Origin of the sequence: Comamonas odontotermitis (genome assembly GCF_020080045.1) — a bacterium.
Classification (GTDB): Bacteria; Pseudomonadota; Gammaproteobacteria; order Burkholderiales; family Burkholderiaceae_C; genus Comamonas; species Comamonas odontotermitis.
Genome location: NZ_CP083451.1, coordinates 1642790 through 1873475 on the forward strand (window position 1 = coordinate 1642790; position 230686 = coordinate 1873475).

The following is a 230686-nucleotide window of genomic DNA, read 5'->3' on the forward strand; positions in this document are numbered from 1 at the left end:
CAGGGGGCAGGCTGTCTGCGGGCACGCCAATCTGTGCCTGTGGCGCAAACAAATCCCATACTGCGATGAACAGGGCTGCAATCAGCGGGCCGATGACAAATCCGGTCAGACCAAAGAGGGACAGGCCTCCCAGCGTCGAGATCAGGATCAGGTAATCGGGCATTTTGGTGTCCTTGCCCACCAGCAGGGGGCGCAGGATATTGTCCACCATGCCCATGACTCCGGCGCCATAGGCGGTCAGCACGATGCCTTGCCAGGTGGCACCTGTCGCCAGGAAGTAAATGGCGACTGGTGCCCATACGATGGCCGCACCGACTGCAGGAAGCAGCGACAGGAAGGCCATCACCACACCCCACAGCAGGGCGCCGTCAATGCCGAGAATCCAGAAAATGATGCCGCCCAGAGCGCCCTGGGTTGCTGCCACGGCCAGATTGCCTTTGACGGTGGCGCGCACCACGGTGATGAACTTTGCGCCCAGCTTCTGCTTGTGCGAGTCGTCCAGCGGTACAGCAGCATAGATCTTGCGCACCAGCACCTTGCCATCTCGCAGGAAGAAGAACAGCAGATACAACATGATGCAGAAGCTCACCAGGAAACCCATGGTGTTCTGGCCAATGGCCAGCACCTTGGTGGCCACGTACTGGCTGGCCTGCACCGAAATACCCGAAATCTTTTCCTGAATGACCTTGGGGTCATTGAGGTTGAAGCGGGCCAGCAGATCGATCAGCCACTGGGGCAGGGCGCTGTAGATCTGCTGGAAATACTGGCCAAAATTCATCTGGCCGGTGTGCACACGCTCATAGATCGCGGCGGACTCCTTGGCCAGCGAGATGGACAGCAAAATCAATGGCAGGATCACCAGTACCAGACATAGGGACAGCGTAATCAGGGCCGCAACAGTCGGGTATTTGGGGAATTTGCTACCGATCTTTTTGTGTAAAGGTGTAAACACCACGGCAAAGATCACGCCCCAGAATACGGCTCCCTGAAACGGGAACAACACTGCAAAAAACGCAATGGTGACGGCAATTAACAGCAAGATAAATGCTTTGTCGTGAAGAGATCGGGTGTTGAGCATTGCCATTCAGCCAAAATTAGATAGCGCAAATGTATCTGACTTGGCGGGTCTGTAGCGTCATCCAAAACAGACGTTTGGCGCGGCAGACCCCTGGCCGGACGATATGGGCCGAAAGTGGCACAATAGCCCCCGTTCGGCCCTTCCCAGCCACAGTCGCATCCGCCAACCGGTTCAGCCGTGTCGCGGAAGGTTGTTTATATGCACCAGCTAATGCTTTCCAGAGGAAAGCGGAGGTCAGCGGAGAAAATGAGCGATACAAATTCTGTGTATCAAGCCTACCAAGGCAATACCTATCTTTTCGGTGGCAATGCCCCCTACGTAGAAGAGATGTACGAAAACTACCTGGCCAATCCAGGCAGCGTACCCGATACGTGGCGTGCATACTTTGACGCACTGCAAAATGTCCCCGCAACGGACGGCAGCAACCACAAAGATGTTCCTCATCTCCCTGTCATCAACGCCTTTGCCGAACGTGCCAAACAAGGCGGCACCAAGGTAGTCGTTGCCTCCGGTGCCGATTCGGAGCTGGGCCGCAAGCGCACTGCCGTGCAGCAGCTGATTGCTGCCTATCGCAATGTGGGCACCCGCTGGGCCGACCTGGATCCGCTCAAGCGCCAGGAGCGCCCCGAGATCCCCGAGCTTGATCCAGCGTTCTACGGCTTCACCGACGCCGACCAGGAAACCGTGTTCAATACGAGCAACACGTTCTTCGGCAAGGAGTCGATGACCCTGCGCGATCTGCTCAATGCACTGCGCGAAACCTATTGCGGCACCCTGGGCGCCGAATACATGTATGCCACCGACCAGAACCAGAAACGCTGGTGGCAGCAACGTCTGGAAGCCATTCGCAGCAAACCTGCATTCAATGCCGACCAGAAAAAGCGCATTCTCGACCGCCTGACGGCAGCCGAAGGTCTGGAGCGTTTCCTGCACACCAAGTATGTGGGCCAGAAGCGCTTCTCGCTGGAAGGCGGCGAATCCTTCATCGTGGCGATGGATCAGCTGATCAACGCCGCTGGTGTCAAGGGCGTGCAGGAAATCGTGATCGGCATGGCCCACCGTGGTCGCCTGAACGTGCTGGTGAACACCCTGGGCAAGATGCCCAAGGACCTGTTTGCCGAGTTCGACCACACCGCGCCTGAAGATCTGCCTGCTGGCGACGTGAAGTACCACCAGGGTTTCAGCTCGGACGTGACCACCGCAGGCGGCCCCGTGCACCTGTCGCTGGCCTTCAACCCATCGCACCTGGAAATCGTGAACCCCGTGGTCGAAGGCTCGGTGCGCTCGCGCATGGACCGTCGCAACGACCCTCAGGGCAAGCAAGTGCTGCCCGTGCTGGTGCACGGTGACGCGGCCTTTGCCGGCCAGGGCGTGAACCAGGAAACCCTGGCATTGTCCGAAACCCGTGGCTACACCACGGGCGGCACGGTGCACATCATCATCAACAACCAGATCGGTTTCACCACCTCCGATCCACGCGACCTGCGTTCGACCACGTATTGCACCGACATCGTCAAGATGATCGAGTCGCCTGTGCTCCACGTCAACGGCGATGATCCGGAAGAAGTGGCGCTGGCCATGCAGATGGCTTTGGATTTCCGCATGGAGTTCTCCAAGGACGTCGTGGTGGACATCATCTGCTACCGCAAACTGGGCCACAACGAGCAGGACACGCCAGCGCTGACCCAGCCGCTGATGTACAAGAAGATTGCCCAGCACCCTGGCACGCGCAAGCTGTACGCCGACAAGCTGGGCACGCAAGGCCTGGGCGAGACCCTGGGCGACGACATGGTCAAGGCCTACCGCGCTGCCATGGACGCGGGCAAGCACACGGTCGATCCGGTGCTGACCAACTTCAAGAGCCAGTACGCCGTGGATTGGAGCCCCTTCCTGCACAAGAAGTGGACGGACGCTGCAGACACCGCTATTCCTCTGGCTGAGTGGAAGCGCCTGGCCGAGCGCGTGACGACTCTGCCTGAGTCGGTCAACCCGCACCAACTGGTCAAGAAGGTGTATGACGACCGAGCCGCCATGGGCCGTGGCGACATCAATGTGGACTGGGGCATGGGTGAAACCATGGCCTACGCTTCGCTGGTGGCCTCTGGTTATCCGATCCGCCTGTCCGGTGAGGACAGCGGCCGCGGCACCTTCACCCATCGCCACTCGGTCGTGCACGACCAAAAGCGCGAGAAGTGGGACGAAGGCACCTACATCCCTCTGCAGAACGTGGCCGACAGCCAGGCTCCGTTCACGGTCATCGACTCCATCCTGTCGGAAGAGGCAGTGCTGGGCTTCGAATACGGCTACGCTTCGAACGACCCCAACACCCTGGTGATCTGGGAAGCGCAGTTCGGCGACTTTGCCAACGGCGCTCAAGTGGTGATCGACCAGTTCATCGCCTCTGGTGAAGTGAAGTGGGGCCGCGTCAACGGCATCACGCTGATGCTGCCACACGGCTACGAAGGCCAGGGCCCCGAGCACAGCTCGGCCCGCCTGGAGCGCTTCATGCAGCTGGCGGCAGACCAGAACATGCAGATCACGCAGCCCACCACGGCCAGCCAGATCTTCCACCTGCTGCGTCGCCAGATGGTGCGTCCGCTGCGCAAGCCGCTGATCATCATGACGCCCAAGTCGCTGCTGCGTAACAAGGATGCGACTTCGCCCGTGTCCGAGTTCACCTCCGGTGGCTTCCAGACCGTCATCGGTGAGCGCGACGAGGCCATCGTTGCCAAGGCCGACAAGGTCAAGCGCGTGATCGCCTGCTCGGGCAAGGTGTACTATGACCTGGTCAAGAAGCGTGCCGAAGATGGTACGACTGACGTGGCCATCATCCGCGTGGAGCAGCTGTATCCATTCCCGCACAAGGCCTTCGCTGCGGAACTCAAGAAGTTCGGCAACGCCAAGGAAATCGTGTGGTGCCAGGACGAGCCGCAAAACCAGGGCGCATGGTTCTTCGTGCAGCACTACATCCACGAAAACATGCTCGACGGCCAGAAGCTGGGCTACTCCGGTCGTGCCGCTTCGGCATCGCCTGCCGTCGGTTATTCGCACCTGCACCAGGAGCAGCAAAAGGCTCTGGTGGAAGGCGCATTTGCCAAACTCAAGGGTTTCGTGCTGACCAAGTAAGCACTCAGACAGCTCTTATCAACGAACACAGAAAGAATTCTTATGGCAATCGTAGAAGTCAAAGTTCCTCAGCTGTCCGAGTCGGTCGCTGAAGCCACCATGTTGAACTGGAAGAAGAAGGCTGGCGAAGCTGTTGCAGTCGACGAAATCCTGATCGAGATCGAGACCGACAAGGTCGTTCTGGAAGTGCCTGCCCCGGCTGCTGGCGTTCTGACCGAGATCGTGCAAGGTGATGGTGCCACCGTGGTGGCCGACCAGCTGATCGCCAAGATCGACACCGAAGCCGTGGCCGGTGCTGCAGCGGCTCCTGCTGCTGCGCCTGCACAGGCCGCTGCCGCGCCGGCGCCGGCTGCCGCAGCTCCTGCTGCCACGGGTGGCAGCAAGGGTGATGTGGCCATGCCTGCAGCTGCCAAGCTGCTGGCCGACAACAACCTGCCCGTGGGCGCCGTTGCTGGTTCCGGCAAGGACGGCCGCGTCACCAAGGGTGATGTGCTGGCCGCCGTGGCCGGTGGCGTCAAGTCCACCGCCGCCGTGATTCCTACCGGTGTGCCTGCCAAGTCGCTGCCCCAGGTGGCATCGCCTGCAGGTTCTCAGGACCTGGGCGAGCGCCCAGAGCAGCGCGTGCCGATGAGCCGCCTGCGTGCCCGTATTGCCGAGCGTCTGCTGCAATCGCAGTCGACCAACGCGATCCTGACCACGTTCAACGAAGTGAACATGGCGCCCGTGATGGCGCTGCGCAAGAAGTTCCAGGACGACTTCACCAAGGAACACGGCGTCAAGCTGGGCTTCATGTCCTTCTTCGTGAAGGCTGCAGTGCATGCGCTCAAGAAGTACCCTGTGCTGAATGCATCGGTCGATGGCACCGACATCATTTACCACGGCTACTTCGACATCGGTATCGCCGTGGGCTCGCCACGCGGCCTGGTGGTGCCAATCCTGCGCAATGCCGACCAGATGAGCTTTGCCGACATCGAAAAGAAGATTGCCGAATTCGGCAAGAAGGCGCAAGACGGCAAGCTGGGCATTGAAGACATGACCGGCGGTACCTTCTCCATCTCCAACGGTGGCACCTTCGGCTCAATGATGTCCACCCCCATCATCAACCCGCCTCAATCGGCCATCCTGGGCGTGCACGCCACCAAGGACCGCGCCGTGGTGGAAAACGGCCAGGTCGTGGTTCGTCCGATGAACTACTTCGCCATGTCGTATGACCACCGCATCATCGACGGCCGTGAAGCCGTGCTGGGCCTGGTGGCGATGAAGGATGCGCTGGAAGATCCATCGCGTCTGCTGTTCGACCTGTAATCAGGTCGTCGGGTCGTCATGGCACGTATCTTGGTGATAGCGGCCTCTGCGCTGGTGCTTGCTGCATGCGGCACCACACGTCCTGCCAAGGACGTAACTGCGCAGAGCTGGAGTGGGGATTACCGCTTCCAGTGGCAGGCCAATACCCAGGCCATGCGCCGTGGCGTGCCCGTGCCCGAGAAGGTAGAGATACGCCCGGTGACCACCGTGTCCGTCAAGGATGTGCCGGGCGCCAGGCTGGACAATGGCCCGCAATGGGCCATTTCGTTTGTGGGCGAAGCGGGCAGGCCGCTGCCGCTCAGGCCTTTCAAGGCAGACGGCTACCGGGATTTCGGCTGGGAGCAGCAACGTGCCAGCGGGCAGATCGCCTGCCTCGAATCGGGCGCGTTCATGTTTCTGTGCCGCGTGCCTGCAGGAGCCACGGTTTCGTTTGGCCGTTCGGACGATGAGCAACTGACAAGCAAAACGGGCCTGTTTGGTGTGATCCTGCACCAGGGCAGTTTTGAACTAACACCATTGGAATAATCATGAGCAAGCAATTTGATGTCGTCGTGATCGGCGGCGGCCCCGGTGGCTATGTGGCCGCCATCCGTGCAGCGCAACTGGGCATGGCCGTGGCCTGTATCGACGAGTGGAAGAACGCCGCTGGCGGCCCCGCTCTGGGCGGCACCTGCACCAACGTAGGCTGCATTCCATCGAAGGCGCTGCTGCAGTCGTCCGAATATTTCGAGCACGCCACGCACAGCTTTGCCGACCACGGCATCTCCACCGGCAAGGTGGCCATGGACGTGGCCAAAATGATCGCCCGCAAGGACGGCGTCGTGAAGCAGAACAACGACGGTATCCAGTACCTGTTCAAGAAGAACAAGGTCACCTTCTTCCATGGCCGCGGCTCCTTTGTGAAGGCGGTCGATGGTGGCTACGAAATCAAGGTGGCTGGCAAGGAAGAAGAATCCATCACCGGCAAGCAGATCATTGTTGCCACAGGCTCCAACGCCCGCGCGCTGCCTGGCGTGCCTTTTGATGAAGACAAGATCCTGTCGAACGATGGCGCGCTGCGCCTGGGCGCTACGCCCAAGAAGCTGGGCCTGATCGGCGCTGGCGTGATCGGCCTGGAAATGGGCTCGGTCTGGCGCCGTCTGGGCACCGAAGTGACGGTGCTCGAAGGCATGGACAAGTTCCTGCCCACCGTGGACGAGCAAATCGCCAAGGAAGCAAAGAAGGCTTTCGACAAGCAGGGCCTCAAGATCGAGCTGGGCGTGAAGGTTGGCGAGATCAAGACCGACAAGAAGGGCGTGAACATCAGCTACACCAACGCCAAGGGCGAAGCCCAGCAGCTGGAAGTGGACAAGCTGATCGTGTCGATCGGCCGCGTGGCCAACACCATTGGCCTCAACCCCGAAGCCGTGGGCCTCAAGCTCGACGAGCGAGGTGCGATTGTGGTCGATGACGACTGCAAGACCAACCTGCCAGGCGTGTGGGCGGTGGGCGATGTGGTGCGCGGCCCGATGCTGGCGCACAAGGCCGAAGAAGAGGGCGTTGCCGTGGCCGAGCGTATCGCTGGCCAGCACGGCCATGTGAACTTTGCTACGCTGCCTTCGGTGATCTACACCAGCCCTGAAGTGGCTTGGGTGGGCCGCACCGAGCAGCAGCTCAAGGCCGACGGCGTGGCATACAAGGCAGGCACCTTCCCGTTCCTGGCCAATGGCCGCGCCCGCGCTCTGGGCGACACGACCGGCATGGTCAAGTTCCTGGCCGATGCCACAACCGACGAAATCCTGGGCGTGCATATGGTAGGCCCGATGGTGTCGGAGCTGATCTCCGAAGCTGTGGTGGCGATGGAGTTCAAGGCATCGAGCGAAGATATCGCTCGTATCTGCCACGCCCACCCATCGCTGTCGGAATCGACCAAGGAAGCGGCTCTGGCTGTGGACAAGCGCACCTTGAACTTCTGATCCAGACCCTCAGCCCTGCGATGACTTTTCGAGCGTCGCCCGGTTGAGAGATGGAAGCATCAGAAGTTTGACGAAAAATAGCCTCTACCGCTTGCTCAATGCGCGGTAGGGGCTATGTAATTTATAGCAATAGAGACTGAGACATCTATGGGCACCGCGGTAAGAGATGCATACGAGGCCGAGATTGCGGCCAAAGGTTTTCACAGCGATCCGGCGCAGCTGCGCGCGGTCGATGCCTTGCAGCGCTGTGCCGATGAATGGGAACAGTACAAAAGCAAGCGCTCCAACGCACTCAAGAAGCTGATCAACCACCCCGATATTCCCAAGGGCGTCTACATGTATGGCGGTGTGGGCCGGGGCAAGAGCTTTCTGATGGATTGCTTCTTCAACGCTGTGCCCATCCGGCGCAAGGTGCGGCTGCACTTTCATGAGTTCATGCGCGAAGTGCAGCGCGAGCTCACCCTGCTCAAAGGTACGCAGGATCCGCTGGATGTTCTGGGCGCGCAGATTGCCAAGAAGTACAAGCTGATTTGTTTTGACGAGTTTCACGTGGCGGACATCACCGATGCGATGATCCTCTACCGCCTGCTGCTGGCGCTGTTCGACAATGGCGTGGGCTTTGTCACCACCTCCAACTTCAAACCTGACGATCTGTACCCCGATGGGCTGCACCGCGACCGCATCCTGCCCGCAATTGAACTGCTCAATGCGCGCATGGAAATCGTCAATGTGGACAACGGCACCGACTACCGCCGCCGTACTCTGGAGAAGGTCACCCTCTACCACTGCCCATTGGGCCCGGAGGCAGACCAGGCCATGCAGGAGGCCTTCAACCAGCTGGCCGAAGTGCCGGACGAGAAGCCTGTGTTCAAGATCGAATCCCGCGAGCTGCGCCCGCTCCGCCGTGCCGGGGGGGTGATCTGGTTCGATTTTCATGAGCTGTGCGTGAACCCGCGCTCGCAAAACGACTATCTGGAGCTGGCAAGCCAGTTCCACACGGTTTTGCTGTCCAATGTGCCCTATATGCCAGTCAACATGGCTTCGCCTGCGCGGCGCTTTACCTGGCTGGTGGATGTGCTGTATGACCGCCGCGTCAAGCTCATCCTGTCGGCTGCGGTGCCGCCCGAACAGTTGTATACCGAAGGGCCGCTGGTGCATGAGTTTCCGCGCACGGTCTCGCGCCTCAATGAAATGCAGTCGCAGGAGTACCTGTCGCTGGAGCGGCGCGTGGTGGACACGGCCCTGACCTGAAAGAGCAAACGATGAACGCAAGCTTGAAACTGCTCGGTGCTGTATTGCTGGTTGCCTGCTCTGTGGGGTCTGCCCAGGCCGCAGAAATGGATGCGGCCGAGCGCCAGGCGGCGCGTGCGGAAATATCCAGAGAGCGCGCAGCCAACGACAAACAGCTCGCAGACAACGAAAAGATCTGCTACCAGCACTTTGCAGTCACCGATTGCCTGAAAAAGGTGCGGGCCGAGGCCAATCACCGCGACCGCGAACTGCGCCAGCGTGAGCTGGCCATCAACGCCGATGAGCGGGCCGAGCGCACCGCCAAACAGCGCGGAGCCCGTGAAAAGAAGCAGGCTGAGTTCGATGCCAAGCACCGCAACGACGGTGCCGACAGCGGCGCCTTGAACAAGGAAGACCTGGAGCAACGCCAGCGCGAACATGAAGCCCAGGCGGCGGGCCGCAGCAAGAAGCCGGCACGCAGTCCGCAGGAAATTGAAGCGGAGCAGCAACGCCGCCAGCATGACGCCGCACAGCGCGCCACGCAGCACGAGCAAAAGCTCGGCAGCAAGCAGCGGGCCCAGCAGCGCCGGGCCGCAGAGGAGGGCGACAATGTGGAGCAGGCGCGCCAGGAATACGATGCCAAGCAGCAGGACGCGGCCAAACGCCAGGCAGAGCACGCCCGCCGCATGCAGGAGCAGAGCAAATCGCGCAAGGCAGCGCCATTGCCAGTGCCGGAATGAGCATCTTCTGCCCCGTGCGGTTGCGGCGCCACGTCCAAGGCATGCCTGCACGAGGCTGGGGCGAGCGGTAAACGATCCTCTGCAAAACTCCCTGCCGTGGTCTGAACGCGGTCTCGGGCGATCCGCTGCGTTGTCTTCCTCGGCAATAGCTACGGCTATTGCCTTCAAAAGACGCCTTGCGGCTCATCCCGATCCGCGTCCATCCCATCTGGCGAGGGTTTTGCAGAGGTTCCTAAAAGGCCGCTGCTTCCATTCTGCCGAGCCCCATGATGTGGAATAGCCCCAAACCCTATAATGAAAGATTCGCGCCCGCAGCGCGGCCAGTGTGGCTGCAAGGCGGGTGCCACCACCGCTGCAAAACATGAGTACACCCACTTTTTCCGTCGCGGAAATCCGCAAGACCTTCCTGGACTTCTTCGCATCCAAGGGGCACACCATTGTTCCGTCGAGCCCGCTGGTGCCAGGCAATGATCCCACGCTGATGTTCACCAACTCCGGCATGGTGCAGTTCAAGGACGTGTTTTTGGGCACGGACAAGCGCCCCTACAACCGCGCCACCAGCGTACAGACCTGCCTGCGTGCAGGCGGCAAACACAATGACCTGGAAAACGTGGGCTATACCGCGCGCCACCACACTTTTTTCGAGATGCTGGGCAACTGGTCGTTCGGTGATTACTTCAAGCGCGAATCGCTCAAATGGGCCTGGGAACTGTTGACCACGGTCTACAAGCTGCCGCCGGAAAAGCTGCTGGCCACCGTCTACGAAGAAGATGACGAGGCCTATGACATCTGGACCAAGGAAATCGGTCTGCCGCCCGAGCGCGTGATCCGCATTGGCGACAACAAGGGGGGCCGCTACAAGAGCGACAACTTCTGGATGATGGCCGACACCGGCCCTTGCGGCCCTTGCTCCGAGATCTTCTATGACCATGGCCCGCATATTGCTGGCGGCCCTCCAGGCTCGCCCGATGAAGACGGCGACCGCTTCATCGAAATCTGGAACAACGTGTTCATGCAGTTCGACATGGCAGAAGACGGCTCGGTCAAGCCGCTGCCGGCGCCTTGCGTCGATACCGGTATGGGCCTGGAGCGCCTGGCTGCCATTTTGCAGCACGTGCACAGCAACTACGAGATTGACCTGTTCCAGGCGCTCATCAAGGCTGCAGCCCGCGAAACGCACACTGCCGATCTGGACAATCCTTCGCTGAAGGTGATTGCCGACCACATCCGCGCCACGGCCTTTTTGGTGGCCGACGGCGTGATTCCATCGAACGAAGGCCGCGGCTATGTGCAGCGCCGCATTGTGCGCCGCGCGATCCGCCATGGCTACAAGCTGGGCCAGAAGACGCCGTTCTTCCACAAGCTGGTCAAGGATCTGGTCGCCGTGATGGGCGATGCCTACCCCAAGATCCGCGAGCAGGAAGCGCGCATCACCGATGTGCTGAAGGTGGAAGAAGAGCGTTTCTTCGAGACGCTCGCCAACGGCATGGAAATCCTGGACAGCGCGCTGGCCGGTGGCGCCAAGGTGCTGCCCGGTGATGTGGCCTTCAAGCTGCACGACACCTATGGCTTCCCGCTGGACCTGTCCAACGACGTTGCGCGCGAGCGCGGTGTGACAGTGGACGAAGCGGGCTTCAATGCCGCCATGGAGCAGCAGAAGAACCAGGCCCGCGCTGCGGGCAAGTTCAAGATGGACCGCGCGCTGGAGTACACCGGTGCAGCCAACACCTTCACCGGCTACGACAAGCTGGCAGAAGCTGCAAAAATCGTAGCGCTGTACGTAGACGGTACGAGCGTTGATGAGTTGAAGGCGGGCCAGAGTGGCGTGGTGGTTCTGGACACGACGCCGTTCTATGCCGAATCCGGTGGCCAGGTCGGAGACCAGGGAGTGATCGCCGCAGGTGGCAACCGTTTTGCCGTGGAAGACACGCTCAAGATCAAGGCCGATGTATTCGGCCACCATGGCGTGCTCGAATCCGGCAGCCTCAAGGTGGGCGATGCGGTCGAGGCGCAGGTGAATACCGCCGTGCGCGCTGCCACCATGCGCAACCACTCGGTCACCCACATCATGCACAAGGCCTTGCGCGAAGTGCTGGGCGACCACGTGCAGCAAAAGGGCAGCCTGGTGAATGCCGAGCGTACCCGCTTTGACTTTGCGCACAACAGCCCGGTGACCGATGCGCAGAAGCGCGAGATCGAAAAGCGCGTGAATGCCGAAATCCTGGCCAACACGGCTACCGATGCGCGCGTGATGGACATCGAGAGCGCGCAGAAGACCGGCGCCATGATGCTGTTTGGTGAAAAGTATGGCGAAACCGTGCGCGTGCTCGACATCGGAACCAGCCGTGAACTGTGCGGCGGCACCCATGTGCACCGCACCGGCGATATCGGCCTCTTCAAGGTCGTGGCCGAAGGCGGTGTGGCTGCCGGCGTGCGTCGTATCGAAGCCGTGACCGGCGAGAACGCACTGGCCTATCTGCAGTCGCTCGAATCGACTGTGGACGAAGCGGCCGCGACCCTGAAGGCGCCTGTGGCGGAACTGAACCACCGCATTGGCGGCGCGCTTGACCAGATCAAGGCGCTGGAGAAGGAACTGGCCCAGCTCAAGGGCAAGCTCGCTTCCAGCCAGGGTGATGAGTTGGCTGGCCAGGCGGTAGATGTCAAAGGCATCAAGGTGCTGGCTGCCACGCTGGAAGGCGCAGACGCCAAGACCCTGCGCGACACCATGGACAAGCTCAAGGACAAGCTGGGCTCTGCTGCCATCGTGCTGGCCGCAGTGGACGGCGACAAGGTGCAACTGGCTGCGGGTGTGACCAAGGACAGCATTGGCAAGATCAAGGCCGGCGAGCTGGTGAACTTTGTGGCCCAGCAAGTGGGTGGCAAGGGTGGCGGCAAGCCTGACATGGCCATGGCAGGCGGCACCGACGCCACGGCCCTGCCCAAGGCGCTGGCTGGCGTGCAAGCCTGGGTGGCAGAACGCGCCTGAGTCTGCGGTTTTTCCGCCTGAAAACCTCCTGCCCTGCAGGAGGTTTTTTTATGCCCGAGAAGAGGGCATCTCACTTCATGCAGGGGTCTCGCATGGGGTTCAATAAGCATAGCGGCCCCTGCCCATCCCAAAACCGGTGGAGCAGAAAGCCTTCTCAAATCCCGGGCATGCAATGTGTACGCCCCCCCCCCGCGCACTCCACTCCGTACGCTCGGTTCTGGGGCAGCGCTGATGGGTATGCGTTCAGAATGTATCGTCTAATTGGTATTACCAATAAATTCTGAATTAAAGGGTAAACCCTGTTAGTTTGAAATTTTCTGCTCCATATAATCCATTTTTCTTTCAATTGAATTTTATTGGTAATACCAATTAAGGAATGAATCAGCGGTACTCCTGTGGCTGGGGCCGAGGGCGTACTGCCTATAGAACCTTTAGAAGAGTGCACGGGCTCCGGCCAAGTGAAGGGGTGGGCCCGCGCACATCAGGAGATGGAAACAATGCAAGAAATCTGGTCGCAGAACTACGACCCTGCGGGCAATATCTGGGTGTCCGCGCTGGTGGCGCTGATACCCATCATCTTTTTCTTCATCGCACTGACGAAGCTGCGCCTCAAGGGCTACGTGGCGGGAACCATCACAGTGGTGCTGGCCCTCGCGGTGGCATTGCTGTTCTACAGGATGCCTGTGGCCAACGCCCTGGCGTCGGGGGTCTATGGCTTCTTCTACGGCCTGTGGCCCATTGCCTGGATCATTGTGGCAGCCGTGTTTCTCTACAAGGTGTCGGTCAAGACCGGGCAGTTCGACATCATCCGTGCCTCGATCCTGTCGGTGACCGAAGACCAGCGCCTGCAGCTCATTCTGGTGGGTTTCTGCTTTGGCGCCTTTCTGGAGGGCGCTGCGGGCTTTGGCGCTCCTGTGGCGATCACGGCGGCGCTGTTGGTGGGCCTGGGCTTCAAGCCGCTGTATGCCGCTGGCCTGTGCCTGATCGGCAATACCGCTCCGGTTGCCTTTGGCGCCATGGGCATTCCCATCATCGTGGCCGGGCAGGTGTCGGGTGTGGATGCCATGGCCATCAGCCAGATGGCCGGGCGCCAGTTGCCATTCATGACCATCATCGTGCTGTTCTGGCTGATGGCCATCATGGACGGCTGGCGTGGCATCAAGGAAACCTGGCCCGCCGTGCTGGTTGGGGGTGGCAGCTTCGCACTGGGTCAGTTTCTCACCGCCAACTACATCGGGCCGGAACTGCCGGACATCACCTCGGCCATTCTGGCGCTGGTGGTGCTCACCGCCTTCCTCCGGTTCTGGCAACCCAAGCGCATCTTCCGCTTTGCGCCGGAACCAGGCGCAGCCGCCGAGGCTGGCGTGAAGCCGGCAGTATCCGTACCGGCCACGTTGACCGCAGGTGTGGTACTCAAGGCCTGGTCGCCTTTCATCATCCTCACGGCAATGGTGACCGTCTGGAGCATCAAACCCTTCAAGGCCTTGTTTGCCCAAGGCGCCGCATTGGCAGGCACGGTGCTGAACGTACCTGTGCCGCTCCTGCACAACGTCGTGCAGAAGGTGCCGCCCGTGGTTGCTGCATCCAGCCCCTATGGCGCGGTGTATTCCTTCAACTGGTTGTCGGCCACCGGTACGGCCATTCTGATTGCAGCCGTGCTGAGCATTCTGTTCCTGCGCCTCAAGCCTTCCGTAGCCGCCAAAACTCTGGCAGAGACCTTCAAGGAACTGGCCCTGCCCATCTACTCCATCGGCATGGTGTTGGCCTTTGCTTTCATCGCCAACTATTCGGGCCTGTCCACCACCCTGGCCCTGGCGCTGGCGCATACCGGCAAGGCCTTTGTGTTCTTCTCGCCCTTCCTCGGGTGGCTGGGTGTTTTCCTCACAGGATCGGATACCTCAGCCAATGCCTTGTTCGGCGCGCTGCAGGCTACCACGGCTGCGCAGCTGGGTTTGCCGGAGGTGCTGGCGGTCACTGCCAATACCACCGGCGGCGTGACAGGCAAGATGATCTCGCCCCAGTCCATTGCCATTGCCTGCGCTGCGGTGGGTCTGGCGGGCAGGGAATCGGATCTGTTTCGCTTCACGGTCAAGCACAGCCTGGCGTTTCTGGTCATCATCGGAATCATCTGCACGTTGCAGGCATATGTATTCCCTGGGATGATTCCCCACCCTTAACTTTTCCAAAAGCCGATGCCAGCCTTGCGCCTGTCCGACCGCGTTGCCCAGCAGGTGCTGGATCTGATCCAGTCCACCTCGCTACAGCCGGGCTCCAAGCTGCCGACTGAACGCGTGCTGGCCGAGCAGTTGGGTGTTTCGCGCACGGCGCTGCGCGAGGCGATCCAGAAGCTCGGCAGCCGGGGCGTGCTGGAGAGCCGGGTGGGTGCGGGCACGTTTGTCCTGGCACCCGTGCAGCAGTGGCATGAGCAGGCTATTGCGCCGCTGGTGCCGCTGATGCGCGACGACCCGCAGTACCGCTACGACGTGCTGGAAGCGCGGCAGATGATCGAAATTGGCAGCGCATGGCACGCCGCGCAGCGTGCGACGGAGAAGGACAAGGATCACATCCGCCGCTGTTTTGACGAGATGCTGCGCCATCAGCAAAGCCAGGATGCCGCCAACTCGGCACGGGCCGATGCGCAGTTCCATCTGGCGATTGCAGAGGCTTCGCACAACGTGGTGGTGGTGCAGGTGATGCGCAGCCTGTTCGAGATGGTGCTGGGCACCGTGGCCCAGAACCGCCGCGTGATGTTCGTGCACGACGACCCCAAGGTGCTGGAGCGCCTGACCCTGCAGCACCACGATCTGATGCAGGCGGTGATCAGCGGAGAGCCCGAGCAGGCCAGAGCCATCATCGGTGAGCACCTCGCCTACGTTCACGAAAAACTAACCCAGGCCGATGCCGATGCCGCGCGCGTGCAGCGGCAAGGCCGGCTCACCACGACAGGATTGACATTCTCATGATCATCTCCTCCACCACGGATTACCGCGCAGCGGCGCAAAAGCGCCTGCCACCCTTTCTGTTCCATTACCTCGACGGCGGCGCCTATGCCGAGAAGACGCTCGCCCGCAACGTCAGCGATCTGGCCGATGTGGCGCTGCGCCAGCGTGTGCTCAAGGACATGAGCCAGCTCGACACCAGCATCGAGCTGTTTGGCGAGAAATTCTCCATCCCGGTGGCGCTGGCGCCCGTGGGCCTGACCGGCATGTTTGCCCGGCGCGGCGAAGTGCAGGCCGCCCAGGCTGCCGACAGGAAGGGTATTCCCTTCACCATGTCGAGTGTCTCCGTCTGCCCGATCGAGGAGGTGGCCCCGAAGCTGGGCCGTCCGATGTGGTTTCAGCTCTATGTGCTCAAGGATCGGGGCTTCATGAAGAACGCCCTGGAGCGCGCGCAGGCGGCTGGCGTCTCCACCTTGGTGTTCACGGTGGACATGCCGGTGCCCGGCGCGCGTTACCGCGATGCGCATTCGGGCATGAGCGGCCCCAACGCCGCCATGCGACGCTACCTGCAGGCGGTCTCGCACCCGCAGTGGGCGCTGGATGTGGGTCTGCTGGGTCGTCCGCATACGCTGGGAAATATCTCCACATACAAGGGCCAGAACGTCAGCCTGGAAGACTACATGGGCTACCTGGGGGCCAATTTCGACCCCTCGATTTCCTGGAGTGACCTGGAGTGGATCCGCGATTTCTGGAAAGGACCGATGCTCATCAAAGGCATCCTCGACCCTGAGGACGCCAAGGACGCAGTGCGTTTTGGGGCCAACGGCATCATTGTCTCCAACCATGGCGGCCGCCAGCTCGATGGGGTACTCTCGTCGGCCCGCGCGCTGCCAGCCATTGCTGACGCCGTCAAGGGGCAGATCAAGATTCTGGCCGATTCGGGAATCCGCAACGGGCTCGATATCGTGCGTCTGCTGGCTTTGGGTGCCGACTGCACCATGATCGGCCGCGCCTTTGTGTATGCGCTGGCTGCCGACGGCGAGGCGGGCGTGACCCATTTGCTCAATCTGCTCGAGAAGGAAATGCGCGTGGCCATGACGCTCACCAGCGTCAAGAATGTGGCCGAGATCACCGGCGATCTGCTGGTGCGCGACGCTTGAACACAGCCTGCTGCTGAACATGGCGGCCATCGTTGAAGCTCCAAATCATGGAGGAAGGCCTTTGTAACAGGCGCTAACAGCTGCTGAAAAGTGAGTGATTTGCTTGATTACACTAGCGACGTCTGAAAGCCGAGCTATGTACGATCGACTATCGGCCCGCGCTGACAAAACCGGTGCTGTGCCTGCGCTAGCCTGTGCATCACCGGAATACACCACACATTTCAAGAGAGGAGAGTCCATGATTCATCAACGCATTCTGGCGGGCCTTGCCCTGGCCCTGCTGACGCTGGCGCCCGCAGCACAAGCACAATACGGCCGCAATGACGAGGTGACCTGCGAAAGCCAGGACGGCCGCACGCGGGAGTGCCGCACGCCATTCCGCAATCCGGTGGTGAGCGAGACCATTTCGAGCGCGCCTTGCATCGAAGGACGTACCTGGGGCAATGCAGGCGGGGGCAGGATCTGGGTGACCGATGGCTGCCGCGCACGCTTTGTTGACGGGCGCGGCGGCTGGCAGCCTCAGCCGCCCATGGGGGGCCAGGGAACGGTGCGATGCGAAAGCCAGGACGGCCGCACGCGTGAATGCGCGGTGCCCCGTGGCGCGCGCATGGAAATTGCCCGCCAGCTGTCAGACACGCGCTGCGTCGAGGGTCGCAATTGGGGCGTGCGCGGTGGCAGCCTGTGGGTGACGGATGGCTGTCGAGCGGAATTCGTCGTGGCTGGCGGCTATGGACAGGGCGGCGGCTACGGCTCTGGCCGCGATATCACCTGTGAAAGCAATGATCGCCGCGACAACAGCTGTAGCTGGAATGCCCGCTGGGGCCGCCCGCAGCTGCTGGAGCAGCTCTCTGACGATTCTTGCCGCGAAGGCTATACCTGGGGCTACGACAGCCGTGCCGGCCGTATCTGGGTGACGCGCGGCTGTCGGGGGCGCTTCGGCAGTTGAGCGCGACAACATGAAGGGCGGCTTTCGGGCCGCCTTTTTTGTGGCCATTTGCTACAAAATAAGGAGTTGTTGCGCATATTGGGAGCGCGCTACTGGCTGATTTTTACCAATTCCGCATCTCTCTCTGTCCTTACCAGAGCGCAAGGTGGTGAAGGCTGCGAGGTGCAGGCGCACTCGACAGCAAAAAATCCGATGAGTGACCAGAAGCGGCTTGTCCCCTTCCTGTGCCCCGGCATCGCGGCTGCAGGGATAATGGCGGCCTATGTCATCCCCCAAAGTCTTGTTCGGCTTCCATGCCGTGGGCGTGCGCATGAAGACGGCGCCCAAATCCATCATTGAAGTCTATTTCGAGTCCACGCGCCGCGATGCACGCATGCGCCAGTTCATCGAACGCGCCAAGGAGGCGGGGGTGCGCCTGATCGAGGCCGATGCCACGCGCATCGCCAAGCTGGCGGGCAGCCACGGGCACCAGGGGGTGGCCGCGCGGGTGGAGGAAATCAAGGACACCCGCACGCTCGACGAGCTGCTGGACGATCTGGAAGAGGCTGGCGTGGCATCGCCCCTGCTGCTGGTGCTCGATGGCGTGACCGATCCGCACAACCTGGGCGCCTGCCTGCGTGTGGCCGACGGCGCTGGCGCGCACGCCGTGATCGCCCCCAAGGACCATGCGGTTGGCATCAATGCCACCGTGGCCAAGGTGGCCAGCGGAGCGGCAGAGACGGTGCCATATTTCATGGTGACCAACCTGGCGCGCACCCTCAAGGAGCTGAAGGAGCGCAACGTCTGGATCATCGGCACCAGCGACGATGCACCCAAGACCCTGTACCAGGTCGATCTGAAGGGCCCTGTGGCCCTGGTGCTGGGCGCCGAGGGCGATGGCATGCGCCAGTTGACGCGCAAGACCTGTGACGAACTGATCGGCATCCCGATGATGGGCGCAGTATCGAGCCTGAACGTATCGGTAGCCAGCGGCGTGTGTCTGTATGAAGCGCTGCGCCAGCGCGGCGGCCAGTAACTCCAGCCGCTTGCCCGCCAGCCCGCTTTTCAGCGAGGTGCATCCATTTGCACGATGGGTGCAAAACCGCCAAAGAACATGCGCTTGGCATCAAACGGCATGTTCTCGGGCGTCACCTCGGCCAGCCGCGGATCGGCCATCACGGCGGCGTTGATCCGGTCGCGTTCTGCACGCGATGTGTAGACAATCCACGAGAAGCAGGCCACTTCGTCGTCCTTGAGCAGAACGGCTTTGGCAAACGAAGTGATTTCGCCGGGCGGCACATCGTCGCCCACGCATTCCCAGTATTGCAGCGCACCATGCTCCAGCCAGACGTGGCCTGCCTTTTCGGCAAGGGCCCGGTAAGCATCCAGGTTGGCGCGGGGCACGGGCAGAACAAATCCATCAACGTAGGGCATGGCGGTCTCCTATCTGTTTGCTGCGCTTGAAACTACAGCGTGGCAGCCAGTGCGGCCAGCTGGTCGGCGCAGATGCCCCAGCCGGTGTGAAAGCCCATGGCTTCATGCTGCTTGCGGGTCTCTTCGGTCCAGTGGCGGGCAATGGCGGTATAGCGGGTCTGGCGTCCGCCTTCGCCCTCGGGCTCGAAGGTGACGATGGCGGTCATGAATGGCTTTTCGGTGGGCACCCAGCCGGCGGTGTAGGCATCGGTGAACACCAGCTTGCGCTCGGGAACGACTTCCAGATACACCCCGGCGTTGGGGTATTCCTTGCCTTCCGGGTCGCGCATGACCACCAGGCTGCCGCCGCCCGGGCGCAGGTCAAGCTCGACCCGTGCAATGGTCCAGGGTTTGGGGACAAACCACTGTTTCATCAATTCCGGGTCGGTCCAGCAGCGGTAGAGCGTGGCAGCAGGGGCGTCGATCAGGCGCGTCAGCACCAGGTCCTGGGGATGTGTGGTGTTGGTAGACATCAGAGATTTCCTTGTTGCAGAGTGATGGAGTGATGGGGGTGTCATTCAATGGTGGGCGATGGCCGGGGCATCGGCGTCGGCGTGCAGATCTGCACGCAGCATAGCGCCGCCCAGCACCGCCGCCAACAGGGCAAAAAAGGCACCAACCGCAAACGCGAGCTGGTAGCCGCCATTCAACGCAGCGATGGCATCGTGCCCGGTGGTGAGCAGCGACTGGCTGCGCGCCGCAGCAATACTGGCCAGCACTGCCAGGCCCAGTGCCCCGCCCAGCATGAAGGCTGTATTGACGAGGCCCGAGGCGAGGCCTGCGTCGTCCGGCTCGACATCGTGCATGGCCGCCATCAGCATGGGGTTGAACGCAATGCCTGCACCCACGCCCAGCAGCACCATGCCGGGAAACACATGCACCCAGAAGTTGCCCGCCACGGGCGCGCGGGCAAACAGCAGCAGACCCAGAGCAGCCAGTGCAAGGCCTGCCACCAGCGGCGTGCGGATGCCAAAGCGCATCACCAGCTTGGCCGACCAGCCCAGTGACAGCACCGCCATCACCAGATTGGCGGGCAGAAAGGCCAGGCCCACCTGCATGGGGGTGTAGCCCAGCACCTGCTGCAGATACAGCGCCGACATGAAGAACCAGGCAAACATGCCTGCCGACCAGAGAACGGCGCAGACATTGGAGACCACGATATTGCACCGCCTGAACAAGCCCAGCGGCACCAGCGGGTGCGCCGTGCGCGATTCAATGGCCAAAAACGCAAGCATCAGCACGACCGACAGACCCAGGGTGACCAAGGTCTGCGGCGACGACCAGCCAGCCTCGTTGCCACCGACCACGCCGTAGACGGCCAGCATGAGGGAGAGCGTGACGGTCACCGCCCCCGCCACATCGAGCCGCTGGCGGGTGGCCGAGGCGGGCGATGGTGCCAGCAGGCGCAGGCTGGCCACATACACGGCCACACCGATGGGGAGGTTGACCAGAAAGATCCAGTGCCAGCTCACGCTGGTCAGCAGACCGCCCAGCAGCACGCCAATGCTGCCGCCGCCCGCACAGACAAAGCCATACACCCCCATGGCGCGGGCGCGCTCATTGGTTTCGCTGAACAGGTTCATGATGAGCGACAGCGCCACGGCAGAAACCACGGCGCCGCCCAGCCCCTGGATGGCGCGGGCTGCTACCAGCACGCCTTTGCTCTGCGCGAGGCCGCATACCAGCGAGGCCAGGGTGAAAAAGGCCAAACCGGCCAGAAAAACGCGCCGGTGGCCGTACAGATCGCCCAAGCGCCCGCCCAGCAGCAGGCAACCGCCGAAAGTGAGCATGTAGGCGTTGACCACCCAGACCAGTTCGGTCTCGCCAAAGCCCAAGTCGGTGCGGATCGAGGGCAAGGCCACATTCACGATGGTGGAGTCCAGCACGATCATCAGCTCGCCCAGGCACAGTACGACGAGGGCCAGCCAACGGTGGCGTGAGGAGGGAGGGTGGGCGTCAGTCATGGGTGGGGTTCAAATGCGTAATCAGAGCGCCAGGACTTCGGCCGTCAGGCGATCCAGGTTCTGTTCATTGGCTGGTTCTACGATAGGCGCCAACTGCTGCGCCATTTCGGCGCTGTCCAACACCTGCACGAAATCCACCTGGGTGCCAGCACCGTCGGCCTGCACCCGCAGCGTCAGTCGAAACAGGGGTTGCGCGATATGGCGCAGCACAAAGAGCCCGGGTTGACTGCCTTGAGGCGGATCAATGGTCTCGAACACGTTTTCGTTCGGATAGGTCTTGCCATCCGGGCTGTGCATGTCAAACACCCAGTGCCCACCGGGCCGCATGTCGCAGCGCTGCACGGTGTTGGTAAAGCCCGCAGGGCCCCACCACCGTGCCAGCCGCTCGGGCGACTGGATGGCGGCGAACACCTTCTCCGGCGTGGCTGCGATGTGGCGTGTACTGATGAAGGTATTGCCGTTGCGCTGAGTCATGGCTGTTTCCTGGTAGTTACATGGCCCGGCCATCGTGGTGGTGCACGGGAATGGCGTTCAGATCGATGTTCTCGACACAGCGCAGATTGATGGCGGCCATGGCCGTGCCATCGGGCGCTGTGCCTTCGCCAAAGGTGTGGATCCCGCAGGTCGGGCAGAAATGGTGCTTGATTTTGTGCTTGTGGAACTGGTAGGTGGCATCCTGCAAGGGCTTGAGCAAGCGCAGAGATGTGCGAGGCGTGAACCACAGCAGCGAGCCGCGCCGCTGGCAGATGGAGCAATTGCAGGCCAGGGCCTGCTGGATGTCACCCTCGAATTCAAACGCGGTCTGGCCGCAGTGGCAACTGGCGGTATAGGGCATGGGAGAGCCGATACAAAGGGGTTGAAGAGGGGCGAGGCGTAATCGGAAGGCCGCCTGTGGTCGTGATGGCCATGAGGCAGCCAGGCGATCGTCTACTTCATGGAATGCAGGCCGATCATGTTGCCCTCGGTATCGAGGATGATGGCGCAGTGGCCGTATTCGCCAATCGCAAACTTGCCCTGGTGCACCTTTCCGCCAGCCTTCTCGACCCGGGCTTGCTCCACGGCGCAATCGTCACACCCAAAGTACACCATGGTGCCGCCGCCTCCGGGTGAAACGCCATCCATCTTGACCAGCGTTCCACCAGCGCCGCCGGTGTTCATGTCATTGGGAAACGCCAGCATCTGCATGCCACTGGCGCCACCCGAGGGGGCTGGCAGCGGCTCCAGCCGGGTCTGGAATACTGCTTCGTAGAAGGTCTTGGCACGCGCCATGTCACTGACGTAGATCTCGAACCAGACAACGGGATTGGGTTTCATCGTGAACTCCTGAATCAATGAAGGAACTGGCACGGTAAAGCAGTACTAACGCTGTATGAAGGCCGTACCGTGCCGTCTGAATGAGAGCCTCAGCCTTTCGCGCAGGAGCAGCAAGCTGCAGCCGGCTGGGCGTCATAGTCGTCATGGCGGCGCCACCAGTATTCCTGTTCGTTGCGCCCCAGGGGGGCGCGGTCGAGCCAGGTGTAGACGCTCCAGAGCGCATCCAGCCCCCGGGAATAGGCCGAATAGGTGTGGAACACCTCGCCATTCTGCATGGCAAAGGCGCTCATGCCCGGGCGCTCGCGCGCGTAGGATGCAACGTCCGTGCTGGCCGATGAGGCACCGCGCGAGGCGCCATCGGGCGTGGCGCGGCTGGGAATGGACGCATCGTCAATCGCTGCACGCGGCACCGGTGGCTCAGCCTGGTAGTTGTAGACGATGCCCGACTCCTGCTGCTCGGGCGTGAACGAAGCGCCAAAGTCGAAATTGAAATCGCTGCCCGACGACGAAGCCCAGGGAAAATGCCAGCCCATGCGCTCGCGGTAGTCAAGCAGCGTGGTCAGCGGCGCGCGCGACACAGCCCAGAACGCTACATCATGGTTCTGTAGATGCGTCTGGGTTCCGTTGAAGCCATCGGCAATGGCCGAGCAGGAGGGGCACCCGGCCTGGTAGCTGGGCCCGAACATGAAGTGGTAGACCAGAAGCTGCGAGCGTCCGCCAAACAGATCAGCCAGCGAGGCAGAACCTTGCTCGGTGTCAAGGCGGTAGTCCTTGTCGATGCGAACCCAGGGCAGCGCAGCGCGCTTGCGGGCCAGTTCATCCGATTGGCGTGTCAGCGCCTTTTCTTCTGCGAGCAAGGCCAGTCTTTCGCTCAGCCATTGCTCGCGCGATGCAGTGCGGTGCGGGGTCATGCCGGGCCTCCAGAGGATAGAGGGCGCCGCTCAGGCCGCCACGTTCACCATCCAGGGGGTGCCGAAGCGATCGGTCACCATGCCAAAGCCGGGCGACCAGAAGGTCGCTTCAAAAGGCATGGCGACCTGGCCGCCCTGGGTCAGGCCATCGAACACGCGCTTGCCTTCGGCTACCGATTCAACGCTGATCGAGACCCACAGGCCCTGGGGCTTCTGGTAGCCGCCACCACAGCCTTCGGCATCTTGGCCGGGCATGGCCGGCATGGTGTCCGAAGCCATGATGGACTGAGCGCCCACCTGCAGCATGGCATGCATCACGCGGTTCTTGGCAGACTCGGGCAGCGGGGGCATGCCTTCGTGGGGTGGCATTTCGCCAAAGGTGGACTGGTGCACGATCTGGCCGCCAAACAGCTTGGCGTAGGACGCCATGGCTTCTGCACAGTTACCGTCGAAATTGAGATAGGGAATGAATTGCACGGTCTCTCTCCTGGGTGGAAATTTTGCTCGCAAAGACTGCAAACAAAGGTTGATGTGGACGCTGTACACACATTCTGCGGCTTAAAATGAACAGTGTCCACATTTATTTCCAAACAGGCGGTTTCGGGGTGTAAGCAGTCGTTTTTTCGACATTCCCCGTTGTACAACCGCTTGATGACCGATTGACTGCGAATGAGTCCGAGAGAGAGATACCACCACGGAGATTTACGCCAGGCGATGGTGGCGGCGGGGTTGGCGCTGGCGCGCGAAGGCGGCCCCCAGGCCGTTGTCTTGCGTGAAGTCAGCAGGCTGACGGGCGTGGCGCCCAATGCGGCCTACCGTCACTTTGCCAACCACCTGGCCTTGTTTGAGGCGGTGCGCGCCGCTGCCCTGGGGGCGCTGGCCCAGGCGATAGAGCAGGAGATGAAGGTTGCCGAGCAGATGCCTGACGCGGTTGTGCGTGCGCGCGGTCTGCTGGCAGCCGTAGGGCGGGGCTATCTGCGCTTTGCAGAAGCCGAGACAGGCTGGTTCCGTACCGCGTTTGCCGCTGGTGCCTTTGATGTGGAAGTACCGCCAGACCCTAGCCGCACGGCAGACAAGGGCCTCAACCCGTATGAGTTGCTGAGCTATGCGCTCGATGCCATGGCAGCCGCTGGCGTACTGCCGCCAGAGCGCAGGCCGGGGGCAGAGTTTCTCGCCTGGTCCACGGTGCACGGCATGGCGATGCTCAGCATCGATGGGCCATTGCGCGGTGCCACGCCAGAGCAGCGCAAGGCCTTGGGGATCCGGCTTCTGGCCATGGTGGAAAAGGGCATCTAAGAACGTGTTTACGATCTCTATGCAGCCGCGTTGGAGTGCAATCTTCGATGCCGCAGCGTCGCCGTCGTGCATTGCGCATGCCGTATGCTGGCTCCCCGTTTTTCACGCTTTCTAGCATGCCAGCTGCTCCTAACCATACCTCCTTGTCACCTGCCGCCACTGACATCGCTCAGGTGGCCCAATGGATTGTGGATGCACGCCACCTGCTGGTACTGACGGGCGCGGGCGTGAGCGCCGAGTCGGGGGTACCTACTTTTCGCGATGCGCAGACGGGTTTCTGGGCACAGTTCAGCCCCGAAGAGATGGCGAGTGAAGCGGGCTATCTGGCCCATCCGCAACGGGTGTGGGATTGGTACCAGTACCGCCGCCGGCTGGTGGCCGAAGTGGCGCCCAATGCGGGCCACTTCGCACTGGCGCAGTGGCAGGCGCAGCACTCCGAGCGCATCACCCTGGTGACGCAGAATGTAGACGGCCTGCACCAGCGTGCGGGTAGCAGTGCGGTTCTGTGCCTGCACGGCAACCTGATGGACAGCCGCTGGCTGCTTCCAGCCCGGCCCTGCTGCGACATGCGCTTTACCGAAGATGACGGCCCGCCCCAATGCCCTGGCTGCGGCAACTACCTGCGCCCTGCCGTGGTCTGGTTTGGCGAGAGCCTGCCGCATGCCGAGCTGCAGCAGGCGCAGGATGCCGCCAAGGGCTGTGATGTGATGCTGGTGGTCGGCACCTCCGGCAATGTGTACCCAGCCGCCGGGCTGGCGCATATCGCTGCGCGCGGCGGTGCCCGTGTGGTCATCATCAACCCTCAGGCTACCGGACTGGATCAGGTGGCCGATGTGCGGTTGCAAGGCACATCGGCGGAGCTACTGCCGCAACTGCTGAAGATTTAGAGAAAACCGGTCGCCAGCGCACAGCTGGTGCGCGCTATCAATCCTTTTTTGATAGCAATCAGGCTTCGGCGCTGGCGGCGTCCAGGCGGGCCATGGCGTCATTGTCGAGCTGCAGCTGGCTTGCCTTGATGAGCGATTGCATCTGCTGCATGTTGGAGGCACTGGCAATGGGCGATGCAATGCCGGGCTGGCGCATCACCCAGGCGACTGCAATTTCTCCAAGTTCGGCTCCCGTGCGTGCGCCCACCTCCTCCATGGCAGCCAGAATGCGCAGGCCGCGTTCATTGAGGTACAGGCTGGTGGTCTTGGCGCCGCGGGGGCTCTTGCTGGCATCTGCTGCCGTGCGGTACTTGCCTGTCAGAAAGCCCGCAGCCAGAGAATAGAAATTGATCACGCCCACGCCGTTTTGCACACACAGCGGCTGCAACTCTTTCTCGAACACGGCGCGGTCATACAGGTTGAAGAGGGGCTGCAGGCTTTCGTAGCGCGGCAGGCGATGCTTCTCGCTGGTCTGCAAGGCGTGGGCCAGGCGTGCGGCGCTGTAGTTGCTGGCACCGATTGCGCGAATCTTGCCTTGCTGAATGAGCTCGCAAAAGGTTCCCATCACATCTTCGATCGGCACATTGGGGTCATCGTCATGCGTCTGGTACAGATCGATGTAATCAGTCTGCAGGCGCTTGAGCGAAGCATCAACGGCCTGGCGGATGTAGTCGGGGTGCAGACCAACCTTGCCTTCGCCCATTTCCTTGCCTACCTTGGTGGCCAGCACGAGCTGGTGGCGCTTGCCCGATTTGCGCAGCCATTTGCCAATGACCGTCTCGGACTCGCCGCCCTGGTGGCCTGGGGCCCAGCGCGAATACACATCGGCGGTATCGACAAAGTTCATGCCCGCGTCGAGCCAGGCATCCAGCAGGCTGAAGCTGGTGGATTCATCGGCTGTCCAGCCAAACACATTGCCGCCAAAACACAGAGGCGAAACTTGAAGGGGAGAGCGGCCCAAGGGGCGCAGGGTGGTGGACATGAACGGCCTTTTTGTATGAAGGAGGGGTGGGTGCCATTGCAGCATCGGAACCCGATGTGCTGACATTATGGAGAGGCGCCTTGCATTGGCAATCAAGTGCATGACAGCGAGCACGCCAGGATTGTCGAGCGCCACGATGTTCTACATCGCTGCACCGTGAGTGCGGGCGATGGGCAGGCTTCGGTCATTGTGGATCGCTTACTTTTGACGCAGCGCAGACAGCTGCAATCACCGTACGTCCGTCCATTGTTTCCTGCGTTCCAAGTTTGCCCTGCCCTCTGAATTGCGGTACAACCGATAACAAGCGCAACAACTAGAAGGAGTAGATGCCATGTTCAAACACATTCTGGTTCCGGTCGATGGTTCACCCACATCGATGCTGGCAGTCAACAAGGCTGCAGGGCTTGCCAAGGTGTTCGGCAGCCAGGTCACCGCTGTCTATGTGATCGACCCCTATCCGTTCACCGGCGTGGGCGCCGATTTCGCCTATGGCCAGGCGCAATATCTGTCCGCTGCAACGGCCGATGCGCATGCGGCGCTCGACAGCGTCAAATCTGCCATGGAGCAAGCGGGTATCCCGGTCGATACCGTCATGGGTGAAGGCCACTCGGTGCATGACGGCATCATGGAAGCCGTCAAGACAACCGGTGCCGATCTGATCGTGATGGGCTCCCACGGCCGCCGGGGTCTGGAAAAGCTGGTGCTGGGCAGCGTGACGCAACGTGTGCTCGGTGACAGTCTTATCCCGGTGCTGGTGGTGCGCCAGTAAGCGCTTGCGGCGCATTGCCCTGCGCATGGATGCTGCGGCGGGGCTAGCGCGCTCTATACCAGAAAGGCCCCCCTTGAGGGGCCTTTTTTACGTCCAGGCCGTTGCATTATTGATTTCAGTTAATAAAAAACCGTGTCAATTATTAATAATTGTTAATCCATCCCTTGAATTTCCATAAAATCAATACCGTTGGGGGCAAAGAAGAAGCGCATGGATCTTGGGCTTCTGCAAGCCTGTATTCGAAGCAGCAGGGTCTGCAAAGATGAAATGCAAGCAGTGTGTCTTGCCGGGCTGCCAAACACTTCAGCGGAGGGAGGGCTCCGCGTGGGGCTGCGTGTGTGCGCAGCCCCACATTTTTATGTGAGGCCGGAAAACACCATCGTGGTGCAATGCCATTGTGTGAAGCCTAAGCTCCTCGCATCCTGAAGAAGAACCAACATGCAAGCCTTTCCTCCTCCTTATTGCGACGCGCAAAGCGTAGACAGCACCTTGCGTGCATACGGTTATGCAGTGCTCAGCCCTGCCACCGTTGCGCAATGGGCGCAGTGTGATGGCGAGTTGCTGCCCCAGCTGGCTGACAGCTGGAATGGCATGCCGGACGACGCCTACCTGAAGGATGGTGGGCGCTATCGCAAGCGCCGCCATTCCTGCTATGTGGTGCAATCGGGCGCCGTGCACACCGTGGCGCACCGGGCGCACTGGCAGCCGGTGCAGTACAACGCCTTGCATGGCGGCATGCAGCGCTGGTTCGAGCCGGTGTTGCCTGCCACCAATGACAACCCCGCCTGGACACAGTTGCTGCTGGCGCTGGGACGCACCTCCAATGCGCTGTTTGATACCGGGGCAGAGGAAGCCTGGTATACCGAGGCGCACCAGTTCCGCATTGATACCACTGACGGCATTGGCCGTCCGACGCCGGAGGGTGCGCACCGCGATGGCGTCGATCTGGTGGCTGTGTTCCTGGTGGGGCGCACCAATATCAAGGGCGGCGAAACCCGTGTGTTCGATGCCACCGGCCCGCAAGGCCTGCGCTTTACCCTGACCGAGCCCTGGTCGCTGATGCTGCTCGATGACGCCCGCATGATCCACGAGAGCACGCCCATTCAGCCGTTGGATGAATCGGGTGGCCACCGCGACACGCTGGTGGTGACCTTGCGGCGCCGGGCCTTTCAGGGCGATGACGCCTGAGCCTGCCTGCGCTTTTTTTGCAATCTAGAAAAAAGACTGCCCGCGCTTGTGTACCAAGCGCGGGCAGCTATCTATTGGGAAGCAATCGGTTTTACTGGATCGCTGCGCCCGACGATTCGACGATGGCCTTGGAATCCTTGAAATCCTGGTGGAAGAACTTGTCGAAATCAGCCACCGACATGGCCTGAGGCTCGGCACCCTGAGCCTGGATGGCTTCCTGCACGCTCTTGTCGGCCAGGAGCTTGTTCACCTCGGTGTTCAGCTTGGTGACGATGGGCGCGGGCAGGTTCCTGGGGCCGAACAGGCCGTACCAGGTGCTCACGTCAAAGCCCTTCATACCCAGCTCGGCCACGGTAGGCACATCGGGCAGCGACGAGCTGCGCTTGGCAGAGGTGACGGCGAGCGGGCGCAGTTTGCCAGCCTTGATCTGGCCGATGGCGGATGGCACCGATGACACCAGCAGATCGACATTGCCCGACAGGGTGTCGACCAGGGCCGGGTTGGAGCCCTTGTACGGCACGTGGGTCAGCTTCACGCCCGCAGCCTTTTCAAACAACACGCCCGCAATGTGGATGCTGGTGCCATTGCCGGGCGAGCCGTAGGTGATCTTGCCCGGGTCAGCCTTGGCTGCAGCGATCACGTCGTTCAAGGTCTTGAACTTGCTGGTTTCCGCCGTGGCGATGATGACAGGCGAGTAGGCCACGTGGGCAATCGGCGTCAGATCCTTGGAAGGGTTCCAGGGCAGGCCCTTGTACAGGTAGTAGCCCAGCACCACGTTGTCCTTCTGGCCCATCACGATGTCATAGCCGGTAGGCTGGGCCTTGGTGGCTTCGGTGATGCCGATGGTGCCGCCCGCGCCTGCGCGGTTGTCGGCCACCACGGTCCAGTGGTTGTGCTCGGTCAGCTTCTGCGCAATGATGCGTGAGAGGATGTCGGTGCCGCCGCCCGGTGGGAAGGGCACGATCATGCGCACTGGCTTGCTGCCGGGGTAGTCACTGGCGGGGGCTTGGGCATGGGCCACGGCAGCGGCACTCAGGGCCACGGCCACAGCGCCACAACGCAGAACTTGTTGGATCATCGGGTTTGTCTCCTGTAGAAATCACACCATCGCATGCCGCAGGCGAGTTGCAAGGTGTGGGAGGGAATATATGCGGTCAATGCGGTGATGATGCGTGCCATCACGCCAAGTTGCGTATTCTATGGGTTTGTGACCGTTGGGTGACTTCGCTGCGGCGAACCTGTGATGCAATGGCTACGGAGGGTGCGCGAAAAGCGCGCTGGCCGTGCTGCCTAAATACGAAGGCCGCATTAAGAGCCGCTAACACAACCCAGCAAATCGCAGATTTGCGGTTGAGACGAGACGCGAAGCCGCAGGCAGTACAGACGTACGACAAGGCGAAGCAACGACGTATCAAGGGTTATGTTAGCAGCTCTAAAGGCTGCGGCTTGGTGCAAACAGTACGGAAAGGATGGACGATGGCTTTCAAGATGATTTCAGCAGTGCTTGCCACAACTGGCATGCTGTGGCTGGCTGCACCAGCGTACGCCGCGTTGGCGGTGGGGGCCACGGCGCCTGTCTTTACTACGCAGTCGGCCCTGGCGGGCAAGGCGCAACCGTTTGACATGGCCGCTGCGCTCAAGGGTGGGCCGGTGGTGCTGTACTTCTTTCCCAAGGCGTTCACGCAGGGCTGCACTGTGGAGGCCCATGCCTTTGCCGAGGCGACGCCGCAATTTGCCGCCTCGGGTGCGCGGGTGGTGGGTATATCGCATGACGATATCGCCACCTTGCAGAAATTCTCGACCGAGGCCTGCCGCGATCAGTTTGTCGTGGCGTCCGATCCGGACGCAAAGACCATCCAGGCCTACGATGCAGGATCGGCCGCACGCCCAGGCACGGCATCGCGCATCTCGTATGTGATTGCGCCCAATGGCAAGGTGTTGTTCATGCACGAAGGCAGCGATCCAATCGAGCATGTACAGCAGACCCTCAAAGCCGTGCAGCAGTGGAAGGCTGCGCACAAGCAGCCCTGAGACGCCGACTGACGCTCTTGCCGATTGTTCAGTTATGCATGTGGCGGTGATAACGCCAAAAAACAAAGCGCGGATACTTCCGCGCTTTTTCATAAGGTGCTCCCGAGGGATGCCTTACTGGGCAAAGCCCTTCCACAACCGCAGGCGCAGGCCATTGGCCACGACCAGAAGGCTCACGCCCATGTCGGCCACCACGGCCATCCACATGCTGGCATTGCCCGTCAGCGCTAGTACAAAGAACACTACCTTCACTCCCAGCGCCAGGGTGATGTTCTGCCATAACACGCCGTGGGCATGGCGCGACAGCGCAACGGTCTGCGGAATGCGGCGCAGGTCGTCGTTCATCAGCACCACATCGGCGGTTTCCATCGCCATGTCGGTGGCGTGGGTGCCACCCATGGCAAAAGCCAGGTCTGCCTTGGCAAGGGCCGGGGCATCATTGATGCCATCGCCCACCATGGCGGTCGGGCCGGTGCTGGTTTGCATCTCGCCGAGGATGCGTAATTTGTCTTCTGGCAGCAGATTGCCCTGCGCCCGCGAGATACCGGCCTGCGATGCGATGGTGGCCACGGTGGTGCCGTTGTCGCCGCTGAGCACCACGGGCTGCACGCCCACCGTCTGCAGCTGGCGCACGGCCTCGGGCGCCTGTGCACGCAGCGGGTCGGCGACGGCGAAGATAGCGTGTACCGAGCGCTCATCGGCGAGCAGTGTGACGGAATGGCCTTGCTGCTCGTGGCGTTGCAGCGCTTCTTCCAGGGTTTCGCTGGCAATGCCCATTTCGCGCATCAGGCGGAGATTGCCCAGCACATAGCGCGAACCGTCAACGGTACCAGCCATTCCCCGGCCCGGTAACGCCTCTACATCCTGCGTATTGTGGCTGGAGGTGTGGGCGAAGGATGATTCCAGCCCATTTGCAATGGCGCGCGAGACCGGGTGGTCGGAGCGGCTTGCCAGTTGCCAGGCGATGCGCTCCTCGTCACCCGAGGGCAGGTTGCCCCACACCTGAACCCCCATCAATTGGGGTTGTCCTGTGGTCAGGGTGCCGGTCTTGTCCATGGCAATGGCGCGCAGGTTGCGGGCACCTTCCAGTGCGCTGCCGCCCTTGATCAGCACGCCATTCTTGGCTGCAACGGTGAGGGCGCTCACCACCGTAACCGGCGTGGAGATAACCAGCGCGCAAGGGCAGGCAATCACCAGGAGCGCCAGAGCCTGGTAGATGGACTGTGTCCAGGTCCAGCCCATGGCGAACGGGGCGATCACGGCCAGCGCAATGCCCAGCAGCAGCACGATTGGCGTGTAGATGGCGGCAAAGCGGTCCACAAAGCGCTGCGTGGGCGCCTTGGAGGCCTGGGCTTCCTCCACCGCGCGCACGATGCGGCTGATCAGGCTTTGCTCGGGGGCAGCGTCCACACGCATTTGCAGCTCGCCTTGCTGGTTGACGCTGCCTGCATACAAAGGGTCGCCCACGGATTTTTCTGCCAGCGTGCTTTCGCCGGTGATGGGCGCCTGATCGACCGCGCTCTGGCCCTGGCTGACTGTGCCGTCCAGCGGAACACGTGCACCCGGCGCAATGCGCACCACCGAGCCCATGCGCACATCGGCGGCCAGCATGCGCTGCGTGCTGCCATCGGGCAGCACTACATCGGCTTCTTGCGGAGCGAGATTCAGCAGGTCGCGTATGGCATTGCGTGCACGGTCCATGGCCATGTCTTCAATGCGCTCGGCGGCGGCATACAGCGCCATCACCATGGCCGCTTCGGGCCACTGGCCGATGATGAAGGCGCCGGTGACGGCAACCGCCATCAGCGCATGGATGCCCAGCTTGAGCTGCAGCAGGCCCTTGATGCCCGCCTTGTAGACGCCCAGGCCCGACAGCGCAATGGCTACCAGGGCGAGCGCCATGCCGCCGTAGTGCAGCACATCGTAGTTGGCGCTGCCGGGTTCGCCACTCGCCCAGTGAAAGGCTTCGGCCGCCACGGCTGCTACGAGGGCCGCGCCGATGCGGCCCCAACCGGGCAGGGCACCGTGGTCGTGGCCATGGTCATCGCCGCCTTCACTGGCGTGGTCATGGCCCTCGTGGTTGTGTGCATTGGCCTGCGCTGCCTTGCGCTTGCCAAAGCTGAGGTCGATGGTGCCGCAGTCGCAGCACCCCGCAACACCCTTGGCGGGCGTGCAGTTGCCAGCCGCAGCGCTGGTGACGGACGGGCCGTGGTGCCCATGCGCCTGGTGATCATGCCGGTGGGCATGGCCCTGTTCGCCGGTATGCGTGTGGGCGTGTGAATGGGTGTGCGCATTGGCGCGCGAAGAGGAGTCCGAGTGGAGATCCAAATGGGCAGGGGCTGTCAGGTTTTTATCGCTCATGCGAAGATTGGAAACCTTAAAGTCACTTCAAAGTCAAGCCATGGTTGCAACCGGCGCACTCTACAAAATCGGCGAAGCGGCTACGCGCTCGGGCGTGTCGGCCGCCAATATCCGTTATTACGAGAAAGAAGGCCTGCTCAGCGCTGGCGCCAGAAGCGAGAGCAGCTATCGTTTGTATAGCGATGCAGAGATTCACCAACTGCGCTTCATCCGCCTGTGCCGGGCTATGGACATGTCCCTGGACGAAGTGCGTTCTTTGCTCGCCCTCGATTGGCACAGTACGGAAGACTGCACCGCCGCCCGCACGACGGTGGATGCGCACCTGCACCATGTGCGCGAGCGCCTGCAGGAGTTGCAGACCCTGGAGAAGGAGCTGGTCGCCCTCAGGGATTGCTGCGATGGCCACTCTGGCGTGTGCCGCACCATCGAGGCATTGCACCGGCGTGCCGATACGCAGGACCTGGGAGCCACCGTAGGCTCAGCCGTCAAGCGGCATGTCTGACGCGGTGCCGTTGCCGCGCATTGGTTGGATGGAAATTTGCTATTAAATATATAGCTTATCGCCTGGTATGGGTGGGCGTTGAATGTCTGCAGCGCCTGGGTTCTATACGGCGCTGGCATGGCTCACCGGGATCTGCAGGGTGTGGGTGAAGATGGCGCCCGGGTTGGCCAGCCCTGTTCATGGCCTATGATTCTTCGTATGTTGGCAAGCCTGCTTCAACCCCAATGGCCCCACCGCCTCTGGCGCACCGCGCAGCGCTGGGTGGTGGCCTGGTCGCGCATCGTGTACCTGGGCGCCGTCGTGCTGGTGATGCTGCTCACGCCCAGCAGCTACGGCGCAGTGACCCGCGCGCGGCTTTTGCGGCGCATGTATGTGGATACCGCTCCCATCCTGCTCGGGTTTACTGCGCTGGCCGCGCTGCTGTGCCTCGTGGTGGCGCGCATCGTCTTCGTGACCGCAACGAGCTACGGCCTCTCGCGCGTGGCCGTCGAGATGGTGATCCGCGTGCTGGTGCTGGAGTTGATTCCGCTCACCGCAGCGCTGTTTGTGGCCATGCGCTGCTCCATTCCAGCGGGCGCCACGCTGGCGCGTCTGCGTGAGAGCGGGCACTTTGACCGCTTGCGCGCGCAGGGGTTCGATCCGGTGCGCAGCGAGATGCTGCCGCTGGTGGTGGCCAGCATGTATGCATCCGTCACGCTCGCGGCGCTGTCCTGCGTGGTGTCGCTGGTCATGGTGTATTTCAGTGTCTATGGCTTCAGCCTGGTGGGGGTGGAGTTGTATACGCGCATGTTCGGCAATGTGTTCAGCCCCATGGTGACCTGGCTGTTCGCCCTCAAGACGCTGCTGTTCAGCCTGGCTGTCGCCTTGATACCCACGGCATCTGCCATGTATCGTCCCTATGGCATGCGCGATGAAGAGGTGCTGGGCCCGGAATCCGACCTTTCCGGACTGGCGCGCATGTTTGCCGTGCTGCTGCTGATTGAAGTTGCCTCCTTGCTCGGCAACTATTTTTGACGAGGTTTTGCGGGGCGTGCAAATGGGCTGGGGCTTGCACCATTTGCCAGACATTGGGGAGTTGCCGCAAAATGGCTCATGCCCAACATTGCTGCACTCCTCAAATCCGAGATCACGCGCGTGGCCCGCAAGGAAATCCGCGCAGAGATCGAATCCCTGCGCAAGGCGGTGAGCGCGCAACGCTCGGCCATTGCGGCACTCAAGCGCGAAATCGCCGAGGTGCGCAAGGTGGCCAGCAAAGGCGGGCAGGCGCCCAAGGCAGAGGCAGGCACGGGTGAGGCGGCAGAAGCTGGCATCCAGCGGCGCTTCAGTCCGTCGCGCCTGGCGGCGCACCGCCAGAAAATCGGGCTGTCTGCGGCGCAATATGGTGCCCTGGTTGGGGTAACAGGCCAAAGCATCTACAAGTATGAGCAGGGCAAGGCGCGGCCGCATGCCGCCACGGTGCGCAAGCTGTCAGAACTCAAGGAGCGCAGCAAGGCGCAGATTCTGGCTGGCCTGCAGGAGGGGTGAGCGAGCCAGCGGCAGCCTGCACTGCCGCCACACCCGCGCGGTACCGTCAGGCGGCTGCACTCACCACGTCCCTGTGATCCTGTGCCGCGCTGCGCAAAACCTTGGCTGCGGCCACCATCTGCGCCAGTGCCGGTAGTACCTCGCCCCATTGGCGTGTCTTGAGGCCGCAGTCGGGGTTGACCCAGAGGCGCTGCGCCGGAATGCGCTCTGCCGCTTTTTTCATGAGGCCCACGATGTGTTCCTGTGTCGGAATGTTGGGTGAATGGATGTCGTACACGCCGGGGCCGATCTCATTGGGATATTGAAAGTTCTCGAAGGCGTCGAGCAACTCCATGTCCGAGCGGGAGGTTTCGATGGTGATCACATCGGCATCCATGTCGGCAATCGACGCGATGATGTCGTTGAATTCCGAATAGCACATATGGGTGTGGATCTGCGTTTCGTCGCCCACGCCATTGGCGGTAATGCGGAAAGATTCCACGGCCCAGTGCAGGTACTGCTGCCACTGTGATTTGCGCAGCGGCAGGCCTTCGCGCAGTGCGGCTTCGTCGATCTGGATGATGCCCACACCGGCCTTTTCCAGGTCGAGCACTTCCTTGCGGATGGCCAGCGCCAGCTGGTAGCACGACTGCCAGCGCGGCTGGTCGTCGCGCACGAATGACCAGTTGAGAATGGTGACCGGGCCGGTCAGCATGCCCTTCATCGGGCGGTGGGTGAGCGACTGGGCAAACCGTGTCCATTCCACCGTCATCGCCTTGGGTCGGCTGATGTCGCCAAACAGGATTGGCGGCTTCACGCAGCGCGAGCCATAGGACTGCACCCAGCCAAACTGGCTGAAGGCATAACCGTCGAGCTGCTCTCCAAAGTATTCGACCATGTCGTTGCGCTCGGCTTCGCCATGCACGAGCACGTCCAGGTCCAGCGCCTCCTGTTCGCGCACGCTGCGCTCGATCTCGGCGCGCATGGCGGCCTGGTAGCCGTCCTGATTGAGCCGACCTGCCTTGAATTCACTGCGCGCATGGCGGATTTCTGCGGTCTGCGGAAACGAGCCGATGGTGGTGGTGGGAAAGGCGGGCAAGCCAAGCCGGGCCGCCTGCCTGGCCGCACGCACGGGGTAGGCGCTTTGGCGCTGGCCCAGGGCGGTAGTGATCTGCGCCACGGCGGCGCGCACTGCAGGGTTGTGAACGCGGGGCGAATTGCGCCGCGCCTGCAACGCCGCTGCGTTGGCTGCGAGCTCTGCCGCCACGGACGCTCGGCCCTCAGACAGCGCCTTGCCCAGCACGCGCAGTTCATCCAGCTTTTGCAGTGCGTAAGCGAGCCAGGATTTGACCTCGGCATCCAGCTTTTGTTCGCTGTCCAGATCCACAGGCACATGCAGCAGGGAGCAGGTGGGGGCAATCCACAGGCGATTGCCCAACTGCTCGGCCAGCGGTTCCACCCAGTCGAGCACGGCGCCCAGATCGGTTTTCCAGATATTGCGGCCATTGATCACGCCCAGCGACAGCACCTTGTGGGGCGGCAGCAGCCCCAGCAGTTGCTGCACATCACCCTGGCCCTGGATGGCATCGATGTGCAGGCCTGCAACGGGCAGGTTGGCCGCCAGGTATTTGTTCTCGGCCAGGTCGCCAAAATAGGTGGCCAGCAGGAGCTTGGCCTTGCTGGCCTTGAGGTGGTGGTAGGCGGTGTTGAAGGCATGCTGCCAGTCGGCGTCCAGCTCGGTCACCAGAATCGGCTCATCGATCTGCACCCATTCCACGCCCTGCGCGGCCAGCATGTCCAGCAGCTCGGCATAGACGGGCAGAATGCGCTCCAGCAGATCCAGCTTGCTGGAGCCGTCCTTGGCCTTGCCGATGGAGAGGTAGGTCACCGGGCCGATGATCACCGGCTTGGTGCGCACGTCCAGGGCGCGGGCCTCGGCCAATTGTTCCACGAGGCGCGTGGCGTCGAGCTGGAACCGGGTGCCTGCCGTGAATTCGGGCACGATGTAGTGGTAGTTGGTATCAAACCATTTGGTCATCTCGCCGGCGGCCACGCCACTGCCGCAGCAGGCGGTGTGTTCTGCGTGGCCCACCGTCGCTGAGCCGGAGGTTTCTGCGGTCGCTGCCGAGCGACCACGGGCGACGCGGAAGTAGTTGTCCAGTGCGTCGCCATGGAAGCCCTGTACCCGCTCGGGCAGGTTGCCCAGGGTGAAGCTCATGTCCAGCACCTGGTCGTAGAAGGAGAAATCGCCCACAGGCACCAGATCGAGGTCTTGCTGGCTGGCCCAGTGGCGTGCGCGCAACTGGGCGCCCAGTGTCTTCAACTCGCTGCGCGAGGATTCGCCCCTCCAGTAGGACTCCAGCGCGAACTTGAGTTCGCGCCGCGCGCCGATGCGTGGAAAGCCGAGGTTGTGGATGGTGGTCATACAGATCTTCCGGTATCAATGAACAGGCCCTGCCTGTGAACGTGAGCACGTTCCGAGAGCGACGGACGCATCGTCTGGGATTTGATGTATGAAGTAAAATGGTTTTATTTCACATATCAATGAATTCTGTTCACTTATGCTGGAGCGTATCCATCTCGCCATCGTTCAAGAGGTTGAAAAACAAGGCTCATTGACCGCCGCAGCCGATGTGCTGTGCGTGACCCAGTCGGCCCTCAGCCACAGCATGAAAAAGCTGGAGGGCCAGTTGGGCACCGCGATCTGGCTGCGCGAAGGCCGCAGCCTGCGCCTGACGCAGGCCGGGCAGTACCTGCTGGCCGTGGCAGGGCGCGTGCTGCCACAGCTCGATCTGGCCGAAGCGCGCCTGCAGCAGTTTGCGCAGGGCGAGCGCGGCAGCCTGCGCATCGGCATGGAATGCCACCCGTGCTACCAGTGGCTGCTCAAGATCGTCTCTCCGTATCTGGCGGCGTGGCCGGATGTGGATGTGGACGTGAAGCAGAAATTCCAGTTCGGCGGCATTGGCGCGCTTTTTGGCTACGAGATCGACATGCTGGTCACGCCCGATCCCCTGTTCAAGCCCGGCCTGCACTTTGAGCCGGTGTTCGACTACGAACAGGTGCTGGTGGTGGCTGCCACGCACCCCTTGGCTGCTGCCAGCTACGTGCGCCCTGCCGATCTGGCGCGCGAAGTGCTGATCACCTACCCCGTTGCGGTGGACCGGCTCGACATCTACACCCAGTTTCTGCTGCCCAAGGGCATTGCGCCCCGGCGCCACAAGACCATCGAGACCACCGACATCATGATGCAGATGGTGGCCAGCGGCCGTGGGGTGGCCGCGCTGCCGCGCTGGCTGGCGCTGGAATACGCGCAGAAGATGGCCGTGGTGCCGTTGCGCCTGGGCGCCAAGGGCATCGCCAAGCAGATCTACCTGGGCGCACGAGAAGCCGATCTGCACATCGATTACCTGCAGGCCTTCATTGCGCTGGCGCGCCAGCCGCTGGCAGCGGGGTGATACCCGCGGTCTGGCTCTTGGCCTGAAACCGCTCAGCCTGTGCAGGCAGCGTGCTCTGCAGGCGCTTCATGGCGGGCCAGGCGCCCCGCCTGCGCACCCCAGGCCCACATGGCCGCGCCCGCAACCAGCGCCACCACAAAGGACATCTGCGGGCCCAGGTGGTCGGTCACCCAGCCGGCGGCCGCCGCTCCCAGGGCCACGCCCATGGCCAGGCCCGTCAGCAGCCAGGTCATGCCCTCGGTCAGCCGGCTGGCTGCCACCTGCTGCTCCACCAGGCCCATGGCCACGGTGATCGTGGGCCCGAAGGTGATGCCAGCCAGCAGCACGGCCAGGGTCAGGGCGGTGAGGTTGCTGGCCAGCAGCAGCGGCACGGCCGTGATCGCCACCGAAGCGCCCACCCAGACGATCTGGCGGTGGAGCGGCATCTGCAGGCGCAGGGCCCCGAACACCAGGCCCATCACGCAGGAACCCAGTGCGTAGAACGACAGCACCACGCTCGCCATGGCAGGCTGGCCGTGCTGGGTGGCAAAGGCCACGGCCGCCACATCAATGGTGCCCACGATGATGCCTTGGGCGAGCATGAACAGTGCGAGCGAACGCACCACGGGCTGGTGGCGCACCAGCGAACGCTGGCGTGCCTGCTGGTCGTGGGGGGTGACGGGGGGCTCGGTGCGGCGCTGCAGCACAAAGAGGGTGACGCCCACCAGCAGCAACAGCGCGGCAGCCATGGGGCCTGCTTCGGGGAACAGCACCATGCTCAGTCCCACGGACAGTGGCGGGCCGATGATGAAGCACAGGTCATCCAGCACGGCTTCGAACGCATAGGCGGTCTGCAGCTGCGGCGTGCCCCGGTACAGCACCGTCCAGCGCGCGCGCACCATGGCGGGCATGCTGGGCAGGCTCCCTACCAGCGCGGCCAGCAGCAACAGCAGCCAGTCCGGCCCTTGCCAGTGGGCGCAGGCCAGCAGGGCGAACATGGCGCTGGCACTGGTTGCAGCGGCCACGGGCAGCACCTTGCGCTGGCCGTGGCGGTCCACCAGGGCGGAGATGCGTGGTGCCAGCACGGCAATCGACAGTGCAAAACAGGCCGCCACGGCGCCCGCCAGCGTATAGGCGCCGCGCTGTTGCGACAGCATGGTGATGAGGCCGATACCTGTCATCGACAAGGGCAGGCGGGCAATCAGGCCGGCCAGTACAAAACTGGCGGTGCCGGGCGCGGCAAACAGCTGGCGGTAGGCGTGGAACATCGAAACCTCGGTGCAGAAAAGACTCGGCGGCGGCAGCCGCTGCGCAGGGCGCATGAAAACACATACGCAGCGTATGTGAGTGATTCTACGCAAGACGGGGCCTCGACGTATCATTAGCATACGATTTGTATGTGAATGGAGTCCAGCATGCGCCAAAGCCGCGCCAGCATGATTGAGGCCACCCGCGCCAAACTGGTTGTGGCAGGCAGGCGTGCGTTTGCGGCGCAGGGGTATGCGCAGGCCTCAATGGACGAGCTGACCGCGCAGGCGGGGCTGACGCGTGGCGCGCTGTACCATCACTTTGGCGGCAAGCCCGGCCTGCTGGCGGCGGTGGTGGCGCAGATGGATGCCGAAATGGACGAGCGGCTCGAAGCCGTGCTGCAGGCCCATGCCGATCCGTGGGAGGGCTTTCTGGCCTATTGCCGCGCTTATCTGGCCATGGCGCAGGAGGCGGAGATCCGCCGCATCGTGCTGCAGGATGCGCGCTCCGTCCTCACCGGCACGGACCAGGGTGAGCAGCACCGCAAGTGCATCCAGTTTGTCGCCAATTACCTGCAAGGGCTGATGGAGCAGGGCGTGATCGTTCGCGCAAGCCCCCAGGCGCTGGCCCGCGTGCTCAACGGCTGCCTCGTCGAAGCGGCATTCTGGATAGCGGAGGAAGGCGCACCTGCCTCACGTCTGGCCGACGCCATGCAGGCGCTGGAGTTGATGCTGCAGGGCTGGCGGCCACGCGGGGCGGCGCTGCCGTAGAAGCCGCCCCACGTGGTAGCTGACGGAGCGTAGTCTGCTATCGATAAGGGAGCGAATGGCGCTTTATGTACGAGCACCATAGCCCGATTTCATTTAGATTCTCAATCGCCATAGCTCTGGCGCTTACCTGTACTTCTGCTCCAGCGAATCCCAGAAATCCTTGTTCACGAGGCGCTGGCGTTCCAGAAACGGGGCGACGATGGCCGGGTCTTCGTTCACCTGATGGGTATCGCGCAGCAGCGTCAGGCACTTCTGCATACCGGCCACGGCGCCCTGCAGGGCCGCGTTGGCGTAGAGCACAAAGCCAAAGCCCAGCTGGCCCAGTTCATCGGCATTGAAGATGGGGGTCTTGCCGCCGATCACCATGTTCATGAGCTGGGGTGCCTTGATCCGCTGGGGCAGGGCACGCACCTGTGCCTGCTCGGTCACGGCTTCGACGAACAGAATATCGGCACCTGCTTCCTCAAAGGCCTGGGCGCGTTCGATGGCGGCCTCGAAACCGTGGACGGCGGCCGCATCGGTGCGGGCCATGATGAGGGTGCCTTCGTCGCGCCGGGCGTCGACGGCGGCCTTGATCTTGCTCAGCATCTCGCTGGTCTCGATCACCGCCTTGCCATTGAAGTGGCCGCAGCGCTTGGGGCTGACCTGGTCTTCGAGCTGAATGCAGTCAGCGCCTGCGCGCTCCAGCGTGCGCACGGCGTGGTAGGTGTTGACGGCGTTGCCAAAACCCGTGTCGGCGTCGACGAGCAGCGGCACCTCCACCGCGTCGCGGATGCGGGCTGTGTGGTCGGCAATGTCGGTCAGGCCCATGAAGCCCTGGTCGGGCATGCCGAACCACATATTGGTGACACCGGCGCCGGTCACGTAAATGGCTTCAAAGCCCAGGTCGGCGATCAGCCGGGCCGACAAGGCATTGAAGGCGCCCGGTACGATGACGCCCCGGCGTGCATCAGCCAAGGCTTTGAGTTGTTGCCTGGAATTCATGGTTTCTCTCTTGTCTTCTCTGTTTTTGATAGCGCAAGGCGCGCTTGTGTAAAGCGCGGAAGAGTGGTTGGGTATGTTGAGCCCCGCTACTTGGCAAGCAGCACCTCGCCGGGTACCCGAATCCAGCCTTCCATCAGAATCCGCGCGCTGCGGCTCATCAAGGCCTTGGTGACCTGCCACTCGCCGTTGACGAGCTGTACCTCGGAGCCCACGCGCAGCGTGCCGCTTGGGTGGCCAAAGCGCACGGCCTGCCGCTCGCCACCGCCTGCAGCCAGGTTTACCAGCGTGCCGGGTATCGCCGCTGCGGTGCCGATGGCCACGGCTGCGGTGCCCATCATGGCGTGGTGCAGCTTGCCCATGGAGAGGGCGCGCACCGTCAGGTCGATGTCCCTGGCGTCAATGTTTTTACCGCCTGCCGCCTGGTAGCCCACGGGTGGTGCCACCAAGGCAATCTTGGGCGTGTGCTGGCGCGTGGCCGCCTCTGCCAGATCGTGAATCAGGCCCATGCGGAGCGCGCCGTGGGCGCGGATGGTTTCCAGCCTGGCCAGGGCGTCTGCATCGTTGTTGATGGCGTCCTGCAGTTCGGTGCCGTTGTAGCCCAGGTCACCGGCGTTCAGGAAGATGGTGGGGATACCGGAATTGACCATGGTCACGGCAAAGCGGCCGATACCGGGCACATCCAGCTGGTCGATGAGGTTGCCAGTCGGGAAAATCCCGGCGCCTGCGTCACCCGCCTCGCCTTCATCGGCAGGGTCAACAAACTCCAGCGCCACTTCGGCAGCGGGGAAGGTGACGCCATCCAGCTCGAAATCGCCGGTTTCCTGAACCTGCCCTTCGGTGATGGGAACGTGCGCCACGATGGTCTTGCCGATATTGGCCTGCCAGATGCGCACGGTGACCGTGCCGTTGTGCGGAATTCTCTCCGGGCTGATCAGGCCCATGTGGATGGCGCAGGGGCCGACGGCGGCGCTGAGGTTGCCGCAGTTGCCGCTCCAGTCCACAAAAGGCCTGTCGATGGAAACCTGGCCGAAAAGGTAGTCCACATCATGGCCTTCGCGCGTGCTGCGGCTCAGGATGACGCCTTTGCTGGTGCTGGACGATGCATTTCCCATGCCGTCGATCTGCTTGCCGTATGGGTCGGGGCTGCCCAGCGCGCGCAGAAAGATGGCATCGCGCACGGGGCCCGGCTGCTGGGCTGCGGCTGGCAGGTCCTGCAGATGGAAGAAAACACCTTTACTCGTGCCGCCGCGCAGGTAGGTGGCGGCAATCCTGATTTGCGGTGCTGTCCGCTGCTTGTCTCTCATGCTGTCTTTCTGTGTGGGGCGCGTGCAGGCTGCAGCGCACCGCATATTGGTTGTATCTGGGGCATCAAATTTGATAGCGTTTGGCGCTTTCTACACTTGCGGCTCCAGCAGTTTTTCATCATTTTCTGCCAGAAAATCCTGTGCAAAGCGCTGCAGCACGCCACCCGCCTCGTAAATGCTGACTTCCTCTGCGGTATCGAGGCGGCAGATCACCGGCACTTCCAGGTGGGAGCCATCGCGGCGGTGCACGGCCAATACCAGGCGGGCACGCGGCTCGCGCCTGCCAAGCACGTCAAAGGTTTCCGTGCCATCGAGGCCCAGTGTCAGGCGCGTGGTGCCGGGTACAAACTCCAGCGGCAGCACGCCCATGCCGATCAGGTTGGTGCGGTGGATGCGCTCGAAGCCTTCCGCTGCGATGGCTTCCACGCCCGCGAGGCGCACGCCCTTGGCTGCCCAGTCGCGGCTGGAGCCCTGGCCGTAGTCGGCGCCCGCAATGATGATGAGCGGCTGCCTGCGGTCCATATAGGTTTCTATGGCTTCCCACATGCGCATGACGCGGCCTTCCGGCTCCACGCGTGCCAGAGAGCCCTGTCTTACGCTGCCATCGGCGTTCCTCACCATTTCGTTGAACAGTTGGGGGTTGGCGAAGGTGGCGCGCTGGGCCGTGAGGTGGTCGCCGCGATGGGTGGCGTAGGAGTTGAAGTCTTCTTCCGGCAGGCCCATGCGGTGCAGGTATTCGCCTGCGGCAGAGTCCATCAGGATGGCGTTGGAGGGCGAGAGATGGTCGGTGGTGATGTTGTCCGGCAGGATGGCCAGGGGCCGCATGCCGCGCAGCGAGCGCTCGCCAGCCAGGGCACCCTCCCAGTAGGGTGGGCGGCGGATGTAGGTGCTTTGCGGGCGCCAGGGGTAGAGCGCCTCTTCCTGGGCGCTGGCGTTATGGTGAATGGCGAACATGGGCTCGTACACGGCGCGGAACTGCTCGGGCCTGACAGCCGCTTTTGCCACCGTGTCGATCTCTTCATCGCTGGGCCAGATGTCCCTGAGCCGGATCTCGCGCCCCTGGTGCATGCCCAGCACGTCGTTTTCAATGTCAAAGCGGATGGTGCCTGCAATTGCGTAAGCCACCACGAGCGGCGGAGAGGCGAGGAACGCCTGCCTGGCGTAGGGGTGGATGCGCCCGTCAAAGTTGCGGTTGCCCGAGAGCACGGCCGTGGTGTAGAGATCGCGGTCGATGATCTCTTGCTGAATGGCCGGGCTGAGTGCGCCGCTCATGCCGTTGCAGGTGGTGCAGGCAAAGGCGACCACGCCAAAGCCCAGCGCTTCCAGATCGCCAAGCAGCCCCGCCTGCTGCAGGTACAGCGGCACCGTTCTGGAGCCCGGGGCCAGCGATGACTTGACCCAGGGCTTGCGCGCCAGGCCCAGGTTGCGGGCATTGCGCGCCAGCAGGCCGGCGGCGATCACGTTGCGCGGGTTGCTGGTGTTGGTGCAACTGGTGATGGCAGCGATGATGACGGCCCCGTCTGGCATGCGGCCATCTTCCTCCACCCATGCACCGGCAATGCCTCGCGCAGCCAGATCGGTGGTGGGGAGCCGCGCATGCGGGTTGGAGGGGCCCGCCATATTGCGCACGACGGAGGACAGGTCGAAGTGCAAGGTGCGCTCGTACTCGGCATGTTCCAGCGTGTCGGCCCACAGGCCTGCCTGCCGGGCATAGGTTTCCACCAGTTGTACCTGCGCGGGATCGCGGCCTGTCAGCCGCAGGTAATCGATGGTCTGCTCGTCGATGGCAAACATGGCGGCCGTGGCGCCGTATTCGGGCGCCATGTTGGAGATGGTGGCGCGGTCGCCAATGGTGAGGCTGCGCGCGCCATCGCCAAAGAATTCCAGGTAGGCGCCCACCACTTTCTGCTGGCGCAGAAACTGCGTCAGCGCGAGCACGATATCCGTGGCGGTGATCCCCGGCTGGCGCTTGCCTTGTAGCTGCACGCCGACGATCTCGGGCAGGCGCATCCAGGAGGCGCGGCCCAGCATCACGCTCTCGGCTTCGAGCCCGCCCACGCCCACGGCGATGACGCCCAGTGCATCGACATGCGGCGTGTGGCTGTCGGTGCCCACCAGGGTGTCGGGGTAGGCCTCGCCGTTGACGGCGTGGACCACGGGGCTCATGCGTTCCAGATTGATCTGGTGCATGATGCCGTTGCCCGGTGCGATCACCTCCACATTCAGGAAGGCGCGCTTGCACCAGTCGATGAAGTGGAAGCGGTCTTCGTTGCGCCGGTCTTCAATGGCACGGTTCTTTTCAAAGGCCTGCGGGTCGAAGCCACCGCACTCCACGGAAAGCGAATGGTCCACGATGAGCTGCACGGGCACGACCGGGTTCACCGCCGCCGGATCGCCCCCCTGGCTTGCAATGGCATCGCGCAGGCCGGCCAGATCCACCAGCGCGGTCTGGCCCAGGATGTCGTGGCACACCACGCGCGCCGGAAACCATGGAAAGTCGCGTTCGCGTTTGCGCAACGTGATCTGGGTCAAGCATTCGGTGAGGATGGCGGGGTCGCAGCGGCGCACCAGGTTTTCGGCGTGAACGCGACTGGTATAGGGCAGCGTGGCCCAGGCGCCGGGGTGGATGGCATCCACTGCGGCCTGGGCGTTGTAGTAGTGCAGCGATGTGCCTGCCAATGGCTGGCGGTAGAGGTTGCTGCTGGGGGGCGTACGCATGGTTCGGTCTTCTCGTGGTTTTCAGTCGGCCAATGCGGGTTGGGCCGGCGCGGATGGTGTGGTGGAAAAGTTCAGCGGCATGCAGGCATCCGGCCCGCGCGCCAGTTGCAGACGGGCGTGGGCCACGCCATAGAGCTGGCGCGTCAGCCCCGTGCTGGCGGCGGAGGGCTGTCTCTGCAATTGGGCCAGGTGGCTCGCCAGCAGGCTGCACAGCTGCTGGGCTTCGGCCACCTGGGCTGGGGTGAGTCGTGTCACGCTCATGCCTCGCCGGGGCTGTGCGGTCAGCAGGCCTTCGTGGCACAGGAGCTTCATCGCTTCACGCACCGGCGTGCGGCTCACGCCGAATTCCTGGGCCAGCGCACCATCGTTGATGTCGCTGCCGGGCGGCATCTGGTGGTTCAGGATGCGCGTGCGCAGCTTCTCGGCAATGGCAATGCACAGGGAATAGGGTTGCATGGATGACGCCGTCATGGGGCTCCGTACTTATTGACGCTCGTCAATCGGCACGAACTGCTGGTCGTCCGGGCCGGTGTAGTTGGCGCTCGGGCGGATGATCTTGTTGTCCTGCCGTTGCTCGATGATGTGGGCCGCCCAGCCGCTGGTGCGCGCAATCACGAACAGCGGCGTGAACATGGCGGTGGGCACGCCCATCATGTGGTAGCTCACGGCGCTGAACCAGTCGAGGTTGGGGAACATCTTCTTGACGTCCCACATCACCGATTCCAGGCGCTCGGCAATGTCGTACATCTTGGTGCTGTCTGCTTCATCGGACAGCTGCCTGGCCACGCCCTTGATCACCACGTTGCGTGGGTCGCTGACCGTGTAGACCGGGTGGCCGAATCCGATCACCACCTCCTTGGCTTCCACGCGCCGCCGGATATCCGCCTCTGCTTCGGCCGGGTTGTCATAGCGTTTCTGGATCTCGAAGGCCACCTCGTTGGCACCGCCATGCTTGGGGCCGCGCAGCGCGCCGATGGCGCCCGTGATGGCCGAATACACATCGCTGCCGGTACCTGCCACCACGCGGGCGGTGAAGGTGGACGCATTGAATTCGTGCTCGGCATACAGATTGAGCGATGTATGCATGGCGCGCACCCAGCTGTCCGATGGCCTGGTGCCATGCAGCAGGTGCAGAAAATGGCCGCCAATGGATTCATCGTCGGTCTCGACCTCGATGCGGCGGCCCGAATTGCTGAAGTGGTACCAATACAGCAGCATGCTGCCAAGCGAGGCCATCAGCCGGTCGGCGATATCCCGGCTGCCTGCCAGGTTGTGGTCGTCCTTCTCGGGAAGCGCGCAGCCCAGGGCAGATACGCCGGTGCGCATCACATCCATGGGGTGGCTGGCGGCTGGCAACTGTTCGAGCGCGGCCTTTACGCTGCCGGGCAGGCCGCGCAGTGACTTCAGCCGGGTCTTGTAGGCCCTGAGCTCGGCGCGCGTGGGCAACTTGCCGTGCACCAGCAGGTGGGCGATTTCCTCGAATTCGCAAACTTCAGCGATATCCAGAATGTCATAGCCACGGTAGTGCAGATCGTTGCCAGTCTTGCCGACGGTGCATAGCGCGGTATTGCCGGCCGTCACGCCCGACAGGGCCACGGATTTCTTGGGTTTGAAACTGCCAGCCGCCGGGGCTGGATGCTGGATGCTGGGTTCTGCCACGATGCGCATACGAATCTCCTGAAGTAGGGGGCAGTCACGACCAGCACAGGTTTGAAGGCGCTGGTGAATCTGCCATACTTCGCAATCTACGCAATTGCATGCGGTAAGCCCAGGCCTGAATTGGCGAATGATTGCGAAAGAGAAATGAAAAGTTTGCGAATTTTGCAAATTTCTCGGTGACTCACCAGAGTGGAGACGGAAGAAATGGCCAAGACCTTCATGGGCGTGCGACTGCGCAGCCTGCGTGCCGAACGCGGCATGACCCAGGCCGCGCTGGCGCAGGCGCTGGAGCTATCGCCCAGCTATCTCAACCAGATCGAGCAGGACCAACGCCCGCTCACCGTGCCGGTGCTGCTCAAGATTCACAAAGTGCTGGGCGTGGACATTCAGCAGTTCTCCGAAGACGAGGAGGCGCGCCTGCTGGCCCGGCTGCGCGATGCCATGGCCGCCATGCCCGCGCCGGAAGGTGCTGTGCCGCTGCCGGAGCTGCGCGAGGTTGCATCCCGGCTGCCGCAACTGGCGCAGGCGCTGCTGGCCATGCACCAGCGTCACCTGGCCGATACCGAACGGCTGGAGGCGCTGGCTGCGCGCCTGGGTGACGGGCGTGCCGAGCTGGACGAGGGAGCGGTTGCCATCCAGGTGCACGGGCCCCACCGGCAAATGCCGTTTGAGGCGGTACGCGACTTCTTCTTTGCCCATCGCAACCATTTTGATGCGCTGGACCGTGCAGCCGAAAATCTGGCACAGCAGGCCAGGGAGCAAGCCGGCTCGCAGGCCGGCAGCCAGCAGGAGTGGCTGCAGTACCGTTTGCAGGCGCGGCACCAGGTGCTGGTGCTGCGATCTCCGAACCACCAGCGCCACCGCTACTTTGATGCCGCCACCCGAACCCTCCATGTGGCCACCCAGCTGCGCCCTGCCCAGCAGGCGTTTCAGCTGGCTACGCAACTGGCCCTGCTGGAGTTTGACGGCTTGATCGAACAAGTGCTGAACGCCAGCCATTGGCAGGACGATGCCACGCGGCGCCTCGCGCGCATGGGGCTGGCCAATTACGTGGCGGGGGCGTTTGTACTGCCCTATGGCGAGTTTTTGCAGGCGGCGGAGCGTCTGCAATACGACATCGATCTGCTGGCGCGTCGCTTTGGTGTGGGGTTCGAAACCGTGTGCCACCGCCTCTCGACCTTGCAGCGGGCTGACGCACCGGGTGTACCGTTCTTCTTCATCCGCGTGGACCGCGCAGGCAACATCAGCAAACGCCAATCGGCTACGCATTTTCATTTCTCCAGGACGGGCGGCACCTGCCCGCTGTGGGGTGTGTACGAGGCCTTCACCCAGCCTGGCCGCATCGTGCCGCAGCTGGCCAGCATGCCAGACGGCCGCATCTACCTGTGGATTGCCCGCACCATCAGCCATGCCGGTCACGGCTGGGGCGCCCCGGGCAAAACCTTCTCCATCGGCCTGGGGTGCGATCTGCAGCACGCGGCGCGCCTCGTGTATTCGAAAGGCCTGGACCTGCGCAACCTGGAGGCTGCCACGCCCATCGGCATGGGCTGCAAGGTGTGCGAGCGCAGTGCCTGCCCCCAACGCGCCTTTCCCTTCGTGGGCAAGCCGCTGCGGGTCAACGAACATGAAAGCGGATTCGTGCCCTATGGGGGGGCGGGCGTTGTGGGCAGCTCACAAGCCCGGTGAAGCACAGTGATGGGGCTAAAACCCCCTTGGCGCTTCTGCCCTTGTGCGGACATTGAGTGATTGATAGGTTGACGGATGGCTATGCTGCGACAAAGTCTTAGCCAAGGGGGATGTGCCTTTCAGGCGCTGAACCCTACCCAAGTGAGCGAACCATGAAGCCAAACGCGAAAAAGGACAGTGACGAGCTATATCTGGATTTGTTTTTGAGCGAGTCGGCATCGGTCACGGATGCACAGATCGCTTACTTTCGAGAACACCCGGAACAGATTGACGAAGTCTCCGCACCTCTCAATATCTATCGCTTTTTCCTGTGGGCCGGAGCGCTCCTGGGTGTCGTGCTTGTAGCAATCGCCAAGTTTCTGAAGTTCTCTCTACTGCAGGGGTTCATGTCGGAGGGTGTGAGGGAGTTTGTTGTCGACATTCTGTACGAGAGCGGCGTTGCGCTCATCAGCGCGGTGATCACTGCATATATCCTCGGCATTCTGCTGAAGAAGCACCAGGAAAATGCGGTGGCCTGGAGGGCAGAGCTTCGCCGAAAACTGGGTGAGCAGCCGCCTTCCAAATGATGGGATGGGAGATGAATGCATCGGGAGAGTACTCGCCGCGTGTATTGATTGCAATCGCAACTTTTCTTTTGCTGATGAATTGAATTGGGATGCATCGTGAATCAGGTACAACTCGGGGTTGGAGGGCCTGGGATGGGAGTACCATCCGGAAAAACGATCCGTGCAGTTGGAAATGCCTAATTTGCGCCAGATTTCCGATAACAGCTATGCCACACCGGCTATGCCCGACTGGTTGCGGGCACAGGCAAGTCTGGATTGGCATGCAGTCGGACTGCCTGATTTTGACCAGTGGGATCAGGCCATTGTCTCCGTGGCCTATTTGATGGCGCATTCTCGTTCGCCCATGGCTTTGATGCTTGGTGCTGAAGGCGTGCTTTTTGCCAACGAAAGCGCCCAGCATCTTTTTGCCGGGGATGTGGGTGCATGCAATGCGCGGTCGGTGCTTGAGGTGGTGCCGCAGCATGTCTTGCTGTTCTCTTCGGCACTCAGCAGGGTGATGAGAGGGGAATCATTCAGCGTGCAGCAGCAGCCGCTGAGTGTGCAAAAGCAGGGTCGGGTGCACAAGCAATGGCTTCATTTTGACTTCATGCCAGTTCTGGGATCGGATGGCCGGACTGTTGCCGCTTTGTGCATTCCATTCGATGTCACCGACATGGTGCTGCGCATTCAGCAGCTCACGGATTCCGAGTATGGATTGCGGTATGCCCTGGAAGGGTCTGGTCTGGTGGGAACCTGGGCCGTGGATCTGGCGACACAGATCAGCAAAGCAGACGCCAATGTTGCAAGAATGTACGGCTTGCCGGAAGACGATTGCAAAAAAGGCATTCCGGTCAGCCGCTTCCATGAAGCGATTCATCCAGAGGACCGGGAGCGGGTCGCTGGGGCTATCAAGCAGTCTGTCGAAACCTCCAATGCGTACCGGTGCCGCTACCGTGTAGTGGATCTCGGAGGCCAGATTCGTTGGGTAGTTTCCTCAGGCAGGCCGAGCAGATCGGACGATGAAAAGGCCACCCAGTTCCTGGGTGTGGTGGTCGAGGTGACGGAGCAGATGGAGACGGCGTCCGCATTGGCTGCAAGCCGCTTCCATTTCGAAACCTTGACGGAGGCCTTGCCCCAGATTGTCTGGAGTTGCAATGAAACAGGCCAGCATGACTATTTCTCCAGACGGTGGAGCGAATTTACCGGCATCAATCCGCAGGACGCCGACGAGCACACCTGGAAGACGCTGGTTTTTCCTGAGCATTGGGATCGGGTCTGGACAACCTGGCAAAACGCCTTGCACACGGGCGGCGCCTACGACATTGACTACCGCTTTCGTCATTTTTCAGGGGAATACCGCTGGTTGCGGGTGATGGCCTTGCCCATCCGCGACGAAGAAGGGCGGATCGTGCGCTGGTTCGGCACCAGTACCGACATTCATGAAGCCTACAAGGCAACTGAAGAGCGGGAGCGCCTTGCGCATGAGCTGGAGCGCATTGCTGCAGAGGACCAACTCACCAGTGTTTTGACGCGGCGTGCTTTTTTTGCGCAAGCCGAGCAGTTGATCAAGGCCGCGCAGGGGCATCGCAGGCACCTGAGTCTTCTGATGCTCGATATCGACCATTTCAAGGTGGTCAACGACACCTATGGGCATGTCATTGGCGACAGGGTGTTGGCCGCATCCGCCGAAAGGATTCAAGCAGCAGTGCGGGCGCCGGATCTGGTCGGGCGCCTGGGAGGAGAGGAGTTTGCGGTGCTGCTGCCAGGATGCTCGAAAAGCGAGGCCATCAAAGTGGCGGAGCGTATCCGCTCCTTCGTGGAGGACAACCAGATTCAAATGGAAGACGGCCGCGTCATTGCCGCGACGGTCAGCGTTGGTGTGGCTACTACGCTCAAAAAGACAGATGTGATTCACCATCTGCTCTCTTCTGCAGATGTGGCGCTCTACAAGGCCAAGTCGAGCGGCCGCAATCGGGTCTGCATTTTTGACGGAGCCTGCAAATCGTAGATGAGGTGTGAGGTGTGCACGCGTGGCTGGCGCTCTGCCTTTCTTCAGCCTGTCGTCCTCAAGCCCGTGTCTCGTCCAAGTGGCGCGTGGAAGGAGCAATGAAGGGCTCTGCGCGACGCATTTGTTTATCCAACTCGATCAATCGGCGATGTGCAGACCGGTGACGGTCAATCCTGCCACCTTTGCCTCGCGGGCCTCGCCATGGGGGCGCGCAACTGTTGTTCTCTGCGAATCGGGCCCAGAAAGTGGCCGAGCAGCTCAAAGGCAGAAGCGGCGCTCATTGAGCCAGTAAAACCCCCATCCGGTCACATCGGTGGCACAGGCCCTGGATGCCAAATCTTCAAGAGGTTTTATTTCCTCATTCATCCCAATGCAGCAGATTGGCCCTGCCGTTCGTGCCTATCTGGCCAGCTTTGTGTTCCGGTACAAAGGAATGCGCGCAAACCCAATGACTGGGCGGCATCTCTATTGAGCGCCGGCACTTGACTTCCGAGACTGAGAGCCTGCGCACAAACAAAAAATGCCACAAGCCAAAGCTTGCAGCATTTCTATGGAGAAAATCAAATGCGGTATTTGACCTTCTGTTTATCTTGGCGGAGAGGGCGTCCGACATCTAAGAGTGCAAGAAAATGCCTGTATGTACTTAATTGATTGTTTTTAATTTATTTTTTAGAATTGAATAGTGCAGAGTGATGCGTAAAAATGCAGTGCAAGGTACAATCCTTTGATGCAAAGGAAGGTATAAAGCAATGCCGAAAATGAGTTTAGAAATGGCCGCGCTCGAAGTCCGTCGGCTTGATAAGCCGGGCTGGTATGCTGTGGGTGGCGTGGCAGGTCTGGGACTCAACGTCTCGCCTACAGGGCAAGGCCGTTCATGGGTGCTGCGTACCACGATCAACGGCACGCGCCGCGCTATCGGTCTCGGCCCATACCCTGAAATATCGCTGGCCGTTGCGCGTGAAAAGGCCCGAGAAATGCGCGAGCAAATCCGGCAAGGTATTGACCCCATAGCGACAAAGCGCGAACTGCGGCGCCAACGCATGGCCGATGCTATCAAAGCAGTGACGTTCGGTGAAGCCGCAGCGCGGTACATTGACGCGCACGGCCCAAGTTGGCGCAACGCCAAGCACCGTGCGCAATGGGGGAGCAGCTTGGCACAGCACGCTGCGATCCTTACGCCGTTGAACGTTTCCCACATCGAAACGGCTCACGTAGTAGCAGCATTGCAGCCTATTTGGCAGACTCGCACCGAAACGGCAAGTCGCGTGCGCGGTCGAATTGAATCGGTGCTTGATTGGGCTACTGTGCAGGGCCTGCGCGCAGGCGAAAACCCTGCACGCTGGCGCGGCCACCTCGACCATTTGCTACCCGCGCCGAACAAGGTCAAGCGAGTTGAGCATCATCGTGCACTACCGTATGCCGAACTGAGTGCATTCATGCAGCGCCTCAAGGAAGTCTCAGGCATGGGCGTCAAGGCTCTTGAGTTTGCGATCCTAACTGCAGCGCGCAGCGGTGAAGTACGTGGTGCGGTCTGGTCTGAAATCGACTTTAAAGCCAGTGCATGGAATGTTCCTGCTAATCGAATGAAAGCTGGTCGCCCACATCGCGTGCCATTGTCTGAACAAGCGATGGCATTGCTTGCTGCGCTACCCCGACTTGATGGAACAGATTTGATTTTCTGGGCACCTCGTGGGGGGCAGCTGTCGGATATGACACTGACCGCCGTGCTGCGCAGAATCGGGGTTGACGCTACGGTTCACGGTTTTCGCTCGACCTTCCGAGATTGGGCGGCAGAGCGCACAGCCTACCCGCGCGAGATTGCAGAAAGTGCGTTGGCTCACGTGAATGGAGACCGCGTGGAAAGCGCCTATCTGCGCACCGATCATTTCGAGCGTCGCGCGAAGCTGATGCAGGAATGGGCGAAGTTCGCCCACAGCTCTAAAGGAATAGTAGCTATTGCTCCAATACAGGAGAAGGTGGCTGTATGAACGGGTCTATCAACGCCCGCGCCATCAATCAGCAATTGGATTACAAGGAGCTGCGCGATGAGTTTGGGAGGCTGGCAGAGGATTGTCATACGGCATTGAACGTCGAAAAGGATCTACGCACACGGCGTAAAGCCACTGAGCGTGTTTTCACCACCATTAATCAGTATTGGAAAGCCTTTGCTACGGTGCTATCGCCCCAAATTACTAAAGCGGAAGACGCCAAAAAGATCAGATACAACAAGCGTTTACGCGAAGCGCTATGTCAGATGCAACGCACTCGCTCCGAGTACATCGCTGTGCTGATAAAAATGTTCGGCGATCGAAGTGAAAAAATTTGGCAAGACGACGCTCCTCGCTTGACTGAAATCACTCACGTAGTCAAACAATGGGGACAAACCCCCTTATTGTTAGACCCGTTTCGACAGGCCTTGAACGCTTATCGTGATGCCAAACGTGCCTTTCTTGAGTTGTGTTGCCAATCGCCCCAGTCTGACACCCTCACAGCGCTCAAAGAGGTGGTTTCCGATAAGCGCGCTGCTTTGCTTGAAAGGCAAGCGCACGAAGTGGAGAGCCTGGAATCTGAAATGAAGACCGACCTCGCCTTGCACGCTGGCTTCTTGGCGGGGAGTGCGAGCATCAGCGTTCGACGTGCATGGGAAGAAAAGCGTGAATGCTTGGTGGCTAAGCACAAAAGCGAACTCGCCTGCCACGACCAAGCGTACGATGGACAAGTCCAAAGACTAGCTATTTGGCGAGAGTGCTTTATCCGCTTGCGTATGGCTCGTTTCATGTTAGGCCAATGTATCGATGTTGTACCGACCGATCCCACAGCCGTGACCAGCTTAGTGGCTAGTGCCCTGGAGACGATGGGGCGGTTTCAGCCGAAACGAATACGAGGAGGTGCGCCCAGGACTTCGGGTAGTCCGTGGGAAGTGCACGCAGCAGTTCGCCGCGCTTGTGAAGACGGTTCTAGCATGTGGTCAGCGCTGAAGATCATAGCCGTCGAGGCAGGATTATCTAATGGGGGCGACGGCGCAGCGGCCCGTGCAGCATCACGCTTGGTAGGTCGTGCGTCACATCGTGAAACTCTCATGGGAGATATCGTTATCGCGCATGCTGTGCAAAAAAAGAGGTAGTTCTGTCCTTATATGGCGGAGTTGGAGCGCTTTTTAATACCTTCACGCGCTGCAAACGTGTTCCAGCGTGAAGGAAACTGAAAAATGGCGATTCTTACCACCTACACCCGCATGCCTGCCGTGAAGGCGGCAGTTGGCATGTGTGAACGCTCAATCTACCAACTCTGCGCTAATGGCCTCTTACCTCAACCCGTTAAGCTTGGTCGACGCGCGTCTGCATGGCCATCGCATGAGATAGAGGCAGTCACCGCAGCACGTGCCGCCGGAGCTGATGATTCGGCAATCCGTGATCTAGTAAAGCAACTGCATGCTGCACGCGCCGAGCGCTGGGCGAACATGCAAAGCACGTTGGCTGTACCTACCGCCCCCACCGCTGTAATTATTTAATGGGAGGGGAGTATGGAAACCAATTTCTACCCAACTTCCGCTGAGGAACGAGTTCTCGGCTTCAAAGTAGCACTCGAACAGGAGAAAGAGGAAAACTGGAAGTACTCGCAAATTGTGCAAATCGTGCGACCTGATGCTATGAGCACGCTACCGGAGTTGCGCGATATATCAGCGTTTCATTTTCGTTTAATCCTCCCTGGCCGCGGGGCTGCGCTCTTAGCAACAACATGGGCTCTTGCCGCACTTAGTGCTGATTGTGCCCCTATCGAAGAAGTGCAATTTATATACACCAACCATAGCGTAACTGCCACCATTTTTGTCGGGGCAGGATATCGCCTGCTCGCAGGGATGAGTGATTTCCTTGGATTGCTAGCTATTCAAAATGTTATGCGAGCCTTCATGTGGGAGCCTGACGTGCTGCCATGGTACTCACACGTCGCGGCGAATGCCCTTTCACACCCTGAGCACTTCGACCAGCTCGGCGCTGCATTGAAGATGTGCATGGAAAAAGAGGAGACAGTCTTTTTCCCCGGGGTGTTATGCCCATGCTTGCAGAATTTGACGCGAGACACTAATAGCCGCGACAGCCGAAGTAAAGTGCTGGCAATTATTAAGTCTGTCCAAAATGGTTCTCTGCGTTGGCGTAATTTGGGGGCAGCATGATTCCTATCCACTACAGCCTGGGTCGCAGCGCGCGTGATATAAACCCGCAGCAGTTGCAAGTTGCCAACTTCTTCGAGTTATATAAAGCATTTACAACTAATCTACCTGATATACACCCGCCAACGGGCAAGAGCGAGCTGAGCAAATGGAAAGCAATAGCACCATTGCCTAATTTCGCAGCTTCGATGGGAGGCGACGGAAGGCGCTGTGCGGCGAACGCACAGCCATCGCCTCTGCTGGTATTTGACATTGACGGTGTGTCTGGTTGGGATTTATTCAAGAATCTGATCGCTGCTGTGCGTAGCATCGGACCGGCATTTGGCTGGACCACCTTTTCACACAAGCCTGAAACACCGCGCGCCCGTATTATTATGCTGCTGAGCCGTGCAGCGAAAGACAGCGAAACTAAGCGCTTAGCGTTGGTAATGAACCAACATCTGTCCGAAGTGCTGGGCGTGAACGTTGGTCCTGGCAATGATTGCGCCATCAAGATCGACCCAGCCCAGCAGAATGCAAGCCAGATTGCGTTTCTGCCGGTGAAGGGCGCAACCATCATCGAATTACGTAACGCTGACTTGCCACCGTTGGACGTCGATATATGGCTAGCTGCAACCGCAAAGAACGACGGCGAGACTACTATCCCTGCGTTGGTTCAGCGCAAATCAATGGTAGCGCGGCCTGTTACCTCTACCAAGCCATCTCACGATTTGGTAGACCATATTCATCGCGCACTGTACTTGCTGAACAAACGCGACCCTGATGCAGTCGAACAGTATTCAAAGTGGATTCGCGTGAATATGGCATTGAAGTCAACAGGCTTGCCTGATGACATCATCGAGCCGATTGCGCGCGAATGGTCACAGCTCAGTCCGAAGTTCAATGCCAATACTTGGATTCGGCACTGGAATTCGCTCAAAGTCGAAGGCGGCATCACAATCGCTACTCTTTATCACTTGGCGAGGACGCACAGCCCGACGGGTGTTGATATGACCGCATTTCAAGGCGTGAAACGTGAAACGGTGGATGGCCTTGACCATGATTGTGACTGCGCACCCCTGGGCACAGATGATGGCGCGGCATGTGTGTTCTTAAGTCAGCACGTGGGTCGCGTCTTATTCGCGCGCGGGCGATGGTATATCTGGACTGGTGTTTACTGGAAACAGGATACAGGGGCGGTTATTGCTTTGGTCAAAGCATGGGCCAAGAAAGAACGTGATCATGCGGCTGATGCTCAGGCTGCAGCGATAAAATGCGATAGCGAGGATGCAAGAATTACCGCAAAAGCTAATCTGAAGGCTGCATCATCATTGCTTAACACCCAGCGACAAAAAAATGTACTGGATGCATTGGCGAACATGGCACGCCGTGATCCGTTAACCCTCGATGGGCAGCCCGATTTACTGTGCTGTACGAACGGCATTGTTGACCTGCGCAGCGGTGAATTGCTATCCGCTGACCCGGAGCACGGATTTACGATGTGCGCAGGTGTGGCTTACGATCCCAGTGCTACATGCCCGCGTTTTGAGCAATTCATGGGCGAAGTGTTTCCGGATCCAAGTATGCAGGCTTACATGAGCCGATTTATCGGCTATTGCCTTACTGGACACATGCGCGAGGAGGTCATGGGTATTTGGCACGGCGTTGGCGCGAACGGGAAAAGCGTTTGTGGCGATGTGCTAGCGCTGCTGTTGGGGGATTTCGCCATTCCTGCTCCCGCTTCGCTGCTGGTGGGTAAGAGCCCTGAGCATGGCAATGCAAGTCCCGAGCTTGCTCGGCTGGTGGGGCGTAGGCTTGTTTATGTCAACGAGTCACGTGAGGGCGACCGGCTCAACGATGGTGCGATCAAGATGATGGTATCGACGGAACGCATGACGGCGCGTGCGCTTTATGGTACGCCCTTTGATTTCTACCCGACTGCAAAAATTATCCTACGGACGAACCATCGACCAGTTATTCGCGATGGCTCAGACGGAATATGGCGACGCTTGCACATGATTCCATTTGCTCAAAAATTTGATGAGGCTAAACGCGACGAGAAGCTGATCGAAAAACTCAAGGCAGAGCAGTCCGGAATCCTGAATTGGGCCGTTAGTGGAGCAAAGGAATGGTATAGGCAGGGGTTGAATCCCCCCGAGTCGGTCAAAGCTGCTGTTCAAAGATACCGGAGCGAGTCTGACGTAATGGGCGAATGGCTGCAAGAACGCACCATAGCGGGAGGCTTTACGGCCGCAGCGCAATTGTTGACAGACTATGTGCGATTCAGCGGGCTCCGAAATCCTCCAAGTCCGAAAGCATTCTCAAACATGCTGCAGGAACGGGGCATTGGATCTCTGCGCGGCCCAGGTGGTACACGAGGGTATGCCATCACTTTGATTCTTACTGAGGATGCCATAGCCGCATTTCAGCAAGCTGTGTTCTCCAATGCAGTACCGCCATTGACTTATTGAAGCGGAGAGTTTCCATGAATATTCAAAGGTGGGATAACCTTTGCGTGGAAGAGCTGGCTGCAGAACGCGCAGCATTTTGGACACCTCAGCGATGTGTGCAGGCGCGGGCGATGCGCGGCTATAGACAGCTTTGGGCGAAGCTCGACGCACATCAGCAATTCCAACTGGAGAGTTATGTCTGTCTTGCCCAGTTTCGGGGAGTGTGTGAGGCGGAGATTACAGCCATCATCTGCCGTGCTATTGCGCACGCTCAACCGTGGCTGGCTACCGAAAAGGAGCAGCTCATTGTGATAACTGAGTTGACTCAAAACTGATAGGTCTCGATAAAGCCTAACCCCCGACGAATGACAAAATCAAACGTCCGATATCGAAAGGGCGTCAGATGCGACAGATCGAGGCGATCCCGGAGTCTCTATAGCATTTTTTCTTTTTAAGAAAATTGATCAGAGAAAGTGTCTATCCGTCGTATCCGTCAGAAAGCCAGCATCCATGCGGGTTTCAGCATGACAGATAGATTTTTGATCCGACGAATACGTCTTGTTTGTCTATATATGGTAAGCGTATTTCATTCTTTATTTCATTTGCAAATTGACAAGTTGACTAGAAATTCATAAATTAATTTTCTTTTAAATTCACTTAAATTTCTTGCTAGTAACTTCGGTGCAGGTCTTCATCACCTCTAGGCTTTTATTCATTGAAAACTTGGAAAAATCAGGATAATAATTCTCTACTGCTTTATCTGCATAACACAAACAAATTTGTTTTACTATATCAAATTGCCCAGAATTTTCGCGTTTGAAAGAACCTGGAGGAGCCAAGCTATCATTGCAGCTCTTTAATATTTTAAAAGTTATATCATTTTTTTCTTTGTCATAGGTCTGTCCTGTCGATAAATTGCTAAAAAATATAATGAAAAATGTAATAAAAAAAGTACCGATATTATTCATGAATAGGTTCTTTCATAAAATGTTTATAAATCTATCGTTGAATAGGCTTAGTCTGCCCGCCCGCTTTTGTTGAAAATAATCATTGAATGGCATTGATCAGACGAGTCGACATTTATGGTTAATATTGGGCTGACTCGGCCATTAATGGCGAAATGTGGAGTATGTTCATCTTCTGGAATATATAGACACATAGGCACTCCATCTAGTATTTTTCGAGCGATAAGGACTCCTCGTTGGTCTGCAGGGAGAGTTGCGATATAAGAGTCCAGCCCATTGTTATTACTTCCTGTCATGTCTTGTTTTGAACGATTTTGTCTCTTTTGTTGATTGTTGAGCTGTTGTTGTCTCTGGATAAGTTCCTGCTGCTGATGCATTTGCATGTACTGCTGATTCTGGACCGCACGTTGCTGGGCCTCTTGCTGACCACGCGAGAAAGCTCCGAAATCCAGTCCCCCGGTAGATGACGATACCAAAGATGATCTGAAGGTGCTGCACTGAGCACTGCCGAAGATGTCTTGGTTGCAGTCGACTGTCGAAATGGATTGTGCAAAAGCCATATGCACGCTGGCTATAAGCGGAAGCGACAGGATGAGGTATGAGGCATGTCTTAGTAGGATCCATCGGGAGCAGTCGACATGTTTGAGCTTTTGACAATGTAGAGACATTTGTTCCTCTGAGATTTATTCGATTTTCGCATACTTCTGTGAAGAATGGAAGCTTATGGGCTTTAGGTGCCCATGCAAAAGACTCTTTACACCCGTGAATACCAGCAGATGCTGAAATTGCTTCAAGCAAGACGAGCCTTAGCCAAGGTCAGCCAAGTAGAGCTCGCGCGTCGGCTGGATTGGAGTCAAGCTGACATCAGTAAGTGTGAGACTGGTGTTCGTAGGCTTGACCTAGTTGAGCTCAAGCTTTGGCTGGAAGCCCTAGGAGGAGACTTAGCCGGATTTGTTGAAGAGCTCTATGGTGAGCCACGTGAGATTTAGGCGCCCGCTAGCCCTCTCGATCAAGTATAAACTTATATCGCGGAGTCTTAGAGCACCTTTTTTATTGATTTCTATATGAACTGCCCAGCAAAAGGGGGGCATGGATCACTAATGTATAGAAATATATGGCCGTCAAAAAGACCTTTGTACGGCTGTAAATGAAGAATCAAGGGATTGCTCACGAATCACCTATTTTCACTATTCGCAACAGCCCCGATTCAGCTCATCTATTTATAAAAATCAAATGCTCATTACACTGACAATAGATCTTGTTGTCTGTAATAAGGGCTATGCTTAACTAATTCAATGCAATTGCTGCGAGAATTCAGTTCTGTCGGTAATAGAAATTTCGACTAAATAGTGAATTTCATACGGAATCTATACACAAACTATTTAATTGGTCTGATACTAATTTCTGCTAGTGCTATCAAATTGGAAGCTGTGAAGAAATTATTGTGAATTTCTCTGCCATTCGGTGGCCCACATGGAGTGCAGTATTGATTTGCTCCTCGTAGAAAATCCCGCAATAAACTTTCTATAGTATGAAGAGTAACAAAATTGTTGTGCAGTAGAAACTGCAAAATTCCAATTTTGATCTTCCCGAAGATCTTGCCACTGCTCTTCATAAAAATTAGCTGCCATCACTTCGCACATCAAAACTAAGTCCATTGGCGGATGACACCAACGAGGTACTTTCAGCGGATGATCTAATTCACGATAACCTGCATTATGTCCTCCGTATTGCAAATGTACTAGAGGTCCAGGCTGTGTTACGTTATTTGTAGTGTTGGCCCAATCAAGATGCCAACGAGCAATCGGTTTTTGCTCTTTGTTATCGATCTCAATAGCAATATCTAGCGCTCTGAATGGTGGATGCGAGAAGTCATCCTGTACTACGCTAATTCCTGGACATGTAATGCGTGGATTAATACTGTCCCCATTCTTATCATATGTCTCACGGAAGACTATTGGATTATCTCTGTCAATAAAAATTTTCCAAGACGTTGATTTTTTTTCGACCTTAAGTCTACGTCCTTCTTCTAATAAGACGCTATACCCGGAATCAGTAAGGATTTCAAATTCGAAAAGCTTACTGGCGGCAGTTTCAATAGTCTCTCCAATTTCGCCGGCTTCATAAATTTTTTCAGGAATGTGAATCATACCATTTCTCTGCTTATTCTGGCTCTTTCTCATCGCGATTTTTGTGCTTTACCTGCGATGCAATTATTTTGTCTATATCATCGACCTCTAGCTTTTTTAGGAGATTTTTATCTGTCTGAACACAATCCCAACAAATACGCTTTCTCTGTGCGAAACGAGGGGTGTTAGGATCGAATGCAGAAACGGAGTGCCTAATCTCGGTAGGAAATGAGCAGCATGCGCAAGCAAACGCAAATTTTTCTCTGGATGATTTATTCCAACGTGATTCTGCGGGTTTGACTAGTGCTCCCATTTTATCGTTGATTATATTTGCACGCTCCTCTCCAGACATGGTTGTTGGCCTTCTTCCAAAGACTTCTTCTGCCATCAAATTAAAGCGATGAGCCCACCATCTGCGCCAGCCTGCACTAAAAACTCCATTATAAAGAACACCTTTTTTCTTTAAAAATGAAACTACTGGTTCTATGTCTTTGACACCGAGTCGTGCAGCGATATCTTCATCAGAAAATAAAATACCCGGGCGGTCAATTAAGTTTCTAAAAATAAAACTAGCAACTAGATGAGGTGCGCCAGCATTAGATAATCCGAGTCTAATTTCTTGGTTTTCAATAATCTCACGTTCATTGTTTTCTAACGAAAACAATGAAAATCGACTTGAGTCTATATTCCAATTGGTTTTTATTAGTTTGTACCCAATGCAAATATCTAATAATTGGTTGGATATTGCTTGAGTGTTCTCGATTGCGAATTCTTTTCCATATGTTCTATCAAATAGATCATGTGCTGTACTATCTGGATAATAGTATTTTTCAAATTTATTTTCAGCTGAAACTAGTACAATTGGAAAATCTAAATTGGGCTGATTAATTGCCTTGTCACGAAGTAGTTGTGCCAAGCCGCTGCCTAAGTACGAATGCTGAGGGTCTAGAGCATCAGGATTTTCATCAAGACGAAAATCAAGTAATACTAAATCAATTTTATTGCCAAATATCCAATCAACTAATTCTGTTGCACGAGTAACTTGCTTGTATTCAATTGAAATGCCATTCTTTCCAGGTGTTGAAAGCAATTCCGCATATTGAGCAGCCTCAACCGTATCATCAATAAATACACCCTTAAAAGTCATTTTTCAGCCTTTTTATGAGAAGATGGGAGTCTTAACTCAATATTGCATGAGTAGTCATGGTCTGGAATACCAACCGTCACTGATCCTCCATAACTATTTGCGATATCGCTAACTATCTTAAGGCCAAGTCCAGTACCTGGTCCTGCTAGTCCATCACTGTCGGTCTCAGTAGTGGTCGTAAAAAATGCGTCAAATATTTTTTCTCGAATTTCTTTAGAAATACCGGTGCCATTATCTTGAAATGATAAAAGAATATTCTCACCATCCTCTTCGATATAAATCTTTATACGCCTTAGATTCACTTTGGCAGACTTCATTGATTTAACAGAATTAGTTAGAAAGTTCAGTAATATCGAGTCAAGTTCACTTGAGTGCATTTCTGTTGTTCTCAATTCCGCTCTTTGAATTGAGAAGTCTACGCTAATTTTTTGGCGTTCTAGATATTTACTAAATTGCTCAAGAAAGCGTTCGATTGCACCTTTTACCGAGAGGGTTCGCAATTCTCTGCTTTCATTACTTGTCATTAATCCAGAGACATATGCTCCAAGGTCAAACATACGATTGGTAGCAACACTAAGTGTTTGAGTAATCTCCTGAATTTTTTTCTTTTGACTCGATTCATCTAGTATATCTACATGCCGTTGTAGTACTAATACGTTTGCAGCAACTGAGCTTCTCATCCCTTTGATTTCGTGACCAAACATTGAAACTGATAATCCAAGAGATGCCAAAATACGAAGCATTTCTTCATATTGGAGGGACTCTGTTTGCTTCTGTTCAACATTATTCTCCCACTCTAGTATTTTCTCTTTGGCTTTGCTAAATGCGCTCTCATAAAATTTATGAGAAGAATACTGTGCGGAATTGGCATTTGCTTCTTCTTCGACAATGCCTGCGAATTCTTCCAGAACTTCCGATGGCTTTTTTAACCGTGTGGTAGAGGTAAAATCTCGCTGACTAGCAGTTTGTTTGCGGCCTCTCAGTGCCGCGACTCGCAAAATCGCCCATTCTATGCTCCCTCGTATAAATTTTCTTAATTCTTCGAATGCCTCGTTTTCTATCAAACCTTCTCTACTGCTGGTTTCCTCGAATAACGGATTATCTTCTAAGGATAATGCTACTTGGCCAAAGAAGTTTATATTATTAGCTGGAACAAGTAAGGTTCTACGACTCGTGTCGGCGTCAAGTTTTAGCCAATCGTCAGTACGTTCCCCATAAGGGGATACTCGAAATCCATTTCGATATATTCTAATTCCACCATACTCGCGGCCCATTTCCTGAACGACATTTCTTTTGAGTCCTGATAGAGCATCTGGACTGAAAATAAAATAGTAGGTTTTAAATGAAAGTGTTCCTGTTAGCAAAAATTCTGAATCTAGGGTCAATGATTCTTTTAAGTTTAGCTTCTTTGAAGTAACATAAGCTACAGCCTTACCAGACGAGTCAATTTCACCGCTAATCTCGGCAATAGCATGATCCAAAAAATCAGAACCAATTGCAATGGAGGTTTTTTTGTTTCTGCTTGAAATTCCATTTATTTGAACCTCAAACCCAGGGTCTTCAACAGGTGCTTGTTCGTCAATGGATTCGATCTTCTTAATTCCAAAAGGAGGCTGCAATAAAAGAACCGTTCGCCAAACACGAGATATGCTGGCCTCAGACCATCTTTCTCGCAGTTCTTTAATAGTAAGTTTTGTCCTGTGCCGCTCAATCGGTTTAGTGTATGTGGTGACAACGCTAAAAACGTCATTCAAGTTCTTTCCCGAATGGAATTCACGATCCCAGTCAAATAGAACTCTAATTCCTGATGCGCTCCCTGCAATTTCTGTCTCAAGCTCAAGATATTTTCCTAAGCGTTGTACGGCAAAACGGCCGATTCCTTTTCGACCTGCTCTGACTCTGGCATATCGAGGAGATACTGGGTGATTTTGCTTATTAGCTGTAGACAAGCGCATCCATGTATCGCGAACTGTATCTAGTGACATTCCATCACCATCGTCTTCGATTATTAATGTTCCATTTGGTCGGTCATAATTCTCGAAAAATACATTAACTGTTGTTGAGTCGGCATCATATGCGTTTTTTATGAGTTCAGCCAAAGCGGTCTCTTGCCTTGCGACTAGTTCTAATCCTAAGCGTTTAATATGGCCTGCATCAACACTAAAACGAACATTTTCTGTTCCTGAGTCAACTTGTTCTCTGGTTAATTTTTCTATGAGATGCCAGTCGGGATCTGTTTTAGCTAATTCTCTAGAGATTTTTTCTCGCAGAATACTAGTTTCACGCATATTTTCACCCGTTAACTATTAAGAGAATCGCTGGTTTATAGTTGTACTTGGCTCAACTATGGCGACGACTTCGGATTAACTTCAAACCTGAGCGCAATGCCGGGAGATACGTCGCAATTTCATGTCCTTTGAACAAAAAATCATCTGCAGCATGACGAGCTCCTTCAAAGTCTAATTGGCGTAGTTTTTCATCTATATCAAAAAACGCATTATTGATTTCCTTTTTGTTACGATTGGTAGGCATATAGATGGTAAGTTTCATGCCGCCCGATGGTTCTAACTTTAGTGCTCCTGATCCTCGAGGATGACCATGAATTTCGCCAGCTAGCTGAGATAACGTTGTATAAATGGAAATTGTCGCCAATTTCATCTGTATAGTAGTCGTCTCTTTCTTGAAAAAAACTCTATATACAGAATTTGTTGCATTTACTCTGGCTGTATTTAATACAATCCGAGGTCCTTGATCTGCCATAAATATAAAAAATGCATCAGGGGTTTTATTTTTTTCTAAGAACTGATGCCAAATTGATCGTCTCTTAAATGTGGAGTTATCTTCTCTCTCGGCGAGAGGATAGCTATTTAAATAATGCAGCAACTGCTTTTGTAAAGGTGATTTCGGGGTGCAAAGAGCCAAACAACGAACTTCGTTCTTTATATGCAATTCACAATCACTTTCCATTAAAGTTAATCCGCGAACATATTGACTGCGAGGTAGGATATAACGCAAATACTTTTTTGATATATCGTGAGTCTTCCAGTCGGAATTATTTTTTACAAAGAATTTTGTGTTTCCTGTTACTAATCCAATTCGAAGCTCTGCTATATCGGAAATTGTTTTCATTTCTGGCATTTTTTTTATTTTTTCGTACAATGCCCCTACCTCAGCTGGTACTAAGCCATGACCCGGAAATGCTTCATTGGCGCCTAATCCTTGATTTTTCCAATCTTCAATTAAATTTTTAAGTCCTTCAATTCCGTCGACGTAGCTAACTCTAAATTTTGATGGCTTTTTATTTTCTCCAAAACCTTCTGCTAGTAACACAACAGTAGTCTCTTCCGTTCCTTCGCTAATGAATAGCCGCTCGGATAAGGCAAAAGCACCCACATGTTTAAATGAATTTTGAATTAATTCGCGGATGGAAGATGCATAGTCTGTATATAAAAAGCTTCCGGGTAAAACTAAGGCAAGCCTTCCGCCTGTTTTTATAAACTTGAGTGTATGCAGCACAAAATATGCCCAAAGATTAGCTCTTCCATGTATATGAAATTCAGATTCGCGTGTATTAGCCTTTAATATTTCTCGTTGTTTTGGAGGGAAGTTGCTGTGACGTATATATGGTGGGTTTCCAATGACCGCATCCACTTTGCCGCCAGGAATTTTTTCTGGGGTGAAATCGAGGAAATCTTGTTGAAAGAAATGACCTGGAATTTTTTGAGGATTAATGCGTTTTTCTAAATAATGAAATGCCATTGGATCAATATCACACCCGAATAGATTACGCTCAGGGGAATCATGTCCAAGCTCTGAAAGTCTTGAGATTGCGGCCTCTAAAAATGTACATCCTCCAAAGCAGGGCTCAAGCACTTGATCGTTAACAGAGCGAATACTCCACTTTGAGAGCGCATTCGAAACTTCTAGTGGGGTATAGAATGCACCTATCTTTTTTCGATGTGAGATATCATGCGATTGCAAAGAAATAGTTGTTAGGTCTTTTGAGCGATGTGTATTTTTGGTAAACGAGCTCATTATTTATGAGTCTCCTTATTCGGTTTAACGTATCGCCACAGCAGTGTCTCAGTGCTATCTTCAAATAAAAATACCTTCAGTCCATTATCTTTGGATAAATCTAGGGTTTTTCTAAAATTAAGGTCGAGAGCAGTGCGTCGCATTTTTGTATGTTCACACTCCGAAGAATTCTTCAGAAAATATTTTTTGCTTACAAATTGGTATTTGCGAATACAGGTTGTATGCTTGTCAGCATACACTAAGAGCTGCTAACACAACCCAGCAAATCGAAGATTTGCGGTTGAGGCGCGGCGCCGTGTCGGGCCGGCCGCGTAGGGCGAATCCGCATGCGGTACAAATGTACGACAAGGCTGGGTGTCCCCGGCTCGGCACCCCGGCTAGACGCCCGACGAGGCAATGACATATCAAGGGTTGTGTTAGCGGCTCTAAAAGTCGTGCGCTGGATGAATCCTATCAGCCCAAGACAAGCAGATATGCCTGATCAACATTCGAGATGTGCTCGCGTATCCTTGCTACCTTGCTACCTTGCTACCTTGCTACCTTGCCGTCTGATGATCTGCTGCAAGCGTAGTAAAGTGCAGGCTATTTGAAGTCAAGCGGCTTCAGTGCGTGGGTAGTGTTACTTCGACTTTGGCAAAAGCAACCATTGAGATCGCAAAGGGAGAATGGCAGTTAAGTGGCAGGGTGTATAGCGAAACTTCAGACGGAGGCTTCGCTATGCCTAGTATTGCCATCTATGGTCATTGGCCTGCCAAAATTTGTTGGCATGCTTTCAATCTGGAGCAGAGCGCGTACCACTAGCGATCTATCAGGGTTAACCAAGATGGGGTGAAAGTGCTAGGTGCTCGCCGTTTCCGCAAGGTAGGGGGGGCGGATTGTTTTCTGTGCCTACTAGCTGCGTTGCACCCTCTAGCAACGTACGAGCAGACGTTAGATTGAAGCTGAGGTCTTTCGGCGTAGCAGTCTAAGTTCAACGCAATGAAGCGTTGCTGCTAGCCATAAGTCAATCACTTTTGGGTTGGCATGATGTTAGGTATAAACATCAGCAATATCAACATAACCTGTTGATTTACCTGACATCCTGGCGGAGAGGGCGGGATTCGAACCCGCGGTAGGCTATTAACCTACACACGCTTTCCAGGCGTGCGACTTAAACCGCTCATCCACCTCTCCGGGAAGCCGCTATTCTAGCACTGCTTTTGGACACGAAATTTAAAACGTCGAAATTTCTGTCGTTTGCTACGAGGCAGGTGACGGGCTGTGGCTGGTGCGACAGAAACCGCGAAGGCAGCAGTGTAAGGTGGATGCGAACCGTCGCTTCGGACTGCTTTGCCGCGATGGAGTCTGCCGGGCCGGCAGCCCGGGCTCCTGCATCGGCTTTCAAACATCTTTCGGGTAAGGGTAAGGCTTGGCATGCCACATGTCCGGCCATTTCCTGGCCCTGTAAGGAGCAATGAATTGGGTATTCGTGAATTGATCTGCAGGCTTGTGCGCAAGTTTTGCGTGCGATGTTGCCCCCTGTCTGTGGAACTAAATGGAGACAGTATTCTGTTTGGCTGGGATTGTCCGGATACTCCGGTTCTGCAGATGCGCGCCCGACGCCCCAAATGGACGATCACGGACCGCAACGCCTGCGGGCTGCGCATGGCAGATTTCATGGTGGGTTACCAGGAGCCATTTCCAGGTGCGCCGTCCAACATGTTTCCCGCGGGGCCGCAGCCAGCATTCGGGGAGGCGGTGCATGCCTCGCAGGTCATTGTGCTTGGGCTGGGGCTGAACGATTCCTACGGCCTGCTTTCTCCAGAGGGGTACCGCCAGCAATTGCTCGATGCGCTGGCGATCATTCGCAGTAGCGGAGCAGTGCCCGTCTTTACAGGCCTTGCCCACATCCCCAGTGGCTACTACGATCCGGCGCAGGATGCCAATCTCGATGCGTTCCACCAAGTCATGCGCGATGTCGCACAGGAGCAGGGCGTCATTCACGCAGGCTGGGACGAGGAGTACCAGGGAGAGGGCGATCTGCAACCCGATCACATCCACCGTACGCAACCGGCAACAGACCGACTGACTGCGCGGTTGATTGCAGCGATTGATCGGGCCGCTCGGCGCGCTTGAAAGCGGTTTACCAGAATCAGGGCGCGACGGGTCTAGGCGTGGCCTGGGTCATCACCATGGAGTTCTCTCTTCAAGAGAGGAGTGTAGGAATCGTTCCCCTTTTCACATGGCCTTGACATAGATCGGTTAGCATTTATTTACCTTTGCGGTAAAGTTTGACTACCTAGAACTAGGAGGTGAACCATGCAGCGATCCAAACAGGATGATCATCCAGAAGACACGTACCTGGACCAGCTCAAAGGTGAAGGGGCGGAGCTTCTGATTCGAAGCCCACCAGAAGGCACGGTCGACCGGGCCAGGCTTTCGCTCATCGATGCAAAGATTGAGCAATTGACCAGCCCCATTGTGGTGGCGGACTGGAAAAAGCCAACGGCCTAGCAACTCCGGCGGTTCTGGCTGTTCCCGCATTGCACGGTGTCGAAGGGCGTTGGGTTCTTCAACCAGCGTGATCGGGCAGGCGCTTCAGGGAAGGGTGCTCTGGCAGAGCCTCCAGCAAGAAGTCGACGAAGGCTCGCACCTTGGCGGGCACATATTTTCGATCCCGGAAGCAGGCAAAAAAATCGAGCGTCTCTGCCCGGAACTCCAACTGCCCCTTCTGCCTTCTGCCAGCAGGTTTGAGCGCCAGAGGCACAAGCCGACCCTCCTGTATATGGAGGCGGGCGACGAAGGCGCCCACCCAGGCAATGCCGCCACCCGCTGCGGCAAGCGCCGTCACGGTGTCGATGTCGGTGCCTATGGCAGCGATCTTCAGCGGCGGATCTGTGCGCCGCCCGTCGCGAAAGAAAGGCCAGCGCATGGTGCGGCCATCGCGCTCGCGCCGATAGAGCAGGCAATCGTGCTGCAGCAGATCCTCGGCCACCTGCGGATGACCATGTTGTATCAGATATGCGGGCGAGGCGCATAGGATTCGAGGCACCTCCGTCAGTGGCCGCACCGACATGCCAGGCTCCAGCACGTCGCGGTAGCAGAGGCTGATGTCCACATCCTCCTTGAGTACATCCACGTGGCGATCGGTGACCAGCAACTCCAGACTCAACAGGGGATGGCGATGCTTGAAGGCCGGCAGCAGTGGCGCAAGGATATGGCGGCCAAACGCCGCCATGCAGGCCACCCGCAGGCGCCCATGCAGTTCTCCTTGAGCCAGGGATGCATCAGACTGGGCCTTTTCGAGCTCGTCCAGCACCGGGGCCACACGGGCCAGATAGCGTTCACCAGCTTCTGTGAGTGCCAGGGAACGCGTCGTGCGTGTAATGAGGCGCGTACCCAGTTCGCGCTCCAGACGCGCGAGGTTCTGGCTGGCGGCGGCCGGGGAGATTCCCAACTGGCGCGCGGCAGAGGCGATCGAGCCGCCTTCGAGGGCTTTGACAAAGGTTTCGATGGCACGCAGATTTGGCATAGAGACAAATATATTGCCAAATCCATTCGTAAGTCCAGCTTATGACTGCCGCAAGCTTTGGCCGTCTTCTGCAGAAGTACTGCACTGCTTACAGTTTCCGATAGTTCCATGGGCCGCGTGTGCGCACGGCCTGGATTGTCTGAGGAGATGGTATGCAGAATGTGGTCGAGGCGGTGACGCCAAAGGGTGACGTGGTTTTTCGCGTTCCCGACGGAAGTTATGTGGTGGCACAGCAGATAGATGCAAAGCCCTTGAGGCGCGAGCAGATTTTGGAAGGCGCTTTGGACAGCATCGGTATCGAGAGTGCGCGGGACCCGGCCACGGGGGCGATCTACGAGTTTTTCATTGCAGGCTACGGCCTCTCACGCGAGGGAGCATTCGGGGCACCGGAGTCGTGACCTCGGCAGTGCTCTCATGGCGCAATTTTTCCGACCCGGATCGCCATGCGAATCGATTCCGCAGTTGTCTTGTGCCCAGGCGCTGCCGAATGTGACGACGATGGCTCTCGATGCTAGCCAGTCATGAAAGAGCCCATGCCGTTCTTTTCGAGCGACTTCAGCAAGGCCGCCACGGCAGGGGCGGTCACAACGCGCGACGAAGTGGTACAGATGTTCAGGCGGGCCGCAGGCACACGTCCTGGCCTGGAATATCGTTCGTGGGAAAACGGCCTGTATGGCTGCAGGGCACGTGCATTGCCATGCGATACAAGGAAACGCACCGGCGCGACGGCGTTACATCCTTGCGCATGTCGCTCGTCCTCCTGACCTGCTCCGAAAACGTCGCTCTGTGGCACTACCTGCATGAAACGGGCTTGAGCCACTGGCGTTCGCTCCAGACCAATGCACAGCCGCGCTGCAATGCGACCGTGCAAAGATCACACATGCCTTTGCTCATATGCGCTTACGCCAAGGCGGTGTCCAGCACCATCATCAGTACAAATCCTGTCATCAGGCCGGCGGTGGCGAATGCCTCGTGGCCCTTGCGGTGGGACTCGGGAATGATCTCGTGGCTGATGACGAACAGCATGGCGCCAGCGGCGAAACCCAGACCCCAGGGCAGGAGCAGGGCCGAGTGACCAACAACGGTGGCTCCCACGACCGCTCCCAAGGGCTCCACCAGGCCGGATGCCATGCCGAGCGCAATGGCGAGGCCGCGGCCATATCCGGCAGCGATCAAGGCTGCTGCAACCACAAACCCCTCGGGCACATCCTGTATGGCAATGCCTATGGCCAGGGCATTGGCGCGCAGACCTTCGTTACCGGCGTAGCCGACACCGATGGCCAATCCTTCCGGGATGTTGTGCAGCACGATGGCGAAGACGAAGAGCCATGTGCGGCGCAATTGCCTGGCGTCGCTGCCCTCGCGGCCTTTGATGAAATGTTCATGGGGCAGCAGATGGTCCAAAGCGAGCAAAGCCAAACCGCCGAGCAGGATGGCGATGCCGACGATGGCACCTGCTGCCCAATTGCCGCCACCGAAGAGGTGTGCGGAGCGAGCCGCATTGAGCCCTGGTATGACCAGCGAGAAGGCACAGGCCGCAAGCATCACGCCAGCGCCGAATCCAAACAGCGTGTCTTGCACCCGTCCCGATGGCCGTTGCGTCAGCAGCACAGGCAAGGTTCCCAGCGCAGTAGCCAGTGCCGCGACTGTTCCGCCGAGCAAGGCGGCCTGGGCCGATGGCTGGCTCTGAAGCGCAGCCCACATTTGCCCGCACAGCGCCACCAGGCCGACTGCACAAATGGTCAATCCGATCCAGATCCTCAGGCGTGGTAGCTGAGAGCTGAGTGCGGCAGGATTTTCAGTGGGCATAGAGGCTCTGCTGTTGGGCTGTTGGTTGCTTCAGCGGCTGCGCGCCGCACTGTAGCGGCGCTCGACTTCTTGCCACGCCACGACGTTGTAGAACGCCGCGATGTAATCAGGGCGCCTGTTTTGGTATTTCAGGTAATACGCATGTTCCCAGACGTCGAGTCCCAGGATGGCTGTGTTGCCCGAGCCGATGCCCTCCATGCGAGGGTTGTCCTGGTTGGCACTGCTTTCCACTGCCAGTTTGCCCTGCGGGTTCACGGTGAGCCAGGACCAGCCGCTACCGAAGCGGGTGAGCGCGGCTTTGGTGAACTCGGTCTTGAACGCGTCAAAGCCACCAAGATCGGTGTCCATGGCCCGGGCCAGGTCGCCGCTGGGCGTCCCGCCTCCCTGGGGAGACATGACTTCCCAGAAAAGACTGTGGTTGGCGTGGCCGCCGCCGTTGTTGCGCACGGGCGAGCGCAGCTTTTCGGGAAGCGTGTCGATCTGGGCGATCAAGGTCTCGATCGGCAACTCGGCATACTGCGTTCCTTCCAGCGCGGCGTTGAGATTGTTCACATAGGTCTGGTGATGGCGGGTGTAATGAATCTCCATGGTTTGCGCATCGATATGAGGCTCCAGCGCATCGTAGGCATAGCTCAAAGGGGGAAGGGAGTAGGGCATAGGCAGTCTCCAGTGGGGATGAACATGGGAAGAGATTCGCTCGCGCGTCAGTCAATGCAGCAATGACCCGGTGGGTGGCATGAATGAAGGCAGCGTTTGCGATGTTGCTACGCAGGCAGGGGTAGGCTGGCTTTGTGCAGCGAAGGTCTGGTGCAGCTGCCGGTAGGCAGCTTGCCGCAATGGATATGGGGTTGCTTCGTCTTGCAGAAGCCTGAGGAGCCGGTGGTGTGCGCAGTCCACGCATTCCGCAGCTTCGCTGTGCTGCCCCATGTCGGTATAACAATCCGCGATATTGAGGTGTGCGACGACGAAGGCTGCCAGCCTGTCGTCGTCTGCCACGCCATCGAAGGGTTGCAGCAGCAGCCGGTTTGCCACGCGCAACGCCTTCACGTGCCAGGTCAGCGCATGTGCAGCGCAATGTGCGCGGCTGGCCTGAAGTCCTGCCTGGGTCAGGCGCTTCCACTCTTCGAGCAGCGGAAGGGCGGATGCGTTGGCGCTGTCGTGAGCGCGGGCATGGAAGGTCATGAAATATCCTTGATGGGGATCTGCTCTGTGGGGCGAGGTGCGCTCAGGTCGGCTGGCTGGATACGCACGATGCGTAGCGCATCGGGTTGGTCTACCAGTACGCAGGTCTTGCCGGTGCGCTTGCAATGGTTGGCCAGGCGCCAGAAGGCACCGTGGCTGATGCAGCCGGTCTGGCAGATCACCAGATCGGCTTCGTGCAGGTTGTGCCCCAGCCACTCGAGTTCAGTACCAGCAGGAGCGCCTTCCACGGAATGTTCCGGCTCGGTGTGGTCTGTTGCAGGCGGGTGGGCAGTGCTGTCGGAGATATTGGCCAACGCAGAACGCGGTCTTGGGCATTCCCAGGCAAGGGCACTCTGGAGGACGACGAGTTGCGCGCGCATCCGCAGAATCTGGGCTTGCAGATGCTGGATCTCGTTGAACTGGCTCTGCATCTGCGCCGAGCAGCGCTGTTGCACCTGGGCGTAGTGGCGCAGCAGCGCACCATGCTCTTGCATCACATGGTCAATGTCGTCCTCGGGGTAGGGCACGGTATTCCTCTCCATCAACCCAGGCGATGCCCTGCATGATGCCGATGACCGGCAATCGGAACGCTTCAGCAACGAGATTGGTTGATGGATGAATCTTAATAATAATGATTATCATTATCAAACATGGGGAATTTTTCAACCCTCACCAGACTTGCCTCCGCTCGCGAATTCCGCTGCTCAGCGGGACAGTCCGGGCGATTGCAATGCTGACGCCAGCATCCAGTGGTTGTCCAGCTGCAGGGATTCCAGCCTGTGCTGTTTCTGACCCCGAGAGGTCTGCTCCAGTACCGAGTGCTGGCCACCAATCCAAAGCGGCTCGGTCGTCGGGGAGGGGCCATGGCGGCCCGCATTGCTGACGCAGTAAGCGCCTGCCAGTGTGGTGGTATCCATCAGAGACCATGCCTGCTCGGCCGATCGGGGCATGCGCCAGCGTGTGACCAGATCGGCGCGGGGGCAACTGACCACAAAGCCCTGGGCATGGGCGCTGATATCGCCGCCATAGCCCAGATGCCGGGCGCCAGGCAGGGCTGCTTCGCCCGCCGCACCGAACGCGACGGGACGCAGATCTTTGCCATCCCATACGGCAAGTACCGGCGCGGCCTGTCGCTGCACCGGATCATCGTGCTCGGCCTGCAGAGCGATGCCCAGCCATTGCTGGTCGGGGTTGGCGGCGACTGCAGGGCCCCAGCTCAGGTGGCGCAGGCTCAGTCGAGGGTCCTGCAGGCGCCAGAGCCCGGCAATCTCTCCACCAGTGTCGGGCAGCATGCGGACGATGGACGAATCCATACGGTCCAGCTTGAGTTTGCGGCGCCCGGTCTCTGTCTGGCTTGGAATGCCGCCGTTGGCAACAATGAGCTGACCCTGGCCATTGAGCAACAACTGATGCGGGTCCATGCCGCCGGTTCGCCATTCGGCCACTTTTTCCAGAGTCCGGCGGTCCCGCACACCGATCAGCCCCTGGCTGTCGGCAAGATCGGTTTCGGTCGTGTAGAGATGGCGACCGTCCTTGCTGGCTATGACATGGCCATTGAAGCAGCGGTCGGGCTCTATCCAATGCCACTGTTCAGGCTCGGTGCTGCCCGGCGGAGGCAGACGCACCAGCCAGTCACCCGGGCGGCGGCTGGCAAACACCAGACTTCCATCGCTCAGGCAGCACATGCCATGTGCCCGTGAAGGCACCCTCTGCTGGCTGACAACCCGGAGAGGTTGCGTGCCGGTCGCGGGTACCTGCAGCCTTCCGATGTAGTGCTCGTCTTCTGCTGTCCAGGCCGCTGCCAGATGCGCGGCTTGGGCGTGCGAAGCGGCCTTGGCCAGCACCGGGCTGGCGGGCAGGCACAGGCCCAGTGAAACGCTGCCCAGCCACTGGCGCCGATTCAGCAGGAAGTGCTCAGCCGGCATGGTCAGTCTCCGTCCGCATCCGAAAAACCGATGTTGATCTCCAGCGCAGGAGCCACCTGGGTTTCCATCAGTTTCTTGAGTTTTTTCAGCGACGCGGAGGCTTGGCTAACGTTGGCAGGTGAGAGATCGCGCAATCCCGTCATGGCCTGGTTGGCTTGACCGACGGTCTGTGCCCATTCATCGGCCAGCTCCTTGAGGCCGCGCCCTCGCAAATAGGCTTCGATGGGCACCAGATCGGTGCCTGGCTGCGGTATCTGCTGGCGGTCGAGCACTACGGCGAGTTGTCGCAGCCCTTGCCACTGCGCCTGCAGGGCATTCAAGGTACTGGCTGCGTCGGCTCGGTGCCAGATAATGGGTTTCCTGCCTGCGCTTTTTACAGGTTTTTCCAGCCGCTGCCAGCGCAGGCGTTCCAGGCCACCCACCCATTGGTTGATGAACTCGGCCATGGTTTCGGTGGTGGCTTCGGCCTCCTCGCTCCAATGGGTCTTGCCCAGGCTCTGAAAATCGGCGGCAATGGCTTCGGCTTCCTGTGCAACGCCTTGCGCGGCAACCACTGCATAGCGGCACGACGTGGCATCGGGTTTGTTTGCCTGCTGTGCCAACAGATGCTCCAGCGCGCCAAACCCTTTGGCGGGCCCTCCGATGCGCTCCAGCGCCCGCGTGTCTGCAGGCGCGCTCTGGATGGCCTTTTGCAGTGATGTGAGACGAAAGGGTTGAAAGTCGATATTGCGTGCAGAGCGGCGCTCGATCAGTGGTCCCAGCGAGACCGCCGAGACTGTCTCCCAGGCAAGGATGGTGGTGCGCAGCTGTTCTGCGGCGGCCATCAGTTGTGCTGCCTTGTCTTGCTGCGGCGCCGCGCAGTAGCGTTCGATGGCCGGTGCCAAGGCGAGCGCTGCGGCTTTGAACCTTTCTGACTGTGGCGCATACCAGCTCCCATACACGCCCTGGGCGGCATGGGCACTGGTGTAGAAGGGAATGGCGACGTTTGGCGCCATATCCTGCGCCTGGGCCGACGGAGTCGGCGCGATGGCAAGCAGCACGGGAGCAATGGCCGAAAGGAGGCGCTTTACCGCAGGCACATGCATGGTGGGAGGGTTCATCGTGATCTCGGGTGACTCAAAGCGAATTGACAAATTTCACCAGCGCATCGCGGTCATCGGCGCCAAGCTGGCGTACCGACTCGCGGGCTGCTTCGGCCTCGCCGCCGTGCCACAGAATGGCTTCGAGCACACCGCGGGCGCGCCCATCGTGCAGGAGGCGCTGGTGGCCATTGACATCGGGGATCAATCCGATGCCCCATAGCGGCGGCGTGCGCCACTGGCGGCCATTGGCCATGAAGTCAGGGCGCCCGTCGGCAAGCTCCGGGCCCATGTCGTGCAGCAGCAGATCGGTATAGGGCGTGATGGTCTGGCCCGACTGGCTGGGGCTGCTCAAACGCGGGAAGGGCGGCTGGCCGGTGCGATAGCTTGGGCGGTGGCATTGAGCACACTGCATGGCGTGAAAGAGTTTCTCGCCGCGCAGCACCTGCGGTGCATCCGGGTTGCGCCGGGCAGGTGGCGCCAGCGTTGCCTGGTAGAAGATCACATCGTCCAGCGCCTTGTCGTCGATTTCCACGCCCTGATGGCTTTTGCCATGCGGGGCATCGAGGCAATCCTTTTGCTGCAGTGTGCATGCGGGCTGCGCAAAGCGTGAAGAGGTGATGCCAATGTCACCGACAAAGGCGCTGGCCGTTTGGTGCGCCAGCGTGGCTACATTGGCCTTCCAGCCAAAGCGCCCGAGCATCATGCGCTCGCCGTAGGCGTCCCAGACCAGGTTGGTCTGGCCCTTGATGGGCCCTGGTGCTGCGGCCTGTGCGGCTGCATTGGCATGGATTTCAGACTCGGGAATGGCTTCGAGCAGGCCCAGGCCAATCACCTGCGGGGCGATACGGGGGCTCACCATGGTGGCCGGTGATAGCGGGCCGTAGCCCAGCTCCGTGATCTGGTAGAGGGGTTTTTCCAGCGAGTAGGGTGTCCCGTCGCCAAACTGGCCGCTAATGCTCTCGTAGCGGATACGCACCTGTCCTTCCGGTTTGACGCCCGTAATGCCAAAGGTGTTGAGCTGGTCGCCATAGACAGGTTCGGGCAAAGGGCCTCCGTGGGCATCCTGACCTGGAATCGACAGGCGCAGCAGCAGCCCTGCAATGGGAGGGCGTTCACCCAGCGCATTGCGGAAATCGGGCGGCTGCGCGCGCCCATCCTGCACATGGCAGCCTCCGCAGGAGCGGGCCAGAAAATGCGGACCGAGCCCGTCGCGGGCCTTGGTCGAAGCAGGCGCCTCCACCCAGTTGCGCTTGAAGAACGAGTTGCCAATGACAAAGCGCGTGCGCTCGGCATCGGCCAGGTTCGACGCTGGCAGGGAGAAGGCGTTGCGACCGGAGGCATGCACGGTCGTGTCACCGCCCGGTTGCGCAGTCCGGGCTGGGGGCTCGAACAAAGGTGCCACAGTTGGCGCTTGCTGGCCGTGTGCCAGATGCATGAGCCACAGCACGCCACAGGTGGAGGCGGCTGCGGTACCCAGAACAGACAGGAGACGGGCGCGAGACAATGATTGCATGGGGAAGCTCACGCCGGCCCCGCTTCTGCTGGTGCCATCGCCGGGCTGAAGGCGGCGCCTCTGGTTGGTATTGCTGGCATCAAGGCTGAACCAGATTCAATTGATGGATGCCGATGGCACTGGCCGCTTCAACCAGGTCCTTGCTCTGCTGGGTCAGGCTGTCGATCGTGACCTGAATTTTGCTGCGTGCTTCGGGGTTGCGTTCGCCCTGAATCGCCTGGTCAAAGGGAGCAGGAACCGCCTCTGCAGCCTTGACCGAAGCGCTGATCTGCTGGCCGGTCTTGGCGGCCAGTTCCGCATTGCGCGTGGCTACCAACTGTTGCAGGCTGGGGCCCTGAAGCAGGGTTCCATCCAAGCGCTTGTACTCACCCAGCCACACGTTTTTGATGCCCAAAGCGTTGGTGACGGCGTCCCGGTGGGTGTTGTCCGAAAAGCATGAGTGCTCGTCTTCCTGATCGCGACTGGCAAGCGCCACTTCGAGCCGCTCACCTGCGAGTTCGCCGCGCGAGAGCGATCCAAGGCCTACCAAAATCTTGCGCAGCGACTCCTGCCCACCTTTTTCAAACCGGCTGCGGTAGTTGTTCTTGGAGCCCGTCTGCCACTGGCGGGCAACCGCCTGCAGGTCATCGATGAGCAGGCTGGTGATCGTCTGCAGGTACAGACGGCGTCGTTCGGCGTTGGGTTTCTTGCCGGTAACGAAATCGGTGTAGGGGCGGTCGCCCGGACCGTCGGCGCTCAGGTCCTGGCCCCAGAGCATGAATTCGATGGCGTGCCAGCCCGTGGCGATATTCTCCTCGCCATCACGTTCGTTGAGCGCCGACAGGTTTTTCTTGGTGATCGCAATTTTGGGATTGTTGATGAGGCCCGCCTTGGCATTGCCTTCGACGTAGTCGACATAGGACTCATCCATGGGCCAGGCGTTGATGCGCCCTTCGGGACCATTGTCGTCGTCGATCGGTCCGCCATAGAAGCGAAAGGCTTCGGATTGACCGTAATATTCGCGCGCTCCAAGCCAGGCCTTGCGAGCTTCTTGCAAACCGGCCTCCGAGGGCTTGGCCAGGAACTGCGCAATCACCTTCTGCATGGCCTTGGCCGAGGTGATGCTGTCCTCATAGTTGGCAGACACCAGGGCTGCGTAGTGCTTCACCACATCCTCCGGTTTGACACTGGCGGCGGCAACGAGGACGTTGGCGTGCGCGGAGCCCTGTACGTCTGAAGAAACGGTCGAAGCTGCATGAACGGTGTTTCCCACAGTGATGACACTCAGGGAAAGAAGGCTTGCGGTGAGGAGCTTTTGCATGGCTGGAAAAAATGGTTTGGATGGCAGTTGCGGATCAGAAAGTGCGGGCCACGGAGCCCTGAGGGCACCGTGGTCTGGTCACCTTCAGTGCGTATTTTTTAGAACGACACGGTGGCCGACAGCTTGAAGGTGCGTGGCGCACCCGGCATGACAAAGCCATCGCCAAAGATGCCGATCCAGTACTTTTTGTCGGTCACGTTCTCCACGCTGGCATTGAATCGCACTGGTGTGTTGCCAAACTTGGTGGCGTAGCTGGTGTTCAGGTCAAAGCGATTCCACGATGGCACCCGCAGCTTGTTGCCCGAATCAGACCATTGCGATCCGGTGTAGATCATCCTTCCGCCGACCTTGAGGCCTTGTACCGGAGTTTGCCAATCCAGGCCGATGCGGGCACGCCACTCGGGGGTGCCGTAGGTGTCGCGGCCGGTATTGCGCTGCTCTGATTTGATATGGGTGATGCCACCCAGCAGTGCCAGCTCCTTGGTCAGGTTGCCGTAGGTGCTCCATTCCAGGCCTCTGAGGCGTTGCTCGCCGTCGCCGGTCAGCGTGGGTAGGGTACCGCCGCTATTGACGCTGATGAATGATGGACGCTTGATCTCGTAGGCGCTGATGGTGTGGGTCAGCTCGCCCGTCTGCAGTTTCACGCCCAGCTCGATCTGTTTGGTGACCTTGGGAGCCAGGGCCTGGCCTTCATTGGCGTAGCCCAGACCCACAACCTGGCCCGGCTCCAGACCTTCCGTGTAGTTGCCAAAGAGCGATACTTTGTCGCCCCAGGGTTGCAGTACGCCGGCAATCATGGGCGAGAAGCGGCTTTCGCTGTAGTTGGAGTAGGGCATCTTCACGGTCTGGTGGCGCCCGCCGATGGTCAGCAGCACGGTGTCTCCGGCAAATCCCATGGTGTCGGCAACGGCCAGCGAACGGAAGTTGTTCTTCGTGGCCACGCGCGCAGATCCGTAACCAGTCCACTCCGGAGCCGGTGGGAATACGGGCGTGACCGGGTCGTACATGTTGGTGGTGTAGCAGTAGTTGCAGGCGTTGTTGTTGGTGCCCTCGGTGATCCGCAGCACATTGGCGGAGAGTTGCAGCCTGTGCTTGATGCTGCCCGTATCGAACTTGCCGATCACTCCGGCCTCGGCGGTACGGCGCTGAGAGCGGGTGTCCACGTTGTAGATGGCACCGCGTGTGGTTCCGTCTGCACCGGTGACAAAGGCGCGGGTGCCGAACATCAGACCCTGGCCCTCGGAGCTGGAGCCGCCTGCGGCCGCATAGCCTTGCCAGTTCTGATTGAAGTCGAACTCGGCGCGGGCCAGCACGCCGCTGTTGTCATACTTGCCATGGGTGCCCCGGAACATGTTGGTGTCGCCCTTGGGCGGATCCAGCAGGCGACCTACGCCGGGAATGGCTGATGTCCCCAGAAAATTGAACATGCCGGGGCTGCCGTTGTCGATCGTGTTGACGCTGTTGTACAGATCCAGCGAGAAGCGGGCATTGTCTCCCAGGTAGTCCAGCGCCAGTGCGCCGACTTGGCGCTTCTGGCTTTCGTCCTTGGCACCCATCTCGCCATCGCCATAGACGCCGTTGAAGCGCAGACCCAGGCGCTTTTCGTCGCCAAAGCGCTTGCCCACGTCGGCGTGCGCCTGGAAATAGGAGTGCGAGCCATAGGTGACAGTCAGGTCGGCAATGGGCTGCGCCAGCGCGCGCTTGGTCACCATGTTGACCGTACCGGCCACACTGGACGCTGGGGGCATGCCCGAGAGCAGAACATTGGGGCCGCGCAGCACTTCGATGCGCTCGAACATTTCGACCGGCACCGAGTTGGCTGGTGCAATGCCATACAGGCCATTGGTGGCGATGTCGATGGCTCCCATGTCCAGGCCACGCAGATTGAAGTTCTGCAGCATGTGGTTCTTGTTGGTGGTGAAGACGACGGCAGACTCGTTCTCCAGCACATCCTGCAAGGTCAGCGCCGACCAGTCCTCGGCCAACTCGCGCGTGTAAGCGTTGACATGCACGGGCGCTTCCATGATGGATGTGGCGCCCAGGATGCCCAGACGTGCACCCGACGCCGCCTTGTTGCCTGGCGCGCGATTGGGTAGATCTTCGCGCTCGTACTTGCTGCGCACCGTTACGGTAGGCAATGCAGCTTCATTCTGCGTGGAGGCGGTTTGAGCGAGCGTGTTGGTGCCGGCGGCGGTCAGGGCCAGCGCAATCGGGGTGAGTCGCAGTCGGCGTCGGATATTGGCGTTCATGGAAGGTGCTTTCTATCAATAAATCGATTGAGATTTGAGAATGGGTTTCAATGAATTCGTACGCCTGAGTGACAACGCTGCCATCACCGCTGTCTCCAGGCCAGCCAGCCAAAGAACAGTGCCAGCACCATGCAGGTTGCACCCAGCAGCACGCCATCCGGGCCCGGGCTCAGCGCCACGGCAAGGGGTACCAACGCATTGCACAGCGCCGTGAACCACAGCAGGCTACGTGCTGCACGCTCGGTTCCGCGCCAGATTGCCCAGGTAATGCAAGCCATAAAGACCGCGTAGAACACGCTTTGGTGCAATACGTTCAGATCGGCCAGGCGGGGCGCAAACCAATGGGCGAGTACCAAGGTGGCTGGCAACGCAGCGGCACAACCCAGGCAGACGCCCTGTGTGAGGGCAGAGACAATGCGCACGTGACGCGGACGCTCTATGGCGCCTCCGTCTTGCGGTCGCCGTGCACGCTTGGTGCGCGTCTCGATCCACAGGAGGTTGCCGGTGTAGAAAAGCAGTGCGCCCGACAGACCCAGCAGCAGGTACAGCACACGCACCGTGTCGCCGCCATAGCTGCCAAAGTGCAGTGAAAACAGGCTGCTGAGCAGCGCGGTGGAGACGGCGCCGCTGGCTCCCGGCAGGTAGTTGCGGTCATAGATTTCGCCGTTGCCCAGATTCACGAAAGCGAGGCCGTAGCGCGAGGCGCGCTGAAAGTTGCGCTCGTCACTGCCGCCAACCACTGCGACCGTCCCTGTCGGCTGCATGACATAGTCCAGCGCAAGAGGCCGGAAATCCGGAACCTGTTGCTGCACGCGGTGCCTGATCTCGCTGGGCGGCAGCCAGTCGGTACGAACCACCTTGGGCGGCGCAACGCTGTCGCGCGCCACGGTGGGGCGCAGGCCATCCTGGTAAATGAACTTGTCCTGCGCCAGATACACCATGTCGTGCAGGCCGAACACAGCCGCGCTCAGCGCGATCACCAAATGGAATGGCAGGCTGGCGACACCCAGCAGGTTGTGAACGTCCAGCCACATGCGTTTGAGGTTGGCGCCCAGACGCAGGTAGAAAAGATCCTTGACCAGTGAGGGCAGCAGCACCACGACGCCTGACACCAGCGCCAGGGCATAGGCAAGGGAGACGAGACCAATCAACGGCTCGGCCACCTCAAGGGGAATGGGCAGGCCGCCCTTGCGGTGCAGGTAGTCCACGAAATTACCGCTGGTGTCGTCATCCCGCGGCATGCTGTCCATACGCAGGAGTTGACCATCCGTGCCGAGCTGCCACCAGACCGGGTCCTCACCGCGCACCATGTGCGCCAGCGCGGGTTGGGCATTGTCGGCGCCAGGCCAGCGCAAACGCACGCGCCCCTTGATGCCGGGGTTGGCATCCAGAAAGGCCTTGGCCAGTGCATCGCCGTCGTTGCTGATGGCGCTGGAGGCCGGTGCGGGAGGCTGCGTCCAGCGGGTGATTTCGGCTTCCAGCATCGAGAAAGCGCCTGCATAGAAGGCCACATACAGCACCAATCCGCAGAGAATTCCGACCCAGGTGTGAACAGCCAGGTAGTCCTTGACAGTCTGCGCCTTCATTGCAGCACCTTCCAGGCTGCAAAGGCTGCAGCGTTGGCCAACAGGAACGCTGTCGTGCATTGCCTGCGGCTCTGGGCCAGAAAGGCCACGCATGGTGCAACGGCCCACAGCAACACCGCCAACCACATGGCAATCTGGTCGCGTACGGGTACGAAAGCGGGCAGCAAGCCGCCATACATCAGCAGCCAACTGAGCCACAGCGCCAGTGGAAATCCCAGCAGGAAGCCTGTCAGCCCCTTGAACAGCAGATGGCGCGGGATGGGCGCAGCTTGGTCGGTGCGACTCATCGGGCGCCTTTCTTCGCCTGGCGACGTGTTGCTTGCCAGTAGCTCAGGCAGGGCAGGATCAGGATCATCACGGACAGCGCCAGCGCAATGGAGACGGCCAACCCGAGCCCGGAGGCATGCACCAGCCATACCGCCAGCATGGCCGCCAATGAACCCAGCAGAGTGCCCGGCCAGCCGCGTAGCGGGCCATCAACGCGATGTGTGGCACAAAGAAAAAGCCAGCCGCATACCGCAGCCAGCACAATACCAATCCACATGAATAGAATTAATAATGAGAATAATTATCAATTATATTATCAATGAAAAGATGAGGAACCCGTCCGGCCACGCGATGTTGCTTAAATCCATCTTTCGCAGAAGCACGCCGCTGGCTTCCGGCTGTTTCAGGAGCAGCTGGCCCATTGCGCCCCGGTTGTATTCCGCATGCAGTCCGGCGGCCGCGGCAGATTGGGCCGGTGTGTATACGGTCTGGAGTCGAAGGTGACTGTAGAAACCACTCTGCGGCGAGGTGTCGGTACTGGAATGTGGTTCCTGCGGAGACGTTCATGCGCGAGATGGGACTACATCGCGCCAAACGCATGCGGTTCACACTTGGAGTCAAGACAGAACGCAGGAGCCAAGCCATGATTCAGTCCCCAGACCCGATTCTTCCCGAGAACCCAGATCTCCCCAATCAGCCCACGCCGGTGCCTCAGAAACCGAACGAGCAGAATCCGCACGTCCCGCCGCCTCTGCATCCGTATCCGGGAAGCCCTGACCACCCTAGCCCGGGGCATGCCCCGGGTGAAAAGGAACCGCAGGCACCTCAGCCGCTCGGGGACAACTCCTATCGCTGATGGCCGAGGTGCCCTGGGGAAACCTTGCCAGATGAAATGTACGCGGATTGCCCGAGCCCGCGTTCAGACCTCGGCAGCGGAGGGGGAGATTTTCTAAGGATGCTCTACAGAACGCTGCGCCAACCGCTCCCGCTGCTCTGCCAGGAAATCCATCAGCACCCGGATCTTGGCGGGCATCTGCGCGCGCGAGGGCACGTACAGATAGAAGCCAGGAAATGGTAGACACCAGGCACTGAGAACCCGTATCAGTGAGCCATCCGCCAGGTGCCTGCGCACGCACAGGTCGATGTGCTGCACCAGCCCCACGCCCTGCAGTGCAGCCTGCAGCATGCTGTCGTCGTCATTGAATACGGCGTTGCCCTGCGGCTCGAAAACCACGGTGCGCCTTTCTTCATTGGGAGAGGTAAACGACCAGCGGTCGATGGTGCCACTAGAGGTAAAGCGGTAGGCCAGGCAGTTGTGTTTCACCAGGTCTGCGGGTGTCTCGGGCGCGGCGTGCCGCTGAAAGTAAGCCGGAGAGCCCACGATGGCCATTTCAAGTGGGGGAGTGATGGGCACTGCCACCATGTGTTCATCCAGGCTCTCGCCCAGGCGAATGCCTGCATCCAGCCCTTCTGCCACGATGTTGGAAAACCCATCGTCCATCGCCAATTCGAGCCGCAGTTTTGGGTAGCGCGCCAGGAACGTACCCATATGCGGCTCGATCAGCAATCGCGCCGCGACGCGCGAGGTGTTCATGCGGATAAGGCCCGAGGGCTCGGCATGTGTCTCGCCCAATTCGGACACCGCCCGCTCGACGGCAGTCAGTGCAGGCGCAAGAACATCTAGCAGCCGCTGTCCTTCTTCGGTCAGCGACATGTCCCGCGTTGTGCGGTTGAGCAGTCGTACGTTCAACTGCCGCTCCAGGGCCTTGAGTTGCTGAGACAGCGCCCCGCGCGTCACCTCCATCTCTGCAGCAGCCTTGGTGAAACTGCGATGGCGGGCGATGTGCGCAAACCAGGTCAGGGAGAACACAAGAGAAGGTTCAATGGGCATTTGTTTAGTTTAACTAATCACTCATATCTTTGAAAGCCTATTTATCAAATCAAATTGCATACCTACCATTTCAACCAACGCTTCATCTTTCATCACATTTGTGTTTGCCACCGGAGAATTGCATGCCAGTCTCAGCTTCCAAGGTCACCTTCAAGAATCTCAATGGCCAAGGTGTCATGATGGCCGCAGCCATCCACTTTCCCACTGGTTTCGATGAGGCCTTGAAGTACCCTGCAGTCGTCGTCTCGCACCCGGGCGGTGGGGTAAAGGAGCAGACCGCTGGTCTATATGCTCGCAAGCTGGCCGAGAGCGGCAGCTTCATCACCATCGCTTACGATGCCTCGTACCAAGGCGAGAGCACCGGCCTGCCGCGCCAGTTGGAGAACCCCTCCATCCGCACCGAAGACGTCAGTGCCGTTATCGACTACCTGACCGCCTTGCCTTATGTGGATGCAGAGCGCATCGGTGCCATGGGAATCTGCGCCGGCGCCGGCTACAGCGCCAATGCCGCCATCAACGATCGCCGCGTCAAGGCGCTGGGCACGGTCAGTGCCGTGAACATCGGCCAGATGTTCCGCAACGGCTGGGAAAACACCATCAAGGATGCCGACGCCGTGGGCTACATCGACTTCGGCTCCCAGGCGCGCACGGCCGACGCCAGCAAGGCTGAGCTAGCCACCTTGCCATTGGCTCCGATGCGTGAGGAAGATGCACCCAACGCCGAGCTGCGCGAGGCCTGGGAGTACTACCACACATCGCGCTGCGAACACCCCAACGCTCCTGGCTTCATGACTGCGCGCAGCCTGACGCAAATCATCACCTACGACGCTTACAGCAAGGCCGAGGCCTTCCTGACCCAGCCATTGCTGACGATCGCCGGCAGCGTGGCCGGTAGCAAGTGGATGAGCGACGACTTGCTGGCTCGCGCGGCCAGCCAGGACAAGCAGATGTATATCGTCGAAGGGGCAAACCATATGTCGTTGTATGACGTGCCCAGGTACGTGGACGAGGCTGTGTCCCAACTGGTCCCGTTTTTCCAGGCTAGGCTGTAAAGCCATTGAAGCCGTGTTGCCAGCGCAGTAGAGATCGGTGCTGGCGCCCTCAACCTTCATGAGTTGCACTATGAACAACAGTTTCACCATCCAGACCGTCCGTTATCCCAATCTGGGCTGGGACATCGCCGCTGACCTCTATCTGCCGGCAGGCTTCGATCAAACCAAGAAGTACCCGGCCATCGTCAGCACCCACCCGATTGGCAGTTGCAAGGAGCAGACGGCCGGAAATATCTACGCCAAGGGCCTGGCAGAAGCGGGTTTCGTGGTTCTTGTGCACGATGCAAGTTTCCAGGGAGCCAGCGGCGGGATGCCTCGCTTCATCGAAGACCCTTCTATTCGCGTCTCCGACATCCGCTTCGCGGTGGACTACCTGCAGTCGCAGCCCTTTGTGGATGCCGACCGTATCGGCGCCATTGGCGTATGCGGCGGTGGTGCCTACACTGTGCATGCGGCCATTACCGACCATCGCATCAAGGCCTTGGTCTCCATCACCGGCGTGAACTATGGCCGCCTGATCCGCGAAGGCTTTGCCCAGTTCAAGCCCCGTGAACTTGCCGCTGGCATCGCGCAGATGCGCATGGCCCAGGCCCAGGGCGGTCCGCGCGATGCAGCCAATCTGCTTCCCGAATCGGTTGAGGCCGCTCGAGAGGCGGGCATTACCGACATTGACGTGCTGGAAGCCACCGAGTATTACAAGACTGCGCGCGGCCAGCAGCCGAACGGCGCCACCAGCCAGTTAATGTCGTTCAGCGGCGCTGCCATGGGCTGGGACGCATTCTTACACGCAGAGGTACTGCTGACCCAGCCGCTGATGGTGGTGATCGGTGACAAGCCCGGCGGCTTCGGCGCCTATCGCGACGGCTGGGAGATCTACAGCCGTGCCGCTTCGGCCAACAAGCGCATCGTCGTCGCCGAGGGCTGGTCGCACTATGACCTGTACGACAAGCCCGAGCCAGTCGCGATTGCCATGGCTCAGGTGGTTCCGTTCTTCCAGGACAACCTGTAAATCGCCACGGTCACGAAAAAGTATTGATACTTTGCGCCAGTGGCCAGATTGCCCAGTGAGTTGTCAGGCTGCTGGCCAGCGACCGGAACCTGGGCCAGACCTTGCTGCTGCGTGATCCAGGGAGGCTTGCAGGCAACGAACCCACCAATGCCAAGGCCGTGATCGGCAACGTGCTGGACGGAAAGCTGCTCAGGCAGGCCATGGTCGGCCAGGATCTCGTCTGTGCCAATCTGGCCGGTGAAGCCCTGGACAAGCAGGCGCATGCTGTGATTGCCGCCATGCAGGCCGCAGGCGTCCAAGGTCTGGTCTTCGTGCTTTCGCTCGGCATCTACGGCGAGGTACCCGGCAGGTTTGGCCAAGGTAGCCGATCCACCATCGCAGAGGGCCTCTGACCAGACTGCCGCGTGGCCAATCTGATCGAGGCGTCGGGCCTCGCATGCACCATTGTGCGCCCGGCTTGGTTGATGGATGAGGACGAGGTCGACTACGAGTTGACCAGCAGGAATGGGCCGTTCAAGGGCACTGTGGTCTCGCGCTGCAGCGTGGGCCCACTGATCTCCGAGATCATCGCCAGGCCCGGGGCGCATGTGGGGGCGGTGGTTGTGGAGTCTGGGTGCGGGATGCGCCGCCCAAATATCCAACGCATTCGCCATCTTCCGGGTTTCTGGAATGAACGCTATCAACAGAGGTCATTGGGGGATACCGTTGGTGTCGGGTCCTGCCGTTGATATGCCGCGAACCTTCCCATTGTCGGCCAGCATGGATTTCAGAGAGAAGAACTTTCCACAGGGCAGTGGCGGCAATTGCCGTCGTTGAATGGGTACACCTTTTCAGAAGTGTTGCACAAATCCGGCCCGCAACTGGTTGGAATCACACATGCCGAAAGAGTCTCATCCTAGGGGGCAGCCAGCTCCGGGGAGGGCAGGTGAGTTTTACCGATACTTTCAGCGAATGCTTAAATACTTTATAAATATAGATAATCTATTAAATTTTGTTAATTAATATATTAATAATATGAAAATATATATATTCGAGTTTTTATAACATTTTTAAAAATGAGGAGATGCGGTGATGCGTTCTACATCGAATCCAATGCCAGCAGCCAAGCTGTGGAGGCACCTTGGGGTATCTGCTTTTACCGTAGCCAATACCTTGCCCGCTTGGGCTCAATCGGTTCCCAACGCCTGTCAGATTTCTGTGGGCTACGCCCCGGTCGTAGTGCCACCGTCTGCTGCTGTTTCGTCTGTACCAGGGCTGTCGATGCTCGGTGTGGGTTTGCTGGCTGCTGTGCTCGGAGCGGTTGCCTGGAAATATCGTGGTCGGATCAGTGCAGGCAAAGTGCTATCCGTACTTCTGGCTGTGGGCGCGATGACGGCATTTGTGCATAGCGAAAACTCCCTCATCGCCGCTGTTCGGGCTGCAGCGCTCTATGAGCTTGGCGATGCCAATGGTGGAACCATGGCGGACTCCCAAATTTCCTTTGCGTCACCTTCGCCACTTGTCACTCTCAGCAATACAAGTGGGAAGCGCATGCGTATTACCAGCAATGGAAACACGTCTGAGACAGGCACCTGTGTCGTGGGTTCCGAGTTGGCACCCGGTGCCTCGTGCACAACACAAGCGGTGTGCCCAGTCGTTATCCCTATCGAGGTCGCAAGCGAGCCGACATCGGGGTGTGACACGAATGCCCAGATTGACAGCTTTTCATGGGCAGCAACTGACGGCACCTCCAGTGGTTCCGTGACTGATTTTGCCCCGCTGCTGGCTACGCCCCCTGCTACCAATCCTGCGGTGTCAGGTATGGTGACCGACTTCACCTACACGCGTTCGGCGACGCAGCCTGAATATGATGCCAACAGTGTTCTGACCAATGCCTTGGCTCTTGGGTCTGGCGTTGTCACCATTACCGCGACCGCGCCACAAGGCTATGGGTTTGGAAGCACCCTTTCGCCAACCCAGACATGGACGATTCCGTATTTCTGCCAGTCCAGCGGTGGAGGCGGGAGCGGAGGGAATAACTAGATTGCGGGTGTTGCAGTCAATCCAAGATCCGACCCATCGGGGATGGTGGGGCATTTGCGCCAATGCAGGGTTGGGTCTCTGGATCGCTCAGGCGGCAGGGCAGATGCCTGCCATCTGATCGGAAATCGGGGCATCAGGTCGAAAGCGCCTGTTCGCCCTTTGCCGAGGCTGGCTTCAGATGAGGTGGGGCATCGCAGCCAGCCCAATGGTGGGTTTCAGTTCAGATGTGGAGCGCAAATCTGAACCTACTACACCAGTGCCCGTTTTCAATGTGCGCTGTGTTGGAGCCCGATCCATTGAGCAGCAGCAACGGCTTGAAGCGATTGCTCACGGCTATCTTCTGGCAAGCTGGCTTTTAAAATAAGTGGGGAAAATCAAAAACCAGTGGCAATCCCTGGGAGTTTTCTTTACAATCCGCCGTGATTTTTGAATGAGATGTATTCTCGTTAAAATTGCTGCCAGCCCCCATACGGTTTCCGTTCCAGCCACAGCGCCATGCCTCTTGGTCGACCACATCAGGTCGCCAAAAGCCCTCTGTTTGTTTCTGAGTTGCTCATGCTGGAACGCTTGTACCACCCCGCAGGCGGGGTTTTGCCTTTTCGTTTTCGCAGCACCGCTATCGCCGTCGCTGTTATTTGTCTCGTGCCACAAGCCGGATTCGCGCAGCGAACTGCTGGCGAAGCGGAGGAGGCCACGCTGTCGGTGGTGAAAGTCCAGGACCAGGCAGTGCCCACGGTATACGGTGAGGGCACTGATTCGTACATGGCCAAAGGGGTGGAAGTGGGCAAGGCAGCGCAGTCGCTGCGCGAGATTCCTCAGTCGGTGACCGTGGTAACACGCCAGCGCATGGACGATCAGGCCATGCGTACGCTGGATGATGTGATGAACTACACCACTGGCGTGACCCGCGAGGAGAGCTGGCTGGACACCAGCTATCTATCGCGCGGCATGGCGATCACAAACATCCGCTTTGATGGGGGGGCTGCTGCATCGACGCGGGCAGGCACCCGGAGCCTGGATATGGCGCAGTTCGATAGCGTGAGCTTGTTGCGCGGCGCCGATGGCCTGTTTGGCGCGGGCGATGCAGGCGGCGTGCTCAATTTCACCTACAAGCGGCCGCTGGCCCAGCGCCAGACGCAGGTGATGCTCTCGGGCGGCACCATGAACAATTACAGGGCCGAGCTGGATACCACTGGCGCCCTGAATCAGTCGGGTAGCCTGCGCGGGCGGCTTGTAGCGGTGAACCATGACAGGCGCGAGATGGCAGATCCTTCGCGTGTCAAACGGCAGATGCTATATGGGGCGCTGGAGTTGGATATAACGCCGCAGACGATTTTCACCCTGGGTGGCAGCTATCAGAAGGATCGCAATACCGGCTTCAATGCGAGCTTGCCGCGCTATGCAGATGGATCGGACATTGGTCTGCCGCGCGATACCAACTTTGGCGCACCCTGGAACTGGATGAACCGGGAAAACAAGACTTTGTTTGCCAAGCTGGAGCACCAGTTGAACGACAACTGGTTGATCAAGGGCCAGTTGCGCCATACCCAGTTTAACGAAGGTGTGAACGCTGCGGAGATTGAGAGCGCGCCGGAGCCGGGCTCCCTGTTGGGGGCGGATTGGTGGATTCATCAGGCCAAGTCGCGCGAGCGCGAGACGAGTTTCGATCTGAACCTGCAGGGCGCCTTCGATGCCTGGGGCAAAAAGCACGATGTGATCCTGGGGGTCGACCAGCAACGCACCAGCAACCATTCGCGCAGTCTGTGGCCGCGCATTGGCCCTGCTGATGTATTCGACCGCGTGCCGCCAGTTGATCCCGGCTACCCGCTGGGGGACTGGACGAGCGGCTCGCGGCAGCAGACCCAGAAATCGGGCCTGTATGGCTCGGTGCGCTTGCGCCCCGTTGATCGCTGGGCGGTGGTGCTGGGTGGGCGCTACGTGCTGCAGGATCGCAACAATCAATACGATATGGATGGCCTGCAAACGGCCAGGAGCCGCGAATCACACGTGGTGGTGCCTTACGCAGGCCTGGTGCATGAGCTGACGAAAACCACCAACGTTTATTTCAGCACTGCCGAGATCTACCAGTCGCAGGCTGGCAAGTTCTCTGCGCCATTGCCGGGTGCGCCACTTGACCCGGTGCGCGGCCGCACCTATGAGTTGGGCATCAAGAGCGAAGTGAAGCCCGGCATGATTGCGAGTGCGGCGTTGTTCCATACGGAAAAGAAGGGGGAGGCGGTCTATGACCCTGCCTATCCGCAGACCGATTGGCGCGGCGGCTGCTGCTATTTCCGCGACGGCTACAAACTCAGCAAGGGGATTGATCTGGAGCTGACGGGGCGAATCACACCGCAATTGCAGTTGACCGTGGGCTATACCTACAACAGCAACGAAGACCGGCGCAAGGACGATGCGCAGTTCAGCACCACCACTCCGCGTCACCTGCTCAAGGCTTGGGCGGACTACCGTCTGGACGGGGAGCTTGCCGGCTGGAGTGTGGGCGGCGGCGTGGTGGCGCAAAGCTCCAACTACCGCTCGGGAACGCTCAATGCCTATAACCCGGCGAGTGGCCGCTACGACGGGCCCTCGCGCGCGTACAAATTCAGCGCACCGGGCTATGCCGTGTGGTCGGCGCGGGTGGGTTATGCCATCAACAAGGATTGGAGCGTTGCGCTGAATGTGGGAAACCTGTTTGACAAGACCTACTACAGCACGGTCGGCTATGCGGGCTACGGCAATTTTTATGGTGAGAAACGCACGGCCACCGTGTCGCTCAAGGGTAAGTTCTGAGAGGGCTGGGCAATGGTGTCATCTGCTGACTCGTCATCAGGTTGGAGTCTGGTCTCGCGCATCGCAGCAGCCGTATGCGGGGGGTACGCACTGGTCAGCGCCTGGGTGGTGTTGTGCGGTGCGATGAGTGCCGAGCGCATGCAGACCATTCTGGGCGGTATGCAAACGAGCTGGATGTGGTACGTGGCGGTCGTGGTATGGGCTTTTTCGCCGGTACCGCCGCGCCGCATTTTGGGTGTGCTGCTGGGCTTGCTGGCCCTCATGCTGGGCACTGCTGCATTGCTGGTGCACTGGGGAGGGCGCTGATGGTGCAGTCCAGACAATCCTTTGGGGCAGGGCAAGGCGGTTTTCGTCAGGCCCAGTCCTGGCTTCACACCTGGTGCGGACTGTGGTTTTCCTGGCTGCTGTTTGCGGTGTTTCTCACTGGTACGCTGGCGGTGTTCGAGGAGCCGATCAGCCATTGGATGACGCCTGAGCATCACGCAGACGAGGCCAAGGCCGCAGATGCGCAAGCCAGTGTGCCCGCGGTTTCGCTGAGCCAGCGCCTGCAGTGGGGTCTGGCCTATATGGAAAGGCACCATCCGGGCGCAACGATGTGGGAGCTATGGCCGGCCGATCCCCAAGGCGGAGGCGATTTGCGCGTCTACTGGTTTGATGCCAAGGGCCAGTACGCGGCGGCCCAGCTCGATCCCCTGACGGGCGAGGAGCTGAAGGCGCAGCCTGGTGCCCGGCAGAGGCAAACCTTGGGTGGACACCATTTCGTCACCTTTCACTATGAACTGCACGCCGGCCAGATCGGTTTGTGGATCGTGGGAGCCGCTGCGCTGGCGATGCTGGTGGCGCTGGTGAGCGGGGTGATCACGCACCGTCGCATTTTCAAGGATTTCTTCACATTCCGTCCGCACAAAGGGCAGCGCAGCTGGCTCGACGCACACAATGCCGTAGCCGTGCTGACCCTGCCTTTTCAGCTGATGATTGCCTATACCGGGCTGGCATTGTCGAGCTTGACATTTCTGCCTGCCGGTATGGTGACGTACTTTGGTGCGGACGAGGCGGCGCGCAAGGATTTTGTCACCAGGCTCAATGAGCCGGGCAAACCACAGCGTTCGGGCCAGCCGATGCCGGTGCCAAACCTGGAGCCCTTGGTGTTGCGTGGTCAGAAGTTGATGGGGCAGCCCGTGCGCGCCGTGGTGGTGGACTACCCGGGTGACGCCGCAGCGCGCGTGGGAGTCTATGGCTGGAATGATGCGCAAGAGCTGCGCAGACGCCTGAGCCCGACCACTGGCATGGTCATGTTCTCGGCTGCCAGCTCGGAGGTGTTGCAGCTGCGCCAACCGGGCGGGGTCGAAGGGGGCTCGCCTGCGCTGACACAGTCGGTGATTGGCAGCTTGCACATGGTCAACTCGGGCGGCCTGCTGCTCAAGTGGCTGTACTTTGTTTGCGGCATGGCAGGCAGCGCCATGATGGCGACGGGTGCCATCCTGTTCGTGGTCAAGCGCCGAGAAAAGCACCTGACGGAGTTTGGTGGTGCCTCTGCCAAGGTATACCGTTTGATCGAAGGACTGAACGTGGCGGCCATCGCCGGTCTGGGCATTGCCTGCATCAGCTATCTGTGGGCGAACCGCCTGGTGCCACTGGGGCTGACGCATCGCGACGACTGGGAGCTGGCGGTGTTCTTTGTCATGTGGTTGCTGGCGTTGGTGCACGCTTGGCTGCGTCCTCCCGCCCTGGCGTGGCGCCAGCAGATGGCGCTGTTGGCAGCGCTGTGCCTGTTGCTGCCGGTGCTCAATGTACTGACCACCGGCGACCAGCTGTTGGCATATGTGCAAGAGGGCGATTGGGAGAGTGCCGGCGTCGAGTTGACCGTGGTGGCCTTTGGACTGGCGGCTGCTGCTGCGTGGCACCGGATGCGGCGTGCACCAGCCATCACCGTGCGCAACCGGCGCAACGTGACGCTGCCAGCGGCCACTGTGACGGTGGCCGCTGCCGAGCAGAAAGGGCTGTCATGAACGTCTGGCAAGCTGGTTTGCTGGCCACCGCCTGGGCTCTTGGAGGCATGACTGCCTTGGCTTTGGCCATGGACCGCCACTACACCCAATGGAAGGCAGCGGACGAAGTACCCGTGGCAACGCGCCGCTGCCTGAGGCTGTGTGGGGCGGTATTGCTGGCGGCCGTCTGGTGGCCAGCCGTTACGGGTTGGAGCGTAACGATGAGCAGCATTTTCGTGCTGGGCTTCTGGAGCCTGGGCGCGCTGTTGACCGTTGCCGGCCTGGCGCTGTCTCCACGCTGGCTTGCAAGACTGGCAACGGCAGCTGCCTCGCTTGGTGGCGGCGCCAGTCTGTGGCTGTTGGCGCGCTAGCGCCCGAAATCGCTTGAGGCGCCTGCTGACTGGTGGCCAGAGGCAGGTGCAGTCAGGCACCCATTTCTTGAAAGTACAAGGTCCATGATTTTGAGACAGGGCAAACGCTGGGGCGTTTTCGCTTTGGCGCTGGTGTGCGTCAGCGCTGCCGTTGCAGCCACCTGGTGGGGAAGCCGGCCGCATGTGGAATACCAGACAGCGACGGTGGTGCGCGGTGAAGTGGAGGCAACCGTCACTGCCATTGGTACCTTGCAGCCCCGCACCTATGTGGATGTGGGCGCCCAGGTGTCCGGGCAGATCACACGCCTGATGGTGAGTCCGGGCGCGCAGGTGGAGAAGGGTGCATTGCTGGTGGAAATCGATCCCAGCGTGCAGCGGGCCACCGTCGATGCCGGGCGCGCATCACTGGCAAGCCTGCACGCGCAGATGGCCGAGCAGAGGGCGCAGCTCAAACTGGCGCACCAGCAGCTGGAGCGGCAGCAGCAGATGGCAGCCGAGCAGGCCACGCGGGAGGAAGATGTGCAGACTGCGCAGGCACAGGTGGATGGGTCTACCGCCCGTATCGACCATATCAAGGCGCAGATGCAGCAGACGCAGGCCACCTTGAAGGCCGACGAGGCTCGGCTGGGCTATACCCGTATCTATGCACCGATGGCCGGTACCGTGGTGGCGGTGGATGCGCGTGAAGGGCAAACGCTCAACGCGACCTACCAGACGCCAAACATTCTGCGCATTGCCGATCTCCGCTCGATGACGGTATGGACCGATGTCTCCGAGGCCGATGTGCGCCGTGTGCGCAGTGGCATGCCGGTGTATTTCACCACGTTGGGCAGCGCGGGTCTGGAGCAGCCACGCAGGTGGCGCAGCCAGGTTCGGCAGGTACTGCCAGCTCCTCCGGTGAGCACGCCACCGGCCAGCGCTGGTGCGGGCGCACCGGCGGCTGCCACCAAGGCAGTGACCTACACCGTACTCTTCGATGTTGACAACGAGGACGCGGAACTGATGCCCCAGATGACCGCGCAGGTGGTATTTGTCACCGCCAAGGCCGATCAGGCACTGACGGTGCCTTTGACGGCAGTGCGGACTAGCGACGATGGCAAGAGCCAGACGGTCCGGTTGCTGGGCACCAACCAGGTGCCGCAGGAGCGTACGGTGAAGCTGGGGGTGCGCAGCCGGCATCAGGTGGAGGTGCTCCAAGGTCTGGATGAAGGCGATCGGCTGGTGGTGGGCGAGAGCCGCAGCGACGGCGGCTTGCGATGGTTGCAATGGTGAGCACGGTGCCAGACGCAGCCACAACCGTGCCATTGATATCGCTGCGTGGTATCCGCAAGCATTTTGGCGTCGAGGGCAGCGGCCAGGCGCCGGTGACGGTGCTGCACGGCATCGATCTGGAGATTCGGGCTGGCGAGTTTGTTGCTGTGGTGGGCAGCTCGGGCTCGGGTAAATCCACACTGATGAACATTCTGGGCTGTCTTGACCGGGCGAGCGAAGGTTGCTATCGGTTTCAGGGGCAGGATGTCGCACAGCTCGATGCCGATGCCCGAGCCTGGCTTCGACGTGAAGCCTTCGGTTTTGTCTTTCAGGGCTACCACCTGATTGCCAGCGAAAGCGCTGCCGAGAATGTGGAAATGCCATCCATCTACGCCGGCCTGTCCAAAGAGCGTCGCATACAGCGCGCACAAGCCTTGCTGGTGCGATTGGGGCTGCAGGGGCGGCTGGAGCACCGGCCCAACCAGCTCTCCGGCGGACAGCAGCAGCGCGTGTCCATCGCCCGGGCGTTGATGAATGGCGGCAGCATCATTCTGGCAGACGAGCCCACGGGTGCCCTTGATTCGCACAGCGGTGCCGAAGTGATGGCATTGCTGGGCGAGCTGGCCGATGCAGGCCACACCATCATTCTGATCACACATGACCGGGGTGTGGCAGCGCAGGCGCGTCGCATCATTGAGATCGGCGACGGGCGCATTGTCAGCGACACCGCGGCGCATGGCACAGCGGGTTTGAAGCCAGGCCTGCTGACCATGCCCGACCTGGCTGAGTCGCACAAGGGCAGTACATCGAGCGGTCGCACCTGGTTTGCAGAAGTGGCCGAAGCTGCGCGCAGCGCCTGGCGCGGCATGTGCATGAGCCCGATGCGTACCTGCCTGACTCTGCTGGGCATTGTGATTGGCGTGGCATCCGTAATTGTCATGCTGGCCATCGGCGAGGGCGCACGGCGCAAGGTGGTCGAGCAAATGGGCACCATGGGCACTGCCATCCTCTACATGGGCAGCAAGGCGCCGTCCACTGGCGGGCCGGCCGGGCAACTGACCGAGGAGGATCTGGCGGCTGTGCGTGAGCTGGCCGAGATTCGCCGCGTCATGCCAGTGATTGGTGATCCGGTCACCGTACGGTACGGCAAAGCCGACAAGCAGATCTACGTATTTGCCGCCAGCGAGGAAATGCCGCTGGTGCACCATTGGAAGCTGGCCCAAGGCCGCTACTACACAGGGGCGGAAGATCGTGATCTGGCACCCTTGGTGGTACTCGGCCACAAGGCACACGCGCACTTTTTCCCGGACACCCCCAACCCGTTGGGAACGCAGCTGGTCATCAACAACTCGGCTTTCGAGGTGATTGGTGTGATGAGCGAGCGCGGTGCGGATTCTGGCGCGCAGGACTATGACGACATGGTGTTCATTCCGTACCAGTCGGGCCGTGCGCGGGTGTACCAGACGCAGACCCAGCCCGACTATGTAGTGGTCGAGGCCATGGCATCGGAGCAGGTGCATGACGCCGAGAAGGCCATCCGGCAACTGCTGCTGGCCCGGCATGGTGGTCGCGAAGACTTCGGCATTGGCAATGCGGCCGCGCGCATTCAGGCCGAGGCGGCTACGCGCGAGTCGATGGCGGTGATGCTGGGACTGATTGCCGCCGTTTCGCTGGTCGTTGGTGGTATTGGTGTGATGAACGTGATGCTGATGACGGTACGCGAACGCACCCGCGAAATTGGCATTCGCATGGCTGTGGGCGCGCGGCAGCGTGACATCCTGCGTCAGTTCCTGACCGAAGCGAGCATGGTCACCTTGGTAGGGGGGGTGATGGGCTTGCTGGCAGGTCTGATGATCGGTGCGACGCTGATCGTCTTGGGCGTTCCGGCGGTGTTCTCGGTACGCGCCATGCTGGGTGCATTTGCCTGCGCCGTGGCGACTGGCCTCTTTTTTGGTTACATGCCGGCAAAAACCGCAGCACGCCTGGACCCAGTGCGTGCACTGGCGGGAGAGTAGGAAATGGTGATGATGAAGACAGCAAATGCCCTGGCGGCTGCGGTGCTTTTGTCGGGCTGCATGAGCATGCCGCAGGAGGAGTTGTTGCCGGTGCCCCTGCAGCACGCGGAGATGCCGGCGCGATGGCCTGCTACCCAGGGTTTGCCTCGCGATGTGCTGAACGAGGATTGGTGGCTCGGCTTTGGGAGTTCCGAGCTCAACCGCGTCGTGGAGCAGGCACGGGCCCAGAGCCTGGACATGCAGGGGGCTGTGGCCCGGGTAGCGCAGGCCAGGGCGCAAGCCGAGCAAGCCAGAGCCAATGCTTCGCCAGAACTGAGCGCGGAGTTGAGTACCGCCAGAACCCGTACCCTGGGCCATGGCGATCAAGGTGATGGCCAGCGTTGGCGCGGCGCGCTGACGGCCAGCTACGAGCTCGATCTCTGGGGGCGGTTGCAAAGCGGCAGTACAGCCGCTCAGGCCTTGTGGCAGGCAAGTGTTTATGACAGCGAAGCCTTGCAATTGAGCGTGACGGCAGCGGTGGCCAATGCCTGGCTGCAATGTGTAGCCCTTGGCGAGCGGGTATCAATGGCACAGCAGAGTCTGCAGATCGCCGAGCGACTGCTCCAATTGGTGGAGGCAAAAGCACGTCTGGGCGCTGCCACTTCGCTGGACCTGGCGCAGCAGCGTGGGTTGGTCGCTGCCCAGCAACGCACCCTGGCCGCAGTAGAGCAGCAAGAGGCGGTAGCTCGCGCTTCTCTGGCCGTCCTATCCGGTCACTGGACTGTGCAAGCTCCTGAGCAAGGTAGCGTGTTCGACCTGGCTGTGCCGCAGATTCAACCTGGCGCGCCGACTGAGCTGCTCACGCGCAGGCCAGACATTGCGCGCGCCGAGGCACAGCTGCAGGCCGCGGGCGCTAATCTGCAGGCAGCCAGAGCAGCCATGCTGCCTCGGCTGAGTTTGTCGGCCGGCGTGGTGTCCGAGCCTGAATCGCTGCGTCGATTGCTGGATCGTCCATTGCTGTCCCTGGCGCTTGGACTGACTGCGCCCATCTTTGATGCCGGTCGGCTGGCCTCCCAGCGGGACGCCGCAGTGGCGCGGCGGCAGGAACTGCTGGCCAGCTATCGCCAGGCGATTATGGCGGCCTACGGTGATGTGCAAATCGCGCTGGATGCCAGCCATGGTGCGCAGCAGCAGGAGCAAGCCCAGGCGCAGGAGTTGGCGCAGGCGCGTCGCGCGCTTGGCCTGGCCCAGAGCCGCTACCGCGCAGGGGCCGAAACCATGCTGACGCTGCTGGAGACACAGCGCGCATCCTTTGTCGCGCACGACCTGGCGATTCAAATGCGCCTGGAGCGGCTGCAGGCCAGCGTTGCCTTGTACAAGGCATTGGGCGGCGGCTGGCAACTCACTTGAAGTTGCACTGGCCTTGCTGCGCAGAATTGGTTGGCCTTTCGGCACTTGGTTCCTGACCCCAGCGACCGAATCTGTATTAGGTTTGAATACAATCAAATGAAAATGATTCTTGTTTAATATTTATGCCGCCACGCTGCGGCGGCATACCTGCCAGATCCATGGTCTTCCATTCAAACCACACAGAGATTGCCGCGCTTTACGTTGACCACCATGGCTGGCTGCTGCGCTGGCTCCGCCGGCGGCTGCATTCGGCCGCAGAGGCGGCAGATCTTGCGCACGACACCTTTTTGCGCCTGCTTACCGGCCAGCGCAGCCGAAGCTTTGCCAGTGCTGGGGAGACACGGGCGTATTTGCGTGTGACGGCGCAGAACCTGTGCATCAATCTCTGGCATCGCCAGGAGATCGAGCGCGCCTGGCTCGACATGCTGGCCTCGACTCCCGAGGCCAGCTACCCATCAGCCGAGCGACAGGCCATTGTGTTGCAGGCGCTCGAAGAAATAGGACACATGCTCAGCGCACTCTCGCCCAAAGCCGCGCGGGCTTTTACCCTGGCGGTGGTGTGCGAAATGACCGATGACGAAGTGGGCGCCGAACTGGGGGTCTCCGGCCGCATGGTGCGCAAGTACGTGGCGCAAGCCATGCTTGGCTGCCTGACCTTGAGCGCCCGTCAGACGGCGGCCGAGTTGCAACAGGAGCCTCAGGCGTGAGCGATGCAGACCGAGCGTTGCCAAGCATGCCTTCGCATGAGCAACTGCAGCAGGCGGCCCATTGGTATGCATGCCTGCGCGATGGCCAGGCCCGCGCCAGCGAGCGTGCTGCCTGGCAAACCTGGCTGGCCGCGGCAGAAGGCCATGCGCTGGCCTGGCAACAGGTGCAGGAGATCAGCCGCGCGTTCGAGCCCGTGCGAGCTCTGCCCAATGTTCGCGAAGCTGCGGAAGGGCTGCAGGCGGCAAATCAGCGCATGCGTGTCCGCCGCAGGGTGCTCGCCAGCTGTGCCTTGCTGACAATGGGCGGCCTGGCAGGAGCACTGAGCTGGCGCCAGGGCTGGTTGCCAGATCAGGTGATGGCCTGGGGGGCCGATGCGCATACGCATACCGGTGAACTCAAGCAGATGCGACTGGCTGACGGATCCACGCTGTGGCTCAACACAGGCAGTGCGGTTGATGTGCGCTTTGGCGCATCCGAGCGTCGTCTCGTGCTGTTGGCCGGCGAAGTGTTTGTGACCACCGCGCATGATGCGCGCCCCTTGCTGGTGCAAACCACGGATGGCCAGATGCGGGCCCTGGGCACGCGCTTCAACGTGCAGTTGGGCAACTCGGCGACGGAGCTGACCGTGTTTGAAGGTGCGGTGGAGGTGTGCACTACCAATAGTGGCAGCACTCTGGTAGTGGCCGCTGGCCAGCGGACGAGATTCACCAGGGCCCGCATTGAGCAGCCAGACATCGCCGACTCCGCTCGGCAGGCCTGGACGCAGGGCAGGCTGATCGCCAACAACCTGCCGTTGCGCGAATTCGTCGTGGAGATGCGGCGCTATCGCAAAGGCTATCTGGGAGTTGCCGATGCAGTAGCGGACCTGGAGGTGTACGGCAGCTTCCCGGCCCAGGACAGCGACCGGGCGCTGAAGATGCTGAGCTTGGCCCTGCCCGTGCGGATCGAGCAAAGGCTGCCATGGTGGACGTCTATTGAGGCCAAGGCATAGGCGATTTGCCAGGTCTTGGCAGCAGCGGCCTTTCAATTTTTTCAAATATTTTTTGAAAACGGGTTCCGGGTTTGTGCGTCTCATTGGTTTATGTCTGTGAGAAGACAGTTTTCCATTGCTGCCAAGCACAGCCAACCTGGCCTCAAGCGCGCTTCGGATTTCGATTGCCGGTGCCTGGTTTGCCAGACAACCACTGGCGCAGCCATAGCCACAGCTGCAGCGATGGTGAGTGATGGTCTTCGCCCCGTTGTGATTGCATCCTTTCCATTCGGAGTCTCCATGCCTGTTCGTCATTTTGAGCGCGTCCAGCGTCTGCGCCGCTTGCCAATTCCTCGCCCGTGGGCCAGCTCCTTGCTTGCTTTGGGGGCGGTACTTGGATCGCTCCAGGTATCACCCGCGTCGGCGCAGCAGCCGGCAGCTGCAGTGCAGACAATGCGTCAGTACGACATACCGGCGGGCCCCTTGAGCCAGGCATTGACGCGCTTTTCGAGCGAATCGGGCATCTACCTGGCAGGCAATGCCAGCACGGCCGAAGGCAAGATGAGCCCGGGACTCAAAGGCCGCTATGGTGTGGTGGCCGGTCTGGCGGCACTGCTGGCCGATACCGGGCTGGAAGCCTTTGTGCAAGCTGACGGCAGCTATGGGCTGCGCATCAGACGTGCCCAAACACCGGCTCCGGCACTGGACGGCGCAACACTGCCAACTGTGACAGTCACTGCCAGTGCAGAGCGAAACGGTACGACGGAAGGTACGGGCAGCTATACCCAGGAAGGGCCCAGCCGTACAGCCACGGGGTTGGGTCTTTCGTTGCGGGAGACGCCGCAGTCGGTCACGGTGATGACGCGCCAGCGCATGGACGATTTCAAGCTCGAAACCTTGACCGATGTGATGGAACAGACGCCTGGAATTGCGGTCTACCGGCAGAACAACGCCACCGATTTTCAAGCGCGCGGCACCAGCGTCAATCTGCAGACCGATGGTATGGCTCAGGTCAGCAGCGGTTGGTACTATCTCACCAGCACCTTGTTCTCTCTCGATGACATGGCCGAGATCGACCGCATCGAGGTACTCAAGGGCTCATCCGGTCTGGTGGTGGGCAAGGGCAATTATGGTGCCACCGTGAACATGGTGCGCAAGCGTCCAACGCGCGAGTTCCAGGCCAATGTGCGCGCCAGTGTCGGCAGCTGGGACACTTATCGCGCGCAGGCCGATATCGGCGGACCGCTCAATGAGGCAGGTACACTGCGCGGCCGGCTGGTGGCTTCGGCCATGGATGCGGGAAGCTTTCGTGACCACGAAAAAAGTGCCAGCCGGATGCTGTTTGGCGCGCTCGAAGCCGATCTCTCGCCGAGTACGCAGCTCAATCTGGGTCTGACCTACCGCCAGCGCGACGCAAAGGGAATCGGCACCACCCAGCCGATCCAGCGCTACACCAAGGCAGGCGCGGAGGTGGGCTGGATGCCACGCTCTTTCAACACCGGAGCGCCCTGGGGCGGCTATCGCCAGGACAGCCTGAACCTTTTTGGCAGCCTGGAGCAAAAGCTTGCCAACGACTGGACTGCCGAGCTCAAGTTCTCGCACCAGCGCGCCACCATGGACGATATGCGTGCGGGCTATTACTACGATCAGGACCGCGCCAGCTTTGGCCGCTGGCGTGACATGGACAACAATAACTGGACGGTGAATTTCGACATCAAGGGCCCGTTCGAGCTGCTGGGCCGCTCGCATGAGTTGCTCGCTGGTGCAGGTATCTCCCGTTTCAGCAGCCAGGTGCAGTTGCCGCTCAATTCGCTCAACCTGGTGCCGCTCGAAGATCTTGGCATTCACATGGGGCAAGGTGGTACCGTGTTGCCCGAGCCCGATTACAGCACCTTGTACTATGGCGACAACAGTTTCAGCCAGAAGCAGCGCTACGCATATGCGGCTGGACGTTTTCGCCTGAGTGACCCTCTGCAACTGATCGCCGGTGCACGTGTTACCCGCTTTGAAGAGCGGGACATCACACCTTATTGGTGGAATTACGACATGAAGGAAAACGGCGTAGTCACGCCCTACGCAGGCCTGGTTTACGAAATCCATCCCAATGTCTCGCTGTATGGCAGCTATGCCAAGATATTCCAGCCGCAAACTGCCCAGGATGAAAAAGGCAATACTCTCCCGCCGGAAGAAGGCAGCACCTACGAAGTCGGTGCCAAGGCAGAGTTTTTCGACAAGCGCCTGAATGCCAGCATTGCCCATTTCTGGATGAAGACCAGGAACACGGCTGAAGAAAGCGGTGGCCTCACACCCGGTGGCGATACTGCCTACCGCGCCGTTTCATCGGCGACGCGCTGGGGCTGGGAGCTGGAGCTGTCGGGACAATTGGCGCGTGGCTGGCAGGCGCAAGGGAGCATGGTGCAGCAAGACAGCTCGCTTAACAGTGCCAGCAAGTACCCCAAATACCAGTTCAAGCTGGGAACCACCTACCGCTTCGAGGGCGCGATGCGCGGTCTGACCGTGGGGGCCTCCACGCGCTGGCAGGGGAAGACCGCGGTCAGCAATGCCGCAGCCACGCTGGCGCAGGATGGCTATGCGTTGGTCGATCTGATGGCCCGCTACCAGGTCAACCAGCACCTGTCGTGGAGCCTGAACGTCAACAACGCGTTCGACAAGCGATACCTCTCGGGCCTGACCAACTTCTCTGCCGCGGGCCTGTTCTACACCTGGGGAGCGCCGCGCAGCGTGAACGTGGGGATGCGCTATGACTTCTGAGACCTTGGCCATGGCTACCAGCAAGCGTAGGCTGCCTCATCGCCCGCAGATTGAAAGCAGGCGGTCATGAAGGAGGGCTTTCGCCAAAGCATGGCCTGGCTGCACACCTGGGCGGGCCTGGTGGTGGGCTGGGTGCTATTTTTCGTATTCGCGACGGGAACCGCGGGATATTTCCAGCACGACATCACACGCTGGATGCAGCCCGAGCGCCCACAACAGCAACGCGTGCCGATACCGGAGGCCAGGCTTGAGCCGGTGCTGGGCGTGGCGCTGGCGAGGCTTGAGCAGCTGGCTCCGGCGGCTGCCAGTTGGCGCATCACGCTGCCACACGAATCGCTCTCGCCGCGAGGCTGGCAGGGGCTCTCGATTCGCTGGGAGGAGATGCCGCGCGAGGGGCACCGGCGCGGCGCCAGTGGTTCCGAAGTGCTCGATCCCACCAATGGCGCCCTGTTGCCGTCTGAGCCGCAGCCGCGTGCAACGGCAGGAGGCTTGGGCCTGTACCGCATGCACTATATGCTGCATTACGTGCCCTATGACTGGGCGATCCGCATTGTGGGCGTCTGCACGATGCTGATGCTCATCGCCATCATCAGCGGGGTCATTGCACACAAACGCATCTTCCAGGAATTCTTCACCTTCCGCCCTGGCAAAGGCCAGCGCAGTTGGCTGGATGCGCACAATGCTGTCAGCGTGATGGCATTGCCGTTCTTTTTGATGATCACCTACAGCGGGTTGGTCTTCTTTCTGTTCACCTATATGCCAGCTGGGCGCGATGTGCAGTACGGCAACGATTCCGAAGCGAACCAGACGTTCTATGACGAACTGCTTGATCGCCGGGCTCATTCATCCATCAAGCTCCCCCAGGCTGATGTGGCAGCTATGGTGCGACAGGCGCAGGGTGTTTGGGGCGAGGCACAGGTGGCATCAATAGTCATTGAGCGCCACGAAGCAGAACCAGCAGAGGTGATATTGACTCGAGCTAATGGAGGCAAGCTTGATTTCTGGAGCCCGGAGCAGATGCGCTTCAAGGCAGTTGACGGTGAGCAACTCTCCGAAGAAGCGCCCCCTGGCGGCAGCGCACGCTTGACGCAAAGCGTGGTAATGAACCTGCATGAAGGCCTGTTTGCCGATATCTGGGGACGGTGGTTGTACTTTTTTTCAGGCTTGCTGGGCTGCGCGATGATCGGCACCGGGCTGGTGTTGTGGACCGTCAAGCGGCGCAGATACCACCTGGGTAGCGGCCGAGAAAAGCCGGGGCTGCGTCTGGTGGAAGCACTCAACGTAGCCACCATTGCTGGCTTGCCATTGGCGATGGCCGCATATTTCTGGGCCAACCGTCTTTTGCCGCTGGAAATGGCCGATCGCGCGGCCTGGGAGTTCCACAGTCTTTTCGCCGTGTGGCTGGGCAGCCTGTTCTATGCGTTGGCCCGGCCTCTGGCACGGGCCTGGGTGGAGTTGCTGTGGGGCGCGTGCCTGGCCTTTGCCGCAGTGCCGCTGCTCAACTTTCTCACCACGGATCGTCACCTGGGCCGCAGTCTGGCCACGGGCGACTGGGTGTTTGCCGGATTCGATCTGACCCAGCTGGCGCTGGCTGCCGTGTTCGCAGTGATGGCTCTGAAGGTGCAGCGCAGGCTGCTGGTCGCCAGCCACATGGAGCGAAGTGTATGAAACAGTCTTCAGGTTTCGCGCACTCCTACCGCTGGGCAGTGCTGTCGCGGATTGCTGCGGCAACCATCGGTGGGTATGCACTCGCGTCGGCCGCCACCGTATTGCTGGCGCTGATCTGGCCCGCCAGCAGATCGCAGGCCTTGCTCTGGGCCAGCATGCTCAGCTTTGCTGTCTATGCGGCCGCCGTGATCTGGGTGTTTTGCACACGAAGCGCCTGGCGCGCCTGGGCAGGCATGGTGCTTGGCTCTGCGCTGTTGATCGCCTTGGCTTGGGCATTGTCATTGGGAGGGGCTGGATGATGGGTTCCGTCTTCACTTCCGGGCATCTGCTCATGGCGGGATTGACGTTGCCAGGCATGCTGGCATTGGCGGCTGCGACCGACCGCCATGCTGAACATCTGCTGGGCCGTTTCTACAGCACCCGATCCCGCCTTTTGGCCCGTGCCGTTGGTTGGTTGCTTTTATGCATCGCTTTGGCGACCTCAGTTGCCGTGCAGGGAATGGGCATCGGCTTCACCTGGTGGCTCACCTGGCTGGGTGCGGCAGCGCTCGCTTGGGTCTTCACGTTTGCGCACTGGGCGCGGCAGCCACCGACGCGAGACAGGCCCGTGCGAGCGGCCCCAAGGGTTTCAGTCGATGTTGCGTCGTCTGGGATGGTCGGGCAGAGAGCAGTTGCTGCCGGTCTGCTGGTGGCGACAGCGCTTGTGTTCGGCATTGGCTTGGTTCAAGTGCAGACTCCGCCGCTCGAGCGCAACGATGCCTTGCACGGAACGATTGGGCCGTGGAGCTTCATTTTTGCCGAAGCGGATCGACAACCTCCGGAGCGGGTTGCCATGGATATTCCGATGAAGGAGTTTCGTCTGCGCTTTTGCGACGACTGTGATCCGCAGATACGGCAGGCCACGCTCAAGGTCAACCGGCCACGTAATGCGCGCGCCACAGGGATGGGCTTCATGGGGCAGCACTGGGAGCGCCGTACCGAAATTTCGCTGCCAAACACACTGAATGCACAAAGTGAACTGTGGCTGACAGTGACCGGCAAGGACGGCAGTGTGTACCAGACGTTCTGGCGCATGGATCAGGTATCGCCTGCCACCGTGGCTTGGTTTGAGCAACAAAGGAGGCCATATGGCTCGGTCCAATGAACAATGCTTTGGGCGCTGCCTGGGCGTTGTGACGCTGATGATGCTGGCTGCTGGCCATGCCAGCGCCCATGAACCGGTAGCTATGTGCGTGTTGCTCGATGCCCGCACCATCCGCTGTCGCGGAACCAGCAATGACGGGGATGAATTGCGAGGCGCGCGCATGGAGGTGACTGCGCATGACGGTTCAGCGCTGCTGGACGGCTGGCTGGATGCGCAATCGACATTTACCTTTGCCAAGCCTCGCCAGCCCTTTTATGTCTTGTTGGATACCGGGCCAGGACTGCAGGCTATCGTAGAGCAAGAGGAAATCAAACCGGTGCCGGCTCGCAAGGCGCGTTGGATGCAACGCTGAGGCAGCAGTTCTGGCATCCTTGCCGGTACGAGAAATCCACAGGCGCAATTGCGGTGGGTGCTCCACGGCAGCCATGCCAGTCTCGGGGGGAGCATCTCCGTTTTCAGGCGCTGGACGAGGCTTTTGAAGGCCGCGTTGTCCAGCGAGAATGGTATCCGTGACGGTTTCACGGATTTCCGTGTGTCATGCCGTCATCGTGGCTTGCAAGGCATGAATGAAGCGTGCATTGTCGTTTTCGGTACCTATGGATACGCGCAGGAAATGCTCGAACCCCGGCTCCTTCCAGGGCTTGATGATCACGCCCCGGCGAAGCAACGCCTCCGCCACGGGGCTGCTGGGACGGCCGATGTCGAGAAACAGGAAATTGGCGACCGAAGGCGCAATGCGCAGGCCATGCAACGGGCCTGCGGGCATGGCCAGGGCCAGCAGCTCTTGGCGCAATGCCTCGCGCAGTGCCACTGTGTTCGCTACGCAGCTGCGCATGTGAGCGGGGTCGCTCCAGGCTGCCAGCGCAGCGCGTTGAGCCACCATGTTCACGTTAAAGGGCGAGCGTACCTTGTTCAGCAGGTTCACGAAGTCGGCGCTGTCGGCCATGCCATAACCCACCCGCAGGCCCGCCAGTCCCCAGGCTTTGGAGAATGTGCGCAGCACGATCCAAGGCCCCTTGCGTGCGGCCAGCAAGGCCAATACCTCGGGGTAGTTCTCGTCATGCAAGGCATATTCGTAATAAGCCTCGTCCACCACCAGCACGGTACTGGTGGGCGTTGCTTCCAGCACGCGAGCAAATTGCGCCGCATCCATCATGCAGCCCACGGGGTTGGATGGATTGGGCAGGAAAGCGATCTTGGGTGCCATGGCCATGGCTGTGCACCAGGCATCAATGTCGAAGCCCAGCTCTGCGGTCAGATCAAGCAACTTTACCTGTGCCCCCATCATGCGCGGGTAGATCTCGTGCAGGCCGAACACGGGACGCTGTGTCACCACCAGGTCGCCGGGCGAGAGAAACACCTCGCAAAGGATCCTGATCAGGTCTTCAGAACCGTTGCCGAACACAAGGCGGTCTGCGGCTATGCCGCTGCGCTCGGCAATTGCCTGGCGCAGTACCGTGCACTGGGCATCTGGATAGTTGCCAACATCATCGGCCAGGCTTGTCAGAGCCTGACGCACGGCGGAGCTGGCACCGTACGGGTTTTCATTGCTGGCCAGGCGTGTGATGTCGGCAACGCCAAAGCGTGCCCGCACGGCCTCGTTGGACAGGCCTGCATTGTAGGCGGGCAGGGGAAGCGCTTCAGGGCGAGCCAACGAGGCGATCAGGGAGTCAGTCATGGGTCGAACACCTTTCGTAGAACATCATGCGGATTTGTTGGCCTGGGCGATCAATCCCTGGCGCACCACGGTACAGTTGGGCTTCTGGCCAAACCAGTAGGCCAGCTCCGCTCCGTGGCGCACGGGCCAGAGCACGAAGTTGGCGGTTCGTCCCGAGGCGATCAGGCCTTGCTCGTGCTGCAGGCCCAGCGCGCGCGCCGCATGGCAGGTGATGCCGGCCAGCGCCTCGGGCACAGTGAGTCCGAACAATGTGCAGGCCATATTGGCCATCAGTAGCAGGCTCAGGGCGGGGGAGGTGCCCGGGTTGTGGTCCGTGGAGACGGCCATTGGCACCCCAGCGGCCCGCAGGCCTGTGATGGGGGGGACCTGGGTGTCGCGCAGCGTGTAGAAGGCGCCGGGCAACAGCACGGCTACGGTGCCCGCCCGGCGCATGGCGGCGATGCCCTTGTCGGACAGGTGTTCGATATGGTCACAGGACAGCGCGCCATAGCGCGCGGCGAGGGCGGCACCTTCCATGTTCGACAACTGCTCGGCGTGTAGTTTCACGGGCAGGCCCAGCGCTTGCGCCGCCTTGAAAACCTGCTCGGTCTTGGCCAGCGAGAAGGCGATGCGCTCGCAGAATACGTCCACGGCATCGATCAGGCCTTCGGAGGCCAGTGCGGGCATGATGTCGCGGCAGACCAGATCGATATAGTCCTGGCTGCGGCCAGCGTATTCGGGCGGCAGCGCATGGGCACCGAGGAAGGTGGTGCGCACAGTCACGCCGCGCAGCTCGCCCAGCCGGCGGGCCACACGCAACTGTTTGCGCTCGTGCTCCAGTGACAGGCCGTAGCCCGACTTGATCTCGATGGCTGTCACGCCTTCGGCCAGCAACTGGTCCAGGCGCGGCAGGGCTTGGGCGATCAGTTCTTCCTCGCTGGCCTGGCGCGTGGCCTTGACGCTGGAGACGATGCCGCCGCCAGCGCGCGCCACTTCTTCGTAGGTGGCTCCGGCCAGGCGCATGGCAAACTCGTTGGCGCGTTCACCGCCATAGACCAAATGGGTGTGGCAGTCCACCAGACCTGGCGTGGCAAGACGGGCACCACCTTTATGCGCGGGCAGGTGCTGATAGGAGGCAGGCACCTGATCTTGCGGTCCCACCCAGACGATGCGGCCCTGTTCAACCACTATGCAGGCTGGCTGCCCCTCGGCCATTGGCACATCGGGGGTGAACAGCTCGGATGCCAGTCGCACATCCAGCCAGCGTCCGTCAGCGGAAATGGGGGGCATTGCGGGTAGGGTCATGGCATGGGGTCCTTTGAAAATTCTGATTGGATAGGGATCAATGGGCCAGGCTCATCGTGCGGCCTGCGTCAAACTGACCAGTACCAGACGGCTGTCTGCATCGTGCGGCAACAAAGGCGCGGTGTTTCGGGTCTGCTCGTCGCCCATGTCCCTCCACAGAAGGCCTTGCCCGGTGTGCAACAGGGCATCGCCATGAAGAAAGCTGCCCTGCAGCACCATGCACAGACCTGCGGTGCTGTGTCCGGGCTGAACCTCAGTGCCTTGGATCAGTACTTCGGCCGACCACTGGCCACGCCGTGTCATGACGTTGAAATCGGTACACGAGCCTCCCAGCATGCTGCATTCCAGTGCCGCGTCACCTGAAAAGGCATATGGCTGCCATTGCTGCTGCAATGTGTGATGGATGCCTGCTGCTGCACCGATCAGCTGCACCCCGTCGCCATCCAGCAGCATGATCTGACGGTCTATGCCGGGAAATGCCGAGAATGGACCGGCCTGGGCAACTGTGGCGATGCTCACTCGCCAGCCGAAACTATCCATGTCTGCGCCTTGCGGCCAGCACGCAATCTCACGCGTGCTGCCGCCTCCGTTTTTCCACGGACGGGGTGTGATTTCGTTCAGATCGAAGCGATGCATGGGCATGGGGCTCCTCGGGTTACGCCTGAAGCAGGCGGTAGACCAGCCTGGCCGCCGCTCGCGCTCCATGGCTGTCCTGGTCGAAGCGCGGATTGAACTCCGCCAGGTCAGCCACGCGCAGCTTGCCGCTGCGGCGCACCCTGTCGACGATGGCCTCGACCACGCCCATGGGCACACCATAGGCTGCGGGCGCCGAGACAGCGGGCATGACAGCGGCGGGCAATACGTCCAGATCGATCGTCAGGTAGACATGGTCCACGCCATCGATGACCTGCTGCACCTGCTCCAGCACTTTCTCCATGTGTCGCTCTTGCATGTCAATATCTTCGATCCAGCAAGCTTGCAGCTCGTCGGCCCGTGCGAACAGCGCCGCTGTGTTGCCCAGGCGACTGACACCCAGGCATGCGTAGTGGAATGTCTGCCCCCGGGCCTGGCAAGCGGTGGCGATCTGATCGAACGGCGTGCCAGAACTCCCTGGGCGGGCGGTGCGCAGGTCGAAATGAGCGTCGAGATTGAGAACCAGCACCGAACCTGGGTCGCCGCTGGCATCCAGATGGCCACGCAGGCCCTGCCAGGTGCCCCAGGCGATTTCGTGACCACCTCCCAGCACCACAGGAAAGCCCCCGCGCGCAAGCACGGCCTGCACGGTGCGTGCCAGAGCGTGCTGCGCCGCTTCCAGCGCATCGCCTTGGCAGCTTACATCACCGGCATCGTAGAGCGCCTCGTGGTCGTGAACGGGCAGGCCGGCCAGCATGCGCCGGATGGCCTGCGGGCCCTGGGCTGCGCCAGTGCGGCCCTGGTTGCGCTGCACACCGGCATCGCAGGCAAAGCCGAGCAGCGCCCGGGCGGCGGCAGGCAAAGGCGTTTCATCGAACGGGTTGAGCGCTGCAGCGATATTGAACAGCCGACGCGTGTCGCCCCGCTCGCCGGCATCGCTGCGGCCTTGCCACAAGGCCATGTCGGCGGCGGTCCACAGCTCAGAGGCCTGGGCCATTGGTACGTTCACCATCTCAGTGGCTGGGCAACAGATCTGCGGTTACCAGACGGCCCAGGTGGCCGCTGGCGAGCAGGGTGCTGGCGGCTTCGATGTCGGGCGCGAAAAAGCGGTCTTCCTGGTAGAAGGGAACGCTTGCGCGCAGCAGGCTTCGGGCTTCCTCAAGCTTGGGCGAGGTCTTCAGGCCGGTGCGGAAATCCAGGCCTTGGCAGGCGCCCAGCCATTCGATGGCCAGGATGCCACGCACGTTGTCGGCCATGGCCCACAGGCGCTTGCCGGCGTTGGGTGCCATGGAGACATGGTCTTCCTGGTTGGCCGAGGTGGGCAGGCTGGTCACGCTGGCGGGATGGGCCAGTGAGATGTTGTCGCAGGCCAGGGCCGCAGCAGTAACCTGGGCGATCATGAAGCCGGAGTTCACGCCCCCATTGTTCACCAGGAACGGAGGCAGTTGCGACATGTGCTTGTCCATCATCAGCGAGATGCGACGCTCCGACAGTGAGCCGATCTCGGCCAGTGCCAGTGCCAGGTTGTCGGCCGCCATGGCCACCGGCTCGGCATGAAAGTTGCCGCCCGAGACGACATCGCCCTGCTCGGCGAACACCAGCGGGTTATCGGATACGGCGTTGGCCTCGACGGCCAGCACTTCGGCCGCCTGGCGCAGTTGCGTCAGGCAGGCGCCCATGACCTGTGGCTGACAGCGCAGCGAGTAAGGATCTTGCACCTTGTCGCAGTCCAGGTGCGACTCGCCCACTTCGCTATGCGGTGTCAGCAGGTCGCGAAAGGCGGCGGCCACGTCAATCTGGCCCTTCTGGCCACGTGCGGCGTGGATACGGGCATCAAAGGGCAGACGCGAGCCGAGCAGTGCTTCCACGCTGAGGCTGCCGCACACCAGCCCGGCGGCCAGCAGGTCTTCGGCCTCGAACAGGCCGCGCAGCGCATAGGCGGTGGACACCTGGGTGCCGTTGAGCAGCGCCAGGCCTTCCTTGGCGACCAGCGTCAGCGGCTGCAGGCCGGCCATGGCCAGGGCTTCTTTTGCGGGCAGCCATTCGCCGCGGTAACGGGCCTTGCTTTCGCCCAGCAGCACCAGCGACATATGGGCCAGCGGCGCCAGATCTCCCGAGGCGCCTACCGAGCCCTTGAGAGGGATATGGGGGTAGACCTCGGCGTTGACCAGAGCCATCAGGCTGTCGATGACGACGCGGCGGATGCCGGAGATGCCGCGAGCCAGGCTGTTGATCTTGAGCACCATGATGAGCCGCACCATGGCGTCGTCCAGAGCCTCGCCCACACCGGCGGCGTGGGATAGCACCAGCGAGCGCTGCAGCTTGGCCAGGTCTTCAGGCGCGATCTTGGTGGAGGCCAGCAGGCCGAAACCGGTGTTGATGCCATAGGCGGTGCGGCCTTCGGCGATGATTTTCTCGACGCAGGCCACGGCTGCGGCAATGGCTTCGCCCGCACTGGTGTCCAGTTGCAGCTTTACAGGCTGTTCATAGGTCAGGCGCAGGTCGGCGAGGCTCAATTGGCCGGGTTGGATGTGCAGGTGTGTCATGTGCTTTCCTTGGGCGCTTCATCGGAGCGCCCGGTTGATTCGTCGGCGGGCTCTTTCAGGACTTGACCATGGGCAGGTTCAGGCCGTGGCGCCTGGATGTCTCGACGGCAATCTCATAGCCTGCATCGGCATGGCGCATCACGCCGGTCGCCGGATCATTCCACAGCACGCGGCCCAGGCGTGCAGCGGCCTCATCCGTGCCATCGGCCACGATGACCACCCCAGCATGCTGGGAGTAGCCCATGCCGACGCCTCCGCCATGGTGCAGGCTGACCCAGGTGGCGCCGCCTGCTGTGTTGAGCAGGGCGTTGAGCAGTGGCCAGTCGGAAACAGCGTCGGTACCATCCTTCATGGCTTCGGTTTCGCGGTTGGGGCTTGCCACGGAGCCGCAGTCGAGGTGGTCGCGTCCAATCACGACGGGCGCCTTGAGCTCGCCATTTTTGACCATCTCGTTGAAGGCCAGGGCCGCCTTGTGGCGCTCGCCCAGACCCAGCCAGCAGATGCGTGAAGGCAGGCCCTGGAAGGCAATGCGCTCGCGCGCCATGTCCAGCCAGCGATGGGTGTGCTTGTTCTCCGGGAACAGTTCCTTGATCTTGGCATCGGTTTTGTAGATGTCTTCGGGATCGCCCGAAAGCGCCACCCAGCGGAACGGACCCTTGCCTTCGCAGAAGAGAGGGCGGATATAGGCTGGCACGAAGCCGGGGAAATCGAAGGCGTTCTTCACACCCTCGTCGAACGCTACCTGGCGGATGTTGTTGCCATAGTCCACCGTGGGGATACCCATGGCCTGGAAGTCCAGCATGGCCTGCACGTGCTGGGCGCAGCCCTGGGCGGCGGCCTTGCTGAGTTTGGCGTGCTGGCCAGGATCGGCCGCGGCTGCTTCCCACTGTGCAACGGTCCAGCCCACGGGCAGGTAGCCGTTGATCAAGTCGTGGGCGGAGGTCTGGTCGGTCACGATGTCAGGCTTTGGGCCGCCAGCCTTGGCGCGCTTGACGAGCTCGGGCAGGATTTCCGCGGCGTTGCCCAGCAGGGCAATGGAGACGGCCTCCCCCTTTTCAGTGTGCTGCTGGATGAGGGTCAGCGCGTCGTCGATATCCTTGGCCTGCTTGTCCACATAGCGGGTGCGCAGGCGGAAGTCGATGCTGCTTTGCTTGCACTCGATGTTCAGCGAGCAGGCACCGGCCAGCGTGGCGGCCAGCGGTTGCGCGCCACCCATGCCGCCCAGGCCGGCGGTAAGAATCCACTTGCCGGTCAGATCGTTGTTGTAGTGCTGGCGGCCGGCTTCGACAAAGGTTTCGAACGTACCTTGCACGATGCCCTGGCTGCCGATGTAGATCCAGCTGCCGGCTGTCATCTGGCCGTACATGAACAGGCCCTTCTGGTCCAGCTCGTTGAACTTCTCCCAGGTGGCCCACTTGGGCACCAGGTTCGAATTGGCCAGCAGCACGCGTGGTGCGTCAGGATGGGTCTTGAAAACGCCTACGGGCTTGCCCGACTGGATCAGCAGCGATTCATCGGCTTCGAGCTTCTTGAGCTGGGCCAGGATTTCGTCATAGCACTCCCAGTTGCGGGCCGCACGGCCGATGCCACCGTAGACCACCAGCGCCTTGGGGTTCTCGGCCACATCGGGGTCCAGGTTGTTCTGCAGCATGCGGTAGGCGGCTTCGGCCAGCCAGTTCTTGCAGTGCAGTGTGCTGCCACGGGGGGCGCGGATGACGCGGTTGGCGTCGTAGCGGGGGTCCTGCTGTACGGCTTGGAGGATGGTGTCGTTGGCGTTCATGGTCGTGTCTTTCATGAAAACAAAAAAATATGGGCGCTGGGGCTTATGCAGCGGAAGCGGTATTCGGATAGCCATCGGGGCTGCCGTGCTCCGAGGCTGCGGCGGGCTGCCCTGCTGGGTAAATCATCTGCGGGGGGACCTTCATGGTCTTTTTGGCCAATGGGTAATAGACGAGTGAGGTAACGATCAGGCTCACGATCCAGGAGATGTCGGCGCCCCCCATGGCCTTGGCAAGCGGGCCTTCGTACATGGCCTGGTTGATGAACGGTATCTGGACGACGATGCCCAGCACGTAGCTGAACAGCGCTACGCCGTTGTAGGCTCCATACCGGCCCTCGCTGTCGTAGAGCGCGGGGATATCCACCTTCTCTTTGGAGACCAGGTAGTAGTCGACGAGGTTGACGGCACTCCAGGGGACGAACACTGTGAGCAGCAGCAGCACGAAGTTCTTGAAGGTAGCCAGGAAGTTGGAACTGGCCAGCAGGGCCACCAGCACCGTGAGCAGCACAAAACCCAGGATGTAGGCGAGGCGAGTGGCCGGCGAGAAGTGCTTCTTGTCATTGAAGGCGCTGACTGTGGTCAGCATGGTCATCACGCCGCCATAGGCATTGAGGCAGTTCACCGTCAGCTTTCCAGTAACGATGACCAGGTAGATCACCACGGCAAGGGGACCGGCCAGGTCACCCAGAAATCCAACCTGGTTCTTGATGAAGTTGCCGCCCAGGGCCGCCACGAGAACGCCGAAGGTCATGGCCAGTTGGGCGCTGATGACGCTGCCGCCGAAGGTGGTCCAGAAGGTCGACGCTGTGGAGGTCTTGCTTGGCAAATAGCGCGAGTAGTCGGCCACATACGGCGCGAAAGTCATCTGCCAGCCCGCAGACAGCGCCATAGCCGTCAAGAAACTGGTCCAGGTAAAGGGCTTCTGGCCAAAGGCGCTGGCTACATCGTAGTGAAGGCACAACTGCCAGGCCAGGTAGCCGAAGCCCAGGATGCCCACGACGGTGGAGATGCGGCCCACCACATGGATCAGCTTGTAGCCAATGAGCGCAACCAGGGCGGTCAGCGCGCCGAAGATGATGATGCCCGCCGCTGGTGTGCTGAAGCCGAACATCAGATTGATGGCCTGGCCCGAGAGCACCGTACCCGTTGCCGCAAAGCCCAGGTACATGAGGATGACCAGCAGCAGGGGAAGGGCAGCACCCTTGACGCCGAATTGCACGCGGCTCGAAATCATCTGCGGCAGGCCCAGCCGGGGCCCTTGCGCAGAGTGCAGTGCCATGACGATGCCGCCGAGGATGTTGCCGATCAACAGGCCAAGGATGGCGGTCATGGCTTCGGCACCGAAGACCACGGCGAGGGCCCCGTCGACCACAGCCGTGATCTGCATGTTGGCGCCGAACCAGAGGGTGAACTGGCTGGAAGGTGAGCCGTGGCGCTCATGCTCGGGAACCATGTCGATGGTTCTTGTTTCCATACGCCCCAGCCCCGCAGCTGCGGAAGAATCAATGCTCATGGGAATGGTCTCCGATTGCTCTGTTTTGTAAAAATTACATACAACTATTCGGTAAAATTGGATAAGTTGTATATACCAATTTTCGTGTTTTACTTGGCAATACGTCAATCAACTTTTACAGACTTTTGATCCGCACAAACCCTATGTCAGTCCGTACTCCAGCGACCGCGGCAAAAGCGGTGATTCCGGCGTTCCAGCGCATCAAGGAACATGTGCTGCAGCAGATCCATAGCGGTCAATGGCAGCAGGGGGAGGCGATTCCCAGCGAGGCAGCCTTGGCCAAGCAATTCAACGTCGCTCGCATGACGGTCAATCGCGCCTTGCGGGAGCTCAGTGACGAGCAGACGCTGACACGTGTTCAAGGGTCAGGCACTTTCGTGGCCCAGCAGAAATACCAGTCCACCCTGGTTCAGCTGCGCAATATCGCCGACGAGATTGCGGCGCGGGGACATCAGCACCGCGGCGAGCTTCAAAAGCTCGAACGCTACCGGGCCGATACCTTCCTGATGCGGCAGTTCGAGCTGCCTGCTGTTCAGGCGCTGTTTCACTCGGTGGTGATTCATTTTGAGAACGACGTGCCCATCCAGGTCGAGGACCGGTATGTCAACCCGGCGGTGGCGCCCGATTACATGGCCCAGGACTTCGGTAGCCAGACGCCCAATGCCTATTTGATGCGCGTCGCCCCATTGCAGGGGGTGCAGTTCTCGATTGAAGCCAGCATGCCAGTTGCCGACGTAGCCGAGATGCTGCGTATTGAAACCGGCGAACCCTGCCTGGTATTGCGCCGCGTCACGCGCTCACAGGGCCAGGTGGCATCGGTGTCGGCGCTGTGGCACCCTGCCTCGCGCTACCAATTCACTGGCAGCTTTTGAGACCAGCTCTTCATGTGGGATATGTGATGCCTGGGCATGACAACAAAAGCCACGATGCTGCGGTGGGGACTTTGTTGACCGGTCTGGAATCAATCCATCTCTCAAATCCCGAGCGCAGCCATTGCATGATCACTGCGCTCAAGAAGCGCCCATGCGTGAGTCGGGTCAGCCGTGCATGGTCCTGGCTGCGCTGGCCGGCAGCTCTGTCTGACCATTCGTGCTCGCTGCTTCAATACGATCTTGGATGCACCAGGGATGAGAGCGGTCCAATAAATCAAAAACCCCGCTATCGTTTAAATAGCGAGGTTTTCTTTTCTGTTGTGGTGCCGGAGAGATGAATCGAACACCAGACCTTCTCATTACTAATGAGATGATTGATTCATATATTGTTGTTGATTTTCGTTGATTAAAATAATAAAAATCAATAACTTGTGATGGTTTTGGCATGGATGACCTAGATATTGCGTTGATTGAAATTCTTCAAAATTCTGGTTTTTTGGCTACACTGTGGCTACACGGATTGTCGTGTAACCACCGGACATCAACAACATGGCGCGCCCAAAGAATTCTGCTGCACCAGACACCAGCAAGGCTATCGAACTGACCGCAGGGGCTATCGAGCGCCTGACCTGTCGTACGGATATCAAGGCCCAGGCATTCCTGCGCGATACAAAAGCTCCTGGTCTACGCGTGCGTGTGACGAACACAGGGGCGAAATCGTTCGTCTATGAAGCCAAGCTGAACCGACAGACCATCCGTCGAACCATTGGTGATGTTCGCTCTTGGACAATTGAACAGGCGCGCGCCGCGGCTCGCCGCTTGGCCGTAGTATTGGATAACGGGCAGGACCCTGGGGAGCTGGATCGGCAGGCGCAGGTCGCACGCGAGGCGCAAAGTGTGCAGGAGAAAGCCAAGGCGCTCACGGTTGGGGAGCTATGGCCTGAGTATCTGGAAACGGGTCGCCCGAAACGCAAGGATGCCTGGAAGCCGCGTTATCTGGATGACTTGAAGAAGATGGCTACACCCGGTGGTGAGAAGAAAAAGCGTGGGCAAGGCCTAACCCGGCCAGGGCCGCTGTTTCCGTTGATGGCATTGCCGCTGGCCTCTGTCGACGAGGACGTACTGAAGTCTTGGTATGACCAGGAGACTCTTGCTGGTAAGCACCAGGCCGCCCGGGCGTTGATGATGTTTCGGGGCTTTTTGCGCTGGTGCAGCTCCAAACCTGAATATCGGGCGCTTACACACCGAGAGGCGGGCCGAGCACCGGCCATTCTTGAAAATCTACCACCTACGACACATCGCATAGACAAGCTATTGCCGGAGCAAATTGCAGGCTGGTGGGCAAGTGTTGAGCAGTTGCCAAACCTTGTGCATTCGGTCTACCTGCGAGCATTACTGCTCTCTGGCGCGCGACGGGAAGAGGTGGCCGCGCTCCGGTGGGACCGGATCGACTGGCGCTGGAAGAAGATCACCATAGCGGATAAATTCGAGCAAACCCGGACTATCCCGCTTGGTTCCTACATGGCCCATCTGCTGCATGGCTTGCCCAGGCGCGGGTCGTATGTGTTCCACAGCGAAGGGAGTTTCGGCTATGTGAGAGATCCACGGGCAAGCATGGCGAAGGTGCTGGCCGAATGTGGCGTAGATTACCTGACCTTTCATGGGCTGCGACGCACATTTACGCAAGTGGCGCGCCGTATTGTCCCCGCTGGTGTGCCTGCCCAGATATCCGGCCACAAACCCAGTGCAACGGCGGAGGGCTACAGCATTCTCGCCTTGGACGAGCTGCGACCATACATGGGGCAAATCGAGAGGGAATTTCTTCGGCTAGCAGGAATTAACTTCAGCGAAAGCACTATTGAGCCAGTAAAGTTGATGGCAGTCTGAAGGCGGCTAGTTAGTTCAATTGTTGCTTTGGGTCGCGCGCATTTCTTGAAGGCTGAAAAAACACTGCAGCCAATCGCTCAATGCCCACGCAGTTGCTGGTACACCTCTTTTACCAGCGAATGGGTGGACTGCCCCTGACCAGGGGCAGTCCAAAGATAGGCGGAGTTCGTCTACCTGACTAGGGGCAGTCCAGCAGATTGGTACGAGAATCAGATTAGCTCAGCGACCTTCTCCCTTCAGCGGCGCATTCGCAATGCAGCGAATCCAGCTAGCGCCATTGACAGAGCCATCAAGGCCCATTCGCCGAGTGTTGGTACGGATTTTGCAGATCCGGCAGTCGGTGCTATCACCGTGTTGCTATCGGTTGCACTGTTGTTACCTGGGTTGGGATCGACCATTCCCGCTGGGGGGTAACTGTTGCTGTGTTTGCCAATGTGCCGGTCGCGGTGGATGAAACCGTTGCGGTCAGCATGTAGGTCACAGTTGCACCTGCTGGCAGAGTCACGGTATCGTTGATATTACCCGTGCCGCTTGTGGTACAGGAACCGCTACTTGACGCTATACAGGTCCAGGTTGCGCCAGTGAGCGCTGTAGGAAGCGTGTCCGCAACGGTCGCGTTGGTGGCTGTGTCAGGGCCGGCATTGCTAGCAACGATCGTATAGGTCACTTTGTCGCCTGGCTTGACACTTGTTCCGCCATCGGATTTCGTGATAGAGAGATCGGCTTGCGGAAGTGGGCAGAACTTGTCCAAGGCATCGTTTGGGGTGATATCCACCACAGAAATATCATCGATGTAGAAATCGTTTCCGCCGGTGATGGGAGACCTATTAGTTAGTGCCAATCTTGCCGGCACCCCTGTTCCTGATGCTTTGCAGTCGATGGGAACGGTGAATTCGTAGGTGGATTCAAACCAGTCTTGCGTGACAGTGCTAGGCAGGTCTCCCGACTGCGCTAGCGGGGCATTAGTGCTGGGGTTGCGCACTTGCAGAGCCCACGAAATCGGATTCGTGGATCCAGCCCCTCCGTTGCCATTGACGACGTACCTCCAGGCACTGATACGATAGCTGTGCCCTGCCTGCACTTCAAAATCACGTTGGTAGAACTCATTCAAGGCATTTCCGGCATTCAAAACCATCAGCGCACCGCCAGTGTCACCCGTATGATCGCTGGGTAAATTGCTCCACTAAGGCTGCCCGGGCGTAGAGGCAGTAATGTTCTGTGGTGGCATGACGGTATAGAAACCATCGTTCACAGCCCCACTTGCGGCGAAAGTAAAGTTGCCGCTGGGCACGTAGGCATTGCTAACTCGCCCAGCGGCATTTCCAAACGTTTCAGTGAATGTTTGGGCGTGAGCAGAAGCACCACATGTCAGTGTAGCCAGTACTGCTGCTGTGCAAGCGACCGTTTTGCGCAACGAATGCATTGACTTCATTTTTCTATCCTCTGACTTCGATTGACGAGAAAAGTATGACCAGCAGGTAATTGCCTTTTGGCGTTCATAAGCACAGATACCCAAGGGGCTAGCCATGCATACGAATCAATGCTCAAATTTCTGATGAAGTGCATTGGAAGAAATTTGCTTTGCAGGGCTTGACTTCCAACTACAGCCTCACATAAAAAATTTTGCATAAATGATCGGAATCAAGCCTGCTGATCCCCAGTGGTATTTTTTAAATCTTTCAGGATGTGTGAGTATTTGGTTTTTTAAAATTATTTTTGTTTTGTTTCATTTTTAATAATTTTTTATAAATTGTTACATAAAAACAACATCCAAGTGGTCTTGATAAATATTCGTGAGAAGATTTCGAAATTGAAACCATGCATGAATCTCAAATAGTCATTTATAAAATTGATTATTCAATATTTGGTAAAATATATTTTTAAGATGAGATTCATAAATTTGGCATGTGGAAAATTTTCTAAAAAATTATTTTATAAATAATAATACCTAATAGGTAATTCTTTAATGAATTATCTATGTTTGAGTTGGTTGTTGAGTTATTCTAAAATGGCGTTACTGTACAATCCCGCTCATCTGGTATGGTGGATTAATTGGATGAGTGAATCGAGTTTGGATTACCGCTGAGGCATCACCAAAAATTGGAAGATGCAAAATGTGACTTGAAAATCCAGGGCGGAGGTTGCTGACTACAGCATGGTCTGCAGTAAGTAAAAGAGCCAGGATTTTAGATGCACTGCCGTCCAAACTGCAAGGTCTGCACTGGCTTGCCGCGCCTCCACGGGCATCAAATTCTGGGGTGAGGCGAGTGAACTCCTAAAAGTATGGATCCGAGTGACGATATGAGTGAGGGCTCCAACTGTGGTCGGGGCACAATATCGCCTGGCGCCGGGGGGGGGATCTCTAAAAGCCCGGTGAGCACTAGGAAGAGTCCAATGGCCCGACTCTGTCGTCGTAGAAATACATGAACTACCTCTTGGTAGTTCAGGTTTTTGTCTGTATTTCTGGTGGGTCAGGTTTAGGAAAAAATCAACAATTGGTCAATTGAAACTGATGATCGACCGCTAGGAGCCCCAAAAACCGCCAGAAGGCGGTTATTCTGCTTAATCTTGACGTCTGCGGCTTTGCAAGAAGCCAAACATTGCGAGAAGTGAAGACAGTGAGATCAGGCTCCAGGTTCCTAAGCTTGGTACATTGGCCAGTACAGGCGGCGTGGGTTTGTCGGTTACCGGGCCGGATGCCACAGTACAGACTTCAACTCCAGGGGAGGCTCCTGTCAGAGCCGCAGGAGTAACGCAAAAATAGATGTACTTGTTCAGATCCGGTGATTGCAAGGTATAGCTCGCAGGGTTACCTATACCACCAGTAGAACCGCCCGAGACCACGGTGCCATCGCTAGAGCTGGAGATGGAAGGATTGGTACTGGTCACAAATTTGTAGGAGGTCTGTGCGGGTGCTTCAAGGTCTCCCTCTGTATCTGCATAGGAATAGGTTCCGCTCACCGTCGCGCCCACTTGCGGAGTCCCTGTAATGACGGGGATTGCTGTTGGAACTACGTTGACCGGCGCAGTGATCACGGGGCCCGATGCAGGAGTGCATGCCTCTAGGCCTGGTGATGCCCCTGTACTGGCTGCCGGGGTCACGCAATAGAACAGATACTGATCCACATCTGTTGATTGAGGTGTGTATGAAACGCTGCCTGAGGCTCCGCCTGTGACACCGCTTGCCACGGTCGTTCCTGCGCTGGAGTTCGCAATGGACGAATTGGGGCTGGTGACAAATTTATAGGTAGTGGCGCCTGGATTTTCAGGATCCAAATTATTATCGGTATAGATATATGTTCCAGTAACAGAGGACCCAATTTTCGGGGTTCCTATTATTGATGGACCCGCAATGGGTACTACATTTGGCGGTGCACGCTCAATGATTGCCACCATGCTTTGGTAAGAGGGATCTTGGTTTTTGAAGAGGTCTAGCGTATAGGTTGTTGACCGGTACGTTGTAGGTAGTGTAGGCAATGTTGTTGCCATCGATTGGTACAGAATCTGATAAGTGTCAATAAATTCCTGATTGCCATCATATTCCGATTCCGAACTTACTCTTACAGCACCAGCAGTGGCATTGATGCTATTGGCAGTACCTTTGTAGTCGTTCCCGATTTCCCACATCGCAAATTGAAAAGCTTTCTGCTGCGGACCCGTTCCATTCTTGTAGTAGGTATCAAAATAATGATCGATCATCCAGTGAATAGCGGCAATACCGGCGTCACCTGACCCACCCTTGATTGCGCTGGCGCCTGCTTCACTAAAAAAGCTGGTTTGCATATCAAACGGTGGCTTCGTTGAGTGATCAATGCAAATCATCAGAACCGGTAGGTCACTGTAATTCGTTCCATCTGAATACTTCAAGTCATTCGATATCACCGAATAGGCTTTGGCTCCGCTATACTGGGTATAACCCGTCAGTGATGCAGCTTTGGAGAAAATTGGCACGGCCAAAGCAAATGCAGTTGCTATGGTCATTATTATTTTTTGCATTATTATTTTCCTTCGGTGGTCATAAATGAATTAATTCAGGATCCTGGGGTGCCCGTAATGCCCGTATCAAGTCCCTTGAGATTGGTACGGTAAATTCTCTTTTTGTATTGGTGAGAGGATGTCGATTGCTTTGGTGTATTGATGCCTATAGATACATTAGAACTGCTGATAAAAATACTGAATTTTGCAAAATTGAAAAATATTTTGCTTTTCTGCAAATCTGATTGTGAAAAATATTCAAATCCATCCGAGTGGAAAATGCTTCTACGTTTTTTTACTTGTAACTTCACCCTAGTATTTGGGTTGGTCTGCTTATGAGAGGTGACCATTGCCACGATGTTTTACCCAACGTGATGACTCCTTCTCGTAGTCGACCCAGCTGAGCTAGGCGTCTTCGAATTTCAAAGGTGAAACCCAATTGGATGTCCCATATCGAGCAAGCAGTCATACCTCGAAAGATCCAGCATCGAGGTGATCAGGTGGGTCACCAAGTGAAGCCATCGCTGGCGGATGGACCTATACAGGTCGGGGTGAGTCAGCAGGGTCCTCTACCGGGGGATCGGGCTTTATGCAGAGCTTGCTTTCGGCTAGCAGGCGCATGTATCTCAAACTGAGGTGCGCGTTGTCCAAAAAGCTGCCTGGTGCTTAGCCAGGCAATTCGAATGATCTGCGCGCTCATTGAGCGTCATGGATGGAAGGCCAGTGCGGCGTATGCACCTGTTGAGGCGGTTGTATCTTTGCCGTTGCGGTGCGCGAAAGCCAGCACCACAAGGCCCGTGGCCCAAGGATGGTCGGGTGCAAATGGGTCTGCCCAATCGTGGATAGTCCACTGGACGGCTTGCTGGGGCGTTGTTCCTCAATCGCTATCGGCTCAAGTAGCTCAGGGTTGCTGGTCAGTGAGCCACGAAGGGGGCGATGCCAGGGCCATCATCCTTTCATTCAATCAATAGTTGAACCGCATAGATGGAGGCAGTTACTACGCGTTTCTACCTTTTGCGATCCTCTCGAAGGACCTGAATACAACAGGCTTCTGTTTTCTATACGCTTTCGCACTGAGGAGAGCGTTGGGTTATTCAACCAAGTCTGCTCGAAACTCTCCAATGTCACTACATGGAGGTCTCGTGGATGTTGTCTTGCGCCATCATCTGGAGTGCAGAAAAGTCGAAATGAGCCAGCGAGATTCGAATCCGATGGAGAAATGGAGCATATGAAGCGTCACTTGTGTGGCGCTCGATCCATGCCTCGATGTCGGTGAGGCGGCCGTGAACTGCCAGGTCGGCGAGCTCGTCGAGAGCTTGAGTGGGAGGGATGGCACTGCGGGGCAGGGCAGATGGTGGCTCCCGCTTTGGGAGCCCTGGTTCGTCCAGCATGACAGTGGGCCAGCCTGTTGCAGAATCATCAATGACCGGCACGCGAAGCTCGAATGCAAACGTGGTGCCTTGGTTGGGGGCGCTGACCACGCCAAGAGAGCCACCCATGGCCGCGACGATACGCTGTGCAATGAAGAGGCCCAGGCCGTTGCTGCCGCTTGCGGCCTGTATTTGCTGGAAGGCACCGAATATATCGACGCTCTGATTGAGGTCGATGCCTATGCCCGTATCGTTGATGGCGAAATGCAGAATGCAAGCGCTGCCCTCTGGCCTGGCGTTAAGCGAGAGGGTGACTATGCCGCCGCGCGTGAATTTGGCTGCATTGGAGAGCAGGTTCAGCAAGACCTGTTGCAGACGCTTTCTGTCGATGTTGATATGGCGGGGCAAACGCTCGGAGGTTTTGCATTGGTAACGATTGTCCTGTAGTGAGCAAAGTGCAACCGCATATTTGGAGATGTCGTCCAGGAGTCGGTGCAGGTCAGTGTCCATGGGCTTGACGGCAAGAGGGTGCAGCTCCGACTGAGCGTACTCAAGCAGCTCATCGATCAGGTCGAGTTGATACTTGACGCTGCGGTCAATGGTCTGCAGCGGGCTGTGATGCTCTCGTGGAGCGTCAGTAAGCAGGAGTTTGGAGTAGCCACTGATCGTCGCGAGCGGGGCACGCAGATCATGGCTGATGTAGCCTAGAACCTCGACCTTCTGGCGTTCCTTGGTTTTAGCGGCGGAGAGTGCTTCACTCAGGTCGGCATTCAAAGCCGATGTTCGCATGGCTGTGTAGCGCTCGTCCTGGCGGCGTATCAACATCTGTCCAATGGTATTGCCAGACAGCAGAATCAGGATAACACCGAGTGCCGCCACTCCCACTGCCACCAGCGCATGGCGCTTGCGCATGGGCACAAGTGGTTCGAGTGTTGCCAGTGTGAGCAACTGGTATTGTGTATCGGTCAGCAGCTGACGCTTGAGCAGATAGGGCTTGCCGTCGATGAGCCACTGGTCTGCATGACCCTGGTCGACGATGGCTCGGATGTTCACAGGTTCACCGGCATCTTCGCCATCATCCGATGGGCGTACATAACCTGCTGGAAGAAGTGCGGCCACATTGCGCAACATGAAGGGATCGGACGAGGTGGTGGTCACTCGTCCCTGGCGGTTCACAATCAGGGCGATGTGGCGGCCTGTCAGGTACTGCGCGATTTCAGGCGCATCAAACTTGACCGTGACCGATCCTTGTGGAATGTCGGCTGCACCCGCAATACGGCTCGCCACAAAATACGACGGGCTCTTGTTCAGACGTGCAATACCGAATGAATGTCCATTGCCGGATTTCAATGCCTCGGTCAGGTAGTGCCGGCGGGAATAGATCATGCCCACGATGCTGTCATCTTCTGCCCAATTGCTGGCAGTCACCGTGTTATCCGACAAGTTGTTCATGTAGATGCGGGCATATTGCAGATCGCTGGACAGCCCGTTCATGAAGTCTCCAACCTTGCGAACCAAGGGGTCGCGTGTGAAGCGTGCGGCACGCTCCTCACGAGTCAAATCGTTGGCCTCAGGTGGGTCTACCCGGTAGCGTGTTGCCAATTGGATCACCTGGGCTTGCCGGGCCACCATGTTTGCCACGCTGGTCATCTGAATAAAGAGACGGTCCATCACGCGTGCAGTGGTCCGGGTTTCGTACTCGGCGCTCGCTGCCAGACGGTCCATCCATGTGGCCGCAATTCGCAGCGAGATCCACCAGCCCAAGGAAGCCACCAACACAATCCATGCCGCGATCAGGGCCCATATCACTCGCCGAATGATCGGCAATACCTGCTTCCCGTTCAGCATTTGCTTTGGAGGCAATTCGCTTGTCCACTACTGCTGCATGAAAGAGGTTCCACACAGCATTTTTGAGTATCCATAGTCATTCTCTGTCGTAGTCGCGAAAGATGAACTGCGCTCGGCAGGAGCATTTCGCCGGGACTCTATCCATCCGCAGTAATAGGGCTAGCGCGCACTCGTTCCGACAGCTGACGCTACGCCATGCGAAGGCTGCCTGTGCCTTGGTATCAAATCAACTAAATCTTGATCAGGCAAGGAAAGCTACGCGATGTGGAGATGATTCGGTGAATCAGGACCCGCTGTATCCGACCGCCCTCTTGGTACAGGGCGCCATTTATCCCACTTCAATCAAGAGGCATGCGCCTGTCGCGTCCGTCAATGGGCAGAAGATTTTTTGACGACTCCGTATGGGGAACCTCGAGCCACTAGTAGAAAAAAAGGGTAGGCCGTAAATTTAGCAAAGGGCTGGAGAATTTACCAAAATAATTAATTTAATTAACTAATTAGCATTGGTGTTCCATTTGTTTGGATCTTAAATTTCATTCTTGGAGATGCACTGATGACCAAAGCTCACACGATCAAAGGCAAGGTAGTTCTGATTGCAGGCGGGGCGAAGAATCTGGGTGGACTGATCGCTCGTGATTTAGCACAGCAAGGCGCCAAGGCGGTGGTCATCCACTACAACAGCGACTCCAGTAAGGCCGAAGCGGAAGCGACTGCTGCAGCGGTGGAGAAGGCTGGAGCGAAGGCGCATACCATTCAGGCGAATCTCGTCTCGGCGGGTGCTGTTGCGAAACTCTTCGAGGACACGGTGGCTGCTGTGGGTCGCCCTGACATCGCCGTCAACACGGTAGGCAAGGTACTCAAGAAACCCATGATCGAAATCAGCGAAGTGGAATACGACGAGATGGCCGCCGTGAATGCCAAGACTGCATTTTTCTTCCTTAAGGAGGCAGGCAAGCATGTCAACGACAATGGCAAGGTGTGCACGTTGGTCACCTCGCTGCTGGGCGCATTCACTCCGTTCTATTCTTCCTATGCCGGCACCAAGGCGCCGGTGGAGCATTACACGCGTGCTGCGGCAAAGGAGTTCGGCGCGCGAGGCATTTCCGTTACTGCGGTTGGCCCTGGCCCGATGGATACCTCATTTTTCTATCCGGCAGAAGGCGCTGACGCTGTGGCGTATCACAAAACGGCTGCGGCGCTTTCGCCTTTCAGCAAGACGGGCCTTACAGATATCGAGGATGTCGTGCCATTCATCCGCCATCTCGTCAGTGATGGCTGGTGGATCACCGGCCAGACCATCCTTGTCAATGGTGGGTACACGACCAAGTAGGCCGAGTTGAAGAGCAGGTCGTTGAGTTGTCATCACTTCAATGGTGCCCCGTCTCGGTAACGAGCGGGGCACTGCCTTATGCTGTCCATGGATTTATTCCGTAAGGAGCTTCGGCGGGCGCTGAGTAGCAATACGTGATGCCCCAAGTACGACGCATTGGGTCGCTAGGTGGCTAGTCTTATGCTTTTTTCTCCGCAAGAGAACCGCCTGGTAGAAAACGGTTCATATCTATTCAGTGGGGTGAGCACCATCTGGCTTGTAGAAGATTCTTTTACTTCAACTTGGATGAAATAAATTCCTGCAAAATCTCGGGGTTCGCCTGGTATTCGGATTTCAGTTGTGTAGGGGATTTTTCCCAGAATTTTTTGAACTCTGTGGAAAAGTTGGCAGGATTTGAATAGCCGACCTCCATTGCTACATCCGCAATGGTCAATGTACTTTGGCCCAATAGCAAAGCGGCCCTGCGCATGCGTTCCTGTCGAATGAATTCAAATGCTGATAAGTGATTGAAAGCCTCGAAAACAGTGTTCAGACGGCGTAGTGATATTCTGAGGTGAATGGCAACGTCTGTGCTTTTTAAAGAGGGTTCCTGAATATGGTTGAATATATATTCAGTTGCCACTTGTTTCAGTGTCAGATTGGTAGATGATAAAGTTGGTAGATTGTTGTCCTTGGACGAGTAATAGTTTTCATTGCTCGATTTCGTGCATGACGTAATTTTTTTCTGAGATATCTCTAGATGAATTCGCGTCCTCTCCAGCACCTCTTCAACATGAAATGGCTTGCTGATATAGTCTACGCCGCCTGCTCTCAGCCCCTCCAGACGCTCGGTTTTTTCGGTCATGCCGGAAAGAAAAATAATAGGGATATGCTGAGTGGCAGGATTTTTCTTCAGAAGCCGAGCAATCATAATTCCGCTGCGCCCGGGCATGCGAACATCTAGCAGGATCAAATCAGGAATAAGGACGCTTGCTCGTGCATACCCTTGATCGCCGTTGAGAGCCACACTTACACGGTACGATGTATTTCGTAATGCAGCAACCAGCAGACGAAGCTGGTCTGGGTCGTCATCCACTATCAGTATATGGGGCGTGGAGTGATTATTGATTTTGTCATCTATTTCTGACACAAATTCCTCGTGATTGTCACAATGATATGATTAGTAAGGAATGATCAAGAATTTTATTTTTAATAATATTGCTTGGATTCGACTGAGGATTAAATTGAGAAATAAGTTAAATTGATATTTTTAAATTCAGTGAAAATATTTCATAATGAAATCCATCACCTTATGTGTACAAACTAATTAATTTTATGACGAGTCTCATTTGCGGAGAAGTTTATGATATGTTAATTGTTGTTTTTTCCTAACATTTTATAAAAAAGATATATAAATCGAAACTTAACAAAGGTAATTTAAAAAAACCAAAAATACATCTTGACTATAGGAGATAAAAATGTCCTGGGGGCCATGGAGGATTGGTCTTTTTTCGGAAGTGCACTGCATATAAGGCATTAATCGGAAATCGAACCTTCATTGATTGGTATGGGATTTTTTATTCAATAGTTTTTTTGTATTGGAGGTTTTTGTGAAATTATCGTCTATAGCGGCATTACGCTCGGGTGGTCTGCATAGAGCGCTAATACTCTCGCGCGTAGCTAGCGCAGTTATCGGTCTGAGCGCAGTCAGTGGTGTACAGGCGGCGCAGCTCGCGTGTGGCCCTGCAAGTTCTCCATTGCGCATCAGCACGGCGAAGGCAACTTGGTCTGCAGATGCTCGCTATGTGAGTGCTCCAACTGGACCGGCAGCTACTCTTGTGGATGACTACAAATGGCGTGGCTGGTTTGACAAGACCACAGCTCAGCACCAGTCGGGTGCCGGTTCTCTGGCAGGACAGCCCATGCAGGGTGACTGGATCTCATTTGGCGATGGCGAGTATCCGAACTCGGCAGGTGGCAACACCGGAAGCGGACCTTATCCGCCAGTCATAACGGATGGTGATGTCGCGAACGGTGCATTAGTTGCAAGACGCGTGTCTTTTACCTACAACGAAAAAATCACCATTGCTCCTAACGTCGATCTGTCCACCATCAAAGTGATTGGATCGGGCGGCTTTGACGATGGCACTTTGTTTTTGGTCAAGCCTGATACGACCCCAGATTCTTCTGTGACGAACTGGATACGTACGTCTGCGTCCTTCGCGGGGTATAGCGCTCCATCGCTCATCAATGTGAATGGTGCCAATACCGGAATGGGGTTCTACTATGGGGATAACACTATCGGCTTTGCCGTTGAAAACACATTCCATGCGCCAACAACGAGTGCTGGCAATCCCACAGGCTTGATTGCGGACTTTGAGATTTCGGCTGATTGTTTGCCAGAGGCTCCTCCGCCTCCCACTCAAAGCCTGATTTGCCCAGTGGGCAATGCAGCAGGCGACACTGTCCGTATCGGCCCATTCACCACCAATGCACGTGACTGGAAGTGGACCTGGCGCACCAATGCTGGCGCACTGGAAAATGTTCAGCAGCCATTGTTTGACGATTATCGCTATCGCAGCTATTTCAATCCGAGAACTCTGTCTGAGGCGACGACCGCTCGCTGGATCAGTCCCGGCACAACGGACCCTGCTGGCACTGATATTCCTGGTGTGCCTTATCCTGCAGCCACTGGCCAATCCAATGGCGGTGTGGATGCCTCCACGTTCGTGATGAATCAACCGATCAACGTGGGCAACAACGTCGACCTTGCCAGCATCAAATTGCAGGGGCGGTTTGCATTCGATGATTACGGAAATTCCGTATATGTCTTGCCAGCCGGTGGTACTGCATCTTCTGGTGGTACTTACCTGTCTAATGGTTACGGGACATTCACTTCATTGACCACCCCTGCCATTCCCGGTTTCCAACAAGGTGAGAACACCATTGGCTTCATGCTTGACGGTGGGCAAAACACCAATAGCTGCAGTGGCGGCACCTGTGCACTCGGGGCGATTGCTGATTTCTATGTGACTGCCAGTTGCACAGGGGTCGACCCTGTCGTAACGCCACCGGCAGCGGATCTGTCCATCACCAATTCCAATGGGATGACCAGTGTTGTGCCTGGCAGCAGTGTGACTTACACCATTACTGCCAGCAACGCAGGACCGGCGGCTGTATCAGGTGCTACCGTGTCGAGCACACTGCCAGCAGCCCTCACGAATGCCACCTGGACCTGCACCGGATTGGGTGGTGGTACATGTGCGGCAACAGGTAATGGCAATATCAATGACACTGTGAGCCTGCCAGCAGGCGCCAGCGTGATTTACACATTGAATGCGACGGTTTCTTCTACAGCGACGGGAAGCCTTGCCAATACTGCGGCTATTGCGCCTCCGGCGGGAGTTGACGATCCCACGCCTGGAAACAACAGTGCTACCGATAGTGACACAGTGACAGCTGCTCCTGGGGCAGCAACCGCTACCCCGGTTCCAGTATTGGACCTTGCAGGCTTGGGTTTGCTGGGTATTCTGAGTGCAGGCATCGGCGCAATGGCGCTGCGCCGTAGGCACGGTCAAGGCACGAAGTAATCGTACAGAAGCTCCCCGGGCAGCAATGCCCGGGGAGCTTCTTTCTGGTTGGTAAGAGAATACTCCTGAAGGGTCGGCAGTTTCTAAGAATGCTGCCGGCTCTTTTTATTGGGAATCTCCTGCCTTCCCGACCTCATTGTTATGGAGAATGGGTGCGTTCACCCGCATTGCAACGTATTTTTATCAGTTGCCTAGCGTTGCATGCAGTCAATTGCAAGGGTGGTTAACACCATTTGTTGCTCGGCACACACTTTTGGGGAAATTTCATGGAGGGCCGCATAAATCCAAACGATTGGAAAAAAAAGCAAATATGAAAAGTTCATAACGTCTGTACAAATCTCCTTGGAAATCTTCCTGTCTTTGCCACAGGTGTCTTCGATTTTTCTCGAAAGCTTTTTGAGGGGTCTCCATGACTTTTTATATTCGCTCTGTTTCTTTATCTGCTGAAAAAAAAGGGAACATTCTTGGATCGTTGCGTGGCGTATCCCTGCTGATTGCTGCAATTGGCCTGCTCACTCCCGAGCTGGGGATGGCACAAGCTGCACCGGTCTGTGACGGTCGGCTTTTCCTGTCACAGGATTCACCGACCGGCCTCAATCTGGTTTCTACTGCCACCAATCCCATGGCTTACACAGCGGTAGGCGCTGTATCGAGCATCACCTACAACGCGCTGGGCTACTCTCCGGTCGATGGCAAGCTCTATGCGATGCGAACAGACAGCGGCAATTTGAATCATCTATTGACGCTGGACCAAAGTACAGGTGCCTGGACCGATGTGGGAGCTATATCTGCTTTGCCCACAACCTCGGCCTTCAATAGTGGAGCAGTGGGCAGCGATGGCATTTACTACGTCAAGCCAAGTGGCAATACGCAGGTGATCTATGCCATCAATACAGGTGCGCAAACATTCACAACCATCAACCTCAGCCAGGCATTCACCACGTCTGATTTGGCCTGGGTGGGCGGTGCATCCGGCGGCCTGTATTCTGTGGCCGACAATGGACAACTCTTCTCGATCAACGCAACCGACGGCACTGTTACGGCGCAGGGCTCTCCAGACAGCACAGGAGGGGTGCTGGGCGCTCAGTTTGGTGGCGTGAATGGCTTGTTCGGTTCTGCAAATAATGGCAGCGGTTTCTATCAGATCAACCTGAGCACAGGCAAGAAGACAATGATCTCTGGCTCGCCAGGATCGGGGACCAACGACGGAGGCAATTGCCCGAATGCCCCCATCAAATTTCCGGCAGATCTAAGCATCACCAAGACCAACGGGCAGAGCAGTTATACACCGGGTACGAATGTCGTCTACACCGTCACGGTAACGAACAAAGGTCCCTTCACAGCGACGGGTGCAAAGGTGACAGACACTTTGCCCGGCGGAATCAGCGCTGCTACCTGGTCTTGCACGGCTACTGCAGGAGCTTCGTGTATGGCCTCCGGTACAGGAGGCATCGACGACACCATCACCCTGCCCAAGGATGGCACCGCAACCTATACGCTGACGATGTCGGTGCCGACCAGTTTTACCGGTGACCTCGTGAACACGGCCACGGTGGCTGTCGATGGCAACAGCGCAAGTGCTATCAATGAGAGCCCGGATCCGGATCCTTCCAATGACAGCGCGACGGACACTGACACTCAAAAGGTGCCAACAACACCTGGCAACGGTACAGCAACCTCTGTGCCCACATTAGGTGAATGGGCCCTGATGCTGCTATCCATGGCAATGGCAGGATTCGCTGGACTGCGCCTGCGCCGCCTTCGCGAAATGTAATGGAGTAGGGTAGGCGTGCAGGGGCATAACTTCGAACGGCGCTAGATCTGAATTACCAATAGTTTGATTGCAGATTGGAGCTTGTGTATCGTTGCAATGCACCTAATTGCACGGTGTTGGCGATCCCAGTTCTTGTGATGCTATCAACTCGCCTACCCATCGATTCACTTGGTTGATTTTTTATATGAAAACTCACAAAGCTCCGCTTGAGTGAATCGCTCTTTTTATGCATTTGGTCTGCAGCCTTTACGGTTAGGAAGACCTGGGTTGTACGCTTAGGCTTGTGCCAGCATCCTCCAATCTTCTGAGTGAAAGGCTGGTTCGTTATCGTTCTGCACGCAGTTGATCCGCATACTAGGCTCTGCGTAATAAAAATGCAGTATTATTGGAGAGATCGAAGATCTTCGGTTTATTCTCATCTCGATGCATGGCTGTAAATGAAGTTGTAGTACGCTCATCAATGGAGAGGATAATTTAATATAAGATGAGAAGCTCTGATAATTTGAGTTGCTTGAGAATGAATCTATGACCTATTTTAAAAATGCGCTCAAAATTCTGGTGGCAATGCATGGCAGATTTCCAGTGCTCCCATGCTCATGGTGAGATTCGGCCACTGAGACTCAATCGAGTGAATTCTGGATAAAAGCCATGTAGCACCCAAATTTGTAAAGTGGCCCCGTGCATGCTGTTCGGAATCAGCAGGCGTAAATCTCCTGAATGAAGGTTGATGGTTAATAAAGCCTACTGTTCTCTCATGGGGTGAAGTCTGAAGGAGATCCTGGCGTGTGCTCATAAGAGCCGCTAACACAACCCTGTAAATCGCAGATTTGCGGTTGAGACGAGGCGTCGGGCCGCGTGAGGCCGCGCCGCGTCAGGCCGGGCCGCGCTAGGCGAAGCCGCAGGCAGTACAGACGTACGACAAGGCTGGGCGCCCCCGGCTAGGCGCTCCCGGCTAGGCACCCCCAGCGAAGCAACGACGATCAAGGTTGCGCTAGCGACTCTAAGTAATGTGGATCGCGAGACTGCATTGATGCGTGCTCTGATGGCTGCAGATCGGCCAATTTCGAAAATTAATTCAAGGCATTCATGTAAGGCGTGGCAATTTACAAGGGAAATGTAGAAGCTAACCATTTGGTAATAAATAAAAATGACCAATATCAACTACAACTTATTCTTTGCTACATCTGCCTTTGTTTCAACGCTTGTACTAATTCCACTGCTTCTGTCCAATCATATTCGTCAGATTGGTATAAAGAGGATTGGTTTATACACTTTGGGTTTTTTTATTGCGATTCTGGCAGTCTATTTATATGCTGGATGGTTTAATGGCCATCCAACCATTTACTCCTATTCATCTTATGGGAATCACCTGTTGACATTAGGTGTGGCTATACAGACGCTTGGCATCAGGAGATTTTATTACCAGTCATCAATGTTGTATTTGATTTTGCCTTGTATTGCAATTTCTGAAATTTTGGTTTTTTGGTATATGTGGGGGGATCCAAATTACCCGCGCAGATTAATATGTTTCACCTTCTTTTTGCTTGTTTTTGTTTTTATTCAATTTTTCACAGTTGTTCGACACGGTGATAGGTCTTTTATTAATCGATTGCTTTCAACATCGCTGGCAATTGAGTGTCTTGTTTATTTAATGCGCTGTATTACAATTCTGGTGCCTGGTCTGGTACCTACAGGCCCAACGGAGTTCTCTTTTATACAATTTTCTTATATTTTCGTTTTTTCTGCAGTTATGCCATTGACCGCTATTTGTTTAATGATTAATGGTAATTATCTATTGCAGCAAAAATCGCTGATTGATGCAAAGAAAAATAATCAACAAAAAGCAGAAACTTTGGGCTATATAAGTCATGATCTTCGTGCACCTCTGGCGTCCATTTCTGGATATGCAGAACTACTGCTCAGTGATGCCACTGATGCTCAGAGAAAATCATTGCTCTCGATTCAGCGCAGCGTCAACTATCAACTAGGCCTGATCGATGAATTGCAGGCATTTTCCAGAATAGAACTACAGCCCCTAGCAATTCAACCCAACACAGTCGATTTATTACTACTGTTGAACGATATTTCAGAATATGCGAGTTCCCTGTGCTCTCAACAGAACAATAGTTTCCGCTACGAGCCTCCTAAAGGGCTTCCTCGAGTGATCCGTCTGGACGGTAATCGTCTGCAGCAAGTTCTGCTTAATCTGCTCTCGAATGCCTCAAAATTCACGCATGAGGGCAAGGTGATTCTGGCGGTTACTGCTCAGCCAAAGGGCGCTGTTTGTGCTTTGCACTTCGCTGTCAGTGATACGGGAATAGGGATCGATCTGACCCAGAAGGTCGATATTTTTGGTGCTTTTCAGCAAATTCACGCAACGGGCGGTAGCACTGGATTGGGATTGTTCATTGCTCAACGCATCGTCTCAGCTATGGGAGGGGCTCTGAGTGTGGTCAGTACTCCGGGTCAAGGCAGCACGTTTTCTTTCGAGCTTCATGTACCTATCGTCACCGCATCTGATTCTGACTGGTCAGATGTAGGCCCGTCTCCCTCCGCAAAGCCTCTCCCTTCTTTTCTGCAGATAGCAGAGCGGGGGGCTCATGCTCATGTCAATATCAAAACCCATATGAGCGATGAGGCCCTGGATGAACTGGCCAATTTGGCACTTTGTGGCCGCGTGACCGACATAGAGTACTGGATTGAACGTCACATTCAGGAAAGCACCCATTTCCCGGTCGCAGACTTGCTGCGTGACCTGTTGGATCAGTTTGACTTTCCCGGTATCCATGCACTTGCGCAGCGAGGTCGGAGCCATTCGAGCCCTTGATAGATATGCTGCGAATAGGGCTTGGACAGAAATTTGAACGTGGTCAGCCCATGGGTAGGGCGCTTGTTGCGCTTGTGCTAAGCATATGACCAGGGGCAGTCCAAATCTAGAGATTTGAGATGTACGCGGCGAGCGAGGTGCAGAAAGCACAAAATGCGAATGAGCACCGCCAGAAGGTAAGTCTGAGCTACAAAAATTGTGTACCGATAGTTACTCGGAGCAGAAAAGTAAAAAACCCCGCTATCTTTTAAATAGCGGGGTTTCTTTACTGTTTTGGTGCCGGAGAGATGAATCGAACACCCGACCTTCTCATTACGAATGAGCTGCTCTACCGACTGAGCTACACCGGCGTTAGAGATAAATTATAGCGTGAATTTTTGGCTCTCGGACCAAATTGCGGAATTTATGCTTCTAGGTGGTAGCGGGTGACGCGATCCACTTCGTTCTTGGAACCCAGGACCACACTGACGCGTTCGTGCAGCTTGGTGGGCTGCAGATCGAGGATGCGTTCGCGGCCATTGGTGGCGGCGCCGCCTGCTTGCTCCACCAGCCAGGCCATGGGATTGGCTTCGTACATCAGGCGCAGTTTGCCGGGCTTGTTGGGCTCACGCTTGTCCCAGGGGTACATGAAGATGCCGCCGCGCGTGAGGATGCGGTGCACATCCGCCACCATCGAGGCAATCCAGCGCATGTTGAAGTCCTTGTTGCGAGGACCTTCGACGCCTGCCAGGCATTCGTCAACATAGCGCTTCACGGGGGTGTCCCAGTGGCGCATGTTGCTCATGTTGATGGCGAATTCTTTGGTGTCTTCGGGAATGCGCACGTTTTCCTGGGTCAGGACGAAGCTGCCCATTTCGCGGTCCAGCGTGAACATGGCCACGCCGTCGCCCACGGTCAGCACGAGCGTGGTTTGCGGGCCATAGACGCAGTAGCCAGCAGCGACCTGCTGGGCGCCGGGCTGCAGAAAGTCCTCTTCGGTTACGCCAGGGTGGCCTTCGGGCTTTTTGAGCACGCTGAAGATGGTGCCGATCGACACGTTGACGTCGATGTTGGACGAGCCGTCCAGCGGATCGAACATGAGCAGGTATTCGCCTTGGGGATAGCGGTTGGGCACCAGATAGATACTGTCCATTTCTTCCGAGGCCATGGCAGCCAGGTGGCCACCCCATTCATTGGCTTCAATCAGCACTTCGTTGGCAATGATGTCGAGCTTTTTCTGCACTTCGCCCTGCACGTTTTCGCTGCCCGCCGTGCCCAGCACACCGCCCAGCGCGCCCTTGTTGACAGACTGGCTGATGCTCTTGCAGGCGCGGGCCACCACTTCAAGCAGCAGGCGCAACTGCGCGGGGATGAGGCCGTCGACGCGCTGCTGCTCAACGAGGTAGCGCGACAGGGAGATACGTTGGTTCATAACCGTTCCTATCAATACAAATCCGGTTTACGCAAATCGGGATCCGGCGAGATGTCTCTCCAGCATGAATGCCGGCATTGCATCCCCATCCTTGTTTGTGTAAGTCCTAAAAATTCAAGACCAGCCGCAAATGGGCACGGCTGGGGAGGCCTGGCACATCAGTGGTTCATCGCCTGGGTGATGATCTCGCGCACATCATTGCTGAGCTTGGGCTTGGCGGCGACCTTGGCAATGGCTTCGCCGGCTGCAGTGCGGTAAGGCTCGGCCAGTTTCTTCCAGCGGTCAAGTGCGCGCGCCAGGCGGGCAGCCACCTGCGGGTTGAAGGCGTCCAGCGCGATCACCTGCTCGGCCCAGAAGGCATAGCCTGCGCCATCTGCGCGGTGGAAGCCGCCAGGGTTGCCGCTGCAGTAGCTGAAAATCACGCTGCGGGCCCGGTTGGGGTTCTTGATGTTGAAGTCGGGCAGCTTCATCAAGGCGCGCACAGCGGGCAGGGCGCTGCCGTCCACATCGGGCGCACCCGCTTGCAGGGCAAACCATTTGTCCATCACCAGTTCGTCGTTCTTGAACATGGCATGGAAGGACTGGAGTGCATTGGCGGCCAGCTCGCTGCCGCTGACAACCAGTGCGCTCAGCGCGTTGTAGCGGTCCGTCATATTGCCTGCGTCCTTGAAGCGCTGCAGCGTCTTGCCAGGCCAGACTTTGTCGCCAGAGGCGCGGGCTGCCACGCACAGCATCAGGAGGGCGTGACCGGCGAGGGCGCGCTTGCCGCTGCTTGCGGCGTCGGGTACATAGGCGCCCGTGTTGCTGCATTGCTCATAGACCCATGCCCAGTCGGCAGCGAGGTCGGAGGCCAGTTGCTGGCGCATGGCTTCGCGCACCTGGTGCACGATCTGCGGATCAACGCTGTCCAGTTGTTCGGTGATGTAGGCCTCGGATGGCAAGGTCAGTGCCAGGTCCTTAAAGGCGGCATCGAGCAGCGGGTCGCGCAGCACGGCTCGCATGGCTTCGACGAATGGCGCAGGCAAGATGTTTGCATCCAGCGCGCTGTCGGCGCTTGCAGTACCTACGCGTGCTGCTATGTTTTGCAGAGCAATTCGCAAGCCCAGGCGCTGGCTGGCTTCCCAGCGGTTGAAGGCGTCTTCGTCGTGTGCCAGCAGGTGGCGAAGCTGGTCGTCGCTGTAATCCATCTCCAGCACCACAGGAGCACTGAAGTTGCGCAGCAGCGATGGTGTGGGCTCCTGGGCCACGCCTTCGAATACGATGGTCTGTGTTGGCTGCGTCAGCACCACGGTGTGGCTGGTGGTGCTGTTGGCAAAGGCAGAGAGGCCTTCTGCAGCACGGATGGCCACAGGCAACTGGCTGCCGTCGGCGCCCACCAGGCCTAGCGTGACCGGGATCACAAAGGGTTCTTTGCTGGGTTGCCCGGCCGTGGCAGGGCAGTGTTGCGACAGGGTGAGCGTGTAGGTCTGGGCCGAGGCATCGTAGGTGCCGCTGGCAACGACACGTGGCGTGCCCGACTGGCTGTACCAGCGCTTGAATTGTGCAAGGTGCTGGGCGAGCGGAGAGCCGGGATTGGCATCTGCCATGGCCTGGGCGAAGTCGTCGCAGGTCACGGCCTGGCCGTCATGGCGCTCGAAATACAGCTTCATGCCCTTGGCAAAGCCTTCGCGGCCCACCAGCTCGGACTGCATGCGCACCACTTCGGCGCCTTTTTCATAGACGGTGACCGTGTAGAAGTTGTTGATTTCTACATAGCTGTCAGGGCGCACGGGGTGGGCCATGGGGCCAGCGTCTTCGGGGAACTGTACGGTGCGCAGCACGCGCACATCGTCAATGCGCTTGACGGCGCGGGCCGATGGCGAGCCCGCCATGTCCATGCTGAATTCCTGATCGCGGAAAACCGTGAGGCCTTCCTTGAGCGAGAGCTGGAACCAGTCGCGGCAGGTGACGCGGTCACCCGTCCAGTTGTGGAAGTACTCGTGGCCCACCACCGATTCGATGTTGGCGTAATCGGCATCGGTGGCCGTGGCCTGGCTCGCCAACACGTACTTGGTGTTGAAGATGTTCAGGCCCTTGTTCTCCATCGCACCCATGTTGAAGTCGCTGGTGGCAACGATCATGAAGCGTTCCAGGTCCAGGCTGAGGCCAAAGCGGGCTTCGTCCCAGGCGATGGATGCCATCAGCGAGTTCATGGCGTGTTCGGTCTTTTCCAGATCGCCGGGGCGCACGTAGACCTGCAGCAGGTGTTCGTTGCCGGCGCGGCTCTTGATCTTCTGCTCACGCGCCACCAGGTTGCCCGCCACCAGGGCAAACAGGTAGCTGGGCTTTTTATGCGGGTCCACCCATTTGGCAAAGTGGCGCCCCTCGGGCAATTCGCCTTGCTCTACCAGGTTGCCGTTGGACAGCAGCACCGGGAAGAGGGTCTTGCTGGCGCGCAGGGTGACGGTGTACATGGCCATCACATCGGGGCGGTCCAGGAAGTAGGTGATGCGGCGGAACCCTTCTGCTTCGCATTGCGTGAAGAACGAGCCGTTGCTGGTGTACAGGCCCATCAGCTTGGTGTTCTTCTCGGGCACGCAGGTGGTGAAGATTTCCAGATCCACCGGATCGCTGCCTTCAGGCAGGTTTTCCAGCACCAGGTCGGAGCCTTCCATCTTGAACGAGGTGCCCGCACCATTGACCAGCACGCGGGCCAGGTTCAATTCGTCGCCATTGAGGTGCAGGGGCTGCGCGGGCACCTCGGGGTTGCGGCGCACGCGCATCTTGTTCAGGACGCGGGTTTTGGCCGGATCCAGGTCGAAAGTCAGATCGACCGTTTCAATCCACCATGCAGGGGCCTGGTAATCGGCACGGTACACGGTGTGTGCTTGTCCTTCACGCATCATGGAGTCTCTCCAGAAATTGCTTGTTCAGCAGGGTCGAGAAATCGGGCGCCCATGCCAGTACATGGGGGCCACCAAGGTCTTGTTGGTTGTGAGTGGTGCCGATGCCTACAGCGCGCATGCCAGCGCGGCGCGCGGCTTCAATACCGTGGGGCGCATCTTCAAACACCACGCAGGCAGCCGGATCAACGTTCAGTCGCTCGGCTGCCTTGAGGAAAATATCGGGGTGGGGCTTGCCGGGCAGGCCCTCGTCACCACGGGCAATGGCGTGCGCGGGAGGCTGCATCTGCAGGTTGCCCAGCACGAAATTCACATTGTCCTGGTCGCCCGCGGTGCCAATGGCCACCTTCAATCCCATTTCATGGGCCTGGGCCGCAAAGCGCTCAAAGCCACCCACCGCGCTGAAGTTGGCTGCAAACAGTTCGCGGTAAATGCCTTCCTTTTCAGCCGTGATGCGTTCGGATTCTTCTGCGCTCACGGTGCGGCCCATCAGGGCGCAGGCGCACTCGAAGGCATTCTTGCCGGTAGTCTGCACCATGAAGGCGGGCACGTTCAGATCCATGCCATGGCGGCGCGCGTATTCAACCCAGGCCTGGGCATGCCAGGGCATGGAATCCACCATGGTTCCGTCCATGTCAAAAATCAGCGCTTGGATGGGAGGCATTGCTGGCAAAGGCTTTCCGGTGGCAGTGCATGGCTGGGGGGCGCGGCCATGCAGGATGAATCAAAAATCTAAAGCGGAGCAGCGTGTGACACGCTGCTCCGAGGGGTTACACACCCTGTTTCAGGGATGCTTCGATGAACACATCCAGATCTCCGTCCAGCACTTTCTGGGTGGCTGAGACTTCGACGTTGGTGCGCAGGTCCTTGATACGGCTGTTGTCCAGCACATAGCTGCGGATCTGGTGGCCCCAGCCCACATCGGTCTTGGTGTCTTCGAGCTTCTGCTGCTCTTCCATGCGCTTGCGCATTTCAAAGTCATAGAGCTTGGAGCGCAGGCGCTGCCAGGCAACATCGCGGTTGCTGTGCTGGCTGCGGCCATCCTGGCATTGCACCACGATACCGGTGGGGATGTGCGTCAGGCGCACGGCTGAATCGGTCTTGTTGATGTGCTGGCCGCCCGCACCGCTGGCGCGGTAGGTGTCGGTACGCACATCGGCCGGATTGATCTGGATTTCGATCGAATCATCGATCTCCGGGTAGACAAACAGCGACGAGAAGCTGGTGTGGCGACCGCCAGACGAGTCAAACGGGCTCTTGCGCACCAAGCGATGCACGCCGGTCTCGGTGCGCAGCAGGCCATAGGCGTACTCGCCCTCGACCTTGATGGTTGCGCTCTTGATTCCGGCCACGTCGCCAGGCGTCTCTTCTTCGACGGTGGCCTTGAAACCCTTGCGCTCGGCGTACTTCAGGTACTGGCGCAGCAGCATGCTGGCCCAGTCGCAGGCTTCGGTACCACCGGCGCCGGCCTGGATGTCGATGAAGCAGTTGAGCGGATCAGCCTCCTGGCTGAACATGCGGCGGAATTCCAGCTCTTCGATCAGCGGGCGCAGTTTGTCGGCTTCGGCCTCGATGGTTTCCAGCCCGGCGTCGTCGCCTTCTTCCTTGCTCATCTCGAAGAGTTCGGAATTGTCGGCCAATTCGCCTGTCAGCTTCTGCAGGGTCAGCACGACGGAATCGAGCGCCTTCTTTTCCTTGCCCAGCTCCTGGGCCTTTTTCGGGTCGTTCCAGACGGCTGGGTCTTCGAGCGAAGCGTTTACCGTGCGCAGGCGTTCGTACTTTGCATCGTAGTCAAAGATACCTCCGAAGCTCTTCTGTCCGGGTGGACAGGTCTTCGAGGGCGTTGCCAATCTGGTTGATGCGTTCTGCTTCCATGTTCTGTGTGTCCTGTTCTTGCAATCAAGCCCATTATTGTCGCATGGCGGCGGTACCGGTCCAGCCATGGTGGCTTTACATACAAGATTGATAAAAATCACCTCTTGCGCTTGACAGACGTGCGCAGGTAGCTATGGTTTTGATACCAAAGCTGCTGGCGGCTACTAACGCCACGCGAACGGAGGCTGGTCAAAATGCGCGACCCGCGTGGTGCGCCCGCACAGGCAGACTTCGCGAAACTGGTACAGAAAAGCCGCCGTGGGTGCCGCAATCCAGCTGTTTCCAATGGGCATGCGCAGAACGGGGTGTGGCGAATGGGCGCTGGCATCGAGCATGGGCGAATCGCGGCGCAGCAATTCGGTCAGCGCAATGCGGTGGATGCTGGCCACCTCGTCCGGATTGGGCTGCAGCTGCGCCACTGTGCCTGCCCAGACCACGACCGGTGTGATGGCAAAGCCGGAGCGGGTGGCATAGTCGTCGAGGCGGCCCAGTATCTGGGTAGGTGCAAGGCGCAAGCCAATCTCTTCCTGCGCCTCGCGCAGCGCAGCCTGCTCGGGCGATTCGCCGGCTTCGATCCGCCCGCCCGGCAGCGCCCATTGCCCGGCGTGGTTGCGCAGATGCAGGGCGCGGCGGGTCAGCAGCAGGGCGGCTTCATGGCTCCAGTGCCTGGGCTCGACCAGGTCTGGCGGGGTGACCTGGGTGGGAAGCTGGGCTCCCGCGCCTTCGTCGCTGATGACCAGCGCGACCGCCGCGCGCGCGTGGCCGCCGCCATCCTGGCTTTGCACGGCAAAGTGCTGCAGTGCGGAGCGGATGCGGGTGCGAAGGGCGGCGGATAGTTCCATGGATTGATGAAGATCAATTTCCCAGAAAGTCCTCGATCAGGGACGCCAGTGCATGTGGCTGGTCGTGGTGCAGCATGTGGCCGGCTTCCGTAAGGCTGGCAACCCGCACATCGGGCACCAACGTGAGGCGTTGCAAAAACTCAGTCTGCGTGAACCTGCCCTGCCAGAAGGCGGCCATGGTGTCGGGCTCGGCTTTGACCATCAGTGTGGGGCAGGTGATGGCCGCGTAGCTGGCCAGCATTTCATCGGCGCGAAACAGCTGTGCGCTGACGACCTTGTGCGCGTCGTCGCCCGCAATGCGCCACTGGCCATCTGCCCCCTCGGTGGCCCAATGGTGGGCCAGCCACAGCGCCTTGTCGGCGGACAGGCGGGGATTGTTCTTCTGCAGGCGAGCGGAGACTTCGGCAGCGTCGGCGTAGGGCCGGGCTCCAATCTTGCCGTGGCGCAGGTCGCGGATTTCGTCCAGCCAGCGGGCGGTACGCTGCGGAGCCTGTGCGGGCTGCGAGGCAGGCAGGCCAAAACCCTCCAGGTTGATGAGCCGACGCACCCGGGCCGGGCGCGCGGCCGCATACAGCATCGCCACATTGCCGCCCATGCTGTGGCCCAGCAGGTCGACCGGCATATGCGGGCTGATCTCGTCGATGAGTGCATCCAGATCGCCCAGGTAGTCCGCAAAAGGAAAGTGGTCGGGTGCGCTGGAGTTGCGGCTTTGGCCAAAGCCGCGCCAGTCGGGCGCGATGATCGTGCGGCTCTCCGTAAATGCATCGCTGAACTGGTCAACCACAAACTGGAACGATGCGCCCACATCCATCCAACCGTGGCACAGCACCAACGGAGGCCGGGTTTGGCTGCCACCCCATTGCAGCAGATGGTAGGGGTGGTTGCGGATGACCAATGGGCGACTGGCGGCATGGCGCTGGGGTTGGTACATGACAGGCGGGTGAGAGGGAGGGTGATCCGGCATTGTCTCGCGCGGCCGGCGCAGGTGGGTGCACCTGGGCGACTGGCCCGTTGGGACAAAAGGGCTGCATATCGTTTTATAGTGCATGCATTGCGCCGCATGCCGCGTTGCGGCGTGCTTTAAGAACGTGTTTACGATCTCTACGCAGCCGCGTTGGAGTGCAATCGGGATGAGTTCGAAGCGCTGGTCCGCAGCTTGCACTGGGGTGCAAGCAAGGGACAGCGCGAAGAAATCGCCCGATTTCACTCCAACCCGGAGGGACAGTGTCTTTGCGGGCGGGTTGCGTCGTTGCAGCGCTTGCTAATAGCTGGCTATTGGCTGCGTGCTGCGCCTAGCAGCCCATCCCGCAAAGCCACTGTCGCGGCGCGAGGAGATCGTAAACACGTTCTAACACTTTTAGATTTTGCAAATCATCGACAACCATGCAAGACATCCAACTCGGCCGCAGTGATTTGAAGGTATCGCCCATCTGCCTGGGCACCATGACGTTTGGCGAGCAGGTGAACGAAGCCGACGCCCATGCCATGCTCAGCCGCGCGCTGGAGCGCGGCGTGTATTTCTGGGACACGGCCGAGATGTACTCGGTGCCTGCCCGTGCCGAGACCTTTGGCGCCACCGAAACCATCATCGGCAACTGGTTCAGGGCCAATCCTGGCAAGCGTGATCAGGTGGTGCTGGCCAGCAAGGTGGCAGGCCCCTCGCGCGGCATGCCCTGGGTGCGCGAAGGCAAGGGCATGACGGCCGCCGACATCGTGGCGTCGTGCGACGCCAGCCTGCGCCGTCTGCAGACGGATGTGATCGATCTCTACCAGATTCACTGGCCGGAGCGCCATGTGCCGGCCTTTGGCAATCTGTACTACGACCCGAAGAAGGAAACCAGCGAAACCACGATCCGCGAGCAGTTGGAAGCGCTGGCAGGCCTGGCGAAGGCGGGCAAGATTCGCCATGTCGGCCTGTCGAACGAGACGCCCTATGGCGTGCACGAGTTTGTGCGCCTTGCCGAGCAGCATGGCCTGCCGCGCGTGGCCAGCGTCCAGAATGCCTACTGCCTCATCAACCGCAGCTGGGAAAACGGCCTGGATGAAACCTGCGACCGCCTGGGCGTTTCGCTGCTGGCCTATTCCCCGCTGGCCTTCGGCCTGCTCACCGGCAAGTATGACGAAAGCGGCATCACCGGCCCGAATGCGCCCAAGGAGGCACGCATTGCAGGCTACGAATCGGTGCGCAAGCAGCGCTGGGGCAGGCCGGAGTCCTTGGTGGGTGCCAAGCGCTACAACCAGCTGGCGCGTGACCACCGCATGACGCCCGCCGCCCTGGCATTGGCCTTCTGCTACACGAAATGGCAGGTGGCCAGCACCATCATCGGCGTGCGCACCATGGCGCAACTGGAAGAAGACTTGAACGTATGGGGCACGCAGCTCTCCGAAGACCTGCTCCGCGAAATCGACGCAATCCGCTGGGAGCTGCGCGATCCGGCGCAGTAATGCGGCGCTTGAGGAAAACAGCTTCGAGAGAGCGGCTGCACACTGCCAGCCGCTCCTTGCCCCTGGGTCAACAGCAATGGCAAAAAAAGACAAGAACGCGCATGTGAGCGAAACCCCCGCCACCCAGATGCTCAAGGCGCACAAGGTGGCGTTCACCGAGCATCCCTATGAATACGTGGAGCATGGAGGCACCAGCGAATCCGCACGCCAGCTGGGGCTGGATGAACATGCAGTGGTCAAGACCCTGGTGATGCAGGACCAGGACGCCAAGCCGCTCATCGTGCTGATGCATGGTGACTGCAAGGTTTCCACCAAGAACCTGGCGCGCCAGATCGGTGCCAAGAGCGTGGAGCCATGCAAACCGGAGGTGGCCAACCGGCACAGTGGCTATCTGGTGGGCGGTACCTCGCCTTTCGGAACGCGCAAGGACATGCCGGTCTATATCGAAGAAAGCATTCTGGCGCTGCCGCGCATTGCCATCAATGGCGGGCGGCGTGGTTTTTTGGTGCAGATCGACCCGCAGGCCTGCGTTCAGGTACTGGGAGCCAAGCCCGTGCAGTGCGCGCTGGCAGAATAGCGACTTGATTCTGTCATATACATACATCCGGGTGCGCAAACCATGGGCGCGCGGGCAAGGGGAAGCGTTTTGAGCATTGTCTATTCCATCCTGGTGGCCGTTGCGGCCTATTTTGTAGGCTCGCTGTCGTTTGCCGTCATCGTCAGCCGCGTCATGGGGCTGAACGACCCGCGCACCTATGGCAGCAAGAACCCCGGGGCCACCAATGTGCTGCGCTCAGGCAGCAAGGCGGCCGCCATCGTGACCCTGCTGCTCGACGCTGCCAAGGGTTGGTTGCCGGTGGCCCTGGTCGCCTGCTTTGGCAAACCCTACGGGCTGGAAGAGGGCGCGATGGCGCTGGCGGGCCTGGGAGCCTTTCTGGGGCACCTGTGGCCGGTTTTCTTCAAGTTCGAAGGCGGCAAGGGCGTGGCCACGGCGTTGGGTGTGCTTGTAGGCTTCAGCGGCTGGCTGGGTCTGCTGGTTCTGGCGTGCTGGGTGGTAGTGGCTGCCGTCTGGCGCTATTCGTCGTTGTCCTCGCTGGTCGCGGCGGTGATGGCGCCGGTGCTGTACATCCTCTTGGGTGGTGATCTGTGGGAATTCAACAAATGGATTTTGCTGGCCATCCTGGCGATGTCGGCCCTGCTGGTGTACCGCCACAAGCTCAATATCCAGCGCTTGCTCGAAGGTAAGGAATCGAAACTGGGTCAGAAAAAGAGCAAATAGCGCTCAGGCGCTGTAGCGGCGCAGACCATCGATGTCCTTGAGGCGCACGCTGCGGTAGCCTACTTCCAGAAATTGCTGTTTTTCCAGCGTCAGCAGGGCTTCGTTCAGGCGGGCGCGGGAAACCTGGCAGAAATCGGCCAGCTCGCTCTGCGTGATATTGAGCAGCCCCGCATCCGGAAACGGAAAGTTCATTGGCGTGATGAGAGAGCCCAGGCATTGGGCCACGCGGCTGGTGACTCCGGTGCATTGCTGGGCTGTCAGAAGGCGCATGAGCTGGTGCGTGCGCTCAGCCGCCAGTTCCAGCAAAAACTGGCTGAACGCCGCAGATGTCTGGCGCAAGGCATGGAAGGCATCTGTAGGGAGGGTGATCATCGTCAGGTCATGCAGGGCGATGGCATCGCAATCCATGACCGCTCCCTGGCGCAGCAGGTAGGTCTCGCCAAACCAGCTGCCCGCATAGCCACACAGCGTGATCGAGCGGCCGCTCTCGGTGGACACGCATATCTTGGCTGCCCCGCGCGACACGCCGATCCAGCCCTGGGGCGCATCGCCGGTGTGCCACAAATGCTGGCCCGCACGCACATGGCGCACCCGTAGATGGGGGTGAACCAGCTCGGCAGCCTGTTCCGGGCTCAGTGTATGGGCCCACATGCAATGGCTCCAATGGGCCAGCACCTGCTCCTTTTTGAGAAAAGCCGTCTTTGAATGCATCTGTATTGAGAATTGTTCTCAAAAGAAAAGAATTCGCATTCTCTTCGATATACGCTTCACCTTTGTAGTTGTGAGCGAATAAGAAGGTGACTTTCATGGGCGATCAGGGGCAGAAGAAAACAGGTCTGGATGCAGCAGTCTGGGCGGATAGGCATGCAAGGGGCATCAAGGTTTACCGTCTGACGCCTGTGGCGTTGGCCATGGCGCTGCTGGCGTGCCAGGCGCAAGCCCAGGTTCAAGGCAGTTCGATGCCGCAGGACACCTCGGCATCGGTCTCCACCGGGCAGGACAATGCGCAGGCAGATACCGAGCTGGCAGTCCAGCGCGTGGTGGCAAGCGCCGCACCCGGCATCCGCAGCGAACTGGCGCAAACCACGCAGATCATTGAAAGCGATGCGCTGCTGCAGCAGGTCAATGCCGGCAAAAGCCTGGGCGAGGCGCTGGGCCAACTGGTGCCTGGCGTTGACCTGGGCGGCCAATCGCGCAGCAACTTCGGGCAGAACCTGCGCGGCCGCACCATGCTGGTGATGCTCGATGGCGTGTCGCTCAACAGCTCGCGTGGCACGGCGCGGCAACTCGATTCGATCGACCCGTTCAACATCGAGCGCATCGAGGTGCTCTCGGGGGCCAGCGCGCTGTATGGCGGCGGTGCCACGGGCGGCATCGTGAACATCATCACCAAGAAGGGCAGCGCAGCCGGCATGCAACTGGGCAGCGAGGTCGGGGTGACCTCGGGCTTTCAGGGCTCGCGCGACCACCAGTACAGGCTCGCGCAATCGATTGCCGGCGGTAACGACCGGGTGCAGGCGCGCCTGGGTATCGCACTGCAAAACAACGGCAGCTTCTATGATGGCAAGGGCACACCGGTACGCACTGATATTGCCCAGACGGACACGCAGAACACCAAGGGGGTGGATGTGCTGGGCAATATGCAGATCAAGATCAGCCCGCAGCAGACGCTGGGGCTGACGGGCCAGTACTACCGCAACCGGTTTGATGGATCGTCGTACCTGTACGGCGGTCCCAATCTGGCAGGCATCATGGGAGGAAAACCGGAGCTGCTCGAGCAGCGCGGCGGTTTCGTGAGCGATGTGATGCCCAAGACCGAGCGCGCCCTATTCAATGCCGACTACCACGCGGCACAGGTATTTGGCGGGCAGGATCTGTATGTGCAGGGCTTCTGGCGGCAGGAAAAGCTGGATTTCGCGCCGTTTCCAAGCTCGGTGGTGACGGCATCGCGCCAGAACACCGACACCTGGGGGCTGAAGGCGGCCCTCTCCAAGACCTGGGGCGGCATCAATCTGCGTTACGGCGTCGATTGGGACCGCGAGAGCTTTGACGGAGAAGGCGCCGTTTTCGACACGGCGCAGTCCCTTGCATCCGGGGGCATGGTCAACCGCCAGATCGGCACCGTGGGGCGCTATGCGGGCTACCGGGTGAACACGGCTGCTGCCTTTGCGCAGGCGGAATGGAAGCTCGATCCGCAGTGGACGCTCAACGGCGGCCTGCGCTACCAGAAGACCGACCTCACGGTCGACGACTTCGTGGGTTACACCCAGCAGCTGTCCATGCTGCTGGGCCGGGGCACCAGTGCAGATGCCATCCCGGGCGGCAAGAACAGCTACAACGTCAGCCTGTTCAATCTGGGCGCGCGCTACAAGATCGATGCTGCACGCAGCACCTGGCTGAACTATGCGGAAGGCTTCGAGCTGCCCGACCCTGCCAAGTACTACGGCCAGGGCAGCTATGTGGCCAAGGGCGCGCACTGGCAGCTGGTGTCTGCCATCGACCCGGAAAGCTCTCCGCTCAAGGGTATCAAGACGCGCCAGCTGGAGTGGGGCTTCAAACAGGCCAGCGGTGCGCTGCGGGCACAGACGGCGCTGTTCTATGCATGGTCGGACCAGACGCTGCAGCTGAACAACAGCAACAACAACGTGACCATCAACGTGGCCGATGAAAAACGCCGCAACTACGGATGGGAAGGCGCCATCGATTACACCGTCGCCCGTGGCTGGGATGTGGGTGGCAATGCATTGTGGATCCGTTCGGAGACGCGGCAAAACGGCAACTGGGCCAAGCAGAGCATCATGACGGCAAGCCCGTCCAAGCTGTCTGCCTATGTGCAGTGGAGCCCCAACCCCGTGACGCTGCGCCTGCAGGCAACGCATATGTTTGCGCTCAAGGACGCAAGCGCGCTCAAGATCGATGGCTTTACCACGGTCGATCTGATGGGCGGCGTCAAGCTGCCGGTAGGGCGCCTGAACTTCGGGATTCAGAACCTGCTGGACAAGCAATACCTGACCACCTGGTCGCAGCGAGCCATGGCCCTGTACGGCACGGGCGCGGTCTCGCCGCAGGCTTTTGCCTTCTATGGGCGTGGCCGCACCTTTGCCCTCAACTATGCCGTGGAGTACTGATGCATGGCTGCGGTGACGCAAGAGGCTGACCTGGGTGCAACGCACACGGCGCCCACGGCGCCCGCGAAGCGGCCATGGCACTTCTGGGCAGTGCTGGTGGCGCTGTATGTGGCGCAGGGCGTGCCTTCGTACCTGATGATCATGACCGTGCCTGCAGCCCTGCGTGCGGCGGGCATGCCCTTGCAGCAGGTCGGCATGCTGTCGATTCTGATGCTGCCACTGGTGCTCAAGTTCATCTGGGCGCCCTGGGTGGACCGGTTGCGCCCCCTGCGCTGGGGGCACCGCCGGGGCTGGATCGTCTGCACCCAGCTGGCCACCGTGGCCAGCGTTGCGGCACTGGCCTGGGCGGGGCCACAGGCGCCCATCGGGCTGATTGTCGGCATCGGCATGTGCATGGCGCTCAGCATTGCCACGCAGGACATCGCCACCGATGGCTATGCCACGCAGCAGTTGCGCAGCGATGAGCTGGGGCGCGGCAACGCGATCCAGGCCGCATCGGTGGCGGGTGGCGTGCTGGTGGGTGGGAGCCTTGCCATGTTTCTGGTGGAGCATTGGGGCTGGTACCCCACCATGGGCCTGATGGCGTTGCTGTGCCTGCTTCCGCTGCTGGCCCTGCCGTGGATGAAGGAGACCGGGCCAGATGCCGATGGGCTCGCCAGCGGCGAGGGTGTGCAGCCGCACCGGGCCAGCATTCGCCGGTTCTTTGCCCGGCCGGGGGTATGGACCGTGCTCGGGCTGGCCGTGGTGTACCGGCTGAGCGAGGGCATGCTGCGCTCGATGGAGAGCAGCTACCTGCTGCACAGCGGGTTGAGTCTGAGCCAGGTAGGGCTGATTGCCGGCAGCGGCGCAGCCATTGCCGGGCTGGCAGGCAGCTATCTGGCCGCGCGCTGGCTGCAGCGCAGCAGTCGTACGCAGGTGCTGTTGGGCCTGAGTACCTTGCGTGTGCTGGCATTTGTGTTGTTTTTGCTGCATTCGCTGCAGTGGCTGGGCGGGGCGGTACCGCTCGCGGTGCTGGCGGTCGGCCTGAGCGTGCAGCGCTATATGGAAATGGTGGCGCTGTATGCACTGTTCATGTCCACCGCAAGCCGCAGGCAGCCGGGTACCGACTTTTCAATCCTGGCCTGCGCAGAACTGACCAGCTACATGCTCAGTTCCATGGCGGGCGGCTTTATCGCCAAACAGTTTCAATTTACCGGCCTCTTTGCCACTGCCAGCGTGATTGCCGTGGGTTGCTGGTTGGCTACCTACTGGCTGCTGCAGCGTCAGACGGCACAAACCGAAGATGTGCAGGCAGAAGCACCGATGGCGGTGGGGAGAGCGGACACATGAGTGCAACAGAGATAGATACCGAGATTGAGCCGCAGGCGCTTGAGGCGCGCATCACCCTGCCGCGCGCTGCAGCCTATGTGCAATGGCTGGTGCGCCACTGGTGCGACGAGGGGGTGGATGTGGAGGAGCCTGTGCCGGGCCAGGTGCGGTTGTCGCTCACCGATGTCGGTGTGGTGGAACTGAACGTGGTGGCCACGCGGCAGCTCGACTGCAGGCTGGCGCCTGCCACCGCACGCATGGGCGAGCTGATGCAGCTGTCACTGACCGAACATCTGGCCGAGTTTGCCGACGAAATGGCGTGGCCCGATGGCAGCTGGGATGTGGCGTGGAGTGGGCAGGCCCCGCGCAGCCCCGGGCAGCTGCAGGTGTTGCAGGTAGGCAGCAACCGGGCGTTGACCCCGCTGATGCGCCGCTTGCGCCTGCAAGGCGATGGCGTGCGCGCTTTTGCCGACGGCCTGCATGTGCGCATGCTGCTGCCCACACCCGGCCAGACGCCTGCCTGGCCCGAGGTGCAGCAGGATGGCCGCCTGCAGTGGCCCATGGGAAAACCGCGCATGCCGCGCCGTACCTATACGATCCGTGCTATCCATTTGGAAGAGCAGTGGATGGATGTGGATGTGCTGCTGCACCCGGATGCGAAACCAGGCGTACAAGTTGATGGGCCAGCAGTGGCGGGCGCATCGCCCGGCGCAGGCTGGGCTTTGCAGGCCGCACCGGGCAGCACTGTCGGCGTGCTGAGCCCTGCAGGCGGCCTGGCGCCGCGCGCTGCGCGGCGTGTGCTAGTGGCCGATGCCTGTGCGCTGCCGGCTGCGGCGCGGTTGGTGCAGGCCGCACCCGATACGCCGCCTTCAGGCCTGCTGCTGTGGGTGGCGAATCCGCAGGAGTGCGCGGCCTGGGATGTGGAGACTGCATCAGGCGTCGATCCGACCTGGATATGCAGTGGCGCGCCTGGCGCCTCACCGGCAGAGATTGACCAGGTGCTGCGCTGGCTGGCGTTGCAGGATTGGAGCGGCGCAGATACAGTCCTGTGGGTAGCTGGCGGCCTGCCGTTGACGCAGGCGGTGCGCAGTTGGGTGGCGGGCCAGTCGCATCTGGCGCGCGTGCGGTGCATGATCCATACCTATTGGCGTTGATGAATACAGAGATTTCTGCGGCACCCTCCGGGCCGCGAGCCATTCCCAAAAGCGTATGGGCCCTGGGCTTCGTGTCGATGTTCATGGACATTTCCTCCGAAATCGTCCATGCGCTGCTGCCGGTGTACATGGCCACCGTGCTGGGCGCCACGGCGCTGCAGGTCGGGCTGATCGAGGGCATTGCCGAGGCGACAGCATCCATTACCAAGGTGTTCTCAGGCGCCATCAGCGACCGTTTTGGCAAGCGCAAGCTGCTGGCGGGCATCGGCTATGGCCTGGGGGCGCTTACCAAACCGGTGTTTCCGCTGGCAACCGGGCTGGAATGGCTGGTGGGCGCGCGTTTTATCGACCGCATCGGCAAGGGCATACGGGGCGCGCCACGCGATGCGCTGGTGGCCGATGTCACGCCCGCCGAGCTGCGGGGCGCCGCCTACGGCCTGCGCCAGACGCTCGATACGATTGGTGCCTTTACCGGCCCGTTGCTGGCCATGCTGCTGATGTGGTGGACGGCCAACAACTACCAGTTGGTCTTCTGGCTGGCGGTGCTGCCCGCATTCATTGCAGTCGCCATTTTGGTGATCTTTGTCAAGGAGCCCGCGCATGCGTCGCCCGTCCAGGCGCGGCGCATGCCGCTCAGCCGGGCCCAGATGCAGCGCCTGGGCCGCAGCTACTGGTGGGTGGTTGCCATTGGGGTGGTGATGACGCTGGCGCGGTTCAGCGAGGCTTTTCTGGTGTTGCGTGCGGTCGATGCGGGCTTGCCAGCCATGCTGGCGCCGCTGGTACTGGTGGTCATGGGTGTGGCCTATTCGCTCTCGGCCTATCCGGCAGGCGTGCTGTCTGACCGCCTGCCGCGCCACCAGGTGCTGGCAGCGGGCATGGTGCTGCTCGTGCTGGCCGATCTGGCGCTCGCGCTGCTGCCCGGGCTATGGGGGCTGGCGCTGGGTGCGGCGCTTTGGGGGCTGCACATGGGGTGCACGCAGGGCTTGCTCAATGCCATGGTGGCCGACACCGTGCCCGCAGACCTGCGCGGCACCGCCTTTGGGGTGTTTCACCTGCTGGCAGGCGTGGCGCTTCTGCTCGCCAGCGTGATTGCCGGGGCCCTGTGGGACTGCCTGGGCCATGAAGGCACCTTTATCGCCGGGGCGATGTTTGCGACGGTGGCGATGCTGGGGTTTGTCGCCAGGCGGCAAAGGGCCTGAGAAACCTGCCCTGGGAGCCTGTTCAAAGTACACGGCCATCGCCTGCGCGCGCTGCAGAAGCGCCAAATGCGCAGTTCTATTTCGCCCGGTCCAGCGTCAGCTGCGGGCCGATGCGCGTCATGTGAAAACTGTTGAGAAAGCTGTTGCCCAGCAGCACATAGGGCATCTCACCCGCGCCAATCACGGCGTCCACGTTGCGCAGCTCCACATCGGAGATGCGCACGCTGGCCAGTTGAACGTACCAGCCTTGCGCCACGCCATTGGCCGTGCCCATGCGTACCGCGCGGCCCTTGGTGTAGTCGATGCCCAGCTTGCGCGCCTCGCTCATGCCCATGCTCACGGTCGTCGCTCCGGTATCCACGAGAAAGCGCGTGCTTTTGCCATTGATCATGCCGGGCGTCAGAAAGTGGCCCTGCGGGTTGGCCATCAGCACGATGCGGCCTGTGTTGCTGGAGGGCAGCGTGCTACCCGTCACGCTGACGGGTGATTCGCCCAGGCGCAGGGTGAGGGGCTGGCCGCCAATGCGCACCTGGGCTTCGCCATCCTTCACGCTGACGACCTGCACCTTTTGGTAACTGCTGCCAGCTTCCACCGCCTTGGGGGCGCCGCCATCCACCACGAGCAGGGCCTTGTTGCCCAGAATGCCGGTCAGTGCAACGGATTTGGGGGCTTCATCCGCCTCCTGCGCACTGGCGGCACCGCCCGCGCAGGCCAGCGCCAACAGTGCCTGGCAAAAGGCGGCACGGGTGGCTCGGGCAAAGCGGTGCGGAGGGTTCATGATGAAATGGCTGCTGGCGCTTATCTATAGAGCGCTTATTGCTATGAAATATATAGTGAAAATATCAAGAAAAAGGCAGGCACCTTTGCCAGCTGCCTGCCTTTGCCCTGGCCAAAGGCTGTGGATCAGTCACGGAAGTTGTTGAAGGACAGCGGCACATCGGTCACTTCCTTCTTCAACAATGCCATGGCCGCCTGCAGATCGTCACGTTTGGCGCCGGTCACACGCACGGCGTCGCCCTGGATGGCTGCCTGCACCTTCATCTTGCTTTCCTTGATGGCCTTCTGGATTTTCTTGGCCAGTTCCTGCTCGATGCCGTTGCGCACCTTGATGACCTGCTTGACCTTGTCGCCGCCCACCTTTTGGACATTGCCCTTGTCGAGGAAGCGCACGTCCACATTGCGTTTGGTCAATTTGTTGCGCAGGATGTCTTCAACCTGCACGAGCTGGAAGTCGGCGTCGCCGAACAGGGTGATTTCCTTGTCCTTGAGCTCGATGGCAGCCGATGTGCCCTTGAAGTCAAAACGGGTGCCGATTTCCTTGGCCGAATTCTCGACAGCGTTCTTCACCTCGACGAAGTCGGCTTCGCAAACCGTGTCAAACGATGGCATACATACTCTCCTTGCAGATCAGGCAAGCTTGCCTGCGTGGGTCGCTACAAGTGCGACAATCTACCGATGTTAGTCGAGAAAAATGCCCCGCTGCAGCAATACAACACCTTTGGCATCATGGCCCGCGCCATGAATCTGGTGCGCGTGCAGTCCGAACAGGATATCCGTGAGTTTCTGGCTGGCCCACCCCTGGGCGCGAGCCGCCAGGTGGTGGTGCTGGGGGGGGGGAGCAACATCGTCATCACCCGCGATGTGGAGCCGACCGTATTCAAGATGGAGATCATGGGCAAGCGCCTGGTTGCCGAGACGGACAGGCACTACATCATCGAGGTCGGGGCGGGCGAGGTCTGGCACGACGTAGTGGCCTGGAGCCTGGAGCAGGGCTACCGCGGGCTGGAGAATCTAGCGCTGATCCCGGGCACCGCAGGTGCGGCGCCCGTGCAGAACATTGGTGCCTATGGCATCGAGCTGCAGGACCGCTTCGATTCGCTGGACGCCGTGGACCTGACCAATGGCGAGAGCTTCAGCCTGAACGCCGCCCAATGTGCTTTCGGCTACCGTGACTCGGTTTTCAAGCACGCACCTGCTGAAACGATGCCCCTGACCATGATTGCCCGTGCCACCGGCTCCACGGCACCGCGCGGCATGGGCCTTGCCGGCAGGGCGGTGATCACCCGCGTGCGCCTGCGCCTCGCCAAGGACTGGAAGCCTGAGTTGAGCTACCTGGACCTGACACGCAAACAGGCGGAAAAAGGTGTTGAGAACCCCACGGCGCAGGATATTTTCAGCTGGGTGGTCGAGATCCGCCGCGCCAAGCTGCCCGATCCGGCAACCATCGGCAATGCAGGCAGCTTTTTCAAGAATCCGCAGGTGAGCAGCGAGGTGTGCGAAGACATCATTGCGCGCGAACCCAAAATCGTGCATTACCCGATGCTGGACGGCAGCGTCAAGCTCGCCGCTGGCTGGATGATCGATGCCTGTGGCTGGCGCGGCAAGAGCATCGGCAAGGCGGGCGTGTACGACCGGCAGGCGCTGGTGCTGGTCAACCTGGGGCAGGGCGACAACAGCGTGACGGGAGGCGAGGTGGTCACCCTGGCGCAGGCCATCCAGGCCAGCGTGTATGAGCGCTTTGGCATCCGGCTGGAGCCGGAACCCATCGTCTGGTAAGGCCTGCCCGGGAGCACGGCATGACCCACAATGAATTCCTCATGGTATTTGCGTGGTTGTATGTGCTGCCGTTTGTCGTCGCTTGTCTGGCCTTGTTGGCATATGGCAGGTATGCCTGCAGGCAATTGACCTGGAAGCGTTATGTGCAGGCTGCAGGGCTCATGGCCTTGCTGGCCATCCCCGTAGGCACGGGCATGGTACTGGCTGTGCCGTATTGGCTGCTGGTGAGAGACTGGCCTGTCATGTGGGCGCCGTGGATGTTCATGACGCTGGGCTGCGTGCTGCCGTTCGCCTGCAGGTGGCTGATGCGGTGACGGCAGGTATTCCGAGGCAATCAGATGAAACAGACCCCTGGCGCTCAATGGTAGGGTGCTGGTAGCTACTGTATTCATAGCAATCCCTGGCATCCGCGTGACTGCCGTGATCCGTATCCTCCGCAACAATGGAGGCACAGCGATCACAGAGACGGAGCGGCTTTGCCATGAACGGCGCAAAAAGTTTGGTCAAGACCTTGTTGGCCGCAGGTATCGACACCTGTTTTGCCAACCCGGGGACGAGCGAGATGCATTTTGTGGCGGCGCTGGACCAGGTGCCCGGCATGCAATGCGTGTTGGGCCTGCAGGAGAACATCGTCACCGGCATGGCGGATGGCTACTACCGCATGGCGCGCAAACCCGCCTGCACTCTGCTGCATTGCGGGCCCGGTCTTGCCAACGGGCTGGCCAACCTCCACAACGCGCGTCGCGCGCGCAGCGGAATCGTCAATATCGTGGGCGACCAGGCCACCTACCACCGACCGCTCGATGCACCATTGACTGCCGACACCGAGGCGTTGGCGCGTACGGTGTCGGCCTGGGTGCATACGGCCGGCACGCCCGCAGATGTGGGACGCGATGCCGCGCTGGCCGTGCGCGCGGCCCGTACGTTTCCAGGCCAGATTGCCAGCCTCATCCTCCCGGCCGATACCAGTTGGGGCGAGGGCGGCGAAGTTGCTGGCGTACTGCCCGAGCCGCAGCCCGCACCGCTCGATCCCTATGCCGTGGAAGGTGCCGCCCGGGCCTTGCGCAGCGGTCAACATGCATTGCTGCTGCTGGCCGGAGATGCCGCCTTTGAAGAAGGCCAGCAGCAGGCCTGGCGCGTGGCCAGTGCCACGCGCGCGGCCATCATGCTCGACTACGTCTGCGCCCACGTACAGCGTGGAAGAGGGCGTTTGCAGATCGAACGCGTGCCTTACGGCATGGAAGCGGCCATCCAGGCGCTGGCGCGGTTCGAGCACATCATTCTGGTGGGCGCCAAGCCGCCGGTGGGCTTTTTTGCCTACCCGGGCCTGCCATCCACCCAGCACCCGGCCACGGCGCAATTGCACACCCTGGCCCGGCCGGAGCAAAGCGCCACCGAGGCATTGCGCGCTCTGGCCGATGCGCTGGGCGCGCCTGCGGTTGCGATTCCCGATCCCGGCCCGCGCCCCGAGGCAGCCCGTGGCGCCCCCACGCCAGAAGGCCTGGCCCAGACTGTGGCGGCGCTGATGCCCGAAGGCTCCATTGTGTCGGACGAATCCATCTCGTACGGCCGGGGCTTTTATCCGCATACCTTTGCTGCACCTGCGCACGACTGGCTGCACCTGGGCGGCGGCGCCATTGGTGACGGCATGCCGGTGGCCACTGGCGCTGCGCTGGGGGCATGCAAAGAGCGGCGAGTCATCAACCTGCAGGCAGACGGCTCGGCCATGTACAGCCTGCAGGCGCTGTGGACGCAGGCGCGCGAAGGCCTGCCGATCACCACCATCCTCCTCAACAACAGCAAGTACAACATCCTGATTGGTGAGTACAGGAACGTGGGTGCCACCCCGGGGCCCACGGCCATGGGCATGCTGGATCTGGGCAACCCGGGCATCAACTGGGTGGCGCTTGCCAATGGCATGGGTGTGGAGGCCGCCCGTGCCACCACCATGGAGGCCTGCAGCGACCTGCTGCGCGCCAGCTTTGGCAGGCCTGGCCCCTTCCTGATCGAGCTGGTGGTGTAGGTCCGGGTCGATCCGCACCGGCAACCATTGCGCAGCTGTGAACGCCGCTTTGGGGCCAGGGAAGCGAGCGCGGAAAGGTAGGAGGCATGTGAGATGCTGCCGCTCTGTGGCATTGCCGCGCTCGCCTTTTGGGGGGGCGTGCAGTTCGATGGCGCGGCTGCCCCGAGCGCATCTTGTGCAAGGCCTCCAGGAAAGCCCTTTTCCCCCGGCATTGCGGCCACACCCTCTAGCTGCCGTAGCAGCATGCCCAGGGGTAAGGCGGGCGATGCCTGCCTCCGTTTTTGCGCATGTTTTTCGCTATGGCGGCGAGATCAAACCATTCAACAGGCAATCGTCTATGGCGAAGAGATTCCGTGACCGCGGAGGGAGACACACCGTGCCCTGTCAATCAATAAGCAAAAATTGTATATTTTGTGAGTAAATGCTTATCTTCTATACCTTGTTGAGCAATGAATAATTATTCATTCATGCAGATTCATCAATGAAGAAGATTCAATTTTTTTCAAAATTAACAAAATCAATTTTATTGAAATATTCATAAACTAAGGTCAATTATCCGACATACGTACTTACTTTTATAAAAGCTATCGGTACCATTGAGTGATTCAATTTCTCCTTTGTTGGAGATCGCCCGATGGTTCGCTCTTCCCGTGCTTGCACGCAGGCCTTTTTTGCCGCATTGGCGGCCCTCATGCTGTGTATTGGCACGGGTGCTGCACAGGCGCAAAGCGTGCAGGCGCGTGTGCAGCCTGCGGATATGGCCAAGCAGGCCACTGTGCAAAGGAACCAAGCCTTGGCCCCGGTGCCTGCAGTGGTCGATCTGGGTGCCTGGGCGGCTCCCAAGACAGCAGCGGCGCGCAGCGATGTGATACAGATCGGTGCCCGCCGGGCAGTCACTCTGACTGGGACGACCCAGGCCACTGGCGCCTTGCTCCAGTGGCAGGCGTCGGGAGATGGGGGCCTCGTAGCGGCTGTGAGCTTTGTCTCCGATGATGCGTTCGGCTTGCGCGCAGGCCTGCAGATCGGCTCTTTGCCAGGCAATGCCACTGTCCGTGTCTATGCCCCTGATGACCGTGACGGGGCATTCGAAATATCCGGTCGGGGCATTGCACAGATACTGCAGAACAACAACCAGGCGGGAGAAGTGCCAGCGACGGCAAACACCTGGTGGACGCCTGCGGTGGATGGCAACGAGCTGACGGTGGAAATCCAGCTGCCTGCTGGCGCAGCGGCCAGCGACGTGAAAGTGTCCATCCCAAGCCTCGTGCACATCTATGAAAACATCTTCGCCCTGATCGACGACGGCACGCAATTCCAGGCCAAGCTCAACAACGCCGCCAGTTGCACGCTGGACTCCACCTGCTACGACGCCTATGCCCGCCAGCGCGATGCCGTGGCCCGCATGCTCTATGTGAATGCCGACGGCGCTTTCCTGTGCACCGGCACGTTGCTCAATGACCGCACAGGCAGCGGCACGCCATACTTCATGACGGCCAACCATTGCATCAGCTCACAGGCCGCCGCGTCGAGCCTGCAGACCTTCTGGTTCTACCGCACGCCCAGTTGCAACAGCCGCCTGTTGTCTTCGGCCAGCAAAACCCTCAAGGACGGGGCCAAGCTGCTGTACACATCGGCTACCCCCGATGCCACCTTGCTGGTATTGAACGACACCCCACCTGCCGGTGCCGTGTTCGCAGGATGGGATGCCAATGCCGTGGCCAAGGGCGCTGCCGTGGTGGGCGTGCACCACCCGCGTGGCGACCTGCAGAAAATCAGTTTCGGCAGTGTGGTGGGCAGCACCGATTGCAAGCCGGGCAAGGGCGTCTTCACCTGCTACGCCAGCGATGCCATGGGCGAGAACTACTACCGCGTGCAGTGGAGCCAGGGCATGACCGAAGGCGGCAGCAGCGGCTCGGCCCTGTTTGTCAACGGCGTGCTCACCGGCATGCTCTCCAATGGCTCGGCTTCGTGCACCAATGCCGGCGGCTTCAACAACTATGCGCGCTTTGACCGGGTGTTCCCTGCCATCCAGCAATGGCTCTTTGCCGAAGTGGCCGCCTTTGCCGCCGACAGCCATGGCCGCAGCGCCGTCTTCCGCTTCTATAACGCCCAGACCGGCGCTCACTTCTATACAGCCAGTGTGGAGCAGCGCGACGCAGTGATCGCCGTATTCCCGGCCTTCCAGTATGAAGGTGTGGCCTTTTATGCGTATAGCCAACAGGCGGGCGCAGGCCTCGTACCGGTCTACCGCTTCTACAACCAGCAGAACGCATCACACGTCTACACCGTGAGCACCTCCGAGCGCGACGCCATGCGGGCCAACCCCGCCGTGTTCAGCGACGAGGGCGTGGCCTGGTGGGCGCAAGCGGGCGAAAGCTCCGCAACCCAGGCGGTGTTTCGCTTCCTGAACCAGCAGACGGGCCGTTATTTCTACACGGCCAGTGCCCAGGAGCGCGATCAGGTCATCGCCACGTACCCCCAACTCCAGTACCAGGGTGTGGCGTACAGCTTGTGGGTTGGGCAGTAAACAAGCCCAGTGTTGCGGCCTCTTGTCGAGAGACATTGACAGCTTCGGGCCTGGCGCAAACAGGCTATCGTCGCCCGGCAATCCACCCATACCCGCTCACCAGCATCACCCCGGCAAGCGCAATCAATGCTCCGATCACAAAGCCGGGTTCAATGGGCTCGTGCAGGAGCCAGGCGCCGAGGATGACGCCAAAGATCGGGGTCAGAAAGGTGAGCACGCCCAGTTGTGATGCCAGGTAGGTGCGCAGCAGCCAGAACCAGGTCAGCAGGCTGGCAAAGGCCATGGGCAAGGCGTTGAAGGCCATGCTGGCCCAGAAGGCGGGTGTGGGGTTGATGCGGCCCTGTCCACTGCCGATTGCAACGGCAACCAGCACCACGCAGCCCACCACCAACTGGTAGAGCAAGGTCTGCGCCGCAGGCAAGGCAGACAGCCGCGTGGTGCGGATGGCGACCGTGGTGGCGCCCCATGCCATGCCCGCCAGCAGAGCGAGCAGATCGCCCCAGAGCATGGTGCCCACGCTGCCGCCCTGGCTTGCGCCAGTTGCGCCGTTGCGCCACAGAAAGGCGACCGCGATGCCGGCAAAGGCGAGCGCGATGCCCAGCCACTGCAGCGGTGCCAGCCTTTCCTGGGGCAGCTTGATGTGCAGGCCAAGCGCGGCCCAGATAGGGGCGGTGTAGAGCAGTACTACCATGTGGGCCGCCGATGTGTGGCGCAGGCCTTCGCCCACCAGCACAAATTCCAGCGCAAACAGCGCGCCGACCCACAGGCCCGGGCGCCAGCTTCCATCGCCCCATTGGATGTGCTCGCCACGCCAGCGCATCCACAGCCAGACCAGAATGGCGGCAATGCCAGAGCGCAGGCCGATCTGCATCATCGGGGCCGCATCGTGCGCGGTGGCCTTGAGTACGATCTGCTGGCCGCTCCAGATGAGGCACAGCACGAGCATCAGGCCGATGGCGCGGGTATCGAGGGCTTGGCGGGTGTCCATGGGGGGGCTTGTTTGGGCGGAGCAGGCATTGTCGGCGCAGGTTGGCGCCGGAGCTGTCGCTACCGTTTTCTACAACTGGCCAAATTCGGCCAGTACGGCCCGAACGGCGTCCACAGCCGGGTTGGGTGTGCTCAACTGCCGGTGCGCCACGGCCATCGGACGGATCAGCGGCGGGTACAGGTGGCGGATCTGCACTTCCGGGGCATGCCGCTGGTCTTCCACCTCTTCCAGCGGCAAGAGGGCTGCACTCTGGCAGGCTGCGGCGAGGCTCTTGAGGGCGCCGGGATAGCTGAGCGCCAGAAAAGGGCGAGGCCGGTAGCCCGCCTGCCCAAACCATGAGGCAATCAGGCCATGCATCTGCGTAGGGGCCGAAAACGATGCCCAGCGCCGCTCTGACAGCCATTGCGCCGTGACCTGCTCGGGGGCATCCCACGCGGCGGGCAGCAGGGCCACCATGGGGTCGGCGCGCCAGGGCGTGAGCACGATTTCGGCCATTGCAGGCTGGGGGCTGGCGACGATGGCAATGTCAAGCGAGCCCAGTTGCAGGCGCTGCATCGATTGTGCAGAGCCAACGGCTTCCAGCCGTACCTCGACGCCCGGGTTCCGCTCGCTCAGGGCCTGCAGCACCAGCGGCAGCAGCCGGGTGCTCACCCCGGCAGAAACGCCCACCCGCACCAGGCCTTCTCGCCCGCTGGCACGGCGCTGTACCAGTTCGACCAGGTCTTCGCTCGCGGCCAGCAGCTTGCGGCCGCCATCGACCAGGGCGTGGCCTGCCGGGGTCAGCGCTGCCTGCCGTCGCCCGCGCACAACCAGCGTGGCTTCCAGCCGGGCCTCCAACTCTTTGATGTGCAGGCTGACGGTGGGCGGCGCCAGATGCAAGGCCTGCGAGGCTGCCGCGAACGTGCCCAGATCGGCGATGGCCACGAGGGTTTGCAGTTGGTCAAGGTTGAGGTTGCGCATGGGAGTGACATCAGAATTTATGAATTGACTGGTCAGTTAATTCAACTTTACAGATGTTAATCCAGGCCCGAGCATCGGGCAACCATGAACCATTCTTCTCTTCTTTCAGACAAGGACGCCGGGCCGGGCCGGTGCGATGGCAATGCGCCTGACGAGGCCGACCCGCAAAGTGATTTGCGGACTGATCCGCGAGGCGATTCGGTGGGTGACGTGCAGGACGAGGTGCGTTGTGGCTTGCCGCCGCACGTTGGCACCGGATGGCTGCATAGGCTGGCCCGGGCATTGGAGCGCGCCGAGCAGCGCATCACCGAGAACTTTCGTGTGCCGCCCGGGGGCGGCTGAGCCAGGGTGAGTGAAATTTCATGCCAAAAATGGCATCTGGCGCTTTGCTGTCAAGCGCCAGATGCTATGAAAAGTATAGAAAATTCAGCCTCGCTCAACCACCTGCCGCGCGGGTCAGGGGCTTTTGCCGCCAGGCCAGCACGGCGCCGAGCAGCAAGAATGCGGCCGATACCAGCAAGCCGCGCTGCAGGCCGCCCGCTCCATCGGCCACCCAGCCAACTACGGATGGCCCCACGATCTGGCCCAGCGCAAAAATGGTGGTGAAGGCACTGATGCCAGCGGGCCACGCCGCTTGCGGCAGGTTGTGGCGCACCAGTGCGGTGGTCGATGCCACGACGGAGAGGAACACTGCGCCAAACACCATGCCGGACAAAAAGACCACGGGCGTCGCGCTGGTGAGTGCCGGCAGCACCGTCACCACGGCGAGCACCAGGCACAGAATGGCCAGCGATTCGCCGCCCTTGAAGCGGTCCAGCATGCGTGCCCAGATGCGTGAACTGGCCAGCACCGCCAGGCCCAGCGCGGTGTAGAAACCCGTGATCTGGGGCCCGGACATGCCTTGCTGGCGTAGCAGCGCGACGATGAATGTCATGTAGCCGATGTAGCCAGCGCCAAACATGAAGTAGCCAGAGAGTCCAAAGCCGAAATCCCGCAGCGCAAAGCCCTGGCTGGTGCCTGAAGCCGCGGTTGGCAGGCCATCGGCAACGTGGCGTGCGGGCACGGCCATCACGGCTGCGGCCAGCATGCATGCGAGGCCCAGGCTGATCCAGGGCCACTGCCAGCTGTGCGGCGCAGCGTGGTTGGCGGCGGCTTGCAGCGCTGCCGGTACCAGCAGCGCCGACAGCGAGATGCCGATTCCGGTGCCGCCGTAGTACAGGCCAATCAGAAAGCCCGCGCGCTTTGGAAACAGCGAACCCAGCCGCGCCGCAAGCACCCCGCCCGCAATGAACACCCAGGCGCTGGCCGCACCTGCCAGCACGCGCTGCAGCATCAATGCTGTTGTGCCCGTGGCCCAGCCAGACACCAGCATGAATACGGCCGCCAGCAGCGACCCGGCCATCAGCACCCGCCATGCGCCAATGCGCCGCATCAGGAGCGGAGTCATCAGCGCCCCCGCAAAATAGCCCACGGCGTTGCCGGTGTTCATGGCGCCCGCCAGAAAGTACGACCAGCCCAGGTCTTCACGCATGGGTGGCAGCAGCAGGCCGTACGAGAACCGCGATATGCCCAGCGCAATCGCGGCGCCCAGCGACAGGGCGAGTGCGATGGCAATGGGATGACGCAGGGAGCCGCCCGGGGTGGAAGTGGCAATGGAGGTCATGGTTGGTGATGCCGCAGACGTTTTCATTTCCGGGATGCTACTGATTTGTCTAAAATGATCAATAAGAATCCAAATTAGACGAGTAATGGCCCATTTCATCATCCTAGTGGCAGATGGCACCTTGGCCGGTAGCGTAGGTGCCAGTTTGGACATTCTGGCCTTTGCCCAGCGCTGCGGTGCGCCGGCGGAGCGCGTGGCATGGCAGGTTGCCAGCGCCCGGCCGCAGGTCGCGCTTTCAGGCGGCATGGCCCTGGCGGCGACTCCGGTGGAGCATTTGAAGATGGCTCCCGATGCGGTGTTGGTGATTCCTGGCATCGGGCTCGATGCATCAGCACCGCACGGCACCGACGGAGGCTTGTCCGGGGGCGCCACGATCAATGAGCGCTATGCCGAATCGCATTTGCTCTGGCGTATGCAGGCGTCGGATGCGCAGGCGTATGCCGGATTGGCTGCCGCCCATCACGCGGCAGGCGGTGTGGTTGCCGCGTCATGCTCGGGGGTGTTGCTGCTGGGTATGGCCGGGTTACTGGATGGAAGGCGCGCTACCACGCATTGGCGCTTGGGAGATTTTGTACGCCGCCACTTTGGCAAGGCCTTGTTCGATGAAAACCGGATGCTGGTCGAGGACCATCGTGTCATCAGCGCCGGTGCCGCCATGGCGCAGGTGGATCTGATGCTGCATCTGGTGCAGCAGGCGGTGGGCGGCGCCGCTGGCGAGGCCGTGGTGCAGCATGTCATGCGTTACCTGCTGGTGGACAGCCGCAGCTCGCAGGCGCGCTATCGCGTATGGGAGCATCTGCATGCCAGCGAAGACGACACTGCGATGCGCTTTGAGGCTCTGATCGAAGCGCGGCTGCCCCATGTCCCGACGATTGCCGATGCCGCCGAAACCTTGGGCATGACCAGCCGCACGCTCTCGCGCCGCATCGCAGCCAGCACGGGGGCTGCTCCGCTTCAACTGGTCAATACGGTGCGCATGCGCCATGCGCAGCGCTTGCTGGCGCAAGGCGATCTGTCCGTGGACGCCGTCGCCCGGCGCGTGGGGTATGCCAACGGCACGGCTTTGCGCAAGCTCACCCTGAAGATGGCGCAACAGCCGCCCGGTGTTCTGCGGCACGGAATGGAGAGCCCGCAATAGCGGTGCGTGACAGTTGTATCCCCGGCGGTGGCGAGCGCGGGAGAACGTGGCACCTATACTGTTCACTGATTAAAACAACAGAGGAGACACAGTCACCATGGCAGCCCTTACTTCTACTTTGCGTTCCATCTTGCTGGTGTCTTGTGTGGCATTGCCGTGCGCATCCACATGGGCGGCGCGCAACTTCACGCCGCAATCGGGAACCTGGGTCGTGAGCAGCGAGGTCGATGGCAAACCCGGACGGGGTCTGGCGATCGATGTGCAAGGCAATACCTTTTTCATGCAGGTGTTCGGGTACGAGAAAAACGGTGATGCCACGTTCCACATGGCAACCGGGCAGCTGGATGGCGACACCATTACCGCTCCGCTGATACGCTACACAGGTGGACGCAGCTTTGGCAGCGCGGCCCGGGATGCGGCGGCAGAGCAATCGGTGGGTGATGTGACCGTGAGCTTTCGCAATGGCCTCAAAGGGACCGTACAGTTTCCTGGCGAGCCTGCAGTGGCAATCGAGCGGTTTCTGATCGACAGCAACGAGGTCAGCCTGGTCAATCCGCTCGCGCAACTGGGTTATAGAACGTCGCGGGTGCTGGCCATGGATGAGGGCGGTGCGGTGGCGTATGACTGGGCCATCACGATGACGCGCCGAGAAGATGGCGTGGCAATGGCAAGGCTGTCGCAGGCTTACCCCATGAGCACCTACCTGAGCTACAAGCCTTTTCAGGATTTTGAATGCTATCGCATCCGATCATCGGCGCAGCTCGATTGCAAGGCCATCCCCACGAAGGTGGATGAGTGGCCCGACGTGAAAACACCGCAGGTCGATGCCCTGCGTCTTTGGTTTGCTGCAGAGGAGGTGCTGGGGTCTGCGCGTGTGGGGGGCGATCAGCCCGCCAACGTATCGCTGATGGGGCGGACGCGCGGCGCCTATTACTGGACCTCCGCCGGTTTGGGGGGGCCTAATGGACGCTATCGCCTGAGGGATTCTTTCGAGCAGAGCTTTCACGGAGCAAGCGCTCCGTTTGAGTCGTGCATGATCTCCTGCGAGATAACGATGGTCTACAGCACGCTCATGCCCTACAACGGCACCTGGATGGTGGAAGATGAGATCACCGGCAAACCCGGGCGTGGTCTGGCACTGGATATTCAGGGCGAGACCGCCATTCTGCAGGTGTTCAACTACCGGGCAGACGGGCAGCCTACCTTCCATATGGGCAGTGCCGGATACGGCACCAGGGGAGCGGACTCTCGCGCCTCGCTGGCCGTCATTCCGTTGCGTGAATACGCGGGCGGAAAAAGTTTGGGAGGCCCCACCCAGCCCGCACGGGTCAAGGCCGAAGCAGGAGATGCGCAGATTGAATTCAGCGCTGCGCCTCCTGCAACCGAAACCAGTTGGTGGGATGACGGCAAGATCAAGCTGCCAGGGGAGGCCCCGGTGCGCATCCGTCGCCTGCAAATGGATGCGCCAGCCAGCTTTGCCGAGCGAATGCTGGGTGAATGGTATCTGCCGTTCATTGGCAAGACGCTGAAACTGGTCAGGGTCGATGGTGATGCGGTAACGACCGCCAATGGCAAGGAGCGCTGCACACTGAGCCAGGGAAGCCAGGGAACGGATTTGAGCTGTGGACAGCCGCAAGGCAACGCCTGGGTGTGGTTTCAGCGTTTGAAAATACCCACCTCGTTCAGAGACGACGATTCCATGATCCGCTTGCGTGATCGTTTTGGAAATGCTGCGGGCCTGGGAAAGATGGAGTGATATCCGCAAGAGCCGGCAGCCCGTATGGCCTTGGTATCCGGCGCCCGGGCACCCTGCAGCCAGGTATTTTCAGGGCCTGGTCGGCGAGCCTGCAACAGCTGCACACCGGGTGGCGTGCATGACAGGCGCACCACCACCGAGGCGCAGGGCTGTTATTTGAGGTTGCCCGACAGAAAGCGAGCCAGGCGCTCGCTCTTGGGGTTGGCCAGCACTTCGCGCGGGTTGCCTTGCTCTTCGATCACGCCCTTGTGCAGGAAGACGACGTGGTTCGACACCTCGCGGGCAAACCCCATTTCGTGCGTCACGACGAGCATGGTGCGGCCTTCCTGGGCCAGCACCTGCATCACGCGCAGCACTTCGCCGACCAGTTCGGGATCAAGCGCGGAGGTGGGCTCGTCAAACAGCATCACCTCAGGCTCCACCGCCAGGGCGCGGGCAATGGCCACGCGCTGCTGCTGGCCACCGCTCATGTGGCCGGGGTAGGTATCTTCGCGGCCTTCGAGGCCGACGAGCTGCAGGTACTTGCGCGCGCGCGCCACGGCTTCGTCCTTGCTGAGCCCCAGCACATGGACGGGCACTTCAATGATGTTCTGCAGCACCGTCATGTGCGCCCACAGGTTGAAGTGCTGGAACACCATGGCCAGCTTGGTGCGCAGGCGCTGCAGCTGCTTGGCGTCCGCCGCGTCCAGGTCGCCGTTGCGGGCGGGCTGCAGTTTCAGCTCTTCACCCGCAACGATGATGCGGCCCTGCTGCGGGTGCTCCAGCAGGTTGATGCAGCGCAGGAACGTGGATTTTCCGGAGCCGGAGCTGCCGATGATGCTGATCACGTCGCCGGGGCAGGCGTTGATCGAGACGCCCTTGAGCACGGCGTTGCTGCCATAGCTCTTGTGAATGTCCAGCGCCTGCAGTTTGTAGTTGGATGCGTTCATAACAATGCTCGAATTCTATTTTCTTCTGCAAGCCCGCCTCAGGCCTTGCGCGGGGCCAGATAGCCAAGGAAATGGCGCTCCGCAAGGCGGAAGAGACCAATCAGGATGAAGGTGATGCACAGGTACACCACGGCGGCGGCAATATAGGCCTCAAACGGCAGGTAATAGTCGGAGTACACGCGGCTGGCGGCGCCGGTCAGGTCGACCAGCGAAGGCACGGTCGATGCGAGGCTGGTTGAGTGCAGCATCATCACCACCTCGTTGCTGTAGGCGGGCAGGGTGCGGCGAATGGCGCTGGGCATGACGACGCGGCGCATCAGCTGCCAGCGGCTCATGCCCATGGCGCGGGCGGCTTCCACTTCGCCCTTGCTGGTCTCGCGGATGGAGCCGGCCAGCATTTCCGCTGTGTAGGCGGCAGTGTTCAGTGTGAAGGCGAGGAACGCGCAGAAGAACGGCTCCTTGAAGTAGGTCCAGGGCCAGACTGCATCCCAACGCGCCTGCACCCATTCAAGCTGCGAAAAACCGTAGTAGATGAGGTACACCTGAATGAGCAGTGGCGTGCCGCGCATGAAGTAGGTGAAGGCACCCACGGTCTTGCGCAGTATCCAGGAGCGGCTCACCAGGGCCAGTGCTCCCAGCAGCGCAAGGACAGCGCCGATCGCCAAGCTGGCAATCAGCAGCTTGAGTGTGGTGATGAGGCCCTCGCCGTACAGGGCCAGGGTGTCCGGCTGAAAGATGACTTCCCAATTCATAACTGCACCTTTTCCGTTCCGAGGCTGTAGCGCGCATTGAGGCGGCGCAGCGCCCACAGAGAGGCCGAGGTGTAGATCAGGTACAAAGCGGCGGTAAAGAGGAAGAAGATGAACGGCTGGCGCGCGGCGGCGCTGGCCTGCTTGGCGAGATAGGTCATGTCCTGCAGGCCGATCAGGCTGACCAGTGCGGTCGCCTTGATGAGCACCAGCCAGTTGTTGGTGAAGCCGGGCAGGGCGTAGCGCACCATCTGCGGCAGGGTGATGCGGATGAAGGTCTTGAGCGGGCTCATGCCAAAGGCCCAGGCTGCTTCCATCTGGCCCTTGGGAATGGCCAGGATCGCACCCCGGAAGGTTTCAGTCATGTAGGCGCCGTAGATGAAGCCGATGGTCAGCGAACCGGCGATGAAGGGGTTCAGGTCGACGCTCTGGTCGCTGCCCATCTTCTCCAGCAAGGTGTTGAGGCCAATGGCGCCACCATAGAAGATCAGCAGCATCATCACGAGCTCGGGGATGCCGCGCACGATGGAGGTATAGAGCGTGGCCAGCCATACGAGGGGCCGCTTGCCCGAGAGCTTGGCACTAGCGCCCAGCAGCCCCAGGATGGTGGCGGTAAACACCGATGCCAGCGATACGGCCACTGTGAGCAGTGAGCCCATCAGGATCGATTGGAAATATTCACTCATAGTTTCTAGCCTTCAGCACGGGCGCAGCGCAAACGCGCTGGTGGGCCATGTGCCGGGTCGTCAAAGGGAAAGCGGCGCGTCCCAGTTTCGACCCGCTAACACCACCCTTGATACATCGTTGCTTCGCCTTGTCGTACGTTTGTACTGCCTGCGGCTCCGCGCCTCGTCTCAATCGCAAATCTGTGATTTGCTGGATGGTGTTAGCGGCTCTCAGTGGTCTGGGAAATCCGCGCCGCATGGTGTTACCCCTGACAGGAGCCGCCGCAGCGCGCTAAGTGCTGCAGGGCCTGGCGGTGATCAGTTGCCGTAGGGATCGAAGTCGAAGTACTTCTTGGCAATGGTGTTGTAGGTGCCATTGCTGCGGATGGTCTTGATCGCTTCGTTGATCTGCTTTTTCAGGTCGCCCTGGCCCTTGCGCAGTGCAATGCCGATGCCGTCGCCGTAGTACTTGGTCTCGTACTGGTCAGGGCCCTTGTAGCCATAGTCGGCACCTTCGGGCTTGCGCAGGAAGCCGCCATTGACCTCGACCTTGTCGGCCACGGTGCCATCGAGGCGGCCGGACTTGATGTCCAGATAGACCTGGTCCTGGGCTTCGTAAGGGATGATCGAGGCACCTGCGGGCTTAAGCTCGCCCATGGCCCACTTTTCTTGCGTGGAACCCTTGAGCACGCCAATCTTCAGGCCCTTGGTGGATGCGGGGCCGGTGTATTCAGCCGATTTCTTCAGCACCACGGCGCTGGGGGTCTTGTAGTAACGGTCGCTGAAATCAACGACACGGCGGCGCTCGTCGGTCATAGACATCGACGAAACGATCACGTCGTACTTCTTGGCCTGCAGGCCGGGGATCATGCTGTCCCACACCTGCTCCACAAACACGCACTTGCGCTTGATCTGTTCGCACACCGCCTTGGCGATGTCCACATCAAAGCCGGTCACTTCACCCTTGGGGGTCTTGTAGGTGAACGGTTCATAGGTTGGGTCTACCGCGACTTTCAGGTCGGCAGCAAAGGCGGGGGCTGCAACGGCGGCCACAGCCAGGGCGATCAAGGTCTTGCGCATGTGAATCCTCGGATCCTAAAGGTTGATAAGGTGGCTAGCATGCTAGCGGCACCAGCAGGCGCTTTGCAATCAGGCGCATGGGTTTAACGGCCGCTTGTGGCAGCGCGATGACAGCCCTTGCCTTTTTGCCTGCAAAGCGGCGAGAGTGTACGCATTATTGGCAGCCAAAATGGCCAAGTGGTACGAAAATCAACGCGAAAGCGTCGATTTTTACGCACCACAGGGGAAATTACCGATAGGTATTTGGTTATACCGTCAGATTGCCTACGCGATATGACCAAATGATGCTGCATACGTCTTGATACGCTCCTCGCAGTGCCCTTTGCGAGCACTGCGGCGCAGGCAAGGGCCTGCGCCTTGAACGCATCCCGATGCGGATGCCTTACTTTTTCCAGTAGCCAGGGCGGATCAGCAGGCTGTGGATACGGTAGGGAGCCTTGTCTTCCACGGCGATCTCCATCGGCACAAAGGCCTTGTCGCACTGCAGCAGGTAGCTGCCGGCGTAGGAGATGGGGCTGCGCACCTGGCCAGCAATGCGGCAGGCACCCACACTCTGGTGCAACTGCTGCAATACCTGCTTGATCTGGTCGGTGTTCACTTCCTTGTTGAAGTCTTCGGTGAAGTTCTTCGCATCGGGGACGGCTGCCTTGCCTTCGAATGCGGCATACATGGATTGGAAGCGCTGGGCCAGTGCCTTTTCTGCCGCTGGATTCGGGGGGGGCAGTGCAGGCGCGGCAGGCTGCTTTGCATCGGCAGGTGCCGAGGTGCTGGCAGCGGGTGCTGCCGCTTCTGGCGCGGGGGACGGCGTGGCGGCAGGGGTATCGTCTGCCGCGTAGGCTGCCGTCCAGGTGGCAGCGGTCAGCAGGGCGCACAGCAGCATCTGGCGGCTGGTGGAGGAGGGCTGGCGGGTCATGTTTTTTCCTTGGTGTCTTTGTAAAGGCACCACTCTAGTGGCTATGCCTCAGGCGAGGGGTAACACTTCGTTTTTTGTAGCTGCTTGCGCATGCTGCGTATGCCCAGGATTGGTTTTATCCTACAAATTCCAACAAGATGAATGCCGGGCTGAGCGTCTCTCATCGGTGGGTGATTGGTGCGCTGCGTCAAAGACATGCATTCGCCTTGCCTTACGAATGCCAGCAACTGCCAGGAAACGCCAAGGCTCTCAGGAGTTGCCATGAGCACCTATGGCTTGGTCTCGATTGCTGGATCTGAAATAAAGAAAGCCGCTGCGGCTGCAGCGGCTTTGACGGGCGGAAGGCGGCGGCTGCCGATTACCGATTACTTCTTGTCGCCACCCAGCTGGGGCAGGGCATGACCACTGCCTGCAGTCAGCAAGCCGGTCTGGGTGTAGATGGCCAGCTTGTCGCGGGTGTCCATCAGGTCCAGGTTGCGCATGGTCAACTGGCCGATGCGGTCTGCCGGGCTGAACGGCGCATCTTCCACCTTTTCCATCGACAGGCGCTCGGGCGCGTAGGTCAGGTTGGGCGATTCGGTGTTCAGCAGCGAGTAGTCATTGCCGCGGCGCAGCTCCAGCGTCACGGTGCCGGTAATGGCGCGGGCCACCCAGCGCTGGGCGGTTTCGCGCAGCATGATGGCTTGGGGGTCGAACCAGCGGCCCTGGTACAGCAGGCGGCCGAGCTTGAGGCCGTTCACGCGGTACTGCTCGATGGTGTCTTCGTTGTGGATGCCGGTGACCAGGCGCTCGTAGGCAATGTGCAGCAGTGCCATGCCGGGGGCTTCGTAGATGCCGCGGCTCTTGGCTTCGATGATGCGGTTTTCGATCTGGTCGCTCATGCCCAGGCCGTGGCGGCCGCCAATGCGGTTGGCTTCCAGGAACAATTCCACCAGGTCTTCAATGCGTTTGCCGTTCAGGGCAACGGGGCGGCCTTCTTCAAAGGTGACCGACACTTCTTCGGCCTTGACTTCGACTTCGGGCTTCCAGAACGCAACCCCCATGATGGGGTTGACGATGCGGATACCGCTCGAGAGCTGCTCCAGATCCTTGGCTTCGTGCGTGGCGCCCAGCATGTTGCTGTCGGTGGAGTAGGCCTTTTCGACCGACATCTTGTAGCCAAAGCCTTCCTTGATCAGGAATTCCGACATTTCGGTGCGGCCACCGAGTTCGTCAATGAACTGTTGGTCCAGCCAGGGCTTGTAGATCTTGAGCTGCGGGTTGGTGAGCAGGCCGTAGCGGTAGAAGCGCTCGATGTCGTTGCCCTTGAAGGTGGAGCCATCGCCCCAGATGTTGACGTCATCTTCCTTCATGGCGGCCACCAGCATGGTGCCGGTCACGGCGCGGCCCAATGGCGTGGTGTTGAAATAGGTGATGCCGCCGGTGCTGATGTGGAAGGCGCCAGCCTGGATGGCGGCGATGCCTTCGCCCGCCAACTGCGCGCGGCAGTCGATCAGGCGGGCCTTTTCTGCGCCGTACTCCATGGCCTTGCGGGGGATGGCGTCGTAGTCTTCTTCGTCAGGCTGGCCCAGGTTGGCGGTGTAGGCATAGGGCAGGGCGCCCTTGTTCTTCATCCAGCGCAGTGCAGCCGAAGTGTCGAGGCCGCCGGAGAATGCGATGCCGACCTTCTGGCCGACGGGGACGTGTTGCAGGATGGTTTCCATGGTGCTGTTCTCTATAAAAACGATAGCTGTCAGCGCTTTCTAGCTATGCGCTGGCGGCCAAAAAACCTGTTGCTGGCGCTGCGGCTCAGGCGTAATGGCAGATGTAGTGGTACGACTCGGTCACGCGGATGTCGAACTTGCTGTTGGCAGGCACGCTGAATTTCTCGCCCGGGCCGGATTTCTTCCACTCGTCGCTGCCGTCGAGCTTGTACTCACACGAACCTGCCACGCATTCCATGATCTCGGCAGCAGCCGTGCCAAACGTCAAGGTGGCGGGCAGCACCACGCCCACCGATTGCTTGGTTCCGTCGGCCAGTTGGTAGCTGTGGCTGACGCACTTGCCGTCAAAATAAACATTGGCCTTGGTCGTCAACGTGACGCCAGCGATGCTTGCAGTGGTCATGGAGATTGCGCAAAAAGGAGGAAAACCCCCATTGTAGGGCAGTGCGGCGGGCCCGTGCCTGCGCTCCCCATGCGGGTGGGTCGGTACAGCTGCGCGGGAGACATGGGCAGGCAAGGCTTTCCTGCCCATACAAGGCCAAAGGAAACTGCGCTGACACGCTGGGGGCGTGCAGCGCAGTGGCTGGTCGGGGCCGTGCCCCGTTTGGTAACAGATTTAGGCGTTCAGCGCCAATGGCGGTGTCCGCCGCCCCAGTAACCTCCGATGCCCAGCTGGATCACCGGTTGCACGGCGATCGGTGCCGCGTAGTAGGCAGGGGCCGGGGCCATGTAGACAGGAGCGGGCGCAGGCATCACGCCGGAGCCGACCACCACGCCAGGCTCGGGCATCGCGCGGTTGGGTCCGGTATTGGCGTAAGGCTGGGGGGCATAGTTGTCGTAGGTGGCGGCTGGTTGAATCGACAGGGGAATCCATTCGCCCGGCTGCGTATCGGTGCGCGTGCTGTAGCGGCGGCCTGCGTATTCGTAGTCGACGGTGTAGCCGTCGGGCTGGTCCTGCGTCACATACTGCGTGCCGCACTGGCGCACCGTCTGGTAACTGGGGTAGCCGCCTTCGAGCTGGTTGCCGATGGCCGAGCCTGCAACCACGCCTACGCCGGTCGCCGCAGCCCGGCCAAAACCGTGGCCCACGCCATTGCCCAGCACACCGCCAATCACTGCGCCGGCAATGGCGCCCATGCCCGAATTGCGCTGGCCGGCATAGACCTGCTGGTCATTGCAAACCTGTTGTGGCACGCTGACCTGGCGGTAATTGGGTCGCACGGAGATGACCTTGCCATAGGGCTGCTCGCCAGCAGGCAGTGGAGACTGGGCGTTTGACACGGGCTGATCGAGAAACGGATCGGGCTGAGCGGAGGGCTGCGGCTGGTAGCCGTCGTACCTGTCATACACGCCAGAGTTCTGGCTTTGCGCCCAGGCACCTGCACATGCCGCGGCAAACACCAGGGCAGAGAGTGGAGGAATCAATCGGTTGGACAGGAATCGTGGCATACACGCCTCCAAAATGGTTACGAACTTGTGCGGGCTTGGGCGATTAACGCCCCACCAGGGTGCCGCGACGACAAGCTTTACAAGCCTTTTCCAGGCCTTGGTACGCAGTGTTGCAAGCCCTATGGATTGGTATGCTACGGCGGCAGCGTTTCCCGCGGTTCGCGCGCAGGTAAAACACAGGTAAAAGTGCCATCAACCATTGCGATGAAAGCCAAACCGGCTCCCTGCGTTGAATTGAAGCGCGTTGGCACTTTAATTTTGATAGCAAACACCTGCTGCCTTGGCCTCTGCAAAAGGCCCAATCCATCAGGTGCCAGGCGTTCAGGAGGTCTTTTTGCTCCAGGCGGCCTCGTCAAACCCGACGGTGACCGAGCCATCTGCCCATTCGACGACCGGGCGCTTGATGACGCTGGGGTTGTCCAGCATCAGTTGTGTGGCGCTGGCGGCATCGGTGACGCTCTGCTGAACAGCTGCATCAAGCTTGCGCCAGGTCGTGCCCTGGCGGTTGACGAGCTTTTCCCAGGTGGCCTGGGCAATCCAGGTGGGCACATGGCTCTGTGGCACGCTGGCCTTTTTGAAGTCGTGAAACTGGTAGGCAACGCCTTGCTCGTCCAGCCAGGTACGGGCCTTTTTGACGGTGCTGCAATTGGGGATGCCGTAGACGGTGATGGTGTGGTTACTCATAGGTGCAAATGATGACACAGCCCTAATTACGCGACAATCTGGCCCCATGCAAACCCGATTCGACACCCTGGATCAGTGGCTGGCCCACTGCGAGCAGATTCACCCTTCTACTATTGATATGGGCTTGACGCGTGTCAAGGCTGTGGCGGAGCGGCTGGCGCTGCGTTTTGACTGCCCGGTGATCACCGTGGCGGGCACCAATGGCAAGGGCTCGACCTGTGCCATGGCAGAGGCGATAGCCCTGGAGTCGGGCTATCGCCCGGGTGTGTTCACCTCGCCGCATCTCGTGCATTTTGAGGAGCGCTGCCGCGTGCGTGGCGAGATCGTGTCTGCTGCAGATCTGATTGCGCACTTTGAGGCAGTGGAGGCGGCACGGCTGCAGCCGCCTGAAATCTCATTGACCTATTTCGAGTTCACGACGCTGGCGATACTGCGCCTCTTGAGCCTGGCCAAGCTGGATGTCGCGATTCTGGAAGTCGGTCTCGGCGGGCGGCTTGATGCCACCAACATCATCGACACCGACTGCGCCATCATCACCAGTGTCGATCTCGACCACATGGATCTGCTCGGGCCGGATCGCGAATCGATTGGTCGCGAGAAAGCCGGCATCATGCGCCCTGGCAAGCCTGCCGTGGTGAGCGACCCCATGCCGCCGCAAAGCGTGATCGACCATGCCGAGGCGATTGGTGCCGATCTGTGGCGCTTTGGCCGCGATTTCAACTATGAAGGCGACAAGCAGCAGTGGAGCTGGGCCGGGCGCGGTCGCCGTTATTCGGGCATGGCCTATCCAGCGCTTCGCGGCGCCAACCAGCTGGTCAATGCGTCGGGCGTGCTGGCCGCTTATGAAGCATTGCGTAACAAATTGCCGGTCACAGCCCAGGCGGTGCGCAATGGTCTGGCGATGGTCGAGTTGCCAGGGCGCTTCCAGATCGTGCCGGGCCAGCCCACGCTGGTGCTGGACGTGGGGCACAACCCGCACGCCATTGCAGCGCTCACCGCCAATCTGGACGCCATGGGTTATTTCCCGGTCACGCATGCCATCTTCGGGGCCATGCACGACAAGGACCTGACCCCCATGCTGCGCAAGATCGGGCCGCTGATCGATCGCTGGTACTTCACCGATCTGCCCACGCCGCGCGCCGAGAAGGCTGCCGATCTGCAGTCCAAATGGAATGCGGTGCAGCTGCTGTCGGACAAACGCCACGATGTAACAACCAGCTGCCATCCAGACCCCATGGCGGCTTTGCGTGCTGCTATCGAAGCTGCAGAGCCCGCTGATAGAATTGTGGTTTTCGGCTCGTTCTATACGGTGGGTGGGGTGTTGAAGGATGGTGTTCCCCGGCTGGATGCCAAGCACCTGAACTAAGTGCCGCCTGACGGTGGTACGGCCCGACGCTCAACTCCAAATCGTCCATGGCAATTTTCAATCTTCGATGGCCCGGCAAAAAACAGCAGGACGCTGAAAACCAGCGCGTGATCCGTGCGCCCCGCAGCAACCCTGCCGAAAGCGCAGACGCCATGCGGCGCCGCGCGCGCCACCGCCTGATCGGCGCGACTGTACTGGTGCTGCTGGCCATCATCGGCTTTCCGATGCTGTTCGACACCCAGCCGCGTCCGCTGCCGGTGAATGCTTCCATCGAGATTCCTGACCGCGAAAGGGTGGCTGCGCTGAGCGTGCCCCCTGCCGCCTCGGTGGGGCCGGCCCGTACCGACAACGGCCTGGTGGCTGGAGAAGAAATTGTCTCGGGCAGCGGCGCAGGCAGCCACGCATCGGGCACCGCCCAGAATGCAGCAACCGCTGCGGCGGCTGCAAGCGCGGCTGCAGCGGCCGCCGCTTCGGCAAAGCCTGCAGACAAGCCTGCTGTCAGCAAGCCAGAGACCAAGCCCGAAGCCAAACCGGAGCACAAGCCTGAAGCCAAGCCCAAGGAAGAGCCCAAGCCAGCGCCCAAGCCTGAAACCAAACCGGAGTCCAAGCCAGAGGCCAAGCCGCAGTCCAAGCCGCAGTCCAAGCCAGAAACAAAGCCTGAGGCCAAGCCCAAGGAAGAGCCCAAGAAGGAAGAAAAGCCCAAGGAGCAACCCAAGCCCAAGCGAGATGACGAGGCAGACCGCGTCCGCGCCATGATGGAGGGCCGCAGCAATGCCGCTGCTGCGCCCGCTGCCAAGCCCGAAGCTGCTGCAGCGTCGTCGCGCTACATCATTCAGGTAGGCGCGTTTGCCGAGGCGGAGAAGGCTTCCGAGGTGCGCGCCAAACTGCAGATGGCAGGGGTTTCAGCCTTCACGCAGAATGTGAAGACCTCGGCGGGCAACCGTATCCGTGTGCGTGTGGGCCCCTTCAACAGCAAGGAAGAGGCTGAACGTGCTGCAGCGAAGGTCAAGGCCCAGGGCCTGCCCGCTGCGCTGGTGCCCATGTAGGCACGGGCAGTGGTGCTTGTGATGCAGTGTCATGCCCCCATCTGCTGGCCATACGCCTGGTGCGCTGGCCCGCTTGCCTGAGGCAGTCTGTGGCCGCGCTTGACTGGGTGTTGCTGGTGGTGTTGCTGGGCTCGGTGCTGATTGGCGCCTGGCGCGGCCTGGTGTTCGAAGTGCTGTCCCTGGCCAGCTGGGTGCTGGCCTTCATTGCCGCGCGGCTGTGGGGCGAGACGGTTGGTACCTGGCTACCCATGCAGGACGTGGACGAAGGCCTGCGCACAGGGGCGGGCTTCGTGATTGCCTTCATCGCCGCCTTGTTTGCATTGGGCGTCGTGATCTGGCTGATTGGCAAACTGGTCACCATGGTGGGCCTGCGGCCCTTTGACCGTGCCCTGGGTGCCTTGTTCGGGGCTGTGCGTGGCCTGTTACTACTTGTATTGATCGCTCTGGTTTTTCTGCTGACACCGATGCGGGAATCGCAAATCTGGAACACTTCCGTATTGGCACCGTACCTGGTGTCAGCAGTGTCGGTATTGCGGCCATGGATGCCGCAGGAAATGGGAAGACATTGGTCTTCGCTGGTGGACCAGCTCACCGAGGCTGGTTCGCGCATCGCGGCAGAGCCGCGTTAACGTTTTTGGAACGCTCAATATGTGTGGAATCGTCGGAGTCGTCAGTAGCACGCCGGTCAATCAATTGATCTATGACGCGCTGTTGCTGTTGCAACACCGTGGACAGGATGCAGCCGGCATCGCAACGCAACAGGGACGCAAGTTCTTCATGCACAAGGCCAAGGGCATGGTCAAGGATGTGTTCCGCACACGTAACATGCGCGCCTTGCCGGGGAATGTGGGCCTGGGCCAGGTGCGTTACCCCACGGCCGGCAACGCGTACAGCGAAGAAGAGGCGCAGCCTTTCTACGTGAATGCGCCTTTTGGCATCGTGCTGGTGCACAACGGCAACCTGACCAACGCGGTCGAGTTGCGCAAGGAGCTGTTTTCGACGGACCATCGTCACACCAATACCGATAGCGATTCGGAAGTGCTGCTCAATGTGTTTGCGCATGAGCTGGAGCGCGCCACGCGTGGTGTTCCGCTGCAGAAGGCCGACGTGTTCAACGCCGTGCGCGCGGTGCACAAGCGCATCAAGGGATCGTATGCGGTAATCGCGCTGATTGCCGGCCACGGCGTTGTGGCTTTTCGCGACCCCAATGGCATCCGCCCGCTGTGCATTGGCAAGGGGGCGGACGGCACGGTCATGGTGGCGAGCGAATCCGTGGCGCTGGAAGGCACGATGCAGCAGCTCGACCGCGACATCGCACCTGGTGAAGCCGTGTTCATCGACGATGACGGCACCACCACCTTCGAGCAGTGTGCCGACAACTCCACCCTGCATCCCTGCATCTTTGAATTCGTGTACCTGGCGCGCCCCGATTCGGTGCTCGATGGCATGTCGGTCTACCAGGCCCGTCTGAACCTGGGCGAAACCCTGGCCAAGCGCGTGGTCTCCATGGTGCCGCCCAATGAGATCGACGCCGTGATCCCCATCCCCGAGTCGAGCCGCCCCAGCGCCATGCAATTGGCGCAGTTGCTGGGCAAGCCGTACCGCGAAGGCTTCGTCAAGAACCGCTATGTGGGCCGTACCTTCATCATGCCGGGCCAGGGCACGCGCAAGAAATCGGTGCGCCAGAAGCTCAATGCCATCAGCAGCGAATTCAAGGGCCGCAATGTGCTGCTGGTGGATGACTCCATCGTCCGTGGCACCACATCGAAGGAGATCGTGCAGATGGCGCGTGATGCAGGCGCCAACAAGGTGTACCTGGCCAGTGCTGCGCCGCCTGTGCGTTTCCCCAATGTTTACGGCATCGACATGCCCACCGCCAAGGAGTTGGTGGCGCATGACCGCAGCCTGGAAGAAATTCGCCAGTACATTGGCTGCGATGCATTGATCTACCAGGATGTGGACGGTATGAAGATGGCCGTGGGCAAGCTCAATACCGATGTGCATGGCTTCGAGGCCTCCTGCTTTGACGGAGTCTACGTCACAGGCATTACCGCAGAGGGCATCTCACGCGTCAATGAGGGCCGCGTTTCCACCGAAGAAGACGATGTAGATACCTCGCGCCTGTCGCTGCGCAATGCCGCCGATGTGGCCTGAACACGGCACTCTGGCCGTACTGGAATCTGAATGATAAATAAAGCATTGCCGCAGGGTCTGCATCCAGACACCTTGGCGGTTCGTGAGGCGGTGGACCGCAGCCAGTGGGGCGAGCACAGCGAGGCGCTGTACCTGGCCAGCAGCTTTGTGCAGCCCAGCGCCGAGACGGCAGCACGCCGGTTTGCCGCGCAGGAAGAGGGCTACACCTACACGCGCACCAGCAACCCCACCGTGACGAGCTTCGAGCGCAGACTGGCCGCGATGGAAGGAACCGAATGTGCGGTGGCAACGTCCACGGGCATGTCTGCGATTCTGCTGGTGGCGCTTACCGCACTGAAGACGGACGATCACGTCATCTGCTCGCAGTCCATGTTTGGCTCCACCATCAAGCTGCTGGGCACCGAGATGGCGCGTTTCGGGGTGGAGACCACCTTCGTGTCGCAAACCGATACTGCCGCCTGGAAGGCCGCCATCAGGCCGAACACGCGCATGCTGTTTGCCGAAACGCCGACCAACCCGCTCACCGACCTGTGCGATATCGCCGCGCTGGCCGACATTGCCCATGCACACGGCGCCTTGCTGGCCGTGGACAACAGCTTTGCCACGCCCGTGCTGCAGCAGCCGGTCAAGCTCGGGGCTGATCTCGTGGTGCACTCGGGCACCAAGTTCCTCGACGGCCAGGGCCGCGTCATGGCGGGAGCCGTCTGCGGTACCGTGGCACTGGTGGACAAGGTGATGGGCACCTTCCTGCGCAGCGGTGGCCTGAACCTCTCGCCTTTCAATGCCTGGGTGGTGATGAAGGGGTTGGAGACGCTCTCATTGCGCGTCAAGGCCGAAAGCGCTGCGGCGCTGGAGCTGGCCGCCTGGCTGGAGACGCACCCCAAGGTGGCGCGGGTCTACTACCCGGGCCTCAAGAGCCATCCGCAGCACGAGCTGGCCATGCGCCAGCAAAACGGCCTGGGCGGCGCTGTGCTGTCGTTCGATGTGCGTGGCCACAATGCCGAGCAATTGCGTGCCAACGCCTTCCATGTGATCGACAGCACCTTGCTGTGCAGCATCACCGCCAACCTGGGCGATGTGAAAACCACCATCACCCACCCGGCCAGTACCTCGCACGGCCGCCTGACCGAAGAGCAGCGCCAGGCCGCTGGCGTGGGCCAGGGCCTGATTCGCATTTCCGTGGGGCTGGAGCATCTGGATGACCTGAAAGCCGATCTCTCCCGCGGACTGGATACCCTCAAATGACACAAAAAGTACGTACCCGATTCGCACCTTCGCCGACCGGCTTCATCCACCTGGGCAACATCCGCTCGGCCCTGTATCCCTGGGCCTTTGCGCGCGCCAACGAGGGTGATTTCATCCTGCGTATCGAAGACACCGACCTGGAGCGCTCGACGCAGGCATCGGTCGATGTCATTCTGGAAGGCATGGCCTGGTTGCAACTGACCCCTGATGAAGGCCCGTTCTACCAGATGCAGCGCATGGACCGCTACAAGGAAGTGCTGGCCACCTTGCAGGAAAAGGGGGCAGTCTACCCCTGCTACATGAGCATGGAAGAGCTGGACGCACTGCGCGAAAAGCAGATGGCCAACAAGGAAAAGCCGCGCTATGACGGTACCTGGCGGCCAGAGCCTGGCAAAGTGCTGCCTCCGGTGCCGGAAGGGGTCAAGCCCGTGCTGCGCTTCAAGACGCCGTTGACCGGCGTGGTCGGCTGGGACGACAAGTGCAAGGGCCATATCGAGTTCCAGAACTCGGAGCTGGATGACCTCGTGATCACGCGCCCCGATGGCACACCCACCTACAACTTCTGCGTCTGTGTGGACGACATGGACATGAACATCACCCACGTGATCCGGGGTGACGACCATGTCAACAACACGCCGCGCCAGATTCACATCTTTGAGGCGCTGGGTGCGACCGTGCCCGTGTTTGCCCATCTGCCCACTGTGCTCAACGAGCTGGGCGAAAAGATGAGCAAGCGCAATGGCGCCAAGGCCGTCACCCAGTACCGCGATGAGGGCTACCTGCCCGATGCCATGGTGAACTACCTGGCGCGCCTGGGCTGGAGTCACGGCGATGATGAGATCTTCTCGCGCCAGCAGTTCCTGGAGTGGTTCAACCTGGACCACCTGGGCCGCAGCGCGGGCCAGTTTGACGAGGCCAAGCTGCGCTGGGTGAATGCACAGCACATGAAGATGACGCCTGACGATGAGCTGGCTGCCATGGTGATGCCCTTCCTGCAGAAGCTGGGGCTCGACTCCAGAGAGCTGTCTGATGGTCGTCTGCCACGCATCTGCGGCCTCTTCAAGGACCGCTGCGACACCCTGGTCGACCTGGCCAACTGGGCCCAGGTGTTCTACCGCGATCCGCAGCCGAGCGCGGAAGACCTGGCTCAGCATGTCACGGCAGAGATCACGCCGGTGATCGATGAACTGCTGCAGGTGCTGGAGCAGGGCGACTGGAGCAAGGAATCGATCAGCGCCGGTTTCAAGCAGGTGCTCAAGACCCATGGCATCAAGATGCCCCAACTGGCAATGCCAGTGCGGGTTTTGGCTGTGGGCACGGCCCACACCCCATCGGTGGATGCGGTGCTTGCATTGCTGGGTCGTGAAAAAATTACCGAAAGACTCCAAAAGCGATAAAATTCACCCTATAATTCAAGTCTTTGGTGAGCAGCACTTAATAACTGAGGGTTGTTTGCCAGGATTTTGGGGGTATAGCTCAGCTGGGAGAGCGCTTGCATGGCATGCAAGAGGTCATCGGTTCGATCCCGTTTACCTCCACCAAGATTTGTCGGAAACGATGCGTTTTTAATGAATCGGTTCTTAGGTTTTGACCCTATCGTCTAGAGGCCTAGGACATCACCCTTTCACGGTGAGTACCGGGGTTCGAATCCCCGTAGGGTCGCCAAGTTTGAAGCGCTTGATGCTATATAATAGCTAGCAAAGCTTCCTGCCAGGAGTGGTAGTTCAGTTGGTTAGAATACCGGCCTGTCACGCCGGGGGGCGCGGGTTCGAGTCCCGTCCACTCCGCCATTTGGTCAGTCGCTTGATGCAAAAAGCGCCTTTGTATGAAGAGGGCGCTTTTTTAATCGGTTACTGAAAAGTAGTTCCAGGTTTTGACCCTATCGTCTAGAGGCCTAGGACATCACCCTTTCACGGTGAGTACCGGGGTTCGAATCCCCGTAGGGTCGCCAAGTTTGAAGCGCTTGATGCTATATAATAGCTAGCAAAGCTTCCTGCCAGGAGTGGTAGTTCAGTTGGTTAGAATACCGGCCTGTCACGCCGGGGGTCGCGGGTTCGAGTCCCGTCCACTCCGCCACAGTTTTTGAATGTTTTTAGATCGATCCAAGACGCGAAGGGATCGCGAAGCTGTACTGAAGTACAGCGAGTGATCCCGACAAAGTATTGGGTTGATATAAAAATATTGGGGGGTATAGCTCAGCTGGGAGAGCGCTTGCATGGCATGCAAGAGGTCATCGGTTCGATCCCGTTTACCTCCACCAAATAAAACACGCTGGCTGGAAACAGCCAGAAGTTCTAGGATTGACCCTATCGTCTAGAGGCCTAGGACATCACCCTTTCACGGTGAGTACCGGGGTTCGAATCCCCGTAGGGTCGCCAAGTTTGAAGCGCTTGATGCTATATAATAGCTAGCAAAGCTTCCTGCCAGGAGTGGTAGTTCAGTTGGTTAGAATACCGGCCTGTCACGCCGGGGGTCGCGGGTTCGAGTCCCGTCCACTCCGCCACAGTTTTTGAATGTTTTTAGATCGATCCAAGACTCGAAGGGATCGCGAAGCTGTACTGAAGTACAGCGAGTGATCCCGACAAAGTATTGGGTTGATATAAAAATATTGGGGGGTATAGCTCAGCTGGGAGAGCGCTTGCATGGCATGCAAGAGGTCATCGGTTCGATCCCGTTTACCTCCACCAAATAAAACACGCTGGCTGGAAACAGCCAGAAGTTCTAGGATTGACCCTATCGTCTAGAGGCCTAGGACATCACCCTTTCACGGTGAGTACCGGGGTTCGAATCCCCGTAGGGTCGCCAAGTTTGAAGCGCTTGATGCTATATAATAGCTAGCAAAGCTTCCTGCCAGGAGTGGTAGTTCAGTTGGTTAGAATACCGGCCTGTCACGCCGGGGGTCGCGGGTTCGAGTCCCGTCCACTCCGCCAGATTCCAAGCCCTCTTGCTTTGCGCAAGAGGGCTTTTTGTTTGCGCTCTTATTTCTCTTCTGAACCATTGGCGAAACGCGCATGCACATAGAAAAATGCCTTCCCATACCGGGAAGGCATTTTGTTGTGGGTATGGCGATTTACTTGGGGGCCAGGCGAATCGCGCCATCCAGGCGGATCACTTCGCCATTGAGCATGTCGTTTTCGATGATCTGCTTGACGAGCTTGGCATAGTCTTCCGGCTTGCCAAGGCGGCTGGGGAAGGGCACACCAGCTGCCAGCGCGTCCTGCACTTCCTGGGGCATGCCAAACAGCATGGGCGTGCCGAAGATGCCAGGCGCAATTGTCATGTTGCGGATGCCGTTGCGGGCGAGGTCGCGGGCAATCGGCAGTGTCATGCCCACCACCCCGCCTTTGGACGCCGCATACGCTGCCTGGCCAATCTGGCCGTCATAGGCGGCCACGCTAGCCGTGGAGATCAGCACGCCGCGCTCACCGGTGGCCTCAGGCTCGTTCTTGCTCATGGCGGTGGCAGCCAGGCGGATCATGTTGAAGCTGCCGATGAGGTTGACGGTGATCGTCTTGCTGAAGACGTCGAGCGAATGCGCACCGTTCTTGCCCACCGTCTTTTCAGCCGGAGCAATGCCTGCGCAATTGACGAGGCCGAACAGCTTGCCCAGCGAAACGGCCTTGTCGACCACAGCCTGCGCCTGCTCGGCATTGGAGACATCGCATTTGACGAAAGCGCCGCCCAGCTCCTTGGCGATGGCCTCGCCTTTGTCTGCATTCATGTCAGCGATGACGACGGTCGCGCCTTCCTTGGCCAGCATGCGTGCCGTGCCTTCGCCCAGGCCCGATGCGCCGCCGGTGACGATGAATACCTTGTTTGAAATCTGCATTGCCGTGTCTCCTTGTTGAGCAGATGGTGTCGATGGATCTCAGAATAGAATCTCAGGCGCTTCACAGTACGAGGGCCTTGCATATTCCACGTTGACGTTAACGTCAATTAATCAGCATCTTACCCGAGGGCGGGTGCTTTTCCAGTCGCAAAAAAAGCCCGTGAACGGGCTTTTTGTGTCAGTGCAGCGGTATTTTCGCCAGGCATTACTGGAAGCCAGCGCGGTCCAGCATCTGTTGCACCTTGCCCATGTTGGCGCCCACGGCGCTGATGGGGATGGTTTCGCTCTTGAATGGCTTGCCCTGGGTCATGGATTTGAGGGCAGGGTTGTCCACTTGCACGTTCTTGGCAGCCGGCCACTCGTTGTTGCCATTGGCAAAGTAGGTCTGTGCTTCGGGGCTGGCCAGGTATTCCAGGAACTTGACGGCATTGTCCTTGTTCTTGGTGTACTTGGCGATGGCGCCGCCAGCAATGTTCAGGTGGGTGCCGTAGCTGTTCTGGTTGGGGAACACCACGCCCACCTTGTTGGCGACTGCCACATCCTCCGGATTGTTGGAGCGCAGCATGCGCGCAAAGTAATAGCTGTTGGTGACAGCGATATCGCATTCACCGGCCGCTACAGCCTTGATCTGGTCGGTGTCGCCACCCTTGGGAGGGCGCGCAAGATTGTCCTTGACGCCCTGCAGCCATTGCTGGGCCTTCTGCTCGCCCATGTGCTCGGTCACGGCGCCGAACATGCTCAGGTTGTAAGGGTGGGAGCCCGAGCGGATGCAGATCTTGCCCTTGTTCTTGGGGTCGGCCAGGGCTTCGTAGGTGTCGACGTCTTCCTTTTTCACCTTGACCTTGTTATAGGCGATGATACGGGCGCGGGTGGACAGGCCAAACCATGCAATACCGCCATCCGCTTCAGGTTGGGCGCGCAGGTTGGCAGGGATGACTTCTTCGAGCTTTTGCGAGCGGATGGGCAGGAACAGGCCATCTTTTTCGCCGCGGTACAGGCGTGCGGCGTCCACCATCAGGATCACATCGGCAGGCGATGCCGCACCTTCGGCCTTGAGGCGGGCGATGATGCCTGCGTCGTCTGAATCCACGCGGTTGATCTTGATGCCCGTCGCCTTGGTGAAGTTGGTGTACAAGGCTTCGTCGGTCGAGTAATGGCGGGCCGAGTACAGGTTGACGACTTCTTCAGCCTGGGCGGCAGCACCGGCGGAGACGAGGGCACATGCGAGTGCCAGGGCTTTGAGAGATTGCATACGGCAGATAGGGGCCAGGAACAAAGATGCCCGATCTTAATTCAAACAAGAATTATTCCCAATTGTTTTTTGAATCTCAGTGGATGTGGCGCAAGTTGATCGGGGGTGACAAGCTTTGTACGAATCTGATGAGGATCTGGCAAAGCGCTCCGGGTCTGCCTTGTTCAGGCTGCAGCCAAAAAAAAGCCCGGTGTGAACCGGGCTTTAAAAGGATCCATGAAACTAGGTTTCGAAAAGATCCAAGGAGACAACTGGGTGTGTTGAATTTCTCAACACAATGGTGCAATTCTAGGGTTAACCCTTTGCTCTGTCCAGCGCTCTTTCTGCGTTTTTACCAAACTGTAGGAGTTTGGCAACAAGAGGCGGAAAAAGCGTGTGAATCCATTGCTACGAGTTCACCAAGCGAGAATGGCGCCGAATTAACGCTTCTTGGCAGCGGTACCAACGTTGCCAGCAGCCTTCACCACATTGTTGGTGATGGTGTTGAAGTTGGTTTCAGCCACTTCGCCAGCTTGCTTGACGGCCTTTTGCACGCTGTCATAGGCGTTGTTGGCGGCAGCAACGGCGGTCTTCATCACAGCCACGGCGCTTTCGGAACCAGCAGGTGCATTCTTGGCAGCGGTGTCCACGAATTCGTTGAACTTGGCTTGGGCTTCGCCGGCTTGCGATTCGAAAGCCTTGCTGAATTCCAGGCTGGTAGCAGCAGCGATTTCGTACAGGTGACGGCTGTAGGCAGCAGACTTTTCAGCCATGGGCTGCAGCAGGCCAGCTTGCACGCTGATCAGGTCTTGGGCGTTCTTTGCATCCAGCACCGACTTGGCGTTGGTGGCTGCATCGTTCAGGGCAGCGCGGGTGGCGGCAACATTCAGTTCCACCAGCTTTTCCACGCCTTCGAAGGCCTTGTTGGTCAGGCCAACGAGGGTTTCCAGGTTAGCTTTGTGTGCAGCCAGGATTTGATCAGGGGTCAATGCCATTTTCTTGCTCCGTTTAGTCAGTCAAACATTCAAGGTCAAGATCCGGATGCCGGTCTGCATCCGTGATCCTTGTGCATTGCGATCATTTTGCTGCACTGCACAATAATCGTTATTGTATGGATCTGAAATGCTTTTGCAAGTGTTTTTTGTGCACTGCAGCAACAAAGTGTTTTTTATTTGAATTCAAGCGGCTACCGGGCGGTAGATTGGTTGAAAAGGCAACCAGTTTGCCTGCGGCGACCCTCGCCTGAAAAACCTCTTTCAGCCTCTTTCTGTATTTGTAGCGCTGCTTTGTTTCAGAGGTGTGGCAAAGCGTGCCTCGTCCAGCGATTCATACCTTGCGTGGTGACAGGCCAGCGTCTCTTGTCGCTTTTACAATGCCAGCCGCCTTGAACACATTCCTGAACGGCCATGCCATGAGCAATATGCCAGCCACAGCCGCACCTCAGCGGCCACAGCCGCAGCTGCGCGGCGCCTATGCCCATTTTCAACGCATCACCACACGGTGGTCCGACAACGACGTCTATGGCCATGTCAACAATGTCGTCTATTACAGCTGGTTTGATGCAGCGGTGAATCGCTATCTGATCGAGCAGGGCGCGCTCGATATTCACGCGGGCGGGACGATTGGTCTGGTGATCGAGACCCATTGCAACTACTTTGCGCCGGTGGCCTTCCCGCAGGAGGTGGATGTGGGCATCCGGGTGGCCAGCGTGGGCCGTAGCAGTGTTCGCTACGAGGTGGGTATTTTTGTGGTGGGTGAGGAGGCCAGTGCGGCCTGCGGCCATTTTGTGCATGTGTATGTGGATCGCACCGAACGCAGGCCGGTGGCGCTGCCTGCCGCCTTGCTCCGGGCGGTTACGGCCATTCAGCTGCAGGGGTAGCTGCGGCGGCGTGCGCCTGCGCAATCGCCTACACTTGGCAGGTTGCGACCATATGAAAAGGCGCAGGGCATTGAGGCCATTCACCGGCAGCCGGTAGTGAGCGCCCCGCGCAGCCAACCAATGATTATCCAAAGTCTGCTGGACACCGACCTGTACAAGTTCACGATGATGCAGGTGGTGCTGCACCAGTTTCCGGGGGCGCAGGTGGAATACCGGTTCCGCTGCCGCAATCCGGGCGTGCAACTGGCGCCTTATGTGGACGAAATCCGCGCCGAGATCCGTGCCCTGTGCCAGCTGCAGTTCAGTGATGACGAGTTGGCCTACCTGCAGTCGATGCGCTTTCTCAAAAGCGATTTCATCGATTTTCTGCGGCTCTACCAACTGAACGAAAAGTACATCACCGTCAGCCCCAAACCCAATGGTGAGATCGACATCGCCATTCGCGGCCCCTGGCTGCACACAGTGCTGTTCGAGATTCCGGTGCTGGCCATTGTCAATGAGGTGTATTTTCGCCATACACAGCCCCAGCCGGATTGGGAGGCGGGGCGCCAACGCCTGGCAGCCAAGATTGCCGCCATGCATGCACCGGGGCTGGAGCAGCTCAAGATTGCCGATTACGGCACGCGCCGCCGCTTCAGTCGCCGCTGGCAGGAAGAGGTGCTGCGCTCGCTCGCTGGCGGCCTGGGTGTAGTGACCAAGACGCCGCGCCCCGGAGAACGCCTGGGCCAGCTGGCGGGCACCAGCAACCTGCTGCTGGCCAAGGAGCTGGGGCTCACGCCGCTGGGCACCATGGCGCATGAGTATCTGCAGGCCTGCCAGTCGCTCGGGCCGCGTCTGCGCGAAAGCCAGATCTTTGGCTTTGAGATGTGGGCCAAGGAGTACCGGGGTGACCTGGGTATCGCGCTGTCGGACGTATACGGTATGGACGCCTTCCTGCGCGACTTCGATCTGTATTTCTGCAAGCTGTTTGATGGCGCGCGCCATGACAGCGGCGATCCGTTCAGCTGGGGCGAGCGCCTGATTGCGCATTACAAGCAGCACAAGGTCGACCCGCTCACCAAGATTCTGATCTTTAGCGATGCCCTGACGATTCCACGCACGATCGAGCTGTTCCAGCGCTTTCATGGCCGCTGCCAGCTGGCATTCGGCGTAGGCACCAATCTGACGAACGACCTGGGGTACGAGCCACTGCAGATCGTCATCAAGATGACGGCTTGCAACGGCCAGCCGGTGGCCAAGATTTCGGATGCGCCGGGCAAGGGCATGTGCGACGATGAGAAATACCTGGCCTACCTGCGCCAGGTGTTCAACCTGCCGCCAAACGATAACCAGCCGCCGCAGGGTGTGTCTCCGGCACCTGCCCGGGCGGGATGAGGGTCGATGAGCTTGGGTGAGGGCGGCTCTGCGGGTTTGCCCCTGGCCGCGCAAGCAGGCAGGGGAAGCTGGTTTCATTAGAATCAGCTCTCGGCGCGCGCCCGGTATGCGCTGCCAGCTATTATTTTTATAAGAACGGATGCAAGGAGTTTGGCATGGGACAAGGCACAGGCCTGTGGGGCTGGTGGCGCAGTGCGGTGGTAGCCATCGGGGCGGCTGTACCCGGGCTGGCGTCTGCGGCGGGTTTCAATGGGGCGGATCTGTCGGTGGCCTGGGGCATTCCGTTCGCGGGCATTCTGCTGTCGATTGCGCTGATGCCGCTGTTTCTGCCGCATTTCTGGCACCACCATTTCGGCAAGGTGGCCGCTGGCTGGGCGCTGGCGTTTCTGCTGCCTTTTGCAGCCGTCTTCGGCGTGGGCGCGGCGGCGGGCAGCCTGGTGCACGCCCTGGTGGCCGAGTACGTTCCCTTCGTGATCCTGCTGACGGCGCTGTTCACAGTCTCAGGTGGCATCTATATTCGCGGCAATCTGCATGGCACGCCCGCGCTCAATACCGCCATTCTTGCCATCGGTGCGGTGCTGGCGAGCTTCATGGGCACCACGGGGGCATCGATGCTGCTGATTCGCCCGCTGATCCGGGCCAATGATGCGCGCAAGAGCTGTGCCCATGTGGTGGTGTTCTTCATCTTCATCGTCTCCAATGCGGGTGGCTCGCTCACGCCGCTGGGCGATCCGCCGCTGTTTCTGGGTTTTTTGAAGGGCGTGGACTTTTTCTGGACCGTGCGCCATATCTTTACCGAGACCGTGTTCCTGGTGGGCGCGCTGCTCGTGATCTTCTATGTGCTCGACAGCGCCAGATTCAAGGCCGAAGGGCCGGTGGCCCGGCCTGACCCGACGCCCGATACCGGATCCATCGGCTTTGACGGAAAGATCAATTTCGTGCTGCTCGCCGTTGTGGTCGGTCTGGTGCTGATGAGCGGGTTCTGGAAGTCGGATGTGGGTTTTGCCATTGCAGGCGCCCATGTGGGCCTGCCCGGCCTTGTGCGCGATATTGGCTTGATCGTGGTGGCGACGCTGTCCTTTGTGCTCACGCCCAAGGTGGTGCACCAGGCCAACCAGTTTGACTGGGGGCCGATGCAGGAGGTAGCCAAGCTGTTTGCCGGCATCTTCCTCACCATCATCCCGGTCATCGCCATGCTGCAGGCGGGCGAGAGCGGGCCGTTTGGCGGTATCGTGCGCGCGGTGACGCGGCCGGACGGTACGCCTGACCCGGCGATGTACTTCTGGGCGACAGGCTTTCTGAGCAGCTTCCTCGACAATGCGCCGACCTACCTGGTGTTCTTCAATACGGCGGGGGGCGACCCTGCCACGCTGATGACGACCATGGGCTCCACCTTGGCGGCCATCTCGGCCGGTGCCGTCTTCATGGGCGCCAATACCTACATCGGCAATGCACCCAACTTGATGGTCAAGGCCATAGCCGAGAGCCGTGGCGTGCGCATGCCCAGCTTTTTTGGCTATATGGCCTGGTCGTGCAGCATTCTGGTGCCGCTTTTCATCGTCATGACATTCATCTGGTTCCGCTGAACCGAGGAGAGATTTGCAGATGTCCCGTCCCAAGATTCTGATTGCCCGAGCCATCTCGCCCGAGGTGGTGAGCACGTTGCAGCAGCACTTTGATGTCACCGCCAACCCGGAGGATGTGGCCTGGTCGGGAGCCGAATTGATTGACAGGCTGCAGGGCATGGATGGCGTGCTGACCACCGGCTCGCAGCGCATTGATGCAGCCTTGCTCGCGGCCTGCCCGCAGCTCAAGATCTGCGCCAACATGGCGGTGGGCTACAACAATTTTGATGTGGCAGCGATGACGGCTGCAGGCGTGCAGGGCACCAACGCGCCCGATGTACTCACCGAAACCACCGCCGATTTCGGCTTTGCGCTCCTGATGGCGACCGCCCGCCGCATCAGCGAGAGCGAGCATTACCTGCGTGCCGGCCTGTGGAAGGACTGGCGCTACGACCTGTTTGCGGGCACCGAGGTGCATGGCTCCACGCTGGGCATTCTCGGCATGGGCCGCATTGGCCAGGCGATTGCCAAACGGGGTGCCTTTGGTTTCGGCATGAAGGTGATCTACCACAACCGCTCGCAGCTCCAGCCTGCGCTGGAGGCCGAATGCAAGGCCCGCTACGTGGGCAAGGAAGAGTTGCTCCAAACCGCCGACCACCTGGTGCTGGTGCTGCCGTATACGCCCGAGGCGCACCACACCATTGGTGCTGCCGAAATCGCGCTGATGAAGCCCACGGCCACGCTCATCAACATTGCGCGCGGCGGTATTGTTGATGACGCAGCGCTGGCCAAGGCACTGGCGGCGCGCCAGATTGCGGCTGCAGGCCTGGATGTGTTCGAGGGCGAGCCCGCCGTGCATCCCGACCTGCTGAAGGTGCCCAACGTGGTGCTGACCCCGCACATTGCCAGCGCCACTGCGCCCACGCGCCTGGCCATGGCGCAACTGGCCGCCGACAACCTGATTGCCTACCTGGGCGGCAAGGCGCCGGTCACGCCGGTCAACCAGCTGGATGCCGCCACCCGCCGCCAAAAGTAACAGTCGCGCCAATTTAGGGTAAAAATAGCTGCTTGCGCTCATGTACCGGGCGCAAGCAGCTATTATTTTTGTAGTTTTGCTCTGCAGGATGCGATTGTGACTCTGGAACTGATTTTGCTTGCGCTTTTGCTGGCGGTGGCGCTCGCCATTGTGCTGATCCTGCTGGTGCGTCGCCCCAGGGTGGATCTGAGCGACCCCTGGGCGCAGCAGCTGGGCCAGCAGGGGCGCGACCTGCAGGCCACGGTACAGGCGCTGGCCCGCAACGAAGGGGCATTCAGCCATCTGGCGCAGCACCTCAACCTGCAGTTGCGCGAACTGAACCAGGGCAGCCTGGAGGCGATGGGGGAGTTTCGCGAGTCGCTGGAGGCGCGCCTTGCACAAAGCGTAGCCGAATCGCGCCTGGGCCGGCAGGAGCTGCAGCAGGCGCTGGCGGGGTTTGAGGCGCAGCTGGCGCAGCGCCTGGCGCACCTTGATGCGGCAGTGAACCAGCGGCTCTCGGCGCTTGACAGCTCGCTGACCCAGCGCGTGGATGCCCTCACCAGCGCCAACCAGCACAGCCTCTCGGGCCTGAAGGTTGATGTGCAGGCGCACCTCACCGGCCTGCAAGATGGCGTGGGCCGCCAGCTGGCCCAGCTGGCGCAGGGCCACCAGCAGCAGGCCGAGCAGTTGCGCGGCACCCTGAACGAGCGGCTGGCCAGCATCCAGACCGACAATGCCAGCAAGCTGGAGGAGATGCGCAAGACCGTGGACGAAAAGCTGCACGCCACGCTGGAGCAGCGCCTGGGCGAATCCTTCAAGCTGGTGAGTGACCGGCTGGAGCAGGTGCACAAGGGCTTGGGCGAGATGCAGTCTCTGGCCGGCAGTGTGGGTGACCTGAAGCGCGTGATGACCAACGTCAAGACGCGAGGCACCTGGGGAGAGCTGCAACTGGGCATGATCATCGACAACGTGCTCACCGCCGATCAGTACGCCAGGAACGTGAAGACCGTGCCGGGCAGCGACGACATGGTGGAGTTCGCCATCCGCCTGCCGGGCAAGCGCGACGACGCGCCAGTGTGGCTGCCGATCGATTCGAAATACCCGGTGGAGCACTACCAGCGTCTGCTGGATGCGCAGGAGAGCATGGACAAGGCCGCCATCCAGTCGGCCAGCAATGGTTTCGAGACCTCGATCCGCCTGGAGGCGCGCAAGATCCACAGCAAGTATGTGGCGCCGCCTCACACCACCGACTTTGCCGTGCTCTACCTGCCCACCGAAGGCCTGTTTGCCGAGGTGATGCGCCGACCCGGCCTGGTGGAAGCCGTGCAGAACGACTGCCGGGTGATGATTTCCGGCCCGGCCAACCTGGCAGCCATGCTGAGCAGCCTGCAGATGGGTTTCAAGACCCTGGCCATTGAAAAGCGCAGTTCCGAGGTGTGGGCCGTGCTGGGCCAGGTCAAGACCGAATTCAACAAGTTTGGCGAAGCGGTGGAGGCCACGCGCAAATCCATCGACCAGGCGGCCAAGAAGTTCGAACAGGTGGATGTGCGCACGCGGGCCATCAAGCGCAGCCTCTCGGGCGTGCATGAGTTGCCCAATTCCGACACTGCAGGCATTGGCGCAGCCGCCGATGACGGAGGCGACAGCCAGCAAGCCGCGCCGCAGATGACAATGCAGGACAAGTCCGCATGAGCATGTCTTTCCGGGCCTCCGGGTGGGGGCCTGCGGGAAATGTACCGTGCAGTGTTGCAAAAAATGAGAGCTGGCAGCGTATACCTGTATTGGTTTTCAGCATCTTTTTGGTCTGAAAACCAATACCGCTGAGCGCAATCAGCTATTTTTTATGCATGGCTGGGTGTCTGCAGCCATCAAGCCGTTGCTGACAGGCCGGTAGCGCCGGGGGTGCGGACCAGCCAAGGGGAGTGCGTGAATCGCGAGTTGATACGGCTGATCGTCGGCCAGTTTTTTGTCCATTCCTGCATGACAGGCACGCGGCTGGCCGCTCCATTGCTGGCCTTGCGCGACGGCTACAGCCCCGGCGCCGTGGGTTTTTTGCTCAGCCTGTTTGCGCTGACGCAGGTGTTTCTCTCGTTGCCTGCGGGCCGCTATGCGGACAAGCACGGTTTCATGAAGCCCATGCTGATCGCCATTGGCCTCGCGTTTTCGGGCACGGCCATCGGGGTGGCGTTTCCGCGTTTTGACGTGCTGTGCGTGTCGGCCCTGCTGACGGGGGCGGGCTGCGGTATCTCAATCATCGCGCTGCAGCGCCATGCGGGTCGTGTGGCGCACGAGGCGAGCGAGCTGCGGCAGATCTTCAGTTGGCTGTCGCTCGGGCCTGCGGTGGCCAACTTTCTGGGACCCATGGTCACGGGGCTGATCATCGACCATTCCACCAGGCAGGCAGGAGACAACCTCTCATACCGCATCGCCTTTGCGGTGCTGGCGCTGTTTTCCGTGGTGGCCTGGTGGTGCGTGCGCGGGGCGCACGACTTGCCGACCGCTGCCCCCAGGAGCGACGGCCAGCCGCACCACGCCTGGGATCTGCTGCGCGAGCAGAGCTTTCGCCGCCTGCTGCTGGTGAACTGGCTGGTGGCCTCCTGCTGGGATGTGCATACCTTCGTGGTGCCGCTTCTGGGCCATGAAAAGGGGTTGTCCGCTTCAGAGATCGGCACGGTGCTGGGGGTGTTTGCCCTGGCTGCCTTTGTCATCCGCGTGCTGCTGCCCAGCATCTCGCGCCACATGCGCGAGATGAGTGTCGTGATGGTGGCCATGTTGCTCACCGCTGCCGTGTTTGCCATCTACCCGCTGATGCCAGGCGCCCTGGCCATGGCGGTGTGCTCGGCGCTCCTGGGCCTTGCGCTGGGCAGCGTGCAGCCCATGGCCATGAGCATGCTGCACCAGATCACCCCCGAAGAGCGCCATGGCGAGGCCGTGGGCTTGCGGTTGATGCTGATCAACGGATCAAGCGTGTGCATGCCGCTGATGTTTGGCGCGGCGGGCGCGGCCATCGGCGTGGGCGGCGTGTTCTGGGTGATGGGCGCATTGGTGGGGGCGGGCTCGCGCATGGCCTGGGTTCTGGGCCGCACCCCGCTGCCCACGTTCACGCCCATCGAGGCGCAAGCGACGCCACCCCAGGCGCATGCGGCCAGCGATGATGGGGTGACCGATGTGGAGCCCAAGAAACCAAAGTAACTGTAGATATTGTGGCTCCCACAGACAAAAAAGCAGCCGGTTGGCTGCTTTTTGCTGGTTGGATCGGCTTGGGTGGCGAGAAGCCGCCTGGCCGTTCAATCCTGGTAGAACGCCTGGATCAGGCGACAGGCTTCGTGCACATCGTCGGTGATGTGGAACAGCTTGACGTCGTCGGCCGAGATGGTGCCGTACTCGATCATCACATCAAAATTCAGCATGCGGCTCCAGAAATCGGAGCCGAACAGCACGATCGGCACGCCCTTGGCCTTGTGGGTCTGCACCAGGGTCAGCACCTCGAACAGCTCGTCCATGGTGCCAAAGCCGCCAGGAAAGACGACCAGTGCCTTGGCGCGCATCATCAGGTGCATCTTGCGCAGCGCAAAGTAGTGGAACTTGAAGCACAGCTCGGGCGTGATGTAGCGGTTGCCCGATTGCTCGTGGGGCAGGGTGATGTTCATGCCCACATTGGGGGCGCGCTCTTCATGGGCGCCGCGGTTGGCGGCTTCCATGATGCCGGGGCCGCCGCCGGTGCAGATGTAGAGGCGGTCTTCGAGCTTCTGCGTTTCGCTGAACTTGGCAACCAGCCGTGCAAAGCGGCGCGCCGCATCGTAGTACCGGCTGGTGGCCATGGCGCGCTGCGCAATGGCGATGGCCTTGGCATCGCCCTGGGCCTTGGCAGCCTCCAGCTTTTGCTCGGCCTCTTCGGGCGAGACAAAGCGGGCGCTGCCAAATACCACCACCGTGTTGTTGATGCCCTGTGCGCTCAGTTCCAGATCTGGCTTGAGCATTTCGAGCTGAAAGCGTATGGCGCGGGTCTCGCGGCGGCTGAGAAACTCGGGGTCGGCAAAGGCGAGGCGGTAGGAATCGCGCTTCATCGCGCTATCGTCAGCCGGGTCTTTGCTGAACAGATTCCAGTCATGCGCCATGACTTGTTCATCGAGCTGGGTATTGGCGTCCATGGTGTCTCCCTCTGACGTGGTGCAGGCCGCAGCACAGGCACCGGAGCAATGCTTGAAACAAAAAAGCCATCAACGCAAGATTTTCAAGCGCTGATAGCTACTGAATATATAGCGTTTTGGCAGGTGCCGAACGCGAAAAGTGTCAAAAATGCCTCGGTGCGCCTTCGATGCCCGCAAATGCGGCCGGGCAAGGGCCTGTCATCGGCCGGCCCACAGGGCATTGCCGGTCGCCAGGCCCAGTGCGGTCAGCGCGAGCGATCCGAACAGATGCAGACTGCATTGCAGCAGGGCGAGGCCGTATCTCTCGGCCTGCAGCATCGACACCGTCTCTGCCGAAAAGCTGGAAAAGGTGGTGAGCGCACCCAGAAAGCCGGTGATCAGCACCAGCCGCCAGACGGGATCGATGCCCGGCATGTTCTGGAACAGTGCCACCAGCAGGCCGATGGTGTAGCCGCCCACCAAATTGGCGGCCAGCGTGCCCCAGGGCAGCAAGGCATGCGGCTGGTTGAACCAGCGACCCAGTTGCCAGCGCGCAAGAGCGCCGAGGGCGGCGCCGACGGAGATACCCAGGATGTTCCACATGGTGTTTTTTCAGCGAGGCAGCAACAATGGTCTTGATCATACAGCCAAAGAATCCGCTGCTTGGCGCAGACGGAGTATGCGCTGCTTGCTATCTATTTTGCATGATTTCCTGCCATGCCGCATAGGCGGCCAGCACCGCAGCCTGCTGGGCGGTGTGCGCCAGGCGGAAGTCATCGCCAATGACGGTCTGGTCCGGAAACTCGGTGATCAAGGTGACCGGCGCGGGCGACGCTGCATGGGCGCTGATGGTGCAGGGCGTGCCATGGCGCAATGTGAAAGGCTGCAGCCCGGAGTGCTGCTGGTAGTGGTGCAGCTGGCGCGCGTTGTAGGCCGCAAGGCCCGGCACCTGGGTGAGGGCGAGGGCCACCTGCTCGGCCAGGGCAACGGCTGCGTCCTCCCAGCCATCGTGGTAGCGCAGGATCAGGAAAAAGCCCTTGGGCACGGTCCACAGGTCAAAGCCCTGCGGTATGTAGCCGGTGAGCGGACGTGTCCATTCGTGTGCGGGATAGCCGTGCAGGCTCAGGTGGAGCTGCGCCCCGCTGCCCGCCAGCGCATCGCGGCGCACGGCGCTTTCGTACCAGGGCGCGGAGTCGCGGTATTCCAGGTCGTCGCCCAGCGCGGTGTAGCGTGCGGCGTGGTGCATCTGCTCGGGCGCGTAGCTGCGGTACCACTCGTGCAAGGCGTAGCCATCGGGGTTTTCGACGGGGATGTAGGCAAAGTGGCTGTCAGGCCGGGCTGCCAGCGCCAGTGCGCCGCGCAATGCACCGTGGGTGCCGGAGATCTCGTTGGCATGCTGGCCGCCGCTCAGCAGCACGGCGTGGTTGCTTCCCTTTTTGTAGGTGGCAGCAATTGTGCGGCCTTGCACGCTGCGCCCTTGCCAGGCGGTGCCATAGGTGTCGAACAAGGGCTGCGTCAGCTCGGCAATCTGCGCCAGGCTCGGGGCTTGCTCCAGTGCAGCCGCAGCCTGGGCGGCCGCTTCTGCGCCTGCAAACGCAGCGGCGCGCTGGCCCAGCGGCTCAGGCAGCGGGAGGGCCTGGCTTTCAATGCGTACCGAGATGTGCTGCAGCGCCAAGGGATCGGAGCCGGTTGCCATGCGGATATCGGGCACCATCTGCCCGGGCTGCAGGCGCCGGTCACCGGCCGGTCGGCCCGACAGGTGCTGAAAATGCTCCAGCAGCGAGAAATACAGCTCCTCATGCATGGCCTCGGGCGTGCTCATCACTTCGCCCGTGCCGGTGATGGGTTGCTCAAAGCCTGGCAGCTCCATGTGGATGTGCAGGCGGCCGAAGTAGGGCTCCCCAGCAGGCCAGGGTTGCTGGCGAATGCATTGCATGGCCTGCTGGTAGGCCAGCTCGTAGTCGGTGGAGAGCGGTGCATCGTGCATGAAAGCACCTTGCGAATCCTGCGATCGCTCCCAGCCGCACGGGGTGATGCCGTGCCCGCCATGGGCGGTCTCGAAACGGCGGTTGGGGGCAAAGACATGCATCTGCTGGTGACGGCCACCCCGGTAATGCAGGTGCAGGCTGTAATGGTCGTCGCCGCTGCCATGGGTGTTGGCCTGCATCTTCAGATCGATGTGCGAGAGCATGGCAGCCAGCGGATAGGCTTCCAGCAAAAAACGATTGTTGGCAGCATCGGCATGCACCGGGTAGTGCAGCTCCACAGCGCGCAGGCCGTCCATCTGCACTTCTTCCAGCAGCGCGTGTACCAGGGGCTTGTAGCTGCTGCGGATGCGGGCACGAATGCCCTGGGCAGCGAGCTGCTGCTCGGCGGCACGGCGCGCCTGAACGCCTTCAAAGCACCAGAGCTGCCAGAAAACGTCGGGCTGCGGGTCGGCGAGGCGCTCCTGAACCCACTGGGTGAGCGTGCGATCGATGGTGCTGGAGAGCAGAATGGTCATGGCGGGGAGAGAAGAATAGATTCTTGCAATCCATCAGCATAGGGCAAGCGCAGTGCCCTTGCTGTCTCCCCGGCACATATTTGCAGTGTGGATTTCAGAACGTGTTTACGTTCTCAGGCGTCGTTGGTATCGGGGTCGGCAGCAACGATGCGGCTCACGCTCGCGGGCACATCCTTGCCCATGCGTCGGTCGCGGAACAGCGCGGCACGCATCAGGAAGATGGTGGTGACGGGCACCGTGACCGCAATGAACACCGCAATCAGCAGGGCGTGCAGCGCGGTGGCATGGCTTTGCAGGGTGACATGGATGATCGAGCCCCAGACGATGCACCAGCAGCCCGCAGTGGCAATGATGGCAGGCGAGTGCACCCGCTCGTAGTAGCTGGGCAGACGGAACAGGCCCAGAGCCCCGGCCAGGGCGATCAGCGCCCCGGTCAGCACCAGCACGGACACCACGATCTGGGCCCAGATGGGCAGGTCGATTTCGGTCATTCGATCACCTCGCCGCGCAACAGGAATTTGGCCATGGCAGTGGAGCTGACGAAACCGAACAGGGCAATCAGCAGGGCTGCTTCAAAATAGTTGACCGAGGCATAGTGGATGCCCAGCACCAGCATGACCAGCATGCCGATGAGGTACATGCAATCGAGCGCCAGAACACGGTCCTGCGCCTGCGGGCCCTTGAGCAGGCGGATCATGGCAAACAGCATGGCCAGCAGCAGGATGAACAGGGCTGCCGGCATGGTCCAGGCAAGAATGGTGTTCATTCGAAAATCTCCATGAGTGGCCGTTCATAGCAGGCCTTGATGTGGTCGATGATGCCTTGCGGATCGTCGGCCTCCAGCACGTGCAGCAGCAGGATCGAGCGGTCGCGCGAGACCTCGGCCCATGCCGTGCCCGGGGTGATGCAGACAATCATGGCCAGCACGGCAAGGCCGTTGGGATCACGCAGTTGCAGGGGCACATGCACAAACCCTGCAGGCTTTTTGCGGCTGCCGGGCATCAGCAGCAGGCGCAGCACCGCCAGGTTGGAGCTGAGCGAATCGCGGGCAACGCGCAGCCCCAGGCGAATGATGGTCCAGGGCTTCTTGATGCTGACCTGGCGCGGGCGCAGACCTTGCGTAAGCATCGGAATCAGCCAGCCAAACAGTACCCCGAGAATGATCTGTCCGGCGCTGGCGCTGCGGTTGAGCAGCAGCCACACCAGGCACAGAAACACGGACAGAAGCGGCGCGGGAAAAAGGCGTTTCATGGCGCAGAACCTCCGGAGGTAGGTGCATCAGGCACAGGCATGGCGCCAGGGAGGGCGTCTGGCTCCGCCAGAAGGTGCGAAGGGGCAGCGCTGGGCGAAGGCAGCGGATCCTTGTCCAGCACCGAGCGCATATAGTTGCCCGGAGAGTGGAGGTTGTTGGCAGCGCGCTGCGTATAGCGCATCACGTCTCCTGCGTAGACCACCATCAGCACGGTGCAGCCCAGCAACAGACCAATGGGCAGGCCCTCGATCACCTTGAGCTTGGGTGGCTTGCGGCTGATGCTGGACCAGAACTCACGAATGCCGATGCGCACCAGCGCCGTGAGGGCCATCAGGCCGGTGCCGATGAGCGCCGCCATGAACAGGCCTCCGAGCCAGCCGATCTTGTTGCCTGCCGATGAGCCCAGGCCCAGGGGGTTGAGCAGCGCGTCGAGCATGGCAAACTTGCCGACAAAGCCCGACAGCGGCGGCAGGCCCGAGATCACCAGGGTGCAGACCACGAACGACAGGCCCAGGAATGCCATGGAGGCGGGAATCACCCGGCCGATCAGCACTTCCTCGTCCTCATCCAGATTCAACCCTTCACGCGGCAGCAGCTCGGGGGTGAGAAAGGGGGCTTCTTCATCGTCAAACCGCACCACATCACTGCCCTCGGTACGCCAGCGGTCGATCAGGTCTGCCAGCAGGAAGAGCACGGCGACGGCCAGCGTCGAGCTGGGCAGGTAGTACAGCAGTGCAGCGGTCATCAGGTTCTGCCCGAAGCCCGTTGCGGCAAGCAGGGTGCCCGCCGACAGAATGGCCGCGTAGCCGGCCACATAGCCAAGCCGCTGTGTGCCCAGCATGGCAACACCTGCATAGCCCATGGTGGCCAGGCCGCCCAGAATCAGCCAGGCGCTGCCAAAGTAAGCGGATGGCCCGGCTTCGGTGCTGAACATCAAGGTCCACAGACGCAGGATGGTGTAGATGCCCACCTTGGTCATCAGCGCAAAGATGGCGCCTACCGGTGCGGTGGCCGCGCCATAGGCGGGCACGAGCCAGAAGTTGAGCGGCCAGACGGCGGCCTTGATCAGGAACGCCGTGGCCAGAATGCCGGCTGCGGTATGGAGCAGGCCCCGGTCAGCGCCGGAAACACTGGGAATGATGCGTGCCAGATCGGCCATATTCAGCGTGCCGGTGATGCCGTAGAGCATGGACACGCCGATCAGGAAGAGCGAGGACGCTGCCAGATTGATGGCGATATAGTGCAGGCCGTGCTGCACGCGCGCCTTGCCCGAGCCATGCAGCAGCAGGCCGTAGGATGCCGCGAGCATGATCTCGAAGAACACGAACAGGTTGAACAGGTCGCCCGTGAGAAAGGCCCCTGCCAGCCCCATGAGCTGGAACTGGAACAGCACATGGAAGTGCACGCCCGCGCGGTGCCAGCGGGCACCCGAATAGATCACGGCGCAGGTGGCCACCACACTGGTGGTCAGCAGCATCAGCGCGGACAGCCGGTCGAGAACCAGCACGATGCCGAAAGGCGCGGCCCAGTTGCCGGCCAGGTAGACGCTCATCGTGTTGGCAACGCCTTCCTGGTTGCTCCATTTGACCAGGGCGATGGCAATCGCCAGGCCCAGGGTGCAGGAGGTGATGTTCATGAGCAGCTTGATGCGCTGGTGCTGCTCGCTCAAGGTCAGCATCAACGCTGCCGTCAGCATGGGCAGCAGGATGGGGGCGAGCAGCAGGTGCGGCATCAGACGTTCGGTCAACGCAAGCAACGACATCAATGCATCTCCTGCACGTCGTTGGAGTTTGAGCCGTCCACATGGTCGGTGCCGCTCATGCCGCGCGATGCCAGCAGCACCACCAGGAAGAGCGCCGTCATCGCAAAACCGATGACGATGGCCGTCAGTACCAGAGCCTGCGGCATGGGGTCGGCGTAATGCATCAGGTCGGTGGGGACACCTGGCTGGAGAATGGGCTCACGGTCTACGGCCAGGCCCACGCGGCCCATGCTGAAAATGAACAGGTTGACGGCATACGACAGCAGCAGCAATCCCATGATGATCTGGAATGTGCGCGGGCGCAGCAACAGCCAGACGCCGGAGCCGGTCAGCACGCCAATGGCAATGGCAAGAACGATTTCCATCGGTCGCTTCCTTATGGTTGTTGTGCCGCAGCGTCTGCATCACGCTCGCCCTGCTGGCGTTCGTGGTAGCGGAAACCCCGTACCGATTGGTGAGCAATACCGGTGAGCAGCAGCATGGTGGAGCCCACCACCAGCGAGAACACGCCAATATCAAAGAACAGGGCACTGGCGACATGGATATCGCCGACCACAGGCAAGGTGAGGTGTGCGGTATGGCTGGTGAGGAAGGGGTAGCCGAAATACCAGCTGCCCACCCCGGTGCCCAGCGCAAACAGCAGACCGGCTGCAATCCACCGCCGTGGGTAGATCGGCATGTGCGACTCCACCCAGTGCGTGCCCGAGATGATGTATTGCAGCAGCAGGCCGATGGACAGCGTAAGACCTGCGACGAAGCCGCCTCCGGGCTCGTTGTGGCCGCGCATGAACAGGTACATGGACACCACGGCGGCAAATGGCAGCAGCAGGCGCACCAGCACGGCGGGCACCATCAGGTAGCCGATGGCCGTGTCGGTGGCGGTACGCGGGTTCAGCAGATCGGTGTGCAGGTCGGCAGGCAGGAAACGCTGCTGCTCGGGTACATCCATGGCTTCGGGCGCAGGGCGGAAGCGCCGCAGCAGCGCGTATACGGTCAGGGCCACGATGCCCAGCACCACGATCTCGCCAAAGGTGTCAAAACCCCGGAAATCCACCAGCATCACGTTGACCACATTGGAGCCACCCCCCTCGGTGAGGGCGCGTTCGAGGAAGAATCTGGACGTGCTCTCGGGGAATGGGCGGCTCATCATCGCAAACGAGAGCCAGGCCATGCCGCCGCCCGCCAGAATGGCGATCAGCATGTCGCGCCAACGGCGCATTGTCACCATGGCCCCTTGCTGGGATACCTTTTTCAGACGCTTGTCACGCTTGGGCAGCCAGCGCAGGCCCAGCAGCAGCAATACCGTGGTGACCACTTCGACGACCAGCTGCGTCAAGGCCAGGTCGGGCGCAGAGAACCACAGGAACGTCAGGCAGGTTGCAAGGCCTGCACCCCCCAGGGTGACCAGCGCCGCCAGGCGGTGGTATTTGACCAGGAACGCCGCCGACAGCGAGCAGCTGATGCCGATCACCCAGAGCAGCACGAATGATGGAGACAGGGGCTGGGATGCGCGGTTGCCCAATTGCAAGCCGTGGATCAGCAGGGGCAGGGTGGCAGTGATCAGCGCCGCCAGCACCAGCCACAGCGCCTGCCATTGCCAGCGCCGTGTACCCAGCAATCGGCGCAGGTTGCGCGCCATGTTGGTGATGAGTGCCATCACTCCCAGGAAAACGCGCTGGCCATTGAACCAGCTGGCAACCGGCGCATGGTCCACATAGTTTTTCGCACGCAACTGGCGCAGCAGCAGGTAAAGCAGAATGCCTGCCAGCATGGCGACGACGCTCATCACCAATGGGGCGTTCACACCATGCCAGACGGCCAGACTGAATTCCGGCAAAGTGCCGCCCACCACCGGCAGCGCTGCCGCATCCAGATAGCGGCCGACAGCCCAGGCCGGAAAAATGCCGACCAGCATGCAGATCAGGACCAGCAATTCGATGGGCACACGCATCCAGTGGGGTGGCTCGTGTGGCGTGTGCGGCAGGTCGGTGGCCGGTGGGCCAAAAAATACATCGACCGTGAATCGCAGCGAATAGGCGACGCTGAAAACACCGGCCAGCGTTGCAGCAACGGGCAGGGCGGTCTGCAGGAATGGCGTGGTGTTGATGTACACCGTCTCTGCAAAGAACATTTCCTTGGACAGAAATCCGTTGAGCAGCGGCACGCCAGCCATGGCCGCACTGGCCACCATGGCCAGCGTGGCGGTGATAGGCATCATCTTGCGCAGGCCGGAGAGGCGCCGGATGTCCCGGGTACCGGATTCATGGTCAACAATGCCCACCGCCATGAAGAGCGAAGCCTTGAAGGTCGCATGGTTCATGATATGAAAAACCGCAGCCACGGCTGCCAGCGGGCTGTTCAGCCCCAACAGCAGCGTGATGAGGCCCAGGTGCGACAGGGTTGAATACGCCAGCAGCGCCTTCATGTCGTGCTGGAACATGGCGATATAGCCGCCCAGCAGCAAAGTGGCAGCCCCTGCGCCGCCGACCAGCCAGAACCATTCCTCGGTGCCGCTCAAGGCTGGCCACAGGCGTGCCAGCAAAAACACGCCCGCCTTGACCATGGTGGCCGAATGCAGGTAGGCGGAGACTGGCGTCGGCGCCGCCATGGCGCGTGGAAGCCAGAAATGGAACGGAAACTGCGCGCTCTTGGTTAATGCGCCCAGAAGAATCAGCACCAGGGTAGGTGTATACAGGTCATGGGCGCGGATCTGATCGCCCGCAGCCAGAACATTGTCCAGCTCATAGCTGCCGACGATGTGCCCCAGCAGCAAGACGCCTGCCAGCAGGCACAAACCGCCCGTGCCGGTGACGGTGAGCGCCATGCGCGCGCCCAGGCGGGCGTCCTTGCGGTGGTGCCAGTAACCAATCAGCAGGAACGAGAAAAGGCTTGTCAGCTCCCAGAAGAAGACCAGCTGAATCAGGTTGCCCGACAGCACCACGCCCATCATCGATCCCATGAAGGCGAGGAAGAACGAGAAAAATCGCGGCACGGGATCGGCCTGCGACATGTAATAGCGCGCGTACAGCACCACCAGCGAACCGATGCCCAGCACCAAGATGGAGAACATCCAGGCAAAGCCATCCATGCGGAAATGCAGGTCCAGCCCCAACTGACCCAGCCACGCCACGTTTTGGTGGACGACCCCGTTGTTCTGCGTCTCCGGAAAGAGCAATGCCACCTGAACAGCACAGAAAACGCTGATCGCCCCGGCCAGCGTTGATTCGGTATTGCGGGCGTTGGCTGGCAGCAGCGCTGCAATTGCGCTGCCGATGAAGGGGAGAAGGATCAGGTAAGAGAGTGCCATTTTTTGTAAATTCTACAAGCCAGCTCATCTTTTACTGCTACGAAAACCCGAGCAAATTCAGGATATTGCCGCACGCTACCTGATAGTAAATATCCTATGTGTGCGTCTGCAAACACGGCAGCAAAGGCCCTTGCTTATTGTGCAGTGCGAGAAGCCGAGGGAAGCGGAGGTTCGGGCGTCGCAAAGCTTTTCCCATTCACTGTCAACCCGCGCTGCGACAGTTGCGCCGCCTTTTTTTGCCCGATACCGGAGACGCGCAGCATCAGGTCTGCCCAATCCGTGAACGGCCCCCTCTGGCGGGCCTGCAGAATGCGGCCCGAGGTGGCGGGGCCGATGCCATGGATGCCGTCCAACTGGGCTTCGGTGGCCACATTGGCCTCCACCTGAGCCCATGCCAGCTGGGTGCACAGGGCCAAACCGACGAGACTCCAACGCCATTGCATAGAACCTCCTGCATCCCGACGAACGCCGGGGTCGAGATCCGATGCTAGCAGAGCTTCTGTCAGTTCAGCGGGCTTAGAACGTGTTTACGATTTCTACGCAGCCGCGTTGGAGTGCAATCGGGATGAGTTCGAAGCGATGGGCCGCAGCTTGCACCGGGGTGCAAGCAAGGGCGAGCGCGCAGAAATCGCCCGATTTCACTCCAACCCGGAGGGACAGTGGTTTTGCGGGCGGTCTGCGTCGTTGCAGCGCTTGCCAATAGCAGGCTATTGGCTGCGCACTGCGCACTGCGCCTCGCATCCCATCCCGCAGAAACACTGTCGCGGCGCGAGGAGATCGTAAACACGTTCTTACTGCTCTTCGACGCGACGTGGCGGGTAGCTGTCCCACGACTGGCAGCCCGGGCATTGCCAGAAGTGTTGACGTGCCTCAAAGCCACAGGCAGCGCAGCGGTAGCGTGTCAATGGCTTGACGGCAGTATCCAGCGCGCGCTGAATGGCGGGGTGGTGCTCTTCGTGAGACAGGGTTTCTTCTGCCAGCCAGCGACCGGCTGCGACGAGTGAAGGTTCGTGGGCCAGATGCTCGATGTACCACTCGCGACCCAGGGGCGGTATGGCGGCAGGCACCATGCCCAACTCGTCCATCTGAACCAGGCTCTGCATCACGTCCAGCGAAGGATCGCTGGCGTAATTGGCCCGCAGCAGGTTGCGCACCTCGGCCTTGCGATCATCGGTCTTGGCCAGTTCCACCATCAGGGGGGCGACCAGCGGCACGGAGGAGGGTGAGACGGCCGCCAACTCCAGCAGGGTGCTCAACGCGGAGGCGGGCTCGCCATGCTTGTGCTGCAACTGGGCGAGTTCAATGCGCGGCCGTGGCGCGCGTGGCGCTTCGGACTGGGCTTCGTGCAGCAGCGCACGGGCGGCATCCAGTTTGCCTTGCGCCTGCTGGGCCACGGCCTGCTCGCACAGATAGTGGGCAATGCGCACACTGTAGTCGCCCTGGCCGTTGGACTGCATCTGGCGTGCAATCTGTACAGCCTGCGGCCAGTCGTGGGCGCGTTCGTAGATGGCAAGGCGCGAGAGGCGCGCTTCGTTTTCGTACGGGGTATCGTCCAGGCGCGCCAGGGCATCTTCGGCACGGTCGAGCAGGCCGGCCTTCAAAAAATCGAGCGCCAGTGCGTGCTGCGCACGGTCGCGCTCGGCCTTGCCGATGTCGGCGCGCTGCAGCAGATGCTCGTGCACGCGCACAGCCCGGCTGTACTCGCCACGGCGTCGAAACAGGTTACCCAGTGCGAAATGCAGCTCGGCCGTGTCCGGATCGTTTTGCACGGCTTCGATGAAGGCGTCAATGGCCTTGTCCTGCTGCTCGTTGAGCAGGAAATTCAGGCCTTTGAAATAGGCCTTGGGGGCGCTGCGGTTTTCGCGGCGGATCTGGCGCAGGTCGAAGCGGGAGGCCAACCAGCCCAGCACAAAGGCAGCCGGAAAGCCCAGCAGAATCCAGGAGATATCAAATTCCATGAGGAGGCAGCGGTTCGGCCTTGAAAGAGGCGTCGGTCACATTGGCGGCGGGGACTGCGGGTGGCTCGGCCGCTGGAGGTACGGCAGCGCGCTGCGCAGCCTTGCGATGCTTCCACCAACGCGGCACCATGCCGACGATGCCCACGATCACGCCCGCGCTGAAAGCCAGCAGCACCACAAGCACGAGAGGCGCCTGCCACTGGGTGCCAAAGAAAAAGTGCACCAATACATCGCGCTGGTTATTGAGCGCAAAGGCAAACAGCGTGAAGAAAATGACTGCCTTGAGCAGCCACAGCAGGTATTTCATAGAGGGTGCAGAAAGGGCCTGGCGCCATTCTACGTTCATTCATGGGGCTGGCTGCGCGACCACCATCTCTATGCGTCTGCCCGGCAGGCTCACGCGGAGCCGGTGGATCTATGCCGATGTGAGCTGCTTGGCCATCTGCACGGTGGTCAGGCCGCTGTGCCACTCCTCATCGGGGCAGAAGCCGGTTTCCTGGTAGCCATGGCTCCCGTAGAACCCGCGTGCCTGCAGGTTGAAGGTGTCTGTCTCCAGGCGCGACTGCGCATGGCCCGCTGCCACCATGGCCGCTTCGGCATACCGCAGCAACCGGCCGCCTATGCCTTGCCCTTGATAGCGGGGCGACACATGCAGGGCATCGATGAAATCGCGGCTCCAGTCAATGACGCCTGCGATCTCGGCGCCAGACACGGCCACATGCATGGCACAAAGGCGTTCGCCTACATAGCGCAGGGTGCTGCCAGAGCTTTCGAAGCGTGCAATGGCGGCTGGGGTCAGTACCGGCTTCCAGGTGGCTTCATAGGTTTGCCCAAGAATCCGCACGATGGCATCTGCGTCGCCCGGCAAGGCTGGCCGAATGGTGATGGTAGACATGGTTGGCAATCCAGCGGTGTCTGTGCTCCTTGTTGGAGGGCTGGAGCTGGAGAGAAGAACAAGCCCTTGGGCGGGCTGAAGCTCCTCAATGCAAGGAGCTTTTAGAATGAGAGGTGACGAGCCTTACCCCCGGCACTGGATCCACAGTTAGGGCTGCTTGGTTCCCCACCTGACCCGGTTGGCCGCTTCCCCATGCGGGGAGGCCCGTCAGGGGTGCATTGTACCGAAAGAAATGGAGGCTTTTGGCTTGAAAGGCCAAAGAACGATGCCTGATGCGTGATGACGGTGCAGGTCTGGCCGGTTGTCGGTTGCACAAAACAGTGCGGGGCTGGCGGGGCCTCCGACTGCCCGTAGAATGCCTGCCTATGTCCTATCTCGTTCTCGCCCGCAAATACCGTCCACGGAATTTCTCTGAAATGGTGGGCCAGGAGCATGTGGTGCAGGCATTGACCAATGCCCTCACCCAGCAGCGCCTGCACCATGCCTATTTGTTCACGGGAACGCGTGGGGTGGGCAAGACGACAGTCTCGCGCATTCTGGCCAAGTCGCTCAATTGCACGGGGGCCGATGGCACGGGTGGCATCACGGCAACCCCGTGCGGCGTGTGCCCGGCCTGCGTCGAGATCGACAGTGGCCGCTTTCCTGATTACACGGAGCTTGACGCCGCCTCCAACCGTGGCGTGGATGAAGTGCAAGGCCTGCTGGAGCAGGCGGTCTACAAACCCGTGCAAGGGCGCTTCAAGGTCTTCATGATCGATGAAGTGCACATGCTCACCAATACCGCCTTCAATGCCATGCTGAAGACGCTGGAGGAGCCGCCCGAGTACCTGAAGTTCGTGCTGGCAACCACCGATCCGCAAAAGGTGCCGGTGACCGTGCTCTCGCGCTGCCTGCAGTTCAACCTGCGGCCCATGGCGCCTGAAACGGTGCAGGAGCATCTGGGGCGCGTGCTGGCCAACGAGAATATCCCGGCCGAGACCCAGGCGCTGCGTCTTCTGTCGCGCGCAGCGCGTGGTTCCATGCGCGATGCGCTCAGCCTGACCGACCAGGCCATTGCCTTCGCCGGCGGCCAGTTGCAGGAAACGGGTGTGCGCCAGATGCTGGGCGCGGTCGACAGCAGCCATGTGTTCCGCCTGATTGACGCGTTGGCGCGCGGTGATGGTGCGGAGGTGGTGGCAACCGTTGATCAGTTGCGCCACCAGGGGCTGTCAGCCGCATCCACGCTGGAAGACATGGGCGTGCAGCTGCAGCGCATGGCCGTGCTGCAGGCTGTGCCCGAGAAGGCCCAGGCTGCCGTTGCGAATGACGATGCCGAGCAGCAGGAGGTTCTGCGTCTTGCGCAATTGATGCCTGCAGACGAAACCCAGCTGCTCTACAGCATTGCCTTGCATGGACGGGCCGAGCTGGGGCTGGCGCCTGACGAATATGCAGCACTGACCATGGCGCTGCTGCGTCTGCTGGCCTTCAAGCCTGCGGGCGCGGCTGAAAAAAAAACTCTGAATAGCACGATTGCTGCCGCCGCACCACAACCAAAACCACCGGTGGCGCCTGTACAGCAAGCGCAGCCAGCTATCAAAAATGCAGAGCCAACGGCATCTGTGTCCGCACCCGCACCCGTGGCTGTGCAGGAGGCAGCGCCCGTGGCTGCAGAGCCTGTCGCAGCACCGGCTATGACCCAGCCGAAGCCGGAGGAGCCTGCGCAGGCCGTTGTTGCAGCCTCTGCAATGCCTGCTGCCCCCGCTCCGCTCGCATCCGCCACGCCTGCCGCACCAACCGCGCAGGCCAGCCCCGCTTCCGTGGTGGAACAGCCCGTCGCGCCCGATGCAGCGCCTGTCCTTGCATCTGCGGTTACACCTGCCAGCACCTCCGTCGATGCCGTGCGGCTGCCGGTACGCACTGCGGAAGACCTGATTCCTGCGCGCTCTCACCCTGCCGAGCCGTCTGTCGCCGCGGACGAGGAAGCGCTGCCGCCGGAAGAGGGCGATGACGACGAGGACGCGATACCTGTGGCGCCGGTGGACGCCGACGATGCACCGTATTTTGACGACGTGCCGGATGAAGCCTACCTGGATGATGCCGCGCCTTCCGGATCTGCACCCACCCTGCCTGACGTGCGGGCGGCCGATGAGCCACCTGCGCAGCCCGGCTTGATTGCCTTGCCCGTGCAGGCGCACCAGGCAAGCGATTACGACCGCCCCGCCAGCTTTGGCGACAACCTGGGCCGGGTGCCGCCGGAGTTTGCCGATACGCCAGAAGGCGGTTTCTGGAACGAGACCGTGCTCAAGCTGATCGAGACCGAGGCGATTACCGCCGTGGCGCGCCAACTGGCACTGCGCTCGCAGCTCATCCGGCGCGAAGCCGATTGCTGGTGGCTGCGGGTGGATCTGGAGACGCTGGCGCAGCCCGGTACGGTGGAGCGCTTGCGCACTGCGTTGGTGGCAGCGGGCCTCGTGGGCAGGATCGAGATGAGCGTGGGGGCGGTGGAAGACTGCCCGGCACGGCGCAAGGCGCATGCACAGCAGGCGCGCCAGCGCGCGGCCGAAGATGTGGTGCGCAATGACCCCTATGTCCAGTCTCTGATACAGCAATTTGGCGCGAAAATAGTGCCAGGCAGCATTCAGCCCCTATGATGATGTGTTGGGCCGCGTACAAGTGATACGCGTGCCGCAGAGTTTCAAATAGAAGGATCTTTCATGTTCAACAAAGGACAACTCGCAGGTTTGATGAAGCAGGCCCAGGCCATGCAGGACAACCTGAAAAAGGCCCAGGACGAGCTGGCCAATATCGAAGTCGAAGGCGAGTCGGGTGCGGGCCTGGTCAAGGTGCTGATGACCTGCAAGCATGATGTCAAGCGCGTGACGATTGACCCGAGCCTGTTGTCCGATGACAAGGACATGCTGGAAGACCTGGTGGCTGCCGCCTTCAATGCGGCCGTTCGCAAGGCGGAAGAGACCAGTAACGAAAAGATGGGCAAGATCACTGCGGGCATGCCCGGTCTCCCAGGTGGCATGAAATTTCCATTCTGATTATTTTGATAGCATGCACCGCGCGCTAGATAAGCGTTGCGGTGCTTTTTCTTTTGGAATTTACCATGTCTGATACCAGCACCCTTGAAGCCCTGGTGCAAGCGCTGCGCCGCCTGCCCGGGGTGGGCGTCAAATCGGCATCGCGCATGGCATTCCATCTTCTGCAGAATGACCGCGAAGGCGCCGAGTTGCTCTCCCGTGCATTGCATGAGGCCAGCACCCGCGTGCGCCATTGCGAGCGCTGCCACACCTTCACGGAAAACGCCATCTGCGAAACCTGCCTGGATGCGGGGCGCGATGCGGCCCGCCTGTGCGTGGTGGAAACGCCCGCCGACCAGGCGGCGCTGGAGCGCACAGGAGCGTACAAGGGCCTGTACTACGTGCTGATGGGGCGCTTGTCACCGCTCGATGGCATCGGCCCACGCGACATCGGCCTGCAGCAATTGCTGGAGCGGGCCAGCGATGGCGTAGTGCAAGAAGTGATTCTTGCCACCAACTTCACGGCAGAAGGGGAAGCCACCGCACATGTGCTGGGCGAAGCCCTGCAGCGCCGTGGCATGGGCTTCACGCGCCTGGCCCGAGGCGTGCCGATTGGCAGCGAGCTGGAATATGTCGATCTGGGCACCATCGCCCATGCCTTGGCGGACCGGCGCTGAGACCGACTTCTCGCTGCATGCTTGCGCCAACGTGCCATTGCGCCGCCGGAGGCCGGGCGCAGGCCGGTTCTTCTGGCAGCCATTCCCAGTCGTTGGGTATGTGCGGGCTCGTATTTCCGTGCTTACCCGCGTTTTCCCGCCGGATGTCCGGTTTTCGACAGCAGTGATTGCATAGTACAACTACAATTTCATACGGGTCTTGATGGCGTCTCATGCATTTTCTGCATGATCGCCGCTGCTGCGTGGCTCGTCTCGTGGATTTGCCGGTACTTCTGCTCGCACGCCTGGTTTGCTTTGATTCATTTCCCGATCCCACGATTTCGTCGCCTTCCTTGCGTAGGGGCGCGCGCTGTGTCGCCACAGTGCAGCCTTCCAGAGGCATCGGCGTAATCGATGGATCGGAAAACGCAAAGCCACGCGCAGAACCAAGCCCTTTTTTCGTGAACTGCAACGGCTGCGCTTGCGCCGACTGCGACTTGTGTTTTTAGGACTTCTGCGTGCAATCTACTGCTGTATCCAAGAGAAATATTCTGGCCGCTGTCATTGGCAATGCGCTGGAATGGTATGACTTTCTCGTCTTCGCCTTCATGACGCCCATCGTGGCCAAGCTGTTCTTCCCGAGCAATCCGAACGACCCAAGCGACGACCTCAACAAGATCCTGATGACCACGGCGGTGTTCGGCGTGGGCTTTTTCATGCGTCCGGTGGGCGGCATCCTGCTGGGCCTGTATGGCGACCGCAAGGGCCGCAAGGCGGCCATGGTGATGGTAACGGCCATCATGGCGGTGGCGATTGCACTGATCACCTTTGCGCCGACCTACCAGGGTGTGGGCGTCTGGGCGCCGATCTTCATCGTGCTGGCGCGCCTGCTGCAAGGCTTTGCGGCGGGGGGCGAGTTCGGTACCTCGACGGCCCTGCTGATCGAGCTGGCACCCAAGGGCAAGCGTGGCTTCTACGGCTCCTGGCAGATGACGGGGCAGATGGCCGCCTTGCTGATCGGTGCCGCCGTAGGTACCTTGATCACTGATGTTTTCAGCCACGAGCAGCTCATGGGCTGGGCCTGGCGCATTCCGTTTGCCGTGGGCCTGCTGATCGTGCCGGTGGCGATCTACATCCGCCGCCATGTGGAAGAGCCCGAAACCTTCTTGAAGCTGCAGGCAGCGCAGAAGGCTGGCACCATCAAGCAGGTGGGCGTGCTGGAGATGCTGCGCACCCACGCGCGCGAAACCCTGGTGGGCATGGGCCTGGTGGTGACCGCCACGGTGTCGATCTACATCACCTTCACCTATCTGGTGACGTACTCCACGGTCACCCTCAAACTGCCGTTGCATGACACGTTCATGGTGCAGATGGTGGGAGCTGCGATGATGGTGGTGCTGATGCCGTTCATGGGCGCATGGTCGGACCGCGTCGGCCGCCGACCGCTGATGATCGGCTCCCTCATTGGCTACCTGCTGGTGCTGTACCCGCTGTACGCGTGGCTTACCGATGGCCCGACGATTGCGAAGCTGATGACCGTACAGGTAGTGGTGTGCGTTTTTGTTTCGGTGTTCTTTGGTGTGTTCAGCACGGTGATGGCCGAATTGTTCCCCGCCCACGTACGCTCGGTGGGCATGTCCATGGCCTACAACATTGCCGTGATGGTGTTTGGCGGGTTCGCGCAGTTCATCGTCACCTGGTTGATCAAGACGACGGGCTCGACGATGTCGCCCGCTTTCTATGTGATGTTCGGCGTGACGCTGGGCCTCATCGCCTCGTTCTTCATCCGCGAACGCGCGCATGAAGAGCATCTGGATGCCTGATGGTCAGCTAAAAAACGAAGGGGCTGAACCAGACAGGTGCTGGCACCCATGAAAAACCCGGCTGCGCAGATGGCGAGCCGGGTTTTTTATTGCCGCCAAAGCTTAGGAGGGCAAGGCCAGCGTGGCCAGGTCAATCAGGGGATGTATAGGTTTGCAGCAGATCCTGCCACTGCGACTCCAGGGCGAGTACCGGGGTAGCGAGCGGCGGCGGCAGCAACTGGTCTACGGCCTGCTGCAGCGTCAGCCCCAATTGCTTGCCGAGCAGCAGGGAGTGGGCAATCAGGACCAGACTGTCATGTGGCACATCGGGCCACGCCGTAGCGGCTGCGGCAGTGAGTGCCATGGCATGTTCCTGGTACAGGGCGATGCAATCGGGCGGGCGTGGTGCATTGCTCTGCGCAACCGCGTCCAGCATGCCTAACCAGGCATGCAATTGCTCGACACGCAGACTGGCGAGCAATTGGGGAAGCGAAGTGTAGATGTGCCGCTTGGACAGCTCCTGCGACTGTGCCATGCGCAGCAGGTTGAAAAGCAGCGTGGGCTGGGCTTGCAGAAACTGGGTGAGCGCTTCTGGTTCGGCGTTGGCCTTCAGTTGGGCCTTCAGGGCACGGGCTTCCCTCACGGTGGGCAGCACCACGCGTGCAGGCACAGGCTCTGGCCGCCGCACGGCATAGCCTTGCAGCAGGTCCACCTGGTTTTCCTGCGCCAGCTGCAACTGGGAGGCAGACTCGATCTTGTCGGCAATCAGGGTGACGCCCGGGATGCGCCGACCCCAGCGGATCATCAGCACGGCGCGCTCGGCAGCCAGCACGGAAAAATCGATCTTCAGGTAGTTGACCAGGTCATGCCAGGGCGCATATGCGGAGTCGAGGACCGAGTGGTTGAAGGCCAGCGCAAAACCCTTGTCGCGCAGCGCCGCAAGCGCGGGGCGGCGGGCTTCCACTTCGCTGGATGCTGCATGGCCCAATGAAGGAATCTCCAGGACTACCTTGTCCGAGGGCAGTAGATCGAGATGCGGGCTGCGCAGGCTCTCGTAAGTGGTGTTGAGAAACAGAAGTCCATCATCGAGCAGCGCCGCGGGCTTGAGGTGCGAGAGCACCGAGTGGGCGAGCGACAGGTCCGAGTCGATGGTGTGGGTGGACGCTGTGCGGGAACGGTTGAATATCTCGTGCCCCACTTGCATGCCATTGGCATCGCGAATGGACTGCCATGCGATAGGGGGGGCTGGAGAGGTGAAATCCATGGCGGCTGCCGCTGGACTGGAAGCTGGGGGTGGCGCGCTCGTATGTTGCATGTACAGCTGAACTTCCGTCTGTGCGAGCTGCCTGGTGAGTGGGTGGGCGGCGCAGGCGGTATCTGCAATTCGTTATGTCTCGGGGTTGGAAGTATTTTCGTCCATATTGTGCGCAAGCACTGACACAGATTGAATGAGAAGCACAGGTTTTTGTAGCAAGTTGCGCGTTCTGCCACAAAGGAATGAACGCCTATTTGTTACAACTGTGCTTCCAACCAGGCCAGTTCTGTCGGGCTGAATCCGGCCTGGCTGCGTGCTGCCAGATTGATGGGCGGTTTGGGGCGAGGAGCTTCGTAGCGGGCCACCAGATCGCTGTAATGGGCCTCGGGGTTGAGTCCCTGGGCTGCGCAGACATGCCGGTACCAATGGTTGCCGATGGCAACATGGCCTACCTCTTCACGCAAAATGATGTCCAGAATGGCCACGGCTTCCAGGGCGTCGGGCGCACCGGTTTGTTGCAATTTGGACTGGATCTGGGGTGTTGCATCCAAGCCACGGGCTTCCAGGGTGCGAGGCACCAGAGCCATGCGAGCGACGATATCGCCAGCGGTTTTCTCGCACATGGTCCACAGGCCCTGGTGTGCGGGAAAGTCGCCATAGTCGGCTCCCCACTTCTGCAGATGGGCGCGCAGCAGGCGAAAGTGCTTGGCTTCCTCTGCTGCAACCTGTAGCCAGTCCAGGTAGTACTGGCGCGGCATGCCAGGAAAACGCCAGATGGCATCGAGTGCCAGATTGATGGCGTTGAACTCGATATGTGCGATCGCATGCAAAAGGATGGCGCGCCCTTCAGGGGTTGCGGGCGAGCGACGCGCGACTGCCGTGTGGGGCTTGAGTTCGGGCTTGGCGGGGTGGCCGGGCAAATCTGCCGCAGGCGGAGCTGTCAACTGCGCATCGATTGCTATGGATATTGAAGCGCTTTGCGCATGCAGGGCAAGCGCCAGTGCAGATTTTTCTTCGGGATCGCGCACGCACAGGGCATGCAGGGCGCTTTGACGTAATTCCATCCCTACAATTATGGATCAGTCCGCAGATGCAGCGCCTCGGCCGTTGCAGGCAAGGGGCGTTTCAGAGCAAAAACAGGAGACATGATGGCGAAGTATGAATTGGATGGCGTGCAGCCCGAAGTGGATGCCGGAGCCTGGGTGGCCGACAGCGCGCAGGTCATTGGACGGGTGCATCTCGCGGCGGACAGCAGCGTGTGGTTTGGTGCCATTCTGCGTGGCGACAACGACCCGATCCGGGTGGGAGAGGGCTCCAACATCCAGGATGGCAGCGTGCTGCACACCGACAAGGGCAAGCCGCTGGATATCGGCCGTCACGTCACCATCGGCCACAACGTCATCCTGCATGGCTGCACGATTGGCGACGAGTCATTGATTGGCATGGGGGCCATCGTGCTCAATGGCGCCAGGATCGGCAGGCGCTGTCTCGTGGGCGCGGGGGCACTGGTCACCGAGAACAAGGAGTTTCCTGATGGCAGCCTGATCGTCGGCAACCCGGCCAAGGTGGTGCGCCAGTTGACCGAAGAGCAGATGGAAGGCTTGAAGCGCAGCGCGCAGGGATATATGGCCAATGCCAGCCGCTTTGCGGCGGGTCTGCGAAAATTACCGGAATAAGAATATGTTTGCGATCTCCGCGCCACGCGGCTGCACAGAGGTCGCAAGCATGTTCCAAACCATCGCCCGGGCACCGCAGGATGCACGCGGCGAACCAAGGATGGGAATCACGAGTGTCTGAACTGCATAAATTTTTGTTTGATGGCCTGCCCGTGCGTGGCGCGGTCGTGCGCCTGACGGAAGCCTGGCAGGAGATCCTGAAGCGCCGCGCGGCCAACACCACATCCGGTGCTTATCCGCTGCCGGTGCAGGAGCTGCTGGGCGAGATGACGGCTGCCGGTGTGCTGATGCAGTCCAACATCAAGTTCAACGGCGCGCTGGTGTTTCAGATCTCCGGAGATGGCCCCGTCAAGCTGGCGGTGACCGAGGTGCAGTCCAATCTGAGCGTGCGCTCCACTGTGACCATCAGCGGCGAGGTGTCCACCGACGCGAGCCTGACCGATATGGTCAACGTGCATGGCAAGGGCCGCTGCGCGATCACGCTCGACCCCAAGGAGAAGCACCCTGGCCAGCAAGCCTACCAGGGTGTGGTGCCGCTGGTGAACCTGGATGGCGAACCGGTGGACAGCCTCGCTGCCATCCTGCAGCAGTACATGCGCCAGTCCGAACAGCTGGACACCGTGCTGGTCCTTGCTGCGAATGAGCAGGTGGCGGCGGGCCTGATGGTGCAGCGCATGCCGATCAAGGGCGAAGCCAATCTGGCGGCCGGTAGCCTGAACACCGAAGACGACGACCAGATTGACCAGAATGAGGAATACAACCGCATCGCCCACCTGGCGGCCAGCCTGACGCGCGACGAATTGCTGAACCTCGATGTGGAAACCATTCTGCATCGCCTCTTCTGGGAAGAGAAGCTGCTGCGCTTTGTGCCGGAAGACGGCGAAGGCGGCCCGCACTTTGCCTGTACCTGCAACCGTGACCGTGTGGCGGGCATGCTGCGCAACCTGGGGCAGGAAGAGGTGGACAGCATTCTGGAGGAGCAGGGCCTGATCGAGGTGGGCTGCGAGTTCTGCGGCCAGCAGTACCGGTTTGATGCGGTGGATACCGCGCATCTGTTTACCGAACCCGGCAACGACCCGCCAGCTTCGAGTCGCATGCAGTAGGACCCGTAGGTCTGTAAGCTTCGCGGTACCTGACAAAAAACCACGCATTGCGTGGTTTTTTCATTGGGCATCAACAGGCCTGGGCTTCTGCTCACGGGCTTTCGGAGCTGGTCAGTCCCTTGAAGAGGCGGAATTCACATTCCGGATCGCTGCATTTTTCGCAGTTCCAACTCCATCGTGTCAGATTACCGTGTTCCCGCAAGGCGCTGCGCCGCGCCTGCAGTGCAGGCGCCTGGGGAAACCAGTTGCACAAGGCGGTGAGTGCGTCATCCAGCAAGCGCGTGCCCTGGCTGAACAGCACCTGAAACGGCTGCCGCTGGCTGACCAGATCGGCGCGCAGCTGCATCAACGCGTCCTGTGCGTGCTGCACTTGGGTATTGCTGGCGCTCAGAGGCGGGGTGAGCAGCAGCAGGGCATCGGTGGCGCCGAGTGCGCGCGCATCGAGCTGCATTGCAGCGCCGGGGCGGAAGTGAAAGCAGTCCTCTGCACCCAGCGCATGCTGCAGGCTGGCAGCCAATGCGCAAGCGTCTTCCACGGCGCAGGCCACCACATGGACGCATGCCATGGACGGCGATACAGGCGTGGTGCGGGTGCTGGGAAACGCAGACATAGGGCGCGATGATACGGCGAAAAAGAAAGCGCCTTCGGTAGGAAGGCGCTTCATGGGAACATGTCAGCCAGCGTGTACGGGCAGAACCGAGATCCGCTTTTGATCCCGCTTGAGTTTCTACTTGCGCGTGTACTGCACAAATACCTCATTGGGTTTGACCATGCCCAGTTCATTGCGGGCTTTGGCTTCCACCATGTCCATGCCTTGCTTGAGATCGCTCACCTCGGTTTCCAGGCGCACATTTTCGCGCTCGGCGGCCTCGTTCTCGGTCTTTTGCTTGGCGATCTGCTCTTTCATGTCCTTGACGTACGGGACGCTTCCCCGGCCGCTCCACAGCTGGGCATGGATGCTGACCAGGATGGCCAGCAGCACAAAGGGAACAATGCGGGAAATCATGAGCGCAGATCGATCAATAGACGATGGCTAAAGCCGCAAGCTTAACGCAGATTGTAAAAGGCGGCGCGGCCAGGGTACACAGCCACTTCGCCCAGGTCTTCCTCGATGCGCAGCAACTGGTTGTACTTGGCCATGCGGTCCGAGCGGCTGAGCGAGCCGGTCTTGATCTGGCCAGCGTTCAGGCCCACGGCGATGTCGGCAATCGTGCTGTCCTCGGTTTCGCCGGAGCGGTGCGAGATCACGGCGGTGTAGCCTGCGCGCTTGGCCATTTCGATGGCGGCAAAGGTTTCGCTCAGGGTGCCAATCTGATTGATCTTGATCAAGATCGAGTTGGCGATGCCCTTGTCGATGCCTTCCTTGAGGATCTTGGTGTTGGTGACGAACAGGTCGTCGCCCACCAGCTGCACCTTCTTGCCCAGGCGCTCGGTCAGCACCTTCCAGCCGTCCCAGTCGCCTTCGTGCATGCCATCTTCGATGGAGATGATGGGGTACTTGTCGCACCAGGCGGCCAGCATGTCGGTCCACTGCTCGGCCGTCAGGCTGATGCCGCCTTCGCCTTCGAGCACGTACTTGCCGTCCTTGTAGAACTCGGAGGCGGCGCAGTCCAGGGCCAGCGCGATCTGGTCGCCAGCGGTGTAGCCGGCCTTGTCGATGGCTTCCAGAATCAGCTGGATCGCTGCTTCATGGTTTTCGACCGATGGCGCAAAACCGCCTTCATCACCCACGGCAGTGGGCATGCCACGGCTGTCGATGATCTTCTTCAAGGCGTGGAACACCTCGGCGCCCCAGCGCAGCGCTTCGCGGAAGCTCGGCGCGCCCACGGGCACGATCATGAATTCCTGCAGGTCCAGGCTGTTGTTGGCGTGGGCACCGCCGTTGATGACGTTCATCATCGGCACGGGCAGCTGCACACCGGCCATGCCGCCAAAGTAGCGGTACAGCGGCAGGCCAGCTTCTTCGGCAGCGGCGCGGGCGACAGCCATCGACACGGCCAGCATGGCATTGGCGCCCAGGCGGCTCTTGTTGTCGGTGTTGTCCAGATCGATCAGGGTCTTGTCCAGGAAAGCCTGCTCGGCTGCATCCAGGCCCAGGATGGCTTCGGAGATTTCGGTATTGATGTGCTCCACGGCCTTGAGCACACCCTTGCCCAGGTAACGGCTCTTGTCGCCGTCACGCAGCTCGATGGCTTCGCGGGAGCCGGTGGATGCGCCCGACGGTACGGCCGCACGGCCCATCACACCCGATTCCAGCAGCACATCGCATTCGACGGTGGGGTTACCACGCGAATCCAGAATTTCGCGGCCAACGATATCAACAATTGCACTCACTTTAGAGCCTTTCAGAGATTGAAAAACGGGTTGCGTTGCTGCAAAAAGAGGAGCTGCAGCCGCGCGATATACGTGCGCTGGGGGCTAAGAACGTGTTTACGATCTCCTCGCGCCGCGACAGTGGCTTTGCGGGATGGGCTGCTAGGCGCAATACCGCAGCAATAGCCCCGCTATTGCGAGGATTTGCAACGACGCAGACCGCCCGCAATGCCTCTGTCCCTACGGGTTGGAGTGAAATCGGGCGATTTCTGCGCGCTGGCCCTTGCTTGCACCCCGGTGCAAGCTGCGGCCCAGCGCTTCGAACTCATCCCGATTGCACTCCAACGCGGCTGCGTAGAGATCGTAAACACGTTCTAAAACCATCCCAAACGGTTACACACCTTCGACCAGAACCATGCGCATGATAGCGGCACCTTCGCGCGCTGCGCGGGCCTTGGTGTATTCCGGGGAGTTATAAAACTTATGTGCGCTCTCGGTATCCTTGAACTTGAGGATCACGGTGCGGCCAGGGTTCCAGTCGCCTTCGATCACTTCCACCTTGCCGCCGCGCACACAGACTTCGGCGCCATAGGCTTGCATGGCGATGGTGCTGTACTTGCGGTATTCCTCGTACTGTTCAGGGTTGGTGACGGTGACCGACGCGATGATGTAGGCAGAGGCCATGCTTATGCTCCAAAATTGTTTTCGAGGTAGCCACTCTTCTTGGTGACGTTGTCCAGTGCGACCAGGGTCTCCAACAGCGCTTTCATGTGCTTGAGCGGCACGGCGTTGGGGCCGTCGGAGAGTGCGTTGCAGGGATCGGGATGGGTTTCCATGAACACGCCAGCCACGCCCACGGCAATGGCGGCGCGGGCCAGCACGGGCACCATCTCGCGCATGCCGCCGCTGCTGGTGCCATTGCCGCCGGGCAACTGCACGCTGTGTGTGGCGTCAAACACCACAGGGGCATTCGTCTCGCGCATGATGGCCAGCGAGCGCATGTCGCTCACCAGGTTGTTGTAGCCAAAGCTGGCGCCGCGCTCGCAGGCCAGAAAGCTGTCCTCGGGCAGGCCTGCTTCCTTGGCGGCGGCGCGGGCCTTGTCGATGACGTTCTTCATATCGTGAGGCGCCAGGAACTGGCCCTTCTTGATATTGACCGGCTTGCCCGACTGCGCGCAGGCACGGATGAAGTCGGTCTGGCGGCAGAGGAACGCCGGGGTTTGCAGCACATCGACAATGCTGGCCACGTAGGGCACTTCGGCCTCGGTGTGCACATCGGTGAGGATGGGAACGTTCAGCTCTTTTTTCACCTTGGCGAGAATCTCCAGGCCCTTTTCCATGCCCGGGCCGCGAAAGCTCGTGCCCGAGGAGCGGTTGGCCTTGTCGAAACTGCTCTTGAAGATGAAAGGAATGCCCAGCGATGCGGTGATTTCCTGAAGCTGGCCGGCCACATCCATCTGCAGCTGTTCGGATTCGACCACGCAGGGGCCGGCGATCAGGAAAAAGCGTTTGTCGAGGCCGATGTCAAATCCGCACAATTGCATGGAGGGCTCCTCAGCGATAAGGGGTGGGGGTGCGCCATGAAAAACGGTGTGCATCGTTGTATGCTTCGTTTTTCATAGCGACCGGCGCCTGCAGTGATTGCACTGGCGCCTTTTTTACTTGGAAACTACCTTCTTGCGGTCCACGGCCGCCTTGATGAAGGCATTGAACAGCGGATGGCCCGCCCATGGGGTGGACTTGAACTCGGGGTGGAACTGCACGCCGATGTACCAAGGGTGCACCTTGGCAGGCAGCTCGACGATTTCGGTCAGGTGCTCGCGCTGGGTCAGCGCGGAAATCACCAGGCCTGCGTCGCGCAGCTTGTCCAGGTACTGGGTGTTGGCTTCGTAGCGGTGGCGGTGGCGCTCGGTCACCACGTCGCCGTAGATGCTGTGGGCCAGGCTGCCCGACTGCACATCGGACGATTGCGCGCCCAGGCGCATGGTGCCGCCCAGGTCGGAGTTTTCGTCACGCGTTTTGATGGTGCCGTCGGCATCCTTCCACTCGGTGATCAGCGCGATCACGGGGTGGGGCGTCTGGCGGTCGAACTCGGTGGAGTTGGCATTGTCCAGGCCCGCCACATGGCGCGCGTATTCAATGGTGGCCACCTGCATGCCCAGGCAGATGCCCAGGTAGGGCACCTTGTGCTCGCGGGCGTAGCGGGCGGTGGAAATCTTGCCTTCCACACCGCGTGAGCCAAAGCCGCCGGGCACCAGAATGCCGTCGTAGCTCTTGAGCATTTCGGCAGCCGCCTTGTCGTCCACCGTTTCGGAATCCACGTGCGTGATCTTCACGCGCACATGGTTCTGCATGCCGGCGTGCTTGAGCGCTTCGTTGACCGATTTGTAGGCGTCCGACAGCTCCACATACTTGCCGACCATGGCAATCGAGACCTCACCCTTGGGGTGCTCGGTCTCGTACACCAGGTCGTCCCAGCGCTTGAGGTTGGCGGGCGGTGTGTTCAGGCGCAACTTGTCGCAGATCAAGCCGTCCAGGCCTTGCTCGTGCAGCATGCGGGGCACCTTGTAGATGGTGTCCACATCCCACATGCTGATCACGCCCCACGACTGCACGTTGGTGAAGAGCGAGATCTTGTCGCGCTCTTCCTCGGGCACGGCGTGTTGCGCGCGGCACAGCAGTGCATCGGGCTGAATGCCGATTTCGCGCAGCTTCTGCACCGTGTGCTGGGTGGGCTTGGTCTTGAGCTCGCCAGCCGCCGCAATGTAGGGCAGGTAGGTCAGGTGCACGAAGGCCGAGTTGTTGGGGCCGAGTTTGAGCGAGAGCTGGCGCACCGCTTCGAGGAAGGGCAGCGATTCGATATCGCCGACCGTGCCGCCGATCTCGCAGATTGCCACGTCCACCGCATGGTCGGTGCCGATACCGGCGCCGCGCTTGACGTATTCCTGAATTTCGTTGGTGATGTGGGGGATGACCTGCACGGTCTTGCCCAGGTAATCACCACGGCGTTCTTTCTCCAGCACGCTCTGGTAGATGCGGCCGGTCGTGAAGTTGTTGGACTGGCGCATGCGCGTTTCGATGAAACGCTCATAGTGGCCCAGATCCAGGTCGGTCTCTGCGCCGTCGTCAGTCACGAACACTTCGCCGTGCTGGAAGGGGGACATGGTGCCTGGATCCACGTTGATGTAGGGATCCAGCTTGATCAGGGTGACTTTGAGTCCGCGCGATTCCAAAATCGCTGCAAGGGAGGCTGAGGCGATTCCCTTACCGAGGGAAGACACCACACCGCCAGTGACGAAGACAAATTTGGTCATGTCTTTTTGGGAGGTGGGAAATTCTGATTATAAAGGCGCTTGCGAAGGCGGTGCGCGAGGTGCTGGCAATGGTCTGCAAAATGCATGGGATTGGCCATGCTGGCATGCGCCTTTGCATGGCTGGGCAGGCGCTGCGCCATGGGGCTCTGCTACATTGGCGGGCATGAACCAGCTCCATGGAAAACATATTGTCCTCGGCATGTCCGGTGGCGTTGCCGCCTTCAAATCGGCCGAGCTGTGCCGCCGCCTGACCAAGGCGGGCGCCACCGTGCAGGTGGTGATGACCGAATCGGCCACCCAGTTCATGACGCCGGTGACCATGCAGGCGCTCTCCAACCGGCCTGTCTATGTATCGCAGTGGGATGCACGCGAGCACAACAACATGCCGCACATCAATCTGAGCCGTGAGGCCGATGCCATTGTGATTGCGCCGTGCAGCGCAGATTTCATCGCCCGCCTGGTGCAGGGCCGGGCCGACGAGCTGCTGAGCCTGCTGTGCCTGGCGCGGCCCATGGGGACGGTGCCGCTCATCCTTGCCCCGGCCATGAACCGCGAGATGTGGGCACACCCGGCCACGCAGCGTAACCTGCGCCAGGTGCAGGCGGACGGCGCCGTGGTGCTGGGCGTGGGCAATGGCGACCAGGCCTGTGGCGAGACCGGCGACGGCCGCATGCTCGAAGCTGCCGAGATTGAAGAGGAGCTGCAGTACTTCTTTGCCGCCAAATCGCTTGCAGGCAGGAAACTGCTGATCACCGCCGGGCCCACCTTCGAGGCGATCGACCCGGTGCGCGGCATCACCAACCTCTCCAGCGGCAAGATGGGCTTTGCCATTGCGCGGGCTGCCCAGGCGGCCGGTGCGCAGGTCACCCTGGTGGCTGGTCCGGTGCATGTGCCCACGCCGCGCGGCGTGCGCCGCATCGATGTGCAATCGGCGCAGAACATGCTCGATGCCGTGCTGAACCACGTGGATGGCGCCGATGTCTTTGTTGCCACCGCAGCCGTGGCGGACTGGCGCCCGGCCCGGGCCGCCGACCAGAAGATCAAGAAAGACGGCAGTGGCCAGGTGCCGCAGATGGCTTTTGTGGAGAACCCCGACATTCTGGCGACCGTGGCACAACTGCCGCGCGCGCAAAGCGGCCAGCTCTACTGCGTGGGCTTTGCGGCAGAAAGCGAAAACCTGCTGGCCAATGCTGAGGCTAAGCGCCTGCGCAAACAGATTCCGCTGCTGGTGGGCAATATCGGCCCGGCCACATTCGGCAAGGATGACAACGCCTTGCTGCTGGTGGATGCACACGGCCACCAGGAACTGCCACGCGCGAGCAAGGCGGTGCTGGGCGAGCAGCTGGTGGGGGAGATTGCGCGCCGACTGGCGCAGTAAGCAACTGCGCTCCAGCTATAAAGGTCTTCAACCGATTGCTATCAAAAATAGAGCTTTTGGCGTCTGTGGATATTGGGTTCTAAGGACTTGAGCGGTCAAACTCCAATCAACGCGTGCGCTTCCAGCTCTTCTTTTTGAATCAACGCAAGCACCGTGTCACTGCAGCAGGGCTTCAATGTCGTTGTAGAGCGCACGCGACATGCTGATGCCTTGCTTGGCGCTCTGGGCGCGGGCGGCGAAGCGGCGCTCTGACGGCAGGCGGGCGCCCTGGTCGGTAATGGCTGCAAACATGGCCTCGGCGCGCTCCTGCGAGGCAGGCCAGTCGCCGCCTGCAAAGCGCTGCGGGTCAAAGGCCAGCAGCAGGTGGCCGTGGTAGGGCACACCGCCTTTGCCTGCGTCAAAATCCATTGAGCCCTGGCTGTTGAGGTCGCCAATCAGCGCACCGGCCATCAGCTCTACCATCGTGGACAGGGCCGATCCCTTGTGGCCACCAAAGGTCAGCATGGCGCCCTTGGCTACGGCTACCGGGTCGGTGGAGGGTGTGCCGTCCACATCCACCCCAGCGCCTTCGGGCAGGGGCTTGCCCGCACGGCGGTGCAGCTCCAGGTCGCCGCGTGCGATGGCGCTGGTGGCAAAGTCAAACACATAGGGGTATGGGCCCGGGCGCGGCCAGCCAAAGGCAATCGGGTTGGTGCCGAACACACCGCGCTTGCCGCCCGTGGGGGCCACCCAGGCGTGGCTGGGCGTCATCACCAGTGCAGCCAGGCCCTGGGCGGTGAGCATTTCCACTTCGGGCCACAGGGCGGTGAAATGAAAGCAGTGGTTGATGACCAGCGCGCCCACGCCGAGCTGGCGCGTGGCAGCCACGAGATGCGGCAGGCCAGCTTCCAATGCCAGCGGCGAGAAAGCCTTGCGCGCGTCGACCCGCGTGATCGCGCCCTGTGTGGGCTGCACGATGGGCTCTGCCTGCAAGTCCACCAGGCCGGTGCGGATGGTCTGCGCCGCGCTCAAGATGCGGTAGGCGCCGTGCGACTGGCAGGCATCGCGCTGGCCCGCAACCACAATGCGCGTCATGGCGCTGGCGTGCGCTGCGCTCAGGCCCAGGTGCTGCAACACGCGCATCGACAGGTCATGCAATTGCGCCTCAGGAATCAGGATGGTGTCGTTGTTCATATCGCTCATGGTGTCTCCAATCCTGCCGAGCTTAGCAGGCGGCATGGCGCATTGCAGCCACCGGCGCGGCATCTGCGGGTTAATCCTGAATTGATAGCAAGAAAGGCATGCTGCGCAAGCGCAACATGCCTTTCTTAGTATGCGTGCTATGGCGGGCAGATTTACGCGTGGTCAGTCAGCGCCAGGTAGAACCATTCGCGGTTCACCTCCGCATCGCTTTGCGGGAAGATCATGCAGCCGTCGAATGGCGCCAGGATCTGCGTGCCGTCGGCGCGCGTGGCCAGCAGATCGCCCGTCTTGAAAGGGTCGAAGTTCTGCCACTCGCGGGTCATCTTGTCGTCCTTGTGCTGGCGCATGAAGACATCCTTCATGTGGTGCGTGGTGTAGCGCGCCACCGGCTCGACGGTCACATCGGCCATGTCCAGCAGATTCAGTACACCGGCAATGCAGCGGTCGGCGATCTCGATGGCCTCGGGGTCGGCGTGCGAGCCCGATTCCACCGTGATCGCATAGCCGCCACGGCTGCGCATGAATTCGTTGGTGCCAATGCCGTGCTCGGCGCGGATGGCACCATTGCTGGCCTGAACCGCCTTGTCATACACCTCCAGCCAGCCCTGCACGATGGTGGGCAGGCCAACGGCCTTGGCAAAGGCTTCTTCCTCCAGCTGGCGGGCAAAGGGCTCCAGCGTGCCGGTGTTGTTGAGCGGGCCGGTCATGGCAAATGGCACGCCGTCACCGCTGTAGGAATGCAGGTCGAGCAGGGCATCGTGGCTCTCCAGCAAGGGGGCCAGCGCATTGACGACATGGTCTTCAAAGTTCTGGGGCTTGTCGGTTGGCACAAAGTTGCGGTTGAGATTGCGGTCGCCTTCTCGTTCGTTTTTGAAGAAGGCCTTTGGGTTTGCCACTGGCACCATGGTGAGGCGCCCGCGTTTGAGGCGTGCCTGGCCGGATTCAAAGCGCTCGATCCAGCGGCGGATGGCGTGCGTGCCGCTCTGCTCGTTGCCATGCACGGCACCAAAGATCAGCAGCGAGGGGCCAGGGGTGGCCGTAGCCCAGCCGTAGCTGCGCAATGCTTCGGGCTGGTCGGCCGAGATGGTGGTGTCCACGGGTTGGAGTTGAAAGCTGGAGACAGTCATATCAAGTCAATGGGTAGGTGTATGGCGGGCGCCGGTATTGCGGGTCCGCGCCGTGCGCGGGGCAAAGGATGGGCCTTTGCAAAGGTGCGCGCGGATGTGCGGCACAGAGGGGCGGCGGCCTGCCATTGGCGCAGCCTGTGCAACGCCAGCAGCCATCCTACCCGATTGGCAGCGATGCCGCCCTCTGGCGCATTATTTTTATAGCTGAAAGCGCTTTCTGGGCGGGCGCTGTGCGCCAAATTGACCCGGAAACGCTGTATGGATGTTTATCAACCCGGCAGCATCTTCGCCACGGGCCAGTGCAATAAAAAGGGCTGCAAAGCAGCCCTTAGAACGATGATTGCGCAGTTTATTGCGCGCGACGGTACACCAGATCCCACACACCGTGGCCCAGGCGCAGGCCCCGGTTCTCAAACTTGGTGAGCGGCCGGTAATCGGGCTGCGGAGCATAGCCCTCTGCCGTGTTGCGCAGCTGCGGGTTGGCCGACAGCACTTCCAGCATCTGCTCGGCGTAAGGTTGCCAATCGGTGGCGCAATGGATATAGCCGCCGATCCTGAGGCGATCCACCAGCTTGGCAACGAAAGGCGGCTGAATCAGGCGGCGCTTGTTGTGCTTCTTCTTGTGCCATGGGTCGGGAAAGAAGACGTGGATGCCGTCCAGCATGCCGGGTTGCAGCATGTTCTCGAGCACCTCCACCGCATCGTGCTGGAAGATGCGGATATTGGTGATGTCCTGCTCGCCAATGCGCTTGAGCAGGGCGCCCACACCGGGCTCGTGCACTTCGCAGCACAGAAAGTTGTCGTCGGGGCGCACCCGCGCAATGTGCGCGGTGGCTTCACCCATGCCAAAGCCGATCTCGAGAATCAAGTGTGCGGAGCGGCCAAAGGCGGTTTGTGCATCGAACGGCTGGCCGGTGTATTCCAGCACGTAACGTTCGCCAAACTCTTCAAACGCCTTGGCCTGCCCGGTGGTGGTGCGGCCCGCGCGGCGAACGTAGGAGCGGATCGTCTTGGGGTGCGCCACACCCGCTGGCGCGTGGCCGGGCGTGCTGCTGGCGTCAGCTGCATTGGTGACGATGGGTTCGGCGGCGGATGGATTCGCCTCTGGCGTCGAAGAATCTTGCATGGTGAGCGCGGGGCAGGCTCGGCGGGCCAAAGAGAATGGGGCCGGTCTGCCTGCTTTGTCAGAACTGAGGAAAAATTGATATGTATCTGCAGGCGCTGCCAAGACAGGCGTGCGTAACCCGGTATTGTAGGTTTTCTGCCTGCGTGGTTGGCGGTAGGTGGATTTAAGCGCGCAATCCGTCTTGGGGCACCGGTTGGGGCGCCGGTTTCTCCACAAGGCGCGCCGCCCATTGCGGAACCCAATGTTCCAGCGTCTGGCCGATGCTTTGGCCAACATGGCTCTCCAGCCCCAGAAAGCGCCCGGCCTGCTGCAATGCGGCAAGGGCCTGCGCCTCGTTGCCAGTGGCAATGGACGGCGCACCGTACTGCTTGGACAGCTTTTCACCATCGGCCTGCAGCACCAGCGGCGTATGCATATAGCGCGGTGTAGGCAGCCCCAGTGCGTGCTGCAGCAGCATCTGGCGTGGCGTATTGTCGGCCAGATCGGCGCCGCGCACCACATCGGTAATGCCTTGCTCGGCATCGTCCACCACCACCGCCAACTGGTAGGCCCACAGGCCGTCGGCACGCTGCACCAGAAAATCCCCGACCGTGGAGGCCACGTCCTGGCGCAGATCACCCAGCAGCCGGTCGTGCCAGTGCAATTGCTGGTTTGCTATGGAAAAAGGAGTTGCTGCGCCAATCTGAGTTGCATTAGCGGCTGTTTCAACCAAGATTTTTTGGTAGCGCACGGTATGAAAGCGCCAACTGCGCGCGGCCTTGCCATGCAGACCATCGCGGCAGGTACCGGGGTAGGGGCGCTCGCCGTGGCGCTCGTGCACATGGCCCTGGGCGGCCAGCGCGGCCTCCATGTCGCGCCGCGTGCAGCCACATGCGTAAGCCCAGCCTCCGGCCTGCAACTGTGCCAGTGCCTGCGCATACAGTGGGTGGCGGGCCGATTGCCACTCGGGCGGATCATCGGGAACGAGGCCGCAGGCCAGGAGTTGGCGCAGGATTTCTTCCCCCATGCCCGGCGGGCAACGCGGCGGATCAATATCTTCGATCCGCACCAGCCAGCGCCCGCCATGCGCACGCGCATCCAGCCAGGAAGCAAGCGCCGCCACCAGCGAGCCCGCATGCAGCGGACCGGTGGGCGAAGGGGCAAAGCGGCCCACGTAGGCAGAAGGTTTCATTGGGCCGAAAGTGTACTGCGCGCGCGACTAGCCCGCAGCCTTACGCGCAAAGCGCACGCTGATGCGCAGGCCTGGGCCAAAGGGGGGAGGGGAGGGTTGTTGGGCGTCGGCCAGTTGCAGGGTGCCGCCGCTGGCCTGCGCCACTTCCTGCACGATGGCCAGGCCCAGCCCTGTGCCGGGGGTGTCGCTGGCCAGGCGGTAAAAGCGCTCCAGTACCTGGTCGCGGCTCTGGGCGGGAATGCCGGGGCCATTGTCTTCAACAAACAGCAGCAGGCTGCCAGCCTGCGCATGCAACCCCAGGGTGACCTGGCCTTGTGGCGGCGTGTAGCGAATGGCGTTGTCCACCAGGTTGGCAATCAACTCGGGCAGCAGGCGGCTGGTGGTGAGCAAGGAAAACGGGGGGGCGCTCGTCGTAGCCGTGGTGCCCACAGCAGGCGTGGCATTGCGTGCAGGCTCGCTTTCCTCGGCTGCTTCTTTCTCCTCCCACCCCAGGTCGATCTGTTTCTGGTCGGCTGCCGGAGCCATGGCTTCCAGGCACTGCAGGCAGAGGGCTCGCAAATCCACCCACTGCGCCGCTTGCGTTGTGCTGCCTGCCTCTGCCTGTGCCAAGGTGAGGAGCTGGTTGGTCACGTTTACCAATTGCTGGTTGCTGCGCTGCAGCCGTTGCAGGATGGCCAGGCGCTGGGCGATGGAGAGCTCGGCCAGCGCTGTCGGCGTCTGGCCCAGAGCCTGTTCGAGCGTATGGGCCTGGATGGCCAGCGGTGTGCGCAACTGGTGCGCTGCATCGGAGATGAACTGCCGCTGCCGTGCCACCTGGGCGCGGATGGTGCGCGCAAACTGGTTGACGGTGTCGGCGAGCGGCCGCAGCTCCTGATGCAATTGACGTGAATCAAGGTGGAAATCCAGCTCCTTGGCGGGGCGTGCGGCCAGCTGGCGCGCCATGCGCAGCAGGGGGCGCAGCTCCAGGGTCAACGCGGTGGCACTGACCAGTACGGCCACGGCCAGTGCCCACAGCAGGTATTCCATGGTGGGCCACCACAGTGTCTGCACCATGTTGTCGCGGCTGTGTGTGGTTTTGCCGACCACAATGGTGATTTCCCGCGCCCCGGCCACGTCGTACATGGCGCGGCGCGTGATGACGGCGCGGATGGGCTGGCCCTGCCATACCGCGTCGTACCACTGGGCGTTGTCGCTGCCGCTCAATTGCAACTGCTGCGGCTGGGGGAAGTTCTGCTGTCCTGCCAGCAACTGTCCTTGCGCATCGGTCACGCTCAGGTAGACGTGGTCGCGCGCGGGTGACATGAACAGGCTGAGTGCTGAGGGTGGCACACTGGCATGCACGTCGCCGTCTTCCCAGATCAGGCGGTCGGCGAGGATCTTGGCCGACGAGAGCAGGTCGTGGTCCTGCACGTAGTCGGCCGCGTCTTCGGCGTGTTCGTGTGCAAACCAGCCGCACAGGGCCACCAGCACCGCCAGCGGCAGCAGTAGCCACAGGGCCAGGCGCGCGCGCAGGCTGTGCAGCATCTATTCGCCGCCTGGCAGCTTTTGCTTGAGCAGGTAGCCCACGCCGCGCAGGGTCATGATGGTGGTGTCGCTGGCCTGCAGTTTCTTGCGCAGGCGGTGCACGTACAGATCGACGGCGTCGGCGCTGGCTTCTTCGTCCATGCCGTAGATCACGTCCATCAGCCGTTGTTTGGAGAGCGCGCTGCCGTTTTGCAGCATCAGCGCTTCAAGCACGCTGCGCTCGCGCGGTGGCAGGGCCAGCTCTTCGCCTGCCACGCTGAACAGGCGTGTGCGCAGGTCCAGTTGCAGGTTGCCGCAGCGCACGTGGTTGTCGCGCCCGGGCATCTGCCGCCGGGCAATGGCCTGCATGCGCGCCAAAAGCTCCCGCACTTCCACCGGCTTGACGAGGTAGTCATCGGCGCCGATCTCCAGGCACAGCACCTTCTGATCGAGCGAATCGCTGGCCGTCAGCACGATCACCGGTACGCTGTCGCCGCGCTCGCGCAACCGGCGCAGCAGGGCCTTGCCGGTGAGTTGCGGCAGGTTCAGGTCAAGCAGCAGCAGGTCGTAGTGCGATTGGGTGAGCAACTGGTCGGCTGCGTCGCCACGGTCCACATGGTCAACCACAAAGGCGTGCTGGCGCAGCAGCTCCGCCAGGGATTGGGCGAGTTCCAGGTTGTCTTCGACCAGAAGAATTTTCATCAGATGCGGCGGCGCCCTAGGCACCCAAAAAAGAGATCAGGGATAACCACTAAAAATGCTGCAGTGCAGCGAAAGCGCACTGAAAGGGTGCCATTTCTAGACTCTGTTCCTATCCGGTGCATTATGCGGTCGCCCAACCGGGCGCTCAAGCCGACCAAGGTGCACCATGGACAACAACGCAAGGAGATGCACCATGACCACCATCCACACTTCACGCCGTGCTGCGCTGGCTGCCATTGCGGCTGCCGCTGTCTGCTGCATGGCAAGCCCTGCCGCACAGGCCGCTGACAGCGATACGGTCACCATCATGGTGGGCGGCATCAACAAGATCATCTATCTGCCTGCCAAGCTGGCCGAATCGCTGGGCTATTTCAAGGACGAGGGCCTGAAGGTGGAATTGCAGTCGCAACCCGCAGGCGTGGATGCCGAAAACCAGTTGATCGCTGGTGCCGTGCAGGGTGTGGTGGGTTTTTACGACCACACCATCGATCTGCAGGCCAAGGGCAAGGAGATCGAGGCGATTGCGGTGTTCTGCAAGGTGCCGGGCGAGGTGGAGCTGGTTTCTGCCAAGGCGGCTGCAGCGGGTTTCAAGTCCATGGCCGATGCCAAGGGCAAGACGCTGGGCGTTACGGGCCTGGGCTCGTCCACCGAGTTTCTGACCCGCTATCTGGTCGACAAGCAGGGCGTGGCCAGCAAGGACTATTCGCTGCTGCCTGTGGGCGCAGGCAATTCCTTCATCGCCGGCATGAAGCAGGACCGTATCCAGGCCGGCATGACGACCGAGCCTACCGTGTCGCAAATGCTCAAGACCGGTGACGCGCAGGTGCTGGTGGACATGCGCAGCGAGGAGGGCACCAAGGCCGCGCTGGGCGGCCTCTACCCTGCCGCCAGCCTGTACGTGCGCAACGAGTGGGCCACAAGCCACAAGGAGCAGGCAGCCAAGCTGGCCCGCGCCTTTGGCAGGACGATGCAGTACATCAGCAGCCACAGCGCCGAAGACATTGCCGAGAAGATGCCCAAGGATTACTACGGCAACGACAAGGAGCTGTATGTGGCGGCGCTCAAGGCCTCGCTGCCCATGTACACCAAGGACGGCAAGATGCCAGAAGGCGGCCCGGAGACCGTGCTCAAGGTGCTGTCGGCCTACAAGCCGAATGTGAAGAGCGCGCATATCGACCTGGCCAAGACCTATTCCAACGCCTACCTGAACGCGAAGTAGGAAGCTGAGATCCATTTTTTAGCGCGTGCTGTGCTGCCCCCTGCGCGCCTATTCACCATCATCCAGGAGCATTTCATGTCCTACGCCACAG

General features: G+C 60.0%; 195 protein-coding genes, 13 tRNA genes, 1 other RNA gene and 2 pseudogenes (1 of these 211 only partly in view). 104 read left to right on the forward strand and 107 right to left on the reverse strand.

Annotated elements, in window-relative coordinates:
- Positions 1–1078, reverse strand: partial view of an AI-2E family transporter gene (locus tag LAD35_RS07670; RefSeq protein WP_224152101.1) — the 5' portion only. The gene continues 14 nt to the left of window position 1, outside the view; 1078 of the gene's 1092 nt are visible here — the first part of the coding sequence; it begins with the start codon at positions 1076–1078; its stop codon lies off the left edge, out of view.
- 246 nt (positions 1079–1324) lie between these two features.
- On the opposite strand from LAD35_RS07670, the gene LAD35_RS07675 reads away from it, so the two are divergent.
- The 12 genes from LAD35_RS07675 (at position 1325) to rlmB (ending at position 18480) form a co-directional block, all read left to right on the forward strand.
- Complete coding sequence (locus LAD35_RS07675) at positions 1325–4204, forward strand: 2-oxoglutarate dehydrogenase E1 component (protein WP_224152102.1); 2880 nt, start codon at positions 1325–1327, stop codon at positions 4202–4204.
- 42 nt (positions 4205–4246) lie between these two features.
- Entirely contained in the window at positions 4247–5509 is a 1263-nt protein-coding gene (gene odhB / locus LAD35_RS07680) for a 2-oxoglutarate dehydrogenase complex dihydrolipoyllysine-residue succinyltransferase (protein WP_224152103.1), read from the forward strand.
- A gap of 18 nt (positions 5510–5527) precedes the next feature.
- Positions 5528–6034, forward strand: coding sequence for a hypothetical protein (locus LAD35_RS07685; RefSeq protein ID WP_224152104.1), 507 nt, complete (start codon positions 5528–5530; stop codon positions 6032–6034).
- Positions 6035–6036: 2 nt separating this feature from the next.
- The gene (lpdA, locus tag LAD35_RS07690; protein ID WP_224152105.1) at positions 6037–7464 is read left to right on the forward strand and encodes a dihydrolipoyl dehydrogenase; all 1428 of its coding nucleotides are present in this window, start codon (positions 6037–6039) and stop codon (positions 7462–7464) included.
- A gap of 147 nt (positions 7465–7611) precedes the next feature.
- Positions 7612–8715 (forward strand): cell division protein ZapE, encoded by a 1104-nt coding sequence (gene zapE, locus LAD35_RS07695; protein WP_224152106.1) that lies wholly within the window; start codon positions 7612–7614, stop codon positions 8713–8715.
- An 11-nt stretch (positions 8716–8726) separates the two neighbouring features.
- On the forward strand, positions 8727–9434 hold the full coding sequence (locus tag LAD35_RS07700; protein WP_224152107.1) for a hypothetical protein: 708 nt from the start codon (positions 8727–8729) through the stop codon (positions 9432–9434).
- A 361-nt stretch (positions 9435–9795) separates the two neighbouring features.
- Positions 9796–12420: an alanine--tRNA ligase gene (gene alaS / locus LAD35_RS07705; RefSeq protein WP_224152108.1), complete on the forward strand. Its 2625-nt coding sequence runs from the start codon at positions 9796–9798 to the stop codon at positions 12418–12420.
- Between the two features lie 497 nt (positions 12421–12917).
- The gene (lldP, locus tag LAD35_RS07710; protein ID WP_224152109.1) at positions 12918–14597 is read left to right on the forward strand and encodes an L-lactate permease; all 1680 of its coding nucleotides are present in this window, start codon (positions 12918–12920) and stop codon (positions 14595–14597) included.
- Between the two features lie 15 nt (positions 14598–14612).
- A complete protein-coding gene (gene lldR / locus LAD35_RS07715; RefSeq protein WP_184708603.1) occupies positions 14613–15383 on the forward strand; it encodes a transcriptional regulator LldR in 771 nt (256 codons plus the stop codon).
- Positions 15380–16519 carry an FMN-dependent L-lactate dehydrogenase LldD gene (lldD, locus tag LAD35_RS07720; protein WP_224152110.1) on the forward strand — a complete coding sequence of 380 codons (1140 nt, stop codon included), beginning with the start codon at positions 15380–15382 and terminating at the stop codon, positions 16517–16519. Before lldR ends, lldD begins: the two co-directional genes overlap by 4 nt.
- Before the next feature lie 238 nt (positions 16520–16757).
- Entirely contained in the window at positions 16758–17465 is a 708-nt protein-coding gene (locus tag LAD35_RS07725) for a DUF3011 domain-containing protein (RefSeq protein WP_224152111.1), read from the forward strand.
- Between the two features lie 262 nt (positions 17466–17727).
- Positions 17728–18480: a 23S rRNA (guanosine(2251)-2'-O)-methyltransferase RlmB gene (gene rlmB / locus LAD35_RS07730; protein ID WP_224152112.1), complete on the forward strand. Its 753-nt coding sequence runs from the start codon at positions 17728–17730 to the stop codon at positions 18478–18480.
- A 29-nt stretch (positions 18481–18509) separates the two neighbouring features.
- Here rlmB and LAD35_RS07735 read toward each other — a convergent pair whose 3' ends face one another.
- The 8 genes from LAD35_RS07735 to LAD35_RS07770 all read right to left on the reverse strand — a co-directional run bounded on the left by LAD35_RS07735 (position 18510) and on the right by LAD35_RS07770 (position 23583).
- Positions 18510–18878, reverse strand: coding sequence for a DUF1428 domain-containing protein (locus LAD35_RS07735; protein ID WP_224152113.1), 369 nt, complete (start codon positions 18876–18878; stop codon positions 18510–18512).
- Between the two features lie 32 nt (positions 18879–18910).
- Entirely contained in the window at positions 18911–19390 is a 480-nt protein-coding gene (locus LAD35_RS07740; RefSeq protein WP_224152114.1) for an SRPBCC family protein, read from the reverse strand.
- A gap of 45 nt (positions 19391–19435) precedes the next feature.
- Positions 19436–20881 carry a DHA2 family efflux MFS transporter permease subunit gene (locus tag LAD35_RS07745; protein WP_224152115.1) on the reverse strand — a complete coding sequence of 482 codons (1446 nt, stop codon included), beginning with the start codon at positions 20879–20881 and terminating at the stop codon, positions 19436–19438.
- 21 nt (positions 20882–20902) lie between these two features.
- Positions 20903–21355, reverse strand: a complete 453-nt coding sequence (locus LAD35_RS07750; protein ID WP_224152116.1) for an SRPBCC domain-containing protein — start codon at positions 21353–21355, stop codon at positions 20903–20905.
- 16 nt (positions 21356–21371) lie between these two features.
- Positions 21372–21716, reverse strand: coding sequence for a GFA family protein (locus LAD35_RS07755; RefSeq protein WP_224152117.1), 345 nt, complete (start codon positions 21714–21716; stop codon positions 21372–21374).
- 92 nt (positions 21717–21808) lie between these two features.
- Positions 21809–22195: a VOC family protein gene (locus tag LAD35_RS07760; protein WP_224152118.1), complete on the reverse strand. Its 387-nt coding sequence runs from the start codon at positions 22193–22195 to the stop codon at positions 21809–21811.
- Positions 22196–22284: 89 nt separating this feature from the next.
- Positions 22285–23106 carry a DUF899 domain-containing protein gene (locus tag LAD35_RS07765; protein ID WP_224152119.1) on the reverse strand — a complete coding sequence of 274 codons (822 nt, stop codon included), beginning with the start codon at positions 23104–23106 and terminating at the stop codon, positions 22285–22287.
- Positions 23107–23136: 30 nt separating this feature from the next.
- Positions 23137–23583, reverse strand: a complete 447-nt coding sequence (locus LAD35_RS07770) for a VOC family protein (protein ID WP_224152120.1) — start codon at positions 23581–23583, stop codon at positions 23137–23139.
- A gap of 192 nt (positions 23584–23775) precedes the next feature.
- Here LAD35_RS07770 and LAD35_RS07775 point away from each other — a divergent pair, with 192 nt between their 5' ends.
- Together LAD35_RS07775 and LAD35_RS07780 are read left to right on the forward strand one after the other, a co-directional pair.
- Entirely contained in the window at positions 23776–24402 is a 627-nt protein-coding gene (locus LAD35_RS07775; RefSeq protein ID WP_224152121.1) for a TetR/AcrR family transcriptional regulator, read from the forward strand.
- 116 nt (positions 24403–24518) lie between these two features.
- Positions 24519–25289: an SIR2 family NAD-dependent protein deacylase gene (locus LAD35_RS07780; protein WP_224152122.1), complete on the forward strand. Its 771-nt coding sequence runs from the start codon at positions 24519–24521 to the stop codon at positions 25287–25289.
- 58 nt (positions 25290–25347) lie between these two features.
- On the opposite strand, the gene LAD35_RS07785 is transcribed toward LAD35_RS07780, so the two are convergent.
- Positions 25348–26310, reverse strand: coding sequence for an aldo/keto reductase (locus LAD35_RS07785; RefSeq protein WP_224152123.1), 963 nt, complete (start codon positions 26308–26310; stop codon positions 25348–25350).
- A 331-nt stretch (positions 26311–26641) separates the two neighbouring features.
- On the opposite strand from LAD35_RS07785, the gene LAD35_RS07790 reads away from it, so the two are divergent.
- Entirely contained in the window at positions 26642–27079 is a 438-nt protein-coding gene (locus tag LAD35_RS07790; RefSeq protein WP_224152124.1) for a universal stress protein, read from the forward strand.
- A gap of 438 nt (positions 27080–27517) precedes the next feature.
- Positions 27518–28267 (forward strand): 2OG-Fe dioxygenase family protein, encoded by a 750-nt coding sequence (locus LAD35_RS07795; RefSeq protein WP_224152125.1) that lies wholly within the window; start codon positions 27518–27520, stop codon positions 28265–28267.
- A 91-nt stretch (positions 28268–28358) separates the two neighbouring features.
- On the opposite strand, the gene LAD35_RS07800 is transcribed toward LAD35_RS07795, so the two are convergent.
- On the reverse strand, positions 28359–29345 hold the full coding sequence (locus LAD35_RS07800) for a Bug family tripartite tricarboxylate transporter substrate binding protein (protein ID WP_224152126.1): 987 nt from the start codon (positions 29343–29345) through the stop codon (positions 28359–28361).
- A 410-nt stretch (positions 29346–29755) separates the two neighbouring features.
- Here LAD35_RS07800 and LAD35_RS07805 point away from each other — a divergent pair, with 410 nt between their 5' ends.
- Positions 29756–30298: a peroxiredoxin gene (locus LAD35_RS07805; protein WP_396022787.1), complete on the forward strand. Its 543-nt coding sequence runs from the start codon at positions 29756–29758 to the stop codon at positions 30296–30298.
- 114 nt (positions 30299–30412) lie between these two features.
- On the opposite strand, the gene LAD35_RS07810 is transcribed toward LAD35_RS07805, so the two are convergent.
- The gene (locus LAD35_RS07810; protein ID WP_224152128.1) at positions 30413–32659 is read right to left on the reverse strand and encodes a heavy metal translocating P-type ATPase; all 2247 of its coding nucleotides are present in this window, start codon (positions 32657–32659) and stop codon (positions 30413–30415) included.
- Positions 32660–32699: 40 nt separating this feature from the next.
- On the opposite strand from LAD35_RS07810, the gene LAD35_RS07815 reads away from it, so the two are divergent.
- The 3 genes from LAD35_RS07815 (at position 32700) to LAD35_RS07825 (ending at position 34685) form a co-directional block, all read left to right on the forward strand.
- Complete coding sequence (locus tag LAD35_RS07815) at positions 32700–33161, forward strand: Cd(II)/Pb(II)-responsive transcriptional regulator (protein WP_224152129.1); 462 nt, start codon at positions 32700–32702, stop codon at positions 33159–33161.
- A 198-nt stretch (positions 33162–33359) separates the two neighbouring features.
- On the forward strand, positions 33360–34175 hold the full coding sequence (locus LAD35_RS07820; protein ID WP_224152130.1) for an MlaE family ABC transporter permease: 816 nt from the start codon (positions 33360–33362) through the stop codon (positions 34173–34175).
- A 78-nt stretch (positions 34176–34253) separates the two neighbouring features.
- Complete coding sequence (locus LAD35_RS07825) at positions 34254–34685, forward strand: helix-turn-helix domain-containing protein (RefSeq protein WP_224152131.1); 432 nt, start codon at positions 34254–34256, stop codon at positions 34683–34685.
- Positions 34686–34731: 46 nt separating this feature from the next.
- On the opposite strand, the gene metE is transcribed toward LAD35_RS07825, so the two are convergent.
- Positions 34732–37089, reverse strand: coding sequence for a 5-methyltetrahydropteroyltriglutamate--homocysteine S-methyltransferase (metE, locus tag LAD35_RS07830; RefSeq protein WP_224152132.1), 2358 nt, complete (start codon positions 37087–37089; stop codon positions 34732–34734).
- Positions 37090–37225: 136 nt separating this feature from the next.
- Here metE and LAD35_RS07835 point away from each other — a divergent pair, with 136 nt between their 5' ends.
- Complete coding sequence (locus LAD35_RS07835) at positions 37226–38119, forward strand: LysR family transcriptional regulator (protein WP_224152133.1); 894 nt, start codon at positions 37226–37228, stop codon at positions 38117–38119.
- Positions 38120–38151: 32 nt separating this feature from the next.
- On the opposite strand, the gene LAD35_RS07840 is transcribed toward LAD35_RS07835, so the two are convergent.
- The gene (locus tag LAD35_RS07840) at positions 38152–39366 is read right to left on the reverse strand and encodes an MFS transporter (RefSeq protein ID WP_224152134.1); all 1215 of its coding nucleotides are present in this window, start codon (positions 39364–39366) and stop codon (positions 38152–38154) included.
- A 147-nt stretch (positions 39367–39513) separates the two neighbouring features.
- On the opposite strand from LAD35_RS07840, the gene LAD35_RS07845 reads away from it, so the two are divergent.
- The gene (locus LAD35_RS07845; RefSeq protein ID WP_224152135.1) at positions 39514–40116 is read left to right on the forward strand and encodes a TetR/AcrR family transcriptional regulator; all 603 of its coding nucleotides are present in this window, start codon (positions 39514–39516) and stop codon (positions 40114–40116) included.
- Between the two features lie 123 nt (positions 40117–40239).
- Here LAD35_RS07845 and LAD35_RS07850 read toward each other — a convergent pair whose 3' ends face one another.
- The 5 genes from LAD35_RS07850 to prpC form a co-directional block, all read right to left on the reverse strand.
- A complete protein-coding gene (locus LAD35_RS07850; protein WP_224152136.1) occupies positions 40240–41100 on the reverse strand; it encodes an isocitrate lyase/PEP mutase family protein in 861 nt (286 codons plus the stop codon).
- 86 nt (positions 41101–41186) lie between these two features.
- Entirely contained in the window at positions 41187–42404 is a 1218-nt protein-coding gene (prpF, locus tag LAD35_RS07855; RefSeq protein WP_224152137.1) for a 2-methylaconitate cis-trans isomerase PrpF, read from the reverse strand.
- Between the two features lie 90 nt (positions 42405–42494).
- Positions 42495–45122, reverse strand: coding sequence for a Fe/S-dependent 2-methylisocitrate dehydratase AcnD (gene acnD / locus LAD35_RS07860; protein ID WP_224152138.1), 2628 nt, complete (start codon positions 45120–45122; stop codon positions 42495–42497).
- Between the two features lie 21 nt (positions 45123–45143).
- On the reverse strand, positions 45144–45578 hold the full coding sequence (locus tag LAD35_RS07865) for a GntR family transcriptional regulator (protein WP_224152139.1): 435 nt from the start codon (positions 45576–45578) through the stop codon (positions 45144–45146).
- A 27-nt stretch (positions 45579–45605) separates the two neighbouring features.
- Positions 45606–46790: a bifunctional 2-methylcitrate synthase/citrate synthase gene (gene prpC, locus LAD35_RS07870; protein ID WP_224152140.1), complete on the reverse strand. Its 1185-nt coding sequence runs from the start codon at positions 46788–46790 to the stop codon at positions 45606–45608.
- 195 nt (positions 46791–46985) lie between these two features.
- Here prpC and LAD35_RS07875 point away from each other — a divergent pair, with 195 nt between their 5' ends.
- The 9 genes from LAD35_RS07875 (at position 46986) to LAD35_RS07915 (ending at position 57955) form a co-directional block, all read left to right on the forward strand.
- Positions 46986–48467, forward strand: coding sequence for a short-chain fatty acyl-CoA regulator family protein (locus LAD35_RS07875; RefSeq protein ID WP_224152141.1), 1482 nt, complete (start codon positions 46986–46988; stop codon positions 48465–48467).
- 152 nt (positions 48468–48619) lie between these two features.
- The gene (locus tag LAD35_RS07880; RefSeq protein ID WP_224152142.1) at positions 48620–49033 is read left to right on the forward strand and encodes a hypothetical protein; all 414 of its coding nucleotides are present in this window, start codon (positions 48620–48622) and stop codon (positions 49031–49033) included.
- A 160-nt stretch (positions 49034–49193) separates the two neighbouring features.
- Positions 49194–51020, forward strand: coding sequence for a sensor domain-containing diguanylate cyclase (locus tag LAD35_RS07885; protein ID WP_224152143.1), 1827 nt, complete (start codon positions 49194–49196; stop codon positions 51018–51020).
- 758 nt (positions 51021–51778) lie between these two features.
- The gene (locus tag LAD35_RS07890) at positions 51779–53008 is read left to right on the forward strand and encodes a tyrosine-type recombinase/integrase (protein ID WP_317986735.1); all 1230 of its coding nucleotides are present in this window, start codon (positions 51779–51781) and stop codon (positions 53006–53008) included.
- Positions 53005–54144, forward strand: a complete 1140-nt coding sequence (locus LAD35_RS07895; RefSeq protein WP_224152145.1) for a hypothetical protein — start codon at positions 53005–53007, stop codon at positions 54142–54144. Before LAD35_RS07890 ends, LAD35_RS07895 begins: the two co-directional genes overlap by 4 nt.
- A gap of 84 nt (positions 54145–54228) precedes the next feature.
- Entirely contained in the window at positions 54229–54531 is a 303-nt protein-coding gene (locus LAD35_RS07900) for a helix-turn-helix transcriptional regulator (protein WP_224152146.1), read from the forward strand.
- Positions 54532–54543: 12 nt separating this feature from the next.
- Entirely contained in the window at positions 54544–55194 is a 651-nt protein-coding gene (locus LAD35_RS07905; RefSeq protein ID WP_224152147.1) for a hypothetical protein, read from the forward strand.
- A complete protein-coding gene (locus LAD35_RS07910) occupies positions 55191–57641 on the forward strand; it encodes a phage/plasmid primase, P4 family (protein ID WP_224152148.1) in 2451 nt (816 codons plus the stop codon). The genes LAD35_RS07905 and LAD35_RS07910 overlap by 4 nt, the downstream gene beginning before the upstream one ends.
- Before the next feature lie 14 nt (positions 57642–57655).
- Positions 57656–57955, forward strand: coding sequence for a hypothetical protein (locus LAD35_RS07915; protein WP_224152149.1), 300 nt, complete (start codon positions 57656–57658; stop codon positions 57953–57955).
- A gap of 318 nt (positions 57956–58273) precedes the next feature.
- Here the strand turns inward: LAD35_RS07915 and LAD35_RS07920 are convergent, their stop codons facing one another.
- Positions 58274–58588 (reverse strand): hypothetical protein, encoded by a 315-nt coding sequence (locus LAD35_RS07920; protein ID WP_224152150.1) that lies wholly within the window; start codon positions 58586–58588, stop codon positions 58274–58276.
- A gap of 47 nt (positions 58589–58635) precedes the next feature.
- Complete coding sequence (locus tag LAD35_RS07925; RefSeq protein WP_224152151.1) at positions 58636–59145, reverse strand: hypothetical protein; 510 nt, start codon at positions 59143–59145, stop codon at positions 58636–58638.
- A gap of 180 nt (positions 59146–59325) precedes the next feature.
- On the opposite strand from LAD35_RS07925, the gene LAD35_RS07930 reads away from it, so the two are divergent.
- On the forward strand, positions 59326–59574 hold the full coding sequence (locus tag LAD35_RS07930) for a helix-turn-helix domain-containing protein (RefSeq protein WP_224152152.1): 249 nt from the start codon (positions 59326–59328) through the stop codon (positions 59572–59574).
- A 450-nt stretch (positions 59575–60024) separates the two neighbouring features.
- On the opposite strand, the gene LAD35_RS07935 is transcribed toward LAD35_RS07930, so the two are convergent.
- The 5 genes from LAD35_RS07935 to LAD35_RS07955 form a co-directional block, all read right to left on the reverse strand.
- Positions 60025–60735: a hypothetical protein gene (locus tag LAD35_RS07935; RefSeq protein WP_224152153.1), complete on the reverse strand. Its 711-nt coding sequence runs from the start codon at positions 60733–60735 to the stop codon at positions 60025–60027.
- 13 nt (positions 60736–60748) lie between these two features.
- Entirely contained in the window at positions 60749–61861 is a 1113-nt protein-coding gene (locus LAD35_RS07940; RefSeq protein ID WP_224152154.1) for a hypothetical protein, read from the reverse strand.
- On the reverse strand, positions 61858–64149 hold the full coding sequence (locus LAD35_RS07945) for a sensor histidine kinase (RefSeq protein ID WP_224152155.1): 2292 nt from the start codon (positions 64147–64149) through the stop codon (positions 61858–61860). Before LAD35_RS07945 ends, LAD35_RS07940 begins: the two co-directional genes overlap by 4 nt.
- Before the next feature lie 52 nt (positions 64150–64201).
- On the reverse strand, positions 64202–65896 hold the full coding sequence (locus LAD35_RS07950) for an HsdM family class I SAM-dependent methyltransferase (protein ID WP_224152156.1): 1695 nt from the start codon (positions 65894–65896) through the stop codon (positions 64202–64204).
- 1082 nt (positions 65897–66978) lie between these two features.
- Positions 66979–67069 (reverse strand) — tRNA-Ser (locus tag LAD35_RS07955).
- Positions 67070–67309: 240 nt separating this feature from the next.
- Here LAD35_RS07955 and LAD35_RS07960 point away from each other — a divergent pair.
- Positions 67310–68011 carry a GDSL-type esterase/lipase family protein gene (locus tag LAD35_RS07960; RefSeq protein ID WP_377779386.1) on the forward strand — a complete coding sequence of 234 codons (702 nt, stop codon included), beginning with the start codon at positions 67310–67312 and terminating at the stop codon, positions 68009–68011.
- Positions 68012–68194: 183 nt separating this feature from the next.
- Positions 68195–68389: a hypothetical protein gene (locus LAD35_RS07965; RefSeq protein WP_224152158.1), complete on the forward strand. Its 195-nt coding sequence runs from the start codon at positions 68195–68197 to the stop codon at positions 68387–68389.
- A gap of 58 nt (positions 68390–68447) precedes the next feature.
- On the opposite strand, the gene LAD35_RS07970 is transcribed toward LAD35_RS07965, so the two are convergent.
- Complete coding sequence (locus tag LAD35_RS07970; protein ID WP_224152159.1) at positions 68448–69407, reverse strand: LysR family transcriptional regulator; 960 nt, start codon at positions 69405–69407, stop codon at positions 68448–68450.
- Between the two features lie 152 nt (positions 69408–69559).
- On the opposite strand from LAD35_RS07970, the gene LAD35_RS07975 reads away from it, so the two are divergent.
- Positions 69560–69805, forward strand: coding sequence for a hypothetical protein (locus LAD35_RS07975; protein WP_224152160.1), 246 nt, complete (start codon positions 69560–69562; stop codon positions 69803–69805).
- Positions 69806–70307: 502 nt separating this feature from the next.
- On the opposite strand, the gene LAD35_RS07980 is transcribed toward LAD35_RS07975, so the two are convergent.
- From LAD35_RS07980 to LAD35_RS08040, 13 genes are all read right to left on the reverse strand, one after another.
- On the reverse strand, positions 70308–71216 hold the full coding sequence (locus tag LAD35_RS07980) for a ZIP family metal transporter (protein WP_224152161.1): 909 nt from the start codon (positions 71214–71216) through the stop codon (positions 70308–70310).
- Between the two features lie 30 nt (positions 71217–71246).
- On the reverse strand, positions 71247–71873 hold the full coding sequence (locus tag LAD35_RS07985; protein ID WP_224152162.1) for a superoxide dismutase: 627 nt from the start codon (positions 71871–71873) through the stop codon (positions 71247–71249).
- Positions 71874–71924: 51 nt separating this feature from the next.
- Positions 71925–72398, reverse strand: a complete 474-nt coding sequence (locus LAD35_RS07990) for a hypothetical protein (protein WP_224152163.1) — start codon at positions 72396–72398, stop codon at positions 71925–71927.
- Positions 72395–72925: a DUF2325 domain-containing protein gene (locus LAD35_RS07995; RefSeq protein ID WP_224152164.1), complete on the reverse strand. Its 531-nt coding sequence runs from the start codon at positions 72923–72925 to the stop codon at positions 72395–72397. Before LAD35_RS07995 ends, LAD35_RS07990 begins: the two co-directional genes overlap by 4 nt.
- Before the next feature lie 177 nt (positions 72926–73102).
- Complete coding sequence (locus LAD35_RS08000) at positions 73103–74323, reverse strand: DUF1513 domain-containing protein (protein ID WP_224152165.1); 1221 nt, start codon at positions 74321–74323, stop codon at positions 73103–73105.
- Between the two features lie 2 nt (positions 74324–74325).
- The gene (locus LAD35_RS08005; protein WP_224152166.1) at positions 74326–75423 is read right to left on the reverse strand and encodes an imelysin family protein; all 1098 of its coding nucleotides are present in this window, start codon (positions 75421–75423) and stop codon (positions 74326–74328) included.
- Positions 75424–75439: 16 nt separating this feature from the next.
- Positions 75440–76918, reverse strand: coding sequence for a di-heme oxidoreductase family protein (locus tag LAD35_RS08010; protein ID WP_224152167.1), 1479 nt, complete (start codon positions 76916–76918; stop codon positions 75440–75442).
- Between the two features lie 79 nt (positions 76919–76997).
- Complete coding sequence (locus tag LAD35_RS08015) at positions 76998–78218, reverse strand: imelysin family protein (RefSeq protein WP_224152168.1); 1221 nt, start codon at positions 78216–78218, stop codon at positions 76998–77000.
- Positions 78219–78316: 98 nt separating this feature from the next.
- Positions 78317–80467 (reverse strand): TonB-dependent receptor, encoded by a 2151-nt coding sequence (locus tag LAD35_RS08020; protein WP_224152169.1) that lies wholly within the window; start codon positions 80465–80467, stop codon positions 78317–78319.
- Between the two features lie 83 nt (positions 80468–80550).
- Positions 80551–82053 (reverse strand): PepSY-associated TM helix domain-containing protein, encoded by a 1503-nt coding sequence (locus LAD35_RS08025; RefSeq protein ID WP_224152170.1) that lies wholly within the window; start codon positions 82051–82053, stop codon positions 80551–80553.
- Complete coding sequence (locus LAD35_RS08030; RefSeq protein ID WP_224152171.1) at positions 82050–82340, reverse strand: hypothetical protein; 291 nt, start codon at positions 82338–82340, stop codon at positions 82050–82052. The genes LAD35_RS08025 and LAD35_RS08030 overlap by 4 nt, the downstream gene beginning before the upstream one ends.
- Positions 82337–82597: a hypothetical protein gene (locus LAD35_RS08035; RefSeq protein WP_224152172.1), complete on the reverse strand. Its 261-nt coding sequence runs from the start codon at positions 82595–82597 to the stop codon at positions 82337–82339. Before LAD35_RS08035 ends, LAD35_RS08030 begins: the two co-directional genes overlap by 4 nt.
- A gap of 672 nt (positions 82598–83269) precedes the next feature.
- Entirely contained in the window at positions 83270–84190 is a 921-nt protein-coding gene (locus LAD35_RS08040; protein ID WP_224152173.1) for a LysR family transcriptional regulator, read from the reverse strand.
- Positions 84191–84333: 143 nt separating this feature from the next.
- On the opposite strand from LAD35_RS08040, the gene LAD35_RS08045 reads away from it, so the two are divergent.
- The 18 genes and pseudogenes from LAD35_RS08045 to LAD35_RS08130 all read left to right on the forward strand — a co-directional run bounded on the left by LAD35_RS08045 (position 84334) and on the right by LAD35_RS08130 (position 105712).
- The gene (locus LAD35_RS08045) at positions 84334–85263 is read left to right on the forward strand and encodes an alpha/beta hydrolase (RefSeq protein ID WP_224152174.1); all 930 of its coding nucleotides are present in this window, start codon (positions 84334–84336) and stop codon (positions 85261–85263) included.
- A gap of 70 nt (positions 85264–85333) precedes the next feature.
- Complete coding sequence (locus tag LAD35_RS08050; protein ID WP_224152175.1) at positions 85334–86272, forward strand: alpha/beta hydrolase; 939 nt, start codon at positions 85334–85336, stop codon at positions 86270–86272.
- A gap of 71 nt (positions 86273–86343) precedes the next feature.
- A pseudogene (locus LAD35_RS08055) lies at positions 86344–87000 on the forward strand (NAD(P)H-binding protein).
- A 343-nt stretch (positions 87001–87343) separates the two neighbouring features.
- Positions 87344–88294, forward strand: coding sequence for a midcut-by-XrtH protein (locus LAD35_RS08060; protein WP_224152176.1), 951 nt, complete (start codon positions 87344–87346; stop codon positions 88292–88294).
- Between the two features lie 555 nt (positions 88295–88849).
- Positions 88850–91084, forward strand: a complete 2235-nt coding sequence (locus LAD35_RS08065; RefSeq protein ID WP_224152177.1) for a TonB-dependent siderophore receptor — start codon at positions 88850–88852, stop codon at positions 91082–91084.
- Between the two features lie 12 nt (positions 91085–91096).
- Positions 91097–91390, forward strand: a complete 294-nt coding sequence (locus LAD35_RS08070; RefSeq protein ID WP_224152178.1) for a hypothetical protein — start codon at positions 91097–91099, stop codon at positions 91388–91390.
- On the forward strand, positions 91390–93093 hold the full coding sequence (locus tag LAD35_RS08075) for a PepSY-associated TM helix domain-containing protein (RefSeq protein ID WP_224152179.1): 1704 nt from the start codon (positions 91390–91392) through the stop codon (positions 93091–93093). The genes LAD35_RS08070 and LAD35_RS08075 overlap by 1 nt, the downstream gene beginning before the upstream one ends.
- A complete protein-coding gene (locus tag LAD35_RS08080) occupies positions 93090–93443 on the forward strand; it encodes a DUF3325 domain-containing protein (RefSeq protein ID WP_224152180.1) in 354 nt (117 codons plus the stop codon). Before LAD35_RS08075 ends, LAD35_RS08080 begins: the two co-directional genes overlap by 4 nt.
- Before the next feature lie 84 nt (positions 93444–93527).
- Positions 93528–94715: an efflux RND transporter periplasmic adaptor subunit gene (locus tag LAD35_RS08085; protein ID WP_224152181.1), complete on the forward strand. Its 1188-nt coding sequence runs from the start codon at positions 93528–93530 to the stop codon at positions 94713–94715.
- The gene (locus LAD35_RS08090) at positions 94709–96709 is read left to right on the forward strand and encodes an ABC transporter permease (protein ID WP_224152616.1); all 2001 of its coding nucleotides are present in this window, start codon (positions 94709–94711) and stop codon (positions 96707–96709) included. The genes LAD35_RS08085 and LAD35_RS08090 overlap by 7 nt, the downstream gene beginning before the upstream one ends.
- 9 nt (positions 96710–96718) lie before the next feature.
- On the forward strand, positions 96719–98098 hold the full coding sequence (locus LAD35_RS08095) for an efflux transporter outer membrane subunit (protein WP_224152182.1): 1380 nt from the start codon (positions 96719–96721) through the stop codon (positions 98096–98098).
- Positions 98099–98256: 158 nt separating this feature from the next.
- On the forward strand, positions 98257–98805 hold the full coding sequence (locus LAD35_RS08100; RefSeq protein ID WP_224152183.1) for a sigma-70 family RNA polymerase sigma factor: 549 nt from the start codon (positions 98257–98259) through the stop codon (positions 98803–98805).
- Entirely contained in the window at positions 98802–99797 is a 996-nt protein-coding gene (locus tag LAD35_RS08105; protein WP_224152184.1) for a FecR domain-containing protein, read from the forward strand. The genes LAD35_RS08100 and LAD35_RS08105 overlap by 4 nt, the downstream gene beginning before the upstream one ends.
- A 279-nt stretch (positions 99798–100076) precedes the next feature.
- Positions 100077–102548, forward strand: coding sequence for a TonB-dependent siderophore receptor (locus LAD35_RS08110; protein ID WP_396022777.1), 2472 nt, complete (start codon positions 100077–100079; stop codon positions 102546–102548).
- Positions 102549–102614: 66 nt separating this feature from the next.
- On the forward strand, positions 102615–104216 hold the full coding sequence (locus tag LAD35_RS08115) for a PepSY-associated TM helix domain-containing protein (protein WP_224152186.1): 1602 nt from the start codon (positions 102615–102617) through the stop codon (positions 104214–104216).
- Positions 104213–104515 (forward strand): DUF3649 domain-containing protein, encoded by a 303-nt coding sequence (locus LAD35_RS08120; protein ID WP_224152187.1) that lies wholly within the window; start codon positions 104213–104215, stop codon positions 104513–104515. Before LAD35_RS08115 ends, LAD35_RS08120 begins: the two co-directional genes overlap by 4 nt.
- On the forward strand, positions 104512–105360 hold the full coding sequence (locus LAD35_RS08125; protein ID WP_224152188.1) for a DUF3325 domain-containing protein: 849 nt from the start codon (positions 104512–104514) through the stop codon (positions 105358–105360). The genes LAD35_RS08120 and LAD35_RS08125 overlap by 4 nt, the downstream gene beginning before the upstream one ends.
- 28 nt (positions 105361–105388) lie before the next feature.
- On the forward strand, positions 105389–105712 hold the full coding sequence (locus LAD35_RS08130) for a hypothetical protein (protein ID WP_224152189.1): 324 nt from the start codon (positions 105389–105391) through the stop codon (positions 105710–105712).
- A 183-nt stretch (positions 105713–105895) separates the two neighbouring features.
- Here LAD35_RS08130 and LAD35_RS08135 read toward each other — a convergent pair whose 3' ends face one another.
- Genes LAD35_RS08135 through LAD35_RS08165 form a run of 7 tightly spaced genes read right to left on the reverse strand, consistent with a single transcriptional unit; the run spans position 105896 to position 114794 of the window.
- Positions 105896–107038 carry a histidinol-phosphate transaminase gene (locus tag LAD35_RS08135; RefSeq protein ID WP_224152190.1) on the reverse strand — a complete coding sequence of 381 codons (1143 nt, stop codon included), beginning with the start codon at positions 107036–107038 and terminating at the stop codon, positions 105896–105898.
- A 24-nt stretch (positions 107039–107062) separates the two neighbouring features.
- Positions 107063–108322 (reverse strand): imidazolonepropionase, encoded by a 1260-nt coding sequence (gene hutI / locus LAD35_RS08140; RefSeq protein ID WP_224152191.1) that lies wholly within the window; start codon positions 108320–108322, stop codon positions 107063–107065.
- Between the two features lie 51 nt (positions 108323–108373).
- Positions 108374–108958 carry a HutD/Ves family protein gene (locus tag LAD35_RS08145; protein ID WP_224152617.1) on the reverse strand — a complete coding sequence of 195 codons (585 nt, stop codon included), beginning with the start codon at positions 108956–108958 and terminating at the stop codon, positions 108374–108376.
- A gap of 19 nt (positions 108959–108977) precedes the next feature.
- The gene (hutG, locus tag LAD35_RS08150) at positions 108978–109967 is read right to left on the reverse strand and encodes a formimidoylglutamase (protein ID WP_224152192.1); all 990 of its coding nucleotides are present in this window, start codon (positions 109965–109967) and stop codon (positions 108978–108980) included.
- Between the two features lies 1 nt (position 109968).
- Positions 109969–111501 carry a histidine ammonia-lyase gene (hutH, locus tag LAD35_RS08155; RefSeq protein WP_224152193.1) on the reverse strand — a complete coding sequence of 511 codons (1533 nt, stop codon included), beginning with the start codon at positions 111499–111501 and terminating at the stop codon, positions 109969–109971.
- Between the two features lie 55 nt (positions 111502–111556).
- Positions 111557–113281 (reverse strand): urocanate hydratase, encoded by a 1725-nt coding sequence (hutU, locus tag LAD35_RS08160; RefSeq protein WP_224152194.1) that lies wholly within the window; start codon positions 113279–113281, stop codon positions 111557–111559.
- Positions 113282–113324: 43 nt separating this feature from the next.
- Positions 113325–114794, reverse strand: coding sequence for a purine-cytosine permease family protein (locus tag LAD35_RS08165; RefSeq protein ID WP_224152195.1), 1470 nt, complete (start codon positions 114792–114794; stop codon positions 113325–113327).
- A 143-nt stretch (positions 114795–114937) separates the two neighbouring features.
- Here LAD35_RS08165 and hutC point away from each other — a divergent pair, with 143 nt between their 5' ends.
- A complete protein-coding gene (hutC, locus tag LAD35_RS08170; RefSeq protein ID WP_224152196.1) occupies positions 114938–115666 on the forward strand; it encodes a histidine utilization repressor in 729 nt (242 codons plus the stop codon).
- Positions 115667–115831: 165 nt separating this feature from the next.
- On the opposite strand, the gene LAD35_RS08175 is transcribed toward hutC, so the two are convergent.
- Positions 115832–116113 carry a hypothetical protein gene (locus LAD35_RS08175; protein ID WP_224152197.1) on the reverse strand — a complete coding sequence of 94 codons (282 nt, stop codon included), beginning with the start codon at positions 116111–116113 and terminating at the stop codon, positions 115832–115834.
- 102 nt (positions 116114–116215) lie between these two features.
- On the opposite strand from LAD35_RS08175, the gene LAD35_RS08180 reads away from it, so the two are divergent.
- On the forward strand, positions 116216–117553 hold the full coding sequence (locus LAD35_RS08180; RefSeq protein ID WP_224152198.1) for a tyrosine-type recombinase/integrase: 1338 nt from the start codon (positions 116216–116218) through the stop codon (positions 117551–117553).
- 236 nt (positions 117554–117789) lie between these two features.
- On the opposite strand, the gene LAD35_RS22375 is transcribed toward LAD35_RS08180, so the two are convergent.
- The 5 genes and pseudogenes from LAD35_RS22375 to LAD35_RS08205 all read right to left on the reverse strand — a co-directional run.
- Positions 117790–117951, reverse strand: coding sequence for an IPTL-CTERM sorting domain-containing protein (locus tag LAD35_RS22375; RefSeq protein ID WP_224152199.1), 162 nt, complete (start codon positions 117949–117951; stop codon positions 117790–117792).
- Positions 117900–118688 carry a DUF11 domain-containing protein gene (locus tag LAD35_RS08190; RefSeq protein WP_224152200.1) on the reverse strand — a complete coding sequence of 263 codons (789 nt, stop codon included), beginning with the start codon at positions 118686–118688 and terminating at the stop codon, positions 117900–117902. Before LAD35_RS08190 ends, LAD35_RS22375 begins: the two co-directional genes overlap by 52 nt.
- A 1427-nt stretch (positions 118689–120115) precedes the next feature.
- Positions 120116–121549: an IPTL-CTERM sorting domain-containing protein gene (locus tag LAD35_RS08195; RefSeq protein WP_224152201.1), complete on the reverse strand. Its 1434-nt coding sequence runs from the start codon at positions 121547–121549 to the stop codon at positions 120116–120118.
- Positions 121550–122655: 1106 nt separating this feature from the next.
- On the reverse strand, positions 122656–123687 hold the full coding sequence (locus tag LAD35_RS08200; protein ID WP_224152618.1) for a sensor histidine kinase: 1032 nt from the start codon (positions 123685–123687) through the stop codon (positions 122656–122658).
- Positions 123688–124746: pseudogene (locus LAD35_RS08205) on the reverse strand (GGDEF domain-containing protein); the annotation flags it as partial.
- A 553-nt stretch (positions 124747–125299) separates the two neighbouring features.
- Between LAD35_RS08205 and LAD35_RS08210 the strand changes: the two are divergent.
- Positions 125300–126076 carry an SDR family oxidoreductase gene (locus LAD35_RS08210; RefSeq protein WP_224152202.1) on the forward strand — a complete coding sequence of 259 codons (777 nt, stop codon included), beginning with the start codon at positions 125300–125302 and terminating at the stop codon, positions 126074–126076.
- Between the two features lie 271 nt (positions 126077–126347).
- On the opposite strand, the gene LAD35_RS08215 is transcribed toward LAD35_RS08210, so the two are convergent.
- Positions 126348–127205 (reverse strand): response regulator transcription factor, encoded by an 858-nt coding sequence (locus tag LAD35_RS08215; RefSeq protein ID WP_224152203.1) that lies wholly within the window; start codon positions 127203–127205, stop codon positions 126348–126350.
- Between the two features lie 688 nt (positions 127206–127893).
- On the opposite strand from LAD35_RS08215, the gene LAD35_RS08220 reads away from it, so the two are divergent.
- The 3 genes from LAD35_RS08220 (at position 127894) to LAD35_RS08230 (ending at position 134246) form a co-directional block, all read left to right on the forward strand.
- A complete protein-coding gene (locus LAD35_RS08220) occupies positions 127894–129645 on the forward strand; it encodes a DUF11 domain-containing protein (protein WP_224152204.1) in 1752 nt (583 codons plus the stop codon).
- A 409-nt stretch (positions 129646–130054) separates the two neighbouring features.
- Positions 130055–131419, forward strand: a complete 1365-nt coding sequence (locus tag LAD35_RS08225) for an IPTL-CTERM sorting domain-containing protein (protein ID WP_224152205.1) — start codon at positions 130055–130057, stop codon at positions 131417–131419.
- A gap of 1147 nt (positions 131420–132566) precedes the next feature.
- A complete protein-coding gene (locus tag LAD35_RS08230) occupies positions 132567–134246 on the forward strand; it encodes a sensor histidine kinase (RefSeq protein ID WP_224152206.1) in 1680 nt (559 codons plus the stop codon).
- Between the two features lie 274 nt (positions 134247–134520).
- Here LAD35_RS08230 and LAD35_RS08235 read toward each other — a convergent pair.
- The 7 genes from LAD35_RS08235 to LAD35_RS08265 form a co-directional block, all read right to left on the reverse strand.
- A tRNA-Thr gene (locus LAD35_RS08235) sits at positions 134521–134596 on the reverse strand.
- A 53-nt stretch (positions 134597–134649) separates the two neighbouring features.
- Positions 134650–135657: a class 1 fructose-bisphosphatase gene (locus tag LAD35_RS08240; protein ID WP_224152207.1), complete on the reverse strand. Its 1008-nt coding sequence runs from the start codon at positions 135655–135657 to the stop codon at positions 134650–134652.
- A 158-nt stretch (positions 135658–135815) separates the two neighbouring features.
- Positions 135816–138542 (reverse strand): aminopeptidase N, encoded by a 2727-nt coding sequence (gene pepN, locus LAD35_RS08245; RefSeq protein ID WP_224152208.1) that lies wholly within the window; start codon positions 138540–138542, stop codon positions 135816–135818.
- Positions 138532–139203, reverse strand: a complete 672-nt coding sequence (locus tag LAD35_RS08250) for an HAD family hydrolase (RefSeq protein WP_224152209.1) — start codon at positions 139201–139203, stop codon at positions 138532–138534. Before LAD35_RS08250 ends, pepN begins: the two co-directional genes overlap by 11 nt.
- A 106-nt stretch (positions 139204–139309) precedes the next feature.
- Positions 139310–140414 (reverse strand): peptide chain release factor 2 gene (prfB, locus tag LAD35_RS08255; protein ID WP_224152210.1). Its coding sequence is split into 2 segments (ribosomal slippage): positions 139310–140332 and positions 140334–140414, totalling 1104 coding nucleotides; the frame shifts between segments, so codons are not numbered across the junction.
- A 164-nt stretch (positions 140415–140578) separates the two neighbouring features.
- The gene (locus tag LAD35_RS08260; RefSeq protein WP_224152211.1) at positions 140579–141256 is read right to left on the reverse strand and encodes an NUDIX hydrolase; all 678 of its coding nucleotides are present in this window, start codon (positions 141254–141256) and stop codon (positions 140579–140581) included.
- A 13-nt stretch (positions 141257–141269) separates the two neighbouring features.
- Positions 141270–142187: an alpha/beta fold hydrolase gene (locus tag LAD35_RS08265; protein WP_224152212.1), complete on the reverse strand. Its 918-nt coding sequence runs from the start codon at positions 142185–142187 to the stop codon at positions 141270–141272.
- A gap of 452 nt (positions 142188–142639) precedes the next feature.
- Here LAD35_RS08265 and LAD35_RS08270 point away from each other — a divergent pair, with 452 nt between their 5' ends.
- From LAD35_RS08270 to plsY, 3 genes are all read left to right on the forward strand, one after another.
- Positions 142640–143701, forward strand: a complete 1062-nt coding sequence (locus LAD35_RS08270; protein WP_224152213.1) for an aldo/keto reductase — start codon at positions 142640–142642, stop codon at positions 143699–143701.
- Positions 143702–143777: 76 nt separating this feature from the next.
- On the forward strand, positions 143778–144278 hold the full coding sequence (gene ybaK, locus LAD35_RS08275) for a Cys-tRNA(Pro) deacylase (protein ID WP_224152214.1): 501 nt from the start codon (positions 143778–143780) through the stop codon (positions 144276–144278).
- Positions 144279–144347: 69 nt separating this feature from the next.
- On the forward strand, positions 144348–144980 hold the full coding sequence (gene plsY / locus LAD35_RS08280) for a glycerol-3-phosphate 1-O-acyltransferase PlsY (protein ID WP_224152215.1): 633 nt from the start codon (positions 144348–144350) through the stop codon (positions 144978–144980).
- A 3-nt stretch (positions 144981–144983) separates the two neighbouring features.
- Here plsY and LAD35_RS08285 read toward each other — a convergent pair whose 3' ends face one another.
- On the reverse strand, positions 144984–145631 hold the full coding sequence (locus LAD35_RS08285; RefSeq protein WP_224152216.1) for a Crp/Fnr family transcriptional regulator: 648 nt from the start codon (positions 145629–145631) through the stop codon (positions 144984–144986).
- A gap of 155 nt (positions 145632–145786) precedes the next feature.
- Here LAD35_RS08285 and LAD35_RS08290 point away from each other — a divergent pair, with 155 nt between their 5' ends.
- Genes LAD35_RS08290 through LAD35_RS08305 form a run of 4 tightly spaced genes read left to right on the forward strand, consistent with a single transcriptional unit; the run spans position 145787 to position 151769 of the window.
- Complete coding sequence (locus LAD35_RS08290; RefSeq protein WP_224152217.1) at positions 145787–148108, forward strand: TonB-dependent receptor; 2322 nt, start codon at positions 145787–145789, stop codon at positions 148106–148108.
- Between the two features lie 3 nt (positions 148109–148111).
- Positions 148112–149437, forward strand: coding sequence for an MFS transporter (locus tag LAD35_RS08295; RefSeq protein ID WP_224152218.1), 1326 nt, complete (start codon positions 148112–148114; stop codon positions 149435–149437).
- A complete protein-coding gene (locus LAD35_RS08300) occupies positions 149434–150570 on the forward strand; it encodes a siderophore-interacting protein (protein WP_224152219.1) in 1137 nt (378 codons plus the stop codon). Before LAD35_RS08295 ends, LAD35_RS08300 begins: the two co-directional genes overlap by 4 nt.
- Positions 150570–151769 (forward strand): MFS transporter, encoded by a 1200-nt coding sequence (locus tag LAD35_RS08305; RefSeq protein WP_224152220.1) that lies wholly within the window; start codon positions 150570–150572, stop codon positions 151767–151769. Before LAD35_RS08300 ends, LAD35_RS08305 begins: the two co-directional genes overlap by 1 nt.
- 76 nt (positions 151770–151845) lie before the next feature.
- Here LAD35_RS08305 and LAD35_RS08310 read toward each other — a convergent pair whose 3' ends face one another.
- Positions 151846–152547 carry a retropepsin-like aspartic protease family protein gene (locus tag LAD35_RS08310; RefSeq protein ID WP_224152221.1) on the reverse strand — a complete coding sequence of 234 codons (702 nt, stop codon included), beginning with the start codon at positions 152545–152547 and terminating at the stop codon, positions 151846–151848.
- Between the two features lie 125 nt (positions 152548–152672).
- Positions 152673–153158: a YajQ family cyclic di-GMP-binding protein gene (locus LAD35_RS08315; protein WP_224152222.1), complete on the reverse strand. Its 486-nt coding sequence runs from the start codon at positions 153156–153158 to the stop codon at positions 152673–152675.
- A 66-nt stretch (positions 153159–153224) separates the two neighbouring features.
- Between LAD35_RS08315 and murB the strand changes: the two genes are divergently transcribed.
- The 4 genes from murB to LAD35_RS08335 all read left to right on the forward strand — a co-directional run bounded on the left by murB (position 153225) and on the right by LAD35_RS08335 (position 158875).
- Positions 153225–154325 carry a UDP-N-acetylmuramate dehydrogenase gene (murB, locus tag LAD35_RS08320; RefSeq protein WP_224152223.1) on the forward strand — a complete coding sequence of 367 codons (1101 nt, stop codon included), beginning with the start codon at positions 153225–153227 and terminating at the stop codon, positions 154323–154325.
- A 20-nt stretch (positions 154326–154345) separates the two neighbouring features.
- Positions 154346–154639 carry a hypothetical protein gene (locus tag LAD35_RS08325; RefSeq protein WP_224152224.1) on the forward strand — a complete coding sequence of 98 codons (294 nt, stop codon included), beginning with the start codon at positions 154346–154348 and terminating at the stop codon, positions 154637–154639.
- Between the two features lie 167 nt (positions 154640–154806).
- A complete protein-coding gene (locus LAD35_RS08330; protein ID WP_224152225.1) occupies positions 154807–156348 on the forward strand; it encodes an acetolactate synthase large subunit in 1542 nt (513 codons plus the stop codon).
- 634 nt (positions 156349–156982) lie between these two features.
- Positions 156983–158875, forward strand: coding sequence for a trypsin-like peptidase domain-containing protein (locus tag LAD35_RS08335; RefSeq protein ID WP_224152226.1), 1893 nt, complete (start codon positions 156983–156985; stop codon positions 158873–158875).
- 64 nt (positions 158876–158939) lie between these two features.
- Here LAD35_RS08335 and LAD35_RS08340 read toward each other — a convergent pair whose 3' ends face one another.
- The gene (locus LAD35_RS08340) at positions 158940–159863 is read right to left on the reverse strand and encodes a DMT family transporter (RefSeq protein WP_224152227.1); all 924 of its coding nucleotides are present in this window, start codon (positions 159861–159863) and stop codon (positions 158940–158942) included.
- Between the two features lie 69 nt (positions 159864–159932).
- Positions 159933–160823: a LysR family transcriptional regulator gene (locus LAD35_RS08345; RefSeq protein WP_224152228.1), complete on the reverse strand. Its 891-nt coding sequence runs from the start codon at positions 160821–160823 to the stop codon at positions 159933–159935.
- Between the two features lie 84 nt (positions 160824–160907).
- On the opposite strand from LAD35_RS08345, the gene LAD35_RS08350 reads away from it, so the two are divergent.
- Complete coding sequence (locus tag LAD35_RS08350; RefSeq protein WP_224152229.1) at positions 160908–161165, forward strand: hypothetical protein; 258 nt, start codon at positions 160908–160910, stop codon at positions 161163–161165.
- Between the two features lie 94 nt (positions 161166–161259).
- Here the strand turns inward: LAD35_RS08350 and LAD35_RS08355 are convergent, their stop codons facing one another.
- A complete protein-coding gene (locus tag LAD35_RS08355; RefSeq protein ID WP_224152230.1) occupies positions 161260–162486 on the reverse strand; it encodes a YbfB/YjiJ family MFS transporter in 1227 nt (408 codons plus the stop codon).
- Positions 162487–162571: 85 nt separating this feature from the next.
- Here LAD35_RS08355 and LAD35_RS08360 point away from each other — a divergent pair, with 85 nt between their 5' ends.
- Together LAD35_RS08360 and LAD35_RS08365 are read left to right on the forward strand one after the other, a co-directional pair.
- Positions 162572–163624 (forward strand): GlxA family transcriptional regulator, encoded by a 1053-nt coding sequence (locus tag LAD35_RS08360; protein ID WP_224152231.1) that lies wholly within the window; start codon positions 162572–162574, stop codon positions 163622–163624.
- 97 nt (positions 163625–163721) lie between these two features.
- Complete coding sequence (locus LAD35_RS08365; protein ID WP_224152232.1) at positions 163722–165380, forward strand: hypothetical protein; 1659 nt, start codon at positions 163722–163724, stop codon at positions 165378–165380.
- A 152-nt stretch (positions 165381–165532) separates the two neighbouring features.
- Here LAD35_RS08365 and LAD35_RS08370 read toward each other — a convergent pair whose 3' ends face one another.
- The 9 genes from LAD35_RS08370 to LAD35_RS08410 form a co-directional block, all read right to left on the reverse strand.
- Positions 165533–166309, reverse strand: coding sequence for an ABC transporter ATP-binding protein (locus tag LAD35_RS08370; protein ID WP_224152233.1), 777 nt, complete (start codon positions 166307–166309; stop codon positions 165533–165535).
- A 38-nt stretch (positions 166310–166347) separates the two neighbouring features.
- Entirely contained in the window at positions 166348–167061 is a 714-nt protein-coding gene (locus LAD35_RS08375) for an ABC transporter permease (RefSeq protein WP_224152234.1), read from the reverse strand.
- On the reverse strand, positions 167058–167744 hold the full coding sequence (locus LAD35_RS08380) for an ABC transporter permease (RefSeq protein WP_224152235.1): 687 nt from the start codon (positions 167742–167744) through the stop codon (positions 167058–167060). The genes LAD35_RS08375 and LAD35_RS08380 overlap by 4 nt, the downstream gene beginning before the upstream one ends.
- 297 nt (positions 167745–168041) lie before the next feature.
- A complete protein-coding gene (locus LAD35_RS08385; protein ID WP_224152236.1) occupies positions 168042–168803 on the reverse strand; it encodes a transporter substrate-binding domain-containing protein in 762 nt (253 codons plus the stop codon).
- 382 nt (positions 168804–169185) lie between these two features.
- Entirely contained in the window at positions 169186–169716 is a 531-nt protein-coding gene (locus LAD35_RS08390; RefSeq protein WP_224152237.1) for a hypothetical protein, read from the reverse strand.
- Positions 169717–170081: 365 nt separating this feature from the next.
- Positions 170082–171419: an argininosuccinate synthase gene (gene argG, locus LAD35_RS08395; protein WP_224152238.1), complete on the reverse strand. Its 1338-nt coding sequence runs from the start codon at positions 171417–171419 to the stop codon at positions 170082–170084.
- A gap of 85 nt (positions 171420–171504) precedes the next feature.
- Complete coding sequence (ppnP, locus tag LAD35_RS08400; RefSeq protein WP_224152239.1) at positions 171505–171822, reverse strand: pyrimidine/purine nucleoside phosphorylase; 318 nt, start codon at positions 171820–171822, stop codon at positions 171505–171507.
- Between the two features lie 221 nt (positions 171823–172043).
- Entirely contained in the window at positions 172044–172868 is an 825-nt protein-coding gene (locus LAD35_RS08405) for a glycine zipper 2TM domain-containing protein (RefSeq protein WP_224152240.1), read from the reverse strand.
- Between the two features lie 321 nt (positions 172869–173189).
- On the reverse strand, positions 173190–173552 hold the full coding sequence (locus LAD35_RS08410; RefSeq protein WP_224152241.1) for an ArsC family reductase: 363 nt from the start codon (positions 173550–173552) through the stop codon (positions 173190–173192).
- 46 nt (positions 173553–173598) lie between these two features.
- Here LAD35_RS08410 and folC point away from each other — a divergent pair, with 46 nt between their 5' ends.
- From folC to LAD35_RS08495, 17 genes are all read left to right on the forward strand, one after another.
- Positions 173599–174918 carry a bifunctional tetrahydrofolate synthase/dihydrofolate synthase gene (folC, locus tag LAD35_RS08415; protein ID WP_224152242.1) on the forward strand — a complete coding sequence of 440 codons (1320 nt, stop codon included), beginning with the start codon at positions 173599–173601 and terminating at the stop codon, positions 174916–174918.
- A gap of 47 nt (positions 174919–174965) precedes the next feature.
- Positions 174966–175964 (forward strand): SPOR domain-containing protein, encoded by a 999-nt coding sequence (locus LAD35_RS08420; protein WP_224152243.1) that lies wholly within the window; start codon positions 174966–174968, stop codon positions 175962–175964.
- 89 nt (positions 175965–176053) lie between these two features.
- Positions 176054–176593, forward strand: coding sequence for a CvpA family protein (locus LAD35_RS08425; RefSeq protein ID WP_224152244.1), 540 nt, complete (start codon positions 176054–176056; stop codon positions 176591–176593).
- Between the two features lie 19 nt (positions 176594–176612).
- Entirely contained in the window at positions 176613–178118 is a 1506-nt protein-coding gene (purF, locus tag LAD35_RS08430) for an amidophosphoribosyltransferase (protein ID WP_224152245.1), read from the forward strand.
- A 30-nt stretch (positions 178119–178148) separates the two neighbouring features.
- Positions 178149–179363 (forward strand): O-succinylhomoserine sulfhydrylase, encoded by a 1215-nt coding sequence (locus tag LAD35_RS08435; protein WP_224152246.1) that lies wholly within the window; start codon positions 178149–178151, stop codon positions 179361–179363.
- A complete protein-coding gene (gene gltX, locus LAD35_RS08440) occupies positions 179360–180760 on the forward strand; it encodes a glutamate--tRNA ligase (protein WP_224152247.1) in 1401 nt (466 codons plus the stop codon). Before LAD35_RS08435 ends, gltX begins: the two co-directional genes overlap by 4 nt.
- Positions 180761–180828: 68 nt before the next feature.
- A tRNA-Ala gene (locus tag LAD35_RS08445) sits at positions 180829–180904 on the forward strand.
- A 48-nt stretch (positions 180905–180952) separates the two neighbouring features.
- Positions 180953–181028: transfer RNA gene (locus LAD35_RS08450), tRNA-Glu, on the forward strand.
- A gap of 48 nt (positions 181029–181076) precedes the next feature.
- Positions 181077–181153, forward strand: a tRNA-Asp gene (locus LAD35_RS08455).
- Positions 181154–181238: 85 nt separating this feature from the next.
- Positions 181239–181314 (forward strand) — tRNA-Glu (locus LAD35_RS08460).
- A 48-nt stretch (positions 181315–181362) separates the two neighbouring features.
- Positions 181363–181439 (forward strand) — tRNA-Asp (locus LAD35_RS08465).
- A gap of 108 nt (positions 181440–181547) precedes the next feature.
- Positions 181548–181623 (forward strand) — tRNA-Ala (locus LAD35_RS08470).
- Positions 181624–181665: 42 nt separating this feature from the next.
- A tRNA-Glu gene (locus tag LAD35_RS08475) sits at positions 181666–181741 on the forward strand.
- Positions 181742–181789: 48 nt separating this feature from the next.
- Positions 181790–181866: transfer RNA gene (locus LAD35_RS08480), tRNA-Asp, on the forward strand.
- Positions 181867–181974: 108 nt separating this feature from the next.
- Positions 181975–182050: transfer RNA gene (locus LAD35_RS08485), tRNA-Ala, on the forward strand.
- A 42-nt stretch (positions 182051–182092) separates the two neighbouring features.
- A tRNA-Glu gene (locus LAD35_RS08490) sits at positions 182093–182168 on the forward strand.
- A 48-nt stretch (positions 182169–182216) separates the two neighbouring features.
- Positions 182217–182293 (forward strand) — tRNA-Asp (locus LAD35_RS08495).
- 140 nt (positions 182294–182433) lie between these two features.
- Here LAD35_RS08495 and LAD35_RS08500 read toward each other — a convergent pair.
- The 3 genes from LAD35_RS08500 to LAD35_RS08510 form a co-directional block, all read right to left on the reverse strand.
- Complete coding sequence (locus LAD35_RS08500; protein ID WP_224152248.1) at positions 182434–183192, reverse strand: 3-hydroxyacyl-CoA dehydrogenase; 759 nt, start codon at positions 183190–183192, stop codon at positions 182434–182436.
- Between the two features lie 205 nt (positions 183193–183397).
- Entirely contained in the window at positions 183398–184444 is a 1047-nt protein-coding gene (locus LAD35_RS08505) for an extracellular solute-binding protein (protein ID WP_224152249.1), read from the reverse strand.
- A 419-nt stretch (positions 184445–184863) separates the two neighbouring features.
- Positions 184864–185418 carry a phasin family protein gene (locus LAD35_RS08510; protein WP_224152250.1) on the reverse strand — a complete coding sequence of 185 codons (555 nt, stop codon included), beginning with the start codon at positions 185416–185418 and terminating at the stop codon, positions 184864–184866.
- 416 nt (positions 185419–185834) lie between these two features.
- Here LAD35_RS08510 and LAD35_RS08515 point away from each other — a divergent pair, with 416 nt between their 5' ends.
- The 6 genes from LAD35_RS08515 to LAD35_RS08540 all read left to right on the forward strand — a co-directional run bounded on the left by LAD35_RS08515 (position 185835) and on the right by LAD35_RS08540 (position 193448).
- A complete protein-coding gene (locus tag LAD35_RS08515; protein ID WP_224152619.1) occupies positions 185835–186302 on the forward strand; it encodes an acyl-CoA thioesterase in 468 nt (155 codons plus the stop codon).
- 120 nt (positions 186303–186422) lie between these two features.
- A complete protein-coding gene (gene pncB, locus LAD35_RS08520) occupies positions 186423–187676 on the forward strand; it encodes a nicotinate phosphoribosyltransferase (protein WP_224152251.1) in 1254 nt (417 codons plus the stop codon).
- A 155-nt stretch (positions 187677–187831) separates the two neighbouring features.
- A complete protein-coding gene (locus LAD35_RS08525) occupies positions 187832–189262 on the forward strand; it encodes a sodium:proton antiporter (RefSeq protein ID WP_224152252.1) in 1431 nt (476 codons plus the stop codon).
- Positions 189263–189281: 19 nt separating this feature from the next.
- Complete coding sequence (locus tag LAD35_RS08530; RefSeq protein WP_224152253.1) at positions 189282–190277, forward strand: 2-hydroxyacid dehydrogenase; 996 nt, start codon at positions 189282–189284, stop codon at positions 190275–190277.
- Between the two features lie 96 nt (positions 190278–190373).
- Positions 190374–191948, forward strand: coding sequence for a DNA recombination protein RmuC (gene rmuC / locus LAD35_RS08535; RefSeq protein WP_224152254.1), 1575 nt, complete (start codon positions 190374–190376; stop codon positions 191946–191948).
- Between the two features lie 234 nt (positions 191949–192182).
- Positions 192183–193448 (forward strand): MFS transporter, encoded by a 1266-nt coding sequence (locus tag LAD35_RS08540; protein ID WP_224152255.1) that lies wholly within the window; start codon positions 192183–192185, stop codon positions 193446–193448.
- A gap of 95 nt (positions 193449–193543) precedes the next feature.
- Here LAD35_RS08540 and LAD35_RS08545 read toward each other — a convergent pair whose 3' ends face one another.
- From LAD35_RS08545 to ffs, 14 genes are all read right to left on the reverse strand, one after another.
- Positions 193544–194407: an LOG family protein gene (locus LAD35_RS08545; RefSeq protein ID WP_224152256.1), complete on the reverse strand. Its 864-nt coding sequence runs from the start codon at positions 194405–194407 to the stop codon at positions 193544–193546.
- Positions 194408–194605: 198 nt separating this feature from the next.
- Positions 194606–194989, reverse strand: a complete 384-nt coding sequence (gene crcB, locus LAD35_RS08550) for a fluoride efflux transporter CrcB (RefSeq protein WP_224152257.1) — start codon at positions 194987–194989, stop codon at positions 194606–194608.
- A gap of 88 nt (positions 194990–195077) precedes the next feature.
- On the reverse strand, positions 195078–196889 hold the full coding sequence (locus LAD35_RS08555; RefSeq protein ID WP_224152258.1) for a M14 family zinc carboxypeptidase: 1812 nt from the start codon (positions 196887–196889) through the stop codon (positions 195078–195080).
- Positions 196890–197002: 113 nt separating this feature from the next.
- Positions 197003–197380 (reverse strand): monovalent cation/H(+) antiporter subunit G, encoded by a 378-nt coding sequence (gene mnhG / locus LAD35_RS08560; protein ID WP_224152259.1) that lies wholly within the window; start codon positions 197378–197380, stop codon positions 197003–197005.
- Entirely contained in the window at positions 197377–197655 is a 279-nt protein-coding gene (locus LAD35_RS08565) for a K+/H+ antiporter subunit F (RefSeq protein WP_224152260.1), read from the reverse strand. The genes mnhG and LAD35_RS08565 overlap by 4 nt, the downstream gene beginning before the upstream one ends.
- The gene (locus LAD35_RS08570; RefSeq protein ID WP_224152261.1) at positions 197652–198140 is read right to left on the reverse strand and encodes a Na+/H+ antiporter subunit E; all 489 of its coding nucleotides are present in this window, start codon (positions 198138–198140) and stop codon (positions 197652–197654) included. Before LAD35_RS08570 ends, LAD35_RS08565 begins: the two co-directional genes overlap by 4 nt.
- A complete protein-coding gene (locus LAD35_RS08575; protein WP_224152262.1) occupies positions 198137–199903 on the reverse strand; it encodes a monovalent cation/H+ antiporter subunit D in 1767 nt (588 codons plus the stop codon). The genes LAD35_RS08570 and LAD35_RS08575 overlap by 4 nt, the downstream gene beginning before the upstream one ends.
- Positions 199903–200268 (reverse strand): Na+/H+ antiporter subunit C, encoded by a 366-nt coding sequence (locus LAD35_RS08580; protein ID WP_224152263.1) that lies wholly within the window; start codon positions 200266–200268, stop codon positions 199903–199905. The genes LAD35_RS08575 and LAD35_RS08580 overlap by 1 nt, the downstream gene beginning before the upstream one ends.
- An 11-nt stretch (positions 200269–200279) precedes the next feature.
- Complete coding sequence (locus LAD35_RS08585; protein ID WP_224152264.1) at positions 200280–203210, reverse strand: monovalent cation/H+ antiporter subunit A; 2931 nt, start codon at positions 203208–203210, stop codon at positions 200280–200282.
- Between the two features lie 134 nt (positions 203211–203344).
- A complete protein-coding gene (locus tag LAD35_RS08590) occupies positions 203345–203653 on the reverse strand; it encodes a ComEA family DNA-binding protein (protein ID WP_224152265.1) in 309 nt (102 codons plus the stop codon).
- Between the two features lie 348 nt (positions 203654–204001).
- Complete coding sequence (gene lapB, locus LAD35_RS08595; RefSeq protein WP_224152266.1) at positions 204002–205168, reverse strand: lipopolysaccharide assembly protein LapB; 1167 nt, start codon at positions 205166–205168, stop codon at positions 204002–204004.
- Entirely contained in the window at positions 205158–205475 is a 318-nt protein-coding gene (locus LAD35_RS08600; protein ID WP_224152267.1) for a LapA family protein, read from the reverse strand. The genes lapB and LAD35_RS08600 overlap by 11 nt, the downstream gene beginning before the upstream one ends.
- 108 nt (positions 205476–205583) lie before the next feature.
- Positions 205584–206063, reverse strand: coding sequence for a GNAT family N-acetyltransferase (locus LAD35_RS08605; RefSeq protein WP_224152268.1), 480 nt, complete (start codon positions 206061–206063; stop codon positions 205584–205586).
- 112 nt (positions 206064–206175) lie between these two features.
- An RNA gene (gene ffs, locus LAD35_RS08610) (signal recognition particle sRNA small type) lies at positions 206176–206272 on the reverse strand.
- A 156-nt stretch (positions 206273–206428) separates the two neighbouring features.
- Between ffs and dnaX the strand changes: the two genes are divergently transcribed.
- The 4 genes from dnaX (at position 206429) to LAD35_RS08630 (ending at position 211547) form a co-directional block, all read left to right on the forward strand.
- Positions 206429–208693, forward strand: a complete 2265-nt coding sequence (dnaX, locus tag LAD35_RS08615) for a DNA polymerase III subunit gamma/tau (protein ID WP_224152269.1) — start codon at positions 206429–206431, stop codon at positions 208691–208693.
- A gap of 63 nt (positions 208694–208756) precedes the next feature.
- Entirely contained in the window at positions 208757–209089 is a 333-nt protein-coding gene (locus tag LAD35_RS08620; RefSeq protein WP_184709307.1) for a YbaB/EbfC family nucleoid-associated protein, read from the forward strand.
- A 65-nt stretch (positions 209090–209154) separates the two neighbouring features.
- Positions 209155–209745, forward strand: a complete 591-nt coding sequence (recR, locus tag LAD35_RS08625) for a recombination mediator RecR (protein ID WP_224152270.1) — start codon at positions 209155–209157, stop codon at positions 209743–209745.
- Between the two features lie 497 nt (positions 209746–210242).
- Positions 210243–211547 carry an MFS transporter gene (locus LAD35_RS08630; protein ID WP_224152271.1) on the forward strand — a complete coding sequence of 435 codons (1305 nt, stop codon included), beginning with the start codon at positions 210243–210245 and terminating at the stop codon, positions 211545–211547.
- 130 nt (positions 211548–211677) lie between these two features.
- On the opposite strand, the gene LAD35_RS08635 is transcribed toward LAD35_RS08630, so the two are convergent.
- The gene (locus tag LAD35_RS08635) at positions 211678–212790 is read right to left on the reverse strand and encodes a YuxH family protein (RefSeq protein ID WP_224152272.1); all 1113 of its coding nucleotides are present in this window, start codon (positions 212788–212790) and stop codon (positions 211678–211680) included.
- Between the two features lie 248 nt (positions 212791–213038).
- Positions 213039–213845, reverse strand: a complete 807-nt coding sequence (locus LAD35_RS08640) for a ferritin-like domain-containing protein (protein WP_224152273.1) — start codon at positions 213843–213845, stop codon at positions 213039–213041.
- Between the two features lie 84 nt (positions 213846–213929).
- Here LAD35_RS08640 and LAD35_RS08645 point away from each other — a divergent pair, with 84 nt between their 5' ends.
- Both LAD35_RS08645 and hslO read left to right on the forward strand, forming a co-directional pair.
- On the forward strand, positions 213930–214457 hold the full coding sequence (locus tag LAD35_RS08645) for a gamma carbonic anhydrase family protein (protein WP_224152620.1): 528 nt from the start codon (positions 213930–213932) through the stop codon (positions 214455–214457).
- 113 nt (positions 214458–214570) lie between these two features.
- Positions 214571–215560: an Hsp33 family molecular chaperone HslO gene (gene hslO / locus LAD35_RS08650; RefSeq protein WP_224152274.1), complete on the forward strand. Its 990-nt coding sequence runs from the start codon at positions 214571–214573 to the stop codon at positions 215558–215560.
- Positions 215561–215651: 91 nt separating this feature from the next.
- Here hslO and LAD35_RS08655 read toward each other — a convergent pair whose 3' ends face one another.
- The 6 genes from LAD35_RS08655 to LAD35_RS08680 form a co-directional block, all read right to left on the reverse strand.
- Positions 215652–216170, reverse strand: coding sequence for a hypothetical protein (locus LAD35_RS08655; protein WP_224152275.1), 519 nt, complete (start codon positions 216168–216170; stop codon positions 215652–215654).
- 117 nt (positions 216171–216287) lie between these two features.
- Entirely contained in the window at positions 216288–216566 is a 279-nt protein-coding gene (locus LAD35_RS08660; RefSeq protein ID WP_224152276.1) for an FtsB family cell division protein, read from the reverse strand.
- A gap of 41 nt (positions 216567–216607) precedes the next feature.
- Positions 216608–217894 (reverse strand): phosphopyruvate hydratase, encoded by a 1287-nt coding sequence (gene eno / locus LAD35_RS08665; protein ID WP_224152277.1) that lies wholly within the window; start codon positions 217892–217894, stop codon positions 216608–216610.
- 372 nt (positions 217895–218266) lie between these two features.
- Positions 218267–218557 carry a DUF1330 domain-containing protein gene (locus tag LAD35_RS08670; protein ID WP_224152278.1) on the reverse strand — a complete coding sequence of 97 codons (291 nt, stop codon included), beginning with the start codon at positions 218555–218557 and terminating at the stop codon, positions 218267–218269.
- A 2-nt stretch (positions 218558–218559) separates the two neighbouring features.
- Entirely contained in the window at positions 218560–219417 is an 858-nt protein-coding gene (gene kdsA, locus LAD35_RS08675) for a 3-deoxy-8-phosphooctulonate synthase (protein ID WP_224152279.1), read from the reverse strand.
- A gap of 114 nt (positions 219418–219531) precedes the next feature.
- A complete protein-coding gene (locus tag LAD35_RS08680) occupies positions 219532–221187 on the reverse strand; it encodes a CTP synthase (protein WP_224152280.1) in 1656 nt (551 codons plus the stop codon).
- A gap of 163 nt (positions 221188–221350) precedes the next feature.
- Between LAD35_RS08680 and coaBC the strand changes: the two genes are divergently transcribed.
- Positions 221351–222565, forward strand: a complete 1215-nt coding sequence (gene coaBC / locus LAD35_RS08685) for a bifunctional phosphopantothenoylcysteine decarboxylase/phosphopantothenate--cysteine ligase CoaBC (RefSeq protein WP_224152281.1) — start codon at positions 221351–221353, stop codon at positions 222563–222565.
- 156 nt (positions 222566–222721) lie between these two features.
- Here the strand turns inward: coaBC and LAD35_RS08690 are convergent, their stop codons facing one another.
- The 6 genes from LAD35_RS08690 to LAD35_RS08715 all read right to left on the reverse strand — a co-directional run bounded on the left by LAD35_RS08690 (position 222722) and on the right by LAD35_RS08715 (position 229376).
- Complete coding sequence (locus LAD35_RS08690) at positions 222722–223738, reverse strand: Ldh family oxidoreductase (RefSeq protein WP_377779451.1); 1017 nt, start codon at positions 223736–223738, stop codon at positions 222722–222724.
- 161 nt (positions 223739–223899) lie between these two features.
- On the reverse strand, positions 223900–224874 hold the full coding sequence (locus LAD35_RS08695) for a M14 family metallopeptidase (RefSeq protein ID WP_224152283.1): 975 nt from the start codon (positions 224872–224874) through the stop codon (positions 223900–223902).
- 349 nt (positions 224875–225223) lie between these two features.
- Positions 225224–226000 (reverse strand): tRNA (guanosine(46)-N7)-methyltransferase TrmB, encoded by a 777-nt coding sequence (trmB, locus tag LAD35_RS08700; protein WP_224152284.1) that lies wholly within the window; start codon positions 225998–226000, stop codon positions 225224–225226.
- Positions 226001–226163: 163 nt separating this feature from the next.
- Positions 226164–227171, reverse strand: coding sequence for a tRNA glutamyl-Q(34) synthetase GluQRS (gene gluQRS / locus LAD35_RS08705; protein ID WP_224152285.1), 1008 nt, complete (start codon positions 227169–227171; stop codon positions 226164–226166).
- A gap of 27 nt (positions 227172–227198) precedes the next feature.
- Entirely contained in the window at positions 227199–228695 is a 1497-nt protein-coding gene (locus tag LAD35_RS08710; protein ID WP_224152286.1) for a sensor histidine kinase, read from the reverse strand.
- Positions 228696–229376 carry a response regulator transcription factor gene (locus LAD35_RS08715; protein ID WP_224152287.1) on the reverse strand — a complete coding sequence of 227 codons (681 nt, stop codon included), beginning with the start codon at positions 229374–229376 and terminating at the stop codon, positions 228696–228698.
- Positions 229377–229578: 202 nt separating this feature from the next.
- On the opposite strand from LAD35_RS08715, the gene LAD35_RS08720 reads away from it, so the two are divergent.
- Positions 229579–230595: an ABC transporter substrate-binding protein gene (locus LAD35_RS08720; RefSeq protein ID WP_224152621.1), complete on the forward strand. Its 1017-nt coding sequence runs from the start codon at positions 229579–229581 to the stop codon at positions 230593–230595.
- Positions 230596–230686: the final 91 nt, after the last annotated feature.

Bases quoted from the DNA above. Each gene is read 5' to 3' on its own strand.
- LAD35_RS07675 (WP_224152102.1), top strand. From the start codon at position 1,325: ATGAGCGATACAAATTCTGTGTATCAAGCCTACCAAGGCAATACCTAT.
- LAD35_RS08100 (WP_224152183.1), top strand. From the start codon at position 98,257: ATGGTCTTCCATTCAAACCACACAGAGATTGCCGCGCTTTACGTTGAC.
- LAD35_RS07700 (WP_224152107.1), top strand. From the start codon at position 8,727: ATGAACGCAAGCTTGAAACTGCTCGGTGCTGTATTGCTGGTTGCCTGC.
- LAD35_RS08385 (WP_224152236.1), bottom strand. From the start codon at position 168,803: ATGCGCAAGACCTTGATCGCCCTGGCTGTGGCCGCCGTTGCAGCCCCC.
- trmB (WP_224152284.1), bottom strand. From the start codon at position 226,000: ATGCAAGATTCTTCGACGCCAGAGGCGAATCCATCCGCCGCCGAACCC.
- LAD35_RS08315 (WP_224152222.1), bottom strand. From the start codon at position 153,158: ATGCCATCGTTTGACACGGTTTGCGAAGCCGACTTCGTCGAGGTGAAG.
- LAD35_RS07725 (WP_224152111.1), top strand. From the start codon at position 16,758: ATGATTCATCAACGCATTCTGGCGGGCCTTGCCCTGGCCCTGCTGACG.
- LAD35_RS08110 (WP_396022777.1), top strand. From the start codon at position 100,077: ATGCCTGTTCGTCATTTTGAGCGCGTCCAGCGTCTGCGCCGCTTGCCA.
- purF (WP_224152245.1), top strand. From the start codon at position 176,613: ATGTGTGGAATCGTCGGAGTCGTCAGTAGCACGCCGGTCAATCAATTG.
- ybaK (WP_224152214.1), top strand. From the start codon at position 143,778: ATGGCAAAAAAAGACAAGAACGCGCATGTGAGCGAAACCCCCGCCACC.
- LAD35_RS08350 (WP_224152229.1), top strand. From the start codon at position 160,908: ATGAACCATTCTTCTCTTCTTTCAGACAAGGACGCCGGGCCGGGCCGG.
- LAD35_RS22375 (WP_224152199.1), bottom strand. From the start codon at position 117,951: ATGGTCGATCCCAACCCAGGTAACAACAGTGCAACCGATAGCAACACG.
- LAD35_RS08605 (WP_224152268.1), bottom strand. From the start codon at position 206,063: ATGTCTACCATCACCATTCGGCCAGCCTTGCCGGGCGACGCAGATGCC.
- LAD35_RS08710 (WP_224152286.1), bottom strand. From the start codon at position 228,695: ATGCTGCACAGCCTGCGCGCGCGCCTGGCCCTGTGGCTACTGCTGCCG.
- LAD35_RS08360 (WP_224152231.1), top strand. From the start codon at position 162,572: ATGGCCCATTTCATCATCCTAGTGGCAGATGGCACCTTGGCCGGTAGC.
- LAD35_RS08005 (WP_224152166.1), bottom strand. From the start codon at position 75,423: ATGAACCCTCCCACCATGCATGTGCCTGCGGTAAAGCGCCTCCTTTCG.
- LAD35_RS08555 (WP_224152258.1), bottom strand. From the start codon at position 196,889: ATGACCATTCTGCTCTCCAGCACCATCGATCGCACGCTCACCCAGTGG.
- LAD35_RS08020 (WP_224152169.1), bottom strand. From the start codon at position 80,467: ATGAACGCCAATATCCGACGCCGACTGCGACTCACCCCGATTGCGCTG.
- LAD35_RS08600 (WP_224152267.1), bottom strand. From the start codon at position 205,475: ATGAAATACCTGCTGTGGCTGCTCAAGGCAGTCATTTTCTTCACGCTG.
- LAD35_RS08000 (WP_224152165.1), bottom strand. From the start codon at position 74,323: ATGCCGGCTGAGCACTTCCTGCTGAATCGGCGCCAGTGGCTGGGCAGC.
- LAD35_RS08570 (WP_224152261.1), bottom strand. From the start codon at position 198,140: ATGAAACGCCTTTTTCCCGCGCCGCTTCTGTCCGTGTTTCTGTGCCTG.
- LAD35_RS08590 (WP_224152265.1), bottom strand. From the start codon at position 203,653: ATGCAATGGCGTTGGAGTCTCGTCGGTTTGGCCCTGTGCACCCAGCTG.
- hutI (WP_224152191.1), bottom strand. From the start codon at position 108,322: ATGACCCTACCCGCAATGCCCCCCATTTCCGCTGACGGACGCTGGCTG.
- LAD35_RS08075 (WP_224152179.1), top strand. From the start codon at position 91,390: ATGGTGCAGTCCAGACAATCCTTTGGGGCAGGGCAAGGCGGTTTTCGT.
- LAD35_RS08410 (WP_224152241.1), bottom strand. From the start codon at position 173,552: ATGAGTAACCACACCATCACCGTCTACGGCATCCCCAATTGCAGCACC.
- LAD35_RS07965 (WP_224152158.1), top strand. From the start codon at position 68,195: ATGCAGCGATCCAAACAGGATGATCATCCAGAAGACACGTACCTGGAC.
- LAD35_RS08225 (WP_224152205.1), top strand. From the start codon at position 130,055: ATGACTTTTTATATTCGCTCTGTTTCTTTATCTGCTGAAAAAAAAGGG.
- LAD35_RS07975 (WP_224152160.1), top strand. From the start codon at position 69,560: ATGCAGAATGTGGTCGAGGCGGTGACGCCAAAGGGTGACGTGGTTTTT.
- LAD35_RS07865 (WP_224152139.1), bottom strand. From the start codon at position 45,578: ATGCAACCCTATTCCCTGTGCATTGCCATTGCCGAGAAGCTGCGCACG.
- LAD35_RS07900 (WP_224152146.1), top strand. From the start codon at position 54,229: ATGGCGATTCTTACCACCTACACCCGCATGCCTGCCGTGAAGGCGGCA.
- LAD35_RS07930 (WP_224152152.1), top strand. From the start codon at position 59,326: ATGCAAAAGACTCTTTACACCCGTGAATACCAGCAGATGCTGAAATTG.
- LAD35_RS07970 (WP_224152159.1), bottom strand. From the start codon at position 69,407: ATGCCAAATCTGCGTGCCATCGAAACCTTTGTCAAAGCCCTCGAAGGC.
- LAD35_RS07760 (WP_224152118.1), bottom strand. From the start codon at position 22,195: ATGAAACCCAATCCCGTTGTCTGGTTCGAGATCTACGTCAGTGACATG.
- pncB (WP_224152251.1), top strand. From the start codon at position 186,423: ATGATTATCCAAAGTCTGCTGGACACCGACCTGTACAAGTTCACGATG.
- LAD35_RS07905 (WP_224152147.1), top strand. From the start codon at position 54,544: ATGGAAACCAATTTCTACCCAACTTCCGCTGAGGAACGAGTTCTCGGC.
- LAD35_RS08305 (WP_224152220.1), top strand. From the start codon at position 150,570: ATGAATACAGAGATTTCTGCGGCACCCTCCGGGCCGCGAGCCATTCCC.
- LAD35_RS07850 (WP_224152136.1), bottom strand. From the start codon at position 41,100: ATGAATTCCAGGCAACAACTCAAAGCCTTGGCTGATGCACGCCGGGGC.
- LAD35_RS08050 (WP_224152175.1), top strand. From the start codon at position 85,334: ATGAACAACAGTTTCACCATCCAGACCGTCCGTTATCCCAATCTGGGC.
- LAD35_RS07795 (WP_224152125.1), top strand. From the start codon at position 27,518: ATGCAAGCCTTTCCTCCTCCTTATTGCGACGCGCAAAGCGTAGACAGC.
- lpdA (WP_224152105.1), top strand. From the start codon at position 6,037: ATGAGCAAGCAATTTGATGTCGTCGTGATCGGCGGCGGCCCCGGTGGC.
- LAD35_RS07950 (WP_224152156.1), bottom strand. From the start codon at position 65,896: ATGAGCTCGTTTACCAAAAATACACATCGCTCAAAAGACCTAACAACT.
- LAD35_RS08435 (WP_224152246.1), top strand. From the start codon at position 178,149: ATGATAAATAAAGCATTGCCGCAGGGTCTGCATCCAGACACCTTGGCG.
- lldP (WP_224152109.1), top strand. From the start codon at position 12,918: ATGCAAGAAATCTGGTCGCAGAACTACGACCCTGCGGGCAATATCTGG.
- rlmB (WP_224152112.1), top strand. From the start codon at position 17,728: ATGTCATCCCCCAAAGTCTTGTTCGGCTTCCATGCCGTGGGCGTGCGC.
- dnaX (WP_224152269.1), top strand. From the start codon at position 206,429: ATGTCCTATCTCGTTCTCGCCCGCAAATACCGTCCACGGAATTTCTCT.
- LAD35_RS07775 (WP_224152121.1), top strand. From the start codon at position 23,776: ATGAGTCCGAGAGAGAGATACCACCACGGAGATTTACGCCAGGCGATG.
- LAD35_RS08370 (WP_224152233.1), bottom strand. From the start codon at position 166,309: ATGAACGCATCCAACTACAAACTGCAGGCGCTGGACATTCACAAGAGC.
- alaS (WP_224152108.1), top strand. From the start codon at position 9,796: ATGAGTACACCCACTTTTTCCGTCGCGGAAATCCGCAAGACCTTCCTG.
- LAD35_RS07835 (WP_224152133.1), top strand. From the start codon at position 37,226: ATGCTGGAGCGTATCCATCTCGCCATCGTTCAAGAGGTTGAAAAACAA.
- kdsA (WP_224152279.1), bottom strand. From the start codon at position 219,417: ATGCAATTGTGCGGATTTGACATCGGCCTCGACAAACGCTTTTTCCTG.
- murB (WP_224152223.1), top strand. From the start codon at position 153,225: ATGTTAGTCGAGAAAAATGCCCCGCTGCAGCAATACAACACCTTTGGC.
- LAD35_RS08080 (WP_224152180.1), top strand. From the start codon at position 93,090: ATGAACGTCTGGCAAGCTGGTTTGCTGGCCACCGCCTGGGCTCTTGGA.
- LAD35_RS08310 (WP_224152221.1), bottom strand. From the start codon at position 152,547: ATGAACCCTCCGCACCGCTTTGCCCGAGCCACCCGTGCCGCCTTTTGC.
- LAD35_RS08375 (WP_224152234.1), bottom strand. From the start codon at position 167,061: ATGAATTGGGAAGTCATCTTTCAGCCGGACACCCTGGCCCTGTACGGC.
- LAD35_RS08695 (WP_224152283.1), bottom strand. From the start codon at position 224,874: ATGACTGTCTCCAGCTTTCAACTCCAACCCGTGGACACCACCATCTCG.
- LAD35_RS07920 (WP_224152150.1), bottom strand. From the start codon at position 58,588: ATGAATAATATCGGTACTTTTTTTATTACATTTTTCATTATATTTTTT.
- LAD35_RS07895 (WP_224152145.1), top strand. From the start codon at position 53,005: ATGAACGGGTCTATCAACGCCCGCGCCATCAATCAGCAATTGGATTAC.
- LAD35_RS08680 (WP_224152280.1), bottom strand. From the start codon at position 221,187: ATGACCAAATTTGTCTTCGTCACTGGCGGTGTGGTGTCTTCCCTCGGT.
- LAD35_RS08405 (WP_224152240.1), bottom strand. From the start codon at position 172,868: ATGCCACGATTCCTGTCCAACCGATTGATTCCTCCACTCTCTGCCCTG.
- LAD35_RS07945 (WP_224152155.1), bottom strand. From the start codon at position 64,149: ATGCGTGAAACTAGTATTCTGCGAGAAAAAATCTCTAGAGAATTAGCT.
- LAD35_RS08095 (WP_224152182.1), top strand. From the start codon at position 96,719: ATGATGAAGACAGCAAATGCCCTGGCGGCTGCGGTGCTTTTGTCGGGC.
- LAD35_RS07825 (WP_224152131.1), top strand. From the start codon at position 34,254: ATGCCCAACATTGCTGCACTCCTCAAATCCGAGATCACGCGCGTGGCC.
- LAD35_RS08300 (WP_224152219.1), top strand. From the start codon at position 149,434: ATGAGTGCAACAGAGATAGATACCGAGATTGAGCCGCAGGCGCTTGAG.
- LAD35_RS08250 (WP_224152209.1), bottom strand. From the start codon at position 139,203: ATGCCTCCCATCCAAGCGCTGATTTTTGACATGGACGGAACCATGGTG.
- LAD35_RS08240 (WP_224152207.1), bottom strand. From the start codon at position 135,657: ATGAACCAACGTATCTCCCTGTCGCGCTACCTCGTTGAGCAGCAGCGC.
- LAD35_RS08335 (WP_224152226.1), top strand. From the start codon at position 156,983: ATGGTTCGCTCTTCCCGTGCTTGCACGCAGGCCTTTTTTGCCGCATTG.
- LAD35_RS07960 (WP_377779386.1), top strand. From the start codon at position 67,310: ATGCCACATGTCCGGCCATTTCCTGGCCCTGTAAGGAGCAATGAATTG.
- LAD35_RS07990 (WP_224152163.1), bottom strand. From the start codon at position 72,398: ATGACCTTCCATGCCCGCGCTCACGACAGCGCCAACGCATCCGCCCTT.
- crcB (WP_224152257.1), bottom strand. From the start codon at position 194,989: ATGTGGAACATCCTGGGTATCTCCGTCGGCGCCGCCCTCGGCGCTCTT.
- LAD35_RS08285 (WP_224152216.1), bottom strand. From the start codon at position 145,631: ATGTGGGCCCATACACTGAGCCCGGAACAGGCTGCCGAGCTGGTTCAC.
- LAD35_RS07935 (WP_224152153.1), bottom strand. From the start codon at position 60,735: ATGATTCACATTCCTGAAAAAATTTATGAAGCCGGCGAAATTGGAGAG.
- LAD35_RS08200 (WP_224152618.1), bottom strand. From the start codon at position 123,687: ATGCGAACATCGGCTTTGAATGCCGACCTGAGTGAAGCACTCTCCGCC.
- zapE (WP_224152106.1), top strand. From the start codon at position 7,612: ATGGGCACCGCGGTAAGAGATGCATACGAGGCCGAGATTGCGGCCAAA.
- LAD35_RS08530 (WP_224152253.1), top strand. From the start codon at position 189,282: ATGTCCCGTCCCAAGATTCTGATTGCCCGAGCCATCTCGCCCGAGGTG.
- LAD35_RS08390 (WP_224152237.1), bottom strand. From the start codon at position 169,716: ATGACCCGCCAGCCCTCCTCCACCAGCCGCCAGATGCTGCTGTGCGCC.
- LAD35_RS07845 (WP_224152135.1), top strand. From the start codon at position 39,514: ATGCGCCAAAGCCGCGCCAGCATGATTGAGGCCACCCGCGCCAAACTG.
- LAD35_RS07790 (WP_224152124.1), top strand. From the start codon at position 26,642: ATGTTCAAACACATTCTGGTTCCGGTCGATGGTTCACCCACATCGATG.
- argG (WP_224152238.1), bottom strand. From the start codon at position 171,419: ATGGAAACCATCCTGCAACACGTCCCCGTCGGCCAGAAGGTCGGCATC.
- LAD35_RS08260 (WP_224152211.1), bottom strand. From the start codon at position 141,256: ATGGAACTATCCGCCGCCCTTCGCACCCGCATCCGCTCCGCACTGCAG.
- LAD35_RS08690 (WP_377779451.1), bottom strand. From the start codon at position 223,738: ATGAACAACGACACCATCCTGATTCCTGAGGCGCAATTGCATGACCTG.
- hutG (WP_224152192.1), bottom strand. From the start codon at position 109,967: ATGGTGAACGTACCAATGGCCCAGGCCTCTGAGCTGTGGACCGCCGCC.
- LAD35_RS08660 (WP_224152276.1), bottom strand. From the start codon at position 216,566: ATGATTTCCCGCATTGTTCCCTTTGTGCTGCTGGCCATCCTGGTCAGC.
- LAD35_RS08180 (WP_224152198.1), top strand. From the start codon at position 116,216: ATGGCGCGCCCAAAGAATTCTGCTGCACCAGACACCAGCAAGGCTATC.
- LAD35_RS08120 (WP_224152187.1), top strand. From the start codon at position 104,213: ATGAAACAGTCTTCAGGTTTCGCGCACTCCTACCGCTGGGCAGTGCTG.
- LAD35_RS08230 (WP_224152206.1), top strand. From the start codon at position 132,567: ATGACCAATATCAACTACAACTTATTCTTTGCTACATCTGCCTTTGTT.
- LAD35_RS08340 (WP_224152227.1), bottom strand. From the start codon at position 159,863: ATGGACACCCGCCAAGCCCTCGATACCCGCGCCATCGGCCTGATGCTC.
- LAD35_RS08060 (WP_224152176.1), top strand. From the start codon at position 87,344: ATGCGTTCTACATCGAATCCAATGCCAGCAGCCAAGCTGTGGAGGCAC.
- recR (WP_224152270.1), top strand. From the start codon at position 209,155: ATGTCTGATACCAGCACCCTTGAAGCCCTGGTGCAAGCGCTGCGCCGC.
- LAD35_RS08085 (WP_224152181.1), top strand. From the start codon at position 93,528: ATGATTTTGAGACAGGGCAAACGCTGGGGCGTTTTCGCTTTGGCGCTG.
- LAD35_RS08510 (WP_224152250.1), bottom strand. From the start codon at position 185,418: ATGGCATTGACCCCTGATCAAATCCTGGCTGCACACAAAGCTAACCTG.
- LAD35_RS07740 (WP_224152114.1), bottom strand. From the start codon at position 19,390: ATGTCTACCAACACCACACATCCCCAGGACCTGGTGCTGACGCGCCTG.
- LAD35_RS08025 (WP_224152170.1), bottom strand. From the start codon at position 82,053: ATGAAGGCGCAGACTGTCAAGGACTACCTGGCTGTTCACACCTGGGTC.
- LAD35_RS07925 (WP_224152151.1), bottom strand. From the start codon at position 59,145: ATGGCTTTTGCACAATCCATTTCGACAGTCGACTGCAACCAAGACATC.
- LAD35_RS08715 (WP_224152287.1), bottom strand. From the start codon at position 229,376: ATGAAAATTCTTCTGGTCGAAGACAACCTGGAACTCGCCCAATCCCTG.
- LAD35_RS07800 (WP_224152126.1), bottom strand. From the start codon at position 29,345: ATGATCCAACAAGTTCTGCGTTGTGGCGCTGTGGCCGTGGCCCTGAGT.
- LAD35_RS07840 (WP_224152134.1), bottom strand. From the start codon at position 39,366: ATGTTCCACGCCTACCGCCAGCTGTTTGCCGCGCCCGGCACCGCCAGT.
- LAD35_RS08045 (WP_224152174.1), top strand. From the start codon at position 84,334: ATGCCAGTCTCAGCTTCCAAGGTCACCTTCAAGAATCTCAATGGCCAA.
- LAD35_RS08145 (WP_224152617.1), bottom strand. From the start codon at position 108,958: ATGCATCGCTTCGATCTGAACGAAATCACACCCCGTCCGTGGAAAAAC.
- LAD35_RS08135 (WP_224152190.1), bottom strand. From the start codon at position 107,038: ATGACTGACTCCCTGATCGCCTCGTTGGCTCGCCCTGAAGCGCTTCCC.
- LAD35_RS07805 (WP_396022787.1), top strand. From the start codon at position 29,756: ATGATTTCAGCAGTGCTTGCCACAACTGGCATGCTGTGGCTGGCTGCA.
- LAD35_RS08175 (WP_224152197.1), bottom strand. From the start codon at position 116,113: ATGCCAAAACCATCACAAGTTATTGATTTTTATTATTTTAATCAACGA.
- LAD35_RS08165 (WP_224152195.1), bottom strand. From the start codon at position 114,794: ATGAGCATTGATTCTTCCGCAGCTGCGGGGCTGGGGCGTATGGAAACA.
- LAD35_RS07765 (WP_224152119.1), bottom strand. From the start codon at position 23,106: ATGACCCCGCACCGCACTGCATCGCGCGAGCAATGGCTGAGCGAAAGA.
- LAD35_RS08575 (WP_224152262.1), bottom strand. From the start codon at position 199,903: ATGTCGTTGCTTGCGTTGACCGAACGTCTGATGCCGCACCTGCTGCTC.
- LAD35_RS08420 (WP_224152243.1), top strand. From the start codon at position 174,966: ATGGCAATTTTCAATCTTCGATGGCCCGGCAAAAAACAGCAGGACGCT.
- LAD35_RS08655 (WP_224152275.1), bottom strand. From the start codon at position 216,170: ATGTCTGCGTTTCCCAGCACCCGCACCACGCCTGTATCGCCGTCCATG.
- LAD35_RS07910 (WP_224152148.1), top strand. From the start codon at position 55,191: ATGATTCCTATCCACTACAGCCTGGGTCGCAGCGCGCGTGATATAAAC.
- ppnP (WP_224152239.1), bottom strand. From the start codon at position 171,822: ATGACCACTGCAAGCATCGCTGGCGTCACGTTGACGACCAAGGCCAAT.
- LAD35_RS08090 (WP_224152616.1), top strand. From the start codon at position 94,709: ATGGTGAGCACGGTGCCAGACGCAGCCACAACCGTGCCATTGATATCG.
- LAD35_RS08640 (WP_224152273.1), bottom strand. From the start codon at position 213,845: ATGGAATTACGTCAAAGCGCCCTGCATGCCCTGTGCGTGCGCGATCCC.
- LAD35_RS07985 (WP_224152162.1), bottom strand. From the start codon at position 71,873: ATGCCCTACTCCCTTCCCCCTTTGAGCTATGCCTACGATGCGCTGGAG.
- LAD35_RS08505 (WP_224152249.1), bottom strand. From the start codon at position 184,444: ATGCAATCTCTCAAAGCCCTGGCACTCGCATGTGCCCTCGTCTCCGCC.
- LAD35_RS08585 (WP_224152264.1), bottom strand. From the start codon at position 203,210: ATGGCACTCTCTTACCTGATCCTTCTCCCCTTCATCGGCAGCGCAATT.
- folC (WP_224152242.1), top strand. From the start codon at position 173,599: ATGCAAACCCGATTCGACACCCTGGATCAGTGGCTGGCCCACTGCGAG.
- LAD35_RS08620 (WP_184709307.1), top strand. From the start codon at position 208,757: ATGTTCAACAAAGGACAACTCGCAGGTTTGATGAAGCAGGCCCAGGCC.
- LAD35_RS08070 (WP_224152178.1), top strand. From the start codon at position 91,097: ATGGTGTCATCTGCTGACTCGTCATCAGGTTGGAGTCTGGTCTCGCGC.
- LAD35_RS07915 (WP_224152149.1), top strand. From the start codon at position 57,656: ATGAATATTCAAAGGTGGGATAACCTTTGCGTGGAAGAGCTGGCTGCA.
- lldD (WP_224152110.1), top strand. From the start codon at position 15,380: ATGATCATCTCCTCCACCACGGATTACCGCGCAGCGGCGCAAAAGCGC.
- lapB (WP_224152266.1), bottom strand. From the start codon at position 205,168: ATGGAATTTGATATCTCCTGGATTCTGCTGGGCTTTCCGGCTGCCTTT.
- LAD35_RS08525 (WP_224152252.1), top strand. From the start codon at position 187,832: ATGGGACAAGGCACAGGCCTGTGGGGCTGGTGGCGCAGTGCGGTGGTA.
- acnD (WP_224152138.1), bottom strand. From the start codon at position 45,122: ATGCGTACGCCCCCCAGCAGCAACCTCTACCGCCAGCCATTGGCAGGC.
- LAD35_RS08015 (WP_224152168.1), bottom strand. From the start codon at position 78,218: ATGCAAAAGCTCCTCACCGCAAGCCTTCTTTCCCTGAGTGTCATCACT.
- LAD35_RS07940 (WP_224152154.1), bottom strand. From the start codon at position 61,861: ATGACTTTTAAGGGTGTATTTATTGATGATACGGTTGAGGCTGCTCAA.
- pepN (WP_224152208.1), bottom strand. From the start codon at position 138,542: ATGATGCGTGAAGGACAAGCACACACCGTGTACCGTGCCGATTACCAG.
- LAD35_RS08210 (WP_224152202.1), top strand. From the start codon at position 125,300: ATGACCAAAGCTCACACGATCAAAGGCAAGGTAGTTCTGATTGCAGGC.
- odhB (WP_224152103.1), top strand. From the start codon at position 4,247: ATGGCAATCGTAGAAGTCAAAGTTCCTCAGCTGTCCGAGTCGGTCGCT.
- LAD35_RS08670 (WP_224152278.1), bottom strand. From the start codon at position 218,557: ATGGCCTCTGCCTACATCATCGCGTCGGTCACCGTCACCAACCCTGAA.
- LAD35_RS07820 (WP_224152130.1), top strand. From the start codon at position 33,360: ATGTTGGCAAGCCTGCTTCAACCCCAATGGCCCCACCGCCTCTGGCGC.
- hutH (WP_224152193.1), bottom strand. From the start codon at position 111,501: ATGACACACCTGCACATCCAACCCGGCCAATTGAGCCTCGCCGACCTG.
- LAD35_RS07685 (WP_224152104.1), top strand. From the start codon at position 5,528: ATGGCACGTATCTTGGTGATAGCGGCCTCTGCGCTGGTGCTTGCTGCA.
- LAD35_RS08010 (WP_224152167.1), bottom strand. From the start codon at position 76,918: ATGCAATCATTGTCTCGCGCCCGTCTCCTGTCTGTTCTGGGTACCGCA.
- prpF (WP_224152137.1), bottom strand. From the start codon at position 42,404: ATGAGAGACAAGCAGCGGACAGCACCGCAAATCAGGATTGCCGCCACC.
- gltX (WP_224152247.1), top strand. From the start codon at position 179,360: ATGACACAAAAAGTACGTACCCGATTCGCACCTTCGCCGACCGGCTTC.
- coaBC (WP_224152281.1), top strand. From the start codon at position 221,351: ATGAACCAGCTCCATGGAAAACATATTGTCCTCGGCATGTCCGGTGGC.
- LAD35_RS08295 (WP_224152218.1), top strand. From the start codon at position 148,112: ATGGCTGCGGTGACGCAAGAGGCTGACCTGGGTGCAACGCACACGGCG.
- LAD35_RS08325 (WP_224152224.1), top strand. From the start codon at position 154,346: ATGACCCACAATGAATTCCTCATGGTATTTGCGTGGTTGTATGTGCTG.
- LAD35_RS07785 (WP_224152123.1), bottom strand. From the start codon at position 26,310: ATGTCCACCACCCTGCGCCCCTTGGGCCGCTCTCCCCTTCAAGTTTCG.
- LAD35_RS08125 (WP_224152188.1), top strand. From the start codon at position 104,512: ATGATGGGTTCCGTCTTCACTTCCGGGCATCTGCTCATGGCGGGATTG.
- LAD35_RS08355 (WP_224152230.1), bottom strand. From the start codon at position 162,486: ATGACCTCCATTGCCACTTCCACCCCGGGCGGCTCCCTGCGTCATCCC.
- LAD35_RS08065 (WP_224152177.1), top strand. From the start codon at position 88,850: ATGCTGGAACGCTTGTACCACCCCGCAGGCGGGGTTTTGCCTTTTCGT.
- LAD35_RS08115 (WP_224152186.1), top strand. From the start codon at position 102,615: ATGAAGGAGGGCTTTCGCCAAAGCATGGCCTGGCTGCACACCTGGGCG.
- metE (WP_224152132.1), bottom strand. From the start codon at position 37,089: ATGACCACCATCCACAACCTCGGCTTTCCACGCATCGGCGCGCGGCGC.
- LAD35_RS08290 (WP_224152217.1), top strand. From the start codon at position 145,787: ATGGGCGATCAGGGGCAGAAGAAAACAGGTCTGGATGCAGCAGTCTGG.
- LAD35_RS07980 (WP_224152161.1), bottom strand. From the start codon at position 71,216: ATGCCCACTGAAAATCCTGCCGCACTCAGCTCTCAGCTACCACGCCTG.
- LAD35_RS07810 (WP_224152128.1), bottom strand. From the start codon at position 32,659: ATGAGCGATAAAAACCTGACAGCCCCTGCCCATTTGGATCTCCACTCG.
- LAD35_RS08190 (WP_224152200.1), bottom strand. From the start codon at position 118,688: ATGGTTTTGAATGCCGGAAATGCCTTGAATGAGTTCTACCAACGTGAT.
- LAD35_RS07875 (WP_224152141.1), top strand. From the start codon at position 46,986: ATGGCCAAGACCTTCATGGGCGTGCGACTGCGCAGCCTGCGTGCCGAA.
- LAD35_RS07815 (WP_224152129.1), top strand. From the start codon at position 32,700: ATGGTTGCAACCGGCGCACTCTACAAAATCGGCGAAGCGGCTACGCGC.
- LAD35_RS07880 (WP_224152142.1), top strand. From the start codon at position 48,620: ATGAAGCCAAACGCGAAAAAGGACAGTGACGAGCTATATCTGGATTTG.
- mnhG (WP_224152259.1), bottom strand. From the start codon at position 197,380: ATGACCGAAATCGACCTGCCCATCTGGGCCCAGATCGTGGTGTCCGTG.
- LAD35_RS08270 (WP_224152213.1), top strand. From the start codon at position 142,640: ATGCAAGACATCCAACTCGGCCGCAGTGATTTGAAGGTATCGCCCATC.
- hutU (WP_224152194.1), bottom strand. From the start codon at position 113,281: ATGAACGCCAACGACACCATCCTCCAAGCCGTACAGCAGGACCCCCGC.
- LAD35_RS08500 (WP_224152248.1), bottom strand. From the start codon at position 183,192: ATGCAGATTTCAAACAAGGTATTCATCGTCACCGGCGGCGCATCGGGC.
- LAD35_RS08330 (WP_224152225.1), top strand. From the start codon at position 154,807: ATGAACGGCGCAAAAAGTTTGGTCAAGACCTTGTTGGCCGCAGGTATC.
- LAD35_RS07890 (WP_317986735.1), top strand. From the start codon at position 51,779: ATGAGTTTAGAAATGGCCGCGCTCGAAGTCCGTCGGCTTGATAAGCCG.
- hutC (WP_224152196.1), top strand. From the start codon at position 114,938: ATGTCAGTCCGTACTCCAGCGACCGCGGCAAAAGCGGTGATTCCGGCG.
- LAD35_RS08380 (WP_224152235.1), bottom strand. From the start codon at position 167,744: ATGAGTGAATATTTCCAATCGATCCTGATGGGCTCACTGCTCACAGTG.
- LAD35_RS08265 (WP_224152212.1), bottom strand. From the start codon at position 142,187: ATGTACCAACCCCAGCGCCATGCCGCCAGTCGCCCATTGGTCATCCGC.
- LAD35_RS08515 (WP_224152619.1), top strand. From the start codon at position 185,835: ATGAGCAATATGCCAGCCACAGCCGCACCTCAGCGGCCACAGCCGCAG.
- LAD35_RS07745 (WP_224152115.1), bottom strand. From the start codon at position 20,881: ATGACTGACGCCCACCCTCCCTCCTCACGCCACCGTTGGCTGGCCCTC.
- LAD35_RS07755 (WP_224152117.1), bottom strand. From the start codon at position 21,716: ATGCCCTATACCGCCAGTTGCCACTGCGGCCAGACCGCGTTTGAATTC.
- LAD35_RS08030 (WP_224152171.1), bottom strand. From the start codon at position 82,340: ATGAGTCGCACCGACCAAGCTGCGCCCATCCCGCGCCATCTGCTGTTC.
- LAD35_RS08645 (WP_224152620.1), top strand. From the start codon at position 213,930: ATGGCGAAGTATGAATTGGATGGCGTGCAGCCCGAAGTGGATGCCGGA.
- LAD35_RS07780 (WP_224152122.1), top strand. From the start codon at position 24,519: ATGCCAGCTGCTCCTAACCATACCTCCTTGTCACCTGCCGCCACTGAC.
- LAD35_RS08580 (WP_224152263.1), bottom strand. From the start codon at position 200,268: ATGGAAATCGTTCTTGCCATTGCCATTGGCGTGCTGACCGGCTCCGGC.
- LAD35_RS08345 (WP_224152228.1), bottom strand. From the start codon at position 160,823: ATGCGCAACCTCAACCTTGACCAACTGCAAACCCTCGTGGCCATCGCC.
- LAD35_RS08035 (WP_224152172.1), bottom strand. From the start codon at position 82,597: ATGTGGATTGGTATTGTGCTGGCTGCGGTATGCGGCTGGCTTTTTCTT.
- prpC (WP_224152140.1), bottom strand. From the start codon at position 46,790: ATGCGCATCGTGGCAGAACCCAGCATCCAGCATCCAGCCCCGGCGGCT.
- LAD35_RS08195 (WP_224152201.1), bottom strand. From the start codon at position 121,549: ATGCAAAAAATAATAATGACCATAGCAACTGCATTTGCTTTGGCCGTG.
- LAD35_RS08365 (WP_224152232.1), top strand. From the start codon at position 163,722: ATGGCAGCCCTTACTTCTACTTTGCGTTCCATCTTGCTGGTGTCTTGT.
- LAD35_RS08545 (WP_224152256.1), bottom strand. From the start codon at position 194,407: ATGGACGCCAATACCCAGCTCGATGAACAAGTCATGGCGCATGACTGG.
- LAD35_RS08635 (WP_224152272.1), bottom strand. From the start codon at position 212,790: ATGGATTTCACCTCTCCAGCCCCCCCTATCGCATGGCAGTCCATTCGC.
- LAD35_RS07750 (WP_224152116.1), bottom strand. From the start codon at position 21,355: ATGACTCAGCGCAACGGCAATACCTTCATCAGTACACGCCACATCGCA.
- LAD35_RS07735 (WP_224152113.1), bottom strand. From the start codon at position 18,878: ATGCCCTACGTTGATGGATTTGTTCTGCCCGTGCCCCGCGCCAACCTG.
- lldR (WP_184708603.1), top strand. From the start codon at position 14,613: ATGCCAGCCTTGCGCCTGTCCGACCGCGTTGCCCAGCAGGTGCTGGAT.
- gluQRS (WP_224152285.1), bottom strand. From the start codon at position 227,171: ATGAAACCTTCTGCCTACGTGGGCCGCTTTGCCCCTTCGCCCACCGGT.
- LAD35_RS08565 (WP_224152260.1), bottom strand. From the start codon at position 197,655: ATGAACACCATTCTTGCCTGGACCATGCCGGCAGCCCTGTTCATCCTG.